We start from the raw sequence: 230,686 nt of genomic DNA, 5'->3' as shown, positions 1-230,686 counted from the left end.
GCGCATGCACCATTTTGCCCTCGAACACTTTGCTCCAGTAGCGCAGCCCCCATTCCGTCGGCAAGGCATGCGGCCAAAACCATTTATGCGCAAAAGACCACAGCGCCAGACTGGCAATCGGGCCCAATATAAAAAACAGCGCCGCCGCATATCCGGCCAACCGCAGCGACAACCGCCCTATGTTCATACTTTCGATACCCTCCTTATATAGTAAACGGCTGCGCCCATGGAAACGATATACGCAATAACGCCGATGGCATTGGCCGCACCCGAATTTTGCTGATAAATAAGCTGATAATACAGATCGATCATCAGCATCTGACGGCCGCCCCCGTCTCCCATCATGGCAGGTATGGAAAAGCTGCCCATCATCGACGTGAACGTCAGCACTGTCACGACGCCGAGCGAGCCTTTGCCCATAGGCAGCAAAATGTCCTTGATCAGCCTGATCCGGCCTGCGCCCATATTTCTGGCGGCATCCAGGTAGCTTTCATTGACCGATCTGTAGGAGCCGAGAATGAGCAGCAGCGCAAAGCCAATATTTTTCCACACCAATGCGATAATAAGGCCCGCGGTCGTAAAAGCGATCGACGGCATTTGATCCGGGTCGAACAGATGAAGCGTCATCAGCCCCGAATTGAGCGTCCCGTGGGGGGCCAAAAACACCCGCATCGCATGGCCGACCACGACAAACGGCACGAACAGCGGAATTTTGAACAAAAACTCGACAAACGGCCGCGCCTGCAGCCGAAGCAGCCCTCCGAGCAGAACGGACAGCGCCAGCAGGATGATGAGGCTTGCGGCCGACACGACCAGCGTAAACCAGATATCCCCGGCGTACAGCCGAAATACCGTTTGGTAATGCTGCCAGGTCCACCCGCCGTCTGCAGCTTGAAGGCTGGCAAGAAAAGATTTGGAAAAAGGATACACAAACAACGCGCCCACCAAGCAGACAGCGGGAGCCGCCCAAGCGGCCCCCAGCCATGCGCTTCGGCCGGACGCCTGCCGAACAGTCTGCAGTTTGCCTGCATCTGCTTGCATTCGTCTTCACCGCCTATGCGTCAGTATGTTCAGTTCGCTTCGTATGCCGTTTGCAAGTCTTTCAAATACTCAGCGAGCGGGAACGATTGGCCGCGTTTGCTGAGATCTTCCGCAGTTACATCCTTGAACAGCTTCTCCTTGCCTTTGTCGCTCACTTTCGGAAGCACGGCCGTGGCATCGATTCCGGGATACCAGCTGTTTTTTTCCACAATGACCGAAGCCTGAATTTCCGGGGAAGTGAGATAGTCCGCATACGCAGCGGCAGCCGCTTTGTTTTTGGCGTTTTTGGTGACGACGACGTACATCGGCTGGCCGGGCAGTCCCGGATCGACGACTTTCAGGCGCATATTCGGATTCAGACGCCCGTCTTCTTTCCACAGGTAAAACATATCCACCCATACGGGGCCCATGTCGATCTCGCCGCGGTTGAGCATGTCGAGCGTGCCGTTGTTTCCGTTCGTTATCGTGACCGGCAAGCTTTTGAGCTCTTTCAGAGCGGCAGGCCATTTGCTTTCCGGGTCGGCTTTGAAAGGACCTTCGCTCAGCGTCTTGTAATCGCCGGTTTTCCAGTATGTATAAGCCGTCGCGAAGGCAACCCCGCTCATGCCGTTTTTCACGCCGTTGTACCCGAAGCGCTTCGGATTGGCCTGAATCCAGTTCTTCACTTCCTCCATGCTGCTTGGAGGCTGCTTGATTTTATCGGGATTGTAGGCCAGCGCCACTTGGCTGTGAAAAAGCGGAATGACGTAGCCGTCGACATTCGTTCCGAGACTGTTCTTGCTGTCCGCGGATACTACGTAAGATTTATTGGCCGACTGAGGCACCCATTTTTCAAGCAAATCGTTGTCGATCAGTTGTTTCATAATGCTTTGATGAACGACCGCCACATCGATGTCCCATTCCGTTTTTCCGGCGTCCTTCTGGGCTTTCAGCTTTTCAAAAATCTTTTGCGAGCCCGCGTCCCCCGGGCCTGTGCCTACGACAGTCACCTCGGCGCCGCTGTGCAGCTTTTTGAATTCGGGAGCGACCGATTTTTCCTGCAGTTCCGTCATGTTCGTGTCCCCGGCTGTGGCGACGCTGATTGCCCCGATCCGGGCGCTTTTGTTCTCTTCTTTCTTCGCCGTCCCGGCCGTTTCCGCCGTCTGAGCCGAACTTGCCTGATTGTCGGCCTTTCCGCAGCCCGCCAGCAGGGAGAGCATCATGATACCGGCCATCGCAATTTGGATTCCTCTACGCATATTCCCCATCCTTGCATTCAAATTTTTTGCCAGGTATGCTGTCTAGACACCCTGTATGTCCTATTATGCAAATGAAGTATTATTCCAATATCATCCTCAGGTTAAGCTTTAGTAAATCGAAGTGCGGGGAAGCGCGGCAGGGGACCGGCGGCCAAAAACAAAAAAAGGCTATCCGCAAGGCCAGTACGGCCCCGGATAACCTTATCCAAATTAAAGCGTGATCCCTTGTGGTTCGGTTTCCTTCCACTTGTAGGTCAACAGCGACGACAGAAATACGAGCGCAAGCCCCTGTCCCCAACCTTGAATCCGTTGTTGCGCAACGCCTTTGTACCCTTCCGCATCCTTCATAACGGCCGTGCCGGCGGAAACTCCGGTTACGGTCCCGTTGGCGCTTACGCGGTTCAGCACACCGCCCGCCGCTTTCTGAATCTGCCGGTTGTACAGCGGGGAACCGACAGCTTCGTTGAAACGCACCAGACCTGCCGCCAGGCCGGCGGAACCGGACGTCTCGGTATATGCGGCAGAATCGTTCAGAACCGTATGCCACAAGCCGTCGTCCGCTTGAAGGCGGACCACCGCGCTTAGCTGGTCTCTGAGGGAATCGTATATTTTCATATAGGACGGATGCGTAACTTCCACGGAAGCCAAAGCTTGGCCCATCGTATAAGCAGCCCAACTGTTGCCTCTTGCCCAGTATACAGCCGACATATTGTTCAGCCCAATGTTGTCCCAACCGTGGTAATACAAATTCGTATCCGCATTTTGCAAAAATTGCTCATGACCGTGATATTGCAGCAGACCGTCTTCCAAATAATCGTTGCGGCCCAGCATCGTTCCGATCCGAATGAGAAAATACCCTGCCATAAACATCGTATCCACCCATGCTTGCTCCGGAAAATCATAGTTTTGCGAAACCGTATGCTGGAAAATGCCTCCGGCAAACCGGACGGCATCATGTTTCAAATGCTCGGCCATCTTCACTGCAGTCTCCAGATAGACTTCCTTCTTCGTCGCTTCATACAAACTGAGCAGAGTATGGCCGATGGATACGGCATTGACGGTCAGCGGCGGAATTCCTTCTTCCAACTGCTCGTCCACCCATTTTATCGTCATATTTAAATAGGCTTCGTTCCCGGTAGCTTCGTAAGCGCGGCTAATTCCGTAAAAAGCGACCCCCGCCGGCCAATCCCAAGTAAAATCCATATGGCCCGTTCTCTCTACGATGAGATCCATAACGTGCCGGATCTTGGATTCGTCGATTTGAAGCAATGGCATAAACATCTCCCTCTCTATTTAAGGTTGTCCCTCCTCCCGGTACTGTCCCGGGGTCATGCCTACCGCTTTACGAAAAGAGCGGATGAAATTGGCGGCGTTGTTGTACGTCAACCGTTCGGCGATTTCGGAAATTTTCATATTGCTCGACTTCAGCCACTTCTTCGCCATTTCAATCCGGTATTGAGTCAAATATTCGCCGAAGTTAACGCCGGTTTCTTGGCGAAACACCCGGCTTACATAATGAGGATGGGAATTGATCCGCGAAGAGCACCCTTCCAGCGTCAGCTCCGAGTCGAATTCTCTCTGAATCATGTCGATCACGGCTGCGGAAATGTGCTTGAATTGGGACTCGCGCCTGCTGCCGAGCTCCAGAACGAACGGAGCTACAAACGTAGTCCAAAACCACTGCTCGATTTCTTCCACCGACCGCAGCTTGAACAAGGACTGAATGAACGAGGCTTCGTCCCGGTGAATAAGCGCCGTCGGAATGGAAAATTCCTGTCCGAACCGGATCAGATCGACCAACAGACGCAGCAAAAACAACTGGTAGTCCTGATGCCGCATATGGTGCTGGTACAGGCCCCCGATAAATTCCTTCAATAACTGCGCGGACTGCTCCGGATTGCCGGTCCGCATAGCATCGAACAAAGCTTGCTCGCTTTCCTGCGGAAACGAATACAAGCTGCTTTTTTGTGGCTGTACGTCGTCGATAAAAAGGATCGACTCCTCTCCCAACCCCACTCTGTATTTCAGCGCGGTTACCGCTTCCTGAAACGCCTGCGGCGCCTCGGCCATTAAGGTAAAGGAGCGGCTGATCCCCATGCTCACCTTGATATCCAGGTACTCATAAATCGCTTTTTGAATCGTATCGGAGAGCGAAAAAATATGTTCCCGGAAGTCAGCCTTCTTCTCTTCCTGCGAGCCGATGATCGTCACTTGGCAATCCGCCGTTACAATGGGCACAAGCCTGTGCTCGAAAGGAATCAATTCGCCGACGATATTGCTGACGGCAAACATCAGCAGGTCCCGGTCCGACTCTGCATACCGGGTATTTTTCAGCGTGTCGATCTGCACGGCGAGGACGGCCATGACAGGCCAGCGGTGCTTGATGCCGTACAGCCCCAATTTGGCTTCGAATTCGGCCGGCTTGATCGTGCCGTGAAACAATTTTTGCACGAAAAATTCTTTCAACTGCACCTGCTGCCCTTTCAGCTCGTTCATGAGCAGGGATTGGCTCTCAATTAAATAATCGACCCGTTCGCCGATGAACTGCAGGTCGCCGCTCTTGTGCCCGTCGGAAGCGGAGACCGCTCCTCTCGTAAGCGCGGTGTAAATGGACTGGATGGGACTATACATTTTTTTCGACCCTAACCAGGCGAGAATCAACGTGACCAGCAGGATGCCCATGCACACCAGCAAAGTAAACCAGCCGATAATTTTGTTATGCTCGTTGATCTCCACGATCGACGCGACGGAGACGTAGTTCCAGCCGTTATAGAGCGATTTGCGGTAAGTGACGGCCACTTTTTCGCTTCCCATGGAGGCTGTGTATTGTCCGTCCGCGTCCCCGCTTGCCATGACCGGTTTCAAGTAGGCTTCATCGGCCCAACTGCTGCCCAGCAACGCGCGGTCCGGGTGTCCGATGACGTTGAAGTCCCGGTCCAGGAGAAAGGTGCTGCCCTTCTTGCCGTTATGCAGCGTAACAAGTTCCTTCAACGCTTCCGTGGACAGCTCGACGCAGACGAGCCCTTTCGGATTCATAGCGTTGAACGGATACTTTTTCACGAAATAGATCGATTGCAGCGGGCCTCCGGCCGTATTTCCGCGTAAATCGCTTGTCCAGAAAGAGCCTCCCGGCAAATAAGAGAACGCTTCCATTCTGGCTTTAAAGCCAGGAACGCTGTATTCGTTCACCCCGCTGCTGCTGACGATCCAACGTTTGCTCATGCTGTACAGGTAAACATCCTTGATGCCGAGCTCATACGTCTGAATTTGCGCGATTCCCTGGAACAGCTCATGGACCAGCTCAAAATCCTTGTTTGAAATTTCATTGTCAAAGGCGGATGTGACAGCCGGCGATTGGAGCAGCTGCGTGGCGGAAGTGTCCACGGTTTTGAGAATTTGCTCGACGCTCATCTGCGTTTGCTGCAGCAGCTGCTTGTTGCCCTCGTTGACTTTCTCCTGCACCGTCCGGGACGAGTTCCAGTAAGCGAACGTACCGAGCACGATAACCGGAATCGTACCGATCATGACGGAAAACAGCATAAGTTTCAACAAGTATGAGGGGGGTCGGGTAAGTTTCATTCAGCCTCCATTACAGGTTCCCTAAAATACTCTTCAAGTTTACATATAAATTTTCGAAATTGCCATTACGTTATTTATTCGCGGTCTTCGCGTACTCGGCGTTGATTTCCTCCATAACCTTGCCGCCTCCGCTTTGCTGCCATTTATCAAGCGCCTGCTTCCAGCCGGCCTCGTCGATCGAGCCCATGATGAATTTGACTGCCGCGTCATCGATAATTTTGGAAAGCTCTTTCCCCTTCTCGATCTCGGTATTGGAGATGAACGCAGCGGCAGGGTTAGCCAGGGCAATGGCCGCGTTGTCCTGATAAAGCTTATCGCGGAGCTTCTCCAGCTCTTTGCCGTAGCTGACGACTTCATTTTGCATCACCATAAACTGGTTGCCGTCTACGATTTCCGCTTTCGCTTTGGGATCGGAGTTCGGCTGGTAATTGCCGTTCTCCACCGTGAACTGCTTGCCCTCGATCCCGTATTTCATCAGGTTCTGCACGTCTTTCCCCGATACTTTGTCAAAATAAGCGAGAATTTGCTTGAATTCAGCTTCCGTCTTCACGCTCGTTTTCGGAATCATGTACACGCCCAGATAGCCTGCTCCTGCGCGTACCCGTTCGCCTTTCGGACCGGAAATGCGGTTAATCAAATTAATTTTCGCTTTCGGATCGATTTTTTTGATATTCTCGTCAATCGTTACGCTGTCGTGCATATTGCCGATCCAAAGTCCGGCTTGCGCCTTGTTCATCACTTGCCGGCCGTCTTTGACGATGGCGAAGTCCTGATTGATTATTTTTTCATCATACAATTTCTTGTAAAACTTCAGCGTATCCAGGTAAACGGAGGTCAAATGCGCCGGGACGAGCTTGCCGTCCTTCAGCTCCCACTCATTCGGACCGCCCAGGAAAACCATAATATCTTTAAAACCGGCGAGCGTGCTGCCCTCCATTCCCATGGCCAGCCCGATCGTATCCGCTTTGCCGTTCTTATCCGGATCGCCCGTCGTAAACGCCTTCAGCACGTTGTAAAGCTCTTCCATGTTTTTCGGAGGCTTCAAGCCCAAATTATCCAGCCAATCCTGGCGGATCATCAAGCCGTAACGCGACAGATCGCGCTCGCGGTAAACCCCGTAAATTTTGCCGTCTATGGAAATGTTCTTAAGCACGATGTCCGACATTTTGCTCAAATTCGGGTAGTTTTTCAGATACGGGCCGACTTCCCAGAACATTCCCGCGCGGGCGGCGTTCACAATGAATGAGGCTTTCGGCTCCCAACGCGACAAACGTCTTGGGCAATTCGCCGGATGCGACCGTAGCGCTTAATTTATCCGAGTAAGACGTCGAGGGTACCCAGGTCACCGTAAGGCGGGTGTCCGTTTTGTCCATAAGCTGTTTCAAGACCGCGCTGTCCGCCGGCATTTGCTCAGGGTTGTATGAGGGCAGCATCATCGTAAGATTGAGCGGCCCCTGCTTCCCGGCAGCGTTCGAGCTTCCTTGCGGACCTGCAGCATCCTTGCCGCCGCAGGCCGAAACGGCTAAAGCTAATGAAGCGAGTAATGCGGCCGACTTCAGCCCGATTTTCTTTTGCCGGATTCCGTTCATCTTTTTCATCTTGGTATAATCCTCCCTTGTATTCATGGGCATAGCAGCGTCTATCCTTTGACGGAGCCCAGCAGCACGCCCTTGGCGAAATGCTTTTGCAAAAACGGGTATACAGCCAATATCGGCAGCGTCGATATGACGATAACAGCCATTTTGACCGACTGTTCCGGGGGAGCGACATAGTCCGCATCCATCTGGGTCGTGTCCCCGATCCCGCCCGAGGCTAGTATGACGACCTGTCTTAACAGCACTTGAATCGGCCATTTGGTATTGTCATTGATGTATAAAATGGCGCTAAAGAACGTGTTCCAATGCCCAACCGCGTAAAATAAAGAAAAAGTGGCGATAGCGGGTAAGGACAGCGGCATGACGATTCGAAAAAGAATACCCAAGTCGCTGCAGCCGTCGATTTTGGCCGATTCTTCCAGGCCGTCCGGCAGCTGCTGGAAAAAATTCCGCATAATAATCAGGTTAAAAGCGCTGATGGCGCCGGGGAACAATAACGCCCAATACGAATCGAGCAAGCCCAGCTGCTTGACGACCAGGAACGTCGGAATCATCCCGCCGCTGAACAGCATCGTGAACAGAACGAGCAGCATGATCGGTTTGCGGAAATCCATGTCCCGCCGGGCGAGCGGATAGGCCGTCAGGCACGTAAAGAAAATGTTGATAAGGGTGCCGGCAACCGTAATAAATACGGTAACAAGCAAGCTTCTGGCAAGCGTCTGCGTGGAAAAAATATACTTGTACGCGTCAAGCGAAAATTCCGTCGGAAACAAGAGGAACCCCCGCATCAGCAGTTCTTTTTGCGTGGCGAACGAGCCGGCGGCGACATAAATAAAAGGGGCTGCCGTAATGAATGCGAACAGGGACAGCAGCGTCACATTCAGGCCGTCGAACAGCCGGTTCCCCCAGGTTGGTTTGTGCGGCATGGCGTTCAGACCCTCCTTTCTAGTAAATTCCTTCTTCTCCGAACTTTTTGGCCAAATAGTTGGAAACGGCTACAAGAATCAAGCCGGCAACCGATTTAAACAGACCGACAGCCGTGCTGAAGCTGTACTGCCCTTGACTCATCCCGACCGAATACACATACGTGTCGAAAACTTCGCCGATCTCGCGATTCATCGCATTCAGCATCAAAAATATTTGCTCGAAGCCGGTATCGAGAAAATTGCCCAGGCGCAAAATCAATAAGATGACGATCGTCCCGCGGATCGCCGGCAGCGTAATGTGCCACAGCTGACGGAAGCGGTTCGCTCCGTCCATACGGGCCGCCTCGTACAGCTGCGGGTCGACGCCGGCAATCGCGGCAAGGAAAATGATCGTCCCCCAGCCGGTTTCTTTCCAGATGACTTCAGCCGTAATCATCGTCCTGAACCAGTCAGGGCTGAGCAGAAAGTTAATTTTCTGTCCGCCGAACCGGACCAGCAACTCATTGACGATACCGCCTTCGGTCGTAAAAAAGATGTAGACGATCCCGACGACGACGACCCAGGACATGAAGTGCGGAATGTAAACCAAAGTTTGGAAAATCCGTTTGTGAAGCTCTTTTCTTAATTCGTTCAGCATGAGCGCAATCACAATCGGAAGCGGGAAAAAAAACACAATATTATAAAAAGCCAAAATCAGAGTGTTGCGAAAAAGCATCGTAAAGTTCGAATCGTTAAACAGCCGCTCGAAGTGCTTCAACCCGACAAACGGACTGTTCCAAAAACCGAGAAAAGGCTGATAGTCTTTGAAAGCGATAAATATTCCGTACATGGGCCAGTACTTAAAAACCAAAAAGTACAGAAGACCGGGCAAGACCATCGCATACAGCCACCGGTTCCGCGCCAGCCTTTTCCGCATCACGGACGGGCTTGCAGCCGCGGGTACAGGCGCCTCCATACTTGTTTCCATATTGCTTCCTTCCTTCCTTTCTTCTCTCAGCAGCCTGATGGGATATGAGCTCCATGACGAGTTCCTTTGCGGAGCAGCTTGCAACCAAATTTATAGTAACGGCGGCATCCGATTTCCGTCCATAGTCCCTGCTTGATCACCTTAAAAGCCCGAAAAATAAAGGAACATACGGTTTTGCGAACGGTAAAACAGTCTTTTATTGAGCTTGTTGTCACTAGTTCATTTTTGTTGTTGATCCAAAAAGAACAAGGCTACCCGGGCCGATAACGACCCGGATAACCTTGTTCGCCGCTTCTATGAGCTTCAGCGGGCGCGCTGCACCCAAAATTTGAACACATCGTTGCGAAAATAATCGTTGGAAAATAAAATCGGCAAATGATCCTCATCGTAATGAGTCTGCTTGATCAACAGCACCGGCGTGCCCGCATGCATGCGAAGCTTGGCTGCTCCCGCATCATCCTGGGGCGGCACGATCAGCTCGGCATTGGCGCTAACCAGGCGGATTCCGCATTCCGATTCGAGGAACTGCATCAGCGAGCCTTTCAGCTTGCTGCGCGCGAACGCTTCGCCTACTTTTGCATACGGCATGATGTTCACATTGTAGGAAACCGGCTCGCCGTTGGCCGTCCGGACCCGCTCGTTCACAATCACTTTCGATCCCGGAGCGATTTCCAAAAAGTCCGCCCACTCCTCCTCTGCCGCAAGAATGCGAATGCTCTCCTCGCACTCGCCTTCCTCCAAACCCGCGCTGCGAATCATTTCCGACGTCGAGCTCAGCCGGTCGAGAGCGCTCGGTATAGGCTGCACCGGACGAATGACGAAGCGCCCGATGCCGCTCTTCACCCGAAGCAGGCCCTCGCGCTCAAGCTGCTTAACCGCGGCGCGGAACGTCTCCCGGCTGACGCCGAACCGGTCGGCCATCTCCATCTCCGACGGAAGCCTGGCGCCCACAGGAAGCTCGCCCGTCCGAATTTGCCTCGCCAATTCCTCTTTGATCTTGATGTAATTGTGCTTCATTCCCGCATTCAACCGCCCTAATCGTAAAATATCGCTTCAGCGATTTCATCGTCACCCGGATTATGTAAAACGAGGATGTCTAGACTTGTCTAATTGTAGAAAGCTTTTATCAACTTATGATAAATCGAATGTTAAAAAAACGTAAACTGCTGTTTTCTCTAACAACTCCTCGATAGCTCATATATCCGATACTTTAAAATCATTTTTCTATATTTTTGTTTATTATTTATATATTTTCTGTATTTATCGTCACAAATCGGTTAGGATGATAATAAAGATAAAGTATAAGGTTTTGAGAAAAGAGGTATGACTATGGCAAAAACACCCTTTGCTGCAGAAGAGCTGCCATTAAAAAATGAACGAATTAATCCGCTGCTTTTTATCCGGGAATTGATTGAAGCAAACAAAAAAGTAGCTCAGTATCAGGTGTTGCTGCAAAACACCAAACTCCCTTCACAATTATTATTGAATCCTGTTATGTTGCATGAGGCCGTTCAATCAACCAAAATCGAAGGTACCCAGGTAACTCTTGATGAGGTTTTGGAGGTCGAGGCCCAGAGCAGGAAAAACAATAAAGACATTCAAGAAGTTTTAAACTATTATCACGCACTTCGCGAAGGAATGGACAAGTTAGCGTTCCTCCCCATTTCTACAAGGCTTTTCAAGACGATGCATATTACATTAATGTCGAATGATGTTCGCGGGAGCAATCGTTCTCCTGGAGAGTATAGAAAAATACAAAATTTTATAGGTCCTGAAGGTTGTACGATAGAGACAGCCACTTATATCCCTCCTTCGCCTCAATTAGTAGATCACTTTATGAGTAATCTTGAAAAATATATTAACGAGCCTAAAGACGACTTTGATGAATTAATTCGGGTTGCCATCATCCACGCTCAATTCGAAACTATCCATCCGTTTCTTGATGGCAACGGGAGAATTGGAAGAATTCTAATACCTTTATACTTATTTAATAAAAAAGTCATTGATTATCCTAATTTCTTTTTAAGTGAAGCATTAGAAAAGGATAAACATAAGTATTATCGATTCCTAAATGATACAAGATATAAAGGGGATTGGAACCAGTGGATCAAATTTTTTCTAGAGGCGATTATACTCCAGGCTAACAAAAATATCCATTTAATCAATGATGTTAACCAACTCTACGAGCATGATTTGAATATCGCCCAGTCGTTAATAAACAGTAGTAACGTGAAAAAATTGATTGATGCAATTTTTCAAAAACCAATATTCACCGTGCACTCTATTTCTTCAACCGCTGAGTTATCAGAAGCAACCTGCAGAAGATATTTGTCAATTCTTGAAACCCAAAGAATCATTTTTTCGGATGGCAAACAAAGATCTAAAACATATTACTATTACAATCTTCTCGATAAATTGCGTTAGTAACGATTAGGCTGAACTGATGAGCTTGAATATTCTTAGTAGTGCTTCACCGTACCATACAGCAAAAAGCCATTTCCCCAAGTGAAATATGGTTCTCGTGTAGCCTTCCATACATTGAAGAAGTGCCTATCGTGGCTTCTTTAATGATGGAAGTTAGGAGAGTAGAACCCCGATTAATCCCGCGGAAACACCAATCCTTAACGTTAACATGTCATCTCTCAAATAACAGATTCTCACGGATCAAATCATATGCAGGTTTTATCCCCAACCTATTAAAAAACTCATCTGTAAACTTAATGCTAGATTCCACTGCCCATTTTGAACATCCAAATCCAAGACACTTATCTGGAAAATAAGCATTCCCTGATTGTGAAAATATTCTGCAAGATTCGAATTTGTTTTTTAAATTTTTCTCAAACTTATGCCGCGGAGTAGAACCATCTAGCGTTTCATCAGCAATCCATTCTGGTTTATAATGTATAAGATCATTCCTTAAACTAATCAAAAAGTTAATGTCTTGATATGGCTGTTGTCCCTTATCAAACTTACTTCTATTGGCCAGTGTAAGTGCAATTTGATACTTTTCTAAAATCGGTCTCCGCTCAAAATCCAACTCCCACATACCACCCATCATAGCAACTGACCTCAAATCTAACCTTGCAAACTTTTCATTTCGTGGATGAATGCCAGCATGCATCTCTTGTATATCACAAAAAAGCTCATTTATTGATGCCTCTAAAAAAGATGTTGCCGAAAATATGCTTCCTGTTACATAAGCTTTGTTTATTGATACTAAGCTTGAGGGAAATTGAATAAAATCGTTTTGAAATTGATTCTCAACTTCATAGCTCTTCTTTGCCATATAAGATGCTGAAATAATATGCTGGACCGAGAAATATACTCTAGTTGCGCTCTTAATTGAAATATTATTTTCCATAGCATAACTCCTTACTATCTAAGTTTTATAGTCAATAAAATCATCAGAAAAACAAATTGTGTATTGGATAAAGGATGAATTCATCAGCCTTCTTTGAATGCTGAGATTCTCGTCATAGAAGAACGACAAGCTGACAAGGCGTCGATTTGCCCAGCCGATCTTAGTTTCGAAAGTTATACCAAGATGCTCAACAAAGAGCACAAACGGTATATCATTACCAAAGCATCGAAGTTGAATTAGTCCATCGAGATCGCCTCGTCCATCCTCAGGAAGTGCACCAATCGCCCCGAACAAAAAAAGGGGACCCAACCGGCGGGGTCGGGTCCAAAGAGTTTATATTAAAAAGGGGGTCTTGTTAATCATCATACCCTGCAATTGTTATCGGAGCGTAACGGCAATGTTCCAGTTTTGTTACATTTTTATTTCCGCCGTTCGATTTTGCGCGAAAACGGCGAACTTACGGGCAGGGCGCGCCAAAAAAGTTCTTATACTTTTGGTACAAAGTACAGGCCCAGCCCGCCGCGTCCGCTTTCTCTTGGGTGGCGTGCTGCTTTTGCCGCAATCCCCATGATCTGCGTTCCGATCGGCGGCCAGCCCCCCGGAGATCCCTGCATTTCGGACAACGCCCTCCGATGCCCACCGCGCAGCACTTTATTTCAAAAATATTTTATGATTGACAAGAAAGAAAAACGCCTGTTATTATTCAATGTATAATTCCAAGTAATCTAATGAGATTAATCGCAATTGGGTGGTGTCACGGTGGGTAATAAAGTATTCAAAGCCACGGTTCGTTCCGTGCTGATAGGCTATCTGATCGTTCTGCTGCTGCTGCCTATCGGATCCATTTATGTAAAAGGCTTTTCCTTCGGATGGCAGCCTTTTTGGGCGGAAGTGACGGGCCCGCTCGCATGGAAATCCGTGCTGCTGACGATTAAGCTCAGCGTCTTCTCCACGTTGATCGAAGCGGTCGTCGGCACGCTGATTGCTTACGTGCTCGTGCGCTACTCTTTTCCGGGCAAGGGCCTTTTGAACAGCATGGTCGACCTCCCCTTTTCGCTCCCGACTTCCGTAGCCGGACTGATGTTCCTGACCTTGCTCGGTCCGAAGAGCCCGCTTGGTATTTGGCTGGATCAGCTCGGAATCCATCTGCTGTACAATCAGACGGCTATCGTTATCGGTCTCGTTTTTGTCACTTTTCCGTTCGTGGTGCGCACGGTGCAGCCCTTGCTGGAACAGCTCGATCCTGCGGAGGAGCAGGCCAGCTTCACGCTCGGCGCGGGCAAATTTCACACTTTCCGCAAAATCGTTTTGCCCGCCATCGTCCCCGGCATCGTCGCCGGAAGCATGCTGGCCTTCTCGCGGGCGCTCGCCGAATTTGGCGCGATCTCGCTGATCTCCGGCAACTTGCCCGGCAAGACGATGGTCGTCTCCGTCTACATTTACGGCGAGACGCAAAATTTTAACCCGGAGGGCGCGGCCGCGCTTTCTATCGTGCTCCTGACATTGTCTTTCCTCATTTTGTGGGCGATCAACGTGCTGACGCGCGGAAAGGGGCGACTGGCATGAGAAGGCTGCTGATCGGATTTACTTTTGCCGTCATTTTTCTGCTCATCATCTTACCGTTCCTCGGCATCGGCTTCAGCGCGTTTCAAAACGGGGCCGGCGAATTTTTCGATTCCCTGTCTCGTCCGGAAGCTTTGCACGCGATGTACATCTCTTTGCTTATCGTCGTCATCGTTACTTTGCTCAATGCGATCGTCGGCATCTACTTATCGATAGAAATCGTCCGCGGCGCCTGGATCGCCCGCTGGCTGAAGCCGATTATCAATGCGGTCGTCGACCTGCCGTTTGCGGTTTCGCCGATCATCGTCGGCTTGATGGTCATTCTGCTGTTCGGTCCGAACACAGCGCTCGGCACTTTCTTCGAGGCGCACAATATGAAAATCGTGTACGCGCTGCCCGGGATGGTCATCGCTACGATGTTCATCACCTTCCCGCTGATGGTGCGCGAAGTCGTTCCGCTGCTGGAGGAAATCGGCACGCAGTCGGAGGAAGCGTCCACGACGCTCGGCGCCGGCTCCTGGCGCACGTTCCTGCAAATTACGTGGCCTTCCATCCGCTGGGGAGTCCTGTACGGACTCGTGCTGACGATTGCGCGTTCACTCGGCGAATTCGGTTCGATTCTGGTCGTCTCCGGCAACGTCATCGGCCAAACCCAGACGGCGACTACGCTCGTGTACCAAGATGCGGAAAATTTCAATCTCGTTGCCGCAAACAGCCTGGCATTCGTGCTTGGTCTCGTTTCGATTACGATTTTGCTCATACTGGAATGGATGAAAAAACGAAGGGAGAGGCAGCTCCATGCACATTGAGGTCAATAACCTGAACAAATCGTTCGGACAGTTTCACGCGATCAAAGACGTCAACTTCAGCATCGCCAAAGGGCATCTGGTCGGGCTTATCGGTCCCAGCGGAGGCGGCAAAACCTCCATCCTGCGCATGCTCTCAGGCCTGGAGAGCCCGGACACCGGCAGCATTTTTTTCGACGGCAAGCTTGCGACGGATTTGCCCGTGCAAAAGCGGGGCATCGGTTTCGTCTTTCAAAATTATGCGCTGTTCAAGCATATGACGGTGTTCGACAACGTCGCTTACGGGCTCAAAGTGTTGAAAAAGCCCCGCGATTACACCGCCGACCGCGTATCGCACTTGCTCGGCTTGATGGGGCTCGCCGGCAGCGAGCGCAAATACCCCCATCAGCTGTCTGGCGGCCAGCGGCAGCGGGTCGCGTTCGCCAGAGCACTTGCTCCGGAGCCGCAGCTGCTGCTGCTCGACGAGCCGTTCGCCGCGATCGACGCCAAAATCCGCAAGGAGCTGCGCCTGTGGCTGCGCAACCTGATCGACGAGTTCAAGGTGACGACGCTGTTTGTCACCCACGATCAGGACGAAGCGATCGAAGTCGCCGACGAGATCATCATCGTGCAGCAGGGCCGAATCGAGCAGCAGGGCACGCCTTGGGAAATTTATACGAAGCCGGCCTCCTCGTTCGTCGCTACTTTTATCGGGGAATCGAATACGGTTTCGCACTATGTGCCGCTGAACGGCTTCCCTTATCTGGACGAACTGCAGCAGGACGGCCGGTGGCCAACCGACGCGAAGGTGCTGATCCGGCCCGAAGCGATCGAGGTGCGCCCTCACGATACGACGTATTTGGCGTCGGCGGGGCAGCCCGGCACCGTGACGCATGCGCATTTCCGGGGCGACTCGTGGTACCTCGAAATCGAGACCGGTTCGCTCAAGCTTTTCGCCTACCAGTCCATTAAAGAAAGGCAGTACCGGCCCGGCGATGAAGTCAACATTTTAATCCATCACCTATCGGTGTTTACGGCAAATGAAACGAAGCTGCTGGAAAATCAGGCGAAGCAAGATCCGATGCCTGTTTTTATCTAAACAAATTGATCAAGCGAAGGGGAGTTGGATTTTATGAAAAGCAAGAAAACGTTAGGCATGATGGCGGCCGCACTATTGACGGCAAGCGTTGCCTTGGCCGGATGCGGTTCTGCGGGGAACAGTGCAAGCTCGCCGGCGGCGGCAAGCCCTGCGGCTGCGGCGGGCAGCAGCGCTCCGGCTGCAGCCGGTTCGCCTAAAACGGCGGAAGGCGGCAAAGTGACGATTTCCATCGGCGCTTACTCGATTTTGAAAGATTCGCTTGACGCCATCATCCCGCTTTTTAAAGAGCAATGGCAAAAGAAAACCGGGCAAACCGTCGAGTTCAAAGAGTCGTATCAAGCATCCGGCTCCCAGGCGACGGCAATCATTCAAGGCTTTGAAGCCGACATCGCACCGCTGTCGCTGGAAGGAGATATCCAGAAAATCGCCGAGAAAGGCTTGATCACGAACGACTGGAAAAGCAAACCGCACGGCGGGATGATCACCGCCTCCATTGCCGCCATCGGCGTGCGCGAAGGCAATCCCAAGCAGATCAAGGATTGGAGCGATTTGACGAAACCGGGCGTCGAAGTGCTGATTCCGAACCCGAGCACGTCGGGCGGCGCCAAATGGGACATCAACGCCATATACGGAGCTGGCCTCAAAATTTCCGAAGCAGCCGGCAAAAAAGATCCCGCGCAAGCGAAAGATTTGCTGACCAAAGTGTACAAAAACATTAAGGTGCTGGACAAAAGCGGCGCGGATTCGTTGACAACCTTTGACAAAGGGGTTGGCGACGCCATCGTCACTTACGAGAACGAGCTGATCGCCCGCATCAAAAGCGGCCAAAAATACGAGGAAGTCGTGCCGAAATATACGACCTCCATCGAGAATCCGGTCGCGCTCATCGACAAATATGTAGACAAACACGGCAACCGCGAAGCCGTCGAAGCGTTCCTCAACTTCCTGTGGAGCCCTGAAGCGCAAAAGATTTTCGCCGAAAAAGGCTTCCGCTCCGTCGATCCTGAGATCGCGAAGCAGTATGAGAAAAACTACAAAACGCCGGAAGGCCTGTTCGATATCAACTACTTGGGCGGCTGGAACCAGGTGAATAAGGAGCTGTACGGCAAAGGCGCGATTTGGGAGACGATTTTGGCCGAAGGCGGAGCGAAATAGCAGAGGCGGAGGGCCTTCTGCCCTCTGCCTGAATGTCCGGCTCGTGTATCATTCCACGCGTAAGGACGAAGCAGCACTGTCTCAGGCTGCCGCCAAAGCGACGTCCAAGCCATTCGCGCAGCGGCCGGACGCCGGGAGGTCGCTCAGGCACCGGGGGATCCACCAAGTGCCCCGGTGGCGTGCAAAGCCTGCAAATGTACAGGCTTTTTCGATGGAAATGGCTCGATTTTGGGAAAAGCCTGCAAATGTGCAGGCTTTTTCGCTCATGAAGGGCTCATCGCGAAGTTTTAGTAGAAAAAGCTGCACATTTGCAGGAATATTCTCAGGCAAGCGTATTACGGAACAAAAAGATGTATTTTTGCAGGTTTTCTGCGCGTTGCAAGTAGATGTGCTGGGAGTCTGTCCGATGAACCACAAAAGTAGCTCCGTCGGACAGACTCCCAGCTCCTGGCGGGCGATTTTTCAGTCTAATTTTTTACAGGTTTTCAGCAGTGCATTGACAGGAGTCAGAGCCAGGCTTCGGCGGACGAGTTTCACGGCAGTCTGACTAGTTTTGCGGAATGACGGGCCCGGCTCATCTAACGGATGTGTAGGCGCGGCCGGCCGACGGACATAACAAGAGGCTATCCTCAGTTGCGGGGTAGCCTCTTGTTTGGCGTTTCGCGACTCGGCGAGACACTCGCAGAAATCCGGGGCGGGATCAGCCGGACTCGGGCCGGACCCGGGGCGCGTACGGTTGGCGGTTATTTGTTATAAATTCTGTATAACAAAACCGCCGCTTCCGCTCTCGTGGCGCTGCCTAGCGGATGTAAAGCGCTGCCGTCCCCCTCCACGATTCCGGCTCTGACCATGGCGGCTACGTCGTTCACCGCGTAGGAAGCGACTTCCGCCCTGTCCGCGAACCGCGCAAGGTCCGCCTCGGCGCCCCCAGGACTCGATTTGCCGGCCAGCTTCATAGCTCTTGACATGAGCACCATCATATCCTGTCTGGAAATGGGCGACTGCGGATTAAAGCGATTGTTCCCCTCGCCCTCCGCAAGCCCCAGCTGCTTGGCAACGCCTACGGCTTCAAAATAATAGTCCGCGGAAGCGACATCGCTGAAATTGCTTGTAACCCGGGCGCTCAAGCCGAGCGCTTTGGTTATTAAAATCATAAAATCCGCCCGGGTGATGATAGCGCCCGGATTGTAGGCCGTCTCGGAGGTACCGGATATGACTCCTTTGGATGCCATGACTTCGATCGCTCGCCTGGCCCAGCCGAACGAACCGAGATCGTCGAACGTTTTCACCGCATAAGCGATCGCAAAGGCGCTGAAATGGGTCGTCGTGAAGCTGACTTTTCCGCTAGCCGGATCATATTTGCCGCTGGGAATCGCCTGCGCCCGGTTTTGCGCATCCAGATACCAGATGACGATATGCTCCGGATTTTTCAACTCTCCTTCCGCAGGCTGATATGGGATCGCAACCGTCACGGCGGTATCGGGATTGCTGAACGGGATGACGCTGCCGTCTACGGCAGCATGCAGCTCTATAACCGGCCTGCCGCCGATTTTGCTGCGGAGTTCGCCCGGCAACCGGCTCGTGTCGGCCCGGCCGATGCGTAAGCCGACCTCTTTGGCCGAGGACAAATCGACGCCGCTCAGCATGTCCGTGCGTATCGTCGCGGCCGCAATATCGGTGATCAGCGACAAGGTCAGGCCCTTCGATGCGGGCGAGAACAGGCCGGCGTCGACAATCAGCTCATACCGGTCGGCCCCGGCGCTTCGGGCAATTTCGACCGTAACATCATTGCCGCCGGCTTCTCTCGCTTTGTTCAAAATGTCGGCAGTCAGTCTGGCCGACGCCATGCCGGTCGCGCTATCCAGCTGCGCCTCCAAAATAATCCCGCTGCCGTTCACTTCCCCTTGCGCCGAAGGCGGGCTCGCAGCGGACGGCGGCGATGGCGAAGAAGAGGAGCCGGAGCCGGAGCCGGAACCGGAATCCGTCGCCGTCGCGACTTTGAAAGCCGCGCTCTCCACCGCGTCGGCGTCCTGCCCTCCCGCTTTCACGGTATAAGTTCCGTTTATTTTTTGCCTGAGCGTATAGCTGAACTGAAATTGTCCGTTGGCCGCAGTTGTTCCCTGGTCCAAATAATCGAGTTGATTCAGCGGATTCCGCACCTGAACGGTCACGATGCTTCCAGCGGCCGTCCCCAGCGAGCCCGAAATCGTCACTTTTCCCGAATTTTCATCCAGCGATGCTTGTACGGTGACCTGCGAAGCCGACGCGCCCGGAATGCAAATGCCAAAGCACATCAAAGCCGTCAGCAGGACGATGATCGTTCTTTTCAAACAGATTCCTCCTCCGAATTCCGAATGGGGGAATGGGAAAGGGCGGCACGTCCGCCTCCCCATCTGCCCGCTCAATTGTATCCATCGGGCGCTAAGGCATTGCGACTACATTGGAAATCAAAGTTTGGCTGAGCGCAGAATCCCATACAAAAGCTTTCAGTTTGCAGCCCATGACGATATCCGGCAATTTCAGCAGCGCCTTCAAATGAGCGGTTTTCCCGGGCAAAATCGAATGGGCGAGCAAGGAATACCTCACCATCCGGTCCTGCTGATCGAACAGCGCAATGACGAGCGTTCCGCTCTGGCTGACCGAAGAATTGTTGTACACCAGCACGTCCGCTACGGTATCGGTGGATCGGGTCAGACCCGAAAGCGCATTGCCGCCGAGATCGCTCAAAATCAAACTTTTAACCGTAAAGACGCCCGCGCCCCAGTTTTTGTTATAGGTGATCCGGTACGTTTTGGAGCCGGTGTTGCCGTAATCGTCCACGCCGGAGACGACAATTTCGTTGACGCCTTCCTGCAAAACGAGCGGAATTTCGAACGGCACCGCGGCAAGCTTCGCGCTATGGTCGAGAACCGTCGTTCCGTTTAACCGGACGGTGACGGCCGCGTTGCGATTGACGCTTCCCGTTAATACGAAAGCCGAAGAAGTGACCGCATCGGGCAGCTCCGCCGAAGGCGTAAACACGACCGCAGACTTGTTATAAGTCACGGTAATCGTCTTGGCGTTGACGGCGTCTCCGAACAACTCGCTGTTGCGGGCCGAGAAGACGATTGTGTTGACGCCTTCGGTCAGCTTAATGGCGGCCGAGAAATCGGCCCCGGCTTCGACATACACCGCATCGGTGACGGCGGCGCCATTGTTCGTTACCGAGAACTGCGCACGGTCCATGGCATGCGCCTTTATGGTGTAAGCGGGAATATCCACCGTCTCGCTCGCCGGGTTGCTGAGCGTAAAGAGCGCTGAGCGGGTGAACTTCGCATCGGCAAAAGTCGCCGCCGTTACATAATCGATGTTGCTCGTCGATTTCGGGGCATCAACGGCCATGCCTACGTACACTTTGTCGGAAAAGCTGACCGCCGCCGAGCCGACCAACAGCCAGTTCGCCTTGTCCTTGGACTCGTAACCGTAAATCGTGTTCTGGTCGCGAACGATTTTCAGCCAGAACGGCGCTTTCAGCGATGCGCCCCTGATCAGGCTTTCTTTGTAGCTTCCCCCGTTTTCGCTGCGGTTCAGGAACGAAATTTTCCGCCCGCTCGTATCTACGCCGAAATCGCTCGTCGGATCGGTGGACAGGGCCAGTGCGACCGCCTTTGATGCAGGGTCCAGACTGTCGCGGATCATGAATCCCGCTTTCGCATCCTCGTCGATTTCGGAAGCGAAGTCGACGTTCGCGACCATTTCAAAGTTGCCCTGAACCGTCTGGTATACATATTGAAAAGCGTCCGATGACGAGCCGATTTTCCCCGATCCTTTGACCGTATAAGTCGTCCCGCTCAAGCTCGCCGCACCCGGGATGCTGACCTGGCCGATATCTTGCGTCGTCCACGGCGCCACGTTATTCGGGCCGTTCACGTAAATCACGGCGGCGGAGGACAACGTCATCACGCCGTTTGCGTCCACCGCTTTGGCGTACAAGTAATGCTGGCCTTCGGAAGCATTCGCCCATGTGAACGTGTAAGGCGCCGCCGCAGCTTCCCCGATTTTTTGATCGCCGTCATAAAAGATCACTTTGGCGATAGCCGCGCCGCCGGCAGCCGCCGATGCGCTTGCCGTAACCGGGATCGCGCTGCCGGCGGTAAAAGCCTGATGCATGACAGGGCTCACGATAGCGGCGTTCGGATTGGGCGGAGGCGTTACGACCAGCGAGTTCAAGTAAAGCTCCAGATTCGTGTACCCGCTGCTGCTTGTAAAAGCGCCGTCTGCGCTATTGTTCGGGTCCAGACCATGTGTGCTCTCCCAGGCGTCGGGAATGCCGTCGCCATCGCTATCGACGGGCGCGGGGAGCGAATTCAGCTCCGGCAGGCCGCCGTCGCTTGCGATCGTGTTGACGGTTCTGCCCGTACCGTTCTTGACTTCGTTCACGAGACGGGCATCCAGGGAGTCCCGCTTCGGTAAAGAAGCGCCCCCGCTTTGCAGCACCTTCTCGTAGGCGGCCTCTGCCGAATCCGTCGTAACCGCCCCGCCGACGGGATCTTTTGCATCGGGAATGACGATCGGTTTGTATTTGCGGGTGAACGACTGATCCGGGTTGATCGCTTTCCACGCATATTTGCCGCCGGTTGCAGGCACCCAGTTATCGGCAGTCACATCGGGCGCGCCCTCCACGTAGTTGCCGTCGATGTAAAAAGTTCCGCCGCCCCCTCCATCGCCGGCCGAAGGGTTGACGATGCGGCTTTTTACGCCGTCAAACGTATTGGGGCCCGGCTTGTAATAATTATTGATCATATTGATCCCTGTCGCCTGCTCCCCGCCGTATGCGGAATTAAAGCCCCAGTTGTAAATCACGTTGCTGCGGTAATCGACCTTCGTAGGGTAATTGTCGGGATCTGTGGCCCGGTCAAAGCGCACGTTCCTGCTCGTATGGTTCATAATCAGGTTGTGCGTATAAGTGGCGTTCGTGCCTCCCCAGATGCCCCCGTACCCGTGCGGTCCTTTCGTATGAATCGAGTGGTTCAGGCTGTTGCTGATAAAGCTCCGTTGGAGCGTAAAGTTTTTGCGGTTTTTGGCGGAAAACGCTTCGTCCGTGCTCCAGCTGAGCGAGCAGTGATCCATGATGACGTTGTCGCCCGTAATGTCCACGCTGTCGCTTAACGAATTCGTTCCGTTCCTGAACCGGATATACCGGACGATAATGTCCGTTCCGGTATCGTTATTTCCGATCTTCACCATGTAGCCGCCGATCGCGATTCCATCTCCAGGAGCGGTTTGCCCGGCGATCGTGATGTGCGATTGCGTTATCGCCAGCTCGCGCTTCAGTTGAATCGTACCGGACGTGCTGAAAACGATCGTCCTATTGCCCGCGCTGACGGCATCCCGCAGCGATCCCGGAATCGGCGCTTCGTCGGCGGCATAATCGTTCAGATTGCTGACGACGTACACGGTGCCTCCCCGGCCCCCTTTCACATACATGCCCCCGCCCTCTGCGCCCGGAAAAGCGGGAACTTTGGCCGCTTCGCGAGGATCGATTGCAAACGTTAGCGTTTTGCTGGCGGCTGCGGTTCCGGAGCTGTCCACATAGCGGTATTCGATGACGTTCGCGCCCGCTTGACCGACTGCAAATTCAGCGGTATACGCCGTCCATGGACCGCCGTTGATCCGGTACTGCACCCGGCCCGCTTCCGGCAGCCCGCCGTTCACTTCCATATAGACGGTCACCGGTTTCGTGTAAGATCCCGCCTGCCCGTCCGGCAGCGCAGGGTCGACAATCGGCGCAACGGAGCCGGACTTTTGGGGAATGGCTGCCGTTTGCGCGGGGTCCCACCCGTCGAACATGCGCGGAATCGTCAGGGCGCTCGCTTGCCCGGCCGTCATCTGCATGCCCATTTGGCGTTTCGACGGACTTGCTCCGGGGCCGGTGCTGTTGTATTCCGACAAATAATACGTGCTGAGCGGCTCGCTCATCGTCGTCCAGCCCTCGGGATGAATGTGATCCCCCATCTCCGTATTGATAAAACGAACCGTAGGCTGATCCTGCCATGTGCGGCCCAAGTAATGCTTGCCTTTGGTCGTGCCGTCCTTCAGCAGGCGGGAGTTGACGAAGACGAGCCCCGGAACGTCACCGCCAGGATTTTGCGTGGACGCCGCCGTCACATACCCGCCCGAATCGGCCGCATCAGCCGAGTTGATGCTGACCGCATCGACATGATCGAACACGGCTGCGGTAGCCGGCCCGTAAATGTAATCGGTACGGCCGATAATTTCGCAGTTGCGGTAGTACTGCCGGCCTTTTTTGGTATTGTAAGCGACCCCTGCGTACAGCGTATCCTGGTACCCGACAAAACGGACATTTTCAAAGACGACTTGATCGGAAACGACCAGCGCAGCCAGAGCACGCCCCTTGGAGGCGGCGGAACTGTTTTCAATGGTCAGATTCGCCGCGCTGAATTGGTTGGCCGGGCTCGCGCTGCTCCCGACAGAGACGGTTGCCGTTTCCAGCGGCTGCAATTTGACGCCCGGATTCGCCGGATTGACGGTCGTTTCGTTGTCGTCGTATACGATTTTCGTTTGATCCATGCCTGCACCTACGAGACTGACATAAGGGACCGTGATCGAAAGCTTCTCATGATAAACGCCCGCTTTAATATAAATCACTTTACGGCTCGCATTCGCGGCGGGAATGGAGGCAATCGCTTCCTTGATATTGGCAAAATCGCCGCTGCCGTCCTGAGCCACCGTAATGACCGGAGCGGGCACCGCGATAAGCGCTTCCGCGTTCGGGCTTTCGCCGCCGGCGTTCGCAGCGGAGACGACATAGTAATACGCGTTCCCGTTAACGACCGTCGTATCGGTAAAAGACGCGGAAGCCAGCGCGCTTCCTACCGTCGTATACGGCCCCCCGCTCGCAGAGCTTCTTTTGACCGTGTAGGAGGCCGCCCCTGCCGACGCCGACCACGTCAAATCAACGCTGCCGTCGCGGGCCGTGGCCGCAAAATCGGCGGGAACCGGCGGTGCGCCGGCAATCGGCGCATACGGAACGGCTTTCGCCTGATTGGAGATCATGCTTTCGGCGGCCGAATTGACAGCGGTCACCACATAATAATACGCCGTGCCGTTCACGGCGGAAGTGTCGGTATAAGCCGTACCCGTTACGCCCGCGGCTACCGTCGTATCGTAAGGCCCGCCGTTTACCGTACTGCGCTTGAGCTTGTAGGAGACGGCTCCTGTTACCGTGTTCCACGTCAGGACTACCTGATTATTGCCGGGGGCGGCCGTCAATTGCGCAGGGCTTCCCAGCACCGAAGCCGTATCTGCAGCGGCGGCTATGACGGGAAACAGCCAGACATTTATCAATAACAACATGCAAATTGTTATTTGAATCGCTTTCTTCATTTTGCAACCTCCTTTTCCGCAATCACTGCAAAATAAATTCGTCCGACAGCGGCTTCATGCCGTTCAGGCTGTCCCAAATAAACGCTTTTACATAACAGCCGCTCACCTGGGCAGGCAGCGTGAAACCGGCGCTTAACGTTTTGGTTTCTCCCGGTTCGAAATCGGCGGCGGCGCTTGAATAATCAAGCATCGTGCGGTTCCCGTCGTAGAGCACGAACCACAGCGTAATTTGCTTGGCGGACGCCGTCGTGTTGGTGACCTGTCTTTGGGCAAAAATGTTCGCGGCAGCCGCTATCGAGTCATGGCGGTTTCCGCCGAAATCGTAAGTCGCAGCCTGCCCGGCCCAAAATTCATAGCGGACCAAATAATTGGCGGACGCCGTATTTCCAGCGATATCGACGGACGAAACTTCGATGGAATTGCTTCCTTCCGCCAGCGTCAGCGGATAAGCAAACGGTTCGTACACCGCTTTGGCTACGGAACCGACGATTGTTGCCCCGTTCAGTTTTACCGTCAAATTCGCCGCCTTGCTTAATGAGCCTTGCAGCGTATATACGGCATCCTTGACCGCGGCCGGCAGTGCGGCGATGCGGATTTCCGGCGGAACGTTATCGTAGTGGATCGTCACGGCCGCTTTATCGACGAATGCGGAATCGCTGCGCATCGCGTACATTTCAATGAGATTGGCTCCGGGCAGCAAATTCAAGTCGATTTTAAACCGGTTGTCCGCCAGCTGGCCGCTGTATACGGGAACCGGATTCTGATTTTGATACACGTTCAATATGACGCTGCTCGCATACACATTCTCGGCTACGGATCCCGTCACCGAATATAAAGGCGAGGGCACCCATTCCTGTACGGGATCGATCGTCAAGCCGGTCGGAATTCTTTGCGCCATGACAAAGTAACCGGCGTTTTTGCCCGCTTTGTAGTCATTGTAGTTGTTGTACCCGAGCGTCACTTTATCGCCGGAGGCGAAATCTTTTTTGTAGACTTTGAACGAATAGGCCGTTGCCTTGTCGCCCATTTTGATCGTATCTCCGGTAGCGGTCCAATCGGACAGCCATGAAGGCGGCGGCGTTTCCTGCTCGTCGACGGCCACGTAGACGGATGCGCGGTCCCGCACCTGGAATTGGGTGATTTGCGGCTGCACGGCGCCTTCGGCGGTAAGCGGATAAATCATCGCATCGGCCTGCGAAGTTCTCAGCCAATCCATACCTGCGTATTTGGCGGGAATGTCGGTAAACAGAATCGTTTTATCGGCAAACACCAGATCGCCCGCGTTTAAACCGGAATTGACCGACCACTGGTACGCGTTATAGTTGGCAAAAGCGGTAACGCCGCCAAACACGCTCGCATCCGGCGCATCGATCGGCGTCGTCGTATTGGGAGTCACTTCGACCTCCGCGGAATCACTTTCATAATCTTGCGGGACACCTGAAGTATACAAGCCCGCTTCATCCCGGATCGCTACAGATAAGCCGAGAATGTACGTTTTGCCGTTTGTGAGCGCTACGGATTTGTTTTGCGCCGGATCGTAGTAGGAGCTGATGTCGGAAGCGGGAACGATATTCGTTTTGTTCGCCAAATCTTTGTAATTGACCGTCGCGGATTGCATAAGCCACGCGCTCTGACCTTTTTCCCTGATCCGCATCCGGTATTTGGTCGCATAGACGTACGATTTGGACCACCAGGCAATCTTCGCGTTGCGCCCGGTGACACTGACGATTTCCGGCGGTGCGGGTTTCGGGTTAAAAGCGGTGCGGGTCACTTTAACGCCGCGAATGTAAAGATCGCCGTTTTCCTGCGGCGTGGCGATGACCAGCTTTTTAAGGTCGTACTTGGTTACGTTGTTGAGCTTTTGCCGCGCCCAGTACAGCGTCCCGTCCAAATAAATGTCGTATTTCTGGTTAATCGTATTAAAATCGACCCGCAGCGTATGCCATTGATTCAGCGTGTAAGATGCGAGGGAGCTTGAGGGCGCCGTCGTCGCATAATACACGATGCCGTCCTTCGACTTATCCGCGCCGACGCCGATCAAATTGATCGTCCCGGTGGACGGAACGAATTGCAGGATGCGGTCCTTTTGCTTGGCCGTTCCGTACTGCATGAAGGTCAGCTCCGTCGAAATCGTTCCGGTCTGCGGCTCGCTGAACGATTTGCTGATTTGAAATTCGTTGTTAAGCGCGGAAGCGAGTCCCGACACCGTAAGGTGCAGCGCGTTCGCTTCGGGCGTCACCGGATCGGCTTCAATGACCGCCGTCGCCGTGCCCGCCGTGTAAGAGGAATAATCGAAGCCGAGCTGGGAAGCCGTCTGCCCTATAACCGCTTGCGAAAAATCTTTGTTAAAAATCGTGACCGGCTCGTAGGCGCTGTTCGTCACAGAGGACGATCCGCTTGCCGCCGCAGAGGCCGATGCGCCCCATGCCCCGCCCCCGCAGACCGCCTGGAACGTCTGGAACGTCTGGAGCAAAAGCAGGAAGCATAACATACGCGAAATCAGACTACGCACAATGAATGACACCTCCATGGATTAGATCGTTTGAAAGCGGTTTGAATCCGGCAGAGCAAATGATTTGAAAACCGGCAGAGCAAACAGCTTGAAACCGCTTTCGTTTTGTTCGTTGCCGATTTGCCCGGTTCAGCGGGAAAAAGCCCCGCCGATGGCGGGTCTCCACCGGCGGGCCGGTTATCCAAGCATAGGCCTAAAGCTGTGACGAGCCGTACAAGTCTTAAACGGACCAGTTCGTTAGCGCCGGGAACCTGCGGACTATAACGCAGACTAACCGATCGTCTTGTATGAATCGGCAAGCCTCCCTTCTTCCGCAAGCCAGCGATCCGCATCCGGGAGGTCGAAATGCTGCAGCATTCCCGGCATTATAAAGCTTAGGGAATCGTGCTCATCGTAAAACGGCTCCCTGATCCAATCGGCGATGCTGCTCATGCGATTATCCGTGCCGACGCTCCGGACGCGCGGTTCCAGCAAAGCGGCGAGTTCCGCGTAGATGCCGTACCGACCGCCGCCGAACAGTCTGATGTCGTCCGGATCGACGTTTTTCATGCCGGACGCCAGTTCGACCGCTCTCCATACGTCGTAAGTCCGGACAGCGGCCATGCTGTCGCCCAGCCACATCAGCTCGTCGCTGTACCGGTCCATCATGCCGAAGCGTTTGAAGGGGCGCTCCTCAGGCGAATTCAGGTACGGCAGCAGCGAGCCGATTCCCGTCGGGTTGAGCACCATCGCGATCCGGCCGGAAGCGCAGGTCGCTTCAATCCACTCGGCATGAGCTTCCAACTGCTTCGTTCCGCCCTCCCATACGGCAATCGTAATCGGAAGCCTGCGGCCGGCAAGCTTGGCGTCGAAAAATTGCAGCGCATTGTTCAGCAGCCCGCGCTGGCTCCACCATACCGCCCGAAGCGCCCACAGCCCTCCTGTTTCTCCGCCCCCGGAAAGACGCAGATTCAGGTCGCAGGGCTGTCTGTTGAACAAGACGGTTTGGCGCAGCCAATCCAAAGCCTGCCGCTTCCGCCGGTCATCCGGCAAAGCCCGGCGCGCCTGCTCCAGCTCCGCAAGCCGCCCGGAATTTTCGGCGTGGACGTTTTTGGCATGCGCGTAATCGCCGGCGACCTGGCCGCTCTGTGTGCACAGGAGCTGCTCGGCCGGCAGCAGCCGGATGGCTTCGTCCGGGGGAACGGCCGCGCGCCCCAGCAGATGCCCGGAGAAAAAACCGACCGCCGCACGCGCAAGCGGGACCGTAAAGCGGTGGACATTTTCATCCTCGAAAATGTCCAGCTGCCCGCCTTTGCCGTGCATGTCCCAAAACCTCCGGTTGACTGCGACGGTATGGCGAGGACCCTCGATCGGCACGGAATCGTAAGTTGTCGCCAGGACGAGCACCGGACGGGGAGCCATCGCCAGCACGATGTCCTCGTGGTCGAAGCCGAGCGCCGAGAAACCCAGCCATTTTTGCTCGGCGTCCTGCGCTTTGCCGGTCAGCAAAAAATACGGCCTGTTCATAATAAAGCCTCCGGGAGCGGCAGCGGCAATGCGCTCGTCGTACATCATCAGCAGCGCGGTTTGCGTGCCTCCGCCGGAATGGCCGGTCACCCCGATCCGCGCCGGATCGACCTCCGCCCGCGCGCACAAATAATCGATCGCGCGCACGGCATCGTGCAGCATATAGCGCGCCAGGCTGTCGCCGAGCGGCATGCACTGCCGCCCGACGTTTTCATGCTCCGTTACGCTCGTCATCGGAGCCTGACCCGTGCCCGGATCGTAGTAGCCGAACCGTTCGCCCTGCCCGATCGGGTCGAGCGCCATGACGATCAGGCCGGCATGCACCAGATAGTGGCACACGGTCTGGTATTCGTCGCAATGCTTCGCCTGCTCGCGGTGCCCGCACAGCAGCAGTACCGCAGCGCCCGGCTCCGTCAGGCCGTCCGGTATGTACAGATTGGCCGTCGCATATACGCTTGGCCGCGGTTCGAAAATCACTTTCTCGACGCGGAATCCGTTACCTTCAGCCACGCCGGTGATGACCGGCCTAAGCGGGGTATCCGAAGGCGGCATGCCGCCCAGGCAGCGTGCCAGCCCTTCGCGGATTTCCCGCTGGCGCCGCTTCAGGCCATCCCTGTCCTTGATTGCTGCGCGTGCCTTATCCCCCATCGCAGCCGCCCGCATGGCGGATTCGTAAATCCACCTCGGCAGCTGGCTTTTTACATCAAAGTGGGCGATTTGCACGTTCTCAAAGTTCTCAAACACCGTTAGATATTCCCCTTTCCGACAGTTGGGCCGTGTTCGGCGCGACCAGCAGATCGGACAGGCGGACAGGCATGTTCGCGTGCGCCGACTTCCAAACCGCTTCTCCGGTCAGCACGGCAAGAGCCCCCGCTTCCGCCCCTGCCATAATCTCGTACGATCGGAGCGGATCCGGATCGAGAAACAAATCTTCCAAAATGAGGGGATCCCCTCCCCCATGCCCTCCGGCCCGCGGTACGACGCGGATCGTTTCTTTGCCGCCGAACAGCGGAAAATATTCGATCGTTTGCTCGACTTCATGGTGAGAAGCCCGGCCCGACATCACTTCCTTCGTTTCGATTCGGCCCTTCGTCCCGTTAATCGCCAGTCTGTAACCTTCATAAGGCAGCGAAAAATTGACGGAATAGCTCAACATCGCGCCCTTGTCGTATTTGATGACGGCGGCGTACGTGTCTTCAATATCGATCTCGGAGTCGAAAATGCAGCCGTCCGCCCGATACCCGGAGGCACCTCCCGGGACGGCGTCCATGCCCGTCAAATGGTCGTCGGGCGGCACGGTCTCCTTGCTGCGCGATGACCAGCGCATAAAATAGGCGCAATGCGCCTTGACCCGGCACGTGCCGCAGTACCGGCCGTCTTCCTTGGCGGGGTTGAGCTCGCCGGAGGGGCCGAAATAATGGAGCGCCCCGTAGGCAAACGCTTCCACCGGATTTTGCCCGATCCACCAATTGACCAGATCGAAGTGGTGGGTGCTCTTGTGCACGGACAGCCCTCCGGAGCTGCTTCGCTTCCGGTTCCACCTTTTGAAATAACTCGCACCGTGATAGGTATCCAGATACCAGTTCAAATCTACCGAAGTGACTCTGCCGACTTTGCCCTCTAAAATCAATTCCTTGATTCTCGTATGGATCGGCGCGTACCGGTAATTGAAAGCTACCTTCAGCTTCCCCCTGCTTGCGGCCTGCGCGTCCAGCACCCGCTTGCAGTCCTCCCCCGTAGTCACCATCGGCTTTTCCGAAATGACGTCGAGATGATGCTCCAGCCCTTTGACGATATAGTCCGCGTGCGTATAGTCCACACCCGCAACAATGATCGCGTCGGGCTTCGTTTCCCTGATCATCGCGGCGAATTGATCGGGAGCATAGGCCGGAGTCCCCGACAGCGCCGGAAACTTTTTGAAGCAGTTCGCAAAACGGCCGGGATCGGCATCGAGCAATCCGACAATCTCGCAGTGCTGATGGAACGTCTCCAGCATGGGCTTGATAAACATGCCGTTGGCTCTGGTGCTGACGCCGCAAATCGCGTATCTTTTTTTCGCCAAGTCGTTGTCCCTCCTAGGATTCTACCGTTAAGTATACAAAGAAACGGATTCGCAGCCAGTAGTTAATCCGACCGTCATTATAGGTCAATCCTGTCGACGACCGGACTGTCCGCACACCGGAAAAACCCGCCTGCGCTACGCAAACCGAACACCGGCATCGAGCGGTTGGCCTTTGACTCGCCTACGGAGTTGGCCGATCAGCAGCATCGTCCGTTCGGCTCGCCTACAGAGCCGGCCAATCAGCAGCATCGTCCGTTCGACTCGCCGCTGGAGCTAGCTCCTCTCTCTGGCAGTTCCGCAGAAAACCTGCAAAAGTGCATCTTTTGGGACCGCTGATGCCCTTGCAGGGAAATATTCCTGCAAATGTGCAGGCTTTGCCGCCTAAACCCGGGGTTCGGCCCCTTTTGGCCGGAAATTCCTGCACTTTTGCAGGCTTTCCCGTCAATTCGGCCGCTGGCGCTGTAAAAGCCTGCACTTTCGCAGGCTTTCGCGGCTAGCCGGGCCGCTCGACGAACGGCTGCATCGTTTTCAACACTGTGAAAACGGCATCGTCCGTTCGGCTCCCCGCTGGAGTTAGCTCCTCTCTCTGGCAGTTTCGCAGAAAACCTGCAAAAGTGCATCTTTTTGCTCACTTGATGCCCTTACAGGGAAATATGCCTGCAAATGTCAGGCTGTTGAGAAAGTCTAACGGGTTTCCTCTCAGATCAATTTTTATGTGGGGGCACTCATCTCGAAGAGAAAAAATTGATTTAAAACGATCTGAGAGGGTATTTGGCTCATGCTTTTGGTGCTTTTTTTGAGCAGCCGGGAAAAAAGGGGGTTTCTCAACAGCCTGAAATGTGCAGGCTTTTCTGCCTAAACCCGGGGTTCGGCCCCTTTTGGCCGGAAATTCCTGCACTTTTGCAGGCTTTCCCGTCTATTCGGCCGCTGGCGCTATAAAAGCCTGCACTTTCGCAGGCTTTCGCGGCTAGCCGGGCCGCTCGACGAACGGCTGCATCGTTTTCAGCACTGTGAAAACGGCATCGTCCGTTCGGCTCCCGGCTAGAGTAGCTCCTCTCTCTGGCAGTTCCGCAGAAAACCTGCAAAAGTGCATCTTTTGAGACCGCTGATGCCCTTGCAGCGAGATATTCCTGCAAATGTGCAGGCTTTGCCGCCTAAACCCGGGGTTCGGCCTCTTTTGGCCGGAAATTCCTGCACTTTTGCAGGCTTTCCCGTCAATTCGGCCGCTGGCGCTATAAAAGCCTGCACTTTTGCAGGCTTTCGCGGCTAGCCGGGCCGCTCGACGAACGGCTACCTGCGATTGTTGGAATTCCAGGAATCTGCCATGAGGTGGCTGCACGGTGGGAGCTCTCGGCGCGCGCGCCGTGTGGAGACTGCGTGGTGGGGATCTCTGCTGTTTTACCGTCTATGGGAGGGAGCTGAAGCTCCATATAAAAGGCACAAAAAAAAGCCCCCAATCCAATTGACATGGACGGAGACAACGATTAAAATATTTATTAATAAAACAATTTAATATTATATCACAAAACAAACAAAAAGTCAACTTTTTTTTATTTTGATTTTTTAATTTTTTTCAACAAAAAAATTTAATCCAGAGGGAGAGCGATAACCGCATGTATTTGTCTCGCATTTTCAACTCCTTGAACGTGTCTATGCAGGAACAGCATATGGCCGAATTGCTGGAATTGAATGAGAAGACCAAGGATTTTGACCTGGTTCTGACTCCGCAGGACGTTGAACTGATGTTGGCGGCGAGAAACCAGATCCTGTACGGCTGCGGGCGGGTGGAATTGAGCATCGAAGTGACGAAGGAGCTTATCGAGGTATTCTCGGCGTCTTCGTTCATCCGGCAGGAGAACTATGCGGATACCCTGAATGAGCTGCATGAGATTTTTTATTATTTGAAAAATGAAACCGAAGACAGAATCAGCGATATGAAGCTCATCCATAAGATGAAGGAAGTGTTCGAAGAGGATTGCGAGGGCTCCTTGGACTTGTTGAAAGGCAGACTCGAAGAGTATGCCGAGGAGTTCCGAAGGGTATTGCAGAAGAACGAGTCTTTACTTGAAGGAGAAGATGACCGTTGGGATCTGAACATTTGAACGGTAGGCGCGAGTTGACAGTCCAGGGCAGTATTCGCAAATCTCGGCTGCAGCGAAACCAATATACGATCTCTTTAATGAACGAAGGCTTGCGGGCAGGGCTGCTGACGAGTCAGGAAATAATGCGCATTCAGCAGGCATTGATGCAAATCCTTCAGGAGCTGATCGGGAAATACACCCTAGGTGAAAGCACTTCGGTTACCACAGAAACAGCCGAAAGCATCCTGACCTCCATCATGTATGCGGCAGACGCGTATCTGTTCAGCTTCGAGGAGCCGGAAAAGGCGATTACGCATCTCAAAACGATTGAAGTTCGCCAAATCTATGAAAGAGGCGTGGGAAAGGTCAGTCAATGTTTTGAAGAGACTAAACTGTTATATAAGGAAATCGCTGCTAATAAGCTGAAGGTTCCAATCGATGCCTATAACATGACTATCGACGAATCCCTGCCTATCTTTCTCAGGAAATACGGCATTATCTTCGATGCCCACAATACGATGGCCAGCATCGATTATCCGCTTGCTGTCGATGACACACGGCTTCAGGGCGTTTTCTATATCAAGCAGTACCTGGAACGGTTGAAGATGGAGACCGGGTTTTGCGCTATGTTCGATCAGCAGGAGCTGTCGGATTTGTTGGTCCGCTACGGCAGGGAATGCAGATTTGACTACCGAATCGAGTTGTTCAATATGTTTGAGCTCGTGCTGAACAATGCGATATTCTCGGTTGTATCAGGGGGAGGCGCCGATCATATCCGTATTTCCGAGAGTCAATACGGTCGGTTAGAACAGCAATTCATGAGCCTCACTGAACCGCAAATTCGCTCCGCCATCTCCGATGCGATGGGAAAGCTTCAGCAGCAATTGCCGATTCATTCGCAACTGAAAGCGTATATGGACGGGTGCATGGAAAACCTCGTTCAGCGAGTGGCGAATGCCGCAAAGCACAACAGCTTGCGGACTTTCATTATTACGGAAAGGGAGGCGGGAGCGAAGTCCATTGTCATTTCCTTCAACGAAGAGGACAGAATGAGCGATGTCCGATTAAGAAGGCTGCTGCATGAGATTATGGCATGCGAGAGGAAGGAGGACAAAGTCAAGCTGATCTTATCAAGCTTTCACTCGTTCCATGACTACCTCGATATGCTGGAGTCGGATTGCTTGTACGGCGATGAGTATGATGCCCTTTTCCACGCGTTTGGCGATATGGAGCTGGCTATTCTGGCAAAAATCGTTTTCTATGAAGAGCTGCGAAGCGAGTCTCTTGGTTTGCCGTCCATACTGTTATTGGAGCATGAGTATCCGATGGAGTGGCAAATGCAATTTGTCCGGTGTCTGCAGGGGATGAGCCGGGAGCGGCTGCAAGCCGTCGAAAAGTATATCAATGAGATCGACTATGAACAAATGAAATTCCATTGATCGGTAAAATACGCCCCTGCCATGAAGTCCGGCAGGGGCGTCGCTATGTTTAGGACGGCTTGATCGTGATCTTATATTTGTTCAGTATCGATCCTACCGAAAGATACAGTGTAAACGAAGATATCGTTCTCTTCGAAGGGCTCTTCTGATTGTAAGTCACGATAAAGGTTGCAGGATCGATCGAGATTTCATCCTGTTGAGCGGCTGTAGTCGTCGTATACACGATATCGGTGATGAACGCCTGGAAGCCGATCAGGTTGTTGAGTACCGTAATCTGATCCGTGTTGGCATTGCTGGTGATGTTTCCGTAACTCGTCTTGAGCTGTATTTCGGTGAGCAGCGAGTTCCATACCGGCTTGCCGTTGATGACAGTGTTGAACGCGACGGTGCCGCCCTTGGTGCCGAACTGTGAAAATGCCGCCCCGTTAAACACGTCGACAACGCTGTTTTTCACGATGGCATCGGTCGTCGCGATGCCGCCGAGCGGCGTGTCGTACACGACCTTCAAGTTCGCTGTTCCCGCTTCGAGGCCGATAATTTTACCGACGGTTTTGGAGTTGATGCCGGTGGCGACGGCCCGCGGGTTGTCGGAAATGACCGCCCGGATCGGCAGGTTTTGGATGACGTCCGTACCTGTGCTGTCTTTGCCGTTGACCGTAACCGTCTGCTGAAACGCCGATCCGTAGTAGTTGAACGCATAGGTCGCATTCAACACACTGGAAGTAATACCCAAATCATTGAGCGTTTTGCCTGTGGCCAAAAGTGGGCCGCTGCCGCTCGGCGCAGCATAATAAGTCAGGTTCGCGTCCGCTATGTTCTTGACGTCGGCCGTAGCCGAATCGGAGCTCAATATTTGTAAAATATCTCCACCACTGTCAACCTGAACGAGCGAAGCGGTCAATTTGTAGCTGCCCGTCAGCATCGTGGAAGGGATGAAGTACAGAGCGGGATTCGTCCCGTTCGTCGTCATCGTATTAATTTCCCGCAAAACCGTCGGGTTCGCATCGGTAACGAGCGCAGGATATGTCGAGCCGCTCTTATAGGAGACGCTGGCGACCGCTCCCGTGGTGCCGCTTATTTTTTCCAGCTTCAACTGCACTTTGTAGTTGGCGCGGTTCGTCGTGTATTCGGTGCCGGTTTGATCGTAAATGATGAACTGCGCCTTGGGCATCGTCGTCCCGGTGCTCGAAAACGCGGTGCCTAATCCGTTCAGCGCCAAAAGATTTTGCACGACGTTGTTCGTGTCCAGCTTGATCGTGTCCGGCCGGCGGGCAGCCAGGACGTTGACGGGATACGAAATCGTCTGATCGACGCCTTTCAGCCGGACATTGATCGCGCCGGGACCTTCGGCCGTCACCGAGCTGACGACGATGAGCCCGTCGGAATTGATGGCAGGGCTGGCGAGCGTGAGTCCTCCCGTCGGATAGAGCGAAATTTTGCCGGTTCTCTCGAGATAGACGATTTCGGTCGTCGATAAACTGTTGTTCAGCGAATCCGTGACGGATAAACTAACCGTTTGATTCGTATCGCCGACAGTCAGCGCGGTCGTTAAAGGCCCGATTTTCACGAACGTAGGCGCTTTTGGCGTTTTCACCATAACTTTCGTTGATATTTGCTTATTGGCGTAGGTCAGGTTGACCGTTACTTCCTTGTCGCTGTCCAGATCCTGGTATGCGACCAACTGCATTTCCGGGTAGCCGTCGTTGTCAAAATCGATGAAATCGTTGGGCCCATCCATTCTGAACACGTTTCCGAGCGCTCCGGTAAAGGACTTCCCGATGCCGATGTTCAAATACTGCGGATCGACGAGGCGGTTGCCGTACTGGTCAAAGGCTTTGAAAATGAGATACGCTTTGTCGCCGGCCGTGAACGAAAGCTGCCCGACGGGCATTTTCAAATTGCTTGACGGATCGCCCAGCTCGACTTTCTTGATCTGAGGCGTATCGCCGACAGTAAACGTTTTGTTCGCGGAAACGAATCCGGTCTTTTCAAACAAGTAGACAAAAACGGAAGCGTTCGGATTTTCATTGCTCAAATCGAGGCCGATGGTGTTGCTGCCCGTATATAGGGTCGCTGAAACATTTTTTTGCGCTGTCGCCTTAACACTCAAATTGCTTGCCAGCAGCGGCATCGTTTCGCCGTATTGGTTGTACGCTTTGTACTCGATGATCGTTTTCGCTCTGGGCAGCTTCTCAGTCGCGGTGACGAGCTCCAGTTTGGTCAGCCGTTCGTTCTCCGGCTTGAATGTCATCGTGCCGTTCGCAACATCTACTCCGGACAAAGCGATATGGTAGGTACCGGTCGTGAAGGCGTCGTCCATATCGAGCGTTGCGGTCGTATTGTCATCCGACCAATTGACGCCGCCTGTAAATACTTGCGGCTTGTTGTCAGAGTTCAGGAAGCCGTCTTTCGTAACGGTCAAAACCGCTTTGTCGATATCCACGTCGCGATTCAACTTCACGGACAATTTGCTTCTGCCGATCGCTTTCAGCTCGGCAATGGAAGCTTTGGCCGGCTTCGCCGTCGTTACATGAAGCTGCAGCGCCGCATAAGCGGCGAGAGCCAGCGTTTTCCGGGTAACGGCGTCCCGGCCGCCGATCCTGCCGTTTTGTCTGATCAATAGTTTTTGCTTGATCGCGAAAGCGGCATAGCTCTTGTACGCATCGTCTACCGTCTCGTCCTTGAGGGCGGCGGTGCTTTTGGCCTTGTCATCCAGGCCGAGCCCTTTGATGAGCAGCACCGCGAGCTCCTGGCGCGACACGATCCCGGCCGGATTGAAGATGCCGTCCGCGTCCGGCGCGAGACCCGCATTTCTCAAAGCTTCGATATAAGGACGCGCCGGGTCATTGTAATTGACGTCTTTGAAAAACGACGCCGTGCCCGCTCTGTCAATGCTCAAGCCGAGCACGATTGCGGCGGCTTTTGCCATTTGCGCGCGGGTAATCCTGTCATCCGCGCCGAATACGTCGGCCGATGCCGCATCGAGCGCGTTCAGCCCCAGCAAGGCGGCGATTTTTTTTCTGTCGTCCGCCTTAAAGCTTTTCAAATCGCTGAATTGATCGGCCAAATACGTTACCGAAGTTACCGATGATTCCTCGGAAGACGACGATTCTTCTTTCGTCTGCGTTGGTCGCGAAGCAGCTTCTTCCGCATTGGCGAAAGGGGCTATGCAGCAGCACAGCATCGCAAACAATACTAGCAGCGCTATTTTTTTGTTCATTCGATGCACCTCCCGATCCATAAGTGTTTACCAAAAAATAAAACGCTTCCATTTTTTTCGGAACATTTCTTTTTCTCTAGTCGATTCAGCCCGCCCTCTCTAATAATGTGCCTTTCATAGATTAACTTTATTACAAAAAAGCGAACGCATCATAGGGTGGTTTATGCATCTTTATAGGTTGTTTAATTCATCCTGGCGGGAGAATCGGCGGGCTTTTCGGCGGCGTCGAACCCGCTAATTCGCTACGGTTTGGGGGGCTTCAGCACGACTCTGCCTTCCTCCAGCGTAACCTCGACTTTATTCGTCCGCTTCGCCCCGATCGCCTCCAAATAACTTGCCGGGATTTGCAGCCTGCCGGCCTGGTCCAGCACCGCGTACTCGACCTGAGCCTCCTCCTCCCGCTCCCCGGATTGCTGCTCCGCGTCCGGCGCTCCCGGCTCATGCGGCTTGCGCCGCAAAATTTCCGAAGACGTCCGGCCGTCTCGGATGGCGACTACCCGGTCTACCTTTTTGGCCAGCATCGGGTCGTGCGTGACGATAACGACCGTAATCCCCAAGGTGCCGGACAACTGGCGGAACAAGCCGAGTATTTGATTCGCCATGTGCGTGTCGACCGAACCGGTCGGCTCGTCGGCAAGCAGCAGCTTCGGGTGATTCGCCAGCGCGATCGCGATCGCTACGCGCTGCTGCTCGCCGCCCGAAAGCTGGTTCAATTTGTTGTTTCGGCGGTGTCCGAGACCGACGGCTTCCAGCAGTTCGAGCGCCCTTTCCCGTTTGCGCCTGCCCCGCAGCAGGATCGGCAGCTCGACATTTTCGAGCGCGGTCAAATACGGAATCAAATTGCGCGCGTTGTTTTGCCATACAAAACCGACCGATTCCCGCTTGTATTTGACGAGATCTTTTTCGGCCATATGGAGCAAATCTTTGCCGTCCACGATCAGACGGCCGGCCGAAGGGCGGTCCAGCCCGCCCAGCATGTTAAGCAGCGTCGACTTGCCGCTGCCGCTGTTGCCGATAATCGCCATCAGCTCGCCCGCTTCGACGTGCAAATCAAGCCCTTGCAAGGCGACGACTTCCAAATCGGCGATTTTATAAATTTTGACCAAGTTTTCGCAATGGATCATGTTAATCCTCCCCGAGCTTGACTGCCTGATGAATCCGGATCCGCGAAACGATACGCCCCAGCACGGCAAGCCCGATCGCGATCATGACGGCAACGATCGCATACAGCCGCTCGCGGTCGCGCGGATCGAACGTCACCTGAAACGGCGGCACCTGCGTGCCCGGATCGAATGACAAGCCGAATAGCGGCACGAACAAATAACTGGCAAGATTGCCGGTCAACATCCCGATCGCAATGGCCGCACCGGAAATCATCGCCTGCTCGCCGGCAAGCATCATGATCAACTGCGGGACGGAGACGCCCATCGCGCGAAAAATGCCGTACTGCAGCGTCCTGGCGGACAGCGACAGCACCCAGTACAACAAAAACCCGAAGAAGCAGACGAGAATCGAGATCAAAAATCCAAGCGTCATGACTCCGTTAATCGCCAGCTGAAAAGGGTCCTTGATCGCTTTAATCTGTTCCTGCTTCGCGTCGGTCAACGCTTCGATTTCGTAACCGTGGCCGGCGACCGCCTGATACACGGCCGTGCTGCTCGCCTGCGGCTTCAGCTTCAGCCATACCTCGTACGGTTCCAGCGCGATGTTGTTCTGGATGTAGCTCAAATGGCCGACGACAAGCATCGGCTTCTTCACTTTCGTCACAGTCCCCTGCTTGGTCGTGACCGACTCCGTATCGTTCGCCCCGGGATTCGGATTCCAGGACGGCCAATAGTCGACGATCCCGAATACGGTGAACGAGGCCGGCTCGACGTTCGGCCAGCCTACGGCAATCGTATCACCGGGTTTCACGCCGTACGTTTCGGCAACCGATCTGGAGATCAGGACAGCGGACGGATTGCGGGCGATCAGGTTCAAATAGCTGTTGATATGGTAGTTCAGCAAACGATCGCGCATCCAGGCGGTTTCCCCGAAATCTTTCGTATCGATGCCCATCAGCTCGACGGAAGTGCTCGTCTTGCCTTTGGCGAGCAGTGCATTTTTTTTGACGAACACTTTGGCGGCATGCTCCACGCCCGGAAACTGCGTGAACGGCAAAAAGGACGGCTCGCTGTACTGCACCCTCTTGGGCCGGTCGGAGGAGGCATCGCCGGAAGAATCGCCGGCGGAATCGGCCGCACCGCCGTCGCCGTCAAGACCGAACAAGATGGCCGGCGGCGCATCGTTCTCCCAATGGATTTGCATCGTGATATCGGCGCCGGCGGCGTAACGGATTTTATCGGCCGTATTCTGATTGATCGTCCGTGTAGCGCTGGCGCTGAACAGCCCTGTGGCGATCGTAATCACGAGGAACACCATAATAAACTGGTATTGGATAATCGAACGGCTCACATGGATCAACGTCGCATATATGGCAGGGGGCCACCAACGCCGGCCCGCTCCGTACAATAACCGCACGCACCACGGATACAACCGCAGCACCAGCAAGCCGAGCCCCAAAATAAACAAGGCCGGAATGAGAAACAAAAGCGGATCAACGCGCAAATCCGCGGACTTCAGGCCGAGCGTCAGCATGTCCTTGACGCGGGCTTTATAGTTATACAGCCCATACAGGGAGATTCCGAGCAGCATGATATCGATAAAAAATTTATGCCAAAAAGAGCTTTTCTGAAACCGCGCCGACTGCTGCTTGTGTCCGACAATCGTAACCCTCGTCGCGAGGATTACGGGAATCAGCGTCATGACGAGCGAGGCGCCGATCGCGATCAAAGCGTACAGATACGCATCCCGGTTCAGACCGGCTTCAAGCCGGGCGCGCTGCACGAACTCAAGAAATCCGCTGGAAGCCCCGAGCAGCTTCGTAAGCAGAAGGCCTACGTAAGGGCCGGCGGCAAAAGCGATCGCGCCGAGCACCAGGCCTTCGGCGACATAGCTGAGAATAATTTGCCGGCGGCTCGCTCCCCGGCTGCGCAGCACGGCGATTTCGGTTTTTTGGCGTTCCGCAATCAGGTTGGCGACCATGTACAAGTAAAAGGCCAGCATCAGCATTACCGGAACGTTGAGCGACCATAGCATGAGCCGCAGCCGACTCTCTTTCACGTAGTAATTTTCCAAAGTTTGCAGCGCCGGAACGTTTTTGTTGTGCGAATCGTAATGCGCGTCCATATACGTGTCGATCGCATAGTCGTTATTCAGGAAGACATCGGCGGAAGCGAGCGTCAGCTTCGTATAATCGAGCGCGAAATACCAATAACCGGACTGGAGATGCAGACTGCCGGCTTCCGTAATCTCTTTTTCGAACAAATTGAAATCGATCAAAAAGCTGTTTTTGTAGCTGCTCGTATGATTGTACCAATAGATGTCCGTAAAATCTTTGCGTTCGAACACGCCGACGGCTTTGATCCGCACCGGCTGCTTCAAGCTCGCATCGTCGATGACAAACTCGGTGCCGAGCACCATGTCCAGCTCCGTCAGCGCTTCCGGCGGGACAAGAGCTTCGTACACGCCGTTCATCGGCTCTTTCGCCGGAAGGCGGCCGTCCACGAGCCGAATATGGTCCTCCATGCCGTCAATGGCGGAAATATCCGCCGACCGCTGGACGTACATATCGACTTTATCGGGCTCGGCCGGGGTTAAACCGTAGCGCTGCGTAGCCCTTTCGCGAACGAAATGCTGCACGGGCACGCCAAATCGACCGGCGGATTTTTGCAAAAAACGGTCCGTTTCCGCTATTTGATCCCGCTTCTGCTGTTCTTGCTCGGACAGTGCGGCCGACAGCCAATAGATGCCGGGGTATTGATTGCTGCCGAGCTGCAGCTGCTGCATCTCCTGAATCAACAGCCGCTGCAAGATGGCATTCGTATAAATGGGCATGCTGCTCGTCAGGGCGACGGACAATACCAGACCGAACAGCAGGCTGAGCTCGAGCCATTTATTGTTGATCATTTTGCGCAAGATCATGATAAATAACGCCAATCTCTTAGCCCCCTAGTTATTCAAAATAACCTGCTGCCCTTCGCTGATCCCTTTCCGGACTTCCACTTCCGTTGCCGCCACAATGCCTTTCTCGATATCGACCTCTTTGCGGCTTTCGCCATCGAGAATTTGCACGTAATCGCGACCCATGTAGCTGCGCAGCCCGGCTCTTGGAATGACCAGCACCTGATCCCTCGCCTGGGTCACGATCGTAATATCGGCCTGGCTTCCGATCGCAATATCAGGCGGCAGTCCCTGCACCTTGATATAAATGGCTTTGGCGTTTTTATCCTGAACCGTTTTGTTGCTGTTAGGCGGAGCGGTGAGCGGCGTCTGGACGACTTTCCCGGCAAAAATTTTGTCTTTGATTTTTACTTTGACATCCATGTTCACTTCGACGCCCGCCAAATCGTTCTGGCCCGCAGCGGTATAAATCAACTGCAGCGCCGCCGGGTCGGAAAGCGTTATCAATTGCTTGTAGGCGGTCACTTGATCGCCGGGCTGAATCGTGTCGATAAACGTGACGACCCCGTCGATCGTGGCCGCAAGCCTCGTGTTCCGCAGCTGATCCTGCAGCGATTTGAGCTGCAATTGGGCGCTTTCCATATCCAGCAGTTTCAGACGGACGTCGGGATCGTCGGCGCCCTTCTCCATCGTAGCTTGCTGCAGCGATATTTTGAGCTTTTCCATGGAAATTTGCTGCAGCTTGATTTTCGTATCAAGATCGGACGTTTCCGTTGTGGCGACAACATCCCCGGCCTTGACGGCGTCGCCCAGCTTCACATTCAGCTTGGTCAACCGGCCTCCGGATTCCGAATAATACAAATAATCCGTTTTGTCCGAGGCGAACGTCGCGACGCCCGTAATTTGCTGGGTAATATTCGCACGCTTCACGGTATAGAGGCTTAAAGTTTCCTTGGTCGGTTCGATCAGCGGAGGCTTCATCTCCGCCTCTTCGACGGGAAGCAGGGAGCATCCCGACAGCAGCGCCGCCATACAGCAAATTCCGAGCGCAGGCAGCCATATTTTGTTAAGTCGCTTCGGCAATTTGGCCATCCTCCAGTGCATAAACAAGATCGGCAACGCCCATAATCGCCGGATCATGCGTAGTTAGAATAATGGTCATTCCTTCGCTTTGCACCAAATTTTTAAAAACATGCATCACTTGCATCCCCATCTTGCTGTCGAGCTCTGCGGTCGGCTCATCGGCCAAAATCAAAGTCGGCCTGTGCGCGATAGCTCTGGCGATCGCCACCCGCTGCTGCTCGCCGCCGGACATTTCGAAAGGCCTGTGCTTCATTCTCGCCTGCAGCCCGACGTATTCGAGCGCGCTTTCCGCGTAGGACTTGAACAGCGACGATTTCACGCCGGCGACCCGCAAGCCGAATTCCACATTTTCGTAAGCCGTCATCAGCGGAACAAGTCCGAACGATTGGAAAATGAGCCCCATTCGGGCGCGCCGCAACTGATTGCGCTTGTTCTCGGGCCATCGGCCGATTTCGTCCCCGTCAAAATAAACCCGGCCCTCCGTCGGTCTGTCCAGCGCGCCCAATATGTTAATGAGCGTCGTTTTGCCGGAGCCCGACCGCCCTCTCAGGGCGACAAGCTTTTGGGCCGGTATCGACAGGCTCGCTCCCCGCAAAGCGTGAACCGCGCCGGAGCCGCGTCCGAACACCCTCGTGACGCTCTCCGCCCTGACAAGATGCCCGGAGCCCGGCAAGCTCTGCTGCGAAATCATATGCATCCACGCTCCTTCCGGTTCAATTTCGGCGATCCGCTTGTTTCAACAAAAGAAAGGGCTGGCCCTTCAGCAGCTCATGCTACTTGTGGGACAGCCCCGCCGGCCGGATTCGGAAACATTAACCGTTTTGCAGCGTCCAAAGAACGATCGCGTCGAAAAGTTTCCATGCATTTTCAGTCGCAGTCGTTACGCCCGAACCTGTACTATCGTAACTCACGGTAGTTCTGTCGTAGAAGAAGAACGAGATGCGCGCTTTCACTTCATACCCGCTGTCCGAATGCGAGCCTTTATTGTAATAATAAATGGCCGCTTCATCGCTTTTGCCGGGAACCGTAGCCACTTTCACCGCTTCTTTGCCGGGCTTGCCGTATTGAATCCAGGCTGTCGATTTGGCATCGGCCAAAATTTGCACATCGCCCGAGAATCCGGCTGCTGCCTTTTCTTTAGGGTCCGCGATGGTAAGCGATTTGATGTTGTATTCCCTGTAGGACTCGTTGGAAGCAAGGCTAAGGCCCGTCATGCCCTGATGCTTCAAATATACGGTCGGAATGGCGACTTCTTTCAAAAGACCGCTTTTCAAATATTTTTCGTTGACGGCGCTGCTGACGATGATCAGATCGTAACCGTCCGCTTTTTCCGTTTTGAACTTGTCGCAGGCAATATTAGTAACCCGGAAGCCCAAATCCTTCAACCGGTTGACGATCGAATTATCGGCGGGCACTTCTTTAGCCAGGTCTTTCAGCGACTGCACGGTGATGAAAAGCAGCTTTTTCCCCTGCGGAGAGATGTCTCCGCTTTTCGGCGGCTGTGTCGGCTCCGGCTTCGTCGTCGGCGTTGCGGATGTGCCGCCGCCAGATGTGCCCGGCTCCGACCCGCCGTCATCGTTGCCGTCAAAAATTTGCTTGGCTGCATAAGCGGCCAGAGCCAGCATTTTCCGCGTTGCGGACGACTTGCCTCCGAACGTGCTGCCCGTTTGGTTCGTCAGCAGCTTCTTCTCGAGCGCAAGCGCGACATAGCCTTTGGCCCAATCGTCCACGGTTTTGTCGCCCGTCGGCTCCGCCTGCTGCGCGTCTTCATCGAGACCGAGTCCGCGGATGAGGAACGCCGCAAGCTCCTGGCGCGACACCGGGCCTGACGGATTGTACATTTTGCCGCTGGAATCGGAGCCGTTCGTAAGCCCCGCTTTTTTCAGCGCCTCAATATAGGGCAGCGCATAAGAGTTGGCCGGGTCGTCGGCGCTGACGTCCGAGAACGAAGAGGTTGTGAGCGAATTGTCGACATCCAGCTGAAAAATGATGGCGGCGACTTTGGCGAACTGGGCGCGGTTCATTTTGGCGTCGAGACCGAACGTATCGTCCGTCAGTCCGCTAAATACGCCGGCCTTGATCAGCGCATCGAATTTGTCCTTGACCTCTTGCGAAAGATCTTTCAAATCCTCAAAATTGTCTACGGATTTGACTGCCGCTTTTGTGTCCGAACCGCTTTCCGCCGCAAATGTGAGCGGTATCAAAGATAAGAATAAGAGCATTATCGCCAAAAGCGAGGAAACATATCTCTTCATTCCAGGCACCTTCCTTTATGAATTTGTAAAATGATTGCGCTATCCTTACTGTAATACGAATTTGCCGGCCGATTATAGGCGCTTTATCTCACGTTTATAGGTTAATTGCTCCAAATACGGGACAGCCTTTTCGCGAACGAACGGGTACGGGTATGTGCGGCTATTTGCCGCCCGCAGCCTGTTCCACTTCCTTCTTGCCCGCTTTTATCGTCTCGATCGCTTTGGTCGTCTGCTCTTCGACCATGCGCAGCGCCGTCACGGAATCTTTGGACTCGCTGAAAATGAGCGGCTGGAACACGCCTTGCACGACCGCATCGTACCAGACCAGACCTGCGGCACGCGCCGCCGGGGGATTCGCGTTTTTGCCGTAAAAAATCGATTGCACGCGCTTGCCCTTCATTTGCGGCAAATTTTGCCCGAATGCGGCTTTGACCGCCTCGCTTTCCAATGGTCCGATCACGCCTTCTTTCGCCATCTCGATCTGATGCTCTTCGGAAAGCAGCGCAGCCATCACCTGAAAGGCAAGCTCTTTTTTCGTCGACTGCTTCGTTATGTACATCGAATACACATTCGGCTGATACTTCGTATTCGGCGCGTCGCTGAAGGAAGGAACGGAGGCGATATCGAAGTTCAAGCTCTTGTTCTGATCGTTAAATTTGACCAGATGATCGCTCACCGTGGCGACGGCCATCGCAATATTCGGTTTTGACGCAAACGTCTCGACGGTGTCGAATTGATTGGCGGGAATTTCGTAGAACCTTCTCAGGTTGTCTACGAGCTTTTTCCATCCGGGCGCGCTCATGTCGCCCTTATCCGCCGTCCGGCTCAAAGGCGAGAGCGAATACTGGTTATAGTTCATATACTGGCCGGGATTTTGCGAAAAGCCTTTGTAGGTCGTTTCGCCGTCCACCCTCGTCAGCTTTTTGGCCAACTCGTAAATCTCGTCATAAGTCATGCCGTCTTTCGGATAGTCGACGCCGAATTTATCGAAAATGTCTTTGTTGTAAAACAAAGCATAATCGTTATTGTAAAACGGCAGGCCGTATATGTTGCCGTCCGGCGTCAAATTGCTCATTTGCGCCATAAAGGCGGGATTCAATTTGCCCGTGTCAAAATTGTACTTTTTGATCAGACCGGAAATATCGTACTGAAGATCGTTGTCGATGATGTACCTGTGCACGTTCATTCGCGTGTCGTCCATGATGATGTCGGGGATCGTGCCGGCTGCGATCAAGTCCTTGTACTGTCGGCCGGGATTGTCCCATGCGACGTGTTTGACCGTAATATCGGGAAATTTCTTTTTGATAAAATCGCCGATCTGCTTTTGAAAAATGTCTTCTTTGGCATAGTAAGCCGGCCATACCGTATAAATAAACAGTTCGTTGTCCGGCGACTTGGCTGCGGGCGGATGCTGGCCGTCCGTCCCGCCGGGTTTGGCGTTCGGGACCGGTTCCGCCGTACAGCCGGCCAACAGCGCAAGCGATAAAGCCATTGCGGAAAATCGCTTCAGATTCCTCAGATGCCTGATCATCGATCAACATCCTTTCCTCGTACAAGGTTTCTTAACCGTTCTGCAGCGTCCACAAAACGATATTGTCCCAAAGCTTCCATCCGGCGTCCGTCGAATTATCCTGCATACCGTTGCTCCAATAGTAGAACGATATGCGCGCTTTCACCTCATAACCGTTATCGGCCTTCGAGCCCTTGTCGTAATAATAAAGAGCGGCCTTCTTGCTGTCCCCGGGAACGGTGGCGATCACCTTGGCTTCCTTGCCCGGCAGCCCGTAACCGATGCCGAACCTTTCGCCGGCTTCTTTAAACACATCGACGGTGCCCGATAAGCCGCCAGCAATCTTGTGCTTGCTGTCGACGATGTCGACCGCCTTCATATTTTTGACGACTGCGCCTTCCTCAAGGGACGTCAAGCCGAGGTAAAACATGCCGTGGCTTTTGACGTACAACGTCGGTATCGCCACATTTTTCATAACCCCGTCCTTCAAAAATTTCGAGTTCGTCGTCTGGCTGAAATACAGGAAATCATACCCTTTGGTTTCATCGGCGGTGAAATCCCGGTCGCCGAGTCTCGTAACCTGGAAGCCCATACCTTTCAAACGGTTTTCAATGGCCACATCTTCTGCGGGCACAGGGTCTTGATCCCTGCCGACGAACAGCAGCTTTTTCCCTTTGGGCGAAATTTCGGGCTGCGGCGCTGCGGACGTCTTCGGCGCGTCCGACGGCGCCGACGAGGCGGACGCCTGCGGCGTAGCCGACGGCGCTGTCGAGGCGCTCGCTTGCGGCGTAGCCGACGGCGCTGTCGAAGCGCTCGCCTGCGGCGTAGCCGACGGCGCTGTCGAAGCGCTCGCCTGCGGCGTAGCCGACGGCGCTGTCGAAGCGCTCGCCTGCGGCGTAGCCGACGGCGCTGTCGAAGCGCTCGCCTGCGGCGTAGCCGACGGCGCTGTCGAAGCGCTCGCCTGCGGCGTAGCCGACGGCGCTGTCGAAGCGCTCGCCTGCGGCGTAGCCGACGGCGCTGTCGAAGCGCTCGCCTGCGGCGTAGCCGACGGCGCTGTCGAAGCGCTCGCCTGCGGCGTAGCCGACGGCGCTGTCGAAGCGCTCGCCTGCGGCGTAGCCGACGGCGCTGTCGAAGCGCTCGCCTGCGGCGTAGCCGACGGCGCTGTCGAAGCGCTCGCCTGCGGCGTAGCCGACGGCGCTGTCGAAGCGCTCGCCTGCGGCGTAGCCGACGGCGCTGTCGAAGCGCTCGCCTGCGGCGTAGCCGACGGCGCTGTCGAAGCGCTCGCCTGCGGCGTAGCCGACGGCGCTGTCGAAGCGCTCGCCTGCGGCGTAGCCGACGGCGCTGTCGAAGCGCTCGCCTGCGGCGTAGCCGACGGCGCTGTCGAAGCGCTCGCCTGCGGCGTAGCCGACGGCGCTGTCGAAGCGCTCGCCTGCGGCGTAGCCGACGGCGCTGTCGAAGCGCTCGCCTGCGGCGTAGCCGACGGCGCTGTCGAAGCGCTCGCCTGCGGCGTAGCCGACGGCGCTGTCGAAGCGCTCGCCTGCGGTGTAGCCGACGACGCTGTCGAAGCGCTCGCCTGCGGCGTATTCGCCGGCGAATACGAGGCGCTTGCCTGCGGCGTATTCGCCGGCGAATACGAGGCGCTTGCCTGCGGTGCGGCGCTCGATTCCGCGCCCGTATTCGCCCCGGAGCAGGCGGCGATGGTAAATGTCATCCACGCGATGACGAGTAACGTGAGCAAACGTTTCATGAAACTGACTCCTCCTGCCATACATGTTTACTGAGCGGCTTTTTCGGTTTGAATGCCCTTGGTCGTCTGCTCCTCGATCATCCGCAGCGCGGTCATGGAATCTTTCGATTCCCCGAAAATAAGCGGAGCGAACACGTTATGCAGCGGTGCGTCGATATAGGTTAAGCCTGCGGCGCGCGCTGCCGGCGGCATGGCGTTTTTGCCGTAGAAGATCGACTGGACGTGCTTGCCCTGCATTTGCGGCAAGTTTTTGCCGAACGCTTCCTGCACTTTTTGCGTTTGCAGCGGGCCGATAATCCCTTCCTTGGCGAAATTGATTTGCATTTCTTCGGAGAGCAGGTACTGGATCACCTGGAACGCCTGATCTTTTTTGGTCGATTGCTTGGTGATGTACGCCGCATACATGTTCGGCTGCGCCTTGACGCCCGGAGCGTCGGCAAACGAAGGCATGGCGGCGATATCGAAATTCAGGTTTTTGTTCTGTTCGTACCATTGGACGATTTTTTCCGACACGTGGACGGACATCGCAATTTTCCCTTTCGGGAAATCATCGACCGAAGTAAACTGATTCGCCGGAATTTCGTAGAAGCGCCGCAAATTGTCAACTTCCTTTTTCCAGCCCGGAGTCGTCAGCTCCGCCTTATCTTCCGTCAAACTGAGCGGAGACTGCGAAAGCTGGTTATAGGTCATGTACAGCCCCGGATGCTGCTGGTAGCCCTTGTACGTGTTTTCCCCGTCAACGCGCGTCAGCTTTTTGGCCAATTCGTAAATTTCGTCATAGGTCATGCCGTCCTTCGGATACTCGACCCCGAATTTATCGAAAATATCCTTGTTGTAAAACAGCACGAAATCGCTTAACTGGAACGGCAGGCCGTAAATTTTGCCCTCGGGAGTCACATTTTTCATTTGCGCCATCGAGGCGGGCTCCAGCTTGCTGGTGTCGAAATTGTACTTTTTGATCAGGTCGGTCATATCGTACTGGAGATCGTTTTTCAAAATATACCGCTGCAAATTCATGCGCGAATTATCGATAACAATGTCGGGGATCGTCCCGGCCGCGATCAGATCCTTATACTGCCTGCCCGGGTTATCCCACTGCACGTGCTTGAACGTAAGCTCGGGAAACTTTTTCTTCAAATATTGCCCGACCTGCTTTTCCCAAATGTCCTCTTTGGCGTAAAAAGACGGGTATACCGTATAGATGAATATTTCGTTATCCGGAGATTTCTTCGCGTCGGGTGTTGGCGCTGCGGTCGGCGACGTGCAGCCTGCCATAATCGCTGCCGCCGCAGCCAGCAGCAAAGATGCTTTCAAAAGCTTTTTCATGTTTCCTTACAACCTCCCTTTTGATTGGTCCAAGCAAAATATGGCCACAGCGATGTAAACGCTTATATTTTTGTACCCTTACTTTATTATGGATGGAAGACGTTTGCATTAGGTCGGTGCTTGCTTATTATAGGTTGTTTATCGCATCTTTCCCCGGGAGCCGGCCCGGATGCTACTTCTTCTCGGTCGCCCAGCGGACGGCGGCATCGAAGAGCTTCCACCCGTTGTCGGTCTGATTGATTTCTTCGCCTTCCATTAAGTAGAAGAACACTTCCCGCGCCGTCACCGGCTCGCCTTTGACGTTCGTCGCGCCTTTGTCGTAAGCGAAAATCGTCGCTTTCTGAGCGTCGTTCGGCACGGTTGCCACGACAATCGCCTCTTTGCCGGGAGTCGCGTAGCTCATTTTGCCGTTCTCCTTGTAAACGTCCACTTGGCTGTCCAGTCCCGCTGCCAGCGGATGCTTGGCGTTCACGATCTGAATCGTCTTGGCCGCTTCCGGCCCCTGCAGCTTGCCGTTCGCGTCCACATCCGTCATCCCCGTATCGCCGGACACCTGCGGCTCGTCATAGATGACCGGCACCGCCGTTTTCACGAACATATCCTTGATTTTCCCGGAGTTGACGGATTCGCTGACAAAGATAAGCGTGCAGCCCTTCGCCTGCTCCGCCTTCACTTCCTTATCGGATACGATCGTGACGTCCATGCCGTGCGTCTGTCGCAGACGTTTGGCCACAATGGCGTCCCCGCCGCTTTCTCTTCCAATAAAAAGCACTTTTTTTCCGCTGCTCTGCGATTTGCCGGCGCTCGTCGACGAAGGCTCGTTAGACACGGAAACCGGGCGGCTGGGCGCTGCGCTGCAAGCTGCGAGCGCAAACGCCATGACGGCGATTACAGCCGTACCGAATAAACTTTTCATGAATCGGATTCCTCCCCGCATGATAATGGAATAGGTTACTTTTTGCCGTTTTGTGCAGTCCACTGAACAGCCGCATCCAACAGTTTCAAGCCGTCATCGGTCTGATTCATTTCCTCGCCTGCCGTCAAGTAGAAAAATACTTGCCGGGCAGCCACTTTCTCGCCCTTGATGTTGGCGGCGCCCTTCTCGTACGCGAAAACAACCGCCTTTTTGTCGTCGTCCGGGGCTGTCGCGATCGTCACGGCCTCTTTTCCCGGAATCGCGTAGCTGAGCTTCCCGTCATTTTTGTAGACCGTGATCCGGTCCTTCAATCCGGCGGCCAGCGGATGCTTGCTGCCGGCGATCTGCACGGTTTTCCCCGCGTCCACCTGCCCGTAGTCGAGCATTCCCGTCAAGCCGGCGATGCTGGCCGCCTGCGGCTTGGCGTAGACGACGGGTACTGCGGAGCGCCCAAGTTCGGCGTCGATTCTGGCGGAATTGACCGTCGGGCTAATAAACACGACGCCGAAGCCGTCCGCCTGATTCGCCTTAAACATGTTGTCGGACATATCGATGACCACATAGCCGAGCTTTTCAAAATGTTTCATGATGACCGGATCGTTCGTTCCTTCTCCTCTTTTGACATAGAGCATTTTTTTGGCGTTCGCTGCTGCGCCCGGAGAGCTCTGCGCCGACTGGGAACACGCCGCCGTAACGGAAACGATCCAGACGGCGGCGAAGCATACAGCCAGCAGCCTTTTCATCCGCGTTTGTTTCATGCCCGAATGCCTCCTTCCACATTTGTTTTGCGTCTATTCGACCAGGCCGGTTCTTTCCACGCCTTCCACGAACCATCGCTGCGTGAACGTATACAGCAGCAGCGGAGGGACGATCATCAGGAACGTCGTCGACATGCGGATCGCTTCGTCCGTCACCGACGGCCCGTACGCCTCCGCCTGCTGGCGCAAAGCCGAGGCTATTTTTTCTATGCCCAGCGACAACGGCGCAGTTTCAATGTCGGGAAAATACATGCTCGGCAAATAAAAGTCGTTCCAGGTCCAGATGAAGGAAAATAAAAAGACGACGAGAACGGCCGGCTTGGCCAGCGGCATCATGACCCTATAAAAAATTTTGATCACGCCGGCCCCGTCAATCCGCGCCGCTTCCTCCAGCTCCTTCGGCTGCGTAGAGAAAAATTGCCGGTAAATGATGACGAACAGCGCCCCCTTCAGCCCCAGGCCGAAAAATGCCGGCACAATGATCGGATAAATCGTATTTAACAGGCCGAGCTGTCTGGCATAAATGATGTTAGGCAAAATCGTCACCTGCATCGGCACGATAAACGTCAGCAGCAGGAAAAAAAACAGCAGCCTTTTAAAAGGGACTTTCAGGCGGGCGAACGCATAGCCGGTCACCGCGCACGAGAACGTCTGCAGGACGGATACCGATAGAGACAGTCCGAGGCTGATCGCCAGCGCTTTCGGATATTTCATCCATTCCCACGCTTCCTGAAGGTTGCCCAAATAGATGACCCGAGGGAACCAATTGACGGCCGGATCCAGCAAGTCGTCGGCATTTTTCACCATCGTCGTCGCCATGTGCAAAATCGGCTTCAAGCAAATGTAAGCCGTATCCAGCAAAATCAGGTAAATAAACAATTTGAACAGCAGTCCTTTGTCCGCTTCCCTGCCGATAACCGCATACCGGACTCGATTCAGCAGCTCCGGCAGCGAGGAAGACGGGACGTTTTTCAATTTCAGGCGACTCATGGCCTCACCCCAGCAATCGTAGGATTGTTACGCTCTTTGCGTTTTGGTAACCCGGTTAAAGATCAGAAAAATAATGACCAGAAAGAAGCTGATGATCAGGAAGTAAATCCAGATCAATGCGCTGTACTGCCCGTATTCGCTTTCCCGCACCTTCGACAAAATCGGATTGGTCGGGAACGTGAACAGGTCGACGACAGTGTAGATCAAGTTGAGGAAAATGAACGGCGTCATGGCCGGCAGCGTAATTTTCCAAAACATTTCCCACGGGCCTGCGCCGTCGATGCGCGCCGCTTCGTAGGCCGAATTCGAGATCGTCTGCCGGCCGCCCAGGAAGATCAAAATTTGCACGCCGGAATACCACAATATGAGCACGAACGAATCGAGAATCGAAATGAGCGGAGCGGACCAGGTCGCAGACAAGTTGGCCTGAATCATTCCGGCGACGTTGTATTTGGACATGAAGCCGAGGTCGCCTTCGCCCTGCGTCAAAAACTCCTTGACGACCTCGCCGGTGGACAAAATGACAGGCAGGAAAAAAATCGCCCGGAAAAAGGTGCGGCCGGCAAATTTCTGGTTCAAAATAATCGCGATCAGCAGCGCGAAAATGACGATGATCGGGATCATAAACAGCGCCTGCCGCAGAAACGGCAGCAGTTGGTTGTAGAGCAGGCTCCCGTTTTCGAACAAAATGTACCGGTAATGCGTCCAGCCGATAAATCGGGTCGTCGTGCGGGTCGCCGTTATCGTCACATCCTGAAAACTCATAAACAAAGAGTAGCCGATCGGGAACGCCATAAAGAGGACAAATCCGACGAACCAAGGGGCGATGAACAGCGATCCTTCCAAATATTCCATCAGCGACGACTTTAATTTCGCTTTGCGGTTCATTTGCCGGCCCCCCCTTGAACGACGGTAAAGTTTTGCCCGGGAACGGACAGATCCCCGCTGCGGTACGGCGTCAAATTGTAGTTGACGATAATTGTTTTCCCGCCGGCGTACGTCGTTTCCTTGACCCCCGGCTCAATCGTCCGGTGATTGACGATGAACCGGTCCTGAACGTCGCCAAGCGCCTCGTTGTACCGCTTATACTGCTCTGCGGCAAACGTCTCCCAATCCGGGTAGTAGGTGTTGTAGTAGCGCAGGCCGTATGAATTTACGTATGTTTTCGTCTCGGCTTTGGTGAAAATGAAAGCGGGCGCCGCGCCGTATTCGATGTCCCGCAAAAAGTCGTGGACATCCTCCTGGCGGTTGTTCACATATTCCGACGAATACGAAATGAGGCCGTGCGAGGCGATTTGGGCAAACGGAACGGCTTCGTCCGAAAACAAATCGTACGAATCGTCGTAAACCATCGTTTTCATAAAATTGGCGTGCGGCAGCACGTACATATTGGCCTTCTCGGTTTGCACGCCGCCCAGCGCCTCCTTGATGCCGCTCAGTATTCGTTCTTGAACGGTGCGGGCTTCGTCCCTCGGCGAACCGTACGCCGTGTTGTAATCGCTGAGCAGCCGCTGTCCGAGCATGCCGACGGCAAGACCGTCAACACCCAGCGCCTTAAATTGAGGCAAGTCGCGCGCAACCGCTTGTTCGATGAATTTGTAGCTGACCACAGGCGTCCGTTCCCTGTTCAGCAGCGGACTCATCGTCAGATTGCGGCCGGCCAGATTGACCATCGCGTCGAACTTCGGATCGAAGCCGCCGCCCCCCGTATTGTTCAGCGCGTACTGCGCTTCCAAATAGACCGGATAGCCGAGGCTGTGGGCTTTGTCGACGAACGCCTTCATGCCTTTGTCGCCGCCGATCCGGGCATCGGCCGGGAACGTGCTGCCGAAAGAGCTGTAGCCGCCCTTCTGCCACCCCTTGAACGTCAGCGACATGTTGGGAATGCCTTTGTCGTGCAGGGAGCTTACGATTTGCACAGCTTCATCGGCCGTAGTCAATTGGAGATAGCGGTCGGTCACGACACCTTTTTCCGAATCGGCGCCGATGAAATCCGCATACAGCGGAATGTTCGGATTTTTAACGGCGGCTGGCTTGACCCCTTTTTCCTTCATCAAATACCCGCGGTACGTTTGGGCCATGCCGACGTAATCCGTTTGCCCGCTGTCCAGCATGTAGTAGCGGACAACACGGTCGCTGCCGAATTCCCGGTCCCGGTTGTAGTCCACGTACCCCCACGAATCGGGCACGTTCGTATTCCGCGTCGTAAACTGCAGGAAGCTGGCCCGGTAATTCATCTGCGCCCCGACCCAGTTGTAGTTGCTCAGCACCCCTGCGGGCGCGGCCACGATGTTGGCGTACTCGTCGCCTTCGTGAATAACGGCCAGAAAGCCTTTGGAACCCGACTTCATGCCGAACACCGGCATCATGATTTTGTTCCGGTTGTTGTCGATCCCCGGGAATGCGGCGTCTTTGCCGTACACCGGCTCATCGTACATTTTGTTGACGTTGAGTTGGTTGCTTTTGAACCGCACCAGCGCCCCGGCGCCGTCAGGTATGAACATATACCCGTCCTGATCGTCCGTATATTCGGCTCCGAAGAACGGGAACGGCCTGATCCAGACGAGGCCCATTTTCGATTCCTTAATGCCGTCGCGGACAATTTTCGTCTCGACGTAGTCTTGATCGATTTTCACCTCAACCGGAATCGTAAAGCCTGTCGCCGGCAGCTCGTAAACGACGGAAAAACCTCCGGGTATCGTCCGCACGTCTTTCACCCGTCCCCTTTCGGCGGCCAGGTTCGTCTCCTTTGCCTGCAGAACGTTTTTCGAAAAATCGACGTACTGCACCATAACGGGAGACGCCAGATGCTTTTTCCAGTTTTCGGCTATTTTCTCCTGCGGCCAATATTTCGGGTCCGGATAAGAGCGGTACATATTGCCGTTTCGTTTGTCCTCCACGATAAAATGGCCTGTCTGCGCGTCCATTTTCAGCCGCAGCGTGCCGGTTTCCGCGACGTTTTTAAAATCTTCGTCCGCCGGCAGCCGGGCGGGTGCGCCCTGCGTTTCGGCCGAGGAGCTTTGCTGTGCCGCGAATGCGACGCGATTTTCCGGCGCTTTGAACTCGATTTTCGCCCGGGTCAAGAGCAGGACGATAGCGGCCGCGATCAGGACGGTGACGATGATGGCTGTTTGGTTCGGTTTGCCGATCCGGATCATCTCAACATCACCTCCTGATACATTTGAACTAGCAGTGAAACGAAATCGCTCGTCAGCCCGATCATAATGAAGATGAGCACACCGATCACCAGCATCGCGCACAGCGTAAGGACGATGTTGACGACGGTCTCCCCGACGCTGTAATTGTGCACGTTCTGGATTTTCCAGAAGATCAGCAGAGCGATCCAGACGGTCATCGCGTTCGACGCAAAATGGAACATGGACGATTCCGACATCGTCAGAACGTTCGAGACGAAGGACAGCGGAATGCCGACGAAAATGTAGGGCACGAGCGCATAGGAGCTGCCGATGAAGATGTCCTTGAACCGGCCTTCCCCCCGGTAAATCGAGCTGACCAAATAGTTGGCGACGATCCAGGCTATCCAGACGATGAAAAACTGCGTGAACGTAGAGTAAATATCGACGAAAGTCTTGGGATTGAACGTAAAGCTCGTTACAAACCGGCTGATCAGGAGAGAGCCATATACGCCAAGCAAAATGACGCCTGCGCTCAAATAGCTCCCCCTATTCTCATAGTGAATGGCGGAAAAGCCGTCAATCGGGTGTTTCAGCACATACAGAGCCAGCTTCAAATGGTTAAGAAAGCGGTTCTGCGTTCTTCGCCGGTTGCGCCACCTGGCGCGAAACTCGCTTTTTGCGGTGTACTTGTCGAGCAGGAAGTACGCAATTCCGCCGAACAGGAGAACGCTTGCGATCCAGGAAAAATTGCGCTGCAGCCACAGCATCCGGATTTGCCAAAAGGAATCGGAGTAGCCCTGCTGATCACCGGCTTCCTTGAACAATTGCTGAGCTTCGGTAAATTGCTCTTTTCTGAAGGCCGACTTGGCCAGCCCCAAATAGGCCGGCGCAAACTGGTCGTTCAGCCGCAGCACATCGCGCCACGGCTGTTCGCTGGCTTCGTAATTGCCCGCCAGCGTTTGCTGGTTCGCCTGGTCGACCTTTTGGCCGAACTCGGATAAGCGGAACACTTGCACGATGTTTTCCTGGTCGTCAAGGACGAACAGCTCGTTGCGGCTGTTCACGTCGAGCGCTGCCGGGCTTTTCAGCAGGCCGACCTGGGACGACCCGACAGCCGAGGCGCCGCCCCAAAAATACAGCAAGTTGCCCGATGCGTCATAATGGCTCATATATTTGTTTTGCTGGTCCACTACGATCATATTGCCGCTTTGGTCGACGGCCACGTCGATCAGCTGCGGCCCCGTCGCCGCCGGTACGGCCGGAACGTCCCACGGAGCCGTTTCCCCGAACGATTTGGACGAGCTGCGCAGCAAATTATCCCCTTTAATATTCAATTTTTTCAGTTGGTTCGATGCGGCGGTGCCGCCGGTGACCGTATAAATATAGCCGTTCTTGTCCGTAGCGACGCTGTTGATCGTTTCCGGCCTTTTGGCGATCTCGTTGGCATACATTTTTTTCGTATACAGCATGCGCTTTAAAGCGTCTAACGGGGACAGCGCCGTTCGGTTGGCGCCGAAGAAGCCTTGAAATTTGCCTTCCGGGTCGAGCATGACGAGCCCTTCGTAGCTGCCGTGCACGGCGATGTACAGAAAATCCCGCTCATCCACCATAACTTTGGCCGGTTCGAATACGTAAGTATCCGGAATATAACGGGATTCCGGCCGCTTGTATTCGTGCTGCAGCTTGCCGTTTTTGTCAAGCCTCAGCACTCTTTTGTTGCCCGTATCGGCGATGAAGATATCGCCTTCCTTCGTCACGAATACGCCCTCTGGCTTGCTCATCGGACTGTCCGGCAAAGTAATGTAACGCACCAGCCGCCCCGTTTCGGTCATATGCACGATGCGGTTGTTGCCCGTGTCCGCGACGTACACTTCATTGTTCGCATCGATGAAAATATCTTTCGGATTCCGCATCGGCGAGCTGATTCGCCCTGCCTTGCCGCCGGGATCGGGCGCAGACAGATCCTCCCCGATCACGCCGAGCGGAAAGTAAGCCGGCTGAAGCCAGATCAGATTGCCCCGGCTGTCCTTCGTATACGTGGAGTATTTCACTGAGGCTTGCGCGGTCGCAGGCAGCAGTGCGGTACACAGGATCGTGAAGGAAAGGAATAGCCCCCACATCTTGTTTGTCATGCTAAAACCTCCGTTTCCGTCCCTATGTGTACAGTTTGACTTGCCCAAACAAGCCGTAAGGACGCAATTTATAAGCCGGCGTATGGTCGCTGCCTTCTTTGCGGAAAGACGCCCAACTGGTCGTCGCGGTGTCGCCGGCAGCCTGATGGAACGGGCCGAGCATATTGCGCGGACTGCCCATGACTTCGATATCGAGCCGGTTCTCCCCCTGCCGGCAGTGCTTCGTCAGGTCAAGGCGGTTGGCCGCCCGCCAGGGCACATGCCCCGCCGTTTCGCCGTTCACGCGCACTTCAACCGTTACCGCGGAGTAATCGCCCAGCTCCAGCTCGACCCGGCCCGCCGCTTCGCCCCCGGCATGGAAATCAAAATGATAAATCATGCTGCCGCAGTAATGGGTGTATCCCTGCTCGCACCAGTCCCCGAATTGCAGCGTATCCGGTTCGGCCGAGATCGCCCTTGCGGCATCGACCGCGAAATCGCCGATCAGGTAAATGTCCTCCACCTCCATCCGGTTGTCGTACCGGCAGGACAAAATCAGCTCATTCGCGCCTTCCTTCAGTCCGGCAAGCGCCACTTTGTCGAACGACCGGTCGAGAAACCAGCCCTCAGGCCGATTCGGAAGCGGCGTACCGTTCAGCTTCAAATCGTAATGTTCGGCGGATTCCACGACCAGATAGACGGTTTCCGCCGGCAGCACCGACACCTGAAACGAAAATTTAAACCGGGCCGGCGTGCCGTTCTCCGGGTGGGCGTCGTAAATCCATTTGTACCTTTGCTCCAGCCCGTTGGCGTAAACCTGCCTCATGCCCAAGCCTTCGCGGATCGCCCTTTGGGCTTGCCACACTTCCATTTCGTCCGACCACCCGCCGTTCGCTACGGCATAGGAGCAGGTGTCCAAAGTCAGCACGTTGGGCATCGAGCGCGTGAACCGGCAAACCGGTCCGAGCTCCGCCACCGCTCTGGGACCGGTTTCCGCCCTGCCGGAGTTCGCTTCCGCGGGACTCGTCTGCGAAGGCTTGTTTGTGCGCCATATGTACAGCCTGGAATCCGCCGGGCCGAACTCGGCGGCGAAATGGGCGTACCCGCCGCGCACGCTCGTCTCGACGGCGGCCGTTTCGCCTGTCAGCGCCCGCCATTCTTCCATGCTTCCGGCGCCGTCGACAGCCATCGCGATGTTGGCGCGGCGTTCGTTCCCGCGGTCGCTGTTCACGACAAACAGCGCGCGGCATTCGCCCATGTCCCTCAGCATGTACAGCAGATCGGGCGTTTCCTCCGACTGCGCGTTCGTCATGCTGACCCGGCGGGGCAGGATGCGCTCCAGAGCCGCCGCCGCTTCCCCGGTGTCCCCAACAGCGGTCATGTTCGGATGATCGTAGAGCGCGGACAGCCGGTCCGACGCTCTGCCTTCGATCATCGTCGGGCGCGGGCCGACCGCCACCGCTTTTCCGCCCGCTTCGAGAAAGGCGGACAACAGCCGGAACGTGCTGTCCAGCATCGTCCGGATTTCCGGGATGACGACGACGCGGTACTCCGCCATGTTCACGGCCAATGCGCCGCCGCGAATTGCTCCCGTCTCGGCCATAATCGTCTCGTCGCCGAGATCGAAATCGTAATGCGCCCTGAGCAGCCTGCCGAGAAACGCGTTGAATTCATGGCCAAAATGATTCGTGGCCGAGACGTCCCGGTCCTTGCCGCGGGCGGGAAAGCCGTACGGCCCCGTACCGACCATGCACCAGGCGGTGGAAGCCGGATGCAGCACCAGCACGTCGCGGATCGGGCGGCCTTCCGTCAGCACCGCCGACAGCCTGGCGAAATAATCTTCCACGATGGAATTGTATTTCCACCAGCTCGTGTTGTAATTGAATACGGGAGGGTAATCCCGCTTCCTGCACCCTTTGATCGAATAGAGGGCCAGATGCTGGGACCGCAGGTTGACGCCCAGTACGAACTGAAAATCCCCGATCCATTTTTGCCCCTCGAATGTGAATCCCCAGCCCGTGCAGCCGTACGTTTCGGTGAGCACGAACTTTCTGCCGTACTGGTTCGCTACGCTGGTGCACTGCTTGACCGTGATGTATTCGTTCGTCTGTTCGTTCAGCATATCGATGCCGGGGACGTGCTGGAACCGGTAATTCGGCATGACGGCCCCGCACACCCGGGTCGCGGTGCCCATATTATTTTCCCACAGGTAATGTCCCGTAAAAGCAAGACCGTTGTTCCCGCACCACTCGCCGATCTGCCCGGAGAACGATTCGCTGAACCGCTCGGTAACTGTCCGCCAATAATCGTGGCGCGCCTCGGCGGAATGCTCCCCGTTGAAAAATATGTAGGGAACGATGTCCAGCAGATCGTAACTGCGCTTTTCCCGGAAAAATGCCGGAAACGACCAGCTCCAGGGAATCCAGCCGCGGCCCGCCGTGAACTTGCAGTGGCTGTCATGCACGCTCGGCTCGTCGGTAAACACGCCGCGGACGGTTTTGCCGAAATGGTCCCCCACTTCGCGCTTGTAGGCTTCATAGGTGATGTCGATGAACGCCTGCACCGTATCCGGATTCAAATGGTCCGGCGGCGCCTCGTTGTTGAACCAGGCGCTCCGCTCGGAAATTTCCACGCGAAAGACGAGCAGCGCTTCTTCCTCCTCCCATACCCAGGCGTCATCGACGGACACCCTCTCGCAGCGGATCAAGTCCCTCTCGTCGACAACCGCTTTGAACAGGGCGACGACACGGTCCGCATCGTCCAAAACGTACGGGCCTGACGGCCTTGCGACTTCCATCGTAAGACCTTTGGCGCGGAACGCGTCCCCGCCCCTCGCCTGCACAAGTCCCCCCGCAAAACCGGACGGCCAGCGGTCCTCGTCGTACAGCCAGGCTTGCATGCCGAGCTCTCCGGCGGCTTCCACCGTGCTCCGAACGAGGTCCATCCATTCGCTGCCCATATATACCGTTTCCAAACCGTCCCTGGAATGAATGAAAAATCCGCCCATGCCCTGTTCCTTCATTTCCCTGATCTGGCGAATCAGTTCTTCCTTTTTCAGACAATCGTTCCAGGCCCAAAACGGCAGCGACCGGTATTCGGCCGGCGGGCGGCTGAACGTTTCGCGCAATCGCTCAATGGCTTCCACTGGCATCCGCCTCCTTCGGCGCTTGGAAAATCATCACGCTTTTCGGGAGAAGCTCGATCTCGCCGCTCAGCACCAAGCCGCTCAACAGCTCTTTCCGCCCGGCGTTTCCGGCATGGAACGTTTGCGCCTGTTCGCTGTGGTTCAGGACAAAAGTGAACTGCATCCCGTCTTTTTCGCGCTGCGTCACTTCCACGCCCGGCGGCGCCTCGCACAGCGGAGCAATTCCGAGGCTGTCGCACAAAGCTTTCATCCACCGCTGCAAAAATTCGCGGTCCGGGTCCGTGGCCGCATACCACGCTTCCCCTTGGCCGAAGCGGTTGCGCGTTAGCGCCGGAGCGCCCCGGTAATAATCGCCGCCGAACTCGGCGAACGGTTCCGCGCCCTCCGGATGAACGACTTCGCATATGCATCCGCATGCGAAGGTGCCTTGCAGCCGGCCAAGCTCCCGCTTCATGACCAGCGTGTTCGTCTGCTCCGGGAACAGCGCGTCGACTTCCTCGACCCAAATGCCCAACAGGCTGCGCAGCTCGCCGGGATAGCCTCCCGCAGTCACCAGATCGTTCTCGTTGACGACTCCGCTGTAGAACGTAGTGACGAACGTTCCGCCGCTCCCGACATATTGCTCCAGCTTGCGGGCGAAGCCCGGTTTTACCATGTACAGCAGCGGCGCCGCCACCAGATCGTACTGCTGCAAATCCGTATCGGTATGGATCAAATCGACCTGTACCCGGTTGTCGTAAAACGCATCGTAATATTTTTGTATTTGCGCCGCATATTTCAGATGCGCGGACGGCCCGCCGCCCAGTTCGACGGCCCACCAGTTGTCCCAGTCGAACAAAATGCCGACTCTGCTCTTCACGCGCGCATCGAGCAGCAGATTGCCCAGCCGCTGCAATTCCCCGCCGAGTCCGGCGCATTCCCTGAAGACGCGCGTATGCTCGTGGCCGGCGTGATCGATCACCGCCCCGTGAAATTTCTCGTAAGCGCCAAGCGAGCGGCGCAGCTGGAAAAACATCACGGATTCGGCCCCGCGCGCTATCGCCTGATAGCTCCGCAGCCGCATGACGCCGGGCCGCTTGCCCGGGTTGACCGTCTTCCAATTGAGCACGCTCGGCGTCTGCTCCATCAGCATGAACGGGGCGCCATCCTTTAAGCCGCGCATCAGATCGTAGCGGAGCGCCATATAGCTTGCAGGCGTATCGTTTTCGGGATATATATCAAGCGCGGCGATATCCAAATATTTGGCCCATTTGAAATAGTCGAGCGGCTTGTAAGTCCCGTTGCCTTGAAAATTGGTCGTGACGACCGCATCCGGCATCACCTCTTTGATCGCGTTGTATTCGATCAGATAGCAGTCCAGCCAGCTGTCCGAGTTAAAGCGGTAATAATCGAGCGTTATGCCCTGAAACGCCGTTTGGTCGGAATTGCTTCCCGACAAGCCTTCGCTTAATGCGTTGGGGAGGACGATATCGTTCCAATCGTAAAAAGTGTGCCCCCAAAATCGCGTATACCAGGCTTCGTTGAGCCGCTCCAGCGTCCCGTAACGCTCCTTCAGCCATACCCGAAACGCCTTCTCGCAATTGTCGCAATAGCAGCGGACGCCGATTTCGTTGTTCACATGCCACAGCAGCAGCGCCGGATGGTTCGCGTACCGCTGCGCCAGCTTGCCGGCCATCGCCCGCGCATAATGGCGGAAGGTCGGGCTGTGCGGGCAGGAGTTGTGCCTTCTGCCGAATTTTCGTTTTTTCCCGTCATAGGTTACGGTCAACAGATCCGGGTATTTGCGCGCCATCCAGGCCGGATGCGCCGCCGTTCCCGTGCCCATGCACGCATGGATGCCGCTCTCGTGCAGCTTGTTCATCACTTCGTCCAGCCAGTCGAAGCGGTACGTCTCCTCGTCCGGCTGGTTCCACGCCCACGAAAACACATTGACGGTCGCGATGTCGATGCCCGCCAGCCGAAACAGCCGCATGTCTTCGTCCCACACGTCCTTGGGAAACTGCTCGGGGTTGTAATCGCCGCCGAACAAAATTTTCGGAAACTTCCTGCCGATCATCGCTTTGCCCCCCGTTTCCTTCGCTTCCTTAAGAGAAAAGCCTGCGCACTACCGGAAACGCTTACAGATTCCGCCGCAGCCACCGTATCATTCATCACAGGATCATCCCTCCTTCCCGATTCGCATGCCGGAATTGCAGCGCATTTTGCAGAACGAGCGCAATGACCCAGGACGGGTTCCATCTGTTGCTGTGTCCCCGATGATTCCAGGCGGTTTGAAAAAGGCCTTCCCCCTGCTCCCCGACGACCGTAAATCCCCACTCGCCCGGTTTCGTGCAAATGCCCTGCCCCATGGCGTCAAGCATCGTCCGTCCCAACTGCTCATACTGCAGATTCCCGGTCAGCCGCCCGAAGCGCGACAGTTCGAAGGTCGGAAAAAATACGTCCAAATGATGGTTTTGCACGCTGACGCCCGGCCAGCCGACGGCGGAAAAGCCCGCGTTCCTGAACGCCGTCCCCCGGTCGAACGCCGGATTCCACATGTAGACGTACGTGAGCAGCCAATCCGCGGAAATTTCGGCCCATTCCCGATAGCGCCGGCTGCCCGTCGCCAGAAACAGTTCGTAAGCGGCAAGGAAGAAGTACATGCCCGCTTCCTTATCCTCACACTTCGCGTCGAGCGTGGAACGGGCAAAAGGCCGTTCGAACGTCTCGGCGTGAAGTTCGTAATACCGCAGCAGCACCCTTTCGGCTTGCTGCAGGTAAGGCTCTTCCCCGGTGAGCCGGCAGGTTTTCGCCAAGGCGATCACGCAAGGAAGGCCTGCTGCGGTAACCGCCGGTTCCGCCGCCCTGCCGTCCATCAGCCATGCGGACGGGTAAATGCCCGACTCCAGCGCGCCTCCGAGGAAAAATTCGGCCGCTTCGCGCAAAGCGTCCAGCCAGGACACAGGCACGTCCCGGCCCTCCTCCCGGAACAGCAGCGCGATTTCCGCTAGATCGGCCATCGTTTCACCGAAAGCCCGGCTGGAAACGGCCGGCCGCTTGTTCCAGCTGAAGTCGTCCCAGCCTCCGTCCGACAGCCGGTAAACGCTGTGCCGCACGCCGGGAACGGCGGTCCGGCTAGCGCGCAAATAAAAGTCGACAGCCTGCCCGCAGCGGCCGATCCGCTCTTCCAGCCCTTCGTCGAAGCCCAGCCTGGCGTCGCACCAGGCCAGCTTCAGGCATTGCCCGGTCCAGCCGTACATATAGTGCAGCGGACGTTTGGATATATTGCCGAAGTCGTTCGAATCCGTGAACTTCACATAACCTGCGGCCCCGTTCGCATCCGTCCGCCACCGATCGTCCAGCGCGTTCGTCTTCAGCCTGATCAACTCTTCCAGCCCATGCGGCTTCGCCCCAGCGGGAGCAAAAATGTCCCGGCCTTTGCGGACGATTTCCCGGAAGGCGAGACCGGATCGGGGAACAGTTCCCCAATCCAGCACGTATTCCTTGGTCAGCGCGAACCCAGGCGGAAAGTCCAAATAACCGTCCGGGCAAGGCTCCGTTTTGTTTTTGCCGATGTAGCGCGCGTCCTTCTCGCCGTTAAACATCAGTACGCCGCTCGCAGCCGCCACGGCGGACCGGCTTTCCTCCCTGATCGCTCCGAGCGAGCCGTAGCGGACGCTTCCTTCGGACGTTTCCACATAAGCGGGAATGGAAAACAGCGAGAAATAGCGGGCTTCCGCAACCCTATCCTCAGGCTCCGCCTGCGCCGTCAGCGCCATTTGCGCCTCTTGCGCCGTTTGTTCCGCCCGCTCCGTCCATTCCACATTCACGCAGGGGATCGGCAAGCGGTGTTCCTCGCAAATGAAACCCTTGCCCGCCCCCTCTCCAAGCCTGGGAACGACGCGTTCCGGATCGGAGGAAGGGTTGTTGTTATAGATCATATGGGGGATCGTAAACATCTCCTTGTCCCGCCTGGGCCATGCAAACACAATACTTGCGGCGGCATCGTTCACGGTGTGCTCCGTGCGGTTTTCCCAGCACACGTTCATGCGCAAAAGATCGCGCTCGTCAAATACCAGGCTGAGCGTTACATGCAGCGGCCCCAGCGCTCCGGCGATGCGGATCGTGCCGGATTCCGCACCGACCCGCACATCCTGAAGCCGGGCGCCGTCCCAATGCCACGGTATGCCCGAAGAGCAGCCAAGCATATCCTGCAAATAGGCTGCGAAAAAAGGAGTACGCCCGCCTTCGTTTCGCAAAATAAGCTGCGCGCCTTCGTCCGTTACCGTTACTTCCGCTCGTCTTTGCTCATTTCGGCTAACAATGGCGTACATGCGCTCTCTCCTTTCCCGCTTAGCAATGATATCAACAGACCGTCCAGCGTCGGATTGAACCCGACTCTTCCGGATAGCGGCAAGCATACGAAAAACATCTGCCCTTGCCCCACCCGCTTCATCCCGACCAGCGGCAGCTTGCGCTTCCCGCCGGCGTCAGGCTCGCCTTGCGTCTGGTAGGCGAACACAATCGGTTCGATCCCGTCTCCTTGCAAACAGCTGTTGGCGATCGCATCGATTTTGTCATGCGTGGCATTGTACAAATATGCAAAATCGCCCTCTTGCACCCACGGCAAGCGGGAATCCCCGGCGTGGACGGACAATGCGTACACTTCCCGAAATTTCGCCGTGCGAACCTGCGTATCGTCGAGCTCCCATACGCCGCCGTCGGCATGCTTCAGGATGCACAGCGCAGTGCCTCCGCTGCGCACTTCATCGAGAATGGCGGCCCGATGGCGGGCGAAAGCTTCCGGAGACGACACGACTAGCGGTCCGCCAGACCGTCCCGCACCGTCATACGCACCGTCGTAAGGCTGTCCGGCCATATCCAGAAGCGAGCACAGCCGCTCGGACTCGGCATCGAGAAAGGCGGCCGGCTGCGGCGGCCCGCTGCGTTGTGTCCGCGCGAACGCCTCGAAAGCAAACCGTTCCGCGTTCAGCGCGTTCCCCTCCGCATCCAGCAAACACGCATCTATATACAAGCGCTTCCTGCCCTGCACCTGCGGCACGGTAAAACGGATGGTGCCCGCATATGGCGATGCTGCCTGAGGAAGACGGCTCGTTATTTCATAATGCCCATAGTCTTTGTCATCATCCCGCAGCGTGGCGATGATCCGGCACTGCCCGAATTCTTTGGCCGTATCGTTCAGGAGCCACGCTTCGATTTCCATCGCTTCCCCTTCGTACACTTTCCACCGGTCGCACCGCAGATTGACGCGCACCGGCTCCAGGCAGCTTTTGTACGTAAAATACGCCGGCTTCGGAATCCGGTCGACACCGACGAGAGCTTTCATCCATCCGGCAGGCCATGCGTCGATCAGCAGATGGATGGCCGTCGACACGACCCTGTCCGTCCTTCTGCGCCATGCGTCCGTCATCAGCTGCGTCGCCAGGCATTGATGGCGCTGGCTGGCTTCGACCCACTCGCGGATCGTGCGCCGTTCGGCGAACCAGTCCCCGTGAAGATTGTACGTCTGGGCGCCGTTGATTTTGTCCGGCATCCATTCGTCCTGCCCGGAGGCAGGCAGCCATTCCTGCGGATAGCGGCTCATCATCAGCTCCACGTGATCGAGCCCTTCGGTGCCGTACTCCCCGCATCCCGCTTTCCACCCCTCTCTGACGGGAGGAAGAAACCCTTTGTACATGCTCCCGAGGGAGATGACATTGTTTGTATACCACATGTTATAGCAATGAAAATCGGGCAACCCTTCACGGGTAGGCGGATTGTAGTCCCCCTCCGCGTTCTTGACTACACGATCCGGATTTTCAACGAAAATCGCCTGTCTGGAGGCGACGAAAAAAGCTTCCAGCTCGTTTCTGTGCAAATGGCGATGGCCTTTCCTTCTTTTTTCCGTCCGGGACGGTTCGTTAATTAGAGATACCATGATCGAAGACGGATGGCTGCGGATCAGCCGCTCCATCTCCGCCGCCTGCCTGACCCCTTCGACAAACTGGTTGCGGCGGATAAAGCCGAATGTCGGAAGATCGCATTGATGCATCATGCCGAGCATATCGAAATAATCGTACACTTCCTCTTGCACCGGTCGCTGGGTGATACGGTAAAAATTCATATTCGCAAGCTTCGCGATCAAAATATCGTCGATCAATTGCTCGAAATCGCGGTTCATGACGCACTGCTGCAAATGTCCCATTTCATTGGCGCCTCTTAATAGGATAGGACGGTTGTTCAAATACAAAGACCCTTTCAGCTCGGCTTCTTCGTCCATATGAAATTTTCTCATGCCGAACGTCCGGTCCCGGCTGTCCGCGCACGCCGCACCGTTCATAATTTCGATTCGGGCGACGTACAGCAAAGGCGACTCCGGCTCCCACAGCCGGAAGGCCGGGAAGTCCACCTTATAACGGAAATAATTGACGCCCGGCCCGGCGTAAGCCGCTTGAAATGAAATGGGGCCGACTCCCTGGCCGACGAAATTTTTCGGCATAATTTCCAGCTGCAAATCCACCTGCTCCATGAGCCGGTTCGTCGTGTTGACCGCATCGATCCACACTTCCACAGACCCGCCGTCGATGTTCGGCCGTACGAACACATCCTGGATGAACAACTGCGGCCGCACTTCCAAATACACCTCATTGTAAATGCCAGCGCCTGGCGGACAATGATTCCAGCCGCTGTAAGGGTCGTTCCAGCCCGGTCCTGTCGCCGCATACAGCTTGTCGCCGTCCAGCTTCGTGCCCCCGACGCCCATCATCGGATAATCGTTCTGCACTTCCACGACCAAAACGTTATGCTCCTGCAAAAAGTCCGTGACGTCGAATTCGAACGGGGCGAAAAAGCCTTCATGGCTGCCGATGCACTTGCGGTTCAAATAGACCGTCGTTTTATAATCCACCCCCTTGAATACGAGGTATGCCCGTTTGTCTTCGGGAGGGGACGGATGCGAAAATTCGCAGCGGTAAAATCCCGTCCATTTGCCGTTTACGCCGGTCGGCCCGCGGAAATCGGGAATCGTCACCGTTTCCCATACTCCCTCTCCTTCCAAAACGCGGGTAAAGTCGGCATCTTCCGGCGTTTGAAAGCGAAATTGGAATTGGCTGCAAACCTGCCGATCCCGGGCCGAAGATGGCGCCGACGCCAAATTTCTCATATACGGGCGGTATTTGTCGCGCAGCCCTTTCATTTCCTCGCGGAAAAGAGCCATTTGTTCTTCAAAAGCAAGCCCGGCGGCGATCTTCGCCCTTTCCGTCCCCGGGACGAAATATGTTTTCTCGTAAGCTGCAGGTACGATTTCCCGCAGTTCGTCTTTATTTCCGGGATGTTCGCGAAACGCGATTTCCGCGAACTGATCCAGACTTTTCGTTGGCTCCAAGCAGATCCCCACCCTCTTCGTCAAACCGTCGCAATTTCAAAATCAAGCGTATACCCTTCTTCGTCTCCGGGATATATGCGTACTTCCGAATTTCCAAAACGCTGCGTCCAGCAGCGCTCTTCCCCCAAAAACGGCTCGACGGCCTCTCTCACCGCCGCTGCTAAAAAATCGTCCGTGACGATCCACCGGCCGAAGCCTATCGCCCCGCTGCTTCTCAGCTTCGCAGCGCCGTCCGCCGGCAGCAGCCATTCGGCGATCACCACGACTGCGCCGTCCTCGACTTGTCGGATGACCGCCGACAATGTCCGCTGCGAAAGCGAGGAGCCGCCGACGATGATCAATTTCGGCCGGCCGAGCTTTTCCGCGTTCACCTGATCGTCGAACGCCAGCACGCTGCGCACCGGGTAAAACAGCGGATGCACCCGTTTTTCGCCGGCTCCGGCAAACCCGCGTTCGAGCGGAAACCGGTCAAAGGGCACTTCCCGCTTCAGCCGATGCCGCGGAAAGTCGTAGCCGGGAATATGCATGCAGCTGCCGTGGGCGGGTATCGCTCCCCGGCTGAGCAGATGCCAGATGTGAAATACGCTTCGGGAAGCGCTCTCAGCACTATCATTTTCAGGCGTGCGGTTGCCGAACAACCGCCTGTTTTGCCCGTAATTGCTGTCGTCGGCGTGAATAACGGCGATATCCGCTTCCGCCTGCGCATGATGCCAAGCGAGCGGGTTTGCGGGAATAAAGCCGCGGACGAACCGGCTCCATACGTCGCCGAACTCCGTCGCCTGGAACCCGTCTGGCGTATGCCTCAGCAGGACGTCGATATTTTCGGTGAAAAGATGGGTCGGTCCCATCAAATAGCCCATTTTCAGGGCCGATTCGAACTCCTGCGGGGAATGGCCGGGAAAACCGGGAAGCCGGGTAAACCATGTCCCCGTATCCGGCCCCCACAAATCGGCGCAGATCCAGAGCGATCTATCGTACTGTTTGGCCGCACCGAGCGCGGTGGACAGCTGCAAGGATTGGAACGATTCCTTCATGATTTTGGGGCAGATGTCCATGCCCGCTCTGGCAAAAGTGTGAAACATGACCGGAAATACGTGTTCCGATATTAAAGGCATGGAGGCGGCCGGAGAACCGGCGCGTTCTACAACGCTTCGGACATGGGCGATGCGCGAGGCGGCCGCCTGCTCCACCCGGCTGCGCGATTGCGGCAAATCCAGGCCGTCCGTGCCGCCCCAATGCGGGAACCATCCGTCTTTGCGGTACTGTCCGGCATTGATTTGCAAATGCTCCGGCTCGTCGTACAGCAGGCCGATGCACCGCCCGGAGGCGGCCGCTTCGGCGATCGCCTCGTCCGGCAGGTCGTAGCGGTTGGTGCCTTCCGCCCAAGGCCCGTTAATGTTGCCGTATTCGTTGCCGAGGCAAATGTCCATGCCGGCTGCGGACATATGCGCAAGCAGCTCCGCGTTCCCTGGTGCGGCCTGAGCGGACGGATCGGACGGAGCAGCCGGAGCGGCACGTGCCGGGATGACATGGTGCACGTAAAAGTCCGCTCCCAACTCGCGCAAAACGTTCACAAACGCTTCCGGCTCCGGCTTCGCATCCTGCGAAGGACAAATGCTCCCCGTCCCCGTGCGCATGATCCGCTCCGAGGCGTCCCCCGCCCACGGGTCCTGCCAGGCTGCGACGGGGCCCTGTATGCCAAGCTTCGGTTTATGCGCCACTTTCGTTGTTCACTTCCTCGCTTGCCTTGACGCCGTCAAAAGCGCTGCGAATAATGGACAGGCAATCCGCAATCTCTTCCGGCCCGGCGTGCTCGAGAATCAGCGGAACGTCCGGCAGACGGCCGGCAAGCAGCGCCGCATACACGTTCCAGTCCGCCTGCCCCGCTCCTACGCGTGGGGTAGTGAAGCCCGCTTCCCCGTAATGCGCGTCTTTGGCGTGGGCAATCGGGCAAAAGCGGCCGATGCAATCGAACATATGCGCCATCGCCTCCGGCTGCCGGTTCAAATCGTCCTGCGTCAAATAGTTGAACGGGTCCATGACGAGCGCCAGCCCTTCGCTCCCGAGCCGCTCCACCATGCGGGCAGCCTGCTCCGCGGAGGCCAGGACATTGTGCACGAAGCCTTCGAGCAGCAGGACGGCGCCGCTTTTGACCGCCCGGTTCCGCAGACGCTCAACCGTTTGAACCAGCTGCTCCCATGCTTCCGGCGTCCGGTTCCCGGAGAAATCGCGCCAGGCGTTGGTCGGATGAAGACTTCCCGTCTCCGTCGCGATATACCCGGTTCCGTATGCGGAACATAGGTCGATCATCTTTTCGAGCTGTTCCAGCTTTGCTTCCCTTTTCTGCAAATTGGGGTTCATCATATTCGTATAGCCCGACAAACCGATGACGGAGATGCCCCTGCTTTCGAAAATAGAGCGGATTTTGCCGGCCCGGACGGGCGACAGCGGCTCATCGTCCATCACCCGCACCGCTTGCTTCGGATCGAACTGCACGTAAACCATGCCGTGCCTGACCGCGTCTTCAGCCATCGCTTCCGCGCTCCAGCCCATATATACATAACTCATAAACCCGAGTTTGTTCATCATAAACCTCTTCCTTTCAGCACATCCGCTCTTTCCACCGTGCAGCCTTCCCGGCTCGAAACGACCATCGCCGCCGTCATGGCCACCGTCTGCAAGTTATCCTCCGCCGTGACCGGCGGCAGCTGTCCCTCCTCCAAAGCGGTCATAAAAGCGAGCATCGATCCGGCAAAAGCGTCCGGAAACCAGGAGCCTTTCAGCTTGATTTCGTGCACGACGTTTTTGTGCTTGTTCAGCGCCATATACAGCGCATCCTGCGTACACCAGAGGCTGCCCTCCGTGCCGTCGATCCACCAGGTGTTGCTGTGGGAACGGCTTGCTTTTACGATATTGTTAAAATGCAGCGAAGCCATCAGCGGGTTCCGCCCGCCTTTCGGGCCGAACTCCACGTTCGCCGCATAAATCAGCGGATCCACCGCGTTTTGCCGGTTCAACTGCGCTGTCGTGCAGTGCACCCTGGACCATTCTTCCGGGTAAGGATTGAAATAACGGCACAGGTCCACATAATGAACGCCGTGGTCGACGATGTTGAAATTGCTCATGTTCGTCCACCACCAGCCGGCCTGATCCTGGAACGAACGCATATAGTGATGAATGCTGTATACTTCGCCGATGAGATCCTGCTCCAGCGCCTTTTTCAGCGCCCTGTGCGCCGGAGCCCAGCGGGCCTGCTGGTTCACGCCGAGCACGATGCCCAGCCGGGCGGCTTCCCGGCCGAGCAGCGCGGCATGCGCCAGATCGAGCGCGAGCGGCTTTTGGCATAAAACCGGGCGCGGAGACTCGCCGATCAGTTTGAGCACGTCCAGCCGCGGTTCGGGGTGAATCGCCAAGTCGATCACGCCCACTTCCTCCCGCGCCAGCAGCTCACCGACATCCGTAGTCCAAAAAGGAATGTCAAATTTCGCGGCGGTAGCCCGCGCCGCCTCCTCGTTCACATCGCAGCACGCGGCAATCGTCAGGCCGTACTTGCGATAGGCTGGCAAATGCGCCGAATTGGCGATGCTGCCGCAGCCGATCAAGCCGATTCCGTATTTGTTCACATCCGCAATGCGCTTCTTGCCGGGCAAATAATCTTCCGGTCTGATAAACTCCATAGTCCCACCTCTTTATCCCTAACATTACACTAGTACAAAAAAACATTTATAGGCTGTTCATGCTTTTTTGTAGGGAGGATTCAACCACGATGAATCCTCCCTGTTTTGCCGCTTGCCGCAGCGTGGGCACCGGTCTCTTCCACGCCCGCGCCCGGGCCGCTCCCGCTTTGTCGAGGGGCGCGCCGGCGGCCGGACGCCGCACTCTTTCGGCGGAACGGCGCGTCCGCCTTGTCCAGGCCCGCGCTGCGGCCGGATGCCTAGTTCTCGACCCGATCCAAGCACAGAGAACCCCCGTTGGCCTTTTATAGCCGATGGGGGTACAATCCGTACAAGTATGTTGAAAAACCCCTGCGTCTGAGACGATAGCCACAATGTGCCTGTCAGCACGAAGAAAACCTGCAAAAATACATGAATTTGCGTCCTCGATTGCTGGCAGCGAAAAATTCCTGCAATTGTACAGGCTTTTCACTGAACAAATGGGCTCAGATTCACTTTCAGCGAAAATTCCTGCACTTTTGCAGGCATTTCGCCAAAATAAACCAATTTTGCAAGAAAAACCTGCACTTTTGCAGGTTTTCTCCTCATCAAGCTGCTTCCTGCCTAGTTGCGCAGTTCCACGATCTACGCCGGGAGATGCAGTTTGAACTTTCTGAATGTGGTAAAATACTGGTAAATATGAAATGACGGGAGAAATTTATGCACCGTAAAAAATATTGGATTCTTCTGCCTCCCTTTTTGATCACTGCACTAGTTCTCGCAATTTATTTACCTCAAAAGTTAAAACCGTTTACACTACTCATTTTGTTCGTATTTTGGGCAGTATACTATACTTGGATATATATCGAGAAAAATAATACAACAAAGAAAAATCAATAATTCCTCATTTCTTTCTTATTAAGGCAGGAGAACGTTAGGTAAACTTCTTTGGGCATTTATAGAGCAGCTGATCAAAATTCCATAGTTAGCGTATCCGGAAGCATCGGACAAGCTGCTGCCGCGGTCGCCGCCAATTCGCTTAGTACCGCGTGTTTCCAAACCTAATTAGCCCTCATCTTGATAACAAGATGGGGCTGTTTGACGTTTACAGCGGAAGAGCGGATAGTGGCTGGGTGCTGCACTCTTTTGGCGGTAGAAGCAACGAGTGACATCGTTACGCTAACGGGCAGGATAGTTATGGAGGTCTCGGTGGTTCTGTGTGCTACCTGTATTGGTGGGAGTATAGATTTCGTTACACCGGTAGCAGCAGTTTTATTATTCTTAGAATTTGCAATTCAAGTAAAGAAAGGACAGGACAGGGGCGCCCGCCCTGTCCTGTCCTTTCTTAATAGATAAGGATAAACGCGTGATGAGTTTACAGTTCGATCAAGGTTTACAGATCGACTCTCAAGGTGCCCAGCATCTTGGCGAATTTCGGATCGTGGTAGGATAAGAAAAGACTTTCCCGCGTATCGAGGGCGGAAATTTGTTCGATATCGTCCGCGCTCAACTCAAAATCGAAAATGTCGAAGTTTTCGACGATCCGCTCTTTTCTCACCGATTTTGGAATTACAACGACTTCACGCTGAACAAGCCAGCGCAACACGACCTGGGCGACGGACTTATTGTGTTTTTCTGCGATCGAGGCCAGCACTTCGTTGCCGAACATGTCGTTAAGTCCTTCAGCGAACGGCGCCCACGACTGGTGTTGAACTCCCTGCTCTTTCATAAAAGCGGCGCTCTCAGTCTGCTGGTAGAACGGGTGCGTTTCGATCTGGTTGACGGCGGGCACGATTTCGTTATGCACGATGAGGTCCATCAGACGGTCGGGCAGGAAGTTGCTGACACCGATTGCCTTGATCTTGCCTTCGCGGTACAGGTCTTCCATCGCACGCCAAGCGCCGTAGTAATCGCCGAACGGCTGGTGAATAAGGTATAGATCGAGATAGTCGAGCTGCAGCTTCTTCGAGGATTTGGCGAACGCCAGCTTGGCACTTTCGTAGCCGGCATCCTGAACCCAGAGCTTGGTCGTGATGAACAGCTCCTCACGCGGTACGCCGCTGCGCTTGATCGCGCGTCCGACCGCTTCCTCATTCAGATAACCGGCGGCTGTGTCGATCAGACGGTAACCGGCCATCAGCGCTTCATATACCGCGTTCTCGCATTCTTCAGCATCGGGAATCTGGTAGACACCGAAGCCGATGATCGGCATTTTCACTCCGTTGTTCAATGTTACGGTTTGCATTGTAACTCCTCCCAGTGTTCAAATGTATAACAGCAAACGGCGCATATCCCGGGAATCGGGCACTGCAGCGGGGATTCCGCTTACGGCTGATTTGCATTACAATAAGCTTAGAACCTTCGTGTTACACGAAGTCAAGCCGTCTTCAAAAATTTATTTTCCAAGGAGGATTTACATGCATACGGTCAAAGAAGCCGCCCAGATAACGGGACTCACCGAGCACGCCGTGCGCTTTTACACGGATAAAGGCCTGGTGCCAAGCGTACAGCGCAATCAAAACAACATTCGGATGTTCGACGAAGAATCGATCAACTGGCTGCATGGCGTCAAATGCCTCAAGCAATCCGGGATGCCGATTGAAGTCATTAAAATGTACGTCGATCTCTGTCTCGAAGGGGATTCGACCATTCCGCAACGCTGCACACTCATGATGGAGCATAAAGAAGCCGCGCTCGTTAAGCTCGAAGAAGCCAAACGGCACGTTGCCCATTTGGAACAAAAAACCGCCCTATATCAGGCCATTCTGGAGCACCGCTCTCCAGACACGACCAATCCCGGCAACTGGGACAAAATTCAGCATTTGCATTCTGACGTATTTTACTCGCCCTCTGTTCGGAAGGCGTGAGAGATATTCGTGAGCACATCAACCGCTCTGAAGAAAATTTTCGGTTTAAAACTCCTGATTGGCTTGGCAATGAACAAGATTCAGGTGAACCTTATCATAAGTAACGTTGAAAACTTTTTGCTAACTCTCTCACAGACCTTAAAATGTTACACCAAGGAGAAAGGAGGTGAGGCACCTCCTCCGATCTCTACTCAGGTTGGTGTCGTGTGACGCTTTCCGCTGAACGGTGCTAGAGGGCGCTTCCTGCATCCGGGCACTGTGCGCGGCAGTGGAGCCAAGCGCTTGTTCCACGGCACGGGAACGAAACGAGATACTGTACCTTTGCTTGGGTCCGACATTTATGAATCGGTATCTAACAGATAATAAAACATTTTGTCAATGTAAAAACACCTTCAAAATGATATCCTCTCATTATTCTACAGATCGTTCCCTGCTTGCGAATTTCTTTCGCGAATGGCTTCTTCAGTTCGTGGGACAAGAAAATCTACAAATATTGCCGCGTTTGCCTGCACTTCCTCGATGAAAGGACGGAAACTCTTATTGTATTCTTGGAACGCAAGTTCAAAATTACTATGGCATTTTTGGAAAGCATCAGCCAAGGCGGCCGCCCCATCTATTGCGAGTGATCCACCCATGCCAGCAGCCGGAGAGGCGCAGTATCCTGCATCACCGACTAGCGCTACCCTGCCTTTTGTCCACGACGGCATTTTCATTTGGCACAGCTTGTCAAAGTAAAAAGTTTTCGAGTTCTTCACTTCTTCCAGCAATTCCGGCGTTCGCCAGCCTACTCCGGAAAACTGATTCAAAGTTATATTCCGCTGCTGTTCTTCGTTTCGGTAGTCGTAAGGGATTTCCTTCTCCGAAGAAAAGAAGAGGACGATATCGGTTTTATTGTTGTAGGCGTTCAGCATGACCGCCTTTCCCGGCTCGTTGTACATCTGTGTCGTATTCTCCCGGATCAACAACTTATCCACGATCGTGATAGAAAAATAAGTTTTAAGGAAATGCGAAAATTCCGCTTCCTCGCCGAAGCCATATTTTCTGACAGCCGAATGAATACCATCGCAACCGAATACCAGGTCAAACGAGCGCTTTTGCCCCCCTTTGAAAGCTACGTCGACGCCGTTACTTTCTTCCTTCAACGACGTTATGCTATCTCCGAAAATAAACTCGACATCATCTTTGACAGCCTCGAACATGATATTCAGCAATACATTTCGCTCGATTTCATATTCATCTTCTGCGAGCCACTCACGGAATGCCAATCTTTCAGTGACATCATCGGAATTTTTGAATTCCATCACTTCCATGTCTATTTTGTTCGACTGGATTTGGTCGAGCAGCCCCATACGTTTCACGATGTCGACGGTATTTCCGCGGATATTTACAGGCGTGCCGCCTTTTTTGAGACCTTCGGCGATCTCAACAACGGTCACGTTACAGCCCAACTTCTTCATCCAGTAGGCCGTTGAGAGGCCGGCGAAACTCGCCCCGCTAACTAGGATATTTTTTTTCATTTTCGATCCTCCCGTGATGGTTGTATTCGTGTTCACTAGATTTCGTAAATTTATTTATGATCCACCATATTTTTAATGACATTGTATAGAATAAAATAGCTTTATATACTGAATATTAACAGCTCATGCGGGGCCAGACACCATTTTCAACCTATTATATGATCCGTCAAGCACTGAATAAGTAGAGAGTTCTTGCTCTAATCGCTCATGAAACCTTAGTAGGAAACGTGCAATCGATGTACCGGATGCCAAAAAGATCCGTTTGATCGTGAACAGTGATGCTAAAAACGAAGCGGACGACCAATATGCTATCGTTCATTCGCTGTTAACGCCTCAGTTCGTCATCAAAGGCCTAATTGGTGCCCACTTCGGCCAGGAGAGAAGTAAAACCTCAATGTTGGACAGCTTGAAGGAAATAGAACTTCTATTGAAACTCATGGGTTTGTCGGGAGAATATCCTGTTCTTTGTGGGGCGGAACGTGCCATGCAAGACGAAAGGACTCCGGTCTCATCAGAGGGTGCTGAGTTAATTGTACGAGAAGCTATGTCCGATGATCAAAGGCCTTTGTTCGTGATTTTCCTAGGAACCATCACAGATTTAGCAGCGGCTTATCTAATGAATCCGGCGATTGCCGATCGCTTGACAGCGGTATGGATTGGAGGAGGAGCTTGGCCAAATGGTGGAGAGGAATTTAATTTAGGGAACGATATTCACGCAGCGAACGTCGTACTCAGTTCTCCGATCCCGTTGTGGCAAATTCCTAGAAATGTATACGCAAAGATGAGAGTCAGTATCGCGGAATTAAAGTCTAGAGTGGAGCGATGCGGCGCCATTGGTCAATATTTATATCGCCAATTGCTGGAGACAAATCAAAAATGGGCAAACAATCCGGGTTGGCCAAGGGGGGAAGTATGGACGTTGGGTGATTCCCCAGCAGTGGGATTGCTGCTGCACGATCAGCCTTATGATTATGATTTGAAGCCTGCACCTCGCATATCTCCGGATATGACCTATGTCCATCATCAAACGGAGAGACGAATTCGGATATATCGAGATATCGACGTTAGGTTTATTTTGGAAGATATGTATGCCAAACTGGAGTTGTTCAGTGCGGAACAGTAATTTACTGTCAAGGTTTGTAGATCATTGGCGGAAAAAATTTTGAAGTCATAACTACTGGTGATTGAACTACCGGGAGATGTTAGCGCAATAAAACAGCCGCAGTCTAAGACTTTATTTTTCAAGTCATAGACTGCGGCTGTCTTAACTTTAGGGTGAGTTTAATACTTAGTAGGATCAACAATTTCAATCTAAAATTATATTTTCTACGAACACTTGGCGGATGAGCGGATAGTGGCTGGGTGTTGCATTCTTTTGGCGGTAGAAGCGGCGGTAGTGACATGGTAATTTCTCTTGGCGGATGAGCGGACTGTGGCTGGGTGTTGCATTCTTTTGGCGGGTAGAAGGGGGTAAAGGGGCAGGGTGAAGCTACTTAGGGGCGTTTAACGGTGGAATGACCATCCAGGTGTTTGTTTTCGCTGCAAAAGTCGGCACGGACCCTTGCTGTTCGGCCGGCAGCTCAAAAAACCTGCAATTGTGCAGGCTTTGGCCATGGAAATGGGCTGTTTTTGGGAAATGCCTGCAATTTTGCAGGAATTTTCGATCAAAACGGGCCTAAGCCCTGCATATGAGCGAAAAACCTGCACTTTTGCAGGAATAGACCGGGGCAGGTGCAGGAAAGGAGCAAAAAGATGCGCTTTTGCAGGCTTTTTACGTCCGCGCTACCGTAGCGGGCTGTCCGGCGTCGCCGGAGGCACGCCCGCCCCAGCGGGCAAAGCCCGGCGGGACGCCAGCGCGCTGCAGCAGCCGCAGGCGCCGACCGCCCCTGCAGGGCACGCCTGCCCCAGCGGGCAAAGCCCGGCGTCCGCCAGCACGCTACCGCAGCCGCAGGCCGACCGCCCTGCCGGCGACACGCCTAGGCGCTCCGGTCCCGGCCCCCGGCCTACATATTCGTCGCCATGTTTGCCGCTTCCAGCTGTGTTTGCCGGCTGGCCGTCAGCACGTAGGTTTTGCCTGCGACGGCTTCGAACGTGACCGTGCAGTCTCCCGCAATGGCGGTTTCGACCGGCATCCCGTCCGATTCAACCGCGAGCGGCGCCTGCGGCCGTCTGCAAACGACTGTGCAGGGCCGGCTTTTCGCCGCGCGGATGACGCAGCGGGTCAGCCGGCCTTCCGCCCACTCGATGTCGACGCCGCAGCCGCCACGGGCGCGCAGCCCGCTGATTCGGCCCTGCTGCCAGTCCCCCGGCAGAGCCGGGAGCAGCGTGATTTCCCCGCGGTGCGACTGCAGAAGCATCTCCGCGATGCCTGCCGTACCGCCGAAATTGCCGTCGATTTGGAACGGCGGATGGTTGTCGAACATGTTCGGCAATGTCGAGTTGGACAGAAGCGCCCGCAGATGCTCGTAAGACTTGTTCCCCTCCTCCAGCCGCGCGAAAAAGTTGACGATCCAGGCCCGGCTCCAGCCCGTGTGGCCGCTTCCGGCTTCCAGCCTGCGCTCCAACGTGCGCCTGGCCGCCTGCGCCCATTCCGGGGTATGGCGCACATGGATGATCTCGCCGGGATGCAGCGCGAACAAGTGAGAAATATGCCGGTGGCCCGGATGCACCTCGTCCCAGTCCTTCACCCACTCCTGCAACTGCCCGTATTTGCCGATTTGCGGCGGAGGCAGCTTGCGCAACACGCGTTCCCATTCGCCCCGGACCGCTTCATCCGTTTGCAGCAGGCCGGAAGCCTCGATGCAGGCGCTGAACAACGTGTACACAATCTGCGTGTCCATGGAAGGGCCTATGGTCAGGCAGCCTACGCTTCCGTCGGCGCCGATGAATTTATTTTCGGGCGAGGTGGAAGGTCCCGTGATGAGACGCCCCTGTTCGTCCTCGAACAAGTAGTCCAGGAAAAACTCCGCCGCCTCCTTCATAGCGGGATACGCCCGTTCGCGCAGGAAGCTTTCGTCCATGCCGTACCGGTAATGCTCCCAAAGATGCAGGGTAAGCCACGCGGCCCCCATCGGCCATATCGAGCCAGGCATGAAATTGCCTTCGATTTGGGTCGCCCCCCACATATCGGTATTGTGGTGCGCGACGAACCCCCGGCAGCCGTACACTTTTTGCGCCGTTTTCCTGCCGTTCACGCGCATGCGGTCGATCAGATCGAACAGCGGCTCATGGCATTCCGGCAAATTGCACATTTCCGCGTGCCAGTAGTTCATTTCCGTATTGATATTGATCGTGTATTTGGACTCCCACGGCGGAGTAAAGCTCTCGTTCCAAATGCCCTGCAAGTTCGCGGGATTGGAGCCGGGCCGGGAGGAAGCCATAAGCAAATAGCGGCCGTATTGAAAATAAAGGGCGATGAGCCCCGGGTCCCGGCCGCCTTCCCGGAACCGTGCAAGCCGGGCATCGGTCGGCAGCGCTCCGGCTTCGCCGGCCGTCTCCTCGGCCCCGCCGAGCTCCAACTGCACGCGCCGCAGCTTGGCGGCATGATCCGCTACGTGGTCCTGCTTCACCCGTTCGTAACCTTTGCCCGCAGCTTGCTCCAACTGCCGGACGCATTCCGCTTTCGGATCGGCATGCCGGAATGAGGTCGCCGCCGCGATATAAATCGTTACGGCCTCGGCTTCAACGGTCAGAAAATCGCCGATCGCATTCACCGACCCGCCGTCCGGAACGGCTTTTACCGCAGCGCAGTAGGCGACTCCGTCCCTGCCGTTCACTCCGCTCATCACGAGCGTATCGCTCGCGATCTTTTGCGTGCCTTCGTCAAACGGCCTGCGGCTCAAATGCATGCGCAAGTTCAACTTGCCCGGCCGGTCGCACGTAATCCGCACGGCCATCACCTGATCGACCGCGCTGCTGAGCAGTTCCCGCACATGCCGGACGTCGTTCAGACAATAGCTGACATGGGCGAGCCCCTGCTCGATATCCAAATCTCTGTAATAATTGGAAATCATCTTTTTTTCGCCATCGTGGTAAATTTGAAAATCCCCGAGCGGCTGGTACGGATGCAGCGATTTGGGAATCGACATCATCCCTGCCTGCGCCAGCTCTTCCGCTTCGATCTGCTTGCCTTTCATCAGCAGCCGGCGCACTTCAGGAAAATAGCGCAAACCCTCCGGATTGTCCCCTTCGACAGGCCCGCCGTACCAGACCGAATCTTCGTTCAATTGCAGCCTTTCGTGATTGACTTTGCCGAAAATCATGGCGCCGAGCCGCCCGTTGCCGATCGGCAGCGCTTCGGTCCACGCTTTGGCCGGCTTTTCATACCACAGCTTCATGCTGCGGGGGGATTTCCACCAATGTTCCATTAACATCGCTCCTTTTCATCATGCTAATTTGGGAAATGAATCGGACACTTTTTGAATGCGCAGAGCGTAATAGAGCTGTGCCGGCAAATCGATCCGGAAACGTCCGGCAAACGAGCTGCCAAGCGGCGTGACAGTCATGTTCCACGTATCGATCAGATCCCCCCTGTACGTCCCTTCGGGAAGCGAAAATTCGCGGCAGGCAAACCGGTGCGGGCCAAAATATTGCAAATAATATTCGCCCTTCACGACCAGTGTGGCGGCATCGTAACTATCGGTGCTGTATGCCGCATGCTCCGGCGCTTCCGCAAGAATGGCCTGCAAAAATGCGATTCGCTCAGCGCTCTTTCCACGAAGTTCGCCGCCGTGCGAGCACCAAAGCTGCGGGCCGAAGTAAGACTCCCCGTGGGTCACATAGCCCCCTCGGCAGGTCCCTTCCCAAATGAGGCAGACGAGCTCTTCGGGAGTCAAGCTGCCCCAGCGGGCGTCCAGATCGCCTTCATACCCGCAATCGTCGATGACCGCCGGCTTGCCGAATTGCTTGGTGCATTCCGAAACGGCAAACGCATCGGCCTGCCGAATGCTCGCATGCGTAACCCATGGCGCGCCAAAATCGTACTGCGTCCCGCCGGTATGGATAGTGCGCAAATGCCTGCCGCTGTCGCACTCCTGCACGATCCGGAACAAGCGCCGCCAATCACCCTCATGCTTGTGCTCCATCGAATCGCCGCCGTTCGCGAGCGACCACCAAACGTTGCGGAATGCGGCAAGCCTGGCAACGACATAGCGCACATAACGGTCATCGGCTTCCGCGGGCATCCGGTCGAATCCCCACCGCCCGCCGTCATGCGGATGAAACAGAATAAGCTCCGCCTGGATGCCCAAATCCGCCAAAACCTGTACCCGATTTTCCAAATGGGCGAAATAGTCGGGGCGCGGCCTCGCATCATCGAATCCCGTTTCCGGCGAACCTTCAAAAGGATAGCTGTCCGACCCCGGAGAATTGAACGGATCGCATTTCGGAAAAACACACATCCGGACTTTGTTGAAAGGCGAGCGTGCGAGCGTCCGCAGCGTCCGCTTTTGCACCTCATCGTCCTGCAGATGCCATACATGGCAGGTCGTGCCGACCGGCGCAAACCGCGTGCCGTCCGCATACTGAAAATGCGCGTCATCCTTGACTCTGACGGGGCCGCGGTTGCCGGGCGAAGGAGGGGTGCACATAAATTGCCCTGCAATGCCGTCAAAACCGGCATAATCGCTTAACGTCCGAAACGTCCAGAGCCCTTCTTCTTCCGGCATAAACCGGATGCGGTATTTGCCTCCGCCGTCATAAAAGCCTTCGGCTTCCGCATAGCACCCGCCGCCGGAGAACTCGGCGCAAAGCCGTACATCCGCGAACGGATTCCCATGCGTAAGACCGTCCAGCGTCAGCTCGAACATCCCCCAGCGCTCCACATCCCTCGTAAAATTCAGAGCGGCCGCCTCCTTTCGGGTTTCATTTTGTTCATACCTTGACAATGCGCAGCGCCATATACGGTTTTCCCGGAAGCTCGATTCTGCTCCCCCCGCAGAAAACGCCCTCCAGAGGCGTGATGCTCATGTTCCATGCATCGATCAGCTCGATGCGGTAGGACGCGTCCTCCTGAAGATCGACGTATGCGTATGCAGGCTGACGGCGGCCGAAATAAAGCAGCTTGTACGTCCCTTCCCGCGCGGCTTCGATCCAGTCCGCAGGACCTTCCTCCATCACGCTCCGCAGGAATGCGATTCTCGCCACGCTTTCCCCGTACAGCTTGCCCCCGGAGGATATCCACGCTCTCGTCTCCCGGCCGATAAACGACTCGCCATGCCCGACAAAACCGCCCTGCGTCAGCCCCTCCCAAAACCGGTGGGTCAGCTCCTCCCCGGAAATGTTGCCCCAGCGCCTGGAATGGTCGCCCTCGTAGGAAATCTCGTCGATGACGACCGGTTTGGCGACCGCTTCCCGCCAGCTTGCCGTCAGCCCCGCATCCCAATGCTGGATGCTTTGATGCGTAATCCACGGCTTGGAAAAATCGTACAAATTGGACGATTTGTACATTTTCGTGCCGTTGTGGATCGACCGCAGATGCTGATACGGATCGTACCGCTGCGTCAATTGCAGGAGCCGGTCCCAGTCTGCAACCGTTTTGTCCGCATTGAAATCGTACTCGTTGCACAGCGACCACCACACGTTGCGAAAAGAGGCTAGCCTCGCGATCACATAGCGCAAGTAAAAAGCATCCGTCTCCGCGTCCATGTTGTCGACGCCCCAATATCCTTTGTCGTAGGGGTGAAACAAGACCAGATCGGCTTCGATGCCGAGCTCCAACAAATCGCCGATGCGCCGCTCCAAATGGGCAAAAAATGCGGGATTGAAGCGGCTTTTGTCCACATCCTCCGGACTTGAGCCGGCGAAAGCGAGCCGCAGCGGAGGCTGCATATCCCTGGTCGGCAGCAGGCACATTCGCACTTTGTTGAACGGGGAGCTTTGCAGCGACTGCAGCGTAAGATCCTCCATCAGCTCGCTCCCGTGATGCGTCCAATGATAGCAGGTCGTTCCGAACGGCCGGTAGGGCGTTCCGTCCTCGTACGCGAACAAGTGCCGGTCCTTGACCCACACCGGACCATGGTTGCCCGCGGGCGGCGGCACGCAGACGAATTCGCCGGCATATCCGTCAAGCTCGCTGCGGTTGCTGCGCGTCACATACCTCCACACGCCCGGCCGGTCCGGCATGAAGCGGACGCGGTACGTGCCGTCTCCGTCATAGAAGCCGTCGGGCTCGACGACGAGATTCCTGTATTGAAAGCGGGCGGACAACCGAACTTCCTGAAACGGGTTGCCTTCGGAAGAGCCGCGCAAGGACAGCTCAAACCGCCCCCACTGCTCTACTTCCGGCAAGTTTTGCCGAACATCCATCGGCACAATCCCCCCTGGTCGTTATTTGATTCCCGAATGCGCCATCGTGGCGATCACCTTGCTCTGGAACACGAGGAACATGATCAGGTTCGGCAAAAACAGCAGGAGCGCGGCCGCAGCCGCGGCGCCCTGCCTGGCCACGCTGTTCGCCATCCCGCTGGTCAGCGTCTCCACGTAGAACGGGAACGTTTTCATCGTTTCATTTTGCATATAGAACGTGGATGTGTCGGCATTTTTCCAGGCGGAGTCGAACGCGATGATCCCTATCGTCGCCACCGCAGGCATCAGCAGCGGCATGACAATCCGCAAAAACAGCGTATGCTCCTTGGCTCCGTCCATGCGCGCGGAATCCAGCAATTCGTCCGGAAGCTGGTCGATGAACTGCTTCATCAGAAAGACGCCGGTCGGCACCGCGACGAGCGGCAGAACGTGCCCCCAATACGTGTCGAAAATGTGCAGCTTGCTGACGATCAAATATTTCGGAATTTCCACGGTTTCCGGCACGAAGACGAGTGTCAGCAAAATCGTCCCGAACACCAGCTTGTGGCCGGGGAATTTGTGCTTGGAAATCGGATAGGCGCACATGGCGCTCGTAAATGTGATCAGAAAGACGGCCAGTGCCGTCACGATCAGGCTGTTGAACAAATAGCGGCTGACCGGAACCGCCGTGCTTTTGGTCGTCGCCAGCAGCTCGACGAAATTTTGCAAGGAAGGCTCCCGGGCAAAAATCGTAGGCGGATAGATGAAAAGCTCCTGATACGGCTTCAGCGCGTGATTGAAGATGTAGACGATCGGCAGCAGCATGAAGATGCTCAGCAATACGAGCAAAATCGCGGCAAACGTCTCGAACGGGCTCAACCGGCGAAATCCCATGCGCCTGCGCCACAGATCGATTTTTCTTAGCGCAAGTTTCATGCTTCGTCCTCCTTCGTGCCGAACAGCTTCCAGCTCAGCTTTTGGGCAAAATAGACGATCGTCAGCAAACATACCGTCAGCGCCGTCGCATATCCGAGCTCAAACCGCTTTAAGCCGTAGTCGTCGATGTGCGTCGTAATCATGTGACCGGCGTATTCCGGCGTCGGATTCATCCCGGACAGCGCCGTTCCGATCGAGGACATCTGGATCGCCCCGACGATCGCCATGACGGCGCCGAACAGCATTTGCGGCTTGGTCGACGGAATCGTGATGTACCACACTTCCTCCAGCCTGCTGCGGATGCCGTCCAGCCGCCCCGCTTCGTACAGCTCGGGGTTCACGTTCAGGATGCCCGCCAGCATGCCGAGAAAGCCGATCCCCATGCTTTTCCACAGCGAGACGACGACCATGGAAGCCATCAGATGCTCTTTGCTCGTCACCCATGCGACCGGTTCGCCGATCAGGCTGAGTTTGAGCAAAAAGCTGTTCAAATAGCCGATTCTGTCGCTGGAAAGCAGCGGCGTCCAAATAATGCTCATGGCGACCAGGCTGGCCAGGGACGGGGTGTACATCGCCAGCGTAAACCATTTGCGGTAGACGGCGGGCAAAATCGAAATCAGCCAGGCCAGCAAAAAGGCGCACGCATATCCCCCGGGCCCGATGATCAGCGCAAACGAAAGCGTGTTCGGCAGCGCGTATTTGATCAAAATCAAATCCTGCGACAGCATGTAGCGGAAATTGTCCCAGCCGACGAAATGCGGCGGTTCGATCGCATTGTAATACGTGAAGCTAAGCGCTAATGCGGCGAGCACCGGAATTAAAATAAAGATGGCAAAACAGATGACGAAAGGCGCGATGAACAAATAGGAGATGCGGTACGCCCAGATCGTCTTTAAAGCCGCGAACAGCCTGTTTTTCCGGATTTTCACGGGAGCAAGCGGCCTCTGAATCGCTTGCGCATCACTTTTCAACATATTTATCCACCCCTTCCCACGGCTGTGTAATCGTCGGCAAATTCAGCGACCGCACCATGTTCCCGTTCTGATCGATAAAGCGGAACTCCTGCATTTTCCTCTGAACTTCCCGGTCCACTTCCTTGATCGCCGTTTCCAGCGAAGTGCGGTAATTTTCCCCGCCGATGACGGTTCGCGTCCAGGCGTTTTTGATTTCCCGCTCCATGTAATAGCTGCCCGGCACTTTGGCAATGTCCCGGAACCAGCGCCATTGCTGCAAAATGGCTTGCAGATCGTCGGCTTTCCACGGCAGCCTCACGAACGCGTCGACGTTGGACGTATACCAGCGGAACGTTACGCCATTGAGCGTTTCCAGATCCGTTCCGTACTTTTCCTGCACTTCCTCGGACATCCACCATTTGAGGAATTCCCAGCTTTCCTGCGGCTTCTTCGTCTGCTTGAAGATCGCCGAGGCGAGCATATCTCCGCCGTTGCCGCCCGTCCAGCGGACGACCGTTCCGTCATCCTGGCGGACGCCGGGAATCGGCGCCACTCCCCACAAGCCGTTCAGCTCGGGAGCCGCGACGGTCAATTGCAGGTACGCGTTCAAATCGGCAATGCCGATCGGATACGAGCCGTCCCGGAAATGCGCGTAAAAGCTTTCCGATTTTTGATCGATGCCGTATTTGTTTTGCAAATCGGTCCACTGCTTGAACGCATCGAACCCTTTTTCCGCGCCCAGTCCCGTCCTCGTTCCGTCCTTCGTGTAATATTCCGCCCCGTGCATCTGCAAAAATATGCTGTGCTCGACAGGCGTGAAGTTCATGCCGTTTTGCTGAAGAATCGGAAGCATCCGGTATACGTCGTCCCAGGTATCGGGTACCTTTAGGCCGAGCCGCTGCAAAATATCTTTCCGGTAAAACATGACGGAGAACGTCTGCGTCTCCGGAACGGCATAGTAGCCGCCGTCATAATAGTAAGCCAGCCACGCGCCCGGGGTGAATCTCCGGTACACCTCGTCGAAATCCGGGAATTGCTTGAGATCGTAGATGCCGCCCCGGATCGCATAGTCGAACGGCGTATCGTGCGGCAGCCCCAGGCCGACGTCGGGAGCGATCCCGGCGGCGTTCATCAACAGCAGCAGCTTATCGTCTTTTAGCAGATTGACCTTCACTTTAATGCCGGTTTGCGGCGTAAACATATCGTCCGCCATGCCCTGCAGCAAGTTGACGTAGTCCCGCCCGCGGTTCATCCACACGTTCAGCACTTTGTCGTCCGCGGCGTTCGATTTGGGTTCCGTTTGAAAAGAGTTGAAAAAGTTGATGAAGGAGCCTTCCACTTTTTCCATAAAAGTCGCTTCCAGCTTCGGGAACGGCTTGCTGGCCGGAACGACCGCAATGCGGTCGAGCTGGAGCGGCTGAAAGCCGAGCTGGCCGATGAGATCGGACAGCTTGCTTTGCATTTTGTTGAAGCGCCCGGCATCGTAAGGAATCTCATCGGGATTTTTCAGCAGCGTTTCGATATCTTTGCCGACGGTGACCAGCCCTTGGGAAACCGAATCCGGTCGCCCGTTGATCGCGATCAGCCGGTCCCGGGTCGCCGCAAGCTGATCTTGCAGCTCCCGGAGCTGCTCGATAAAGCCGGGCAAATCTTTTTTCAAATCCCAGGTCCGGTTTTTATCGTCGACCCCGCCGGTCAGCGTGCGCAAATCGCCGGACAGTTTCGTCAACGTATCCGTGGCGCGATTCATATCGCCGACAATCGGGATGACGGGGGCTTGCGTAACGCGCATCGAAATCGTGTTGGCCCCTTTTTGCAAATAAAACTCGTAGGCATTGCCCTGATCGTCGGCCAGCGGCGTCCCTTTCCAGTTCGACGCATAGGAGAAACGGTACGCTTTCAGCTCGGCGAACGGCACTTTGCCGTTGATCAAAATCGAGCGGAACGACGAGCGGTTGGACACGAACGACTGCTGCTGGCGCAGAGCGATGGTATAGTAGCCGGTTTCCGGCACATCGAAGTTCCAGCTGATTTCCTGATTGCCCGACGCCCAGTGGTTGCCGTCAATCGTATTGTAAGTCATTTTGCCCCGCACATAAGGGCTGTTCGCAATATCGTTGTCAAAAGCGAGCGCGATGGAAGAATCGTTCTTCCATGCGACCTGCTCCGCTTCGATGATGATCGGATCGGCCTGTACGGGAGCCGCCTCCTTGGGCAATCCGCTCCTGACGGTCCGGTAATCGGCCGCAAGCTCCGGCGCTTTGAACGCAATCGACTCCAGCGCGAACGGATCGCTGCCGGACAGGCGGATCGTATGCTTGCCGGGCGTCAGCTTCCAAAGCAGTGCGTCCGAATAAGCGCCGGACAAATCGCGCAGCTCCCACGTCAGCCAGCCGGAAATGTCCTCGGCCACCGGCCGGATTTCGTCCCCGTTGTCATCCTTGCGGACCGGCATTTTGTCCTTCCAGTGCCTGTACAGCTGGATCGACTTGGATTCCACGAACGGTGCGGCGCCGTCGACCGTTAAGTTCAGCGAAATCGGCTTGCGGTTTTTCGTGTCGACGAACGGATGGTACGACATGTCGATGGCGTACAAACCGCCCTGTGCGACGCTCAGCTCGTATTCGATCCATTCGTCGCCTTTGGCGTTCCAGACCAATACGCCGTTCTTCCCGCCGTACGACCCGACGGAAACGTGGGCATTGTCCGAGCGGCCGCTCAGCTTCGCTCCCTGAACGGTCAGCCCGCCGCCACGGGCGGGAGCCGCCCCCTCCTTCTGCCACTGCTCCAGCACTTCGGAGTAATAGGGCTCCAGCTTTTGAGATTTATGGTCGGACGAATCCGATCCGGCAGCCCGCGTGTTCGCTGCCGCTGCGCCGCCGTTAACCGCCAGGCCGGGAAACGCCGGACCCAGCACCAGCACAAGTGCAAGCAGGATCGTCATCCATACCCTTGCTTGATAAAACACCTTCAACTCCATCCCCCCGCCATACTGCTTAGTATGATAAGTTTTCCGTGGAATCTTTATCGAAAAACAGCGCTTTCTGCATATCGAGTGTCAAAACAAGCTTTTCGTTTTCCGTAAACGCATGATCGGCCTGGGCTCTGACTATGAGCAAATTCGGCATGCCGATGTCCAAATACACATACATATCCGCCCCCATCAATTCGTTCAGCTTCTGAATGCCGGCGATTTGCGCATGGGGATTGGCTTCGCGCAAGGCCGGGTCCAAATGGATATGCTCGCAGCGAATGCCAAGCAAAACGGTTCGATCGACTTTTTTCTTTTTTTTCAACATGCCCGATTGATGCGCCGGGATTTTCAGGTAATACCGGTTCGTGTGGAATTCCAGCGAGCCGTCCGCACCTTCGATAATTTTTCCTTCGATAAAATTGATCGGCGGCGTCCCGATAAATCCGGCCACGAACGTATTCCGCGGATTGTTGTAGATCGTCTTGGGCGAATCCACCTGCTGGATGATCCCGTCCTTCATGACGACAATGCGGTGCCCCATCGTCATCGCTTCGACCTGGTCGTGCGTCACGTACACCATCGTGACGCCGAGTTTTTTTTGCAGCGCGATGATCTCCGTCCGCATTTGGACTCTCAGCTTGGCGTCCAGGTTGGACAGCGGCTCATCCATCAAAAAAACGGACGGATTTCGCACGATCGCCCGGCCCAGCGCCACGCGCTGCCGCTGCCCGCCGGAGAGCTGCCTTGGCTTGCGGTCGAGAAAAGGCTCGATTTCCAAAATTCGCGACGTCTTTTTGACCGCCTGGTCGATTTCATGTTTCGCCATTTTCCGCAGGCGCAAGCCGAATGCGATGTTTTCGTATACGCTCATGTTCGGATACAAAGCGTAGTTCTGAAACACCATGGCGATATCCCGGTCTTTCGGCGGCAAATGGTTAACCAGCTTATCTCCGATATACAGCTCGCCCGAAGTAATGTCCTCAAGGCCGGCGATCATCCGCAGCGTCGTCGATTTGCCGCAGCCGGAAGGACCTACCATGACGATAAACTCTCCGTCCTGAATATCCAGATCGAAATCTTTCACGGCGTAAGCTCGTTCTTTGCCGAAACGTTTTTCCACATGTTTTAGAAGTATTCGCCCCATTGCAGCACCTCCCATAGTGTTCCTTTCAAGCCCGAATGACAGCGATTTCATGACTTATTCATTCATTATACATTCCGTATTTGCACGCATTATAGGTGATGATTGCCGAGTTATAGGGGGAATCCTGCTTTCAATTGCCGGGCCAGCCAGTCGAACGACTTGCGTCCGGACACTTCGTGTTTCCCGGGAAATAAATCGGCCTCGAACCGGTCCCCGCGCCCTTCTTCCGCATAAATGTCCGCCAGCCTGGCGGCGGCCTCCTTGACCGAATCGGCCGGAAACAGCGGATCTTCCACACCCGACTCGACAAAAAGCGCCCTCGGCGCCATCAATCCGATCAATTCCGGCAGATCGGCAAAAGGCATAATCGACGGCAAATAATTGTCGATGCAATGATTCATCGCCAGCAGGCTGCCCCTGAACGTGCTCGTAAAAGCGCAGACTACGGCGGCCTTGATGCGCTCGTCCAGAGCGGCGGAGAACGAGGCGATCAGACCGCCGCCCGAGAACCCGACCGTGCCGATCCGGGCGGGGTCGACCTCCTCCCGCGACGCCAAATAATCGAGCGAGCGCATCGCTTCGCAGATGCGCAAGCCGGCCAGCGTGCGGCCGTACATCAGCAGCCGCGAGGCGAGGGAAAAGCAGGAGCTGCTTTTCCGCGGGTCCTTGCCCATATCGGCCGACAGCCTCCGGTCGCCGAAGCCGATTATTTCCGGGGCAATCACGACCATGCCCCGCTGCGCCAGCTTCACGGCATAATGCCCGTGAATGCCCGGTTCGCCGCGATCGGCGGCCCCGTCCGGCCGCAGGCCGACGATCTCCCGGCTGCCGTATCCGTGCCCGTGCCAGGCGAGCACCGCCGGCGCTTTGCCCTCCAGCCGCTTGGGCAGCAGGACGTAGGCCGGCATTTGGAGATGGAGATCGGTCGTGTAGACGACGCGTTCCAGGATGCAATCCTCCATCTCCTGCCGTTCGATGACCACCGGGGCTGGTGCCACCGGGGCCGGAGCCGCAGGCATTTCGCCGAGCGCCGCCAGCAGCTTCGCCCGCACGCCGGCTTTTCGCTCGCTCCATGTTCCATGCGCCGCCTCCTTGCCGGCGCTTTCGTAGAGGCGCTCCAAATAGAGATCCGGGCACCATGTAGACATAGACGGACTCCCTCCTCGATCCTTATTTTCCGATACCGCAAAAAGAGCTGCTCCATCGCGATGGTCAGCCCCGTACCCCAATAATCTGTCCCTGAGATAAACCTCCATCGAGGTCTTTTGAGGATGCCGGCATAGCATGAAAAACCCATGAATGACCAATATCACTAGCCATTCGCAGATAACCTGCAAAAAAGAGACTTTCAAAAAACTTGTTGAGCACGTAAAATCTGCGAAAGTCAGGCAGTGGAACTCGCGCAGAGCCGGATGGCCTGAACGCCTTGCTGTCTGGCTACGCGGAGAAAGAAAGCCTGCAAAGTGCAGGTTTTCTTTCGTTCATACGCTGAAGACGATACATTCCTGCATTTGTCAGGCTGTTGAGAAACCCGCTTTTTTCCCGGCTGCTCAAAAAAAGCACCAAAAGCATGAGCCAAATACCCCTCTCAGATCGTTTTATATCAATTTTTTCTCTTCGAGATGAGTGCCCCCACATAAAAATTGATCTGAGAGGAAACCCGTTAGACTTTCTCAACAGCCTGATTTGTGCAGGCTTTTTGCCATTATCGAAAATCCTTGCCACAGCCTGCCTACCTGCACGAAGAAAACCTGCAAAAATACATGAATTTGTGTCCTTTATCATTGGCCATGAACAATTCCTGCAAAAGTGCAGGCTTTTCACCGAACACATGGACACAGACTCACTTTCAGCAAAAATTCCTGCACTTTTGCAGGTTTTTCGCCAAAACAAGCCAATTTCGCAGGAAATACCTGCACTTTTGCAGGTTTTCTCCCTACCAAGCCACCGCATGACCACCCGCCGTACAGCACTGCAACCCGCGCCGGGAGAGGCGCTTATTAGGAAAGAGCCATTGCACAACACCAGCACTACAATCTTTGGATGTCAAAAGGACATGTCTTTCAAAAAACGTCCTGATGGCGTTAGAAAAGTGCGCGATACCTCTTTCATTACGCCGGGCCGCGGTGTTCATTGAATCTACGCTTGCCAAAACCCGAGAACATATAAATTCTTATATGTCAAGGATAAACGACACCGTCGTCCTTCTGGGACGAGCGCGTTTATCAAAGTAGATGCGAAGCAAAAGTATAAAACATATACTTTCTTATCTACTGAAAAAAGCAGCAGCCCCACCCGCCCGTCGGACCCCTAGCAGGAAATGTCCGTTTCGTCGAGCTCCTGGAAGTTTTGCCTGTACTGCCTCGGCGTCACCCCGGTTTTTTTGCGGAAAAGGGCGTGAAAAAACTTCATATCCTGATACCCGACCTGATTGGCGATCTGATAAATCGGTATATCAGTGGATTTTAGCAGCTCGCAGCATTTTTGAATGCGCACGTTTTGCAAATATTGCGTGAACGACAATCCGGTCGATTTTTTAAACAATCGTTGAAAATGGCTGGCGCTTAAAAAAAAGTAATCGGCCACATCCTGCACCGTCAAATTGTGCGTGTAGCGGGATTTGATGAAATGAACGACTTCATCGAACATTTTAAACGAAACCGTTTCCATTTCATTGATCATCTCAAAACGCTGCATCAGCACCATCATCTGGATCAGCATGGCGGTGAGAACAGTCTCGAACCCGGTGCTTTTTTTCAAATATTCCCTGTACATGTTCTGCATAATCGTCGAGAAAGTGTCGTGCTTATCCTGAAAATGCAGCCACCGTTCCTGGCATTTTTCGTAATCGTGTATGGTATGGTAGGTCATGGAATCTCTCTGCAGCAAATGCTTCCACGAATCCAGCAGCTCAAGGCGGAAAATGCAATTGTAAATGACGAGCATTTTGTCCTGCTTCGGCGAAGACGGTCTGAATACATGCGATGTGCCGATCGGAATGACGAACAAATCCCCTTGCTTCACGGGTATGACCTGATCTTCCACGTAGTGATACCCGCAGCCTTCTCCCACAAAACTGATTTCAACGAAATCATGGCTGTGCTGCAGCGTTGTAAACGATTCCAATTCACGGTTCAAAAAGATGTTCATGCCTTTCTCGAAAAACAGATCGCCGCTTAAATGCTGGATTCTCCCATTCATAACCATCACCCTCTAATACAGGTATTTGTTATCCGCTGAACCATCGATCGCGGAACGCGGGAACCCGCCATACGCGCATCCCCCGCTCCGGCTGAACAACATGCTACTGTCCTTCCTTGATCCACTGCTCCGTCAAACAAACATATTTGATGCCTTGGCGCAAATACGAAAATGCGAGATGAATTTTGCCGTCGCGCGTCACGATAATGGAAGGGTACGAATAACCGATTTCGGTTTCTTTATATTCAAGATCCGCCATCTGCACGTTTCTGAAATACGGCCAAGTCTCGCCCCGGTCCTCCGAAATCGAAATGGTAAGCGGCGTGCGCAGCGGTTTTTTGCGGAATTCCCCTTTTCTTTGCACCCACCTGAACTGATCGCGCTCCAGCGTGGAATTGTTGTAGATCAAAGCCAGATGGCCGTTATGCAGCTTGACGAGCTGCGTCGAAGAATTGTTGTTCGGCAGGGTGCTCTTGGCCGGAACCGACCATGTCTTTCCGCTGCCTTCGGAAACGCTCGTGTACATCCGGTCCGCCTGCCGGCTGCGGAACATCGCAAACAGCGTGCCGTCGTCGAATTGCACGGCGGTCATCTGCACGCGGTGCAGGCTGCCCGGCACTTCGTGCTCCTGCCACGTCGCCCCCTCGTCAGAGCTGATCAGGACGACGCTGTAATGCCCTTCAAGCCGGCAGTAGTAGGCTGGAAGCAGCCAATCGCCGTTGTGCAGGACCAGGGGCGGATGCCGCAAAAAGATGCCGGGCCCGGCGGGTATGACCCCGGTTTCGCTCCATGTAAATCCGCGGTCTGCGGAAGTCCTGTACACGATTCTGGACGTTCTCTGGTTGTGCGGTTCGTTCGACGTATGGAACAGCCAGAGCTTGCCGTCAGGAGCCTGGAACAGGACCGGATTTTGCTCGGACCGTTCGCGGTCTGCGGACAGCTTGACCGGAGCCGTCCACTGCCTGGAACCGGCCGGCAGCCTCGACATGACGATATCCGTATCGGGATTCCCCTCTCCGCTGCCGGAGAACCAGACGCACAGCAGGTCGCCGCTATCCACCTCCAGCAAATTGGACGCATGGTTGTCGCTCGGCTGCGGGGTAGGAAGGTATGCTTCCTCCAGCGCCGGGTCTGTTCCCGATTGCGCGACAATTCCGTTATAACGACTCATGACACACAGCCCCACCCTTCTTCTTTCTGTTTGCACACGTTTGCAATCTATGACAGCTCCTTCCAGAGCAGCTCTTTCCGGCATAACGTTTCGCTCGCAAACACGAGCTTGCCGTTTACGTACAGGCGATAGCCTTCTTCAAGATACATAAGATCCGGAGAATCCGGGGGGCCCGCCGGCGCATCCGGTTTCCGGTATGTAATCCGCAGCTCCATGCCCGCCGCTTTCACGGAGTCCAGGCAAAAATAATCCAGGCCCGTATCCAGCGGATCAAGCACGATGCGATCCTCTTCGACGGTTAAGCCCGCCACATGCGAAATCAGCAAATCGATATAGAACGAGTGGTTGTATTCCTGTTCGTCGCTCAGCGGTTCGCCCGTGGCGCTGTTGTAATGCTCGACAAGACCGGGCTGGCCGAGATCTCTTTTCATAAAATGAAGGAACGAATATTCGCGCAAATAATAGCCGAATGCTTTGTCAAATTGATGATTCCGCCGTTTGCTCTCCTTGGCGAGCGCGTCGAGCGCAATCGAGTTCGTGTAAGGCCAGGTCGGGCCGTCCCATACGCAGCCGTTGCGCCCCTTGACAAAATGGCCCATCCAGCCCCCTTCCGGCGAATAGGCCGGGCAGTCGGCTGCAACCGACGGAAACGGACACTTCGTGCGGAATTCGCTATCGCCCAACAAATGCTCCGCCATGCCGTTATAGCGGTCGCCGATGATTTGCGCCCAACCGGGGTAAAAGCCGACAATATTTTTGACGAGCGCCTTCTCGTCGGTCTCATAGTGGAGATCGTAAAAAAACTGCGTCTCCTCATCCCACATCTTTTCAAGAATGTCCTGCTTGATGTCCTCGGCCATCCGGGCAAAAGCTTCCGCTTCCGGATCCCCGGCAAGCTCGCACATGCAGGCTACCGCCAGCGTGTTTAAATAATGGTAGACGGTGCGATCCACCCTCTTCAGATGGGTGTAGGTTGCCTTATCCTTCGGGTTTCTAGGGAATTGATGGAAATACCAGTAGCTCGGCTGATACTCTTTGCCTGTCCGCGTATGCTTGTATTCGATCATCAAATGATCGTTCCCGCTCCCATGAATGCGATTACATTCGGCGATTTGCGTTTTGAACGCAGGCAGCAATTCGACGATCGCATCGCGGTTGCGGTGCACCAGATACAACTGGTAAGCGGCCCAGCAGGAAAAGTTGGCGAAGGCGTGCATCACGGTATCTACCGTCAGGCAGCAGAACAGCCCTCCCTCTCCCGGCGAGGCGGCCATATTGCGCAGCGGCCCTTCGCCGTATGCCGGATCATGGTGCCACCTGGCGTCCATCAGATGAAGCGGCACGGACAAATTGATAAGCTTGCTGAACTCCCAGCCCCCTTTGCCGAAGGGCGTCTTGCTTTTTTTGTGCGATCTTCCTTCATAAAACAACGGATACGTCAAATGCCCGTACTGCGGATCGGCCAAATTGTGCCGGAGCAGGAACCAGCGGTACGTCCACGTTTTGTCGAGCACCGGGTCGCTGCTTCTGAACGAAGGCGTTTTTTCGAACCATTGCCCGTATTCCGCTCGCTGCTTGTCGATCACCCCGTCCCCATCGGGTCCATACTCCGCATAGGCCGACGCCCGGGCTTCCAGCATGTCCATGCCGTCCTTGCCCGCTATGCCGAGCGCCGCAGCGATGACGAATGCTTTCGACTCCCCCGGCTTCAAGCGCACTTCCGTTAGCATTGCGGGATCGCTGACGGCAATGGCTCCAGCGATATCGAAACTGTAGTGCTCGATGCGAAAAAGCCCCTGCAAAGTATTTCCGCTGCGCCCGGCGAACGCGCCGCCGTATGTTTTCAGGCGCAGCACAAGCTCTTCACGGCTCCGGTTGGTCCACGTCTGGCAGGAAACGGCGCAGTCGTTCCAGGCGATAAATTTGCGCTCGACCAGCGCAAGCCGGTTGTCCGCATATTCCATGAGCAGGTGGCTCGGATACCATTCGGTCCGGCACGGCTCGAAGCTTTCCGTCAAATTGTTGTCTATTTGAAACAGCATCGGGATATTAACCTTGTGTATAAAATCGAATCTCCCGGCAAATCCGGGAACGGGATCCAAATAATCCGCCCACAGCCTCGCTCCGGTAGGGCCGAGCAGCAGTGCGCCCGGTCGCGTTCGAAGCGTTTTTTTGCCCGCTTGCAATTGTTCGTCCAATTGGTTGCCAGTCAGCAATGAATCCGCCCCTTTCCAACTACTTGGTGTGAAGTTAAATGATCCCATATCATTATATAACACTGCGATGCGCGAATAGTGGCTTTTTTTCCCTAATATATAGGGCAATCCTGCTCAATCTCCGAGCGAAATTTTTTGGAAGGCGATGCGCTCCCTTTTCCACGTATACGTCACGTACAAATCGCGGCCGCTTGCGATGACGGCCGGGTAGGAATACTGCTTTTCCCCTTCGTCCAGCAGCAGCTCGTCGTCCCAGGTCAAGCCGTTATCCCGCGACAGGCGAATCACGAGCGGCGTTCTGGGGCCTTTCAGCTTGCCTTTTTCCGGGCGCGTCGGATTGTATGCAAGTGCCAGCGTGCCGTCATCCAGCTTCGCCAGGTCGATCCCGCTGTTATTGTTGGGCAGCGAAGTCGGGTAAGCTTGGCACCATGTTCTTCCGCCATCCGCCGAATCGCTGCGGAATATCGCCCCTTCGGTGCTGCGGGCGAGCATGTGCACGATGCCCGGCGCGGATTCCCATATAGCGGGCTGAATGATGCCCCGGCCCCGCTTCTCCCCCCGGGCCTCGCTGCTGTCCGCGCCCGCGGACTCGCCCTCGCCGGTGCCGGTGCCGATGCCGCAAAATCCGCTGCGGTCCAAAGGGATCGGCGCACTTCGGGTCCACGTCTCGCCGCCGTCGGCGGAAAGGTCGACGAACGCCTCCCACGCGGGTTCGAGCGACGCCGGAGCGGCAATCGTGCCGTCGTGAAGCGCGACCGGTTTATTTTTGACCGGGCCCCGGCCTCCTTGATCCCCTTCGACCAAAGGAACCGGCGTGGTCCACGTCCTGCCGCCGTCCGCCGAACGCATGACCCGCGTTTCCCAATTCTCGATAGCGGCTCCGGCTTTGTAAAAAAGAAACAGCAAGCCGTCGGCTCTTCGAAAAAGGACGGGATTCCAGTGGGCCAGACCGTCTTGATCGGCCGTTTTCACGGGAGGCGTCCAGCCGCCCTCCTTCCCTCTGCGCGCCGTCCAGATCGCCACGTCTCCGGCTTGCTCCTTCGTTCCGCCGAACCAGGCGGCGATCACTTCCCCGCCGGGGAGCAGCTCCAGCGTCGAGGCGTGGCAGCTCGGGAACGGCCGGTCCTCCCCGAAAATAAATTCTTTGATTTGAGCGGTATACGTCACGCTTCATCGCCTCCCGGCACGATTTCGTAAATTTGCCCGGCCTCTGTGCCGAACGCGACGACGCCCGGTCCGCAGCTCTCCGTTCGGATACGGCGTCCGTCCTGCACGACCCGTACCTGCACCCGCTCCGCCGTCCGCAGCCGGCACTGCTTGCCGGCCATCGATCGGATGCGGGCGCGCACAAGCCGGCCCCCTGCCCATTCGATGGCGATTTCGAACGCTCCGCGCGCTCTGAGCCCCTTCACGCTGCCGCTCCTCCACGCCGGCGGCAAGGCCGGAAGCAGGCGGATTTCACCGCCGTGGCTTTGCAGCAGCATTTCGGCCATGCCGGCCACGCCGCCCAGATTGCCGTCAATCTGAAAAATGTCCAGCTTCACCTTCGGGTGCCTGTGGGCATTCATCAGATTCGGATGCAGCCCGGCGAGCAGTTCGTTCAAAAAACGGCCGGCTTCCTGCGGATTTTCCAATCGCGCCCATAGATTGACCATCCAAGCGCAGCTCCAGCCCGTATGCGCCCCGCCGTGCTCAAGACGCCGCTCAAGCGTTTTCGTGCAGGCGGCGGCAAGCTCCGGCTCGCCATGCAGCGTGATGAGGCCCAGCGGATGCAGCGCCGCCAAATGCGCCATGTGGCGATGCCCGGGCTCGAACTCTGCAAAGTCTTCGTCCCACTCCATAAGCTGGCCGTATTTCCCAATGCGAAAAGGAGGCAGCCGCAGCAGCGCCTGCTCCAATTGCCCTACAAAGGCGGCATCAGTATCCAGTTTGCGGCCGGCTTCCAGACAATGGGCGAACAAATCCCGGATCAGCGCGATATCCAGGGTCGCTCCCTTGGTCACGCTGCTTTTTTGCCCATCCGGTGTTATGAAAAAATTTTCCGGCGACGTGGAAGGGCAAGTGACCAGACTGCCGTCCTGCGCTTCGACGAGCCAGTCCAGGGCAAACAGCGCCGCTTCCTTCATCGCGGGGTAAGCTTGCCTGAGAAAGCCTTCGTCCTGGCTGAACGCGTAATGCTCCCACAAATGCTGGCACAGCCACGCCCCGGCCAAGGGCCAAAAGGCCCAGCTCGGCGATCCGCCCACAGGCGTCGCAGTCCGCCAAAGATCGATGTTGTGGTGAGCCGTCCAACCCCGGCAGCGGTAATGAACGCTTGCCGCCTTTCGGCCGGTGACCCGCAGGTCCTCGATCAGCTCGAACAGCGGCTGATGGCATTCCGCCGCATTGGCCGTTTCCGCCGGCCAATAGTTCATTTCTACATTGATATTGGTCGTCCAACTGCCGCACCAGGGCGGGCGGACGCTGTCGCTCCAAATGCCCTGCAAGTTCGCCGGCTGCGTGCCCAGACGAGAGCTGGACAAGAGCAGGTAGCGGCCGTACTGGAAAAACAGGGCGGCAAGGCCTGGATCGTCTCCGCCCTCCCGGACCGCACGAATGCGCGTATCCGTCGGCATTCCCGCCTTATCGCCGCCGCCCAGATCGAGCGATACTCTGCCTAAAAGCGCGCGGTAATCGCGCATATGCCGCTCCTTCAGGCGGTCGTACCCGAGCGCTGCGGCCCGGGCCAGCCGCGCGTCGCACAGCCCGCCCGGATTTGTGCCCGCTGCGGCCGGGTCCCGGTCGAAGCCGCTGTAGCCGGTCGCTGCGGCCAGCAGCAAAGTGACCGTGCCCGTCCCGCTGACGCGAATCCGCCCGCCGCTCGCTTCCACCCTGCCCTGGTCGGCAAGCGCGAGCAGGTGAAGCTCGAAGCCTATGCCTCTCCCTTCGGCATACTGCACCGGATCGGACGTTTTGACCGTATTGGGTTCAACATGTACAGGGCAGCGCCCGGACAGCGTCACCCGGTTCCATGACGTTTTGCGAACCTGGAACTGCAGCGGGCTGTGCAGCACGGCGGTAAACCCGGTTTTGCGCCCGCTTTGCAAACGTATCGCCATCACCTGATCGACGGCCGATACGAACAGTTCACGGACATATTCGGCTTCATGCATGCGGTACTGTACGCGCACGATGCCTTCCGTGAGGCCCAGCTCCCTGCGATAGTCCGTATACACATAGTCCGAGGGAGCGGTTTCTTGATCGAAAATAAGCTCCAAATCCCCGAGCGGCATGTACGATTCGATCTCGGGCCCTCCCATATGGCGCTCGATAACCGCCTCCGCTTCCGCGTATTTCCCCGCAAAAATCAGCCCGCGCACACGATCCAGATGACCCGCCGCATCAGGATTGACCGTTTCCCGGGGTTCCCCCGACCAAAGCGTATCCTCGTTCAATTGAATGCGTTCCCGGTCCACGCCGCCGTACGCCATACCGCCGAACCGGCCGTTGCCGACAGGCAGCGCTTCGAACCACGACCCGGCCGGCTGTGCATACCACAGCGCCATTTTGTTCATCGACATACGATTCCCTCCACTTTTACTCGTACAGCCAGTCCAAGGTATCGATGCCGTCGTTTTTATGCTCGACATCGCGCGGCCGGAGCGCCTGTTCGGCGGGGATAACGCCCGCAATCAAGTAAGCTCCCCTGCCAAAATCGAGCGTATGCCGCCCGGCTTCATACCTGAAGGCGTGAATATTTACCGAAGGGTACGCGTACAGGCGCAGACCTTTGCGCAGTACCGGAGCATACCCGCCCCGGTCGTCCGCATGCGTGTTCTCCTCCAGACTCGGAACTTGCAGCCACTGCTCATCCTTGGAATTGAAATAGCCGATCAGCACGTTCGCAGGCTGATGCAGTTCAAGCTCGATCGCCGTGCCGCCCCGGCCCGCTTCCATTTGGCTGAACCGTATCCCTGTCAGCCCTTGCAATTCCTCCGCGCAGCCGACAATGTGAATATCGCCGTCCGTGAACACCTGCGCCTCCTTCTCCACGCGGTACGTCTCCGCGTTCCCGGAATGCAGCGTGAACGGGGCTTCGCGGTAGGCGGCGATCGGCTCCTCCCGGTGCTTGAGCGCTTCGGGCAAAATGCCGGACTTCAATTCGTCCAAATGAAACCGGAAACGGTTCAGCTCCGTTTCGTAGACAGGCAGGCAATCCGTCCAGTGCCGGAATTCGAGCCCGCCCCGGACAGGCACTTTCCGCTGTGGCGTCTGCATGCTGTTGGCGTACAAATACGTTTGCTCCGTGAGCGCCGTCAGCTCGCGGTAGCTGTCCAGGCTGCGCTCCAAATGAACGGCGGCCTCTTCCAGCAAGTCCAGCCGGTCGAAATACGCCCCTTTTACCGTATGCTTATACGTTAAAATGAGGATCGCCGCCCGGACCTTATGCGCGTACGCCTGCACCATATGGCGGATCGCCTGCACGTCGCCCGTCAGGCGCTCGAACTCGCCGTGGCTCTGGGCGACGTGAGCCTGCGCCCGCTCGATCGCCGCCGCCGCATCGCAGGCGTGCCGCTCCGCGTCGGCGATCGCATCCGCCGGCGTCTCGCCGGTATGCGTCCCGCCGCTCAGCTCGCGGACGACATATTCCTCCAGCCGCTCGCCCTGCGGCGACTGGGATTCCCACAAATCCGGCCACGGCATGTGCCGCTCCGGATTCGTCAGTTGGCTCATCGTCATGCCGAGGCTCATCGTTTGACGGTTGCCTTCGGTAATGCCGAATCTGCGCAGCAATTTGGGCGCGCATTCCCCTGCGGCTTCGTAGGCGTCCAAAACCGCCTCGCCCGCCTCCCTGCTCCAGAACCGCGCAGCCAGCGCTTCCGCCCAGTAATGCCGCTCGGCTTCCGGATCGCGGTCCGGGTTCCAGGCATAGCGAAACCAGGCCGCAAACCAGATCCAGTCGCGGTCCAACTGCCTGAGTCTTGGCTCGGCCCTGTCCGGCGCGTACGGCCAATCCCAAAAAAACAAAGGATACAAATGAAGCCCGTTCGCCTTCAAGCGATAGCGGGCCGCCTGCATGCATTTTTGAATAAACGACGGCGCGCCGTAGCGGAAAGGCTCCAAATTGGCCAAAATATGCACATTCACAATATGAATCGTCTGCAGCGAGCCGAGCCGGTTGTGGATAGCCTGCCATTTGCCTCGCGGCGTGTACGTGGTCAGCGATTCGCCGTTATATTTGGCTTCCGTGTACAGATTCGGATACAGCGGCAGCGCGGCTTCAATCACTTTTTGCGGCTCGATGGCGTGGGAGCGCAAAATAATCGGCGGCTTCTCCTTCGCCCCGGAATGCCGCAGCCCTTCCAGCAATCCGGCCAAAATCGTTTCGGTAAACCACTCGACACCGTAAATTTGCCCCTGCAGCGCCTCACCGAGACAAATCATCATCCCCACATTCGGAAACGAGCGGACAAAAGCGGCAATCGACTTGCGGTAGTAATCGCTTGTAATCGGCAGCGGCTTCGGCTGGTGCAGCTTCAAGCCGTGCTTTTCGGCGAACGGCAGCGGGATGTGGATGTTGTAAAATTTCAGCACGACCCATATGCCCCGGCGGTCCGCTTCTTCCGCGAGCCAGCGGAACGTCTCCGCGTTCAGCGCGAATTCCTCTTCCGATACCTCCAGCGCTTCCGGGTAATCCTCCAGCTTTACCAGGGATGAGAACGGATGGCCGGACCACAAATAAACGACATTGCACCGCTGCCCGACCATCATATCGAGAAAATCGCGCCACAACTCCCGGTCGTAAAACCACGGAAACCGAGCCGGGGTCAGCGGATACTCATACGTCTGGCGCGGCGGCTCGACGGTCGTTTTTTGCAGGCCGATCGCCGGCCCGCGCAGTTTAAAGCGCGGCGCATCGCCGTAAGCGATATCGCCCGGCAGCTTGCCGAGGGCGCGGATGCGCATCGCGAGCTCCAGACAGCCATACAGCGCGCCGGAGTCGCTTCCTCCGGAAACCGCCAGCAGCCCCCCCGGGCAGGAGGCCAAATAAAATCCTTCTCCCTCCGGGGCTTCCGTATGGTACAGCAAAACTTCGCTCCGCTCCAATTGCTGCAGCAATTCGGACTCCAGCCGGTTCCCGATGTAAATTTTCGTTCCCTGTGTGCCTTGTGTACCCTGTGTTCCCTGCGCTCCCTGTACCGACCGGTAATTATCCGGCGTCCACTGTCCTTCTTCCGTCCGCACCACGAAGCCGCAATCCTGCAGCGCCTGTTTCAGCTGCAAAATGCCGTATTCCACCCGCGGCGCGGGATTGCGGTCGCAGCCCAACGTTACGGCTTTCATCTCGGGCCGCCCCCTTCCTTTAAAAACAGCTCGATAACCGGCACCGTCACATCCGGCTTTTTGACAGGCAGCGACAGCACCAGCGTACCTTCGTCTCTGCCCTCTTTATACGCCCCGTTCTCGATGCCGCTTGCCACGAAGCCTTCCTTGAACCGGATTTCCGATGCGTCATTAAGCAGCTGCGCATACTCCACCCGGCCTGCCATGCCGTACAGGTGAATGCTTTTAAAAGGCCAGCTGTATACGTGAACGTACAGCCGGTTCCTTGCCGGATTGTAGGTCAACCGGCAGTCCTGCGGACACCCGATATCGTCCGGCGCTTGCGTGCAGCCGTAGATGGAACGGCTGTGGCGCTTCATCCATTCGCCGATCCCTTTCAGGCGGTCTATCGTGCGCTCGTCAAACTCGCCGCGCCCGGTCGGGCCGACGTTCAGCAGCAGGTTGCCGCCCTTGCTCACGATATCGATCAGCATTTTGACCAGCATATCGACGCTTTTCCACGATTCCTCATCGCGGTAATACCCCCACGAACCGCTGAACGTATGCGGCGTCTCCCAGACGACGCGCTTGCCGTCGATATTCACCCAACGGGTCGGCAAATATTGCTCCGGAGTCGTAATATCGCCGCCGACCTGCAGCCGGTCGTTCAGCAAAATGTCCGGCTGCAGCGAACGGACAAGCCTGATCAGCTCCTCGCTGCCCCAATCGTCCTTCCCTTTGCCGGGCAGCCCTTTTTCCGCCGGGAACGAAAAGTCATAAAACAGCAGATCCACCTTGCCGTATTCCGTCAGCAGCTCTTTCGTTTGTCCGTACAAATATTCCCGGTACATGGAAAAGTCCTTCGCCCCGCTTTCTTCGGAGCCGGCAGCCTCCGGATCGAACCGCAGCGGATGCTTCGTGTCGACGGTATAATGCGGATGATGCCAGTCGAGCAGCGAATAATAAAAACCCATTTTCAAGCCCCGGCTGCGGAACGCCTCGGCCATCGGCCTGATCAAATCGCGACCGGCCGGCGCGTTCGGCGCCTTGTAGTCGGTCAGCTTACTGTCCCACAGGCAAAATCCTTCATGGTGCTTGGCCGTCGCCACCGCATACTTCATGCCTGCGCCGGCGGCGAGCTGCGCCCACAATTCCGGATCGAACAGGTCGGGATCGAATTTGTTCATATATTTGCTCCGGTACTTTTCCCCGCTCGATTGCTCTCTGGATTGCAGCCATTCGTGCCTCGCCGCCAGCGAATACAGCCCCCAATGGATGAACATGCCGAAGCGGTCGTGCGTAAACCATCCGCTGTCTCCGGCCGTCGGTTCAACTTCAAACATCAATCTCTCTCCCCCTTCGTTAATCAAAAACTTGCAAAACGGACCGGCCCCCGTCCACGACGAGATTCGCCCCGGCAATAAATGCGGCCTCATCGGAAGCGAGAAACAGCGCCGCATTCGCGACATCCGCCGGTTTCCCGAATCGCCCCAGCGGGTGAGCCGCCAGCATCGCGCTGCGCTTTTGCTCCCGGTTCGGATAAGTTCTCATGTAGTTCTCGGCCATCGGCGTTTCGATATACCCCGGACTGACCGTATTCGCACGAATGCCCTGCCCGCCGAAATCGACGCATATCCCCTGGGCCATCGCCAGCATGCCCGCTTTGGAAGCGTGATACGGAAAATGATTTTTCTGCGTGCGGAACACATGGGTCGAGCCGATATTGACGATGCTGCCTCCCCCGTGCTTCAGCATGATCGGGATCGCGTGCTTGCAGCAGTACCATGCGCTTTTCAAATTCAAATTCATCACATGATCCCACTCCGCCTCGCCGGAAGTCACGACGTTCGCGCTGCCGCTGACTCCCGCGTTATTTACGAGAATATGCAGAGCGCCAAAACGCCCTTCGGCCGCCTCCATCAAATCCATCACACTGGACTCGACGCGTATGTCGGCGTGGGCGAACATGCACCTCCCGCCCGCCTGGACGATCTCTTGGGCGACCCGTTCCCCATCTTCGGCGATATCATTGATAACCACACTCGCTCCCTCTTCGGCGAACCTTCTGGCGACAGCCTCTCCGATCCCCGAAGCCCCGCCGGTAACGACGGCCACCTTGCGCTCCAACCGCATGCTTTTCTCCCCTTTGACGATCCGCTAACGACCCGTGCCCAGCTTCTGCGCGCTGCTTGCGACCGGCGGCATCGAGTTCTTGATCAGTTTACAAGAAAGTCCGAAGCCGATTATAGGGCGAATTCATCAAAAATATAGGGCGGCGCACTTCACCTTCCAATTATTACATCCTTCGCCTTTAGTGCGGGGGTATGCAAAAAAGGCCTACTCCTAACTCATGATTCAAGTTGGAATAAGCCTTTGAAAGTTCAAATATTTGTTTTTTGGGTTGTTCTGTGCATCCGGTTGTAGGAGTTGCAAAAAGTACAGCAGTCAGTGAGAAATGTTAGATTCTAATAAAGTCTTCATCTCGTGGCTTGATAAGCCAATTTTCAGCTCTCCATTTATTGTAATACTTGAATTTATAAAATGTGCTTCACCAAAGCCAATGATATTTTGGAATTTCGTATTCGCAAAGTGACAATTGGTAAATTTTACATTCTTAAAAGTTGAATTATTAAATGTTGATGATAGAAACTCTGTGTTTTCAAATTCTACTTCTGAAAATGTTGAGTCATCCATATAAGTTAGCTCAAGTTTGGAATGGGAAACTTTCACGTCGTAAAATTGAGATTCATAATAAGTAGTTCTAAATGAATCTAAGTTATTGAGAACTGTTGAATTAAAACTCGAATAATCAGCCTTACCTTTCCTAAATACATTTTCCGAAAATTTGCAGCTATTAAAGGTGCTGCCGCATAGCGATGCTCCGCTTAAATATACTTTTGAAAAGTCGCAATTATTAAATACTACTTCTAAAAAACTGCTATTGTTCAAATCATATCCCGTAAATACTATTCCATCAAAAGAAGTATCATGATAAATAAGTTCGCACACTTCTTTGGATAGCCCCATTGAAAATTCAGTATATTTCTTTAACTTTGTAAATAGATCCATTTACTACCACCTCCTAAGGCCATACAACTATTTTATCCATTAAACCTTGATTTGAAATTTCTCGCAAAAGCTCTGCTTTGTTCTCCATACTTAAATTTGAGACATCAAGTATTACATTTTCACCTTCACTTAGAGAGTTATTAACTGACCTCATGGCGCTTGAAAGTTTATAACCTCCCTTTTTGGGCGGATAATTTGAATTAAATGACTTAACATCCCACGCTTGCCCTTTGGCATCTATAAATTCCGCCTTTCCAGATGGATCTCTAGTTATAGGCCCGTCTAGTTTTCTTGCCTGCTCTAGTTCTAACCCGACCCTTGCCTCATGGTTTCCTTTATCAATATCAATCTGCCTTGTGGAACCTGCATGAGCCGGATCGTGTGCCAATTCGTCTAACTTTGCTTGAGTTCTTCCTCCAGTATAATTCCCATCCTTATCATAGAGGTTAGGTTTATTACCTTTCCCCGTCCCCCCGGAAGAATCGCTCTTAAAGCTCTGCACCAATTCGCTGCTATCTTTGCCTAGATTTTTCGCACCCTGAAAAGCCATGGAGCTGGCATGGCCGATGACAACCGCACCGGCAATATTTAAGGCCACGCCCGGTACGACGCCAACTAAAGTGCCGTCCAGAGCGGTTCCGATGACCTCACCCACTCCGCCTATCGTTGCTTCCCCAGCAGCTCCTACCATAGAAGCGATATCTCCGACGATCTTCCCCGCCAAATAGGCTTTCGGATGCTCGGTGATGGCTTCGTTCTCTATTATTCCCATTGTCGCATTGCTTAAAGCCGCATTGCCTGCACCCTGAAGAAATGAGCCCGCCACTGTAGATTGGAAAAACTCCTCAATTTCTCCTTCTACATAATCCATCAGCTTGGCTTTCGTATTCACCATTGTCGCGTAGGCTTCAAGTGCTGTCAATCCCAGTTCCTTCAAATTCGCTTGACTTATATCTGCATAAACATGATCAAATAATGCCAACATCACCTTCGCGGTATTGTTAATCGGAGATAGAAAGTCCAGCCCTTTGCTGACGGTATTCTTGACAAAAGAAAGAACACCGCCTACAGTGATTGCCTTGCCTTTTCCATCCGCCTCATCGAATTGGTTCGCTTTTTTTGTAGCGAAGTCCTGGATTTGCTGCAATTCGTAGCGCAGGTCCTGCAGCATCCGGTCAATCGATTGGTAGCCGCTGTCCACATCGGACCGCTGGCGGCTGGACATTGCGAGTCCGTTCATCGCGCTGCGAAGCTGGCTTTGGATGTGCTCCAGCGTCCCGATCGTCGTATGAAGCTCGCTCGCCGTGGCCCGTAGCGTCGACGTGTCTACACGTATTTGCACCTAGGTTCCCCTTTCGTTAGTGGACCGCAGCTCTTTTAATGCGTTACCCTTGCGCCAAAATCGTCATAACTGGATAAATCCCCGTGATAGAACGCCACGTCGCCGTCCATTAGCGTGAACGTGTTACCGTATTTATCCATCATCGTATTGCTGAATCCTTCCATCTGCCATTGGTTGTCCAGCGGCACGTTCTCCCCGGGCAGCCGGTAATAGCGCAAAAAGGGATTCGCATAATCGGCGTTCTTGATGCTCTCCAGGTTGAAATTCACGATGATGTACCCATCCTTCAAAAAGATCGGCGAATGATCGTCCAGCCCGCCATGCGTTCTCCCGTACTCCGCGATGTTCGTGCCCACTGCTACCACATAAGGCGCCGCCGGCAAGCTGTACTCGCCATACCAGTGCTGGATCGAAGCCAACGCCCGCTGCGGATCTACCGAACCGGGCACGCCGGTTTTCGGTCCGATCATCGTCCGCGTCAGCCATGGCGATGTGAACCATGCGTACGCATTGCCGACCCAGGACTTGCGCTTAGCCCGTACAAAAAGTCGCTGACCCCATAGTTGCCCGCCACATACGCAGCCGTATCAGTGAGCTCTTCGCCCGGTACATTACGCATCGTGTCGTTCAGCAGCACATGCCGCTGCTGCTTGTCGTCCGCGGAGCCAATTTTTACAAAATACCTCACCGGTTTCTCTGAGTAGGCGTGGTAGTATAAATCCACCGGAATGCGCCCCGTTCCATCCTTGTTCACAAAATAAAAGGTCGGCGTGATCCGAATTCCATCCCGGCGCCCGAACATGTTCCCCTTCGTCTTCAAATCGAATTTAAAATGATACCCGGTCTTGATCGACACGGTATGGTCATAGCCCGGAAACGGGTGGCTTCCCGGGTGAATCGGCAGCACGTACGGATAGCTGTTGCCCCGCGGGCTTCCGTCGATATCGTTCGTGCCGGTCCAGTACGAAACGCCTGTCGGCGAGATGCCGTCGCTCGTGCGGAACACGTACTGCCAATCATAGTCGCCGATATCCGTGATATGAAAATCGTACAGCCTCCCGATCACCTCCACCGGGATCGTGTTCGTGGCCACATGGTTCGGCCAATCGAAATTGGCGCTCGTTTGTGTCGTAAAGCCCGTAGGCGCATTGATGGCAATCGACCGGAAATGAACCGTATAGAAGCCTTCGTCGATCCACGTCGGCATGATGAACGTCATGTCCGGCTGATTCACCGGAATGTCGACCCAGGTGCCGGCCGTGATGTACGCCGACTTGTCCGCATTCCAGACGTCGAACTCGAAGCGGACTTGCTTGTTGGCGGTGTACTTGGCGTAATCGCCGTAACCGCCCGTGACCCCGTACCCGCCAAAACCGGGGTACGCGTCATGCTGGCCGGTCGTCGGCACGAACACCGTAAACGGCCGATCCAAAATGACCGCCGCCCGCCCTGCGGTGGGCACGACTTTTTCGTTGTGCGCCTGATCGTCGGTCACAGACGGTACATGACCACCGGTGTATGCACCGTCACCGGGTTGATGCCGTCGATCGGATACGTTTTATCCGATCCGCCTTTGATATTCCCCGGGATCAGCGGGTAATAGATCGTGCCGGTCGTCGGCTGGTCCGCCCGGTTGACGAGCGAATTGCTGACGACGTAGCCATTGCCGTACAGCACATCGCGGCCGATTTGCATCGGCTGCGGGATCGTTCCCGGCGTCTGTCCCTGATCGGGGTGCCGGGCATTTTCCATAATCGTAACGCCGTTAAATACGACCAGGTCGTTGTTCACCTGGTTGCGGCCCACGGCGTTCTCCGCCGCCGATTGAAACTCCGGCGGCGTACCTCCGGGTGGCGGGCCACCGCCTGTCCCCAGATTGACCCCGCTGCAAGTAGCGGGGAGAACATGAGCCTTTACATCATCGTTATTATCCGATTGCAGCGTTGGCGCCGTATAACCATGAGGGTCCAACTGAACCGTATCATCGGGATAGCCGCCGAGCGCATAATTCGTGATCGTGGACTTCTCTAATCCGTAGACTTCTAAATTGTCGATCTGCCAGTAACTATATGGCCGTTTGACGATCATAGTTTGGTTTACGGTTTCCTTCATAGGGGCCGGTGGCACCCCTTCCCCGCCGCCCTCCGTCCAGACGTATGTTTTGGTAACTTCAACCGCATACGATACTTCGCCGGTCATATTCGCGAATTGATTTTGAAATAAATACTCCAGCCCCAATACGTTCGCATAGAGGCTTTCTGAAGTCGGGATGCCTTTTAGCACATCGAATCTCTCCGCATCCCGCATATCCGCGCGCAGCACGCCGCTGGCCGCAGGGTTCATGACGGCGTCCTGATTAATCGTTCCTTTGGCCGGGGGGCCGATTTGCCGGGTGCACCTGGGTGGAGACCCGCAGCTGCTGGATACCGTCACCGATGCGGTACCCGTTTGATTGATGCCTGCCGCTGGATCGACATAGCGCGCTGTGATCGTAGCGCTGCCGGCCGAGCTTGCCGTGACCAATCCGCTTGAGTTCACGGAAGCTGCTGCCGGATTCGAGCTTGACCATGTCGTGTTCGGGCTGCTGGAAACATTTTGAGTCGTCCCGTCCGGTTTTGTTAAAGTCGCCGTCAATTGTTTGGTTGCGTTCATACCGGGACTTAAGCAGCCTGCAGGAACGTTTACCGTTAGACCGGCTGCCGCCGGTCGGTATTCGGCAACAATGGTGGTACCGCCGATATTCATCGTTATATTTCGGTTTGTTAAGTGAGCATCCCCTATCACTTGCGGAAACTTGATGTCGCTCGGATCCATCGTGGGGTAAATATATGATTTTGAAATCGGGACCGTTTGTCCATTGTGATCATAAACAGGAGGAAGGTTGTAAGTCACACTTTCCAAATAACGGTACACATTTTCGGTCTTCACTATATCAATGAGCGTTCTCGTGGTTCCGTCTGCTGAAACCAGATATCTTTCTACGGTTAAAGGTTCATAAGGCGTATACGATGCAGGTATATCATAATAATCATCAAGATCATCCGGGTGGGCCCATGGTTCCGCACGTTTAATTTCTTGAAGTGTATAAAAAGGTCCACGCCTTGTGCTCCCGTCGGACGCATTGAACGATTCCATGATTGCGCTGAAATAGATGGGTTGCCCCGGCTGCAGGACAGAGTCAAAGCTGTCAAAAAAATCCCGATCGACCGTAGCTCCGTCAAATTTAAAGGTAGTTCTTACCGGTTCGCCAGGGATTGGCGTATTCGGAAATTGAGTTATATTCGCCGCATTGTTATAAACTACAGTACCGGTTAGATCCATCGGCTTGCAATTGCCACTTGAACATGCCGGAGCACTATGAATCATCCACCCGACAATTCGGTACCGAATACCGGTTGTGGCAGCAGTTGAAGTAATGTCAATTGTTACATCATGTGAACTTTCCTCCAAATAAATTGACACTGGGTAGGCATACGTCCACAAAGATGGCAAAAGCACTAGTAACAGTGCCGTAAGAAATACAATTGATGTATTTTTTTGTAGTTCTTTTCATAGGTTATTTGCCTTCTACTCTGCATGATAGGTTTTATAAGCAAAGAATGCAGCATCAGATGTTATTTTCTTTTCTGCAAGTTGCGAAGCAAAATTTTCTGACGCAATGGCCACATCTGTATAACCAATATACCACACGTCTTTTTCAATATTTTTCGGCCCCCATATATCGACAAACAAATTTTTGTTTTCATCAAAACTGGTTACTCTAAACCGAAACATACTTCGTACCCAATGCTTATTATCGCCGAAAAAAACGATAGAAGGTTCTGGTGTCACAGTGCCTTCAATTCGAATGTGATTTTGCTTCACCCACTCGACATACTTTTGGGCATCACCACTGACGTGCTTCGGAATATTAACGGTTTGTACGAAAGCATCCACCCAGTTTTGGTCTATTGTCTCGTAATCCACATTCAGTATCTGATTGCCAAACTGTGATACGAGTTTAACCCATCGATCGACTGTATCCCTAGAGTAATATCTGGAATCATGGATGATTTCCTTTGCAGTAAAACGGGTCAAATCCGTCTGAAACGGATGTTTATGTTCGTACATTTCATTGGGAATATCCTGTAGGATGTAAGGGAAATCACCGCTATTCGACGGCAGATTTGTTGTGCGAATCGCGCGTCCCCAAGGATCTTTGGGGGCATTCGTGGATTGCTCCGCACTGGCAACGGCTTTTTCATCGACGGCCAGCGAATGACCTCCCTTAACAGTCAAAATGCGTTCAATTGTCGTTACCGCCTGAGCCCGTGTCGTCGGTTGGTCTTCCCCGAGCGTACCCCTATCATCTAGATCGGTAATCAGACCGGCTTTGGTCGCTAGATACATCCACTTCGTGTCATCAATGTTCTTGTCGGCGGTTGCGGCCCTAACAGCCGTTCTGGCCATTTCTTGACGCGTCATCGGCGTGTTCCAATCCCCGCTCGTAAAATCGCTCCGCTTATAAATCCCCGCGTTGGTCGCCGCGTTAACGTAAGGCAAGTACCAGTCATTACCTTCGGTTACCCCTGAGATTGGAATATGAAGCGCGGTATCGACCAGTTTGATAAACTCGGCGCGCGTCACTTTTGCATTCGGTTTGAAGGAGTGGTCCTGGTATCCGTCGACATATCCTTTTTGTACCGCGCCGGCGATGGTCGTCTCCGCCCAATGCCCTTTTGTGTCGCTGAAGCTGCCTGTAGAAGCCGTACCGGTGGCATTTGTTGTTTTCGTGCCTGGCGTAGCGGCGGTTGAATCAGCTTTGACATCCGGAATTGAACTTCCCAGTAGTGCAACAACTGCCAGTGATGTAATCAAATGGGCTCTCATTTTTATGCCTCCATAGTAAAAAAATTACTTTTCCCAAAATAAAAAACCAACTGCCTTTGGCGGCCCGGCTGCCGTTTCCCCGAGGGAAGTCTAGCGACTTGTACCCCGTAGAAGTAGGCCCGTGGCTTTGCGTCCCTGTCTTTCGAACAGGTTTGCCTTTTCAATTCCACTTGGTTCTTAGGTATTTAAAACTATAAAAATAGTACATTAGATTTAATATGAGTTCCATATTAACCCATAAACTAACATATTTCCACAAAAAAAATTATACCTTGCGCTCAACGCGTTTGTTTTACACCCCCCGCTAATTAGCTTTACAGCTTTTAGGTGATCGCTACCTTCAAAAAAAGATTCATCGACACGCCCAAAATAAAAAGCCACCCCCATCGTCGTAAGATGGTACGCAGCTTTTCGGTCTGGCGTGCTAGAACCGGCGGCACATCTGCCTAGCAACACAAAGAAAACCTGCAAAAGTGCAGGTTTTTGCTCGTTGATAGGCTGGCAATGAAACAATTCCTGCAAATGTGCAGGCTTTTCATCGAACACGTGGACCTCAGGCTCGTTTAAGCGAAAATTCCTGTATAATCGCAGGCTTTTCGCCAAAACGAGCCACTTTCATGGAAAAATCCTGCACTTTTGCAGGTTTTCGGGCTGCCTGTGCCTATGCCGATGCTGTGCCTACGCCTATGCCGTGCCAATGCCAACACCCAGCCGCTTCATGAATGACCGCGCCCCAAATCAGCTCCCCCCTGGCTGCCCCAGCAAACGCCACCCAAACCGCGCAGCTTCCAGCGCGCGGCGTTGCACCGCATGACGGCAGCCGGCCGACCATTCCACAATCTCCCGGAATCACTTGTTTCCGGGAAAAGGCACCATAACGGCCTTCAGCCATGTCACGGCCATCAGCATGTCCCCGAGCGGGTTCATATGTACGCCGTCGGTAGTCGAATCTTTGCCTGTTTCACTCGCGATAAAATCGATAAACGCTTGATGCGTGGGCACCAGGATCGCGTCGAACTGTCCGGCGAGCCGGTTGACGATGTCCACGTAAGGGCGCAGCAGCACGTTTCCCGTCGCATCCGGGTACTCCTTGATCACCGTAGGCTGCATGAGGATCGGGCGGCAGCCGGGTATTTGCTTCGTTTGTTCCAGCAAGTGACGGTATACCGCTTCGAATTTGTCGGGGTACACCTGCTCCTCATCCGGTGAGTCCAATTGCCGCCACACGTCGTTGATGCCGATCGAAACCGATACCCACTGCGGCCGGTGATCGAGCACATCGAGCGTCCAGCGTTTTTCCAGGTCGGTCACGCGGTTGCCGGAAACGCCTTCATTTATGATTTTCAGCGAAAGATTCGGGTACGCCGCCGTCAAGTAATCGTGAATCAGGCGAACATAGCCCGACCCGAGCTTCAGGGGATCTTTTTTTCTTCCTTTGTCAGTGATGCTGTCGCCGATAAACACGATCTTGTCCTTGGCTTTAAACGGCACGGTAACGCCTCCTCATGTTGCCGCCGGCAAACGGGCGGCTTTTTACCCCCTCATCCTACGCCGGGTTGTCTGCCAAGTCAATGCGGCCGGCGGCCGAAGGTAGCATCGACCTATATATCGGATACAATCCCCCCCACAGCATGAAAGCGGTTAATTGTAAGCTGAAAATGGCAATATCCGCGATAAAAGCCAGCGAAAATAAAGGAGCGTGCCGCATTGCAAATCCAGCCCTATATGACGCCTTACAAATTGGGCGCGCCGGTTCTTGCCGGCTCCGGTAAACCCGGCCATTTCGATGAACGAGCCGTGGATTGTCCCTTCGTTTTTCAGCATAACGATATGTTTTACATGATGTATGTCGGATTCGACGGCATCGGCTACCAGACGGCTTTGGCCGTCAGCAAAAACCTGCTCGACTGGGAGCATCTGAGCGTCATTTTACAGCGCAACGAGCATGGGGCCTGGGATTCCGTCAATATAGCCGGGACGTGGATTTTGAAAGAGAATCGCATCGATGCCCCTCCCGTTCTGAAAAAATGGAACGACAAATACTGGCTCGTCTACCACGCCTATCCCGAAACCGGGTACGAAGAGGGCTCGGCGAAAATCGGAATTGCCTGGACGGAGGACGAGCGGCTGCTGGAGTGGCACAAATGCCCGGATCCGATTTTGACCCCCGAGGAAGGCGCAGATTGGGAAAAAGGCGGGCTCTATAAAGAATGTCTGATTGAGCATGAGGGCACATTTTATTTGTTCTATAACGCCAAAAACAAAAATAAAGGCAGATGGATCGAACAGACGGGAGTCGCCTTCTCCCGGGACTTGCAGCAATGGCAAAGATACGAGCGCAATCCTGTACTGCCCGTGACTCCGGACGAATGGGACTGCGGCTTCGCCAGCGATCCGTGCGTGCTGCACGACCCCGACCGCGGCCTGTGGGTCATGTATTACTTCGGCTACAATTACAAGCAGGCGCAGGAAGGCATTGCTCTTTCCGGCGATTTGCTGCATTGGGACAAATACCCCGAACCGATTATCCGGGTCGGAGAAGAGGGCAGCATTGACTCCATTTTTGCCCATAAGCCGTCCGTCATCACGCACCAAGGCGTGCTTTATCATTTTTACTGCTCCTGCCGGCCGTACCGGGAGAGCGATCCGACCAAAAACTACGGCAAAGAGTTCAGGACAATCAGCGTCGCCGCTTCACAGCCGATTTTCGGCACATCATCGTGATTGTAAAGGAGACCGGAACCGATGCAAGTGGATGAAATGTATGTGGAAAGCAAGCGCTGCCCGCTCGGAGTCGGCGTCGGCCGCCCGGCTTTCGGCTGGAGCTTCCCGCCGGCGGCCGAACGCCTGCAAATGCAAAGCGCTTACCGGATCATCGTAACGGACAGCGCAGGCGGCAGCGTATGGGACAGCGGCAAACGCTTAAGCAGAAACAACGTGCACATCGTCTACGACGGCGCTCCCCTCCAATCCCGAAACCGCTACTATTGGAGGATTCAGGTTTGGGACAGCGGCGGCCGAATGACCGAAAGCCCCGTATCCTGGTGGGAAATGGGGCTGCTCGGCCAGGGCGATTGGTCGGCCCGATGGATCGGCGGGCGCAGCAGCGCGCCGCAGGCAAACGCGCAGGCTCCGCTCCCATTGTTCAGGCGCGAATTCCGCGTACACAAGCCGGTGGCGAGGGCCAGAGCCTATATATGCGGTTTGGGGCAGTACGAACTGCGGCTGAACGGGCATAAAGTCGGTGACAGCGTGCTGGAGCCGGGATGGACCGACTATAACAAAACGTGCCTTTATTCCGTGTACGATGTGACCGGCGCACTGAACGAGGGCGCCAATGCGATTGGCGTCATGCTGGGGAACGGATTTTTCAACGTGACAGGCGGCCGCTACACGAAGTTCAAGCGTTCATTCGGCATGCCCACATGCATCGTCCAATTGGAAATTACGTATACCGACGGCACGAGCTCGACGATTGCCAGCGATGGAAGCTGGCGCACCGCGCCGGGGCCGGTCGTCTTTTCCTGCATGTATGGGGGCGAAGATTTCGACGCGCGGCTCCTGCAAGCGGGCTGGGATCGCCCCGGCTTCGCCTCCGGCGAAGCGTGGGAGCCTGCCGAAGAAACGGCCCCCCCTGCGGGCAAGCTGAAGCCGCAAGCGACGTTCCCCTTGAAGGAAATGGAAACGTTCCTGCCCGCGAGCATCTCGCAGCCGGGTCCCGGAGTGTACGTCGCAGACTTCGGGCAAAATTTTGCAGGCTGGGTGGAAATAGCCGTCCGCGGCCCGAAGGGGGCGAAAGTCGTCTTGTCGCCTGCCGAGCTGCTGAAGGACAACGGCACCGCCAACCAAAAATGGACCGGCTCCCCGTACCGGTTCACCTACATCCTGAACGGAGACGGCGAGGAGGAAGTATGGTCGCCCCGCTTCAGCTACTACGGCTTCCGCTATGTGCAAATCGAAGGCGCGGTTCCCGCCGATCGTGCCGGCAATGACGCGGACGGTGCCTTGCTTGTCCGACTCGAAGGCCGGATGATTTACCCGGCTGCGAACGTTCGCGGCCGCTTCGCCAGCTCGGATGCGATGCTGAACCGGACGCACGACATCATTAACCGGGCTGTGCTCAGCAACATGAAAAGCATTTTTACGGATTGCCCGCATCGGGAAAAGCTCGGCTGGCTGGAGCAAGTCCATCTGATGGGCCCTTCCGTCGCCTTCAACTACGATGTCGAGCCTTTGTTCGTAAAAACGATGGAAGACATCCGCGACGCGCAACTGCCGGACGGCATGGTGCCGACGACGGCGCCGGAATATGTCGTCTTCTCCGACAAGTGGCGCTGCTTCCGCGATTCCGTATCCTGGGGCGCCGCCTACGTGCTTACAGGCTGGAACCTGCTGCGCATGTACGGCAACAGCCGGGTTTTGGAGGAGCACTACGACGGGATGAAAGCCTACGTCGATTATGTGGCCGCCTGCTCCGACCGGTTGATCGTGACGGGCGGCCTTGGCGATTGGTACGATGCGGGAGACGATCCTCCCGGTTTTGTCCAAAACACGCCGGTTGCGCATACCGAAACGGCGATGTTTTACCATATGACGGATGTGTTCGCGCAAATCGCACAGGCCGTCGGCAACCATCAGGACGCGGCCGAATATGAACGGCTCCGCGAACAGATCAAATCGGCGTTCAATGCCGCTTTTTTCGACCGCAATACGCGGCAGTATGCGACCGGCAGCCAGACGTCCAACGCGATGCCGCTCGTTTTGGGACTGGCCGACGCCTTCGACAAGGAATTCGTCCTTTCCCGCCTTATAGAAGATATCCGGCAGCGCGGGTGGCATACGACCGCAGGCGACATCGGGCACCGTTACGTGCTCCTCACGCTGGCGCAAAACGGCCGTTCGGATATCATTTACGAAATGACCCGCCAAACCGGCCATCCCAGCTACGGCTACCAAATCGTACACGGCGCGACGGCGCTGACGGAAGCGTGGGACGGTCCGACCGTCGGCAAATCGCAAAACCATTTCATGCTCGGGCATTTGGAGGAATGGCTGTACAGCGGCTTGGCCGGCATTGACTACCGCTACGATCCCGGCCTGGAAAGCTACAGGCTGTGGATTCGGCCTTTTTTGCCTGACGGCCTTGAAGAAGCCGCCGCCGAACACCGCCTGCCCGCCGGACGCATTCGCGTCGCATGGAAGCGCAGCGGACGGAACCGGCTGACGCTGGACGCGGACATCCCCGCCAACTGCACCGCAGACATTCACGTTCCTTCATTGCGTATGGAAACGCTGATGGAAAGCGGAGTTCCGGTTACAGCCGCCGAAGCTGTCGAAATCGTCCGGCATGAACACGGTTATGCCGTAGTGCGCACGGGATCGGGCCAGTATCGTTTTGAAAGTGTGGTGCCCTTATGAAGATAGACCGTAAAGCGCTCGTCTGGCGCCATAATCCGCATATTTCCGGATTTGACAAATTATCCTCCCTGTCGGTCGGCAACGGGAACTACGCGTTTACCGTCGATGCCACCGGATTGCAGACGTTTCCCGGGCTTTACGCGGACGGGGGCGTGCCGTTGGGCCATTTGGCCAACTGGGCCTGGCACACCTCCCCCAATCCCGAAGGCTATGCTGTGGAAAAGTTTCCGCTCACCTATTTCCCTACCTTCGGCGGGAGAAGCGTCGGCTTTCCGTATATGCCGCCCGGTCAGACGAGCGATGCCTACAAATGGCTGAAATTCAATCCGCACAAGCTTCATTTGGGGAGGATCGGGTTCCGGCTGACGCTGCCGGACGGAAATGAGACGTCCCATGAAGATTTGGAAGAGATCCGGCAAGTTCTCGATCTGTGGTCGGGCGTCATCCGCAGCAGCTTCGCCATGGCGGGAAGCGGAACCGAAGTTACGACGGTCTGCCACCCCCGCCAGGATACGATCGCCGTTCGCGTCAAATCCGGCCTGATCCGCCAGGGGCGCCTGCAGATTGCCTTCCATTTTCCTTACGGCACATGGAAATTCGCCGCCGCCGATTGGGGCAAGCCGGACCGGCATGAAACGCACATCGAGCGGCAAGGTGAACGCTCCGTCCAAATTCGCCGCCGGCTCGATCAGGACGGTTATGTCATGCACGCGGCCTGGACGAACGGGACGTTGGCGCGCGATGAAGGCGACAAGCATTTGCTGCTTTTGACCCCGTCCCCGGATCAAGATGAATTGGAGCTGAGATTCCGCTGCACGCCGGAACCGGCCGGTGAAGAGCTGCCGTCGTTCGAAGCGGTGCGCTCGGCAAGCGAGCGCCACTGGGCCGGCTTCTGGCATTCAGGCGGCGCCATCGAGCTGGCCGGCAGCAAGGATAAACGGGCGCACGAATTGGAGCGCAGAATCGTGCTCTCGCAATATGTGACGGCCATCCAATCGTCCGGCGCGCTGCCTCCGGCGGAGTCCGGCCTTACCCATAACAGCTGGGGCGGCAAATTTCATCTGGAAATGCACTGGTGGCATTCCGTCCACTTCGCGCTCTGGAACCGGACCGAACTTATGGAGAACAGCCTGGAATGGTACTTCGGCATATTGGACAAAGCCCGTGCGCTGGCCGCTTCGCAAGGCTACGAAGGCGCGCGCTGGCCGAAATGCGCGGCCCCGGACGGCGTCAACGCGCCCTGCTACATCGAGCCGTTTCTGATCTGGCAGCAGCCGCATCCGATCTATTACGCCGAGCTGCTGTACAGCATCAAGGGCGGGCGCGAACTGCTGGAAAAATACGCCGAGCTCGTCTTCGAAAGCGCGGCGTTCATGGCCTCCTTCGCCGAATGGGATGCCGGGCGCCGGCGGTATGTGCTCGGCCCGCCCGTCGCCCCTGCGCAAGAAATATACGACCATGCGGTGACGATGAATCCCGCCTTCGAACTGTCTTACTGGGCGTTCGGATTATTGACGGCGAATGCGTGGAAAGAACGTCTAGGGCTGCCGCGAACGGAGAAGTGGGATCACATCCTGGAGCATTTGAGCGAGCTGCCTGCGGCAGACGGGCTGTACGCAGCCGCAGAGACAGCTCCCGATACGTTCAGCGGCGGCGGCGGAACGAAAGACCACCCGACGATGCTAGCGCCGCTAGGTGTCCTGCCCGGCGTTAAAGTCGATCCCGAAACGATGCGCCGTACCCTTCGCGAAGTGATGAACGCATGGGATTGGGATGCGACCTGGGGTTGGGACTATCCGATGGCGGCCATGACCGCAGCCAGACTTGGCGAGGGCCAATTGGCGGTGGACACCCTTTTGATGAATAAAATCACCAACACCTTTTTGCCGAACGGCCACAATTATCAAAGAAAGCCGTTAACCGTCTACCTCCCCGGAAACGGAGGACTGTTGACCGCAGCGGCGATGATGGCTGCCGGCTGGCAGGGCGGGCCGGACGCCCACGCCCCGGGATTTCCCCAGGACGGCACGTGGTGCGTGAACTACGAGGGGCTGGCCAAAATGTTGTAAAATGCAGCCAAAAAAGACGTACCGAAAGTCCTGTCATGGACTTGGACGGTACGTCTTTTTGCCGCTATGTAGATAATCATTCCGCCGTGGCAAACGTCGTTGAAGTATTTTTACTAAAATGGCCACCCAGGTTCTCCACAAGAAGTCAAAGGTCTTTCTTTAGATAATAATGCGTGTGACCCCCAGCGTTTTGTATAACTCCATATACTTCAAAACCTTGCTTTTTGTAAAAATCTAAAGCTTGGAAGCTTAAAGTGTCAAGTTTTATGAAATCGCACTTTTTCTCTTTAGCTATTTTTTCAGCTTCAGACAAAAGTCTTTTCCCGTAACCTAATTTACGCACCTTCTCATCAACAAATAAGTAGTGTACTTCCAACCAGTTCCAACAAATTTCACCTACGATTCCGCCATAAATCTGACCATCTGCGTTCTTCAAAAATAGATTTGCTTCTTGATACCTGCCTTTTAAATCATCAGGGAAATGCTGCAGATTAAACTCAATCATTTTATCTCTAATAAACGTCTTTTCAGCACTATTTAAACTACTGGAAATTTGCAGCTCCATTTTTTCACTCCGTTCTAACGTACATTCTTCAGACTGAGTCCCCTTCAATTTATACTACCGTAGTACCGCCTCGCATCTGTCCCCTACATCCTCTCCATTGAAACCGCAAACAACCCATAATATACCATCAACAAGCAAGCGCTGTCCATCTATTTGTCTTACTTTAGTTCGCGGCTCATAGACTCGGGACTACAGGATTATGATTTATTTTCGAATTCCCCACTTTGTCACTATTTACAAAAAAACAAAATCAAAAACAAAAGACCATTATCAGGCGAATTTGGCCCTTTTTTAGTCAAAATTCATACGTTACACCCATTTTAATTAAAGGGATTACCTTCTCCCATTATTCGACAATTTTGAGGAGATGGGCTAAAATGATTTCATATTTGTGAATTTCGGCCGATAATTAACATAGAAGGGATGTGGTTGCATTGTGAAACCATTTGACAAATAGGGCCCATATTTCATCCGAGTGGAGGGACAGACCAGATGAGAAAAAAAATCAGCATGTCTTTTTTTACGAAAAATCTTTTGTTATCATCGTTTAATATTTTCTTAATCGGCGCTTTACTCATCGTTTCCAGTTATTTTATTCAGAAAAATATTTTAATGAATCAGCTTCACAGCCAGATCAAGACTGTCACGGAAGCATGGTTCAAACAGCTGGATGCCGGCAAAGTTCAAAAAGCGATGCAGGAGAAAAGCTACCAGGGAGCTGTACAAACCGAGCTTCGCGGCCTGATGGATTCCATCAGCAAGTACAACCCGACCATCGCGCAAGCCTACATATTCGGTACCGAGCTGCAGGACGGCAATAAAACGTCGCTCGGCGTCGTTCCGACGCATTTGATTCAACCGCTTGAAGAGTCCAAGCTGACGATCGGCGATATGTACGAGCAGCCTAAAGTGATTGCGGACACGGTTCGCAACATGCTGAACGCGAAGAAGGAAACTTTTTCCGACGTATATAACGACGAGCTCGGGACGTGGACGACGATCGCTTATCCGATTAAGGACGCGAACGGCAATATTTTCGCCTATTTCGCCGTGGATACCGACGCCAAAGCGATTCCCGAAGGGCTGAGCAAGCTCATTACATACGGCATTACCATACTTATCGCTTCCCTGATTGTCATCATCGCCCTGCAATACTTTATCGTAAGGAGGACGCTGTCCCCCATTCGCGAACTGATTCGCGGTATCGAACAGATCAGTTCCGGCAACCTGGACGTAGAGCTCCGCACAGGCAAGGACGATCTCGGCATCATCAACGAGAAATTCAACCAAATGGCCAGTACCATGAACAACACGATCCTCAAAGTGCAGGAATTGTCCGTACAAGTTGCGGAATCGGCCAGAAGCCTGTATGCGACGACGGAGCAAAACAACCATCATGCGGAAACGATCAATTCCCATATCAAAATGATTACAGGCAACATCAAGCACCAAGAGCAGTCCAGTATCGAAAGCTCGCGGGCCATTACCGAAATCAGCACCGTTATCCAGACGATTGCCCAAAGCTCTTCGAGCTTGGCCGACGAAGCCAGCGCGGTCGAAAACAAGTCTGTGCAGGGCGACACCGTAGTGAAAAATATGGCCGATCAGATGGGCCAAATTACGAAGTTCGTCAGCGACACATCCGTCACCGTCAACTTGCTGGACCGCCGTTCTCAGGAGATCGGCAGCATTCTCGACGTGCTCAGCGGAATTGCCAATCAGACGAACCTGCTCGCCCTGAACGCGGCCATCGAGGCTTCGAGGGTCGGCGAACACGGGCGAGGCTTCGCCGTAGTCGCCGGAGAAGTCCGCAAGCTGGCTGAACAATCCCATCAATCCGCCGATCAAATCTCATCCCTGATCAAAGAGGTGCAAAACGAAATTCATCAAGCCTCGCAGGCGATGGGACACGGTACGGAAGTGGTGGAAAAAGGCATGATCATGGCCGACGAAACCGGCCGGTTGTTTACCGACATTTTGACTGCGACCAAAAATGTTTCGGCGCAAGTACAGGAGGTGTCAAGCGCAGCCCAGCAAATATCGGCCGGAACGGAGGAAATATCCGCCAACGCCGACGAACTCAGCGTATCCGTCAGCAAAACGGCTTCCAATGCAAGTGAAATCAGCCATTCCATTGACGAGCAAAAACATCATCTAGAATCGATCGTGAACTCTTCAAACGTTCTTTCTTCTACAGCCGACGAGCTCAGTGAACTCATTAAACAATTTCGCGTCAAGAAAAAGTAAGGTGAGGGAGATTCCATATGACCATAGAGAGAAAACCATCGGATGCAACGGCAGAAAACGAATTGTACATTCTTCCTGTCCCGCTTGATTACGAACGCCAATCCAGAACTTACCGGCAAGCTTCGGTCAAGGCCGAATTGCCGATGGATCTCGCCCTCAAAGCTTGCGAGCAGTACCCAGACGAGCAGGATCGTCTGGGGCTGTTGCTCAGCCTGTATGCGGCATGGATATACCGCTTCTCCGGCGAGAACGAGATTGCCGTCGGCGCAGCCGGCAGCCGGCTTGCCCCGCTTCCCGTCGTTGTAACTTTGGAGCGGAGCACATCGTTCCTCGACCTGTGGCACGATGTGCGCGCCCAGTTGGACGGGAAGCCGGGACCCTCAGCGAAGCAGCCGGAAACGTTTCTGACGTTAAACCGGAAGCCGGATGAGCAGGATCGTGCCTTACTGAATTGGTCATTCACGGAATATGCGATGCACATCGAACTATCTATGGAATATGACGCCTCTCTGTTCAAGAAATCGACGATTCATCGATACATGCAAGGTTATTTTAAACTCATGCAGGCCGTATTGAAAGACAGCTCCGTAAATGTGGGCTCGATCCCTATTTTAACCGGGCATGAATTGGCGCTCTATGAGCAATTGAACGATACGGCTTTCGAATATCCGGCTCAAAGCACCGTGCACGGCATGATCGAACAAGCCGCCTCGCAGTTCGGCAGCCGTCCTGCAATCTCTTCCGCAGAGCGGTCGTATACGTACGAGGCAATGAATGCGCAGGCGAACCGGATCGCGCACATGCTGATCCGCAGCGGACTTGGCAAAGGCGACTTCGTCACGCTGTTCATGGAGCGGAGCCTGGATACGATCATCAGCCTGCTCGGCGTCATGAAAGCCGGAGGCGCCTACGTGCCCGTCGATCCGGACTATCCGGAGGAGCGGATCCGCTACATCATCGGAGATACGAAAGCTGCGTATGTGCTGACCAAAGGAGCTCACGAGCAGCGCTTGCGCGAGCTGGCTTCCGACTTGGGCGACGTGAAGCACATACTGCGGGTGGACGACGAATGGCCGGACTTGCCGGCGAATAATCCGGATGCCGGCGTACAGCCAAGCGATTTGGCCTATGTCATCTATACGTCCGGCTCTACCGGACAGCCCAAAGGGACTCTGCTTGCCCATGAAGGAGCCGTTAATCTTGGCGCTTTTATCCGGGACAAGTTCGCGATCACGGAAAATGACGTGCTGACCCAGTTCGCAACGTTCAGCTTCGACGCTTCCGTATGGGAAACGATCAGCGCGCTTTATGCGGGAGCCCACCTGGTTTTGCTGAACGCGGAGGAACGCGTATCCGTGGAAGCTTTCGCCGACGCCGTAGCCAGAACGCAGACGACGCTTATCCCTGCCATCCCGACTGTTTTCTTCAATCAGCTGGCAGTCCGCCTGTCCGGAGACGGCTTCCGCAAGCTGTCCAGCTTAAGAGCTGTGATGACGGCGGGCGAAGCGCTGTACGGCGAGCAGGTTCGGTCTTTTCAAACGAAGTCGAACGGCCGCATTAGCGTTTACAATTTGTACGGGCCTACGGAATGTACGATCGGTACGACCTATCACCCTATTATCGGGCCGATTTCATCGCAAATTACCCATATTCCGATCGGAACACCCAACGGTAATTATCGGGTTTATATCGTCAATAACGAGCTGCAGTTGTGCCCGCTCAACGTGCCCGGCGAACTGCTCATCGCCAGCGTGGGACTGGCCAAAGGCTACCTGAATCAGCCGGCCAAAACGGCCGAAGCCTTCATTCCGAGCCCGTTCGTCCCCGGCGAAATGGTGTACAGATCCGGCGATATCGTGAAGCTGCTCGAAGACGGGACGATCGAATACGTGACGCGCAGAGACGCGCAGGTCAAAATTCGCGGTCACCGCATCGAGCTCGGCGCGGTTGAAGATTACTTGACGAAGTATCCGAACGTGCAGGATACCGCCGTCATACCGGTCAAGGAAGCGAACGGCCAGCAAGCTCTGGCTTGCTACTATACAACCATGGACGGCGCCCCGCTATCCGCCGCCGTGCTCAGAACGTTCCTGCACAGCAAGCTGCCGGCTTACTACGTGCCGAAATGGCTCATTCAGCTGGAGACAATGCCGCTTTCGCCGACCGGCAAAGTGGAACGCAAAAAGCTCGCGGCCTACCCGATCGAACAAGAGCCCGAGGAGACGCTCGTGGACGAGGACAAGCAGCCGCATACCGCTTATCATCAGCTGATTGCGGCTGCCTGGGAACATCAGCTGGGCAGAAAGCATTTCAGCATCGAGGACGATTTTTTCCAAATCGGCGGCGACTCGCTTGCGGTCATCCAGGTGCTCGTTCATCTCAAGCCGCACTGCCAGGCGCTGACGATTCAGGATCTGTTCCGGCATAAAACGATGGACGAGCTGGCCCGGCGAATGGAAGAGCTGGACGAGGCTGCCGACGAGCCGCGCAGCATTCGCAAGCCTTCCTGGACAGGCGGTGTCACCATGCTGCATGAACTGCCGAGCATCAAATATCGCGCCGCGGTGAATGTTGCGCCTGCCGATGGACATGAGCGGACGAACCGCATTTTGTTGACCGGAGCCACCGGCTATCTGGGTTCGCATCTTTTGTACGAGCTGCTGAAAATAAGCTCGCAGAGCATCATCGCTATCATTCGGCCGGCGGCCGGTAAGACAGCAACCGCCCGCTTGCAAGAAGTGATGCAGCATTATTTCGGAGACAGCCTGCTGGAGCTCATGAACGAGCGGGTTCAGGTGCTGGAAGGCGACCTGTCGGCTCCAAGGCTCGGGCTGCCCACCGAAACCTGGCGCGAGCTGCAGCTGAACGTCGGGACGATTCTCCACGCCGCTGCCGACGTGCGGCATTTTGGCAGTCCGGAGCAGTTCGAGCAAACGAACGTACAGGGCACGCGGCATCTGCTCGAATTAGCGGAAGCGAGGCCGGGCATCAGGTTCCACTACATTTCCACCATCGCCATTCCCGAAGACTTGGCGCTTAGCCAGCAGTGGGATTCCGTCGAGGAGCTTGATGACTTTTCGCCCGATCTGCACGTCGACAGTGTGTACACCAGCAGCAAGCTGGAAGCCGAAAAGCTCGTGCTGGCCGCAGCCAAACGGGGCGTGGCCGCCAGCATCTACCGCCCGGCGAACTTGACCTCCCATTCGGTCACGGGCAAGTTCCAGAGCAATATCGACAGCAATGCGTTCTATCGGATGCTGAAAGCCATGCTCCTCTTGGGCAAAGCGCCTGCGGCCGATTGGTACGTCGATCTGACGCCCATCGATTATGCCAGCAGCGCCATCGCGGAGCTTGTCATGCAGCCCGACGCCATCGGGCACGTCTTTCACATATGCAACCCTCAGCCGCTCACTTACTCCCGATTGATCGAGTACGTGAACGAATGCGGCTATCAGGTGGAGACGATGGAATTCGGCGCCTATACGAGCTGGCTTTTGGATGACGGCCAAGCCGTCAGTCAGGAAGCGCGGGCACTGGCCATGGCCCAACTGGAAGGAGACGGCGCCAAAGATTCCGATTGCCAGTACGGATGCGAGCGCACCTTGGCTTACCTCCAGGCTTCGGGACTTCGATGCGCAGCGCCGGACCTTTCCTTCATCCATAAACTAATCGCCTATGCCGTATATGTCGGGTACTTCCCTCCGCCTTCGCTGCAGCCGCAACAGCCGAAATCGGCCACAGCGCTGCAGGCCAATTGAAGCAAGCCATGCTTTGCAAGCCTCATAAGGGGGTCGATACATTCGTATCGGCCTCTTTTTGCCGGGAAATACTGAAGCAATATGCCTCAATTCCGTGGAAAAATGGTACACTAGAGCTGTATATGAAGAAAGGCGGAGAAGCGATGGTATACGCGTTCATAATCGAGCCCCAAACCTATAATGCCTTCGAAGACGAGGCTGCGCAAATCGAAAAATGCAAAGAATGGGGGCTGCTGTCCGAAAAAGCTTCCAAAACCAAAGCGTTCTTCTACAAAAGGAACGGCATGACGCTGCCCTGCCGGCTCATCGGTTTCGTCGATAAAATAACGGCCGTCATCGAGCTGGACAACATGCAAAAACATTGCATTCACCCTTCCTTCCTGAAGGAAATGCAAGCAGCTAACTACGGGCAAAAACCTGCCGCCACCGTCGAAGAAGCCGCTGAGCCGGAGAGCGCGCCCCTTGAGTCCGCAGCCGAGCCTGCCGGTCCCGCGGCGGAAACCGTGGCGGGGCCCGAGACCGCTGCTCTCGCGGCGACAATCCCAGCGGAGCCCGAGACCGTAGCTCCCCCGGCGGAACCTCCCGCGGCACAAGAGCCCGCCCCGGACGCTCCGGCCAAAGCCAAGGGCAAAAAAGAAAAAGCCCCCAAGCTCGAGCTGCCCGAGGAAAAAGTCAAAATGACCGCGACCGTGAAGGAATTCACGACGGTGCCGAACCACTTCTCCGATAACGACGATGAAGTCATCATCTACGAGAACGTAGCAATGACCGACCCGGAAACGCCGATCGGCGAAGCCTGGTCCAGCTACAGCGCCACTCTCAAGAAGTTGGAGCTGGAAGTGGGAGACACCCTCACATTCGAGGGCAAAATCGTCGCCAAAAAGCTGACCAAGCACCCCGTGCCTTACAAAATCAACAACCCGGCTAAGATACAGAAGCAGGAATAGCGGATCAAAAAGCTAACCCAAACTAGCCAAGCTGGCAGTCAAAACCATGAATGAAAAAGTCTTGGCCTGTGAATTTCTGTATATTCCACAATGGAACTACAGTTTCACAGGCCAAGACTTTTTGAGAGAATCCCAAGACAGAATGGGCTCATTCATATCGTAGGGATTCATTCGGATCGCACTTTGCCGCCTTATTCGCCGGCAGCATCCCAAATACAATACCAATGGACATCGAGAATAGTACCCCGCCAATAATCACAGGTATGGATACAAGTGGCGGCCAATGGGTAAACACGGACACCAGGTAGGCCCCACCTGTGCCGATCAATATGCCTATACTTCCCCCTAATGTCGTTAGCATCATGGATTCAATTAAAAATTGAACTAAAATACTCCCCCGAGTGGCTCCTAATGCTTTACGTATACCAATTTCTCTCGTTCTTTCCGTGACCGAAACAAGCATAATGTTCATCACCCCTATCCCCCCTACAACCAATGAAATTCCAGCTATACCGCCGATAATGGCAGTCATCGTATTCGTGATCGTGGAGAGGGACTCCTGGATTTGCTCCATATTGAAAATATAGTATTCTCCGTTTGTTTGCTTGCTTCGATATTTTAAATTAAGCAGGTCAACGGCCATCTGCCCAGCTTCCTGAAGCTTACTGGAATCTTTGGCTTGAATAGTCAGCGAATGAATGTTATTCTCTCCGAACAGAGTAGGCCAAACGGCAATAGGCACAAGAGTTTTTTTCATATCAAAATTTAGTAAACTTTTCTTTTTTTCTTTATAAATACCCACCACTTTGAAAGATATTCCTTCCAATTCGATGATTTCTCCTACTACACTTCTTCCTTTACTTAATTTTTCAAGCGAACTTTCACTTAGCAATGCTACCTTGCGCCCTTGTTCGATCTCACTTTTTGTCAAAAAACGTCCTGATACAAGCTCAAGAGGGTATACGTCATAATATCCTTCTGTCATTCCTATCAGTTGAGTATTCATTGTCTTATCTAAATAATGTAACACAGAAGAAGAGGAGTTCATCGTTATGATTTTTGAGATTTCAGGAAGCTTTTGCAGATCAAAGACGTCGCTCTCGTCAAATCTGGCCGTAGATTTTTCGTCACTCAGCTCTATTTCTCCTTCTGTCTCCAGCTTTCGATAAAGTATGTCCAGCGAGTTATTGCCATTACCGACGAAATTTTTTTTCAAAATAGCTTCGCCGCCTTGCCCGATAGCGACAATGGTAATAATAGAAGACACCGCAATAACAATCCCTAGCATCGTAAGCATCGATCTTAATTTATGCGCATACAAAGACGTAATAGCCATCTTCACGCATTCCCATAAGTCCATCGCTAAATCCTCCGATCTTCTACTACTTTTCCGTCTCGAAGAAGGATGGTTCTTTGCGCATACTGAGCTATTTCAGGTTCATGAGTAACAAGAATAATCGTCTTGCCTTCCCGGTTAAACTCGGAAAAAATACTCATGACTTGTTCGCCTGTCTTTGTATCCAGAGAACCTGTAGGTTCATCTGCAAGAATCACATCGGGGTTATTGATAATGGCTCTGGCAATACTGACTCGCTGTTTTTGCCCGCCTGACAGTTGATTGGGATAATGATGCTTGCGCTCACCAAGCCCCACTCTTTCTAAAGCTCTATGCGCTTTTTCAATCCGTGATCTTTTCTTCTCCCTGGCATAGATTAATGGAAGTTCCGTATTGGATAATGCAGTTAATTTGGGGAGCAGATGAAATTGTTGAAAAACAAAGCCTATGTGCTTGTTACGATATTTTGCCAACTCCTTATCGCTAGATGTCGATACATCCTGTCCATTCAACAGGTATGTACCGGAGGTTATCGTATCCAGCAATCCGATGATGCTCATAAGCGTTGACTTTCCTGAGCCCGAAGGTCCCATTATAGCTACAAATTCCCCTTGTTCGACCAACAAGCTAAGATTATGTAGAACTGGCACTTCAAGCGAATCGGATTTATAGGCTTTGCATATGTTATTTAGATGCAGCATCAACCTTCACTTCCATTCCCTCTTTCCAATCTGCTGCTGGATGTATGACAACGTTATCTTCCTCATCAACGCCTGTAAGCACTTCTTTAATCTGATCATTCATCAATCCGATCGTTATTTCTTTCTTGTACAGCGTGTTGCCTTCAACCACAAACACAAAATCTTTGTTATCTTGCACAAAGGTTGCATCATGCGGCAAGGTAAGTGCATTATCTTTTGCTTTTATTTCTATTTCCACAGATACGTGATAGCCTGCTTGCAGCTCAGCATGTTTCTCCATGAGGCTTACTACGAAAGGATATGAAGTTACAGATTCCTTCTTTTCTACTGTCGAACTTGTGCTGCTTTGAACAGGGCTTAACTTTATCGTATCTACCTTTCCCTTCCATATCTCACTTGAAAATACTTTGGCTTTTACCTTTACCGGTTGGCCGGTTTTTACAAACACAGAATCAAATTCGGTGATTGTGCCCTTAACTTTATAAGGTTCATTAGATACTATATGGATCATAGGTTCTTGTGCTCCCGCATTGCGGGTAACCTTCTCTACAACTCCTGCTATAGTGCTTTTGACGACCAATTTATCTTTCTTCTTTAAAAGATTTTCCATTTCCATATCGTTTTCCTTAATGGACAGCATGGCATACTTCACCTGCCGTTCCAAGTCTTTCTTATCTTTCTCCGCCTGGCGAATTGACTCCTCAACAAGTGTAATATCTTTTAAATTATGTTTAAAATCGGCCTCCAGATTATCCAGCTTTTCACTCTGCTGTTCAAGTCCAAGGGTTAGCCGCGTCTTGGCAATTTCCAACAAAGTTATCTTATTCCCGATCTCTTCTTCATCGTATCGAAACAGTTCAGTATCCTTCGTAATTTCCTGTCCCTCATATACAAATATATCTTTAACCGATCCCATGGTTTCATCTTTATATATGGTCTCTTCCTCACTAGGTGTTATAACACCTGAAGCAATCAAGGTATCCGACATTTGTTGTTTATTCACCTTAACGACCTGCACTTTTGTCACGCTGGTGAGAGAAGATTTTGACTTGGATATAATCACATTCACCACAACGAAACATAAAATCACTATACCGAGTATCATCAAAAGACGCTTATTTTTCATTTGACCGCCCTCAACTATTTTTCTTCCCTTTTATAGTTGTAAGTTTCGTACCGTCCACATAACCTTCCGGCCTTTCTAAAGAAATATACTCGTCCACATATTCCAATATCAGCTTGTTGTGGGTGGCGATGATGCAGCACTTTGCATCGTTGCTTGTCCATTGTTTCAATTCTTTTAAAATATGATTCAACGTAGTTTCATCAATGTTTTCAAGCCCTTCATCAAAAATAATAATATCCTTGTCCAACATCATGTAAATGATAAAAATAACTTTTTGCTTCGTACCTTTAGACAAAGTTTTAATCATTTGATTCAAAACGGTGTCTTTGTCCATGTTCACAAGACTGACTATTTCATTAAACTTGACTTCGTCAAACTTCCTGGAATAGAGCAGTAAAAAGTACTGTGTGACTTCTATAGGCGTCAGATACTCCAACCCGATAAAATCATCGGAGACGAATACAATGGTGTTGTTATAGCCGGGTATTAGCGGTTTATTGTTATATTTTAATATTGCTGTTGATTTTAAATTACCGTTTATAATATTGACCAATGTGGATTTTCCGGTGCCGTTCGCACCTACTACCCCCAACATATGTCCGCCGCTGATATGTACTTCCTGATTTAAAAAAATCACATTCTTGCCGAATGCAAACTTATCAATATTTAATTGCAGGATCACGCATTAATTCCTCCCAAGCGAAAAATCAATACTAAAATCGATGCAATCAAAGCTATTATTGATAAAACGATGACCAAGTAATTAGGATGAGCGCCTTTCTTAATCCCGTTATACGATTTAATTAAGGTATGAATGCTGTACAACGCCAAAAAGGCGAATAAGATCAATTGAAAATACATAGTTTAAATTCTCCTCTCAATATTTCGCTTCTCTATTCTAATGTGATTAACGGTTTTTATTGCCGAAATAACGGCCCCTAACAATACCGCCAAAAACACGAAATCAATAACATGGTCTATATTAAAAAGGGTATCCTTTATCGTTTTCGGAATCACTTCATTGGTGCTCACATTGATATAAATACTGATTGTAACAAACAGCGACATGACTAAAAAACCTTCAATTAAACCGGTGTATCTTCGAAAATCCACAGGTTGCTTCGTTACATCAGCTTTATTTTTTTCAACAAATATATTGGGAGACAAACAAATCATAGTTATAAAAAAGTGCGATGTTCCCAGCAGCAAAATATTATGAAAGCTGCAATCGATCTTCAGCAAGGCGAGTAAGTAAATGACTCCCCATCCTGCATTGAAAATATTGAATACTATTAAAATAACTAGCTTTTGGAAGTAATTATAGAGAATGCCCATGTTATAAAATTCCAATTTGGTGGTTGAAAAATAAAAACATTCGTCATAGGACAAAACTTTTAATTTGATGTAAATATAATAAATAGAGAAATAAACCAGAAGAAGAACAATGTTATGTATTTCAGAAGCCAGTAGTATCTGATTTGTGCTATGTAAAATATAGTTGGCAAAGAAAAATATAAGAAGGTAGAACGGGAATATAAAGGCGACAATTTCTTGCTTGCTTCTAAACAGCATTCTAATGAGCCTTTTCAAATTTATACTTAAAAAGCTTGATTTCTTCTCTTTGAAGTTATATTCTTTATATTTTAACACTCTGTATCTGTAAAAATAAAGCATACCAACCATAATCATGAATAATATAACATAATATAGAACAACTTCAAAACTATGAATAGAATAGATCGCAAGAACCAAATAAATAGCAGAATAAGCATATACGAAGACGCTGGAGTAGCGTTGTACATTTATAAAAGATATTCCGAGTAAAAATAGTAAAATGACATATATTTTAATATCTAGCGAGAACATTAAATTCAAACAAATTAAAACGATCCCATAAAATTGAAAAACAGCTTCTTTAACAAATAATTTATGAAAAAACATTCTAAAACTACGCACATTCAATTCCTTCATCTTTAAAATATATACAATAAATAAAATAGCAATTAAAATGTATTTGAACATTGCCGAATAAAAAAAAGCAGATATGGGCATGACACACAACGCAAAAATCTCAACAACGGAAAACAATTTGCTGAGCAAAGCGCAAATATTAGAATGAAGGTAACTAAATTCAGTACTAATGTAGGACATTTTCTTTTCAAATGAATTTCGGTAATACTTTTTTAAAAAAAGAGCTAGGTACATATATGCAGCGTTCATTTTGCCTCCAACCCTGGTCCATGATTTCATTAAGACTCCAAATTAATTCCCAACTTTTAAATCATACATGCATAATTCGTTCTTTTTGTGATATACTGCTAATAAAGCGGTGTCGGCAGTTGGCTCTATGGAAAAAGGAATAGGAATAAGGAATGTATTAGTATTGTGAGGATCTAATACATTCCTTACTCCTTGTTGTTACCTTAGATTACCAAGCGATAATGGTTTTTCTTCCTGCCCATTTGATCAGGAGAGAAAGAGCGCCTTCCAGTGCAGCTGCCGCTCCGCCAGCAAGTCCAGCAATAAGCGTCAGTGCTGCGACAATGCTCCAGCCGTTCAAGATAGCGTCAATAACATTAGCTGCTACATCAGCCGCAATCCCTGTTGCTACTAATTCAAACATATTTTTCACCTCCTTTCGTGCCCCCAAATAAGCCTAAATGGCCAAGATTAATAAAATTCCTGTAACAATTTGAACCCCCTTGTCCTTTTTCATTTTTTCAAAATTATTAAAAAACAAAACATACAGAGTATACAAAAGAATAACAACAATGTTTATCCACAATTTACTGGATAAGACTCCAAAGACTAACATAAGCTGCGCCGTAATTAACAAAATAAATTTGAAGGTTAATGGAACAAAGTAAGATTCGTTAAGAAAAGTTCTCTCCTTCGAACCTTTATAAATGAACTTAAACACCAATTGAAGCAAAATCCTTATCAGGACCAAGATTACAGCCAAGACACCCAATGTCATTACGGTCCCAACCACAATCGCCCCTATCAGTTGATCGTCCGATAAATTTGCCGTTTTATTAATTACAGCCAGAATCTCTCCCTTTTTTATTGTAAAATTCAATACGATTACTATCAGTATGTATACAGTCAATGTTAAGAAAAATAATAGCTTTTGATTCTTCATAGCGTCCCCCTGCATGATTAAAGGATCCCAGCATTCGCTGAGCTATCTTTAACGTTTTAAAAGTAACCTATTCTGATTGTCTCAGTAACTGCAGCCAAAACCATAAAAACCAAAGCAACCATAAGGTTCATAGGAATTCGCTCGCGGACACCTATATTTTTTTTCCTCTTTAAAGAAGCCATTTCTAATATTTTCCCCGATATTTTAAATGCTATCGATAAAACCAATAATATCTGAATAGTCTCAAATATGAGATGTGGATAAGTTGCGAAAGCTGTTAAAATGCCATTTTTCTTAGCAATAACCGCGAAACTATCTCCGAATATAAAGTAAGTCAACATAACGGGAACAGAAGAACCTACATAAAAAAATATGGATAACAATAAAACTAGCAACGAAATTAAAAAGTTATGCGAAAGTATTTGAAAAAAAATACTGGCAAAGTTATTGCCGGAAAAGTCCATCCGTGTTATGTTCGAACCTTCATCAAATGCTAACCCATAAATGAAACCAACTGTTGTACTAGCAGCTATAATAATGAAAGTAATTTTATGCTCGATGGAAATAAACTCTTTAATTTTCAACCTCCCGCCTCCCTTAGCCATCACTCAGCTGCTTATAACCTAATAATACGCCAGCCAAACATCCTAGTAAATACCATAAATAGGGTATCATTTCATAAACTTTCTTATGAATCCCCCCTTATCGTAGCACTTAGTTTTGCTATAAATCTTTTTTAGAGTATGCCGCACAGTTGCTTCTGAAATACCTAAACATAAAGAAATATGTATTGCGCTTTCATTATGCAGCCAACCAAATCCAATTTCCTTCTCCCGATTTGTCAGACCATACTGGTCAAAATGTTCATAAATTTTTGCTTTCTTCATGCCAGGATCAGCTAACTGAATACTAAATTCAATATCTGTCACTATCCGCTCCAGCAAAGGAACTATTAATTTTACATCATCTGTAATAGAAACCGAAATCTCCAAATAGCCGCGATTTTGGTCTTTGTGCTTAATCGGAGAACAAATACAATTCCATTTTTCAAAAATTTTTAAGCTATGCTCAAAACCTTTGACGGCCACTAATGAATCCATTTGCATGGCCATTGATATGCCATTTATTCCAGCATGTTCAAGACAAAAAGAAGTTCCAATGCCAACATTTACGGATTCCAAGTAGCTTATGATTGTATCGGGTCCCATAATATCAAGTACCGCACCGTCCTGGTTCGTAAGAATGATTAAATAAAGGCCCGACATTGTTTTTTTTAGCGGACTCACCTCTTCTTGCATGATTGAAACAAGTAATTGTTCTTTTTTTACAAGTTCTTGCCTCTGAAGTTTTCCTATTCGAACTGGAAGTTTGGCAGTGTCTGTCTTTATTCCCGTTCTATTAAACAACTCATTCCACAGATATATTTTCTTTATTTCCACATCGGAAAGATTAATCCATGGTTGTTGTGATACGGCAATTCCAGAAAGGTCAATCATTTGAATCCCCCTTATTAAATTTTACCCCTTATGTGAGCGGGGAGAAGCTGTTAATCAAGTACCTCCTTTGTAGTAAGTTTTATCTTACAATTATAATAAATAATAGTTAGGTTAGGGCAATAACAGATGACGCCTGTTTAAACAATTATCAGGAAAATTTTGTATTATACATACATACTATTACTATTCCGGATAATTAAATATAGTAATATATTACTATTTTCCCCTTTTTAAAAGCGAAAAAATGTTATTTTATGTAGAATTTTATTGATTAAATACTAATAGCCAAGACATTTGGCCCATATAGAAAAGAAGTGCATGCCTTCGCTTGTGAAATAAAATGAACTTGACGATAGACTAATGGTGAAACGTTTGCATTAATTCAGGCAAGGCAGTCTCGAAATTAACGATTAATGTTATTTACATTTTTTTCCCGTTATGCTACGTTCAATTGGGGTATTTATCCTTTAAAGCAATTCATTTGAAGCGACATCAGTAACAGGCGGAATTAGCAGTAAAACCACACGGGTTCCTCAAGCGTAAGTACAACCGCAAATCATTTCAATCCGCAATCCCTCTCGGCATCCGGAGTCCATGAGGTTAGTTACAACGGAGGGTATTGGAAGGATTCAACCAACATTAAATAACCGTCCTAATGTTTACTATTAAATAAATAAAAAGAATTCGCCTTTCTGGAGTTCATATCGTCCAAAAGGCGAATTCCTTTTCCTCGGGAGTTAAACGAAATGAAAAAGAAAACATTTTACTTTGCACTAATTGCCGCCATCATCCCCATCTGCTTATCGGGGTGCAATAACAAGGCGAATGATTCTGACGAATACAACAGCGAGACGGACTACCAATATGTTTTTCACGAACAGAATCATAGGGTTCAAACGACGGCCAGCAAAAACGGCTATTACTTTTTAAATGCCAATTATATGTATTATGCCGATAAAAATACGATGAAGCCCGTGCTGCTGGACAATCGTCCAAACGCGGATTGCGACGATACCAAGATCGACGAGAAGCCCAACTGCCGCGCTTATTTCAACATACCGTCAGATAAAGGATTTCTTGAGTATCAGAACGGAAAGCTGTATACCCTCCGGCTCAAACCCGGCTTTGAAAAAGAAAGCTCCCAGAAAACGGAGCTTATTGAAGTATCTCTGGACGGGGCGAAAAGGAAAGAAATAATGACCTTCGATTTCCCGCCGCATGCCATTGCCATTCACAGGGGCGTCGTATATTACTCAACTTCGAGCTACACCAAGCAATCGGAATTAAATTATCAGATTATGAAGTACGATCTCAACGGTGGCATTTTCTCGAAACCGCAAGCCATATATACGGGCAGTCTTGAAGCCGGCCATATATTAGATATCATCCCTTACCGCAGTAATGTTTACTTCTTCGAGTCAGGCAAAAACATGTACCGTACCATGCGGTATGACCTTAAGACCAGCAACGTCTCGCCCATGTTTGAAAATGCCGACAACGGAAACGCCATAATCTCCGGAATTGCCGGCGATAAGCTATATTTCTCGTATTTTTACGGTGATGAGAACGACAGCCGATCTACAGTTCAGTACTCGTCGGATCTGGAAGGCAAACAAATAGAGGTTGTACCAATAAAAAGGAATTTTCTCACTCATTTATACGCAAGCGGTTCCTTTCTCTATGCACGACCTGTATGGTTTTATCTAAACCGCGAAGAAAATAAACATATTGCTGACGAAATGACCGTATACGATCAAAAATATCAAGTTATCGATAAATTCAATCTTTCGTATCTGCCCTTAGCCCATAGCTTGAATCCCGGGGATGAGCGCTATATGTTTGCCCGGTTTAGGAAGGATGACGCTGATCATTTGCAAATATTGGATAAAAATGACATCGGAAGCGGAAACGCCGCATTCAAACCGTTTATCGAAACCAAAAATCATTAAATTAATTGAGCGCCTATCTGCGGAGGAACATCATGAAGCTGATCGGATACGAATTGTTGAAAATTTGCAAGAGGAAATGGTTTGTCGCCCTTCTTCCACTCTTTTTGGTGGCCAACGCAGCCATTTATTATAAACAGGAGACGACAAATCACGGTTATACGATTGCCAATATCGGCGCTTACCGTGATTGGGAGCAAGCCTACAAGGTGCTGCCGATCCCTATTGCCAGTAAGAAGATCGCACAGCAAAAAGAAGAGTTAAGCACGTTCTCTACCTTGTTCTATGCCGCGCGGGATCCCGAGGACCCCATATTGAAGCAGTTTTCGGAGGATATTAAAAAGAATCGGCCCGAATGGGTACAATCATTCATAAACAGCGAATATGCGAACGACCCCGAGCGGTTGGGCCTGGATTTCTATCTAAGCGATCTGATTTATAAGCAATTCCAGGCAGTCCAGGAACATCGTGACTACATCGGGGGCATGCAGCAGCGGGCTAATGACATGCTCTCCGTATCCATATTTCAAGAACAGAATTCATTTTCATACCGTAATATTATGAAGACGGTTGCCGATTTTCAGCATCTAGAGCAAATTCCGCTTGAAATCGGTCTGGAAACCGGCATCGTATCGAGCACCCGATTTCAGGTCACGGACATTTTGCTGACGATATTGATGTTTATGATTTGCATGCTTCTGTTTTTGTACGAAAAAGAAACTGGGCTTGCGCTCCTTATCCGCACCAACAAAAATGGCAGAGCCCGCATCGCGGGGGCCAAGGTGCTCGCATTAACGGCAGTGAGCGCCGTTTTGGCTTTTGTCTTCTACGGAACCATTATAGCCGCGGCCTACCTTTTATACGGATTCGGCGATTTAACGAGGCTTGTTCAATCCATGGCTTCATTCAAGCATAGCAACTTGACATTGAACGTCGGCCAATATTTGGCGCTATTTTGGGCCGGCAAAATCGTCATGTCCGTGATTGCGGCCTTGATTTTTTCTGTTTTTTTCGTTGCCTTTCATCACGCAAGCAAAATCTATATGTACCTGTTGGCCTTTCTCGGAGTCAGCTATTTCGCCTATGTGCTTATCGATCCTTTGTCCTCGCTCAACCTGGCGAAGTATGTGAATCTTTTTTCATTTTACGATGTGTATGGGCTAATGGCTGAATATAACAATATCAACTTCTTTGGCTTCCCCGTCAACCAGATCTGGGTAACCGGAGGCGCCATAGCCGTCCTGCTGCTCCTCTTTCCCGTCGCTATCATTCAAATCTATTCGCGAAAAACCGTCGGGGGTTCCCCCGCATTGTGGGCCGTCATATGGGATAAACGAAGGGCTTTACTTCCCTTGTTCCGCTCCAGGGGTCATGTGAACCTGCTGCGGCACGAGCTGTTTAAGACTTTTGTCACGGGCCGCTCCATACTTGTGATCCTTATCGCTCTCTTTTTCGGGTACAACGCTATCGATTCGCAAGCAATCCGCTTCAATGAAGAGGATGCCATCTATAATACTTACCTGCGTTCTCTGTCCGGTGAACTTACCGCGGAAAAAAAGAATGATATCGAAACGGAAAAACTCAAGTTCGACGAGCTTGCAAACGCTCAAAAGGAAGTATTCGAGGCTTATTCGGCAGGCCGGATTTCACTACGCGAGTACACGGAAAAGCTTGCTGACCTAAAACTATTTGCGCTCAAGCGCAAAGCTTTCGATAAAGTATACCGCCAATATGAACATTTACTGAAACTGCAGCAGGAAAAAGGAATCGACGGGCACTTTGTCAATCAACTTTCATCGGACTATCTGTTCAACAATCATTTCCGCGATATTACCAATAGTATCGTTTACTCTATCCTTTTGACCCTATGTCTTAGCACGATATTTACGATCGAATATAAGACCGGCATTATGGCTATTTTAAGAGCTTCATCAAAAGGCCGGCTTTACTTATTTGCAGTGAAGAATATCGTAGCTGCTTTTTGCGCATTATTGCTCATGGTTATTATTTATTTACCGCAATACGCAAATTTTCTCATAAGCTACAATCCAATCCGTTGGGATGCACCGATCCAGAGCATTGCGCTTTACGGAGAGCTTAATTTGCCGGTTGACGTTCGGACGTTTGTGATTGTTGTAAGCTTGCTCCAGTTGCTTGGCGCTTTAGCCATTACACAATGCGCTCTGTATTTGACCCTTCTCGTGAAAAAGCAATCCTGGTCGCTATTCATACTGTCCGCCGCGCTCGTGATACCGTTATTGATCGAATATGCAGGTCTTGACTTTATCCAATTGTTTTCGTTCAACAACTCCAGTCTGTTATTTACTGAGCTCGCAAACGGCGGCCGCCTGCAGCCTACCATCTATTATTTTTGCGCATTATGGGCGCTTGCCGCTTGGTGTTTGAGAATGTCATGGCACAAGCACAACGCGACCCCATCGAAAAAAGGGAGTTGATCAAGTGCAGCTTACAATAAATCATGTCAGCAAACACTACAAACAGGGGAAAAAAGCCGCCTTGGACAACATCAATTTGGAGCTTACTCCCGGGGTATACGGCATTCTGGGGCCAAACGGCTCCGGCAAATCGACGCTCATGAATATCATCACGGATAACCTGCTGCCGGATACCGGCGAGGTCAGCTTCAACCAAACCCCTATCCGCCGGTTAGGTAAAGCTTATCGGGAAATATTGGGCTACATGCCGCAGCAGCAAGGCTTGTACGATGACTTTACCGGGCATCGGTTTCTGTGGTACATGGCCGCTCTAAAAGACATGAAAAAAGAAGCAGCAAGGACGCAAATCGATGATTTGCTCCAAATCGTAAACCTGCAGCAAGACGCGCACAAAAAACTAGGCTCCTATTCCGGCGGCATGAAACAGCGAATCATGATCGCCCAAGCGCTGCTAAACGATCCCAAAATCGTTCTGTTGGACGAGCCGACCGCCGGTCTTGACCCAAAAGAACGAATCCGAATACGAAATTTTATCTCGGCAATCTCATCGAATAAAATCATTCTGATCGCTACGCATGTCGTCTCCGACATCGAATCTATCGCCAAGCAGATCATATTTCTGAGGCATGGGAACATTGTACTGCAGAATGACCCGTATTCGCTGCTGGAATGGATGAAGGACAAAGTGTACACGGTATATGTATCGGAGAAAAATCAACTGGAAAGCATTGAACAGCAGTACAAAGTGAGCAATATTACCAACGAAAAAGAAGGCATCTGCGTCCGTATCGTAGGCGATCATCCGCCGGAGAATCTAGCCGCGACACCCGTCAAGCCGAACCTGGAAGACGTCTACTTGTATCTCTTCGAGCAAGAGAATGCCAGCGGTTCGACGGTGTCGTTATAGCGTTAACGTGTGGCTTGCCGCCGCTTTTATGCGCTATGGCAGGGGCTCATTCTGCTCTAAGTGCTTGTAGTTTTGTGGGTCATATTTGCCTTGAGGCGGGAACTGATACCAGCTATTTGACGAGGAAGAATACGAATACAAATAGGTATTATTCGGTTCATCTTTGAAAGTAACATATACAGGGTACTTAGGAAGAGTACTTAGTTCACACTTGATGCTTAATATCTCATCATCTTTATACCCTTTTGAATATACTAAATAATCATGCATCTTCTTTTCCAACTGATAAAAATCAACTCTAATCTTTATAAAAATACCCAGAATTAACAGTAAAAACAGTATAAGAATTGATAGCAAAACTTTTCTTTTGAGCAACCCCATCACTAATAACACCTTCTTTATATAAATAAGTCCACTTGTAATCCCCGGCAACAGGACACAATCGACACATTGCATTTACCCCATAAACCCTTACCCCACAAAGAGTCCTCCCACCGCACAAAAAAAGGAACCCAGCCAACGGGACGTGGGTTCGGGGATTTTAGTGTTTTTTTTAGGGTTTACGCGATAAGGAAAATCAAAGCGTAAAGCCTTGCGTGGCAAGGGTTTGAGCATTTTTCTGAAAATGCATGGATTTCATTTTCGATGCGCCGCGGAAAGCCGAATCGCTCAAATCATTTCAAACTCTTGATGAAAACAGATAGCAACGAACATTGCATTCCGAGCTTTTAAGGAAAAATCATATTCAAGTCACTATAATTATGGTAACAATCGTTACACTTGACTATGTATTACTCTGGTTGCTTACCGCTCACTCGAAAATGATTTCTGCCCCAAAACAATGGACAGATTCGTCTATTTTTGCATTAAAGACTAAACAGCCCAGAACGACATTCACAGTTATAATTTGACTCTTTCAGATATTCCATGAATAAATGGTGCCCATTCCTCCTCAAACATTCCAATCACACTGACTCCAGAATCGTATATTGGTATCGGCGTAAATCCTAATTGTTTTCCTCCTATGGCATCTATACAACTTCTTAATATCATCTGTCTTTCCAAGGTCGCTACGTTTGCACCGTAGAATTCTATTAGAGGTATCCAGTCATAGAATGCCCTGCATCGATCGAATGTAAATATATCCGTAAACATTTTTCTTACTTTTGCAGTATAACTATACCGCCTGTGATTGAACATTTGAGGATGATACGGTAAACCCAACTGATTTAAAGCTATTTCTGTTAAAATATCTGGAAAGATAATGTCACAGAACAATCTTTTTTTTTCGATTTCATCCATAATTCTATATGTTTCTTTTACGGACTTTAATAATGTTGGTGAATATATATCAATATTTCCTGTGCTGAATCCCGAACGTAAAAGAGCTGCTATTCTCACAGCTTCTGATCTATTACATTTTCCTCCAGCTTCTTTAGTCCTATATACAGTATCCCAGTACTTAGATAACTTATAATCCGAGTTGTTTATTCTTTCTATAAAACCAACTTGAGGGTAATCTTCGTATACCATATACTCATCTCTATACTCTTGACTGATAAACTTATTATAAGCCGTTTCGTCATTATTAAATAATTTTTCAAACAGCACTCTTTCATTTGATATTCTATAATCCGGAGATATAACATTTGCATAAAAAATTGGATATAATGAGCAGAATGAAGAGTAGGCGCCTTCAAAGTTATCTTTTATTTTGGCAACTAAAGCTGACTTATTCCCAGTACCATAATACGGCCCAACACCGTCGCCGAACCACTTTATTAATTCTCCATCCTCATCTAAAACACCATGCACATTGCCTTCAAGATATTTTTGATCTACAAAGAAGTTAGCTAAAAAGTCAATTCCTTCGTCTGTTTTATCTGGAACTGATGAATTAGTTATCAAAATACCTAATTCAGAGAGAACCTGATTATCAAAAATATTGTGTATTGTTAAAAATGGTTTTTTCTCCTTTGAAAACAAGGGGGCAGTAAAATCTAAATATATAATGTCGAAAGCCATAGGATATATTTTAAAAAATGCTTCTATACTGCCGTGAAAAACCTTTAATGTCGGATAGTTATTGCGTATGCTGTCAATTGCTGTATTAAAATATCCTTTATCAGCTTCTATTGCCCAAATATTTTCTATGCGTAAACCTAATCGTAGTAATATTTGCAAATCATTCTCTGGCTCTGGTCCACATAAATAGACGACCCTTAGATCGCCAGCCTTTTTAAATCCATAGGTGTTATTTGCGAAATCGCACCATGAATTTAGTATAGAAACATCTGGTTGATACGATGAAAAATAATCCTTTGTATACTTACATTTATAAAAAATATAATTCCATAAGTTTCTGATGTACTCTTCTTTAAGAACTCTATTGTTACTTCTATTGCTAGTCAAAGAATATACAGCATGCTCCCATATCATTTCCCGAGATCGTTCTTTTATATCTTGTTTATAAGTGTCCACAGATATCACCTTATCAGTATTAAAGTTACGCTGATTCCCATTCATATTGTTTGTCGCTTCCCATGTGTCTTGATGAAATAGTTATAAGGGTTTCACGTTTCAAATTCATTGTGTTTGGTTGCCGTTTATCAGAAATTCCGGATTTTCTTCCAACTGAGACCTCAAGTCATAAATCAACTGTAATACTATGGTTCTAAGTAGAAATAGTTTAAATACTCAGCCTGTACTTCGTATCCTTCCAAATCAAATTCAGCACATGTACCCAATAACTCGTAATCTACTTCTGTCTCAAATGATTGGATCTTGTTAATTAATTCGTCCAGATGTAACCTTCCATCCTGGGAGAAGAGTTTAATTAGCTGGAGCATCATATACACTGTTATTAAATGCTTATTTTCCAAATGCAGCTGAACCCTCTTATCCAGCATCAAATAATAAATTTTTACATGATCCGATAATTCATTAATCCGTTCGTCATTGTCAAAGATATAGTCGATATTATTTTTATTAAGAAGAAACTGTTCATGCACTGGCAATTGATTTCTGTATACTTTATTAAATATGCGTTGTGTATTTAAGTGATCTTCTGTTGGGTTAAAGACATTCTCTTGCCACTTGCACTCGATTATCAAAAGAATGTTTTTATCTATATCATAAATTGCTAAATCAATTTCACTACCTTTAATACCTTGCTGATGTGCAACCTTTTGATAATCCTTTTCCATTTTAACTACAATATTAGAGTATTTACTTGCCTTATCCGCTACCCAGCTAACAATTGTATGTGCTATTGTATTTGTCCTATTAGTTATTTCTATGTTTTTGTAATAATGCCCATTGGGGATATTAAAGTGCCAATCATTTAAAATAAAGGAACTAGGGATAAAATATATCTCTTCCTGATGAAATATTAAAGGAAACTCTTGAAAAGTACCTTCCCCACTAATTGGAAAAGAAAAATACAAAAAATATTTCCTTAGCTGCTCTACTGGAATTCTTATTGCTCTATAAGCCATTTCAATTAACTGATCTTTGTTATATGAAAAAACCAATGTATCTGTTACGTTATTATATCCAGGTACACCAGCTAATTTACAAAAAATTTTGAATTGGCTTAAAGAATAAAAGAACCCTACAAGTTTACGGAAATTAGACATCTGTTCTATCGAATCGCTAATTATGTTACCTCCGAGTTTTTCAAAGTCTCTATCAACTCTTGAAATGCAAAGGTCAATATAATCTCTATCTCCACATCTTTCTATTTTTTGTAGCTGCTTATGATTCCGAGTAGCTAAATAATTAATAACACGAGCAGATGCCTCAGACTCTTTACGCATACCCTCTTCATCATGAATTCCTCTATAGTGAATGGAAGCATCGAGCATCGAGTTCATTATGGATGGTCTTACCACTGGAACCTTACTGCCAGTTATCTCGACCTTGTACTGTCCGTAAGAATTCATGTCTTTAATTTTTAGCTTATACTCGTAATCATCCCAAACATCTTTAATTTGGGTATACAACTTTTAAAGTTATTGTATTCATCTTTATCGAACAAATACGTCGGGTTGCAACTTCCCTGCTTTAACATCTCTCTTACAAACCAGCTAATCGCATATCTCTCTTCTTCAATCCAACTGATATTCCCCTCACGTTGTAGCTCTATACAACGTTCCTCTAACCTTAGGAGCGGATAGATAAGTAAGTATCCTAGATTGTTTTTATATTTTGTAAAATATGAATTAACGAACGTATTGATTCGCTCATTAAGCGCTACTATTAGTTTTTGGCGAAATTCATATTCTTCTTGACGTGGGTTGGTTGTCGACATTAATTGCGTCCTCCCCTAACAAATATTTAATTCATGTTTAAGTAAGTATACGTTCATTGATCCAATCAGTTAACTTTACAAATGGAATTACAGGGTACAGCAGCTCATCCTCCAATGACGCAATAGAAAACGAGTCAGTAACAAATACACCTATGGGAGTATGCTTTTCAATCAAATCAATATCTTGAACCCCAAGAAATGAAAGAACAGAATCCCAATTTTCAACAATTGTTGTAATCTTGTTATGAAGTTTAGTTTGGAAAGAATCCCTCTTGATTTTTTTCAAACTCCCAAGCTCGTTACCCACCGCTTTTGCCGTTATTTTCAAAGGGAAATCCTTACATTCAATAACAAACAATCTCCCATTACACAAAAATAAAACATCGATTTCACCAGGTAGTTGAACGAACCCTTTTTCATGGATATTGGGTATATCCTTTTCATTAATACCATTTTTAATCAGTGCCTTATAGTAAGAGATTTTTAAACTTGATGCAACTTCGCTTTCAAACTTCTTGTTTACACCTTTCTGAATAATATTGTCTATTTCCGTTTTAAACTCCCCTTTAGGTAATATTCCTTGCCGAATATCTACGGAAAGCCCTAGAACAGAAAAAGCCAGAGTATTTATAGGAGTAATCAATAAACCATCACTTATAGGAATCAAGCACTTTCTTAAGGGACGTGATTCTCTTAAGGATGTTGATGTAGAAAATTGGAAATCATTTCTGCTCGTTATAGAATCTATGAAGGTCTTTGCCTCAAGCTCAGAACAACTTACAAAATGTCTTACCAATTCCATGAACTGACCTGCATCCCCCAAGAGATATTGATTAAGAGGATCAAAGTTACTCGAAATCGAGCCTATAAACTTATCCATCTCATCTACACTTAAACCCATATGTTTTTTTGAAATTACATTAATTCGTTCCCTAGTCTCTTCATTTAACTGCTTTCTTGCCCGTCCCGACATCATCTCTACGTACTCATTTTTGAACTTCTCATATTTCTGATCAAACGCTGCTGTCCGCACGACTTCCAAATTCCCATCCTCGTCTATTTGAATTTCCTGTTGACTTAGTATAGAATCATTAGCCGTATCTCGACAATCAAGAATATGGTAAACAGCACGAATCGTTGCTAACAATTTTCCAAAGTGAATTGGGTTTAGCATAACCTTACTATCACCTTTATTTTGTTTAGCATAGTGAGTAATAATCTCAATTCCATATTGAAACGCTAATTTATCAAAAGTAAGAACGCTTTCCCAAGTTTTAAAGACATCACTAAAACGATTGGGGATAAACCTTCTATACATATCTAGGGTCTGAATCAGAGTTTTAATAAATTCATCCTTTACTTCATTAATATCAAAATCTTTTTCTTGAGCCTCTTGAACCCAACCGATAGCTGAAGCAGTTAAATGCAAATTATATTCCAAGGAGGTCATCAGTCCTATAAGATAACCTTTCGGGTTCGGACTAACAATTTCATGGATTCGATCTAATAAAAACCCCATTAAGTAATTACAAATCGTAGAAATATCTTTACGTCCCTGATAAGATGTATTTGCTAGATTTAAGCTAGAAGTTAGTTCCGAAATAATTTCATCTTCGGAATTGATTCTCAAATTAACTTTATTCGGATTTATGAGGGTAATTTCCCCTTCATTAAACACAGGTGCAATAGAGTGGAGTTTTGCTTTTAAATCAAAATGATATAAATCCTCCGCTACCCCAGAGAAAGAGAAAATAAGCGACCTTATCTCTTTACATTCCTTGCAAGTATGAGAACTTGCCACTGCGAGTAAGTTAGAAACCTTAATTTCAGATATTGAGCAATCTTTACAAACCATTTGTTACACCTACCCTCTTTATAAAAAAACTCTAGATAAAAATAGTCGACCAATCAGATGGTTATCTCAAAAACCCTGAAAATTACTTTATTTCTATTTGTATCCTCTTAGGACAAAATACGCTCATACCCCTAATTCGTCACTTTTTTCCAGTATCCTTCAAAATAATACATTAAAGCTGCAATAAGGGTCATTCCCGCCGCACAAAAAAAAGGAACCCAGCCAACGGGGCCAGGTTCAAAAGTTTATATATTAAAAAGGGGGTCTTGTTTATTATATTACCTCATCTACATTATGAAACCATAACAAAAATATTTCATTTGTGTAACAAAATTGGAAACGCATTCATAAATTGGTCCTGTAAAATTAACGGTTGCGCCTTGGCGTGAAGTGGCATATACTGAAATTACTTAATTAGAATTATTCTAAATAAGAGAGTAATTCTCATTCTCATTAAGGCCAACAAGGAGGGCTCACATATGGTTATCGAATATGATTACCACCATCTCCACCACGTCAAAGAACAAAGCAAATCCAGAAAAACGTTATGGGTGACGCTGATCCTGACTGCCTTTTTTACAGCTGTCGAAATTGTCGGGGGACTCCTTTCCAACTCTCTGGCGCTGCTCTCGGATTCCGCGCATATGATCTCCGATGTCATCGCTCTGGGGCTTAGCATGTTCGCTATCCATCTGGCGACCCGGCAGCCGAATGCCCGGTTTACGTTCGGTTTTTTGCGATTTGAGATTATCGCTTCTTTCCTCAACGGTCTGGCGCTGTGTGTCATTTCGCTCGGCATTTTCATTGAAGGGATTGGGCGCATCGTCCATCCGCAGCCGATTAAGCTGGGGCTTATGCTCGGCATCGCCTCCATCGGTCTGATCGTGAATCTTGTGCTTACGCTTGTGCTGCACAATAGTGTGAAAGAAGAAGAGAACCTGAATGTGAAAAGCGCGCTCTGGCACTTCATCGGCGATCTGCTGAGCTCTGTCGGAGTTATCGTCTCCTCGGTCATTATTTATTTTACCGATCTGCTCTGGGTTGATCCGCTGATCAGTATCGTCATTGGGGGCATTATTTTTGTCGGCGGCAGCAAAATTATTAAAGAGTCTTACCTGATTCTGATGGAATCCGTTCCGGAGCAGTTCGATCTCGATGAAATCCGCGGCAATATCCGTCGGGTCGAAGGTGTGGAAGATGTGCATGAGATGCATTTATGGTCGGTTTCTACGAACCACTACTCGCTGACTGCGCACATTTTTACCGATCCTGACGTTCAGCCTTACTGCATCATTTTGGCGATTAATGAAATGCTGAAGGCCAAATACGGCATCGAGCATTCGACCATTCAGATCGAGAATGCCAATATTAACCCGCACGGGGAGTACGGCAGGGAGTTTTTGAAGCACAAGGAAGAGGCTCTTTTAAAAGGCGAACGCGCGTAAAAATAAAGGCCGTTTCAGTTCCGTCAGTTCGCGGGCGAAACGGTCTTTTTTTCATGTGGCTGTAGATTGGCGGGCCATCAGCTTGAGCGGTATGGACAGTTCATGCCCCGTTTCCGGCAAGTGGGCGTCCAGCAGCTTCATGGTTTCGGCGTTCATTTCTTCCCCGATCTGTTTCATGAGAAAAGAGGCCACAAGGTGCGTTTGCAGCTCGACGGGCATATGAAAGCTGGTAATCGAGGGATAGCTGACCTCGGCAAAAAATTCGTCGTCCATGCCGAGGAGCTGCACCTCTTCCGGCACACGGATGCTCCGCGCATGGCACACGGACAAAATTTCCAAAGCCAGCGCATCGTTGAAGGTGTAGATGCCGAGCGGCCTCCTTCCGCCGCTGAGCCGCAGCGCTTCGTCCAGGATGCCTTCGACGCCGAGCTCCCCCGCATCCAAAAGCGCATGCACGCAGTCCTCCCCGCAGTCCCGAATACCTGCGGTAAAGCCTTGTATGCGCTGGACGTTGGCGCCCAAGCCGTTGCGTCTTCCCGCATAGACGATAGCGCGGCAACCGCTGCCGTACAAATGCCGCGCCGCTTCCGCGGAAGCTCCGGCGAAATCCAGATTGATCGCCATCTTCACGATATCGCTCGGCCAGCCCCAGCCGTTGAAGACGACGAGCGGCGTGCCTTCGCCGACGATTTGGCTCGTTGATTCCGTGCTCATCGCCAAGCCGTGGCATACGAGCCCGTCCACCCTGCGCTGCAGCAGCAGCTCGAGGTGTCTTTTTTCGATTTGCGGATTCATGCCTGCGGCGGAAAACACGGATAAATGGTAGCCGAAGCCGAACACCTTCTGCTCGAGCATTTCGGCAAAGCGGCCGTAATAGCCGCCAAAATGGGGAATGATCAGCCCCAGCTCATACGATCTGCGGCGGCTCAAATTTGCGGCCAGCGCATTCCGGCGATAACCGAGCTGCCGGACGGCCTCTTCCACTTTGCGTATGGTATCCTGGGCCATCGGCACATTTTTGCGGTTCAGCACGTTGGAGACCGTCGCTATGGAAACGCCCGCTTCCCGGGCCACGTCGACGATCGTAGGCTGTCTGTGTTTGCTCATCGGATTCCTCTCTCATTCATGTTGCAGCTTTTGAACTCATTGTATCGGGAAGCCCAACCCTCGTCAATCGAGGCGCGTTCCGATATAATGAAGCCACTACATATAAAGGAGATACGTTCATGTGGTTTCTTGCAGCCGTAGCCAGCGCCGTTCTGTTTGGCCTGACCGGCTTTTTTATGAAAGCGAGCCAAATGCGCCAAGGCTCCGCAACTTATCTGCTGCTCGGACTGTACATCACAGGCACGATAGGCTTTTTCGCAGGCAGCTTGTGGGAAGGCTCCTTGCACCTCGGAGATTGGCGGCTGTGGGCGGCCGGAATCGTCATCGGCATAGGCTCGGGCTGGGGCAATGTCGTCTTTATGAAAGCGCTCGATCATGGTCCGGCGAGTTTGACCGCTCCGCTGATGAACCTGAACATTGTACTCGTCATTCTCATGTCCCTCTGGATCTACGGGGAAAGCATCAGCGCCATCGAAATTGGCGGAGTCGCGCTGCTGTTCGCTTCGGCCGTGCTCGTTTCAATCCGATTGAAAGAACCGCTTACGATCAAAGAGCGCATATGGTTCGGGCTCGTCGCCCTGGGCGGGCTGTTGTTCTTTTTTCGCAACGGAGGGTTGAAGGTCACCGCTGAGCTGGGGCTGGCGGGTACGCCGATCCTTTTCATCAGCTATCTGCTCTCGGCCGCATGGTTCGCCTTCGCCGCCGTCCGGGAACGGCAAAATCCCGCACAGTACGCCCATGTCGCAGCAAAAGCAAACGATACGTCACGCCGTACGGGACTCATATGGGGACTGATTGCGGGCTGCTTCTCCTACGGAGGCCTGCAGTTGTACGCCGCTGCGCTGGAAACCGGCCCAGGCTCGATTGCCGCGCCGATTTTTTCCACGTACGGGCTCGTCGTTGTCGTCGGCTCCGTACTCGTCTACAAAGAGAAGCTCACGAAGCTGCAAAGCCTCGCGCTTGCGCTGCTTTTTGCGGGCCTCATTCTGGTCAAAATGTAGCCGTCATTTCCATCATTCTTCATGCCGCCGCTCGCCGATGAGCGCAATAATTTCCTTTTTCAGCTTGATAAAAGGTTCCGAATCCTTCGCGTCGCCGGCGCTGCGCAAACCGGGAGGCACTGCGATTTCCTTGCGGATCGTGCCGGGATGCGCCTGCATCACGTACACCCGCTGCGACAGGAAAATCGCCTCCTCGATGTCGTGGGTGATAAAGACGACGGTCGTCTTCTCTTTCTCCCAGATGCGGAGCAGCAGCTCCTGCATCGTGCTTTTCGTCTGCGGATCGAGGGCGCCGAACGGCTCATCCATCAGCAGCACTTCCGGGTTGTTCGCCAGCGCCCGGGCGATGGCGACGCGCTGCTTCATGCCGCCGGACAGCTCCTTCGGCAGTGACCGGGCGAAGCGCTTAAGCCCGACAAGCTCCATGAAATGGTCGGCGATCGCGCGCTTTTCAAAAATCGGCACGCCTTTCAGCGTCAGGCCGAATTCGATGTTTTCCCGGACCGTCAGCCACGGAAACAGCGTATACGTCTGGAACACCATGCCCCGGTCGGCGCCGGGGCCGTCGATTTCGTGCCCGGAGATGCTCAGCGAGCCGCTCGTCATCTCCTCCAAGCCCGCTATGATGCGCAGCAGAGACGATTTGCCGCAGCCGGAAGGGCCGACGAAGCTGACGAACTCGTGGGCTTCGACATGAAATGAAACCCGGTCCAGCGCGAGGAACTGCGATTTTTTGGTGCTGTACGTTTTGCTGACATCGACAGCTGTAATTTTATTTTCCCGAGCCGGCTCGGGCTTAATGGAATGCACGGCATGCAGCATATGTTAGCGGCCCCCTTCCTGCCATGGGAAAAATCTGCGGTGGCAATAGGCAAATGTTCTGTCCGTCAATAAGCCAAGGAGCCCGATCGCAATGATGCCTACGAAAATAATGTCCGTATTCAGGAACCGCTGAGCTTTCATAATGGAAAACCCGAGGCCGCTGCTCGCCGCAACGAGCTCCGCCACGACGAGATAGGTCCACGCCCAGCCGATAATGAGCCGCATCGTATTCATCAGATCCGGCAGCAGTGCCGGAATGAGCACTTTCTCGATGACCTGCCGACGGTTCGCCCCAAGCGTATACGACGTTTGCAGCAGATCGTTCGATACCGCACGGGTGTTGTCGGCGACCATCAGCATGAGCTGGAAAAAGCAGCCGATAAAAATGACGAGAATTTTCGCCGCTTCGCCAATCCCCGCCCACACCATGATGAGCGGAATGAACGCCGTGGCCGGCATGTAGCGGATAAACTCGGCCGCCGGCACGAACAGCGATTCGGCGAACCGGAAGGTGCCGGCGAGAATGCCGAGCGGAATGCCGATGATGCACGCCAGCAGGAAGCCCATGCCGACGCGGTAGATGCTGATGCCCACATGATGCCAAAACGTGGCCGTCTGCACTTGCGCAGCGAACTGGCTCAGCACCTGGCCGGGAGTCGGCAGGAAGGTGCGGTTCACGAGTTCCCCGTAGCTGAGCACGCTCCAAAGCACGAGAAACGCTGCAGCGACCAGCACGATGCCCGACATGTACGCTTTGCGGCTGATGTCCCCGCGTATGGCAAACAGGGAGGATCTGCGTTTCTTTTTTACCGTTGTGTTCATACGAATGCTCCGCCTTCCCCTGTTATTTCTTGCGTTCTTTCGCCACTTCCTCGACAAAGTGCCCATCCAGGAACGATTCCGGCTTCGGAACGGCGGACAGCATATCCAGCCCTTTCAGAAACTCCGCCGTTTTTTGCGCCGTGAAGTGCAGCGATGTCAACGAGTCGGCTTTTTGAAAAGCTTTCACATTATCGTCAAGCTGGAAAATTTTCACACTGTTCACTCCGGCCTTGTACTCCTCCAGCGGCGTTTCCGCGGCTTTGGCCATAATTTGCAGCGACTCCTCGGGATTCGCCTTCCAGTAATCCAAAGCGTCGAACCAGGCGTTAATTATTTTTTTCACATCGTCCGGTCTGTTTTTCGTAATTTCTTCTTTAAAAACGAGCAGATCGGGAATGAGCCCGGGCGTATCCGCCGACGAGAAAAGCAGCTTCCCCTTGCCCTCCTGAAGCGCTTTGCTCAAGAACGGCTCCCACAGCACGGCCGCATCGAGATTACCGGAAATAAAGGCTGGACCCGCGTCATTGACCGTCATGTTCGTGTAGGCAACGTCTTTTTCGGCCAGCCCGGCTTTTTCCAGCGCCGTCAGCATCAATAGATGGTCAACCGTGCCTAGCTCTGTGGCAACCTTTTTCCCTTTCAAATCCTGCAAAGACGTAATTCCGGGCTTCACGACGACCCCGTCGCCGCCGTTGGAATTGTCGTTAACGAGAACGGCTTTCACGCCGATTCCTTTGCTGGCGGGCGCGAGCGTGTCGCTGAGCGTTTGGCTGTTCGCATCCACCTTGCCCGAAGCCAGAGCCGACAAGGAATCACTGTATACCGGAAACCAGACGAGCTCTGCGTTAACGCCGTTTTTCTCGAAAAAGCCTTTCTCTTTGACCAAATACCATACGAACCAGCCCGGCCAGGGGCTTAGCGCGATTTTTATCGGTTCTTTCCCCCCGGCTTGCGCCACGTTCGCTTCCTTGCCGCCTGAACAGGCGCTTGCTACCAAGATCATACATACAAGAACCAGCATCAAACATACCCGACTTTTTTTCATTCCGTTCTCCCTCTCTCCTAGTAAAAAAATAAAGCCCGGAACGATATCAAGTTCTGATATCCTCCCGGGCTTTTGTCCCTCCGTGTGCACAGTGATTGAGTGATCGCCACCGTGTGTCTTCTCTTGGACCAGACCGGCAGAACGACGCTGCTCGCGGAACCCTAGAAAACATAATGCTATGCGGTTGTCGAATGGATTTGTTTCTATCATACTGAGAACTTTCGTTCATGTCAATATACATAACATAAATTTATTTTACTATTGAATTTTGCTTGATAATGTAATAATATATTACACATAAAGACCTATTTGGAGGTGGATTTGATGTATTCCGTTCACTTTCACATTAGTATGTTAGATAATACTCCTGCAACATCCCCTGTAACTGCTCCCCCGTCCCCGCATCCCTTTACAGCAGCAAGCAAGCAGTATGAAAAACTATACGCAGTTTCATCTTCTCCCCCGCAGTTTACCGGCTCTGCCGCCGAATCCAAAAAGGTATGACACAAAAAACATGCACTCTGCCTTCCCCCGGGAAGACGGCTGCATGTTTCTTTTTTATATGACCTATTGACGTTTACATTAGTGCCTGCGATTGTGCAGGAATTCCCGACTAAAACCGGCCAGATCCCACGGATGGGCTGAAGAACCTGCACATTCGCAGGAATTTTGCGTTGCGGGCGCATCCACCGAGCAAAAAACTGTACTTTTGCAGGTTTTCTGCACGCGTGCCGCAGGGACGCTACCAAGTAGATGCTAGTTTTCTCACGCATGCGGCGGAGGCGGTACCAAGCAGATGCAGGATATGCCGCATCATGCGGACGAGCAGCTGCAAGTTTATTTCCTTTTTGTGTCATACAAAATAGAATTACGGTCCCTTCCGTGCTATTATTCATTTGTACCACAAATACAAGGACGAATAAAAAATGTTCAAACACCCCGTAGTGCAAAAAATTTCCAAAATTGCGCTTGTAGCGGCTTTTGCAATCGTAGCTGCAAACATCGGTGCGCCTGAAACGCATGCAGCGGCATACGAACCGAAAACGCTCGGAGAAGCGATTGAAATGGCTTACTGGTATTACTTCCTGCGATAATCTCATCTCCCGCTAACCCCGGCATCATCGCTTCTTCATTCGCCAACGCGCAAACCCCCATAGAGGTGTCGCACGTAAAACCATTCAAGCAAAAAAACACCTCATCATTGAGGTGTTTTTTATATCTCCTACTCGTTAAGACCAGCCCGCAGCTCCTTGTCCGGATTTTCCGTGTAGTACCAGTAAATATACAGTTCCGCATCCGTCCCTTTATAATTCTCGTACATATCTACCGCTTTATTGTTACCGTCCCCGGCAAAATTGACGGTTACCTGCTTGCCGACGAGACCTTTCTCGCCTACACTCCGCATATACGTCTGATTGACGCCGCCAAAAGCCGGATCCGCGCATTCGCTCTCCACGTAGAGATTCCCGTCCCGCTTGTAATAGGTCCACTTGACGTCATAACCGCCAACCTTGGTTGTCATCGTCTGCCTCTCTTCGCTGATCCCTTCTAGCCGGATTGGATCCTTAGCATCCTTGTGCTTGATATTTTCGTACTTGGCGATAAAAGTAATCGGCGTTTGCGCCGTCACCTGAACACCGGGAGGAACCTCGAACCGGTAAACCGTTTCTTCCGGATTGTTCTGCCCCTCTTCATACCAAATACCGCCCGGCAGGACATTCCCGTTAACTTCCAAAGCATAGTTCAGGAACGGGAAGCCCGCATATTTTTCATGGCTGGCCTTGATTCTGATCTGCGTCGGCGTTATAATCATCTCCTTCAGCACGATTCGCGAGCCGGCATGCTCCAACGGAACATTCATGCTGCGCTTCACGGTCCCGCTAATCATCTGCTCTTTATTCAAGCGCAACTCGTACATCCAGTCCTTGTCGATCCGCTGCTCCTCCTTCGTATACAGGAGCTTGTAGTTCACATTGCTCTTTTGCAAATCGCCAACGGGGAAAAACTGCCGGCTCGTATACTCGCCATTGTCGCCGGGAGTGCCGTATACTCCGCCTCCCGCTTCCTTGATTATCGCATCCCCATTGTAAGCGGCAATATGCGGAAACATCCATCCCCTTACCTCGGGCCGATCGAACTTGACCGACGAAACCAGCATCAATTTATCTCCCTGGACAAAAGGCTCCAGCGTCAACTGTTCAATGCCGTCCTGCCGAATGTCAAAAGTTTGCTTCTTGTCGGCAAAAGGATTAAATGCAAGCTCGTGCTCCGCCCGGGAAAAAGATTGCAAGTTTTTCGCCGTAAACCGCACATCCGCTTCCACACCGTCAGGCGTCCATTCAGTTTCGAAATAGCCGTTCCACATCTTGCTTTCTTTGTCCCAAAACAAGCTTTGCCGCCCTTCAATAACTCGTCCTTGAGCGTCCTGCAGCTCCATCTTGGCAAATTGCAAGCTTTCCCCAAAGGCTGCGGACGGCGAGCTCAGGCTGTAAAGCAGCACCGTCCGGTTATCGTCCACAATCGCGGTATGTACGGTCAGCGTCACGCCTTCGTGCGTCACCGATTTCTCGATGCTTTGCCCCAGACCCTTTTGCAAAGCGGATTGGATGCCGCTCCTATGATCGAAAATGCTGTCCCATTTGCTCCCGATGGCCGCAACGACCGGCGTAGCCACAAGAACTGCCGCGAGAACGGAGAGGACAGCCACTTTCCGGTGCCGCTTCCGCTTGGGCGCAGCCATATCTACAGGCAGCAGAGCGGCGTCCGCCTCCGGCAAACTTCGTTCCAGCCGGCTCCACATCGCATCGAAATCCGGGTATTTCAGCCCTGCATCATCATCGTCTAAAAACCGAGAAAACTTTTGCTGCACCTTGTCCACGCGCCTCACCGCCTTTTCCATAGTTGGCCTCATCGGCTTCCACTATATGTTTCATCAGCTTCAACCCTTTATTGAGCCGGGATTTCACCGTTCCCATCGGAATGCCCAAAATTTCCGCAATTTCATTCAAACTGCATTCGTTCAAAAACCGGAGCGATACGACCGCCCTCATCTTCCCCGGCAGCCTGTGAAGCAGGCGCACGCATTCCATAGCGGATTCCCGTTCTTCGGCAATCGTCTCCGCGGCTTTCTCCGCACCCGTGGCGGAATGGAGCCGGAGCTTATTCTCCTTTGTTTTGGAGCGGCTGATTTTTTTCAAATGATTCAAACAGTGATTCACCGCCACCCGCATCAACCAAGTCTTCAAATGCTCGACCCGCCTCCAGTCGTGACGGAACACGGTCATGAATACGTCCTGGCACACGTCTTCCGCATCAGCGGGATGATGAAGCATGAAGAAGCATGTCTTATAGACGTCTTTTTTATAAATTTCGAATAGTTCCCTCTCAGTCATAGTCCCCCTCCTTCCTGCTTTTACCTTATAAACAATCCCGCCGCCAAAAAGGTTCATTACGGGTGCAAAAAAAAGCCCGATCCCCGTTATCGTTACGGGAATCGGGCTTTTTGGGGTCAGCTTACACGCCCAGCCATTTTTTGAATAAGTGCTTCGTCGTATCGGCGTTCATCGCTGCGATGGAAGTCGTCAGCGGAATGCCTTTCGGACAGGAGCGCACGCAGTTTTGCGAGTTTCCGCAGCCTTCGATGCCGCCGTCGGTCATCAGCGCTTCCAGACGCTCTTCTTTGTTCATCTCTCCCGTAGGGTGAGCATTGAACAAACGAACCTGGGAAATCGCCGCAGGGCCGATGAAATCGGTTTTTTCGTTCACGTTCGGACAAGATTCCAGGCAGACGCCGCAAGTCATGCATTTGGAAAGCTCGTACGCCCATTGACGCTTCGATTCCGCCATGCGGGGACCAGGACCCAGATCGTAAGTACCGTCGATCGGCACCCACGCTTTAACCTTTTTCAAAGCGTTGAACATACGCCCACGGTCGATAACCAGGTCGCGCATAACCGGGAACGTGCTCATCGGAGCTACGCGGACCGGCTGCTCCAGCTTGTCGATCAGCGCCGAGCACGCTTGACGCGGCTTGCCGTTGATAACCATCGAGCAGGCTCCGCACACTTCTTCGAGGCAGTTGGATTCCCAGCACACGGGCGTAGTTTTGTCGCCTTTGGCGTTTTTCGGATTGCGCTGTACTTCCATCAGCGCGCTGATCACGTTCATATTCGGGCGATACGGGATTTCAAACTCTTCCGTGTAGGGCTTGGATTCAGGGCTTTCCTGACGTGTAACGATAAACTTCACGGTTTTTTGCGCCGTTTGTGTATCCGCCATGATTAGTTTCCTCCCTTCTTCTTGTCCGTCGAATAGTCGCGTTTACGCGGCGCAATCAGGGATACGTCGATATCTTCGTAGCTGATTTTCGGTCCGTCCGGAGTCCAGTCGGCGATCGTCGTTTTCATGAAATGCTCGTCGTCGCGATCCGGGAATTCCGGCTTGTAATGCGCGCCGCGGCTCTCGTTGCGCAGCAGCGCTCCGACCGTCATCGCCTCGGCCAGCTCGAACATGTTCCACAGCTGGCGCGTGAACGCGACGCCTTGGTTGTTCCATCTCGCTGTGTCCGTGATGTTGATGTTGTTGTATCGTTCTTTCATATCTTTAATCCGGTTGATCGTATCCTGCAGGCGGTCGTTGTGGCGGACTACCGTCATGTTCGCATTCATCATGTCGCCCAGTTCTTTGTGCAGCACATATGCGTTCTCGGTGCCGCTGTTCATTTTGAGCAGGCTCTCGTAACGGTCCGTATGACGTTTTTTCTCGCGGTCGTACACCGTCGAGGAGATATCTTCCGAGCTCTTGCTCAAGCCGCGGATATACTCGACCGCTTTCGGACCGGAAACCATGCCGTCGAAAATCGCGGAAACGAGCGAGTTGGCGCCCAAACGGTTCGCACCGTGATGCTGGTATTCGCACTCGCCGGCCGCGAACAGCCCCGGAATATTCGTCATCATGTTGTAGTCGACCCACATGCCGCCCATCGAATAGTGAACCGCCGGGAAAATTTTCATCGGAATTTTGCGCGGGTCGTCGCCCATGAATTTCTCGTAAATCTCCATAATACCGCCGAGCTTGACATCCAGCTCTTTCGGATCTTTATGCGAGAGGTCGAGGTAAACCATGTTTTCGCCGTTAATGCCCAGCTTCTGGTCTACGCAGACGGAGAAAATTTCCCGCGTCGCAATATCGCGCGGAACGAGGTTGCCGTAAGCCGGATATTTCTCTTCCAGGAAATACCAAGGTTTGCCGTCTTTGTACGTCCAGATCCGGCCGCCTTCGCCGCGCGCCGATTCGGACATCAAGCGCAGCTTGTCGTCTCCCGGAATCGCGGTCGGGTGAATCTGGATCATTTCGCCGTTCGCGTATTTAACGCCTTGCTGATAAACCGCGCTCGCCGCCGTACCTGTATTGATGACCGAGTTGGTCGTTTTGCCGAAAATAATGCCGGGACCGCCTGTCGCCAAAATAACGGCTTCGGCAGGGAATGTTTCCACTTCCATGCTGCGCAGATTTTGCGCCGCAATACCGCGGCAAATGTTCTCTTCGTCGAGTACGGCGCCCAGGAATTCCCAGTTCTCGAACTTGGTGACGAGACCCGCGGTCTCCCAGCGGCGTACTTGCTCGTCGAGCGCGTACAGCAGCTGCTGCCCGGTCGTCGCTCCGGCGAATGCCGTGCGGTGATACTTCGTGCCGCCGAAACGGCGGAAATCGAGAAGACCTTCCGGCGTACGGTTGAACATAACGCCCATCCGGTCCATCAGGTGAATAATGCCGGGGGCCGCATCGCACAGCGCCTTAACCGGCGGCTGATTGGCCAGGAAGTCCCCGCCGTAAACCGTATCGTCAAAGTGCTCCCAAGTGGAGTCGCCTTCACCTTTTGTATTTACCGCACCGTTAATGCCGCCTTGCGCGCAAACGGAATGCGAACGTTTCACAGGAACCAAGGAGAACAACTGAACGTGAACTCCGGCTTCTGCCGCTTTAATGGTCGCCATGAGTCCCGCAAGGCCTCCGCCGACGACAATAACTTTCGAATTAGCCATTGATGTTCACCCTCCCTTAATGCCCTGCCCGTGTCTCTGCAGGCAAATGCTGAAATTGAGTATCCGTAAATGCGGTCAAAGACATAATAAACATGATTGACATAACGACGAACACACCCAGCCATACATAGGTAGAAATACGCTGAGCGCGCGGGCCGACCGTAATTCCCCAACTGACCAGGAAAGACCACATGCCGTTGCTGAAATGGAACGTAGCCGACAGGATTCCGATCAGATAGATCGTGAACATAACCGGATTCGTCGCAATTTGATACATCGTCGTGCCTAACGCCTCATGATCCACATTTCCGATCGCCACTTGAAGGCGTGTCTCGAAAAAATGCCATGCGACGAACAAGAACGTAAGAATTCCCGTTATACGCTGCAGGAAAAACATTTGATTGCGGAAGTATCCGTAATTGCTTACGTTATGGCGGGCTTGATAAGCTACGTAGAGGCCATAAACGGCATGGTAAAGAAGCGGCAGCCAGATGCCGAAGATTTCCAGAAACAGCCTCAGAGGCAGCCCGTTCAGCCAGTTGATTTGATCGATGAAAGCGGCATGGCCCTTAACCGCCTCGTAGTTCGTGAGCAGATGCTCGATGAGAAAGAAACCCACTGGAATTACGCCAAGCAAAGAGTGGATCTTTCGAAAGTAATACGAATTACCCGTCATTGAACCAATTCCTCCCCTAAAATAGTACATCCGACATTTTCAGACAAGCCACATACCATTGTACTCTTGTGGTATACAAGCGTCAACCCAGATTCATCCACGCCTATTTTTCCATCATACAGAGCGTTTATGCAGGATCGCCCAAAAATTGTGAACAAGAAGTGACATATACATGGTACCTCTTTCTCGCTTATAATGGAAGTGCCGATTCTTTATATACCCTTATAACTTATTTGCATATCGATCATAACGGAAAGGGGCGCTTTTTGTGGAGCTTTTGGACGTTTTTGCAGTTGTTGTCGAGCAGGCGAGCTTGAATAAAGCTTCGCAAATTTTGAACTTGTCACAACCCGCGCTCTCCCGCAAAATCATGAAGCTGGAGGAGGAGCTTGGCGTCGAGCTCTTTATCCGCAAAGGCAAGCGGCTTGAGCTGACGAAAGTCGGCCGGTTCTGCTACGACCACGCCCTTGAACTGCGCCATCTGGAGCGCAAGTTCATGCAGGAGATTCAAACGTACAAAGCGGCCGGAAACCATGTGTCGATCACGATAGGCGCCAGTCTGACAACGCTGCAGGCCACGCTTCCCGACCTGATCACAACCTTTTTGGAAGACCAGCCGATGACCGAGATCAAGCTGCTGACCGGCAAGACGCACGAAGTCGTCACGATGGTCAAAGAGAAAAAAGTCGATATCGGCATGATCGCTTCGCAGATCAACGCCTCGGGCTTGCGCTGCGAGCCGCTGTTTGACGACCATCTGTGTCTCGTGCTGCCGCTCGGGCACAGCTACATCGACCGCCCCGCGCTTGCGGTCAGCGATTTGAACGAACTGCCGATGATTCTGTTCTCCAAGGGAACCTGGTACCGGGTTCTGATGGACGAGCTGTTCCACCGGTTCTCCGTCTTTCCCAATGTGCAGATGGAAATCGACTCGTTCGAAGCGATTCTCCGCCTGGTGTCCACCTGCAAAACGGCGACGCTGCTGCCCCGCTCCTATTTGCGGGAAGATCTCATTCTGAACAATGAGCTGATTTTGCGCAATTTGCCGGAACTTGAGCAGACGAAGCGGACGACGTCGCTAATTTACTCGGTCGAAGCCTCGGACAATCCCGTGGCGATGAATTTTGCCCACCGGGCGATCCGCTACTTCGCGGACAACGAATGAGCCTCCGACCGCCGCTGCTGTCCGCGTGTACGCGAGGCAGTTCGGCGATTTGGAGGCTTTTTTCATAAAACGAATTTGTATCCAACACCCCATACGGTTCGAATCCGCTTCGGCTGCTTGGGGTTATCCTCGATTTTTTTGCGCAGGTTTGCAATATGTACGTCAATAGCGCGGTCGGTTACATACGAATCGAATCCCCGCACCGTGTTGATCAAATCTTCCCGGCTGAACACGCGCCCCGGGTGTTTGACAAAGCAAGTCATGATCTCGAATTCAGAATAGGTCGTATTGACCAGCCCTCCGCGCACCCACATCGACCGCGTCTCCGGATCGAGGTGCACGATCTGTATGCCTTCGTCGGACTTCATCTTATAGGCGGGAAGCTCCAGCAGCGCCGGTCCTGCCGGCAAGCTTTCCTGATACACCCTGGCCCTGCGAATCAGCGCCTGTATTCTTGCACTCATCTCGTGCAAACTGAACGGCTTGCTCAAAAAATCGTCCGCCCCCGCCATTAAAGCGCTTACACGTTCAATTACTTTGTTTTTCATCGATACGATCAAAATAGGTACCATCGATGTTTTTCGGACTTGCTTGCACAATTCCAAACCGTCCATATCGGGCAGCATCAAATCGAGCAAAATGACGTCGGGCTCAAAATAACCCACGGCATCGAGACCTTCTTCGCCGCTCCCCTTTCTCATGACCTGAAAACCTTCCTCACCCAAATAAATCGAAACCATGTCGCCAACCATCACATCATCTTCAATAACCAGTACCTTGTCCATGTCCGCCCACCTTTTGTTTCAAAATGCTTATTGTTAGAAAAGTGTGAGGAAATTTGTTAGGTCAGCCTACACTTGCAGTTAGATTTCGCAAAAACCTGTCGAAAAATAGCAGCTGCATTTTTAATATACTATAGAAAACCAGGAACCAACAAGCAAAATGTTAGTTTATTGTTAGAACACAAAAAACCGCCCCCTGTGCACATCGTGCATTCGGAGACGGCATACTCAATGTTCGGCTTCCGCAGCGCCGTTCGTTACCTCAAGGCCCAGCTTGCGCGCCGCGAAGGCAGTCGTGCTTGCCTGGACCAGAATCGTGATCAGCACGGCCATGAACGTTACACTGGCGATCAGCTCGCTGTGCCGAATTCCCATTCCGGCGATCATGCCGGACAGCGCGGCCGGAATCACTCCCGTTTCCCGCACCCAGAACATGAACAAAATCTCGTTCCTCGTCCACTTCGCCCGGCGGTCCGGCAGCGCGCATGCCAGCACGGCAAGCGGCCTTGCAATAAAAACAAACGCAAAAATAACCCCCAGGCTCGTCCATAAATGTTCGGCAATCAACGCGAAGTTCACTTGGCTGCCCAGCAAAATAAAGATGAGCATGCGCATCATTAACGTTATATTTTCCGAAAAATGTCCCATTTCCTGCAGCTTGTCCTGCATGTCCAGTTTGAACGTCTCCGCGTTCCCCCAAATAAGCCCGGCCGTAAACGTAGCCATAAATCCGCTGACGCCGAGCGCTTCGCCCGCCAAGTAGGCTCCGAGAGCCGCAACGATCATCGCAATCGTCGCATATTGGCGCAGCAGCCCAAGCTTCAGATGCGCGGTCAAGTATGCAAGCGCCAAGCCGATCGCTGCGCCAACGAGAAGCCCTCCCGCCGCCGCTTTGACGAACGCCCAAATTCCCGAGCCAACCGAAACTTCCCGGGTGCCCAGGATGACCGCAATGAGTGAAAAGGTCAAAATCGATCCCGTCGCATCGTTAAAGGCCGATTCGCTTTCCACAGTTTCCCTGACTTTCGGGCGGATCTTCACCTGCTTGAACACGGGGATGAGCGTAGCCGGGTCCGTCGAACTGATGACCGCCCCGAGCAGCATCGCGTATATCCAGGGCAGGCCAAGCAGCAGGTGCGCCGCCACGGCCACTACCCCGCACGTAATCATAACGCCGGGGACGCTGAGCAGGCTGACGGTGATCCACACTTTGCGAAGGCCGGAGAGGCGGATGTTGCGCCCGCCGTCGAACAAAATGAGAGCGGAACCGATCGCAAGAATGAACTGGTTCGTAAATGAAGTGCTGGATTCCCGTACCCAGCCCAGGCCTTGCCCGACAATGATGCCCCCTACGAGAAAAAGCGCGACATCCGGCAGCTTCAACAGGTGTGCAGCTTTGCCCAGCAGCATGCCCAGACTGAAAATAATAATGAGCAGCAAAATGACATGCTCAATCATGACGGCAGACGCATTTTCCATTATCCGATAACTTCGCTCTCAAATTCTTCGATTTGTTCATTCGTCCCGATGATCACCATAACATCCTTTTCATTGACAACGTCTGTCGCAAGCGGCGCGATGATCACACCGCTTTGCTTGTTGATGGCAACGACGCTGCATCCGTATTTGGCCCGGGGGTCCAGATCCTTGATCGTTTTGCCGCACAGGCGCTTGGGCACCGACAGCTCGACGATCGTGTAATCTTTGGACAACTCGATGTAATCCAGAAGGTTAGGCGATACGAGCTGGTGCGCCACGCGGATGCCCATATCCCGCTCCGGATAAATGACGCGGTCCACGCCGATTTTATTCAGCACTTTGCCGTGCAGCTCCGACAGCGCCTTGGCGACGACCATTTTGACGCCCAAATCTTTCAGCACAATAGCGGTTAAAATGCTGGCCTGAATATCGTCGCCGATCGCGACGACCGCACAGTCAAAGTTGCGCACGCCGAGCGACTTCAGCACTTCCTCGTCCGTGGCATCCGCCACGACCGCATGCGTCAGCTCGGAGCTCATCTCGTCGACCGCTTCTTCGTCCTTGTCGATGCCGAGCACCTCATAGCCCAGCTTGATCAGCTCCTTCGACAAGCTGGATCCGAATCGGCCCAGACCGATTACCGCGTATTGATTTTTTTTCATCTCCAGTATCCCCTAACCAATCGTAATTTTACCCTCAGGGTATCTATATAATTCTTTTTCCTGTTTCGGCTGCAGCGCGTAGGCGAGCGTTATAGGGCCGAGCCGGCCGGCGAACATCGTCAGGCTGAGCATAATTTTGCCGAAAACGGTCAGCGACGGCGTAAGCCCCATAGTCAAGCCGACAGTACCGAAGGCGGACGTCACTTCGAACAATATTTTCAAAAACTGCACGGACTCCGTCGTCGATAACAGCATGGACACGAATATGACGAGAAAGAGCGCGATCATCGTGAGCGTAATCGCTTTGAGAATGCGGTCCTTCGCCAGACGGAAACGGAAAATGACGATATCTTCCTTGCCTCGGATCATCGTGATGATGGCGGCAATGAGAATGGTGAACGTCGTCGTTTTGATCCCGCCCCCCGTCGAGCCGGGAGAAGCCCCGATAAACATGAGAATCACCATGAAAAATTGCGACGCCTGACGCATGGCGCCGATGTCCATCGTATTCGCGCCGGCCGTCCGGGGCGTGACGGATTGGAAAAACGAAGCCAACATTTTTCCGCCGAAATTCAGCGGTCCTAACGTCTTGGTGTTCGTGTACTCGAATATAAATATCACTAGCGCGCCGAAAACGATCAGAAATCCCGTCATGGCAAGCACGACTTTGGAATGCAGGGAAAGTTTCTTCGTTTTGTGATATTCCATCAAATCGGACAAGACGATGAAGCCGAGACCTCCGAGCACGATCAGCGCCATCGCGACGACGTTCACCGTGAAATCGTTGACGTATCCGGTCAGCGAGACGAAAGGAGCATCGGCGGTGCCGAACAGGTCGAATCCGGCATTGTTGAACATCGAAATCGCATGCCAGATGCCGAAGTACAGCGCCTTCGAAAATTCCATGTCGAACGACCAACGGATCGTGAACAAAATCGCCGCTATCGCTTCGATGCTTAATGAATAAATAAGTACTTTGCGGATCAGCCGCACAATCCCTTCCATGCTGCCCTGGTTGAACGCCTCCTGCAGCAGCAATCTTTCCTTCAGCGTAATTTTTTTGCGCAGCACGAAGGCGAACAGCGTGGCCATCGTCATGAAGCCGAGACCGCCGATCTGGATCAGGCTGACGATGACGACTTGTCCGAACACGGTAAATGCCGACCCGGTATCGACCACGACGAGGCCGGTTACGCAGGTCGCCGATGTGGCCGTAAACAGCGCATCGATAAAAGGCAGCGACCGGCCGCTCGTCGAGGCAAAAGGAAGCGTCAGCAGCCCCGCTCCGATCAAAATAATGGCGGCGAATCCAAGGACCAGAATTTGCGGAGGCGTAAGCTGCCAAATGCTTATTTTTTTCATAAATCCCCCTGTTGTCATCAATTGAACACGCAAAAAAAGACACTGGAAATCCAATGCCTTATTCGGAAATGGTTCCTGACGTAAAGCCTACGAGGTTAGCTGACGGATTCGGGTGCGCGCAGTCACCCTATTTGTCCGGTTTTTTGACGCCGGAGACAAAATTCACCCCAAATTACATGGTTCCCCCGTTTTCAACAAGAAATTCGGCTTTTTATTCAATTGATATGAATTATATATCTGATTTATTGTTCCGCACAAAGTTGTTTTCAGCGGATTTGCGGGGGTTTTCGCAGCATTCCATCGTGTCTGGCAAGCAGGAGAGGGCGTTACGATTCGAAATCGCGAATTTGCCCCGGTTTACGTTTTATTTTGCATGAATTGGTTTTCCTTAACATCTGTGATACTTTTAATTTAGCGTATTTGCGAACCAACATTATCCAAGGAGATATTTTATCCCATGATGCGAATGAAATTGAACCGAACTTTGCTGATCCTCGCGTGCATCGGCGTGGCCTTGTATATGGGGGTCAATATGCTTGCGGGATATCAAACGGAAGAAGCGGCCCCGGTGGAAAGTCCGGCCGTTACGAAGCAGCAGGCGGCCGACGTGGCCGGGCAGTTTTTGCAAAGCCGCTACGGCATCGGCCAGCCGAGTACTTTCGTCGTATACCAGTCCGAAAAGTCGAGAAGCGGATACTTGCAGAAAGAACACCTTTTGCACGAGTATGAGCTGAAATACGGGGACCGCTTCCCGCTCGATTTCTATCAGGTCAGCGCCGTCGATCCCGGCAGCAAGCGCAAATTCGAAGTTGACGTCAACTACAAAAGCTTGCAAATCGTCGGCTGGCGCGAGACGCTCACCGGTACCGCCGCAGCGATCGGCAGGCAAAAAGCGGACCAGCTGGCCAAGGAGGAGATGAGCCGGCAGGGCTTTAATCCCGACGATTTCAGTCTCGCCCTGGAGCCGAAGAAAGAGGCCGGCGCGAGCGCGTACGTTTACGAAAAGAAAGCGGAAGCCATCGGCGGTTCCAAGCTGCGCTTGCGGATCGATTTTGACGATAACGCTTTGGTCGGCTATGCCGTGCAATTCAGCATCCCAGAGGACCATCAGGCATGGCTTGACTCGCAGGATCAATCCGCCTCGTTCATGACCTGGATCAGCATGGGCTTTACGTTCCTGATGTCCGTTGCGGCCATCGTATATGCCATCAGGCACCGCAAGCAGATGGATTTTCGCAAGGGCCTGCTGCTCACTGTTATTTTTACGACGATTTACATCGCCAACAACATCAATATGTATCCGGCTTTCAAAACGATGTCCGGCGATATCGCAGACAACGGAACCGCCACATTGGCCGGCTCGCTGTTCATGAACGTCGTTACGCTGCTGCTCGGTCTATCGGTCTACATCTCGCTTGCTTCCGGCAGCCGGTGGTGGGAGTCGAACGGGTGGAAGCCTTGGCCGGCTTGGCGGGAATCGCGCTTCGGATCGGAAGTGTTTCACGGAATGGGCCGGGGCTACTTGCTCGCCCTGTTCATCCTTGGGGTCCAGCAAGTTCTGTTCTATGCGGGCGAGGTCCGCTTCGACGTATGGGCCGTGAACGATCCGGGGGATTCCGTATTGAATATGCTGGAGCCCAAATTGTTTCCGCTGATGGCATGGGCCGCCGCAATATCGGAAGAAGCCGCTTACCGGCTGCTCGGTATCCTGCTGTTCAAAAAGCTGTTCCGCTCGAACTTCATCGCCGTTCTGCTGCCGAGCATCATTTGGGCCGCGAGCCATACGCAATACCCGATCTATCCGGTGTATACCCGCCTGATCGAGGTAACCGTCATCGGCATCATTCTCGGCTATGTGTTCCTAAAATACGGCTTCATCACTGCCATATTCGCCCATGCCTGCATGGACAGCATCCTGATGGGCCTGTCGCTGTTCTCGCTGGACCAGGCGGGCGATGTTGCCGCAGGTATCTTCTACATCCTGCTGCCGGCCCTCGCCGCGCTGCTGCTGGCATGGTGGCACCGGCGGCGCCTCGCGCCAAGCCCGGGGTAGAGCCAGCGCATGGCTGGCGGTGCGCGGGGGTAGCCCCCGTGCGGCGCTGAGCCTGCGGACGCTTGCTGGGCTGCGCGCGGCGCGCCTCCGAACGCCCACTAGAGTCTGCGCTCGTTAGGCAGCCCGTGGCGCTGATAAACTCCGAACGCTCGCTGGGCACTCGCGGCGCTGAGAGCCTTCGAAAGCCCACTAGGGTCTGCGCTCGTTGGGCAACCCGTGGCGCTGATAACCTCAGAACGCTCGCTGGGCACTCGCGGTGCTGAGAGCCTTCGAAAGCCCACTAGAGCCTGAGCTCGTTAGGCAGCCCGTGGCGCTGATAACCTCCGAACGCTCGCTGGGCACTCGCGGCGCTGAGAGCCTTCGAAAGCCCACTAGAGCCTGAGCTCGTTAGGCAGCCCGTGGCGCTGATAACCTCCGAACGCTCGCTGGGCACTCGCGGCGCTGAGAGCCTTCGAACGCCCACTAGGGTCTGCGCTCGTTGGGCAGTTCGCAGCGCTGATATCCTGCAATAATCAAATCGGAGATAAAGTGACAGGCTAGCGAAACCAGGGGACGCAGCCGCTCTGCCCTAAGTCACGCCTCTCCTACACGGGATGGGGCGCATGGCAGCTTGACAGACAAAAACCTGCAAAAGTGCAGGTTTTTTCCTTAAATATGGTTCATTTTCGCGAAAAGCCTGCAATTGTGCAGGAATTTTCGATGAAATTAGGTCTGAGCCCATGTTCGCGGCGAAAAGCCTGCACATTTGCAGGAATTTTTCTTGGACAGCGGATCAACCGTGCAAAAACTGTACTTTTGCAGGTTTTTTCGCGCAACTAGGCAAATGGTGCGACCGACTCTGGCGTGTGGGCTTCTCAGGAGCCAGCAAATCTGCAGGTTGTTCCGCTCAAACCCTGGGCTCAGGCCATACTAGACAGGAATTCCTGCACAATCGCAGGCTTTTTCGCCAAATAGGCCAATTCCATTGAAAAAACCTCCAACTTTACACGAAAATAGAACGCAGGAAACTTGGTACCGGCGTCTACAACTTTATAGGAGTTTGTGCAGGTTTTCGGCAGGCTCCGGAACAACACTTTTCCGCCGTCATGCAGCGCAGCCCCCGATAGGAGCTGCGCGAGGTGCACACCTTTCACGTAAACCGACAAAAAAGCGGGGCCCCCTTACTCCTGGGGAACCGCCGCCTCATTTTCGCCTTGCAAAGCTTTCATAATTTCGTTTGCCAGCTTTTCACCGATACCCAGAGGCTTGAAGTCTTCGACTTTGGCCTCTTTTATTTTGCGTACCGAGCCAAAATGCTTGAGCAGCGCCTTCCGCCGCTTCTCGCCGATGCCCGGTATCGCGTCAAGCTGGGAGACGACCATCGACTTCGCCCTCGTCTCGCGGTGAAACGTGATCGCGAAGCGGTGCACTTCGTCCTGGATGCGCTGCAGCAAATAAAACTCCTGGCTGTCCCGCTGCAGAGGAATTACTTCCGCCGGGTCGCCCATCATCAGCTGCGCGGTTTTGTGCTTGGCGTCTTTCACCAGGCCGCAAATCGGGATGTACAGCCCCAATTCGTTCTCCAGCACATCGACCGCAGCGGAGATTTGCCCTTTGCCTCCGTCCACGACGATCAAATCGGGCATCGTCAAATTTTCCTTGAGCACCCGCTCGTAGCGGCGGCGGATCACCTCGCGCATCGTTTCGTAATCGTCCGGCCCCTGGACGGTTTTTACCTTGTATTTGCGGTACTCTTTGCGATCCGGCTTGCCGTTGATGAACACGACCATGGCCGAGACCGGATTCGTCCCTTGAATGTTCGAGTTATCGAACGCCTCGATGCGGTGAATCGCCCCCGTTCCCAGCCATTCGCCCAGATTTTGCACCGCTTTGACGGAACGGCTTTCATCGCGCTCAAGCAGCCTGAACTTCTCTTCCAGCGCCATGCGGGCGTTATCCTTCGCCATATCGACCATCTGCTTTTTCAACCCGCGCTGCGGAAAATGAACCTTCACCTTCAGCCACGACTCCAGCGCTTCCCGCACGTCCTTCTCCTCGGCTTCAGCCTGGGCAGCGCCACCACCAGCTTCCGCAACTCCTTCTGCCTGTATAGCGTTCCCGGCTTCTGCTACAGCTTCAGCCTGCGCGGTACCCCCAACTTCCCCAGCTCCTTCGGCCTGTATAGTGCCCGCAGACTCCGCTACGGCTTCAGCCTGTGCAGTGCCATCAGTTTCCGAAACTCCTTCCGCCTGCATAACACTCCTTGCCTCCGCTACGACTTCGGCCCGTACAGTACCACTTGCTTCCGTTACAGCTTCGGCCTGTGCGGCACCCCTAACTTCCCCAGCTCCCTCGACCTGGATAGTGTTTGCAGCTTCAGCAGCTCCTTCCACTCGTATAGCGCTCCCGGTTTCCGCTACGCCTCCGGCCTGCGAGGCAGCCGCTGCCCCAGGCTGCGCCGACGTCGCCGCTTCCGGCACGCCGGGCAGGAAAATCTCCTTCGGCAGCGCCGGATTGTCGCTGTACACCTGTGTCACATAGGTGATGAAGTCGCCGTACTCGTCACCGTAGTAAGGGAACAGCGAGACGTGGCGCTCGATCATTTTGCCTTGGCGCATGTACTGGATATGTACGGCCATCCAGCCTTTGTCCACGGCATAGCCGAAAATGTCGCGGTCGACCGCATCGTTCGTCGTGATCTTCTGCTTCTCCATGACCGCGTCGATGTTCAAAATATGATCGCGCAGCTCCTTCGCGCGCTCAAAGTTCAATTCCTCCGCTGCGGCGTGCATTTTGGCCGTCAGCTCTTCCTTGATCTCCACGTGTCCTCCGTTGAGGAAACGGGTGATCTCCTGCACCATCCGCTCGTTCGTCTCCGCGGATACTTCATATTCGCAAGGCGCCAGACACTGCCCGATATGATAGTATAGGCATACTTTATCGGGCAGGGTCCTGCACTTGCGCAGCGGATACAGCCGGTCCAGCAGCTTCTTCGTCTGCTGGGCGGCAAAAGCGTTCGGATAAGGGCCGAAGTATTTGCCCTTATCTTTAATCACCCGCCGCGTGACCTCCAGACGCGGCTGCTGTTCGTGCGTGATTTTGATATACGGGAACGTCTTGTCGTCCTTCAAAAGCACGTTGTAGCGCGGATGGTGCTGCTTGATCAGGTTGCATTCGAGAATCAACGCTTCCATATTGCTGGACGTGACAATATATTCAAAATCGCGAATCTCGCTGACCAGCCGCTGCGTCTTGGCGCCGTGGCTGCCCGTAAAATAGGAGCGCACGCGATTTTTCAGAACTTTGGCTTTGCCTACGTAAATGATCGTTCCTTCGCGGTTTTTCATCAAATAACAGCCGGGTTTGTCCGGCAGCAGTGCCAGCTTGTTGCGGATCGCTTCCTGGCTTTGTTCCCGGGCTTCCCGGTCCTCGTATTCCATTGCAGACAGTTCCCCCTTCTTACGATCTCCCCAAAATGCCCATCGCCCAGCGGCAGCAGGTACTTCCCTGCCCGTCGCCCCGGCGGCGGCGGAACTCCCTACCCGCCGCTCATTCGGCCGGACCGGGCCGTGCTCATGCAAAAAAGCTCTTTCTCAGCATAGCAGAAAAAGAGCTTTTTCTCACGAATTTTGTGCGGTGGAGCCTATTATTGATGACGGCTTACTACGTTTTTCAGCGCGTCTTTGGATTGGAAGCCCACGACTTTGTCGACCGGCTGGCCGTCTTTGAATACGATCAGCGTCGGAATGCTCATCACGCCGAAGCGCGCAGCGGATTCCGGATTGTCGTCGACGTTTACTTTGGCGATTTTCAAAGATTCAACCTCTTTATCGAGTTCTTCCAGGACAGGCGCGATCATTTTGCAAGGCCCGCACCAAGGTGCCCAAAAGTCTACAAGGACAGTTCCTTCGCTTTCAACTTCAGCTTTAAAGCTTTGGTCGGATACATTCACAATTGCCATGTTAAATCCTCCTTCATGAAAATGAATTTATAGCATCAAGTAGGTTTCTACTGAGCGTCAACATGTAAAGTATACCACAGTGCCCGGCCATTTCAACCGAACCCGCTATAGCGCAAATCGACATCCGGCATGACCGGTCAAGTCGTCGCCGCCTTTTCACGTTCCTGCTTCTGCCGCTCCAAGTATGCGATCCGATCCTTCAGATTTGCCTGCAGCAGCATCAGCATTTCCATCTGCCCTTCAATTTCTCTGAGCTTATCCGTATAAAGCGGCAGCAGATCGTCGCAATGCGACTCCGGGTGCTTCATAACGCAGTTCAGAAAACTTTCGATTTGCTCGGTGGAAAAGCCCAGGCTCAAATAAAACTGAATGGTCTTGACGCGCTCTACAGCCATTTGATTGAACACCCGGTACCCGTTCTCTTCGCGTTCCGTAGCGATCAAACCCTTTTGCTCGTAGTAACGCAAGGAGCGTATGCTGGCACCGGTAAGCTTGGAAAGCTCGCTGATCCGCATGGCGTTCACCACATTTCTTTTCCTTCTTGATCAAGTAAGGTTAAACTTATTGTAAACCATAACACTAATGTTATAGTCAAGCATTTTTTTCTTATTTTCAAAAAAAACGGACACTTTCCACTTTTATCATGACGAAATGCTTTACAACTTTCTAAAAGTTTGGGTATACTAGGCTTACAATCATGCTAATGATGGACGGCAGGGGGTACGAATATGAGCGATCCTAAACATCCTGAGCTTCACGTCTACGAAGAACCGCGCAACGACTTTATGGACGTTGGCATGGGCTTCGGCGTTTTTTTTGGAGTTCTGCTTTTGGTGGCGGTTATTGCAACGATCATCCAAGTTGCGCGAGTCTAAGAATCTGTCCGACGAACTCAGTAGAAGGTATAGGCAGTTTCGGACAGACTTCTAGATTAGTACGATCGGAACAACAGAACCGTTTCCCGGCCTCTGGCGAAGCGGTTCTGTTTTCTTATTCGCAGGAAGCGCCTTATCTGCCGTTCTGCATGCAAAGGAGCTAAGAGAACAGATGATTCGAGTTAATCAAGCGCGGCAGCAAATGCTGGACTTTATCGGTTTAACAGAGGAAGATCTAACCCTGCTCAAAAGCAACGAGAACGCTTTCAAACAAGTCGTGGATGAACTGGTCGATCAATTATATGAAGATATTATCAAATGGCCGGAGTTGAAAGCGCTTATCGAAAAGCACAGCACCATCGAGCGCCTGAAGGAAACCCAGCGCTGGTACTTTATGTCCATGGCGGCCGGCACGATCGACGATTCGTTTATCGAAAAGCGGCTGCACATCGGGAGAGTGCATTCGCGCATCGGGCTGACTACCGCCTGGTATTTGGGCACTTATCTCAAATATACGAACCTGGCTTCCCGGCACTTTGCCGCCGTTCTGCCGGACAATTGGACCCATGTCATCAACTCGCTGAGCAAAATGTTCAACCTCGATTCCCAATTGGTGCTCGAAGCCTATGAACAGGACGAAAAAGCGAAGGTGCAAAATCTCGCCGACGAGCAAAAACTGATGCTGACGACGATCAGCAGAGCCGTGCAGGATCTCGCCTCCATGATGGTCCAGTTGAACGGCAGCAGCCAATCCGTCGCTGATACCGCGATCCAGACGGCCGAATCGCAGGAGCTGTCCAATCAGCGCATCGACGAGCTGCATTTCGAGATCAAAGATATCGAGAAAATGGGCTCGGTCATGAAAGAAATCTCCGATCAGACGCACCTGCTCGGCCTGAATGCGGCCATCGAAGCCGCGCGGTCCGGCGAGCACGGACGGGGCTTTGAAGTCGTCGCCAACGAAGTGCGCAAGCTGGCTTCCCACTCCAGGGAATCGCTCAATTTGATCCAGAGCAAGCTGAAGCAAATCTCCGATAAGCTGGAGATGGTCAAGCAGGGCTCCGAAGAAACGACGCTGTACGCCCGGACGCAAGCGGCCAGCGCCGAAGAGCTGACCTCATTTGTGCAAATGATCGAAAATGTCACCGAAGAGCTGGAACAGCTGAAAAAGGGCTAATCTCTTACATAACGAAAAAGGCTGGAACCGCCGACATCCAATGCGTCGTCGGCGTTCCGGCCTTTTTATTGTCCGCGCTAAGCGTAGCCCCGCTTGTTCGCGCCGTTGACGGCGACGACATCGACGAAAGGCCGGATCCGGTCCATGATCCGCTGCCCTTTGTACTCCTCGTCACCGTCCTTGTTGGTGAAGCTGAAATGCTTCTCCAGCCCGGACAGCTCGTAATTCGAGGTGAAGAAAGTCGGCTTGCGGTTCATCCGGTAATTGAGGATCGCGCCGATAACATGGTCTCTGAGCCACGGATTCAGGTTCTCCGCCCCGATATCGTCAAATACGAGCAGATCCGTCTCCTTGAGCAGATCGATCGTCTCCTTGAGCTTGTAGGGCTCCTGGAACATGCCCTTCAAATCTTCCGCGAAGTCCGGCATGTAGACGATAGCGCCGGTCATCCCCACTTTAGCCAATTGGTACAGCATGTAGCACATCAGAAACGTCTTTCCCGTGCCGAACGGGCCGGACAAGAACAGTCCTTTCTTTTGCAAGCCGTCTTCTATAGTCCGTTCCACATAGTTGTTGATTTGAATGACCGCTTTCGCGCGATCCAGATCTGTCCGAAGGATATCCTCAAACGAATAGCTCTGGCTGAGAATGCCGGGATCGACATGAAACGTCCGGATTCGGCTTCCGATCGCATCCTGCAGCTGCTTGGCGGTGAATTTTTTGCAAGCGACCTTCTCCTCATGAATAAAAGGGGTTCCATTTGCCAATTCCGCCGTCAGCATCGTATAATGGCCGGTCATATCGTTGGGGCAGCGATCCAGACCAGGGCAGTTCGAGCAAACTTTGTACTCCGTCACATACTGGTAAAGCTTATTCATATTGAGTTTAATCGCATGATCATCGAGAAACGGATATTTTTGGCGGAACTTGCCGATCAGAGCATCCTGCATAGCGGCTTGAATTTTTGCTTCCGCATTCCTTCTCCATTCCGAATCGGGCAGCGATTTAAGTATTTTAGACAGGGATTCCATTCAGGCAACACCCCCCTTTAGCGTATTCGTGCTAACTTTTGCGGTTGAAGCGCTCGTCCAGCTTCTGCGCCTTTCTGAGCGCAGCTTCCAGCTCCTCTTCCGTAAGTCTGGAAGACGCGGCGGAATCGGCATCCTGCACCGCAATCGGAATGCGCGGCTTCTGCTGCTTGCCCTGCCGGCCTCTTGTCGCAGAGCCGCCGCCCGCCTTGGCCGCCTCCACCTTTGAAGCCGCTTTTTGCTTGAAGCGGATTTTTTCCCGCACATACTCGACCGCCTGCTCGTACGTCGCGATTTGCTTGCCCAGCATGTCCGACGCGACCGCTTCGATCGACGATCTGGCCCAGGAGCGCCGGTCGATGTGCAGGAAGTGGATGAGCACGTTGATGACTTCCTCTTTCAGCTTGTAGTTCAAGTCAATTTTCTCAAAAATGTTCAACACGCCGTCCGGAATCGAACCTTGCGTAAAAAACATGCGCAGAACAGCCATATAAGGCTCGTTCCGCAAAATATAGTTGTACTGGTGATCGGTGCACTCGCCGCGAAGCATCTGCGGCACCTCCAGGTAGTACTGCATCTCGACCGGTCTGTCTTCGGCCCTTTCCTCGGCCTGCTCTTCGCCGGATCTTCCCTCCGCAGGCCGGGCAAGCGCGCGCTCCCGCTCCTCGCCGCGCTTCTTGCTTTGCCGGTAGAACAAATTCGCGTTGTACTGCAGCCTGTCAATCTCCAGTTCGCCTTCTTCGGTGAACATGCCGTCTTCATCCAGCAGCCGGCACGTCTCCTGCAGCGACAGATTATACTTTTTCGCTACGATGTTAATAGCGGCCATCTGATCAGGCTTATGCTTCAGCGCTTCGACAAATACCCGGTTGCTGGCGCCGCGTGGAAAGCGCATGATGATGTCGGCGTACTGGAAGCCCTTGGTCGTCACGTCGATTCCCGCCTCGCCGCCGTGCTTCGACGCCGAAGCTTCGTACAGCGCCTGCTCCAGCTCGTAGTCGATCACCTGCGTGTTCAGGCGGAACAGGTCGTAGAACGGTACGGACAAGTTCTCGCCCCTGGCGTCCAGGCATTCCTCCGGCTCCGGGGCAAGCAGCTCTTCCCGAAGGGAAAGCAGCATATATTTGCCCACTTTATCGCGCAGCAGCAGCGTTAAATGCTGATTGCGAAAAAACTCGTTCGGCCCCAAAGGAGCAAACAGGGTGTATTCAAACACATAGTCCTCGTCCCCCGGCAAAAACTTGCGTGTCGTTTGCAGCAGCCCGATCGCCTCGAGCTTCGACGACTGCTCGATCAAATATTTGCGGCCGCGCTCGCCCTGCTCAAGCTCCAACAGCAGAAACAGCTTCCGCTGCTGCTCCAGCGGCGAATAGCCGGCCCGATCCGCGCCGATCTGCTGATAAAGCGCGTGGTACAGGCTTACGGCGTACCCGCCTATCATCGGCTGGTACATCATCGTAAGCATTTTATAATCCAGGCTGCTCAAAGAAAAATCACGGTTGACGTAAAACCGGTGATTTTCCGTAAAATGCAGCATATTCGTCATTTGCATTGCGCAATCGCTCCATCCTGCCTTCGGCCGAATCTATCTGTCAGCCTTTCAGCCATACTCTATCAGTCTACCACAAAAAACGACACGCTTGGAGTGGATGAGCCGAAGGATTTTTACCCAAAAAAATAAAGCCCCCTCCCCGGAGGCCGGCTTCATTCGCGCGGGCCGTCAGCTTAACGGCAGCCCGCTTTCGTTGTCATCATGCCCGTACATGGCCGGGTTGAGCTTTTTGGCGATTTCCAGGTCCAGCTTCCCGCGCTCCGTCTCGCGGTCCTCCAGGCTCTCAATCCACAGCCGGATCAAATCGTTCATTCGCGGAGCGTTTTTGAGCGGAATTTGATGCTTCGCGCCCTTAATAAAATAAAGCGAGCTGTTCCGCAGCTTGTCTTGCAGCATATACGAATACTTGTTGAAGCGAATATCGTTTTGCCCGAAGATGAGAAGCATCGGATGCGAAATGGACGCCAGCCGGTGCGTGCAGTTATAGGTTAAGGACAGCTCAAAATATTGCTTGATCTGGCTCGGATTGCCGCGAAGTGAAGTTTGAAACAATGTCCGGAAAGTTTCATCCTTATCGGCGTTGCCCGCTGTAATGACTCTGGACAGCAGCTTGTGGAGAACTCCGCGGTCAGCCATCTGGACAGCCGTCCAAATCGAGCTTTTGTTAAAAGCATCGCTGATCTCGGACATGCCGCTGACGACGATGCCGCCCAAAAATCGCTTCGGATACGCAAGCAGCGCTTCCAGTACGATAGAACCGCCGGTGGAATAGCCGCATATATAAGCCTTGTCGATGCCTAAAAAGTCAAGCAGGTGCCGGATATCCTGGGCGATGAGCGAATAGGTGAGCAACCTTTCCGACGGCCTGCTCTCCCCATGCCCCCGAATATCGAAAGTAATCACCCGAAACCGGTCCGAAAGCTGCTCTTTCTGATAATTGAACGTTTCAAGCGTCAGCAGCGGAGGGTGGATGAAGACGACAGGCATCCCGTTCCCGGTCGTTTCAAAATGCAGGACGGTTCCGTTAATATGAGCGAAAGGCAAAGTTCTCTCCTCCGAATGGTCAAGTTCGACTACTTCACCATAGAGTGCCCATTTTAAAACATTTTAAATCCTCGGATGCGCAGCGCCTTGATGGCCGAACCGCTCAATACCGCCCCGACAAGGCCGCCGACAGCCGGCACGGAATCCACGACCGTAAACCCCGTATTGTCGGACAAAAACGAAGCTGTACCCATCGTACCGTAAACGATGACCCCGATGATCAGGGCTATGTAAGCGTAAAGCGGAAACCATGTTGTTTTCATCAGCATATTCAAAATAAAGCCAAGTCCGAAAAACAGCACGAGCATCAGGACTGCGGCTACGATCATTTGCAGCAACGAAATCTACCCCCTTTTTCCTTTATATTTTAATCTACGGACAAGCGCAGGTAAAGTGCATGCGGATACAATTTTTCCATCGTCACCCTTTGTTCATTTGCCCTTTCTCCAAGGATTGGATACAATGTAGGGGACAAAAAGCCGTGATCGAGGAGGTTCATTACTCATGAGTGAAGCTGTACAAACGCTTGAAGGCTGGTATGCGCTGCATGATTTCCGTCTGATCGACTGGAACGCATGGAAAGCCGCTTCTTCGGAAGAGCGCAAGTTCGCTGCGGACGAGCTGAATTCGTTTCTGTCCAAATGGCAGCAGGTAGAAAATGACAAATTAGGCAGCACTGCCGTATATAGCATCGTCGGGCAAAAAGCCGATTTCGTCTTTATGCAGCTGCGTGAAACGTTGGAAGAACTGAACGAACTGGAAAATGAGTTTAACAAATCGGCTTTTGCCGCGTTCACGATTCCCGTTTATTCCTACGTATCGATTGTGGAATTAAGCAGCTACCTGGCCAAACCGGGCGTCGATCCGCTGGAAGATCCGGAGCTGGCCGCCAGATTGAAGCCGACACTGCCCAAAGCGAAGCATATTTGCTTCTATCCGATGAACAAGCGCCGCGACGGCGGCGACAACTGGTACATGCTCAGCGCCGACGAGCGCAGAACGATGATGCGCTCCCACGGCATGATCGGCCGCACATACGCCGGTAAAGTGAAGCAAATCATCACAGGCTCCGTAGGCCTCGACGATTGGGAATGGGGCGTTACGCTGTTCGCCGACGATGCGCTGCAATTCAAGAAGCTTGTCTATGAAATGCGCTTTGACGAAGTCAGCGCCCGCTACGGCGAATTTGGCGAATTCTACGTCGGCAACCTGCTTACACCCGACAAATTTGCCGAACTCATTCGTCTGTAAACCGGAGCTCCGCTCCCGAACGCGCCAAAAAAGGAAGCAAGCTTTTTACAAGCGAAGCTTCCTTTTTCTTATTTTGACGCCTAGTTCTCATCCTCTTCATCGTCCCGAAGGGCGGCTGCGAGCTCGGCTTCCATCTGCGCTTTGCGGGCCAAATATGCCTCAGTGTCGCGGTCGCGCTGACGGCTCTTTTCCTTCAGCCGCTCGATCGCCGGAAGAATGAGGATATCGATTTCCTTTTGAATCGTGGCTACAAGGTCGTAGCGCTTCTCCGACTCCAAATGACGGCCTACATCCATCAAAGCGTTGTAACGGTCCAATTCATCCCGGGTTAAAAGACCTCTTACTTGGACACTGCAGTGCCGCACGGCTATCCCCCCAGATTTGCCAAACTTGTTATTTTAGAATCGGCCCTTGCGAATAACGAGCGGGATGCCGCCGATAATATACAGGTAACGGATATCGACTATCTTTTTCATAATCGCCGCCATGTTGCCTTTGAGCTTGCGGGAACCGACGATTCCGATGGCTTGTCCTCTGCCCAGGGAGGCTACGGTGCCTTTGTTCGAGAATTTGAAAGTTTTCATTTGCGAGCCGCGGATCGAAGCGATCAGGTTGTGCGCAACAGCTTCGCCCTGCTGCATCGCGATTTGCGCCGTAGGCGGGAACGGTCTGCCTTCGTCATTCATGACGATCGAGCAGTCCCCGACGACATAAATGTTCTCAAACTGCGGAGAACGCAAGTACTCGTCCACTTTGATTCTGCCGCGCATCGTCTCGAATCCGGCTTCGTCGAGCATATGGTTGCCGCGGATACCGCCGGTCCATACGACAGTGGCGGACTTGATGAACTCGTCGCCGGCAATAAGAACGCCCTCAGGCGTACATTCTTTGATTGCCGTGCCGATTTTGAACACGACGCCCTTGTTTTCCAGAACTTTCATGCCGTATTCGACCAGCTCGGGGTCAAAGCCCGGCAGCGCGGTCGGCGCGGCTTCAATATTGTATATTTTCACAAGCGCCGGATCTACGTCGAACTCTTTGCAAAGTTCCGGTACGCGGTCGGCCAGCTCGCCGATGAACTCGATGCCCGTAAAACCCGCGCCGCCGACTACGAAAGTCAAATAATCTTTGCGGTCAGGCTCGCGCTTGTATTTGGCAAACTGATATTCGATATGTTCGCGGATAAACCGGACGCTGTTGATGCTGCGGATGTTCATCGCATAATCTTTTAACCCCGGAATGCCGAAAGTTTCAGGTTCGCCGCCGAGACCAACTACCAAGTAATCGTAAGAGAGGGTTCCGTCTTCAAGGATGACTTTCTTTTCATGCGGACGAATTTGGGTCACTGTAGATTTCACGAAATCCACTTTAAATTCATCGATGAGCTTCAAAATGTTCACGCGTGCATTTTCAGGATTGTCAGTCCCTGCAGCGGGCATATGAAGGTGGGTAGTAATATAATGATAATCATGCTTATTGACTAATGTCACGTCAGCTTCGTTATAGTTCAATTCCTTTTGCAAACGAATAGCCGTCAAAATACCGCCATAACCTGCTCCTAAAATAACGATTCTTGGTATGCGACTCATGTTTCTCTCACTTCCATGTCCGATTTTGTTAAAGGTTTTCTCTATATTGTGAAATATTACACAAATGGCTTCAAATGTAGTATACAACCTATAGTTTGCACTTCTTCACAGCTAAATATGATGAAACAGCCATGAGATTGATCACAACATGCATAAACCCATTCTCAGGTAATGATATAATAGTTCGCGGTCAAATATCAAGCCTTATTTTACCCGAAAATAGGGCATATAGGCGAATAATGCTTGTCTTGACAATGTAAGTAGAATTTATCATATACATAAGCGTTTTACATAAAGAAATCACAATTTTCTGGTTCCTTCTATAGTGGAGATGTCTATAATAAACTAACATTGTGCAGAAACCGCATCTAAAGGAATGTAATCGGAGGGTGGAACACATGACTGAGAGAGAAACGAAGCAAGATTTGGTCGACATTATTGTCATAGGCGGAGGGCCTGCCGGCATGTTCGCTTCATTTTATGCGGGGATGCGCCAGGCATCCGTAAAAGTGATCGAAAGCATGCCGCAGCTCGGCGGGCAGCTTGCCGCTCTTTACCCGGAAAAATACATCTACGATGTCGCCGGGTTCCCAAAAGTAACCGCCCAAGAGCTGGTGACCAATCTCCAGGCGCAAATGAAGCATTTCCCGATCGATGTCCGGCTCGAAGAGAAAGTGCATCAAGTGAGCAAAAAGGAAGAGCGTCTTTTCGAAGTTTGTACCGATAAAGGCGTGCATTACAGCCGCGCTATCATTCTTACCGGCGGCGTCGGCGCATTCGAGCCTCGTCGTCTCGAGCTTCCCGAAGCTCCTCAATACGAAAAGAAAAACCTGCATTACTTCGTCAACGACTTGAACAAATTCGCCGGCCAAAAAGTGTTGATCAGCGGCGGCGGCGATTCGGCCGTTGACTGGGCGCTGATGCTTGAGCCGATCGCCGAAAAAGTAACGCTGATCCACCGCAGAGACAATTTCCGTGCGCATGAGCACAGCGTCGAAAACTTGATGAAATCCAAAGTAAACATCGTTACGCCTGCGGAAATCACCAAACTTCACGGCAGCGGCGCCATCGAACAGGTTACTTTGAAAAATATCAAATCCGGTGAAGAAACCGTCGTCGACGCGAACGCCGTTATCGTTAACTTCGGATTCGTATCCTCGCTGGGTCCGATCGCCGAGTGGGGACTTAACATCGACGGCGGCTCAATCGTCGTTGATTCCAGAATGGAAACGAGCATACCCGGCATTTTCGCAGCGGGAGACATCACTACTTATCCGGGCAAGCTGAAATTGATCGCTGTCGGCTTCGGCGAAGCGCCTACGGCTATCAACAACGCCAAAGTATACATCGATCCGACGGCCAAACTGTCACCGGGCCACAGCAGCAGCCTGAGATTTTAATCGTTAATATTTATAAAACGGGGTATTCTATGCCTAATCACCTGATTAGGAGGAATACCCCGTTGTCATATGTATGCCCGATTTGCAACGGTATGCAGGCGCTGAGCGCCGAGTGCCCCGAATGCCGCAGCCAGGTTCAGGATTACGGAAGATGGCTCGATTATTTGGGTCCTTATTCTCCGTACCGCGAAATCGACGATCTGTCGATGACGAACGGTTTTAGCGGTACAGGCGAAGAGGGATGCGTTCATCTGGTCAACTGCCCCGAATGCGGCCGCAGCTTTACTGTGGAAATCCATGCATAGAACGCAGCCCGAAAAAAAAAGAAGCTCAGTTCAGCGGAGCCTCATCCTTCAAATATATATCCAGCTTCAAGTTGCGCCTCTTGATTTCCGCAAAGAGCAAGTCTACGAAATCCGCTTCCAATTTTAAATCCAGTGCCTTGTAGTAAGAGTCGATCAACGTTTCATCACTAATTAATCTCACCGCAATCACCTTTATTCCTAGAATTTGTAATTATATTATCATGGGCTTAACATTAGAACAAGCGTTCCGTTATCCACAGAAGATTGTGAATAACCTGTGGGTAACATGTTGATAGGTGTCACAAACTGTCTGCTGGCAAAGGGGATAATGTGAATAAAGTTATTCACAGCCGGTGGATTCGCTCATCCGATAAAAAAAAATGATCAGTTCTACAGGAACCAATCAACATAGAATTAACAAAACCGTAATCTTGTTCACAAATTTGAAAAATTAATTTAATCGTCATTTAATATTAACCGCATACAATAAGTCCATAAGGTAATTTTCCAGGAAAGGAGTGAATGAGCAATGATCGTGTACGATATCGTACTGAATGGGGAAATCAAGGAAACTATCAAGCCTCGCAAAAGCCGTCTGAAAGAAATTTACGCATACATGCTGGAGCAAAGCAAACTGATGAGAGCCAAATACGGCGAAAACGTAAAAATTAAAGGCCGCATGGTGTATTAGGGAAATGCAGTTCCCCTGGCACTACGGCCTTTCTTTTTTCGCATCATGGGGCTTTTTACTTGGACGCGCTCCATTTCCGCTTGATCAGCACGCCGATTCCAAACAAGCCGAGCAGCACAACGGCGATGATGGCAAAATAGCCCCAAGTCCCCCCATAACCCGCCAAGTTCACACGATGAGTTGGCGCTGAACTTTGTCCCAGCTTTTGCAGATCGGCGGAAGCCAAAGAAAGCTCCGTCGTCCTGGTGCACAATCCGGTGGCGAGACGGCGCTCCTCATTCTCGTAGGCGTACACCAAATACGACTGGCCCTTGACAAACTCGGCCCCGCAGGAGCTTGAACTCATCGCCGTATAAACGGCCATCTGCGAATCCTCCGCCCCTTTCCAATTGCCGGCAACTTCGAAGACGACCCGAACCGGATCCGCCGAGCTGCGCATCAATCTGAACGGGCTTCCTTCTTCCACTCGCAGCACTTTTCCCGAAAATACGGCGTTCGCCTTTGCCAATGCCACCGCCGGTTCCGGAGGCTGCGCACAGGAGCAGGCATGAGCCTGACGAACATCCAGCCATGGCAGCAGCAGACCAAGCACAAGCATGGCATACACAATTTTTCGCATGGTAAAAGCCTCCAATCTGACGTTTACTTTTAAACGCAGATGAAGGCGATTTTGTTGCTCCAGGCAAAAACCCCTCATACAAAGTTATTTCAGAACTTCTGTTTCCTCCAAAATAAAAGCTTTCAACTTTTGATCCGCAATATCATGGCTAAGGCGCATAATAGCCTCGACCTCTAATTCCGCTCCTTTGTCATCAAAATCATGATAATCGCCCAGCTGCTGCTTCGAGCGGCAGACGATTTCATACAACATGCCCAAACAAGATCACCTTCCATCTAAAAATGAATTCGTTAATTATATGTGTGAAATCATAAGATTGACTATACTTATTTGCTCAACAAACGGTTGTCCATGGCGATTTCTTCAGCAAATTGATGATCGACGGCCAGCAAACCGCTGGAATGCGGCGCGGAAGGAAGCGGAAGATTCGCGTCGGCTTCGACCAGCCCTTTGCACGAAAATTCGACTCGGCAAGCCGAACAACCGAGCTGCTCGGCCTTATGTCCGGCGAACTGCCGGATCGCGTCCAGCAGCTTCTCGAACTGATCTTCCGACTCCAGCTCAAGCAAATAGAGATCGACGCGAAGCTCCAAGCGTCCCGCTCCAGACGATACTTGCCCTACGGCGCCCCAAGGCTCCAGATAGCCTTGCTCCAGTTGAAATCCGTACAGAGTATCCGATATTGCTATTGCATTCCACATCGCTGCTCACTCCGCTTTCGGTTCGATCATAAGTTCAGGACGGACGATCCGGTCGAACTGCTCTTCGCTCAAAACATGGTTCTTGAGAACGGCTTCTTTTAGCGTAATGCCTTCTTTGTGGGCCAGCTTGGCGACGGCGGCCGCGTTATCATAGCCGATATGCGGATTTAATGCCGTAACGAGCATTAAGGAGCGCTCCAGATGGCCGCTGATGACCGCAAGGTTCGGTTCGATGCCAACCGCGCAATGCTCGTTGAAAGAACGGATGCTGTCAGCCAACAGCCGGGCTGACTGCAGGAAATTGTAGATGATGACCGGCTTGAAAACGTTCAGCTCAAAATTGCCCTGGCTCGCTGCAAAGCCGATAGCCGCATCGTTGCCCATGACCTGGCACACCACCATCGTCAGCGCTTCGCTCTGCGTCGGGTTCACTTTGCCAGGCATGATCGAGCTTCCCGGCTCATTGGCCGGGATGGTCAGCTCGCCGATCCCGCTGCGCGGCCCGCTGGCGAGCCATCTCACATCGTTGGCGATCTTCATCAGATCGGCCGCCAACGCCTTGAAAGCGCCATGAACGTGCACGAGCTCGTCATGGCTCGTTAAGGCATGGAATTTGTTCGCGGCGCTAACAAATGTTTTGCCTGTCAGCCGGCCGATCTCCTGGGCGACCAGCTCGCCGAACCGGGGATGGGCGTTAATCCCCGTGCCGACGGCCGTCCCGCCGATAGCCAGCTCGCGCAAAAACTCCAGGCTTTGGCGAAGCATCGCCTCCGATTTTTCCAGCATGCGGACCCAGCCGCTGATCTCCTGTCCGAGCGTGATCGGCGTCGCATCCTGCAGGTGGGTGCGGCCGATTTTGATGACGGCCGCATAGCTTTCGCTCTTGGCGCGAAGCGTTGTCTGAAGGGCTCCGATCGCGGGCAGCAGCTCATCCTCCACGGCCAGCAGCGCAGCGATATGCATCGCGGCCGGGAACGTGTCATTCGAGCTTTGCGAGCGGTTGACGTCGTCGTTCGGATGAATACGCCCGTCAAGCCCCTGCTGCTCCAGCAGCTGATTGCCGCGGTTCGCAATAACTTCGTTGACGTTCATATTCGTCTGCGTGCCGCTGCCCGTCTGCCAAACGACAAGCGGAAAATGCTCGTTCAGCGTGCCGGAAATAATCTCGTCCGCCGCCGCTTGAATCGCCGTCGCTTTATCGGCGTTCAGCTTGCCGAGCTGTGCGTTCACCGCTGCGGCGCTCCGCTTCAAAATGCCGAACGCCCGGATGAGCGGCAGCGGCATTTTTTCCGTGCCGATTTGAAAATTGACGAAACTTCTTTGCGTTTGAGCGGCCCATAATTTATCCGCCGGAACCTGAACTTCCCCTAATGTATCTTTTTCAATACGATAATCCATCGTTAACCTCCTGATATAGACTTCTGTGTTATGTATGACATCGATGTTGGTTTTATGATAAATGATAATGATTATCATTGTCAAATTGAAGATGGCGATGACCGCTCGCCTACAGTAATGCGCGCCAGTAAACCAGAGCCATCCTGACGGAAATACGTCGCCTACGATGATGACGGAACCATCCAAACGCTGATCTTGGTATATGGGCGGGGATTGTGTATGAAAATTCGTGCACAATCTAGCCTTGGAAAGCCGGAATCGAAAATCTGTACGAAAAATCGCATAGAATTCCTCATTTCTGTCGATTCCGACAAATTGTATATGAAAAAACACACAGATTCATAGACAAGCATACGATCAAACTGTAACGAACCGTACAAGTCTTAAACGTGATCCCGGAAGCTTTTTCCGCGCAAAAAGACGCTCAGGACCGCGGCCCGGAGCGTCTGCAATTTATGATTTTTACAGAAAATAGACCATGTGATGCTCATCGAAATATTGGCCGTTTATTTTTAGGGCGCGTTCTTCAACAGCATATGTTTTAAATCCTATTTTCTCGTAAAGCAATTTTGCCTTCTGATTGCCTACGACTGATAAATGCACTTGTTCTAACCCTGAAACCTGCCTGGCATAGTGCAGGACAAACTCCATGATTTGCGTGCCGATTCCATTTCCTTGCGCGTCGGATTTGACATACATACCCCAAATATAACCTTTATGCTTAGATTTGTTTTGATGATATTGAAAAAATCCGGCAACGCCTATTAATTCGCCATTTTCAAAAGCTCCCGAAATAAAATTGTTGTCCGAATGAGTTCGATTCCAGCGCTCCCTCAAGTTCTCGGCGGTAACATGCTGCTCTTCCTCCAGGGAAGAACCGAAAGATTCGGGATAATCCCCAAGCGCCTGCAAACGAATGTCCCGAAAAGCTTCGGCATCCCGAATAGTCAATTTACGTATTTCTACCATTAAAAGTTCTCCCAACTAAAAATCCTCCCAACACTTGGGGCTTGCATCCTGCCGCACCTGCAAAATTCAACTATATCCATCTTATAAAAATGGTATTTTTTACAGGAACTTTGTTTTTCTTCGCCCAATCCGTCATCATTTCAAAATACCGGCTTAATGCCTACTATTTTCGCATTGATTAAAATGGCCTTTATGCTTTCGGCATATATTTCCGAGTTATCGATTGCCAGCGCTCCGTCATTCAAACATAACGTAACCGGGCACAGCTTTCGCCATACATACCCTCACTAGTCCCATGCCACGCTTCCGCCCCCTCACCCGCCAGCACTTCCCGATCGAGCATCACGCAGAAATCCTGCACTAACGCATTACTGATCAGCACCGCACGCATAAACCTGCAAAAGTACATCTTTTTACGTCCTCGATGGGCTCGATGCAAAATATTCCTGCAAATGTGCAGGCTTTTCCGCCCAAACTCTTGCTCAGACCCGTTTTCGGCAAAAATTCCTGCACAATCGCAGGCTTTTCTCCCAATCGAGCCACTACGGCCGAAAATTCCTGCACTTTTGCAGTTTTTCTGCGCTCGCACTCCGCCAGCCGCCAGACGATGTCCTGGCCAGCGAGTTTTTCAGCGATCGCCTTAACAGCGTTAAGCTTTTGGCGTTATTCGGCCGATTTCAGGGCGAACACTACTCATCACGCATGTATAGTGCAAATTTCACGTTACGCTTAACCTTGATAAGCCAACCATTTGCAAGCGCGTTTCCTACTTTCCGCCAATTGCCAACTTTGAAATAAACTAACCGCGGATGCAAAACAAAAACCTCCTGATGGAATATTCACGTAGAATATTTCGTCAGGAGGCCGTAATCGCTAGGTGCCTCGGTTATCGCCTCAGTGTCAGAAGGACAACCCTTAATCCTCGCAAGGCTGCGCTAACGCCGCGTCCTCTTCCTTCGTGCGGAACGACTGTCCGCAGCCGCAGGATGCCACCGCATTCGGATTGTTGATGGTGAAGCCGCCGCCCATGCCGGAGTCTTGGTAGTCGATTTCGACGCCGTACAAGTACTTCGCGCTGTCTTCGTCTACGACGACCTTCAGGCCATGAATCGTCATTACTTTATCGTCATCCTTCTGATCGTCGTCGAACCCCATCCCGTAAGAGTAGCCGCTGCAGCCTCCGGCTTTGACGCCGACGCGCAGGAACAGGTTCGGTGATTCTTCAGAAGCCAAAAGATCTTTAATTTTATCACACGCTGATTCGCTGATCGTGATCATTAGGAAATCCCTCCTATTCGTATTGCTTACTAACAAGTATACTCCTAATGAGAAGAATGCTCAAGGGCTCGGGCGTCCTTCGTTCCTTCATTTGTTGTTTCGGCTTAGCGCGTAATACTGGAGCAGCAATTGATCCAGGTTTCTGCTGCACTGCAGAACTTCGGGATGCATAAGGCCGTGCCGACTGCCAAGCCGCACCATCTGGTCTCTAAGCTGTTCGATTTGTATATGAAGCCGCTCCTGCGGTTCGGTTAGGAAAGTCGTTAGCACGATTTTATCACCTTAATCTAACATTCTCACAATAATTTAGTATACAGGAATCTTCACTTATTGGGAATATCTTCATGGCAGGTTGTGGAAAGGCTAATAGTTTGGGGTCTGCCGCCAGATTATCGCCCTGTACATATTGCCCCTCTCTGCCCATAGGTTTATAATAATAAAGGTTTATATTGAGATGGGGAGGGAAAAATCATGAGTGTCGTGATCACGAACCCTGAAAAACGGATGGCCGAAATCGCCGATAAAGTGGAGCACGGAGAACGCTTATCGCTGGAAGACGGCTTGTTCCTTTATCAGTCGGACGATCTTCCGACCATTGGTCAATTAGCAAATAAAGTGAACCTGCGCTTGAACGGAAAAAAGGTTTACTTTGTCGAGAATATGAGCCTCTACTTCACCAACGTTTGCGAGGAGCACTGCGCATTTTGCCATTTCCGCCGCGATGAGGGTGAGGAAGGGGCTTATACGCTTACGCCCGGACAAATGCTGGAGTATGTTGCGGAGCATTATCATCCGGAGCTGCGGGAGTTTCACATTAGCCAGGGGCATAATCCCCACGTACCGTTCGAATACTATGTGGATTGCATCCGCCAGCTGAAGCAGGCTTATCCCGATGTTACCATTAAGGCGCATACCGCGGCGGAAATTGAATTTTTCTCGCGGATCAGCGGGCTCAGCTACCGCGACGTGCTGAAGACGCTGATGGATGCGGGGCTGTCGACGCTGCCTGGAGGCGGCGCGGAAATTTTAACTGAGCGCTACCGGTCCAAGATGAGGGTGGAAAAAGCCTCTTCGGAAGAATGGCTTGAAGTGCACCGTACAGCGCACCAGCTTGGCATGAAAACTCATGCGACCATGCTGTACGGCTCGATTGAAACGTTGGAGGAGCGCGTTCATCATATGACGCTGCTGCGCGAGCTGCAGGACGAGACGGGCGGATTCCTCGTATTTATTCCGAATTCGATTCAGCCGGCCAGCAAAAATGCCGGAATTAAGCGCCGCGTGCCGGCTTTTGACGAGCTGAAGACGATCGCTATCAGCCGCTTGATGCTCGATAATTTCCCGCACATCAAGGCTTATTTCATTAATATCGGCACCAAGCTGACCCAATTGTCGTTCGCTTTCGGCGCATCCGATGCGCACGGTACGATCGTGAAGGAACGGATCTCGCACGCGGCCGGGGCCACGTCGCCCGAGGGCTTGACCAAGGACGATCTTGTCTGGCTGATCAAAGGCGCCGGCCGCATTCCGGTGGAACGCGATACCTTTTATAATGAAATTAAGGTTTATTAGTCATAATATTATACGTAGATCTAGAGACTAGAAGGGATATTGGCACAGATGAAAAAGTTTGTCATTCTCGGTGGGGGTTATGGCGGGTTGACCATAGCCTTACAATTGCTGGAAAAGAAGCTGCCCGATGATACGGTTGTCGTGTTGGTGGATCGCAGTCCATTTCAAGGTTTAAAAACGGAATATTATGCGCTTGCTTCAGGCACCGTTGCAGAGACGCACGTACGTGTTGCCTATCCGGTGGATCCTCGCCTGATTCTTACTTACGGAGAGGTAACGGAAGTGGATTTGGATCAGAAGCAGGTACTGTTTGCCGACAAAGAACCGTTAACGTATGATTGGCTTGTTGTCGGCTTGGGCTGCGTAGACAGTTATCACGGTATCGCCGGCGCCCAGGAGAATTCTTGCAGCATTCAGACTTTCTGCCAGACACGGGCTACTTATCAAAAGGTGAACGATGTCGCGCCATACGGTCAAATCTCGATTATCGGCGGCGGATTAAGCGGTGTCGAAATGGCATCCGAGCTTCGCGAGAGCAGACCGGACCTGAACATCCGTCTGATCGACCGCGGAGCTAGTCTGTTGTCTTCCTTCCCTAACAATCTGCAGCAGTATGTAAGAGACTGGATGGTAGAGCATGACATTGAGCTCAGACCGAATGTGTCGCTTGTCCGGCTGGACGGCGGAGATCTGTACAATCAGGACGAAATCATCAAAACCGATGTGACGGTCTGGACCGCAGGCATCCAGCCAAGCCCGATCGTTCAAGCTATGAACGTTCCCAAAGACAAGCAGGGCCGTGTGATCCTCAACGGGTACCATCAGATCCCGGATTATCCGGACGTGTACGTCGTCGGCGACTGCGCCTCGCTCCCGTTCGCTCCGAGCGCTCAGGCGGCCGAAGCGCAGGGCAGGCAAATTGCCGAGGTTATGCTGGCGATTTGGAACGGCGATACCCCTCGGCTCGGCAAAATCAAGCTCAAAGGGGTTCTCGGTTCGCTCGGCAAAAAAGCAGGATTCGGCATCATGGGCAAGCGCACCCTCATGACCGGCAAAATTGCCCGGGCGATTAAAAGCGGTGTGCTCTGGAAATCCAAGCACCACTTCGGCTGACGCTTATTCGCCGAGAAGATCGTACATCGCTTCGAGCTCGCCGATTTTTTGTATAATAACGTCAAGAAGGCGTTCCGCGCTTTCCGCGGCGACGATTTCGCCATTCACCAACGCGTAAGGTTCCATATAGCACTGCCCGCAATTGCCAAGACAGCCGTATTCGACGACATCGTATTCCGGATTTTGCTCAAGTGCTTTCATAACTTTATCTGTGCCGTGGTGCATGTTGCTGGCGCAAAATTCAATAATCGGTCTCATTGGACAAATCCACCTAACTTTTGATTTTCCATGCTTCTTGAAAACCATTTTCATTTGTACTTTATTGTACTATAATAATAAAAGAAAGGAGATGATTCAATATGACTGAAAATACAAAAGAAACAATGTATGATGAAGTCCTTGAAGTTTTAGATAAGCTTCGTCCTTTTCTCCAACGCGACGGCGGTGACGTTGAGCTGGTCGACGTGGAAGACGGAATCGTTAAGCTGAAGCTGATGGGTGCCTGCGGCAGCTGCCCGAGCTCCACGATCACGCTCAAAGCCGGTATCGAAAGAGCGCTGGTTGAAGAAGTCGAAGGCGTTCAAGAAGTCGTACAAGTATTCTAAGCTTTAAAATTAAGAGAGCTTACCTCTGCGGTAAGCTCTTTTTGCTGCGGCTAGGAGTCTGGCGGGCGGAGCTGCTTTTGTGCATGCCGGTGTGAATAATGACCCTTATATTTCCGTTCACGCTGCATAATTACTGTCATTTTGCATGTATATATACCTTCTACGTGGTGCATCGGACAGACTCCTAGGAGTCCAGCTTGCGCTGCTTTAAAACGGGGAGCGGCTGGATCGGGTCCAGCCCGCCGGAAATGTCCATGATGTTGCCGGTAATAAAGTCCGAGTCCGGCGAGCACAGGAAGGAAATGGCCCGGGCGACATCTTCGCCCGTTCCCGGACGTCCGACCGGCGTTTCGCCGTCCGCTTCCAGGCGGGCCTGCTGCATCGTCCGCTCTTTGTTATGGCCGCGAATATCGCCCGGACATATCATATTTACCGTGATGCCGCTTTCGGCCTCCTCTTCCGCCAGCGTCTTCGTGAAGGAAACGAGTCCTACCTTGGCGGCCGCATAGACGGCCCGGTGCGTCCAGCCTCTGGCCTCCGCGGCTTTGCCGAAGCCGAAATGAATGATCCGCCCCCATCGGCGCGCTCTCATCATCGGCAGAACGAGATGATCGAGCTCCATGACCCCCAGCAGGTTGCCGCGCGTCAAATATTCGATCTCGTCCATGCTATAGTCGGCAAAAAAGCGCCTTTCTCTGTAAAAGGGCCCGGCATTGTTCACAAGAATATCGATCGGCCCCAGTCCGGAGGCCGCCGTTTCCACAATTCGCACGATATCCTCGCGCTTGGCGACGTCCCCTTGAACGGCAATGCTCCGAACGCCGAGCTGCGTCAGTTCCTGAACGAGCCGGGATGCTTCCGCTTCACTGGTTACGTAGTTGACGGCAACGTCACAGCCTTGCGCCGCAAGCGCAAGCGCGGTCATTTTCCCGAGCCCTTTGGCACTGCCTGTAATCAGAGCTGTTCGCCCTCTCAGTTCCATGGTTATCTTACCCCTTTGCGATCTTTGCCGTTATATACGAAAAAGCCACGATCAACGTGCGGCACACCATGTCAAACCCTTGCTGGAGATCGTCCACGTTCGATTTCACATTTTCCACGTGAATGCGGTCGCCCGGAACAGGCTCCTTTTGCATCAAATCATCCAGCATTTCCGCATTAATGTAGTGAATCTCCATGTTGCGCTGATTCCGCAGGCGATCCAGAGGGCTTTTATATTCCATTTTCAAATTGTAGAGTTGGAGCTCAAGCGAGCTGTGGATATGGTTCTCATGCATGCGCCGCAGGACGGTAAAATAGGAAAACCGGCTTTTGACAGCTTCGGTCTTCATCTCGAACAAATCGTTCATAAACGTTCCCAGCTTGTCCAATATGGAAAACACGCGAATGAATGCATTTTTGTAGAAGTAAACGAAACGGCGGTAATCTTCAAGCTCCTGCGGGTTCATTTCTTCCAAATAGGCTTTATGAATGTTCGCCGCATAGCGTTCACAGCAGTACTTGCTTTGCTCAAGCTCATCCAGCGCGTCCAGGAACCCTTTGCTCCAGATTGACAACCGGTGATGCTTTTTGCTTGAAACAGCATGTCCATCGCGGCCTCCGGCTTGCAGGGAGCGGATATAGCTCCTCACCGCATCGCCTGCTTCGAGCAACAGCCCGCTATCCGAACGTTTGGGCTCGCCAAATAACATTCTAAGCATACCCCTCACCCCATTGTTCAGATTCCATGTTGTTTTAAAGTTTCGCGCTTTGGGGCGCGGAAGAAACTTTGCCGGCGCGGCCGCGGTCGCGCTGCACCAAATACATCGCAGCAAGCACGCCTGCACCGCCGATGTACTGATTCAGGGAGATGGATTCGTTCAGTAAAAATATTCCCCCCACCGCCGCCGTCACGGGAAGCAAGTATCCGTAAGCCGATGACTTGAACGGTCCCAGACGGCCCAGACTCCAGTTATGGATGGAAAAACCTAACGCCGTAGCCAGCAACGAAGTGTAGATCAGACTGATCCATCCGGTCTGCGATATGCCGGCCAAGTAGGCGCCATCGACATTCCACAGCACGAAAGGCAGCAGCGACACGGCGCCGGCCGTCATTTCCAGCGAAATCAGCAGCGGCAGCGGATAGCGCTGCACCAGCCGGTTCATGCCGATCAAATAAACGGCTCCCATCCCGCTCCGCATCAGGAGCAAAATGTCGCCGCGCAGCGTATTCGCGCCCAGATGAAAGCCTTCCGCGCCGCCGGATACGATAATGATCACGCTGCAAAGGGCAAGCGGTATGCCGACCGCGATCCGCCATGTCAGCTTCACCTGCCTGGTTACCAGAGCGATGATCACAGTAATAACCGGCATAAAGCCCCGGCCCAGCACAGCGCCGTTGGCGGAATTGGAAAACTGCAGCGCATACTGCAGCATCGCTTCCATTCCGACGGCGTTCAGAACGCCCAGACCGCATATCAGCAGCAAGTCGCGGCCGGCGATATGCGCTTTGAGCTTCCGCGATCGATAATAGAAATAAGTATATACCCACAAAATCGGAATCATACTCGCAAAACGGAGCCCGTTGAACACGAGAGGGTCCCATTCCTGTCCCCCGATTTTCATCGAAGACAGGTTAATTCCCCAGAGAATGTAAACAAGGACGAACCCCAAATGTGGGAGAAGCTTGCTCGAATCACCGGAATTCATGCAAAATATTCCTTCCAGCGGTTGTCTACCAATTCCACGATATCTTCCCGAGGCACAAGCTCATCCGGGTAACCGGGCTTCATGCGGGCATCGATGACGATTGGCGCCTGAGCCGATATTTCGATCAGTTGATTTTCCCGGCGTAAAATTTCGAGGTAGGCTCGTAAATTTGTAGGTACCATCTATGTTCCCACCTTTTCGACTTTTAGCAAAATTTATTCGCCTTAGCATGGAAATAGCCTTCTTACGAAGGCTTCCATGGCACGGCTTAGTTTTTCTCTTTGCGGTAATAAAGCGTCAAAACGCATAAATAACTGAGGAAACCGAACAAACAGGCTACGATAACTGCATGGACCATGCCGGTCAATAAGTAAGCAAGCTCGTTGCCCATCGACCAGGTAACTACGGCGCCGCTTAGTATTTGCAGCAGGACGAAAATCAGCGCCCATTTGCTGCCCAGAAACATCGTATCCGATTCGCCATACTGTCTTTTCGCCCGAAGGTACAGAACCAAAATGCATATGAACAGCAGCAGCGCGGCTACGCGGTGGGCAAAGACGATGGCGGTCGCTCCGCTGAGCTCGGGAATGACCTGACCGTTGCACAGCGGCCAGCCGGTACAGCCTCCGGACGATGTCGTATGGCGCACGAAAGCTCCCAAATATACGACGACATAAGTATACACGGTCGTTACCCAGACAAGCGCTGTAAACCCGCTTTTGACGATTCCCTTGCCTTGATACTGCCCGTAAGGCGTAAATACAAGAGCGAGCAGCAGCGAGAAAGCGAAGGCCAGGAGCGAGAGCCCGAAATGGAGCGCAAGCACGACGGAAGACTGCGGCCAAACGACAGCCATAGCTCCCATAGCCGCCTGGATCAGCGTCATCACGACTGTGCCGGTAATGAACCATTTGGCGTCGCTGCGCTTCACATAGCGAAATACGAGGTAAAACGTAACGATCAGCACCAGCGTAACGATGCCGACAACGAGCCTGTGGCTGTATTCGATAAACGAAGAGATCGTGTGCGCCGGCACAAATTGCCCGTGGCATAACGGCCATTCGTCTCCGCAGCCTCTGCCTGCGTCGGCTTTAGTAACAAGCGCGCCCATGGCCAGAATCAGAAACATGCCGATTGCCGAGAGATTCGCAAATCTTTGAATTATTTTTTGCTGCATCATGGCACCTACTTTGAATGTCATTGTTCCAAAAGATGTGTCGAATCGTACTATCCGTTTTCAATTATAGCCTTAATTGACGGGCAAATCCATTCGCAAATGTTACAAAGCCTTGAAACCGTCAGGCCGCGAAAAATAAAGAAAGACGGCCCCGGGAACCGCCCGCCGACAATCATGCATCGATAGCGGACGTTCCTTCCGGGAGCCGTCTTTCCATATGATCCGGGCAGCAGGCGCCTTATTTGGCCAGCGCACCCGATACTTCTACGGCGCGGTCCAGGAACTGCTCGATCTCTTCCCGGGTTTTGCGCAGCTTGCTGACAAAGCGAACCAATTCCTGCCCTTCGCGGAAAGCGATAAAGCTCGGAATGCCGAGAATGTTCAATTGCTCGCACAAATCCGGCACCTCATCGCGATCCAGCTCGATAAAAGCAATGCGGTCCGCATATGCTTGCTCGATGTCCGGCATAAAAGGTTCGATATAATGGCAATCTTTGCACCAGGTAGTTTTGAAAACGGCTACGGTTAAGGAAGGCTGCGCGATCAGCTCCTGAAACTGTTGTTCGTTCGAAATTTTACGCATGATATCCACCTCATTGCATTGGAATTTACTTAGGTATATCACGACCGAACGGCAGTGTCAAGGGATTGAAGCCGGGAATGAAGCCCCAGAAAGGACAAGCGGCTTCTTCTTTTTAAAAATTTACAAATGATCCTATTTTTATGCGTCATTTTGTCCATACTATATACAGCGCAAAATCGCCTGTACGAATCAGAGCCACCTGGTTCGGGAAGAACGTTTTGTGCTGCAGCTTTTGGCGCGAGGAGGTGAGCGATTATGGCCAAAGACGTTTTGTGCGAAGTAGATTCCTGCCGCTACTGGGCTAACCAGAACAAATGCACCGCATCGTCCATTTACATTGTGAACCACGCTGCAAAAAACGCAGACACTTCCGGAGAAACCGACTGCAAAACTTTTGAAACTAAATAAGATGGAATCCGTCAGAAGGAACCTCGTGGTTCCTTCTTTCTTTTTACTGCGTCGGTAAAATCCGCATTCTATGTCTACCTCATAGTGTAATCAATAATGATAATTATTATCACAATTGCTTAAATTATTTTTTTGGTGTATTTACATTAAAAGTAAAAAGTGATATCATAAGAATATCAAATTAATATAACCATTATCGCGTAAGGAGTTGGAACTCATGAAAGAAGCAAAAGCTTGGTCTGTAAACGGTTTTCTTGGTTTCGTTTTGTCGTTGATTGCTGTTGGTATCGGCATCGTGCTGCTCGTCCTGGGATCGGTCGCTCCCGGCATCATTATTTCCATCCTCGGCTTCCTGTTCAGCACGACGATCACGATCGTTCAGCCGAATGAGGCGTCCGTCATTACTTTTTTCGGCAAATATTCCGGCACGATCCGCAAAAGCGGGCTTTGGCTCATCGTTCCTTTCTCGACAAGAAAGAAAATTTCGCTGCGGGTCCGCAACTTTAACAGTGTGAAGCTGAAAGTCAACGATGTCGAAGGAAATCCGATCGAGATTGCGGCCGTCGTCGTGTTTAAAGTTGTCGACACGTACAAAGCTTTGTTCGAAGTCGACAGTTACGACAAGTTCGTGGAAATTCAAAGCGAAGCCGCTTTGCGCCACGTCGCCAGCAAATATCCGTACGACCGCTATGAAGGCGAGGGCTACTCGCTGCGCGGCAATGCCGACGAAGTCGCAGCCGAACTGAGCCTGGAGCTGCAGGAACGACTCTCCGTCGCAGGCGTCGAAGTGCTGGAAGCCCGTCTTACCCATCTGGCCTACTCGACGGAAATCGCCAGCGCCATGCTTCAGCGCCAGCAGGCTTCCGCCATTCTCTCCGCACGGCAAAAAATCGTGGAAGGCGCAGTAGGCATGGTTCAAATGGCGATCAGCCAGTTGGAAGCCGAAGGATTGCATCTCGACGAAGAGAAAAAAGCGGCGATGATCAACAATTTGCTCGTGGCGATCGTATCCGACCGCTCGGCGAGCCCGGTCATCAATACCGGTACGCTGTACTAACGGTACAGAGCTATGGCTCCAAAAAAGAATTTCCCGCTCCGGCTCGATCCAAAATTGTACGAAGCATTGGAGCGATGGGCTACAGATGAATTCCGCAGCGTGAACGGCCATATCGAATACGTGCTGCGCGACGCGCTCCATCGCGCGGGCCGCCTGCCGAAGCCGGGAGCTGTTCCCGATACGGCGGCTCCAGCTTCGCGCCCATCCGACGACACCGAGTAGCGTACCTGCGCTGTCCGGAAACAACACGAATAAACCTCCAAAACCACTGCATGCGGCCAGCCGCCGTCATGCAGCGCCCCACCGCTCGCCGTGAGAGCCGTGTGCGTTACGCTTGCGAGAACCGCGGGTCGCGAGAACCGTGTGCGTTACGCTTGCGAGAACCGCGGGTCGCGAGAACCGTGCGGGTTGCGTTAGCGTGATTGCGAGCGGTGCGCTTAAAAGTGGGGATGGAGGTTTATTTTGCGTTTAGAGAGACTGGTAAATTCGAAATAAATCTATTCTTTTTTCGCAAACGTTGCGGTCCTTGTGCTTCCATCCCAGTCAACTTTAACACCCAGTATTTCTGCAAGTTGTCTGACAGGCAAGAATGTCAGATCGTTTTTAATCATTGGATACTGCACAGGTTGCGCCCCTGAAGTGGGAGGACAAAGCGGCTTGGCGGAAAAAACCTGCAAAAGTGCAGGTTTTTTCCGTAAAAATGGTTCATTTTGACGAAAAGCCTGCGATTGTGCAGGAATTTTCGATTACAGATGGTCTGAGCCCCATGTTCGCGGCGAAAAGCCTGCACAATTGCAGGAATTTTACCGTGGCCCGCGTATCAATTGAGCAAAAACTGTACTTTTGCAGGTTTTTTGAGTACAACCAGGCAGATGGTGCAATTGGGCTATGGCGCGGGGGCTTCTGGGTAGGCAGATGGTGCCATCGGCTCTGACGTAGGGGTTCTGGGTAGGCAGATGATGCCATCGGCTCTGACGTGGGGGTTCTGGGCAGGCAGATGGTGCCATCGGCTCTGACGTGGGGGTTCTGGGTAGGCAGATGATGCCATCGGCTCTGACGTGGGGGTTCTGGGCAGGCAGATGGTGCCATCGGCTCTGGCGCGGGGGCTTCTGGGCAGGCAGATGGTGCCATCGGCTCTGACGTGGGGCTTCTGGGTAGGCAGATGATGCCATCGGCTCTGGCATTGGGGGGGGGTACTGGGCAGGGATTTCTCCCGCAGCCGTGCTGATGTACTCTCTCCTAGTGAGTGAGTTTCTCGGCAGTACGACTTTAACAGGTTTTCTCCCCTTAACCAAGTTGCTGTGCTGCCTCCCAGCGTCCGGGTTATGCTCTTGCAGGTTTTCCTGAGCGCTGCCGGCAGTTTATTTAATTACCGCTAACGTGGTTTACCCGTATTCGGGAGCGCGCTGCACGGATGCCACTTTTTCGCCACTCCGCAAACGAAACAGTGTGCCGCGCAGAACTTGCGGTCGCGGGGTGCCGCCAAATGCTCCCCTGACCCCCGCGTATAAGCGGGATTTTCGCCGGCTCCGCCGGAAATTTATTTCCGCTTTCAACATAGCCTTTAAAGAATGAGCGCACAATAATTTGTGGCCTCATCTATGCAGCTCAGGCTCAAGGAACGGAGGGATGACTGTGGCGAATTCCGCCGATAAGCGAAGCGGAGGCATGGGCGGGTTTGTAGCAAAAGCGGTGCGGCTCCCCAGGCTGCTGCTGCAAATGTTCAAAAACAAAGCATCCACACTGATGTACTCGATGAAAGCCGCGGAAACGGCGGCCGGGCGGATGCCCCTTTCTCCCGAGACGATCCGGCGCCTGGAGCACAGCTTGAAGCTCCGGCTTCGGCTGCAGCAGGACGGCGCCGCTCTCCCTCCTCTTGCTTCGCAAGAAAAGCTTTTGGTCAGCAGCCTGAAAGAGCTTGTTCAGCGAAAAAACCGCAACAATGTAACGCGCACGCAAGCGTACTGGGCGGTTTATCAGGAGCACCCCGAGCTGCATTGGGCGCTGCTCGCCCATATGGTATCGCGCAACGGCGGGTGGTGCATGACGGATTTGCGAGGCGAGCTGCTCCCGCGTTTGCTGTCACAAGCCCACATCGAACACACCTTCGCTTTCCTCGAACGGGCGAACGCGCTTATTTTCCGCGATGCGTACCCACAGCTGCTGCTGTATGCCGAGAGCAAAAAGCGGGGGCACAGCTTGTTTCATTTACTGCCTCATTTCGGCGTATCCGCGTTTATGGAGGCTGTCTGGAACGATTACTGGAGGCACAAGGAGCCCATCCCCCTGACGATCGCCCTGATCATAAACGAGCAAAATTACATCGAACAGCGAATCGTCCGGAATCGTCACTACAAGCAGACTGTGCTGGACACGCCCGCTTTTAAAACGCAAGCCTGGCTGCAGTTGAATCAGGTGTTCTTCCCTTACCTGGCCCCGCTTGGCGCCAAATCGCCTGTGCATCTTCACCCCCGCCTGGCCGGTCTGACTCTGGAAAATTTCGGCAACTTAAACGAACGCATCGAATTCGGAAAAAGCTTGTATGCGATCCTGTACGGCATCCCCGTCGTCCATCAAGGCGTGCTGAAATTTGCCGCGGAGACTCCTCATACCGCCTCCCGGTCGGACTATTGGCCCCAGCTTTTCACAAGCGTCAAAAAAGCCCCTCCTGCCGGAAAATACGAGGAGAGGCTGAGCGGCCTTCATTTGAAAAAGGGGGCCGATCCCTTTTATAGTCCGGCGCTGCCCCGGGCATGGCCCGACCGGCTGCTTGCGCCCGTCGAACCGGGGGACTGGTTCGACGATTACCGCAAGCCGGTCATGCACATGCGGCCGATTCCCGTGCCCTTCGAGTTCGAGATGACAGCCGAAGCCTGCTTCGGCTTGAACAAAATCGAACTCGCCGTCGCAGCGGAGCAAGCGCTGCCGGAGCTGTAAAGCTTAGGCGCGGCCGAGCAGGCGTCCGGCTTTGCCGATGAGCTTTTGCAGCGGCGCGGGAAAGCTTTTGACGTCGTCTTTCGTCACGACGCGGGTCGCCAGCAGCATGAGCGGGTACAACGCTATCGTCACCGCGCACACAATGACGGAATTGACGGCGGCATTCATGCGGTACCAGGCGAACAACTGGACATAGTGATGGGTCAGCCATTCTATGCCAAGACCGCAGACCGCGATTACGGCGATTGTCAGCGCAAGGCCGGCGGTTCGTCTGCCGAGCACGGTGAAGGCCACTTCCTTGCGAATGGCGCGAATGTTGAGCCAGCTCATGGCGATAAAACAAAGCCCGGTGGACGCCGTAATTCCGTATATCCCCCATAACGGCGCCAGCAGCAAGCTCCCCGCCAGCTTCACCGCTACGCCGATTACGACATGAACGATAAGCGGCTTCATCCGGCCCATCCCCATGAGGACGGCTCCCGAGGTTTGCATGATGACCTGAAACATCGCGCTTAACGTCAACAGCGAAATCATATGCGGGCCATGGGCGATCCCGTAGGCCGAATCTTCATAGCCGAACAGCATCAGATCCAGCGGTCTGGCGGCAATGCTGATCATCAGTACGGCAGGCAGCCCTGACAAAATAGCCAGCTGAAGCACGCGCGACGTCTGGCTGCTGACCTGCGTCAAGTCTTTCCGGGAGTAAGCCGCCGAAATAATCGGCACAACCGACTGGCTGAGCGCGACGGCCAAAATGATCGGAATACCCGCCAGCGATTGGGCCCGTCCGCCCATAATGCCGACAAGTCCGAGCGCTTCCTGCGCGCCGATCTTGCCTTCCAGCAGCGGAATAATCATCGAGGTATCGATGTTGTATACGAGCGGAACCGTCATCGAGAACAAAACGATCGGAATCGACAGCCGCAGCAGATTCCGGTAAATTTCCCGGTACCGCGGCAGCTCAGGCACAGGCCCCCCAGCCTCTACAGCAGCCGCTGCGGTTTGGCGGGGCGCCGCTTCTGCGGCTGCTGCATCCCGGCGCCTCAGCTTCAGCGCAAAATACAGCATAACCGCAAGCGCTGCGGCACCGCCGACAACGCCGCCGAAGGAGGCTCCGGCTACAGCCCAGCCCAGGCCGGCTTGCAGCAGGAAATAGGCCAGAGCAATCGAGGTCACGAGCCGGAATACCTGCTCGACGACCTGGGAAATGCCGTTCGGCATCATATTTTGCCGGCCCTGAAAATAGCCCCGCATGATGGCGATCAGCGGGAACATGAGCAGCGCGGGCGCGATAGCCCGCGTCGCCAAAGTCGCGTTCTCGCCGCCGCGGGAGATCGTTTCCGCGTAAATCGGCGCGAATGCGTAAAGCAGAGCCGTCATGACAACCCCCGCAACCAGCGCGAACCAGATGGCGGCTTTATAAATGCGCGCGGCCTCGGCCTGCCTGCCGAGCGCGTTTTTTTCCGATATCATTTTGCTTAATGCGCTTGGAATTCCCGCGGTCGCAATGACAAGCAAGGTCGAATACAGGCTGAATGCGATGGAATAGCTTCCATTGCCCGCATCTCCCAGCAAATGGACCAGCGGAATACGCTGAAAAACGCCGAGAAACCGCGCTACAAGCGCGGCCACGGTGAGAATGAGCGTCCCTTTTACGAGCGAGTCTTTTGTTTCCTTCGTCAACGTCCGTTCCTTCTCTCCCAATCGTTTAGTTGTGAAAAATCCAGATGAGGAAAACAACGATCATAGCCAGCTGCAGCACGATCTTGACCACGCTGCTGGCGAAAAAGCCGACCACCGAGCCGACTCCGGCGCCGAGCGCTTTTTGCCACCCGGTCCCGATGATCATTTCCCCGATGACGGCGCCGATAAACGGGCCGAGGATGATGCCGAATGCCGGAATGACAAAAGGGCCGACAATCAGGCCGACGGTGCTTCCGATTATCGAGGCCCTTGAGCCTCCGAATTTTTTGACGCCCATCGCGCTGACCGCATAATCCGCCACCATGATGACCGCAACGATCAACGTTTGAATGAGCCAGAACGAAACGCCGAACGGTTCAAAACCGATCATCAAACCGTAGACGAAAAAAGCGCCGTAGATCGCCAGCACGCCGGGCAGCACCGGATAGACCGCACCGGCCATGCCCACGGCAAACAGCAGTATAACCAATATCCAGCCTGTCACAACCATGCTTGACGATCTCCTATTTCAGGATATATTCATGAATTATTTTGGCAACCCCGTGCTCTTCGTTCGTTGCTGTGGTTATATCGGCAATCCGCTTGACGCCTTCCTGCGCATTGCCCATCGCTACCCCCAAGCCGCTGGCGGTGAGCATGGCAATGTCGTTCTCGCTGTCGCCCATCGCGATCACTTCCGACATCCCAATGCCGAGCAAGCCGCATACCGCTTCAACCCCGCTCGCCTTGTTCACACCAAGCGGATTCAGCTCGATGTTGCACGGATGGGAATTCGTAACCTCAAGCTGCCCCCAGCTCTCCACTATCCGGCGAACCTGCCGCAATGCCGCCTCGTCTTCGGTGTAATAACCGAATTTCAGCCATTGATGGCTTGCAAGGTCTTCCGCCCAGTTGTCACGGTTATAGATACCGTCGACGGCGTACGCCCACCACCAGGTATCGTGCTGTACCGCAATTTCGTGCAGACTGCGCACGAGATCTACGGAGAGCAGCTTCCTGCTGTGCAGTTTGCCCGGCGCTTCCCATACCTCGCTGCCGTTGACCGTAACCATCGGCGTCTTGAGACCGAGTTCCGTCACATAAGGCATCGCGCTCTGCACGCCGCGGCCGGTCGAGAAAATGACCGTCACGCCCGCTTCAAGAGCTGCGGCGATCGCTTTTTTGTTCTCCGCGCTTATCTCTTTGTCTTCCGTAAGCAGCGTTCCGTCCATGTCGAGCGCCAGCAATTTGTAGTTTCCCATATGCGCCTCCCGTTTAATAAGCTGCTGCCGTCTTTTTCGGCAATTCTTCCAAATAGGTCACGTGCCACAAGGCGAAAATATAAATCGTCCATATGCGGCGCGCATAGTCGCCCTGGCCGCTGCGGTGCTTTTGCAGCATGCGCTCTACGGTGTCGATATTGATGTAATCTTCGATGCCGCTGGCTTTGATTTGTTCGAGCAGCATGTCCCCCATCGGGCCGTTCATCCAATCGCGCAGCGGCACAGGGAAGCCCAGCTTCGGACGATTCAGAATGAAATCCGGAATGATGCCTTCCATCGCTTTGCGGAAAATGTATTTGGTCGTTCCGTTCGCAATTCGGTATTTCGCCGGAATGCGGCGCGCCACCTCGAACAGCTCCTTGTCCAAGAACGGAACGCGCAGCTCCAGGGAATGGGCCATCGTCATTTTGTCGGCTTTCATCAAAATGTCGCCGGGCATCCACAAGTTCATATCGATATACTGCATCCGGCTGACCGGATCGAGATGCTTCGTTTTGCCGTAGTAGTCGGCGGCGATTTGCAGCGGATTTTTGTACGCCCGCAGCATCTCGCTGTCCAGGCGGAGCACTTCGGCTTTCATGTCCTCGGTAAAAATTTTCGCGTTGCCGATAAAACGCTCTTCCAGCGGCGTCGTGCCGCGCAGCAAATAGTTGCGGCCGGACATGCCGCTTGGCAGCATGCGGGCGAAGCGGTGCAGCATCCGCTTCACCGACAGCGGCAGCCGCTCGATCGGGCTCAGCGACAGAGGCTCGCGGTAGATGCGGTAGCCGCCGAACAATTCGTCCGCGCCTTCGCCGGACAGCACGACCGTCACATGCTCTCTGGCCAGCTGTGCGACGTGGTACAGCGCGATGGCCGAAGGATCCGCGACAGGCTCGTCCTGATGCCAGATCGCCTTCGGCAGCGTGCTGAAGAAATCGTCGCGCGTAATGATTTTATCGTAATGCTCCGTTCCGAGGGCGGCAGCGGTTTGCGCCGCGATCGGCGTTTCGTTGTTCGGCCCTTCGAAGCCTACCGAGAACGTGCGGATCGGCTCGATGTTCCGCATATGGGTAGCGATCGCGGTGGAATCGATGCCGCTGGACAAAAAGCACCCGCGTTCCACATCGCTGACCATATGATGAGCGACCGAGTCCTTGAGCGTCTCGCGAATTTGCTCGACATATTCGTCGAACGGGCGGTCTTCCGGTTCGAACATCGGGTCCCAATATTTATGTATCGACATTTCACCGTCGAAGCCGACTTTGACATAATGCCCCGGAGGCAGCTTCTGAATGCCGTGAAACATCGTGTTAGGCTCAGGAACATATTGAAAAGTCAAATAATTCAGCAGGCTGTCCGTGTGAATCAGCCGGTTCATGCCTTCCGCAGCCAGCAAGCTCTTTATTTCCGAACCGAATAAAAACTGGCGGTCGTTGTAATGATAGTAAAACGGCTTAATGCCGAAATGATCGCGCGCGCCGAACAGCTGCTTCTTCTTTTTGTCCCAGATCGCAAATCCGAACATGCCGCGCATATGCTTGACGCATTCCTCGCCATATTCTTCGTAAAGATGAACGATAACCTCGGTATCGCTGTGCGTGCGGAACTGATGTCCGCGCCCGATCAGCATGCCGCGCAGCTCTTTATAATTGTAAATTTCCCCGTTAAAAATAATCCAGACCGATTCGTCCTCGTTCGTCAGAGGCTGATGCCCCTCCTGGATATCGATAATCGACAGTCTGCGAAAGCCGAGTCCTATCCGATTATCCGTCCAAAATCCGGAGTCATTCGGCCCGCGGTGCACGATGACATCCGTCATTTGCTCCAGCATGGGAACGGACGGTTCTCTATCTTCAAAATAAACTACGCCGGTAATACCGCACATGGTGAAACTCACTCCTCCACACTTGCATTCAAAAATCAGTCGGACTATCGATACATTAGTATACCATAACTGCCGTCCATACTGGAAATGAAGATGGAGGAACCCGGCTCGATCCCGGCAATTCGGATCTTATAAAAATATGAACGTAATGATCAGCCGTTTGAGAGATGAAGACCAGCGGACTTTTTTCACCGCGACTCACCGCCTTTTCCATTGTGCATAAATGTTTGCTCAAGGCAACTTTTTGGTAAAAGCTTCCTCGTGCTTTTATCATATGTCCGGGCAGGCGGAATGTGCCAAGAACTTTGGCGGAAAAGCCGGCCTTGTCGGCAAAATAGCGTAACACCGCGCGTGCAGCTCCCAGCCCGCGCGGTGTTGCGTTGTACGCCGGCGGTCGGGGCGATACTTGCCGATTCTGAAACTCGCAAAAGTCAGGGAGGCGCTGCCGCTTCTCCCCAACGCGCCCCTCCCATACAGGTTGTGGCGCTGCTCGGCGAGGGGGTAAGGAGCGGCTGGACAGGGAGAAAACCTGCAAAAGTGCAGTTTTTTTCCTTGAAATTGCTTCATTTCAATGAAAAGCCTGCAATTGTGCAGGAATTTTCGACCAAAATGAACCCGAGCCCTTTCGTGCGGCAAAAAACCTGCACAATTGCAGGAATTTGTCGCTGCAGGCGAATGAACGAGCAAAAAGATGCACTTTTGCAGGCTTTTTGCGCGGGGCAAGGCAATTTACGCTATCGGCTCAGGCGTGTGGATTTCTTGTCACTTTGACTATTGCAGGCTTTTTGCGCGCGGCGCGGCAATTTACTCTATCGGCTCGGGCGTGTGGATTTCTTGTCACTTTGTCTATTTCAGGCTTTCTGCTCGCGGCACGGCAATTTACTCTATCGGCTCAGGCGGATGGATTTCTTGTCACTTTGACTATTTCAGGCTTTTTGCGCGCGGCGCGGCAATTTACTCTATCGGCTCGGGCGTGTGGATTTCTTGTCACTTTGTCTATTTCAGGCTTTCTGCTCGCGGCGCGGCAATTTACTCTATCGGCTCGGGCGTATGGATTTCTTATCACTTTGACTATTTCAGGCTTTCTGCGCACGGCAAGACAATTTACGCTATCCGCTCAGGCGTATGGATTTCTTGTCACTTTGACTATTTCAGGCTTTCTGCACACGGCATGGCAGTTTACGCTATCGGCTCGGGCGGATGGATTTCTTGATGGCCCCGCGGTCGAATTTTTCGATAGTCTAGAACATGCATCTTCTGCCTTTTGCTGCTCCGGCCAGCCGTCCTCCAACGTGGCCCCCTAAATACAAGAAAAGAAGCGCGCCGAAGCACGCTTCTTGATTCATTGCCATCCTTACCACGGTCTCTTGCCGCCGCCGAGCTTCGTCAAAATCCCGTCATTTGCCGCATCGTATGCGGAGAATATTTTCGCCGCGATCGGGGAGGCGCCGTAGCGTCCGAAACCGCCCTCGGGCACGACGACAGCTACGGCCAGCTTCGGATTCTCGACAGGTGCGAAGGCGATGAACACCGCATTTTCGACAGTGCCTCCGGATACGACTTGAGTGGACGTCCCCGTCTTGCGCGCCACGTTGAAAGGCAGGTCATCGATGCCTTCGGCACCGCTCTTCATACCATGGACGATTGTATTCCAATCGCTGCTGGAGAACATCGTCGACGAATCGTCCAGCACTTCCGGCTCGATTTTTTTCACCAGCTGCCCTTCATAGCTTCTGATCTCATCCACAAAAAGCGGCTTCATCCGCTTTCCGCGGTTAGCCAGTGTCGCTGCGTATTGCGCAAGCTGCAGCGTAGTCGTCTTCTCGTTCTGTCCCCAGGAAGCATAGACCATGGCCGATTGGTAGCTGTCTTTTTTGGCATTTTTGGCAAAGTCGTTCGATCCGGGAATTTCTCCGGGAAGTCCGCTTCCCGTTTTAACGCCGATGCCGAATTTCGCCAAATACTCCGCCCATTTATCGGTCACCGCCTGAGTTTCTCCGCCGTATTTTTTGTAGAACGGAATACCGATCATTGCCGACATGTAAGTGTTGGACGAATGTTCAATAGCGGAAGATGCAGTCAGTGGCCCGTATGCCGCCTTATCGGAGTTGGTAATCGTACTTGCGCTGCCTGTTTTGCCGAAACTGAAGGAACCGGTGTCGTAATAAGTGTCGCCTGCATTAAACAGCTTCTCTTTCAAACCGATTAGCACGGATAGAGGCTTGATCGTAGAGCCCATAAACACGATGGACGACGGATGCTTCGCATTTTCCTTTTCGGTCGGATATTTGGTCTTTGCGGTCGTAATCGAGCCGTTGGATATATAGGTGCCGATTTCGTCGTAGTCGTTCTGAGAAATCCCGCCGGTCCACACGTTCGCGTTATAGTCGGGATAGTTGGCCATTGTGACTACGCGTCCCGTATCGACTTCCATCGCTACCGCAAAGCCCGACGCGGCGTTCGTCCCCCACTTCAAATAAGGATTGCCCGCATTGGAAGGACTCTGCAAAGATTTGATATGATCCTCAAGCTCTTTTTCCGTTGTCTTCTGTACATCCTTGTTGATCGTCAAATACAGGTTGTTCCCTTTGACCGGTGCGGTTACGGTCGCTCTTCCGATAATTCGCATGACTGCGTCAACCGGATAAACTTTGCTGCCGTTCGTCCCCCGCAGCTCATCCTGATACATCCGCTCGATCCCGTCAAACCCTACGTTCTCGGCATCCAAGTATTCGGACTTTTCCGGGTTGTCCTTATACATATCTCTCGCCGTCTGCGTGGAGTACGACTTTAAGTACCCGATCAACTGCGTGGCGATCGTCGTTTTCCCGTCGTCATCCATTTCATACGTGCGGATGCTTTCCTCGTTCACTTCCAGCCATTTGTACTCGTCCCGGTGCTCCAGCAAATACGCGATTTCCGCCTGGGACAAGTCGGCTTTGATTCTGCGCGGGACCTGAAAATAACTCGGCGGCTTCGTATCCTTTTTGTTGATGTCGTAGCCCAAATCCATAGAAAGGATGATGTCCGCAGCCGTCAGCTTTTTGGCGTCCGGCTTGCCGTATTTGTCGAAAACGTCCTTCAGCTTGTTGGCGAGCGAAATCAAGTCATCCTTGTTCTGCTGCCCCGGCTCGATGCGGAAAAACAGCGACTGGATCGGAATCGTATAGGCCAGCGGCGATTTGTTGGAATCGTAAATATTGCCGCGGATCGGGGCAATTTTCGTTTTCGTGTTCGTGTTCGTATTTTCGGCCGCTTTCAGCTCCTTGTACTGCACGAACTGCAAAATCGCCAGCCGCACGATCAGGATGGAAAACAGCACAAATGTCAAAAAGAAAAAGATGTTGATGCGTAAGGAAAAGTGCCGCTTCTTGGTGATCTCGCTTTTTTTCGGGTCATCCATCGCTGCCGATGACTTCATTGCTTTTCAATCCTTTCTCACACACTGACATGTTCTTCGAACAGTTGAAGCAAAGAGCGGATGCCTTCTCCCGTGTGGTAGTCGTAGCGAAGTATTTTTACGGCATCGATACCCGCCTGGCCCGGCGCCCAAATATCGTTGGTCTCATGATCTCCGATATAGAGAACGTCCCGGGGATCGATATTCGCCAGCTTCAGGGCCAAATGAAAAATCGCCGGGTCCGGCTTCTCCAGACCGACCTCCGTGGATACGATCACGGGCTCGAAAAAATGCAAAATGCCCTTGCTTGCCAAAATCGCTTTAAGCGTAGGAGCAAAATTGCTGACGATCCCAAGCCGGAAACCCATATCCCGCAAACGTTCCAGACACGGAATGACGTCGTCGAACAGCTCATAGTACTCCGGCGCCGTATAAATATCGTAGAGTTCGTGGCAGCAAGCATGTATTTCGTCAGCCGTCCAGGTTGCATGCGCGTCCAGCTTGTGAAGCACGTATTTATACAGGTCCACCCAAAATGCGCGGTCGGATTCCGGGGTGCAGGCTTCAAAAGAATCCGTCTTCTTCCCGTAATAAAATAGACGAAAAGCTTCCGCGAATAGTTCACCGATGTGCGCTTCATCCCTGTCCAGGGAACGATCCGCCAAATACTGCTTCAAGATGGCTTGAGCTGCGGGAATCATCAGCAGGGTGTCGCCTGCATCGAAATATATCATTTTATACTGCCGAATGGGTTGTCGCATTGGATCTCCTTCATGATGCTGCTCATAATCATATTAACAATTCCGCTATTAAGTGTACCACAATTGCTTAGGAGGAAAAAAGAAGCCGCGCCCTTTGAGTGGAAAGGCTGGCTTCCGGCGAATCCGCTATATTTTTGCTATGCCTCTTTAATGTGCGTTTGATCGAAATTCGGCGGGTTGAACCAGTTGCCTCCGCTTGCAACCCAAGTCGAATCGAGCGGCACCCAGCGCTCCGATTCCTTCAAGTAAACTTCGTTCCAGGCATGAGGCCCGTAGCTGCCCCTGCCGTCGTAGCCGAGACCGGTCACGACCTTCACATCGAGCCCGACGGACCGCGCCATCAGCGCATACAACCTGGAATAATCGATGCATACGCCCTTGCGGGTGCTAAACGTATCTTCCGGCGTCTGCTCCTTCCAGATGCGCTGATCCTCATACAGCCTCACCTTGTCCCAATCGTACTGCACCCGAGTTCCGACCCATTTGTACAGGAGCCGCGCCTTCTCCTCGTCCGATTTGCCGGGGGCCGTCACTTCCTTGGCCGCTTCGGCTATGTTGTCCGGTATATTGGCGTCCAGCACCTCGTATCTGCGCTGCAAAATGTTCGAGAACTCATTTTCGACCGCCCTGGTAAATACAGGAACCTTGTCGGCAATAAAGTCGCCCGTGAAAGGCGAGATGACTTCTTGTGCGCCCTTTTGATACATCTGCGACGATTGAATGTACGACGTGAGCGGCGAATGCGGGAACAAGGTTGCAAAAATAAACAGCGCCGCGATCAGCATCAGCGCCCTGGCGAATCCCGCAACGGCGCCTATAGCCCCGCCGGCCAAAGAACTGAGCAGCGATCTCCGACCCGCGCCGTAAGGATGACGTCCGGCCAGCCAATAGCGGGCAACCGGCTCGAACAAAAGATACAAAATGTGCTTCACGATCATATAGCCGAGCAAAAACAGCACGCCGAACCGGAGCAGCGGAAAATCGCGGATGCTCGTTACCGCCGTATAGTAAATCTGCTGCCACATCGTGATCTCCCCGGCGGGCAGCCGCAAATTTTGCGACTTGAGCCAGGTTTGAATAAGCGGGGAAACGAGCTGCACGCTCTTCCACGCCAAAAACATGCTGATGATAACCGTGAGCCCTTCGACGACCATGTAGACGAGATGCTTGGCCGAACCGGAGCCGCCGCGGAAAAAGCCCTGTATGACAGCGGCCGCAAACGTTAAAACAATGGCGATCGATATGAGATTAATTGTTGTCCATTTTGCGAGCATCATATCCGCCATAAGATTTCCCTCCTATTTTAAGCTAAGGCTTGGCATTTTTTTGCGCCTGCTCCACAAATGCGTTGATCGCCGCATTCGCGTTCATCGTAAACGTTGTTCCCATAAAGGTAACTTTCACTTCTTCCGAGCCCGCTTTTCCCTCGACCTTCAAGCTTTTGGTCGTGATCAAAAAGGAGCCGTCCGGATTCGCCTTGAACTGCGCGTCCTTGGCTTCGGAGGCCAATGCGCTTACGGCTTTGTCTTTCACCTCGTCGCCCACCTGGCTGACAACGCTTGCTCCTATGCTTTGCAGCTTATCCTTATAATTGGCTCCATATACGACCAGAGCCCCGACAATGACGATAACAAGTATCCATTTCATGATCGTTTTAACGATTCCAATAACGATAAAAAGAACAATGATCGCCGCAATGAGCAAATACCAGCGGTCCTGCGCGAAAGAAATCCATTGATCCAAGCGAAAATCCCTCCATTATTAAAAAAAGTACCTTTCCTAATCATACTACAGCGCATCGTTATTGTTCATCTCTTTTTTTCCTTAATTCCGCTAGCTTTTTCTGGATTTCGCCGCTCTTGTCGGTGTAATTTCTTGAGGAGCGGATGGACCGCCTCAACCGAAACAGGAGATACACGGCCGCGGCCGCCAGCAGCAGGATTACCATAGAGTCCATGCGGAAGCTCCTTTCTTTGGAAATGTGTCATTTATGCAGAAAGGTCATATCCTGCGGACAAGTCGCGTACATCTTAGAGACAAGACTCCTGAGTCAACATATCAAAAATGGGCGGTGAGATTTTTGAGAACGGCGATTTGGTTATATTTGTTTATGTTTGTTGCGTTTTTCGATCTGCACGCGCAGTATCCGATCTTGTCCCCTTTCGCTTTGTCCCTGGGCGCGGCGCCTTCTTTTATCGGCTTGATTATGGGCGTATACTCGATCACGCATCTGCCCGGAAATTTAATTGCCGGCTACGGTGTGGACAAATACGGCAGCAAGCTTTTCATCATCTTTAGCCTGATTGTAGCAGGGATCATCCTCTTATTTCAATCTATGGTCACAGACCCGTGGCATTTGCTGTACATTCGCTCCATCAGCGGATTTGTGCTTGCGTTTCTGTCGCCGGCGTGCCTCTCCCTGCTGGCCCGGATTGCCAAAGACCGCATTCACCAGAGCAAGCTGATGACAGGCAACGGCCTCGTCCATACGCTGGCTTCGGTCGTGTCCCCGGCAGCCGGAGCGCTGCTGGTCGCCAAAATCGGGTTTACGACCGCTTTTTCCGTGCTCGGCTGGGTACTGATCGTCACCGGGATTCTCGCTATTTTCGGCGTTAAGGAGCAAAAAGCTTCGGTCACGGCAGAGCTGTCCGATACCGCTCAGCCGCTGCTCGTCGATCACCATGGCCATTCGCTCCCGGAGCGGCCCGGCGACGTGACTCCGCACATGCCGATTCCCTGGCTTTTCTTTTTGATTCCGATGGCGATTTCTTGTTCGCAAGGCATTTTATTTTTCGAGCTGCCGCTTATGCAGGCATCCAGAGGCTCCATTTTAACCTCCGGCGTATTTTTCTCCCTGGTCAGCCTGGGGGCGCTGTGCACGCTGAGCATGTGGTTTTTGAACCAGGTTTCGCCTTCAATCCGTACTGTAGCGGGGAGCTTGTCGCTTGCTATCATATTTTTCGGCTTGGCCGTCAAATGGCCTGTACCGCTTTCAGTGTCGCTGTTTCTCATCGGGATGGCCAAAGGCGTCATCTTCCCGTCGCTCGCGGCGCTGCTCGCCGGCATCACAAGCAGCAGCCGGTACGGGCGCGTCTTCTCGCTGCTGTCGATTTCACACTCCATCGGCGCCTTCTTCGGACCGACGCTGGCTGGACAGCTCCGCGATCAAATCTCATCGTATTTCATCGCCTTTTTCATACTGATGCTGGCCCTTTCGCTGCTGCCCCTCCGCACCTTCAAGCTTCATGTAATACCCCATAATTAATCGGAAAACGGAGCCCGCAAAATCGCGAGACTCCGTTTTTATGCTGCGGATGCATGTTTCCTGCCATCTACTCACTGCAATCGCAAATAATCAAAATCGACAAAACCGCCGGTTGATTTAGTAGCATAATTGAACAAAGCAAAACGGTATCCCATAAAGTGAGGCAGTGTATAAGACATCTGAAGCGTGCTGCCTATAGCCGTCCAATTTGTGCCGTCAAGACTGTAGTAAAAATAGGCTTTATCTGTCTGATTTTTAAAATCACAGAAAAGTTTAAGGTATACTCTGTTCTGGGTGACGGGGACGCTCGCCACTTCAGTCATTGTTCCCGAGCCGGCATTCGCCATCACAATGGATTTGGAAGTCCCGGACATCTTTACGCCGACAAATCCGTATTTAGCCTGAAACGCTGCAAGACCGGCATAATCGCCGTCCTTCATGCCGCTTGTTTCCAATGCAACGGTTCCTGTAGATTGCGGTCCGAATGTCCTTTGGGTAAGCGTGTTTCTGGCATCAAGAATGCTCGTGCTCACTTTTCCGGTCGTAATTCTCATGAATCCGGGACGCTGTGTAAGGGACCACTTCGTATTGTCAGGATTGTGGTTCCACTGCCACACCTTGCCAAGAGTCGTATTTGAAAATTCATCGGACGCATAAACCTTCTTGGCCGGATAACCTTCGACGGGAACATTCATGGTAAGGGGAACTTTACCGTTGACACCGAATACCGGCCAATTATTGGACCATGTAACCGGAACAAGATACGGCATACGTCCGATTGCCCCGCTGTCTTTAAACAGCATACCATACCAGGAGCCGGAAGCCGTATCGACAATGCCTCCCTGTGCAATGCCCGAATCCTTCAATACAACTTGACCTGTATACGGTCCGGTCAAGCTGCTTGCGCGGTAGCATAATTCAGTGCGGCCGCTTCCCGACGGCCAAACGATCAGGAATACATAGTACATTCCGTTGATCTTTTGGATGTGCGCGCCTTCGGCCTTCACTATGAAGCTGGAACCGGCAATATTACTTGAATTGGGGATAATTACTTGATTAAGCCCCCCTGATTTGATCGCTTTGGCGTCTGCCGTAAGCTCGATAATGCTGATGTTATCGCTGCCATAAACCAGGAATACGCGTCCGTTATCAAACAGCAGCGATGCGTCATGGTAATAGCTGCCAAGCACTGACGATGTCCATGGGCCGGTTTCTATATTGTTCGTTTGATAAATGTAGGTTTTGCCGGTAGAATTCGAGCCAAAAGAAACATAATAAGTGCCGTTATTATATCTAAGGCTGCTTGCCCACGAGCCTCTTCCGTATTCGTTCTGCCCGTTGTTCAGATTTTGTGCGTCATTGTTGGCATACGTATCGTAAACATAATTTACGATTTCCCAATTTACGAGGTCGTTGGATTTCATGATCGGGACTCCAGGGTTCATATGCATGGTCGTGCTGGTCATATAATACGTATTGCCTACCCTGATCACATCGTTGTCCGGTGCATCGGCATATATAAACGGATTTGTAAAAGTAGTGGCTGCAAATGCGGTATAATTGGGCATCATACTCATGAATAATGTGAAAACCAATAAGAACACGCCTATTCTCTTATACATCATACAATCGCCTCCTTATAGGAAAATTGGACTGTAGACAGGTTTTTTGGCAGCTGCTTCAAAAAAGATGAATGACGTTCGGAAAATGAACGTTAATTTCCCGAACGTCAAAAACGTTACTCCTTTATTCGTGCTGTAAATTCACGCTGCTCATGATTAGCGCGAAAACTGCCAGTAATCAAAATTAAACAAATAATCGGTTCCTGCTCCCGTAAACACGAAGAACACTTTGTGGACACCCGTTGCACCGCTGACATTGGTTGTTACTTCCTTCCAATTTTGCCACCCGCCTGTAGAAGGTACGGGAAGTGTTCCAACAAGAGTACCGGTTGGACTGTCAAGACGTATTTCAATATTGCCTCCTGTAGTCGCCGATGCTACATTTGCTTTAAACGTCTTCGCTCCGCTGCCAAAGTCAGCATTTCCTACAGCTACCCAGTCCCCGTTATTTATATATGCTACATTTTGATTATTTACCGGTCCGCCTGCCGCTTGACTATCCTCAGTTTGGATACCTGCATTCCATCCGATCGTTTCAGCCTCAGTCCTGTTGTACGGATCCAGATTGGCGATCTGGGCTATGCCTGCCATATTTGCCTGAACTTCTTGTATCGTTCCATTCGAATTATACACAAGCTTATTGATATGCGGGGATCGGTATCCTTTTCCGCTTCCCAATTGAGCCGTGGCGACAGTTTGGGTATGGTACACGACATACCACTGGTTATTAAAGTTAAATACGGCATGGTGGTTGTTTCCGCCGCCCCCGAAAAATGCGCCCGGATTTTTCAGGAAATGCCCTGTATACGTAAAGGGCCCCATAGGACTGCTGCTCATCATGTAGCCGATCTCGCCTGCCGGATAAGCGGCCGGGTGCGTACCGGAGAAATTGATACAATAAGAGTAGTAATATTTGCCGTTGTACTTATGAATGCCGGAGTCTTCAAACATGTAAGGAGCATCAATGGTTACTGCGCTTCCAACAATACTCGTCATATCGGCGCCCAATTTCAAAACTCTGGCTGTTTTGGGATTGGCAACCGATGCCGGATCCGAGGTATTGGGTATTCCCCCGCCGACATACAAATACCCTTGACCATCATCATCCACAAATACGGCCGGGTCAAAAAGCCATGTAACTCCGGCGACTCCGGGCGTATTGCCTGTAACAAGAGCTTTTCCGAGCGGATCTGTCCATGGTCCTAGCGGAGAATCCGCAGTCAGCACGCCAATACCCGATGCGCCATTTGCAAAATAAAGGAAAAATTTCTCCTTGCCGTTTATCGTTTTGTGTGTGGCAGCCGGAGCCCATGAAAGTGACGCCCATTTGGCAATACCTTTGCCGTTATTGCCGCTATTGGCTCCCGCTACCGGAATGGAACCATGATCTGTCCAGTTCACCATATCAGCGGAAGATATGACATTAACTTTATACAATGCGCTAAAATCATTTTCTTTAACAGTCCCGTTGCTATTATTTACATACGCATCGCTTGACATATAAATGTAAACCCTTCCATTATAGACCATCGCAAACGGGTCTGCCCCCAATTTATGGTCCATAAGCGGATTTGAATTCCCTGGAAGTTTTGCAGTCGCACTGTTGGCGGCATATGCAGACGTCAATGGCACAGCACTGAGCGTTAATGAACAAGCCAATACAATCGCACTTAATTTTTTTAACATAATACATTTTCCTCCTTTTAAAATATCGCTTGCCGCTTGCGCGGGGTATACAGCACTGCAGAATTCGGCGCCATAGCAATCGGTTGTCAGACGGTGTCGGCGCAGTTGTTCCCATCGTTCATGCAACGACAGAATGTTTGGAAAGAGCTCGTCGGTTGACTTCGAAAGCGTTTGCATAATACTTTTCGGGTTAACTTCAATATTTCATAGCAAGCGAATCTGAAAAGTCCGTTAAAACTTTAGAACGTTCAACAAATTTTATCTCTCCTTTCTAAGTTTTTTAACGGATCGTTCATTGCAAGAACATTGCATGCGCACTCCTTTCACTATATTTGGCAATAATCTGGTGAAGCAACTCCATTATAAAGCGCTTTCTTTTTTGAAAAAATAGAATTTATTTGGAATAAATTGTGTTATTTTATGAATTTTGTGCTAAAGAATCAGAAAGTTGGTGATGTTCATTGACAAATCAATGATATTGCTTGATTTTACCTTAGAATGTCCGCAAAGAGTCGATTGATAAAGAGACCTTCTATGCACCTCAAAGAATCCTGCTTTCGAAAAGTTATTTTACGAAAAAAAGTGCTGCGACGTCTTTAGCGGATCGGTCTGTCAACGCTTGTCATTTCCCGGGAAATCCGCACATGATTTGCCTGAAAATCGCATAAAGGGCTTGGATCGCTCGCCAAAACTGGTTATAATACAAAAAAAGCAGCGAGGGGGCCCCTATGTCGATAGCTATAATTGTCGAAGGCAAAAATGACAAAAGCCGATTGAAACGAATCGTCAGCGAGGAAATTGCAATTTTCTGCACATACGGCACACCCAACTCGGCGACGCTGGAAGATTTGAAGAAAAAAGCAGGCGATCGCCAGGTTTACATATTTACCGATAACGATTCTTCCGGAAAGCGGATCCGCGCTCTGCTGTGCGACGCCTTTCCCGACGCCGAGCAAATCTATACGCGCAAAGGATATGCCGGAGTGGAAGGAACGCCCGAAGAATATCTGATCCAGCAACTAGAAAAAGCAGGGCTGGAAGAGTATATTATATACCCTGATCCAAGCCCTGCTTTGGAGTAAAACCGAGGTTAATCGGACGGACTCCCGCTTCCCTCTTGCGTATTATTTGCCTTTGGACAACGTAATGACGTCCTTCACTATGTAATTCGCATCCAGCTTCGGATCGCCCGCATCGTAATAATTGCGGAGCACCCCTTTCGGATCGACCAACAGAATAGCGTTGGAATGCGAGAAATCCCCATTCTTCTCTTTGATCACCATAATGCCGAAATCTTCGGCAAGCTTCTTCGTCTCCGCCTCGTCACCGCGCAAAAACGTCCATCCTCCCGGCACAGGCTTCGATTCGAACCTGCTGCCGAACTCCTTCAACACAGCCGGGGTATCCCTGGTCGGATCAATCGTAATCGAAAGAATTTCCGCCTTGCTGCCGAGAAGCCCTTTTTCCTTTAACGATGCTTGTACGTTGGAAAGGATAAATGAAGTCGGCATGCATACGTCAGGGCAAAAAGAGTAGAAGAAATACACGAGTCTGACTTTCCCGTTCAAATCCTTGGATGAAACCGTCTTACCGTCCAAATCCGTCAATTGAAAATCCGGGGCCGGCTTCATCGCCCTAAGCCGCTCATCGCTTCCGTCCTGCTGAAACCACAGCTTATATGCAAAAGACGCAATCATTGCCACCAAAATGATGCCGATGGCCATTTTAAACCAGTTTTTCGCTAAAAACACATTCATTCCGCTTCTTTTCCCCCATCCCATGTTCAAAAGCAAAATAAAATCCCATGTCGCCATGGGAAGTCGTAAATCCGCTCTGCCTTACTTCATTGTACTGAACACCATCAAAATGGACAACAGCGTTAAATAGTTAAGCGAGTAAATAAACATGCCTTTTGCCCATTTGATTTCGGATTCGCCGTGCATGCCAAACCCTCTTACCGCCATAAACACCCAAATCAAGCCAAGCGCTGTCGAGACGATCAGGAACGTGTAGCCGAGATAGCCGAAAGCCGTCAGCATAACCGTAACCGGGACTAAAAGAACAACGTAGCGAAGCATGCTGACTTTCGTAACGTAGAAGCCTTTCACTACGGGAAGCAAAGGAAATCCCGCCGCGCGGTATTCTTCCGACCTGCGAATGCCAAGCGCCCAGAAATGAGGCGGCTGCCAGAGGAACAGAAACAAATACAGCAAAATTGCTCCAAGATCGAACTTTCCGGTGACTGCGCAGTAACCGATGATAGGAGGCACCGCGCCGGAAAATGCGCCCACGAACGTGCTCCATACGGAAGTTCTTTTAAACCAGGCCGTATATACCCATACGTACAGGAACAAACCGATCAATCCAAGCAGCGCCGCCAATGGCGAGTTCGCCAGCAAGTACAGTGTGCCCAGTCCGAGAACTCCGAGAATGATCCCGTATGCCAGCACGACGTTCGGCGCCATTCTTCCGCTTGGCAGGGCGCGATTGCGGGTCCGCTCCATCTTGGAGTCCATATCCCGATCCAAATAGTTGTTCAACACGGTGCCTGAAGCCATGACGAGCGCCGATCCGAGCAGCGTGTAAAGCAGCAGCAGCCAGTTCACATCCCATTTGGATGCGACCCAAAAGCCTGCGAACGCAGTCATTGAATTAGAATAAATCAACCCTGGCTTCGTCAACCGATAAAAATCTTTAATAGAAACAGGCTCTGCCGAGGTTTGAACGGCGCCGGCTTCGTGCGCTTCCGGATGTTCGGCCGTTTTGACCGCCGCGTTCGGAACCGACTCGTAGCTTACTTGCTTTTCCACGTAATTGCCCTCCTGTATATGAACTGCCGAGCAAATCAATAACCCTGATTTTCAACAATCTAATCATACCAACCTGAATCCCGTTTGACAATGAAACGAGCGCAGTTGTCATCATTTTGTCGATTCTCTTTCCCAGTATGCGTGTAAAAAGTCACAGCCATTCTATTTTCGTTAACAATGTCCGATTTCCCGCAAAAAACGCGCTGCAGCACCTATTTCAACCGGTGGAGTGTACCCGTTTCACTGCTTTCCACGCATACCGGGGAATAAATTCCCTCATCCCGCCCGGGAGCTTTTGTACCTGGCCGGTTAAAGGCGACGCTCGGCGCTCCACGTTGGGAATGGCTCGGGAGTGGGCAATTCCTGCAAAAACCCCCATGCCGCTGGGCGGTACACATGAAGGCGAATTTAGTGTATAGCTACCGGCATCGAGCTGGCCGTCAAAGACGGCGCTCCACGCTCGGAAGTGGCTCGGGAGATGGCAATTCCTGCAAAAGTGCAGGCTTTTTCGATGGAAACGGATCGTTTGGAGGAAAAGCCTGCGTTTGTGCAGGAATTTACGCTCATGACGGGCATGAGCTCGCTTTTTAGCGTAAAAACCTGCAGTTTTGCAGGAATTGTTCGGGGTGAGAGCTGGTGGGGAGTGAAAAGATGTACTTTTGCAGGCTTTCCCGTTCAAACAGGGGGGGCGAGGATTCAGCAGTTCCCGGAGAAGCGCCGCGGCATCGAACTGGCCGTCAAAGACGGCGCTCCACGTCGGGAATTGGCTCGGGAGAAGGCGATACCTGCAAAAATGCAGGCTTATTCGATGGAATCGGCTCGTTTGGAGGAAAAGCCTGCGTTTGTACAGGAATTTACGCTCAAGTCGGGCATGAGCCCGCTTTTTGCGTACAGGCTGATTCTATTTATTAATAGTTAATGGCATTAACGATAACAAACTGGCGCGAATCGCGTTCCATGCCGTACCGAGCGTGTGCTGAAGTTCCCAGGCGTGGTTTCCCAGCGCCGACACGACGATCCCGTACTTGTAGGCGAGGCTTGCTCCGAACCGGACCGAAGGCGTCGCTGCAAGATTCAGCTGCTCGATCACCGCGTCCAGATGCTTTTGCCCGATCCGGTCGGAAAAGATGAGGAGGCTGCCCAGATGGGTTTCCGTCCCCCAGCATCCGGGCGAGGACAAATCCATCGCGGACGGCACGATCCTTTGGTTTTGGCAGTAAACAAGCTCCCCGCCGTACCGGACTTTCATCCGGCTTTCGCAGCTGGCGTACTGGAACAGTTCGCCCCGCCGAGCGCGTCCCGGACATAAAATATCCGACATGACGAGAACCGAGCCGGAGGCGGCGTCCACCTCCGTATCGGCGGTAAACCGCGCGTCCGTGTAAAGCATCACGGGCTCGGGGATATATTCCAGCACTGCGCCCGCTTCCAAACGAATCCTTTGGCGCTGCGTGCTGCCGGCGCCTTCAATTGAAGGATGAACCTTCGTAAACGACTGGTTCGTCAAAAAAACGCGGGCGCCGGGTCCCAGGCGCCACTCCAGCTCATATTGATCCCCGGCCATAAGGCCTGGGGAGCAATCCATTACATAGACGCCGAGCTGATCCTCCGGATCGGCGCCAACGTTGAGCGTTTCGTTCTCGTAACGAAACGTTTTGGCGATTTTGAACGGGGAGGTGTGGTATTTGCCCGCGAGCTGCGTCCTGCCGCCGCGCAGCGCAAATTCCGCACGAATCTCCCCGGTCATGCTAGGCATGGGTATACTCCCGCTCCACCCATGCCACAATATCGTCCAACCCTGTGCCGCCCATCAGGTTGGAAAAAATATAAGGACGCTCGCCGCGCATCTTTTTCGTATCCTCTTCCATCACATCGAGGCTGGCGCCGACGTAGGGGGCCAGATCGATTTTGTTAATGACGAGCATATCGGAGCGGATGATGCCCGGGCCGCCTTTGCGCGGAATTTTTTCCCCTTGCGCCACGTCGATAATATAGATGAAGCGATCTACCAGCTCCGGGCTGAAAGCCGCGGCCAAATTGTCGCCGCCGCTCTCGATGAAGATGATATCCAGCTTCGCGAAGCGCTTCTCCAGCTCTTCGATCGCTTCGAAATTCATCGAAGCGTCCTCGCGGATCGCCGTATGCGGGCAGCCGCCGGTCTCTACGCCGATGATCCGCTCTTCCGGCAAAGCCTCCGAACGGATCAAAATTTGCGCATCTTCCTTCGTATAAATATCGTTCGTAATGACCGCGATGCTGTAATGGCGATTCAGCTTGCGGGCGAGGCGTTCGACGAGCGCCGTCTTGCCGGAGCCGACCGGGCCCCCGATACCGATCCGCATCGGACGCGAGCGGTCCACCTCGGGTTTTTCCCAATGATGGTGATGATGTCCTTGACCTTGGCACATATGAATTCCTCCCAAAATGAATATTGGCTTTTATTTTCAAGATTTCAAGACATAAACAATCGGGAATACAGCGTTTCATGCTGCATCATGGCGAGATCGGCGGCCGGCGAGGCCGTGTAAGCCTCCGTCGGGTCCAGCCCGGATGCCTGCTCCCATGCACTGCGCGTTAACGGCAGGAGCTTGGCGAGCAGCATTTGCCCCTGCGTCTGGCCTATCGACATGAGCCGCAGCGCGCTGTTGATGCACGTGACGATGCAGCAATAGAGGTACCCTTCCGCCGCTTGCGCCAGCGGAACGTGCAAATGATAGCACGCCCAGCCGTGCACGAGCGCATGGGTGCCGAAGCAGCGCTCCGCCTTCACGGCTTCGTGAAGCGGCTCCCACGCCAGCTCCGGATACATCGACTTGGCGAGCTGCAGCAGCCGGCGGCCCATTTTTTGCGCGCCCGCTCTGGCTTCGCTGGAAGCCCGCTGGACGTGCATCATGCGGTCGACTTCCCACAGCCGATCCCATTCCTGCGCCGGAATGTGCATATAGGCCGCTTTGATCGTCAGCGCATCCGATGTCGACCAATTGCAAGCAAGCATGGAGCGAATGTAGGCTTCCAGCTGCTCCATCGTCGTCAGCCGGCCCTGCTGCACCAGCGTTTCCAAGCCGAAAGAATGGGAGAAGCCGCCGATCGGCAGCGCCGAATCGAGCAGCTGCTGATAGGCCAGCCAGTGAAAAGGGGGAGCGGTAGTCATCGGTATCACCTGCCTTGCATCCTTTTAGAACAAAAAGTAGCGCTGCGCCATCGGCAGCTCCGCCGCCGGTTCGCAGGAGACCGGCTCTCCGTCCACTTTGACTTCATACGTTTCCGGATTTACCTCGATCAACGGCGCCAGATCGTTATGAATCATGTCTTTCTTGGAGATGCTGCGGCAGCCTTTTACGGGCTCGACGCGTTTTTGCAAGCCAAGGGAAGCTGCGATTCCACGGTCATATGCCGCCTGGGACACAAACGTGATGGAGCTTTGCGTCAGCGATTTGCCGAAAGCGGCGAACATCGGTCTGCCGAACACAGGCTGCGGCGTCGGAATCGAAGCGTTCGGGTCCCCCATCTGCGCGTAGGCGATGCTGCCGCCTTTCAGGACAAGATCCGGCTTGACGCCGAAAAACATCGGGCTCCAGACGACAAGGTCCGCGAATTTCCCGGCCTCCACCGAGCCCACAAGATGCGAAATGCCGTGGGTGATCGCCGGATTGATCGTATATTTGGCGATATACCGTTTAATGCGGAAGTTATCGCTGTCTTCCGTATCCTGCGGCAGCGGACCGCGCTGCTTTTTCATCTTGTCGGCGGTTTGCCAGGTGCGGATAATGACTTCCCCGACACGCCCCATCGCCTGCGAATCCGAGCTGATCATGCTGAATACGCCCATATCGTGCAAAATATCTTCCGCGGCTATCGTCTCCGGACGAATCCGCGAATCCGCGAAAGCGACATCCTCGGGAATGCGGCTGTCGAGATGGTGGCATACCATGAGCATATCGAGATGTTCCTCAATCGTATTGATCGTAAAAGGCCGCGTAGGATTGGTCGAAGAGGGCAAAACATTGAGCTCGGCGGCTGCGCGAATAATGTCCGGCGCGTGTCCTCCGCCCGCTCCTTCGGTATGGTACGTATGAATCGTCCGGCCCTTGATCGCGGCCAGCGTATCTTCCAAAAATCCCGCTTCATTTAATGTATCGGTATGAATGGCGACCTGGACGTCGTACCTGTCCGCGGCTTCCAGGCAGGCGTCGATCGCCGCCGGCGTCGTGCCCCAGTCCTCGTGGAGCTTGAGACCGATGGCTCCCGCTTCGATCTGCTCGGTCAGCGGCGCGAGAAACGCCGCATTCCCTTTGCCGGTGAAGCCCAAGTTCATCGGAAACGCTTCGGCCGCTTCCAGCATCCGGCGCAGATGCCAAGCCCCCGGCGTACAGGTCGTCGCATTCGTCCCCGTCGCCGGCCCCGTTCCGCCGCCGATCATCGTCGTCACCCCGGAAGAGAGCGCCGTCTCGATCTGCTGCGGGCATATGAAATGAATATGCGAATCGATGCCGCCGGCCGTTACGATTTTGCCTTCGCCGGCGATCACCTCCGTACTCGCGCCGACGATTAACTGAGGATGAACCCCGTCCATAATGTCCGGGTTGCCGGCTTTTCCGATCGCGACGATATGGCCGTCCTTAATGCCGATATCGCCTTTGACAATTCCCCAATGGTCGATAATGACCGCATTCGTAATCAGCGTATCCAGAACGCCCTGATCGCGGGTCGCGCCGCTCGACTGCCCCATGCCGTCGCGTATCACTTTGCCTCCGCCGAATTTGCATTCGTCTCCATATACCGTGAAATCGCGCTCGATCTCGGCCCACAGCCCCGTATCCGCCAAACGGACGGCGTCGCCCTGCGTAGGCCCGAACATCAGCGCGTAGCTTTTGCGGTCAATTTGACTCACCGGGCTTCCCCTCCCATGCTTTCCATCGTTCCCGAACGTCCTCCGGCATGCTGCCATGCTCGGCGCGTCCGCGGCTCAAGCCGTTGAGCCCGTAAGAAAGTCTGGCTCCGCCCAGCTCGACAAGCCGGACCGGCTTCCGCTCGCCGGGCTCGAAGCGGACCGCGGTTCCCGCCGGAATATCCAGTCTCATTCCGTATGCCGCTTCGCGGGAAAATTCCAGCGCACGGTTCACTTCAAAAAAATGAAAATGCGAGCCCACCTGCACAGGACGGTCTCCCGCGTTGGCCACGTTCAACTCGACTGTCTTCCTGCCTACGTTCAATGCAATAAAGCCCTTCCCGGTCCGAAATTCTCCTGGAACCATAGTTCTGCTCCTCTCGATACTTTTTGCCCCCGCGTCGGAAAATTTGCGCTTCATTAAAAGTGCCGGGGAGTCCGTCCGACGGAGTCACTTTTGCACATGCCCACAAACTCCCGGGTCTTACTCGGCAATAGGCTGATGCACCGTAACAAGCTTGGTGCCGTCCGGAAAAGTCGCTTCCACCTGCACTTCGTGTATCATTTGCGGAACGCCTTCCATCACTTGGCCTGACATCAAAATTTTCGTTCCGTACTCCATTAATTGAGCCACCGTCATGCCGTCCCTGGCGCCTTCCATAATCTCCGATGTCAAAAGAGCGATGCTCTCGGGATAATTCAGCTTGACGCCTCTGGCCAACCGGCGGCGGGCCAAATCGGCAGCCACCGTAATCAGCAGCTTTTCTTTCTCTCTCTCCGTCAGATGCACGTCCTCACCTCTTTACGAAAACCGAATAATGGCAACTTGATACCCTCATTATATTCGTCAAAACCGGCAAAGTAAATATTCATACGTCAGATTTATTCACATAAAATAAGGTATATGCTTAGGTCATATTTCGTATTTATAGTAAATTATCCAATAAAAAGAAATTAAATTGTTCATTTTCACAATAATTCACTTTTTATGTTATATATATTGACATATAATTCGATTCCGGCTTATCATTGTCGGTGTAATCCAATTATTACTATAAAGGGAGTGGAAATTGTATGACAGAGAAGCGCAATTTCGGCAAGCTCACAGTCGCTTTAAGCATGGCTTTTATGATGGCCGCCGCAGGCTGTGCGGCAACCGAAACCACCACTTCATCGACGACTGCACCCGAAGCCGCCAAAGACGACACAATCCCCGTAGGGATTTTGCATTCTTTGACCGGGACTATGTCCATCAGCGAGGTGTCCGTACGGGACGCGGAACTGATGGCGATCGAAGAAATCAATGCCGCAGGGGGACTTTTGGGAAAAAAAATCAAGCCTGTCATCGAAGACGGCGCGTCGGATTGGCCGACTTTTGCAGAGAAGACAAAGAAATTGCTGCAAAAAGACAGCGTCGTGACGATTTTCGGCTGCTGGACTTCGGCAAGCCGCAAAGCGGTGCTCCCCGTCGTCGAGCAAAACAAAGGCCTGCTCTGGTACCCCGTGCAGTATGAAGGCCTCGAATCGTCGCCGAACATTTTCTACACGGGCGCCACGACGAACCAGCAAATCATTCCCGCAGTCACCTGGCTCTTGCAAAATAAAGGCAAAAAATTTTACCTCCTCGGCTCCGACTACGTATTCCCCAGAACCGCCAACAAAATTATTAAGGAGCAGTTGAAAGCCGAGGGCGGCACGCTTGTCGCCGAAGAATACACGCCTCTCGGACATACGGATTACAACACGATCATCAGCAAAATAAAAAAAGATAAGCCTGACGTCATTTTCAACACCTTGAACGGGGATAGCAACGTCGCGTTCTTCAAGCAGTTGAAAGACGCCGGCATTACGTCCAAAGATATAACAACGATGTCCGTAAGCATCGCCGAAGAAGAAGTTCGCGGCATCGGCGCAGCCGTTCTGGAAGGTCATTACACCGCCTGGAACTACTATCAGACTACCGATACGCCGGAAAACAAAAAGTTTGTCGAAGCATACAAAGCCAAATACGGCAAAGACCGGGTAACGGACGATCCGATCGAGGCGGGCTACACCGCCGTGTACCTCTGGGCCGCAGCGGTCAAAAAGGCCGGGTCCTTCGATGTCGAGAAAGTGAAAGCGGCGGCCAAAGGCATTGAATGGAACTCGCCGGAAGGCAAAGTGACCGTCGACGGAGAGAACCAGCACATTTCCAAGACCGCGCGGATCGGTCAAATTCAGGCGGACGGCCTGATTAAAGAAATATGGAATTCAGGCCAGCCGCTCAGGCCAGACCCGTACCTCAAAACGTATCCTTGGGGCGCAGAAGTGACCAAGAAATGAGTCGAAGCCAGGGCTGCCCAACGGCAGTCCTGTATGTCATCAAAAATGAGGTGATGTCATGAGTCTGCTGCTGCTGCAATTGTTTAACGGCCTTAGTCTCAGCTCGATTCTGCTGCTGATCGCGGTCGGTCTTGCGATTACGTTCGGATTGATGAACGTGATGAATATGGCGCACGGCGAATTTATTATGATCGGCGCCTATATGGCGTACCTCGTCCAGCAATGTTTTCAGCGCTGGCTTCCCGCTTCCGCGTTCGGCTGGTACTTCGTCGTATCGCTGGTCGCCGCCTTTATTATCGCCTTCGCCATCGGCTGGCTGCTCGAAGCGCTTCTCATCCGCTTCCTGTACGGAAGGCCGCTGGACAGTCTGCTCGCCACCTGGGGCGTCAGCCTCGTGCTGCAGCAGCTCGCCCGCACGCTGTTCGGAGCGCCGAACGTGGCCGTCAAAGCTCCGGGCTGGCTGGAAGGAGGCCTGCATGTTACGGCCGATCTCATCCTTCCGTACAAAAGGCTGTTTATCATCGCTTTGGTCGCCTTTTGCATACTTGCCATCTACTTGTATTTGTACCGCTCCGCCGGAGGCAGACGGATGAGAGCCGTCATGCAAAACCGCGAGATGGCGGCCTGCCTAGGCATCTCCACCCGCAGGGTCGACGCCCAATCGTTCGCGTTCGGCTCGGCCATGGCGGGAATCGCCGGGTGCGCCTTGTCGCTGCTCGGACCGATCGGCCCGACGATCGGTACCTACTACATCGTCGACGCCTTCATGGTCGTCGTGCTCGGCGGCATCGGCAAGCTGGTCGGCACCGTCTCCAGCGCTCTGGGCATCGGCGTGCTGGGCACGGCACTGGAGTACACGACCAGCGCGACTTTGGGCAAGGTGCTCGTGTTTACGCTCATCATTGCTTTCCTGCAATGGAAGCCGATGGGGCTAGTAACGATCCGCTCCAGATCTCTAGATTGAAGAAAGGAAGTGGCAACCGCCCATGACGGCTTCCGGAACCGCCAAAGTGAAATTTATCGCGTATGCCGCGTGTTTGTTTTTGATCGCTCTCGCGCCGCTTTTTCTTTCCGAATTCCGCCTGTCGCTGCTCGGCAAATTTCTCGCCTATGCGATAATCGCGATGGGCATCGATCTCATCTGGGGGTATACGGGCATTCTCAGCCTCGGACACGGCGTATACTTCGGGCTCGGCGCCTACTGCATGGCGATGCACCTCAAGCTGGCGTCGAGCCCCGGGCAGCTGCCTGACTTCATGTCATGGAGCGGCGTCGACGAGCTTCCCTGGTTCTGGGTTCCTTTTCATAACCCCGGCTTCGCTTTCCTGATGGCGCTGCTCGTGCCGATGGCCGTCGCCTTCATTCTCGGCTACTTTACGTTCCGCAACCGGATTAAAGGCGCTTTTTTCTCCATTTTGTCGCAAGCGCTGGTCATTATCGCCGTGACCCTGTTCGTCGGTCAGCAGGGCTATACCGGAGGAACGAACGGACTCACGAATTTCGAATCTTTCCTCGGTCTGAATTTGCGTTCGCCTTCCACCAAGCTGCTGTTGTTTTACATCACCCTGGCCGTACTGCTGCTTGTGCTCGTACTGTGCAGCTTCCTCGTATCCAGCCGCCTCGGCAGCATACTCACCGCCATCCGCGACGGGGAAAACCGGGTCCGCTTCATCGGCTACAATCCGGTCGTGTATAAAGTGTTCATTTACTGCTTGTCCGCGGGTCTTGCCGGTCTTGCCGGCGTGCTCTTCGTTTTGCAGGAGGGCATCATCTCCCCGGCGCAGATGGGCATTGTCCCGTCCATTGAAATGGTGCTGTGGGTCGCCATCGGCGGGCGCTCCACCATCGGCGGAGCCGTGCTCGGCGCGATCGTGACCAACTCGGCGAAAACAACGTTCAGCGAAGCCTACCCGGAATGGTGGCCGATTATGCTGGGCGCCATGTTCATCATCGCCGTCCTGTTCCTGCCGAAAGGAATCGTAGGCACCATCGCCCACTACATGTCGAATTGGAAAAAAAGCTTGCTTCCAAAACCCGTATCTTCGCAAGAAGCCGGCTGAAAATATGCAAATTTGAAAAGGAGGAGTTTCCAATGCCTGGACAGCTAGCCGCGCAATCCCCGATTCCCGACAGGGAAATTTTGCGCGTGGAACAGCTTGAAGTGAGTTTTGACGGATTCAAGGCGCTTCGCAATCTGAATTTCTCCCTGCAGGCCGGAGAGCTGCGCTTTTTGATCGGCCCGAACGGAGCCGGCAAAACAACGCTGCTGGATGTCATCTGCGGGAAAGTAAAGCCATCCCGCGGCCAAATCGTATTCAAAGGCGCGACCGATCTTTCCAAATACCAGGAGCATCAGATCGCCCGGCTCGGCATCGGCCGCAAATTTCAGGCTCCGTCGGTATTCACGACATTGACCGTTTTCGAAAATCTCGCGCTTTCGATGAAGCAGCAGCGCGGCCTGCTCAGCGCGCTGTGGGCCAAAACGACGAGCGAGCAGCGCGACCGCCTGCTGCACAGGCTGGGCATGATCGGCCTGCAAAACAAGGCCAAGGAAAAAGCCGGCTCGCTGTCGCACGGCGAAAAGCAATGGCTGGAGATCGGCATGCTGCTCATGCAGGAGCCGGACCTGCTGCTGCTCGATGAGCCAGCGGCCGGGATGACGGACAGCGAGACGGAGAAAACAGGCGAGCTGCTGCACGAAATCAGCAGCAGCCAGACGATTATCGTCGTCGAGCACGACATGGAGTTCGTCCGCCGGTTTGCCAAAACCGTCACCGTACTCCATGAAGGAACGCTGCTTCGCGAAGGCACGATGCAGGAAATTCAGGCTGACGACAAGGTGGCGGAAGTGTATCTCGGAAGGAGAGTCGAGCGCGATGCTTAGCCTGGAAAACATCGAAGCCGGATACGGGGACAGCATGGTCATCCGCCGCGTCCATATGGCCGTCCGGCCCGGGCAGATCGTCTGCCTCATGGGACGCAACGGGGTTGGCAAGTCCACGCTGATGAAAAGCATCATGGGGCTCGTCCGTCCCCGTTCAGGCGCGATCCGCTACGGGAATCGGGACATAACGGCCGATCCGCCCGACCGCCGGGCGAAAACCGGGATCGGCTACGTGCCGCAGGGACGGGACATTTTCCCCCAGCTGACGGTCGCGGAAAATTTGCTGCTCGGTCTCGAAGCCGCGGCGGACGGCCGCAAGAAGCTGCCCGAGTCGCTCTTCGAGACGTTTCCCGCGCTGCGCGGCATGCTTAGCCGCAAAGGGGGCGACCTTAGCGGCGGACAGCAGCAGCAGCTCGCTATCGCCAGAGCGCTGGCGTCGTCGCCGAAGCTGCTGCTGCTCGATGAGCCGATGGAGGGCATCCAGCCGTCGATTGTGATGGAGATCGAGGCGATCATCGCGTCCATCAAAAAAAACCGGAAAATCGCCGTGCTGCTCGTTGAGCAAAGCCTTGAATTTGCGACGAGCATCGCCGATCACTATTATGTGCTTGACCGGGGAACGATCGTCGCGGAAGGAAGCGCCGAGGACTTAAGCGAAGACCAGGTAAGGAAACATTTGACCGTATGAACGGCAAATCGCCGATCCTCCCAACAGAAGAAGCCGGATGATCTGACCTCTTACCCAGGTTCAGATGCATACCGGCTTCTTTTTTTGCAGCAAGCTCACCGCTTGTTTGCGGCTGGACGGCATAAAATGGATGCAGTATAGTTAAATGGACAGCTTTTCAGGGTCGAATTTGCGCCGGCATATCGATCACCGAACCTTTTGATCGGAAAGGAGGGATACGTTTATGTCAAAAATTTTAATTGTTGAAGACGATCTGAGTATCGGGGAAATGATCACCATGTATTTGGGGGAAGAGGGCCATGAGGTCCGGCGCGCGGAAAACGGCCGGCAAGCCGAGCAGCTTTTCCGCAGCTTCGCCCCGGATATGATCGTGCTCGATATTATGCTTCCGGATGTCGACGGCATCCAATTATGCGCTTTTTTTCGAAAGTTTTCCACGCTGCCGATTTTGATGCTATCCGCCAAGAGCGAAATCACGGACCGTATCCGCGGCCTGCAAACCGGCGCCGACGATTATTTATGCAAACCGTTCAGCATGCGGGAACTGTCCGCACGAATACTGGCCCTGTTGAGACGTTCGCAGTCGCTCCAGTCCCCCGCTGCGCCTTCCGCCATTGCGACAGGACAAGCTCTTCGCCTGGATTTGGAGAAGCGCTGTCTGTTCGTTAACGATCGCGTTGTCGAGACGACATTCTCGGAATTTGAAATCATGACTTTATTTTGGCAAAATCAGGGCCGGGTATACAGCAGGGAAGAGCTGCTTAACCGCGTGCGCGGATTCGATTCCTACGTTACCGAACGCGCCATCGACGTGCACATCGCCAATCTCCGCAAAAAGATCGAGCCCGACCCGAAAGAACCGAGATACATTAAAACCGTGTGGGGAGTCGGCTACAAATTTTTGTTCGACACCCTGCATTGACCGATACTGACGAAACTTCAGCTCCGCGAGGGGCTTTTTTTATTTTCCGAAACAGTCACCAAATAGGCATTCGCACATATGATAATTATGAAAATTGGCTCAGCGGCTTTTGCCGGGGAAAAGCCAATGCATCCGATGCCAGTGCTTCTGGCGAAAACTAGGAGGAATCACGAACATGTTAAATAACTCTTTCAAGGCAGGAATGCAGGCTCCTTACGGCTACAGCCATCCGGCTTATCCGACGCCCGCAGCCGCTCCGACCGCCGCCTCTATGCCCGGTCCCTCGACGTATGTCGGAGGAGCCGCGCAGCCCGGAGGCAACGTTCCCGGCGCGCTGCCTTTGGAACAATCCTTCATCGAAAATATTCTTCGCCTGAATCTCGGCAAAATGGCGACTCTGTACATGACTTATGAAAACAACTCCGAATGGAACGCCAAAATTTTCAGAGGCCGGCTCGAAGCGGCGGGCCGCGACCACATTATTATCAGCGACCCCTCTACAGGCATGCGGTACTTGCTGCTCATGGTCAATCTGGATTACATCACCTTTGAAGAAGAGCTGCAGTACTACTATCCGTACACCGGCGCCACCAGAGCGATCGGAAGATAAATCCCTCATACATGAAAGCCGTGCGTTCCTCCTGCGACCGCGGCTTTTTTATTTCTCCGCCGGCGTGAAATGCCACATGTGCAGCTTGCGGAGTCCGCCCTCCAGCCATCGCTCCCAATCCGCTTCCCCCGCTCCAGGCTCCGCCTTATCCGTGCGCTGCCGTTTGAGCTCCCGATACTCCCCGTACTCCACGCCGTTCCAAATTTCCACGAACAGCCCCGGCTGATCCGTGCCCTCCAGAAGCTCCAGCCGCCCTTCCCGTTTGCCCCACTCGCGCATATAGTTAAGATAAGATTCGCGTTCTTCCGCCTTTATAGCATATTCTACAAAAACTTTGCACATTTTTGGTTCTCCTTCTGATTTATTTTTTGCTCCAAAATGGTAAACTAAAATAGAGCGACGCTTATGAACGAACCAAGCATTCGCTCACGATGACAACTTTCCTATGGAAAGTTCTTAGGAGGTACCTACCTTTGGACACAGGCACACATCTTGTTATCGGCTTAGGGCTTGCCGGTCTGGCTCAAATTGATCCGGTTGTAGCGGCAAGCGATGCGGCGACAACCGCTGTATTCATCGGCACTGTCGTCGGCTCGCAAATCCCGGATGTGGACGGGCTGCTGCGTTTCAGGGGAAACGCTTCATACATCCGCAATCACCGTGGCCGATCTCACTCCCTGCCCGCCTTGCTGCTCTGGACACTGCTCATTACCGGCGTTTTGGCTCTCTGTTTCCCGGCGCTCCCTTTGCTGCACGTCTGTATGTGGGTCGGCATAGCCGTCTGTTTCCATGTGTTTACAGACTTGTTTAATACTTACGGAACGCAAGCGCTGAGGCCTTTTTCGGAAAAATGGGTATCTTGGAATATTATACACATATTTGACCCTATCATCTTCTCCAGCCATTTGGTAGCGATTTTTATGTGGACATTCCACTTGGCCAGCCCGACGCTTATATTTCCGGTTTTGTACGGAGTTATTGCCATCTATTACATCTGGCGGTCTCTGGATCATTACATTTTGGAAAAAGGGCTTTTCCGCAAAGATCCGACATATCAGCCAGGCGAAAAATATACGTTGATCGCAACGTTCAACCTGTACGTATGGAATGTGGTAAAACGGAGAAACGACGGCAGCTACCAGCTCGGCGAGCTGCGCAATTTCAAATTGAAATGGGTCGACGTCGTCAAGCCTGAATCGCATCCCGCCATCGAAGCTTCCAAAAGCCACGAGAACATCAAGGCGCTGCTGTACTTTTCTACCTACGCCTGCGCGGAAATCAAGGAACACCGCTGGGGCTACGAGGTCAGATGGGCCGACGTCAGATACCGTCACCGCAAGCAGTATCCTTTCGTCGCCGTCCTGCTGATGGATCACAACTACCAAACGCTCGACTCCTACGTCGGCTGGGTGAACGACACACGCCTCGAGAAAAAGCTGCGCGTCGATTTGTATTGAAAAAAGGCTGCCTTTGGCAGCTTTTTTGTATACGAAACCTCCTAGTTCGACTGGGGGTTTAGGAAGATTCGAGCCGATCTAGCAACCGCTGCTACTTGTGAAGTGTCGTCGGCAATTGCGCCTCGCTCCCGTTCGCTCCGAGCGCTCAGGCCGCCGAAGCGCGGGGCAGGCAAATTGCCGAGTTGGAAATCTGTTCGAAATTTGCGGTGAAAACGGGCAGGTAAAAGACCCCTTTTCAGGGACCTTTCACCTGCCCGTGTTAACGTGGCAACCACGCGGTTGGCAAGCCTTTAGTGCTCCTTAGAGATGCTTGCTTGTAACAGGCCCTTATAAATGGTCTGATGGGAACCATCGGCTAAACCGGTAGTTATGACTTGTGCCGCTCCAAACATTCCTTTACAGGAATATTCCTTCCTTGTATGATATACATAAATTGTGAAACCTTACATACGGATCATCATCAACCCGGAAAGGAGAA

The 230,686-nt window shown here is 52.8% G+C and carries 189 protein-coding genes and 3 riboswitches (1 of these 192 only partly in view); of the genes, 49 read left to right on the top strand and 140 right to left on the bottom strand.

The features are described 5' to 3' along the window. The 10 genes from AC0LWT_RS05660 to AC0LWT_RS05615 all read right to left on the bottom strand — a co-directional run. On the bottom strand, positions 1–187 hold the 5' portion of the coding sequence (locus AC0LWT_RS05660) for an ABC transporter permease (protein ID WP_474680236.1). The gene continues 614 nt to the left of window position 1, outside the view; the window shows 187 of its 801 coding nt (coding positions 1–187); the start codon lies at positions 185–187; its stop codon lies off the left edge, out of view. Beyond that, positions 184–1,041, bottom strand: coding sequence for an ABC transporter permease (locus AC0LWT_RS05655; protein ID WP_474680235.1), 858 nt, complete (start codon positions 1,039–1,041; stop codon positions 184–186). Before AC0LWT_RS05655 ends, AC0LWT_RS05660 begins: the two co-directional genes overlap by 4 nt. Before the next feature lie 29 nt (positions 1,042–1,070). Beyond that, positions 1,071–2,279, bottom strand: coding sequence for an extracellular solute-binding protein (locus AC0LWT_RS05650; protein ID WP_474680234.1), 1,209 nt, complete (start codon positions 2,277–2,279; stop codon positions 1,071–1,073). Positions 2,280–2,489: 210 nt separating this feature from the next. Further along, a complete protein-coding gene (locus AC0LWT_RS05645) occupies positions 2,490–3,554 on the bottom strand; it encodes a glycoside hydrolase family 88/105 protein (protein WP_474680233.1) in 1,065 nt (354 codons plus the stop codon). A gap of 18 nt (positions 3,555–3,572) precedes the next feature. Further along, entirely contained in the window at positions 3,573–5,858 is a 2,286-nt protein-coding gene (locus AC0LWT_RS05640; RefSeq protein WP_474680232.1) for a helix-turn-helix domain-containing protein, read from the bottom strand. Between the two features lie 70 nt (positions 5,859–5,928). Beyond that, on the bottom strand, positions 5,929–7,095 hold the full coding sequence (locus tag AC0LWT_RS05635) for a type 2 periplasmic-binding domain-containing protein (protein ID WP_474680231.1): 1,167 nt from the start codon (positions 7,093–7,095) through the stop codon (positions 5,929–5,931). Then, complete coding sequence (locus AC0LWT_RS05630; RefSeq protein WP_474680230.1) at positions 7,004–7,456, bottom strand: hypothetical protein; 453 nt, start codon at positions 7,454–7,456, stop codon at positions 7,004–7,006. The genes AC0LWT_RS05635 and AC0LWT_RS05630 overlap by 92 nt, the downstream gene beginning before the upstream one ends. Positions 7,457–7,497: 41 nt before the next feature. After that, the gene (locus tag AC0LWT_RS05625; RefSeq protein ID WP_474680229.1) at positions 7,498–8,379 is read right to left on the bottom strand and encodes a carbohydrate ABC transporter permease; all 882 of its coding nucleotides are present in this window, start codon (positions 8,377–8,379) and stop codon (positions 7,498–7,500) included. Positions 8,380–8,398: 19 nt separating this feature from the next. Continuing rightward, a complete protein-coding gene (locus AC0LWT_RS05620; RefSeq protein ID WP_474680265.1) occupies positions 8,399–9,334 on the bottom strand; it encodes an ABC transporter permease in 936 nt (311 codons plus the stop codon). 315 nt (positions 9,335–9,649) lie between these two features. Beyond that, positions 9,650–10,363, bottom strand: a complete 714-nt coding sequence (locus AC0LWT_RS05615; RefSeq protein WP_474680228.1) for a GntR family transcriptional regulator — start codon at positions 10,361–10,363, stop codon at positions 9,650–9,652. Positions 10,364–10,675: 312 nt separating this feature from the next. Here AC0LWT_RS05615 and AC0LWT_RS05610 point away from each other — a divergent pair, with 312 nt between their 5' ends. Continuing rightward, positions 10,676–11,770 (top strand): Fic family protein, encoded by a 1,095-nt coding sequence (locus tag AC0LWT_RS05610; protein ID WP_474680227.1) that lies wholly within the window; start codon positions 10,676–10,678, stop codon positions 11,768–11,770. 211 nt (positions 11,771–11,981) lie between these two features. Here the strand turns inward: AC0LWT_RS05610 and AC0LWT_RS05605 are convergent, their stop codons facing one another. Continuing rightward, positions 11,982–12,707 (bottom strand): hypothetical protein, encoded by a 726-nt coding sequence (locus AC0LWT_RS05605; protein WP_474680226.1) that lies wholly within the window; start codon positions 12,705–12,707, stop codon positions 11,982–11,984. A 759-nt stretch (positions 12,708–13,466) separates the two neighbouring features. On the opposite strand from AC0LWT_RS05605, the gene cysT reads away from it, so the two are divergent. The 4 genes from cysT to AC0LWT_RS05585 are packed head-to-tail and all read left to right on the top strand — an operon-like array spanning position 13,467 to position 17,309. Further along, on the top strand, positions 13,467–14,273 hold the full coding sequence (gene cysT / locus AC0LWT_RS05600) for a sulfate ABC transporter permease subunit CysT (protein ID WP_474680225.1): 807 nt from the start codon (positions 13,467–13,469) through the stop codon (positions 14,271–14,273). Continuing rightward, on the top strand, positions 14,270–15,079 hold the full coding sequence (locus AC0LWT_RS05595; RefSeq protein ID WP_474680224.1) for a sulfate ABC transporter permease subunit: 810 nt from the start codon (positions 14,270–14,272) through the stop codon (positions 15,077–15,079). Before cysT ends, AC0LWT_RS05595 begins: the two co-directional genes overlap by 4 nt. After that, a complete protein-coding gene (locus AC0LWT_RS05590; protein WP_474680223.1) occupies positions 15,069–16,154 on the top strand; it encodes a sulfate/molybdate ABC transporter ATP-binding protein in 1,086 nt (361 codons plus the stop codon). The genes AC0LWT_RS05595 and AC0LWT_RS05590 overlap by 11 nt, the downstream gene beginning before the upstream one ends. 33 nt (positions 16,155–16,187) lie before the next feature. Then, positions 16,188–17,309, top strand: coding sequence for a sulfate ABC transporter substrate-binding protein (locus AC0LWT_RS05585; RefSeq protein ID WP_474680222.1), 1,122 nt, complete (start codon positions 16,188–16,190; stop codon positions 17,307–17,309). Between the two features lie 743 nt (positions 17,310–18,052). Here the strand turns inward: AC0LWT_RS05585 and AC0LWT_RS05580 are convergent. The 5 genes from AC0LWT_RS05580 to AC0LWT_RS05560 form a co-directional block, all read right to left on the bottom strand. Beyond that, on the bottom strand, positions 18,053–19,639 hold the full coding sequence (locus tag AC0LWT_RS05580) for an S-layer homology domain-containing protein (protein WP_474680221.1): 1,587 nt from the start codon (positions 19,637–19,639) through the stop codon (positions 18,053–18,055). 91 nt (positions 19,640–19,730) lie between these two features. Next, positions 19,731–24,695, bottom strand: coding sequence for a pectinesterase family protein (locus AC0LWT_RS05575; protein WP_474680220.1), 4,965 nt, complete (start codon positions 24,693–24,695; stop codon positions 19,731–19,733). A 22-nt stretch (positions 24,696–24,717) separates the two neighbouring features. Next, positions 24,718–27,207, bottom strand: coding sequence for a hypothetical protein (locus tag AC0LWT_RS05570; protein WP_474680219.1), 2,490 nt, complete (start codon positions 27,205–27,207; stop codon positions 24,718–24,720). Between the two features lie 270 nt (positions 27,208–27,477). Further along, on the bottom strand, positions 27,478–29,457 hold the full coding sequence (locus AC0LWT_RS05565; protein WP_474680218.1) for an alpha/beta hydrolase family protein: 1,980 nt from the start codon (positions 29,455–29,457) through the stop codon (positions 27,478–27,480). Further along, on the bottom strand, positions 29,450–30,775 hold the full coding sequence (locus AC0LWT_RS05560; RefSeq protein ID WP_474680217.1) for a Gfo/Idh/MocA family protein: 1,326 nt from the start codon (positions 30,773–30,775) through the stop codon (positions 29,450–29,452). Before AC0LWT_RS05560 ends, AC0LWT_RS05565 begins: the two co-directional genes overlap by 8 nt. A 1,613-nt stretch (positions 30,776–32,388) precedes the next feature. Here AC0LWT_RS05560 and AC0LWT_RS05555 point away from each other — a divergent pair. Both AC0LWT_RS05555 and AC0LWT_RS05550 read left to right on the top strand, forming a co-directional pair. Then, complete coding sequence (locus AC0LWT_RS05555) at positions 32,389–32,877, top strand: DUF6323 family protein (RefSeq protein WP_474680216.1); 489 nt, start codon at positions 32,389–32,391, stop codon at positions 32,875–32,877. Further along, complete coding sequence (locus tag AC0LWT_RS05550) at positions 32,859–34,295, top strand: DUF6179 domain-containing protein (RefSeq protein ID WP_474680215.1); 1,437 nt, start codon at positions 32,859–32,861, stop codon at positions 34,293–34,295. Before AC0LWT_RS05555 ends, AC0LWT_RS05550 begins: the two co-directional genes overlap by 19 nt. A 49-nt stretch (positions 34,296–34,344) precedes the next feature. On the opposite strand, the gene AC0LWT_RS05545 is transcribed toward AC0LWT_RS05550, so the two are convergent. The 24 genes from AC0LWT_RS05545 to AC0LWT_RS05430 all read right to left on the bottom strand — a co-directional run bounded on the left by AC0LWT_RS05545 (position 34,345) and on the right by AC0LWT_RS05430 (position 73,756). Then, on the bottom strand, positions 34,345–37,515 hold the full coding sequence (locus AC0LWT_RS05545; protein WP_474680214.1) for an autotransporter outer membrane beta-barrel domain-containing protein: 3,171 nt from the start codon (positions 37,513–37,515) through the stop codon (positions 34,345–34,347). Positions 37,516–37,757: 242 nt separating this feature from the next. After that, positions 37,758–38,639, bottom strand: coding sequence for an ATP-binding cassette domain-containing protein (locus AC0LWT_RS05540; protein WP_474680213.1), 882 nt, complete (start codon positions 38,637–38,639; stop codon positions 37,758–37,760). A gap of 1 nt (position 38,640) precedes the next feature. Next, complete coding sequence (locus AC0LWT_RS05535) at positions 38,641–41,553, bottom strand: ABC transporter permease (RefSeq protein ID WP_474680212.1); 2,913 nt, start codon at positions 41,551–41,553, stop codon at positions 38,641–38,643. Positions 41,554–41,565: 12 nt separating this feature from the next. After that, positions 41,566–42,609, bottom strand: a complete 1,044-nt coding sequence (locus AC0LWT_RS05530; protein ID WP_474680211.1) for an efflux RND transporter periplasmic adaptor subunit — start codon at positions 42,607–42,609, stop codon at positions 41,566–41,568. Next, positions 42,584–43,291, bottom strand: a complete 708-nt coding sequence (locus AC0LWT_RS05525) for an ABC transporter ATP-binding protein (protein WP_474680210.1) — start codon at positions 43,289–43,291, stop codon at positions 42,584–42,586. The genes AC0LWT_RS05530 and AC0LWT_RS05525 overlap by 26 nt, the downstream gene beginning before the upstream one ends. Before the next feature lie 121 nt (positions 43,292–43,412). Then, positions 43,413–44,855 carry an S-layer homology domain-containing protein gene (locus AC0LWT_RS05520; RefSeq protein ID WP_474680209.1) on the bottom strand — a complete coding sequence of 481 codons (1,443 nt, stop codon included), beginning with the start codon at positions 44,853–44,855 and terminating at the stop codon, positions 43,413–43,415. 160 nt (positions 44,856–45,015) lie between these two features. After that, positions 45,016–46,386 (bottom strand): ABC transporter substrate-binding protein, encoded by a 1,371-nt coding sequence (locus tag AC0LWT_RS05515; RefSeq protein ID WP_474680208.1) that lies wholly within the window; start codon positions 46,384–46,386, stop codon positions 45,016–45,018. Between the two features lie 31 nt (positions 46,387–46,417). Next, on the bottom strand, positions 46,418–46,999 hold the full coding sequence (locus AC0LWT_RS05510; RefSeq protein ID WP_474680207.1) for a hypothetical protein: 582 nt from the start codon (positions 46,997–46,999) through the stop codon (positions 46,418–46,420). Then, the gene (locus AC0LWT_RS05505; protein WP_474680206.1) at positions 46,974–48,080 is read right to left on the bottom strand and encodes a hypothetical protein; all 1,107 of its coding nucleotides are present in this window, start codon (positions 48,078–48,080) and stop codon (positions 46,974–46,976) included. The genes AC0LWT_RS05510 and AC0LWT_RS05505 overlap by 26 nt, the downstream gene beginning before the upstream one ends. 59 nt (positions 48,081–48,139) lie before the next feature. Continuing rightward, entirely contained in the window at positions 48,140–49,438 is a 1,299-nt protein-coding gene (locus tag AC0LWT_RS05500) for an ABC transporter substrate-binding protein (protein WP_474680205.1), read from the bottom strand. A gap of 172 nt (positions 49,439–49,610) precedes the next feature. After that, positions 49,611–50,354, bottom strand: coding sequence for a hypothetical protein (locus AC0LWT_RS05495; protein WP_474680204.1), 744 nt, complete (start codon positions 50,352–50,354; stop codon positions 49,611–49,613). Positions 50,355–50,389: 35 nt separating this feature from the next. Further along, entirely contained in the window at positions 50,390–51,112 is a 723-nt protein-coding gene (locus AC0LWT_RS05490) for a hypothetical protein (protein ID WP_474680203.1), read from the bottom strand. A 33-nt stretch (positions 51,113–51,145) separates the two neighbouring features. Beyond that, complete coding sequence (locus AC0LWT_RS05485; RefSeq protein WP_474680202.1) at positions 51,146–52,102, bottom strand: carbohydrate ABC transporter permease; 957 nt, start codon at positions 52,100–52,102, stop codon at positions 51,146–51,148. A gap of 27 nt (positions 52,103–52,129) precedes the next feature. Continuing rightward, a complete protein-coding gene (locus tag AC0LWT_RS05480) occupies positions 52,130–52,990 on the bottom strand; it encodes a carbohydrate ABC transporter permease (RefSeq protein ID WP_474680201.1) in 861 nt (286 codons plus the stop codon). After that, entirely contained in the window at positions 52,987–55,260 is a 2,274-nt protein-coding gene (locus AC0LWT_RS05475) for a DUF5696 domain-containing protein (protein WP_474680200.1), read from the bottom strand. Before AC0LWT_RS05475 ends, AC0LWT_RS05480 begins: the two co-directional genes overlap by 4 nt. Next, on the bottom strand, positions 55,257–57,371 hold the full coding sequence (locus AC0LWT_RS05470) for a YIP1 family protein (RefSeq protein WP_474680199.1): 2,115 nt from the start codon (positions 57,369–57,371) through the stop codon (positions 55,257–55,259). The genes AC0LWT_RS05475 and AC0LWT_RS05470 overlap by 4 nt, the downstream gene beginning before the upstream one ends. Before the next feature lie 22 nt (positions 57,372–57,393). Next, complete coding sequence (locus tag AC0LWT_RS05465; RefSeq protein ID WP_474680198.1) at positions 57,394–60,495, bottom strand: glycosyl hydrolase; 3,102 nt, start codon at positions 60,493–60,495, stop codon at positions 57,394–57,396. After that, the gene (locus tag AC0LWT_RS05460; RefSeq protein WP_474680197.1) at positions 60,482–62,551 is read right to left on the bottom strand and encodes a beta-galactosidase; all 2,070 of its coding nucleotides are present in this window, start codon (positions 62,549–62,551) and stop codon (positions 60,482–60,484) included. Before AC0LWT_RS05460 ends, AC0LWT_RS05465 begins: the two co-directional genes overlap by 14 nt. 94 nt (positions 62,552–62,645) lie before the next feature. After that, on the bottom strand, positions 62,646–64,808 hold the full coding sequence (locus AC0LWT_RS05455; protein ID WP_474680196.1) for a hypothetical protein: 2,163 nt from the start codon (positions 64,806–64,808) through the stop codon (positions 62,646–62,648). Further along, positions 64,763–67,858 carry a glycoside hydrolase family 2 protein gene (locus tag AC0LWT_RS05450; RefSeq protein WP_474680195.1) on the bottom strand — a complete coding sequence of 1,032 codons (3,096 nt, stop codon included), beginning with the start codon at positions 67,856–67,858 and terminating at the stop codon, positions 64,763–64,765. The genes AC0LWT_RS05455 and AC0LWT_RS05450 overlap by 46 nt, the downstream gene beginning before the upstream one ends. Positions 67,859–67,878: 20 nt before the next feature. Then, positions 67,879–69,579, bottom strand: coding sequence for a hypothetical protein (locus AC0LWT_RS05445; RefSeq protein WP_474680194.1), 1,701 nt, complete (start codon positions 69,577–69,579; stop codon positions 67,879–67,881). Then, positions 69,569–70,447 (bottom strand): sugar phosphate isomerase/epimerase family protein, encoded by an 879-nt coding sequence (locus AC0LWT_RS05440; protein WP_474680193.1) that lies wholly within the window; start codon positions 70,445–70,447, stop codon positions 69,569–69,571. The genes AC0LWT_RS05445 and AC0LWT_RS05440 overlap by 11 nt, the downstream gene beginning before the upstream one ends. Further along, entirely contained in the window at positions 70,444–71,535 is a 1,092-nt protein-coding gene (locus tag AC0LWT_RS05435; protein WP_474680192.1) for a Gfo/Idh/MocA family protein, read from the bottom strand. Before AC0LWT_RS05435 ends, AC0LWT_RS05440 begins: the two co-directional genes overlap by 4 nt. Before the next feature lie 1,369 nt (positions 71,536–72,904). Then, on the bottom strand, positions 72,905–73,756 hold the full coding sequence (locus tag AC0LWT_RS05430; RefSeq protein ID WP_474680191.1) for an aldo/keto reductase: 852 nt from the start codon (positions 73,754–73,756) through the stop codon (positions 72,905–72,907). A 172-nt stretch (positions 73,757–73,928) separates the two neighbouring features. On the opposite strand from AC0LWT_RS05430, the gene AC0LWT_RS05425 reads away from it, so the two are divergent. Then, the gene (locus AC0LWT_RS05425) at positions 73,929–74,378 is read left to right on the top strand and encodes a MerR family transcriptional regulator (protein WP_474680190.1); all 450 of its coding nucleotides are present in this window, start codon (positions 73,929–73,931) and stop codon (positions 74,376–74,378) included. A gap of 416 nt (positions 74,379–74,794) precedes the next feature. Here AC0LWT_RS05425 and AC0LWT_RS05420 read toward each other — a convergent pair whose 3' ends face one another. Next, positions 74,795–75,895 carry an FAD-dependent monooxygenase gene (locus AC0LWT_RS05420; protein WP_474680189.1) on the bottom strand — a complete coding sequence of 367 codons (1,101 nt, stop codon included), beginning with the start codon at positions 75,893–75,895 and terminating at the stop codon, positions 74,795–74,797. A 268-nt stretch (positions 75,896–76,163) separates the two neighbouring features. Between AC0LWT_RS05420 and AC0LWT_RS05415 the strand changes: the two genes are divergently transcribed. Continuing rightward, positions 76,164–77,018, top strand: a complete 855-nt coding sequence (locus tag AC0LWT_RS05415; protein WP_474680188.1) for a nucleoside hydrolase — start codon at positions 76,164–76,166, stop codon at positions 77,016–77,018. Between the two features lie 880 nt (positions 77,019–77,898). Here AC0LWT_RS05415 and AC0LWT_RS05410 read toward each other — a convergent pair. From AC0LWT_RS05410 to AC0LWT_RS05375, 8 genes are all read right to left on the bottom strand, one after another. Beyond that, positions 77,899–80,262, bottom strand: coding sequence for a glycoside hydrolase family 95 protein (locus AC0LWT_RS05410; protein WP_474680187.1), 2,364 nt, complete (start codon positions 80,260–80,262; stop codon positions 77,899–77,901). 18 nt (positions 80,263–80,280) lie between these two features. Further along, positions 80,281–81,717, bottom strand: a complete 1,437-nt coding sequence (locus AC0LWT_RS05405) for a DUF5605 domain-containing protein (RefSeq protein ID WP_474680264.1) — start codon at positions 81,715–81,717, stop codon at positions 80,281–80,283. Positions 81,718–81,766: 49 nt separating this feature from the next. Then, on the bottom strand, positions 81,767–83,200 hold the full coding sequence (locus AC0LWT_RS05400) for a DUF5060 domain-containing protein (RefSeq protein ID WP_474680186.1): 1,434 nt from the start codon (positions 83,198–83,200) through the stop codon (positions 81,767–81,769). 21 nt (positions 83,201–83,221) lie between these two features. After that, positions 83,222–84,115, bottom strand: a complete 894-nt coding sequence (locus AC0LWT_RS05395; protein WP_474680185.1) for a carbohydrate ABC transporter permease — start codon at positions 84,113–84,115, stop codon at positions 83,222–83,224. Continuing rightward, a complete protein-coding gene (locus AC0LWT_RS05390) occupies positions 84,112–85,089 on the bottom strand; it encodes a carbohydrate ABC transporter permease (protein WP_474680184.1) in 978 nt (325 codons plus the stop codon). The genes AC0LWT_RS05395 and AC0LWT_RS05390 overlap by 4 nt, the downstream gene beginning before the upstream one ends. Continuing rightward, entirely contained in the window at positions 85,076–88,048 is a 2,973-nt protein-coding gene (locus AC0LWT_RS05385) for an extracellular solute-binding protein (RefSeq protein ID WP_474680183.1), read from the bottom strand. Before AC0LWT_RS05385 ends, AC0LWT_RS05390 begins: the two co-directional genes overlap by 14 nt. Positions 88,049–88,064: 16 nt before the next feature. Continuing rightward, complete coding sequence (locus AC0LWT_RS05380) at positions 88,065–89,186, bottom strand: ABC transporter ATP-binding protein (RefSeq protein ID WP_474680182.1); 1,122 nt, start codon at positions 89,184–89,186, stop codon at positions 88,065–88,067. Positions 89,187–89,296: 110 nt separating this feature from the next. Then, positions 89,297–90,334, bottom strand: coding sequence for a dienelactone hydrolase family protein (locus tag AC0LWT_RS05375; RefSeq protein WP_474680181.1), 1,038 nt, complete (start codon positions 90,332–90,334; stop codon positions 89,297–89,299). Positions 90,335–90,756: 422 nt separating this feature from the next. Between AC0LWT_RS05375 and AC0LWT_RS05370 the strand changes: the two genes are divergently transcribed. Continuing rightward, the gene (locus AC0LWT_RS05370) at positions 90,757–91,323 is read left to right on the top strand and encodes a hypothetical protein (RefSeq protein WP_474680180.1); all 567 of its coding nucleotides are present in this window, start codon (positions 90,757–90,759) and stop codon (positions 91,321–91,323) included. A 173-nt stretch (positions 91,324–91,496) separates the two neighbouring features. Here the strand turns inward: AC0LWT_RS05370 and AC0LWT_RS05365 are convergent, their stop codons facing one another. From AC0LWT_RS05365 to AC0LWT_RS05295, 15 genes are all read right to left on the bottom strand, one after another. Continuing rightward, positions 91,497–92,387 carry a helix-turn-helix domain-containing protein gene (locus AC0LWT_RS05365; RefSeq protein ID WP_474680179.1) on the bottom strand — a complete coding sequence of 297 codons (891 nt, stop codon included), beginning with the start codon at positions 92,385–92,387 and terminating at the stop codon, positions 91,497–91,499. Positions 92,388–92,490: 103 nt separating this feature from the next. Then, the gene (locus AC0LWT_RS05360; protein ID WP_474680178.1) at positions 92,491–93,558 is read right to left on the bottom strand and encodes a sialidase family protein; all 1,068 of its coding nucleotides are present in this window, start codon (positions 93,556–93,558) and stop codon (positions 92,491–92,493) included. A gap of 47 nt (positions 93,559–93,605) precedes the next feature. Beyond that, a complete protein-coding gene (locus AC0LWT_RS05355; protein ID WP_474680177.1) occupies positions 93,606–95,774 on the bottom strand; it encodes an MGH1-like glycoside hydrolase domain-containing protein in 2,169 nt (722 codons plus the stop codon). Positions 95,775–95,888: 114 nt separating this feature from the next. Further along, the gene (locus tag AC0LWT_RS05350; RefSeq protein ID WP_474680176.1) at positions 95,889–96,941 is read right to left on the bottom strand and encodes a sialidase family protein; all 1,053 of its coding nucleotides are present in this window, start codon (positions 96,939–96,941) and stop codon (positions 95,889–95,891) included. Next, the gene (locus AC0LWT_RS05345) at positions 96,938–99,334 is read right to left on the bottom strand and encodes a glycoside hydrolase family 95 protein (RefSeq protein WP_474680175.1); all 2,397 of its coding nucleotides are present in this window, start codon (positions 99,332–99,334) and stop codon (positions 96,938–96,940) included. Before AC0LWT_RS05345 ends, AC0LWT_RS05350 begins: the two co-directional genes overlap by 4 nt. A gap of 16 nt (positions 99,335–99,350) precedes the next feature. Then, positions 99,351–102,098, bottom strand: coding sequence for a hypothetical protein (locus AC0LWT_RS05340; RefSeq protein WP_474680174.1), 2,748 nt, complete (start codon positions 102,096–102,098; stop codon positions 99,351–99,353). Then, positions 102,095–103,420 carry an alpha-L-fucosidase gene (locus AC0LWT_RS05335; RefSeq protein WP_474680173.1) on the bottom strand — a complete coding sequence of 442 codons (1,326 nt, stop codon included), beginning with the start codon at positions 103,418–103,420 and terminating at the stop codon, positions 102,095–102,097. The genes AC0LWT_RS05340 and AC0LWT_RS05335 overlap by 4 nt, the downstream gene beginning before the upstream one ends. A 19-nt stretch (positions 103,421–103,439) precedes the next feature. Continuing rightward, positions 103,440–104,210, bottom strand: coding sequence for an SDR family NAD(P)-dependent oxidoreductase (locus AC0LWT_RS05330; protein WP_474680172.1), 771 nt, complete (start codon positions 104,208–104,210; stop codon positions 103,440–103,442). Positions 104,211–104,522: 312 nt separating this feature from the next. Then, positions 104,523–105,146: a pentapeptide repeat-containing protein gene (locus AC0LWT_RS05325; RefSeq protein ID WP_474680171.1), complete on the bottom strand. Its 624-nt coding sequence runs from the start codon at positions 105,144–105,146 to the stop codon at positions 104,523–104,525. A 13-nt stretch (positions 105,147–105,159) separates the two neighbouring features. Further along, positions 105,160–106,488, bottom strand: a complete 1,329-nt coding sequence (locus AC0LWT_RS05320) for a hypothetical protein (protein WP_474680170.1) — start codon at positions 106,486–106,488, stop codon at positions 105,160–105,162. A gap of 35 nt (positions 106,489–106,523) precedes the next feature. Beyond that, positions 106,524–106,958, bottom strand: coding sequence for a hypothetical protein (locus AC0LWT_RS05315; RefSeq protein WP_474680169.1), 435 nt, complete (start codon positions 106,956–106,958; stop codon positions 106,524–106,526). 8 nt (positions 106,959–106,966) lie between these two features. Next, positions 106,967–107,983, bottom strand: coding sequence for a hypothetical protein (locus tag AC0LWT_RS05310; protein WP_474680168.1), 1,017 nt, complete (start codon positions 107,981–107,983; stop codon positions 106,967–106,969). Further along, positions 107,980–109,809 carry a DUF5704 domain-containing protein gene (locus tag AC0LWT_RS05305; RefSeq protein WP_474680167.1) on the bottom strand — a complete coding sequence of 610 codons (1,830 nt, stop codon included), beginning with the start codon at positions 109,807–109,809 and terminating at the stop codon, positions 107,980–107,982. Before AC0LWT_RS05305 ends, AC0LWT_RS05310 begins: the two co-directional genes overlap by 4 nt. A 246-nt stretch (positions 109,810–110,055) precedes the next feature. Next, complete coding sequence (locus AC0LWT_RS05300; protein ID WP_474680166.1) at positions 110,056–111,357, bottom strand: S-layer homology domain-containing protein; 1,302 nt, start codon at positions 111,355–111,357, stop codon at positions 110,056–110,058. Between the two features lie 55 nt (positions 111,358–111,412). Further along, a riboswitch (cyclic di-GMP riboswitch) is annotated at positions 111,413–111,524 on the bottom strand. Between the two features lie 682 nt (positions 111,525–112,206). Next, positions 112,207–112,848, bottom strand: a complete 642-nt coding sequence (locus AC0LWT_RS05295) for an SGNH/GDSL hydrolase family protein (RefSeq protein WP_474680165.1) — start codon at positions 112,846–112,848, stop codon at positions 112,207–112,209. Positions 112,849–113,064: 216 nt separating this feature from the next. On the opposite strand from AC0LWT_RS05295, the gene AC0LWT_RS05290 reads away from it, so the two are divergent. The 3 genes from AC0LWT_RS05290 to AC0LWT_RS05280 are packed head-to-tail and all read left to right on the top strand — an operon-like array spanning position 113,065 to position 118,844. After that, positions 113,065–114,081 (top strand): glycoside hydrolase family protein, encoded by a 1,017-nt coding sequence (locus AC0LWT_RS05290; RefSeq protein WP_474680164.1) that lies wholly within the window; start codon positions 113,065–113,067, stop codon positions 114,079–114,081. A 21-nt stretch (positions 114,082–114,102) separates the two neighbouring features. After that, positions 114,103–116,775 carry a family 78 glycoside hydrolase catalytic domain gene (locus AC0LWT_RS05285; RefSeq protein WP_474680163.1) on the top strand — a complete coding sequence of 891 codons (2,673 nt, stop codon included), beginning with the start codon at positions 114,103–114,105 and terminating at the stop codon, positions 116,773–116,775. Beyond that, entirely contained in the window at positions 116,772–118,844 is a 2,073-nt protein-coding gene (locus AC0LWT_RS05280; protein ID WP_474680162.1) for a glycoside hydrolase family 65, read from the top strand. Before AC0LWT_RS05285 ends, AC0LWT_RS05280 begins: the two co-directional genes overlap by 4 nt. A 145-nt stretch (positions 118,845–118,989) precedes the next feature. Here AC0LWT_RS05280 and AC0LWT_RS05275 read toward each other — a convergent pair whose 3' ends face one another. Next, a complete protein-coding gene (locus AC0LWT_RS05275; RefSeq protein WP_474680161.1) occupies positions 118,990–119,409 on the bottom strand; it encodes a GNAT family N-acetyltransferase in 420 nt (139 codons plus the stop codon). Positions 119,410–119,901: 492 nt separating this feature from the next. On the opposite strand from AC0LWT_RS05275, the gene AC0LWT_RS05270 reads away from it, so the two are divergent. From AC0LWT_RS05270 to AC0LWT_RS05260, 3 genes are all read left to right on the top strand, one after another. Beyond that, complete coding sequence (locus tag AC0LWT_RS05270; protein WP_474680160.1) at positions 119,902–121,656, top strand: methyl-accepting chemotaxis protein; 1,755 nt, start codon at positions 119,902–119,904, stop codon at positions 121,654–121,656. A 17-nt stretch (positions 121,657–121,673) separates the two neighbouring features. After that, on the top strand, positions 121,674–125,414 hold the full coding sequence (locus AC0LWT_RS05265) for a non-ribosomal peptide synthetase family protein (RefSeq protein ID WP_474680159.1): 3,741 nt from the start codon (positions 121,674–121,676) through the stop codon (positions 125,412–125,414). Between the two features lie 143 nt (positions 125,415–125,557). Continuing rightward, positions 125,558–126,361 (top strand): hypothetical protein, encoded by an 804-nt coding sequence (locus AC0LWT_RS05260; RefSeq protein WP_474680263.1) that lies wholly within the window; start codon positions 125,558–125,560, stop codon positions 126,359–126,361. A gap of 148 nt (positions 126,362–126,509) precedes the next feature. Here AC0LWT_RS05260 and AC0LWT_RS05255 read toward each other — a convergent pair whose 3' ends face one another. From AC0LWT_RS05255 to AC0LWT_RS05210, 10 genes are all read right to left on the bottom strand, one after another. Continuing rightward, positions 126,510–127,721, bottom strand: a complete 1,212-nt coding sequence (locus tag AC0LWT_RS05255) for an ABC transporter permease (protein WP_474680158.1) — start codon at positions 127,719–127,721, stop codon at positions 126,510–126,512. A 2-nt stretch (positions 127,722–127,723) separates the two neighbouring features. After that, positions 127,724–128,398 carry an ABC transporter ATP-binding protein gene (locus AC0LWT_RS05250; RefSeq protein WP_474680157.1) on the bottom strand — a complete coding sequence of 225 codons (675 nt, stop codon included), beginning with the start codon at positions 128,396–128,398 and terminating at the stop codon, positions 127,724–127,726. Beyond that, a complete protein-coding gene (locus AC0LWT_RS05245; RefSeq protein WP_474680156.1) occupies positions 128,382–129,524 on the bottom strand; it encodes an efflux RND transporter periplasmic adaptor subunit in 1,143 nt (380 codons plus the stop codon). Before AC0LWT_RS05245 ends, AC0LWT_RS05250 begins: the two co-directional genes overlap by 17 nt. Positions 129,525–129,534: 10 nt before the next feature. Further along, entirely contained in the window at positions 129,535–130,206 is a 672-nt protein-coding gene (locus tag AC0LWT_RS05240; RefSeq protein ID WP_474680155.1) for an ATP-binding cassette domain-containing protein, read from the bottom strand. Then, entirely contained in the window at positions 130,203–130,385 is a 183-nt protein-coding gene (locus tag AC0LWT_RS05235) for a hypothetical protein (RefSeq protein WP_474680154.1), read from the bottom strand. Before AC0LWT_RS05235 ends, AC0LWT_RS05240 begins: the two co-directional genes overlap by 4 nt. Before the next feature lie 3 nt (positions 130,386–130,388). Continuing rightward, complete coding sequence (locus AC0LWT_RS05230; protein WP_474680153.1) at positions 130,389–131,774, bottom strand: hypothetical protein; 1,386 nt, start codon at positions 131,772–131,774, stop codon at positions 130,389–130,391. A gap of 178 nt (positions 131,775–131,952) precedes the next feature. Next, on the bottom strand, positions 131,953–132,147 hold the full coding sequence (locus AC0LWT_RS05225) for a hypothetical protein (RefSeq protein WP_474680152.1): 195 nt from the start codon (positions 132,145–132,147) through the stop codon (positions 131,953–131,955). Positions 132,148–132,180: 33 nt separating this feature from the next. Next, complete coding sequence (locus AC0LWT_RS05220; protein WP_474680151.1) at positions 132,181–132,666, bottom strand: hypothetical protein; 486 nt, start codon at positions 132,664–132,666, stop codon at positions 132,181–132,183. Between the two features lie 56 nt (positions 132,667–132,722). Continuing rightward, positions 132,723–133,250 carry a stage II sporulation protein M gene (locus AC0LWT_RS05215; protein ID WP_474680150.1) on the bottom strand — a complete coding sequence of 176 codons (528 nt, stop codon included), beginning with the start codon at positions 133,248–133,250 and terminating at the stop codon, positions 132,723–132,725. An 87-nt stretch (positions 133,251–133,337) separates the two neighbouring features. Continuing rightward, positions 133,338–134,162, bottom strand: a complete 825-nt coding sequence (locus AC0LWT_RS05210) for a helix-turn-helix transcriptional regulator (protein ID WP_474680149.1) — start codon at positions 134,160–134,162, stop codon at positions 133,338–133,340. 746 nt (positions 134,163–134,908) lie between these two features. On the opposite strand from AC0LWT_RS05210, the gene AC0LWT_RS05205 reads away from it, so the two are divergent. The 3 genes from AC0LWT_RS05205 to AC0LWT_RS05195 are packed head-to-tail and all read left to right on the top strand — an operon-like array spanning position 134,909 to position 139,471. Then, positions 134,909–136,111 carry a hypothetical protein gene (locus tag AC0LWT_RS05205; RefSeq protein WP_474680148.1) on the top strand — a complete coding sequence of 401 codons (1,203 nt, stop codon included), beginning with the start codon at positions 134,909–134,911 and terminating at the stop codon, positions 136,109–136,111. A 32-nt stretch (positions 136,112–136,143) separates the two neighbouring features. After that, on the top strand, positions 136,144–138,564 hold the full coding sequence (locus AC0LWT_RS05200; protein WP_474680147.1) for a hypothetical protein: 2,421 nt from the start codon (positions 136,144–136,146) through the stop codon (positions 138,562–138,564). 4 nt (positions 138,565–138,568) lie between these two features. After that, positions 138,569–139,471, top strand: coding sequence for an ATP-binding cassette domain-containing protein (locus AC0LWT_RS05195; protein ID WP_474680146.1), 903 nt, complete (start codon positions 138,569–138,571; stop codon positions 139,469–139,471). Between the two features lie 33 nt (positions 139,472–139,504). Here the strand turns inward: AC0LWT_RS05195 and AC0LWT_RS05190 are convergent, their stop codons facing one another. The 5 genes from AC0LWT_RS05190 to AC0LWT_RS05170 form a co-directional block, all read right to left on the bottom strand. Next, entirely contained in the window at positions 139,505–139,852 is a 348-nt protein-coding gene (locus tag AC0LWT_RS05190; protein WP_474680262.1) for a DUF3139 domain-containing protein, read from the bottom strand. Positions 139,853–140,371: 519 nt separating this feature from the next. After that, positions 140,372–141,952 (bottom strand): hypothetical protein, encoded by a 1,581-nt coding sequence (locus AC0LWT_RS05185; RefSeq protein WP_474680145.1) that lies wholly within the window; start codon positions 141,950–141,952, stop codon positions 140,372–140,374. A gap of 185 nt (positions 141,953–142,137) precedes the next feature. Further along, a complete protein-coding gene (locus AC0LWT_RS05180; RefSeq protein WP_474680144.1) occupies positions 142,138–143,346 on the bottom strand; it encodes a hypothetical protein in 1,209 nt (402 codons plus the stop codon). Positions 143,347–143,426: 80 nt separating this feature from the next. Beyond that, positions 143,427–143,783 (bottom strand): hypothetical protein, encoded by a 357-nt coding sequence (locus AC0LWT_RS05175; RefSeq protein ID WP_474680143.1) that lies wholly within the window; start codon positions 143,781–143,783, stop codon positions 143,427–143,429. A gap of 37 nt (positions 143,784–143,820) precedes the next feature. Continuing rightward, a complete protein-coding gene (locus AC0LWT_RS05170) occupies positions 143,821–145,638 on the bottom strand; it encodes a hypothetical protein (protein ID WP_474680142.1) in 1,818 nt (605 codons plus the stop codon). A gap of 479 nt (positions 145,639–146,117) precedes the next feature. Here AC0LWT_RS05170 and AC0LWT_RS05165 point away from each other — a divergent pair, with 479 nt between their 5' ends. Then, the gene (locus AC0LWT_RS05165) at positions 146,118–147,083 is read left to right on the top strand and encodes a cation diffusion facilitator family transporter (protein WP_474680141.1); all 966 of its coding nucleotides are present in this window, start codon (positions 146,118–146,120) and stop codon (positions 147,081–147,083) included. 51 nt (positions 147,084–147,134) lie between these two features. On the opposite strand, the gene AC0LWT_RS05160 is transcribed toward AC0LWT_RS05165, so the two are convergent. Continuing rightward, positions 147,135–148,190, bottom strand: a complete 1,056-nt coding sequence (locus AC0LWT_RS05160; RefSeq protein ID WP_474680140.1) for a LacI family DNA-binding transcriptional regulator — start codon at positions 148,188–148,190, stop codon at positions 147,135–147,137. Positions 148,191–148,309: 119 nt separating this feature from the next. On the opposite strand from AC0LWT_RS05160, the gene AC0LWT_RS05155 reads away from it, so the two are divergent. After that, positions 148,310–149,191, top strand: coding sequence for an EamA family transporter (locus tag AC0LWT_RS05155; protein ID WP_474680139.1), 882 nt, complete (start codon positions 148,310–148,312; stop codon positions 149,189–149,191). Positions 149,192–149,203: 12 nt separating this feature from the next. Here AC0LWT_RS05155 and AC0LWT_RS05150 read toward each other — a convergent pair whose 3' ends face one another. From AC0LWT_RS05150 to AC0LWT_RS05140, 3 genes are read right to left on the bottom strand one after another with little or no spacing between them, the layout of a single operon-like run. Then, positions 149,204–150,013, bottom strand: a complete 810-nt coding sequence (locus AC0LWT_RS05150; RefSeq protein WP_474680138.1) for an ABC transporter ATP-binding protein — start codon at positions 150,011–150,013, stop codon at positions 149,204–149,206. A gap of 3 nt (positions 150,014–150,016) precedes the next feature. Next, on the bottom strand, positions 150,017–150,835 hold the full coding sequence (locus AC0LWT_RS05145) for an ABC transporter permease (protein ID WP_474680137.1): 819 nt from the start codon (positions 150,833–150,835) through the stop codon (positions 150,017–150,019). 22 nt (positions 150,836–150,857) lie between these two features. Next, on the bottom strand, positions 150,858–151,880 hold the full coding sequence (locus AC0LWT_RS05140) for an ABC transporter substrate-binding protein (protein WP_474680136.1): 1,023 nt from the start codon (positions 151,878–151,880) through the stop codon (positions 150,858–150,860). 59 nt (positions 151,881–151,939) lie between these two features. Next, positions 151,940–152,056, bottom strand: a riboswitch (guanidine-I (ykkC/yxkD leader). A gap of 750 nt (positions 152,057–152,806) precedes the next feature. On the opposite strand from AC0LWT_RS05140, the gene AC0LWT_RS05135 reads away from it, so the two are divergent. Next, positions 152,807–152,974 (top strand): hypothetical protein, encoded by a 168-nt coding sequence (locus tag AC0LWT_RS05135; RefSeq protein ID WP_474680135.1) that lies wholly within the window; start codon positions 152,807–152,809, stop codon positions 152,972–152,974. 128 nt (positions 152,975–153,102) lie between these two features. On the opposite strand, the gene AC0LWT_RS05130 is transcribed toward AC0LWT_RS05135, so the two are convergent. The 5 genes from AC0LWT_RS05130 to AC0LWT_RS05110 form a co-directional block, all read right to left on the bottom strand. After that, a complete protein-coding gene (locus tag AC0LWT_RS05130) occupies positions 153,103–154,779 on the bottom strand; it encodes a DUF4179 domain-containing protein (protein ID WP_474680134.1) in 1,677 nt (558 codons plus the stop codon). Further along, positions 154,715–155,272: an RNA polymerase sigma factor gene (locus AC0LWT_RS05125; protein WP_474680133.1), complete on the bottom strand. Its 558-nt coding sequence runs from the start codon at positions 155,270–155,272 to the stop codon at positions 154,715–154,717. Before AC0LWT_RS05125 ends, AC0LWT_RS05130 begins: the two co-directional genes overlap by 65 nt. A 121-nt stretch (positions 155,273–155,393) precedes the next feature. Further along, positions 155,394–156,158 (bottom strand): succinate dehydrogenase iron-sulfur subunit, encoded by a 765-nt coding sequence (gene sdhB / locus AC0LWT_RS05120; RefSeq protein WP_474680132.1) that lies wholly within the window; start codon positions 156,156–156,158, stop codon positions 155,394–155,396. Positions 156,159–156,160: 2 nt separating this feature from the next. Further along, the gene (gene sdhA, locus AC0LWT_RS05115; RefSeq protein ID WP_474680131.1) at positions 156,161–157,924 is read right to left on the bottom strand and encodes a succinate dehydrogenase flavoprotein subunit; all 1,764 of its coding nucleotides are present in this window, start codon (positions 157,922–157,924) and stop codon (positions 156,161–156,163) included. A 16-nt stretch (positions 157,925–157,940) separates the two neighbouring features. Then, entirely contained in the window at positions 157,941–158,600 is a 660-nt protein-coding gene (locus AC0LWT_RS05110) for a succinate dehydrogenase cytochrome b558 subunit (protein WP_474680130.1), read from the bottom strand. Positions 158,601–158,868: 268 nt separating this feature from the next. Here AC0LWT_RS05110 and AC0LWT_RS05105 point away from each other — a divergent pair, with 268 nt between their 5' ends. Next, entirely contained in the window at positions 158,869–159,765 is an 897-nt protein-coding gene (locus tag AC0LWT_RS05105) for a LysR family transcriptional regulator (protein ID WP_474680129.1), read from the top strand. Positions 159,766–159,827: 62 nt separating this feature from the next. On the opposite strand, the gene AC0LWT_RS05100 is transcribed toward AC0LWT_RS05105, so the two are convergent. The 4 genes from AC0LWT_RS05100 to AC0LWT_RS05085 form a co-directional block, all read right to left on the bottom strand. Beyond that, positions 159,828–160,550 (bottom strand): response regulator transcription factor, encoded by a 723-nt coding sequence (locus AC0LWT_RS05100; protein WP_474680128.1) that lies wholly within the window; start codon positions 160,548–160,550, stop codon positions 159,828–159,830. Positions 160,551–160,775: 225 nt separating this feature from the next. Next, on the bottom strand, positions 160,776–162,026 hold the full coding sequence (locus AC0LWT_RS05095) for a cation:proton antiporter (protein ID WP_474680127.1): 1,251 nt from the start codon (positions 162,024–162,026) through the stop codon (positions 160,776–160,778). After that, positions 162,026–162,688 carry a potassium channel family protein gene (locus tag AC0LWT_RS05090; RefSeq protein WP_474680126.1) on the bottom strand — a complete coding sequence of 221 codons (663 nt, stop codon included), beginning with the start codon at positions 162,686–162,688 and terminating at the stop codon, positions 162,026–162,028. The genes AC0LWT_RS05095 and AC0LWT_RS05090 overlap by 1 nt, the downstream gene beginning before the upstream one ends. A 12-nt stretch (positions 162,689–162,700) precedes the next feature. Continuing rightward, complete coding sequence (locus tag AC0LWT_RS05085; RefSeq protein ID WP_474680125.1) at positions 162,701–164,050, bottom strand: TrkH family potassium uptake protein; 1,350 nt, start codon at positions 164,048–164,050, stop codon at positions 162,701–162,703. A gap of 69 nt (positions 164,051–164,119) precedes the next feature. Beyond that, positions 164,120–164,269: riboswitch (cyclic di-AMP (ydaO/yuaA leader) on the bottom strand. A 238-nt stretch (positions 164,270–164,507) separates the two neighbouring features. Here AC0LWT_RS05085 and AC0LWT_RS05080 point away from each other — a divergent pair. Beyond that, a complete protein-coding gene (locus AC0LWT_RS05080; protein ID WP_474680124.1) occupies positions 164,508–166,103 on the top strand; it encodes a CPBP family intramembrane glutamic endopeptidase in 1,596 nt (531 codons plus the stop codon). 1,160 nt (positions 166,104–167,263) lie between these two features. Here AC0LWT_RS05080 and uvrC read toward each other — a convergent pair. From uvrC to AC0LWT_RS05065, 3 genes are all read right to left on the bottom strand, one after another. Further along, positions 167,264–169,522: an excinuclease ABC subunit UvrC gene (uvrC, locus tag AC0LWT_RS05075; RefSeq protein ID WP_474680123.1), complete on the bottom strand. Its 2,259-nt coding sequence runs from the start codon at positions 169,520–169,522 to the stop codon at positions 167,264–167,266. Between the two features lie 206 nt (positions 169,523–169,728). After that, entirely contained in the window at positions 169,729–170,043 is a 315-nt protein-coding gene (gene trxA, locus AC0LWT_RS05070) for a thioredoxin (protein WP_474680122.1), read from the bottom strand. 137 nt (positions 170,044–170,180) lie between these two features. Further along, the gene (locus tag AC0LWT_RS05065) at positions 170,181–170,570 is read right to left on the bottom strand and encodes a MerR family transcriptional regulator (RefSeq protein ID WP_474680121.1); all 390 of its coding nucleotides are present in this window, start codon (positions 170,568–170,570) and stop codon (positions 170,181–170,183) included. A gap of 201 nt (positions 170,571–170,771) precedes the next feature. Between AC0LWT_RS05065 and AC0LWT_RS05060 the strand changes: the two genes are divergently transcribed. Beyond that, the gene (locus AC0LWT_RS05060) at positions 170,772–170,918 is read left to right on the top strand and encodes a YqzM family protein (protein WP_474680120.1); all 147 of its coding nucleotides are present in this window, start codon (positions 170,772–170,774) and stop codon (positions 170,916–170,918) included. 172 nt (positions 170,919–171,090) lie between these two features. After that, positions 171,091–172,095, top strand: coding sequence for a protoglobin domain-containing protein (locus tag AC0LWT_RS05055; RefSeq protein WP_474680119.1), 1,005 nt, complete (start codon positions 171,091–171,093; stop codon positions 172,093–172,095). 77 nt (positions 172,096–172,172) lie between these two features. On the opposite strand, the gene dnaI is transcribed toward AC0LWT_RS05055, so the two are convergent. The 4 genes from dnaI to AC0LWT_RS05035 all read right to left on the bottom strand — a co-directional run bounded on the left by dnaI (position 172,173) and on the right by AC0LWT_RS05035 (position 176,057). Next, complete coding sequence (dnaI, locus tag AC0LWT_RS05050; RefSeq protein WP_474680118.1) at positions 172,173–173,126, bottom strand: primosomal protein DnaI; 954 nt, start codon at positions 173,124–173,126, stop codon at positions 172,173–172,175. Between the two features lie 31 nt (positions 173,127–173,157). Then, the gene (locus tag AC0LWT_RS05045) at positions 173,158–174,675 is read right to left on the bottom strand and encodes a replication initiation and membrane attachment family protein (RefSeq protein ID WP_474680117.1); all 1,518 of its coding nucleotides are present in this window, start codon (positions 174,673–174,675) and stop codon (positions 173,158–173,160) included. 168 nt (positions 174,676–174,843) lie between these two features. Beyond that, positions 174,844–175,719: an alpha/beta fold hydrolase gene (locus tag AC0LWT_RS05040; RefSeq protein WP_474680116.1), complete on the bottom strand. Its 876-nt coding sequence runs from the start codon at positions 175,717–175,719 to the stop codon at positions 174,844–174,846. Between the two features lie 53 nt (positions 175,720–175,772). Then, complete coding sequence (locus tag AC0LWT_RS05035; RefSeq protein ID WP_474680115.1) at positions 175,773–176,057, bottom strand: YuiB family protein; 285 nt, start codon at positions 176,055–176,057, stop codon at positions 175,773–175,775. A 166-nt stretch (positions 176,058–176,223) separates the two neighbouring features. Between AC0LWT_RS05035 and hemQ the strand changes: the two genes are divergently transcribed. After that, complete coding sequence (hemQ, locus tag AC0LWT_RS05030) at positions 176,224–176,970, top strand: hydrogen peroxide-dependent heme synthase (RefSeq protein ID WP_474680114.1); 747 nt, start codon at positions 176,224–176,226, stop codon at positions 176,968–176,970. Between the two features lie 80 nt (positions 176,971–177,050). Here the strand turns inward: hemQ and AC0LWT_RS05025 are convergent, their stop codons facing one another. Together AC0LWT_RS05025 and AC0LWT_RS05020 are read right to left on the bottom strand one after the other, a co-directional pair. Further along, positions 177,051–177,335: a hypothetical protein gene (locus tag AC0LWT_RS05025; RefSeq protein WP_474680113.1), complete on the bottom strand. Its 285-nt coding sequence runs from the start codon at positions 177,333–177,335 to the stop codon at positions 177,051–177,053. 33 nt (positions 177,336–177,368) lie between these two features. Then, the gene (locus AC0LWT_RS05020; protein WP_474680112.1) at positions 177,369–178,559 is read right to left on the bottom strand and encodes an NAD(P)/FAD-dependent oxidoreductase; all 1,191 of its coding nucleotides are present in this window, start codon (positions 178,557–178,559) and stop codon (positions 177,369–177,371) included. A gap of 398 nt (positions 178,560–178,957) precedes the next feature. Between AC0LWT_RS05020 and AC0LWT_RS05015 the strand changes: the two genes are divergently transcribed. Together AC0LWT_RS05015 and AC0LWT_RS05010 are read left to right on the top strand one after the other, a co-directional pair. Then, positions 178,958–179,959 carry an NAD(P)/FAD-dependent oxidoreductase gene (locus AC0LWT_RS05015; protein WP_474680111.1) on the top strand — a complete coding sequence of 334 codons (1,002 nt, stop codon included), beginning with the start codon at positions 178,958–178,960 and terminating at the stop codon, positions 179,957–179,959. A gap of 62 nt (positions 179,960–180,021) precedes the next feature. After that, entirely contained in the window at positions 180,022–180,264 is a 243-nt protein-coding gene (locus tag AC0LWT_RS05010) for a hypothetical protein (RefSeq protein ID WP_474680110.1), read from the top strand. A gap of 25 nt (positions 180,265–180,289) precedes the next feature. Here the strand turns inward: AC0LWT_RS05010 and sda are convergent, their stop codons facing one another. Then, positions 180,290–180,445, bottom strand: a complete 156-nt coding sequence (gene sda, locus AC0LWT_RS05005) for a sporulation histidine kinase inhibitor Sda (protein ID WP_474680109.1) — start codon at positions 180,443–180,445, stop codon at positions 180,290–180,292. Positions 180,446–180,793: 348 nt separating this feature from the next. Here sda and AC0LWT_RS05000 point away from each other — a divergent pair, with 348 nt between their 5' ends. Further along, positions 180,794–180,955, top strand: a complete 162-nt coding sequence (locus AC0LWT_RS05000; RefSeq protein WP_474680108.1) for a mechanosensitive ion channel protein MscL — start codon at positions 180,794–180,796, stop codon at positions 180,953–180,955. A gap of 55 nt (positions 180,956–181,010) precedes the next feature. On the opposite strand, the gene AC0LWT_RS04995 is transcribed toward AC0LWT_RS05000, so the two are convergent. The 8 genes from AC0LWT_RS04995 to AC0LWT_RS04960 form a co-directional block, all read right to left on the bottom strand. Further along, the gene (locus tag AC0LWT_RS04995; RefSeq protein ID WP_474680107.1) at positions 181,011–181,574 is read right to left on the bottom strand and encodes a hypothetical protein; all 564 of its coding nucleotides are present in this window, start codon (positions 181,572–181,574) and stop codon (positions 181,011–181,013) included. Between the two features lie 84 nt (positions 181,575–181,658). Beyond that, entirely contained in the window at positions 181,659–181,832 is a 174-nt protein-coding gene (locus tag AC0LWT_RS04990) for a hypothetical protein (protein WP_474680106.1), read from the bottom strand. 68 nt (positions 181,833–181,900) lie between these two features. Continuing rightward, complete coding sequence (locus AC0LWT_RS04985) at positions 181,901–182,275, bottom strand: hypothetical protein (protein ID WP_474680105.1); 375 nt, start codon at positions 182,273–182,275, stop codon at positions 181,901–181,903. Between the two features lie 6 nt (positions 182,276–182,281). Continuing rightward, the gene (gene fumC / locus AC0LWT_RS04980; RefSeq protein ID WP_474680104.1) at positions 182,282–183,673 is read right to left on the bottom strand and encodes a class II fumarate hydratase; all 1,392 of its coding nucleotides are present in this window, start codon (positions 183,671–183,673) and stop codon (positions 182,282–182,284) included. A 462-nt stretch (positions 183,674–184,135) separates the two neighbouring features. Next, positions 184,136–184,657: a GNAT family N-acetyltransferase gene (locus AC0LWT_RS04975; RefSeq protein WP_474680103.1), complete on the bottom strand. Its 522-nt coding sequence runs from the start codon at positions 184,655–184,657 to the stop codon at positions 184,136–184,138. A gap of 226 nt (positions 184,658–184,883) precedes the next feature. Further along, positions 184,884–185,231 carry a hypothetical protein gene (locus AC0LWT_RS04970; protein ID WP_474680102.1) on the bottom strand — a complete coding sequence of 116 codons (348 nt, stop codon included), beginning with the start codon at positions 185,229–185,231 and terminating at the stop codon, positions 184,884–184,886. 326 nt (positions 185,232–185,557) lie between these two features. Continuing rightward, a complete protein-coding gene (locus tag AC0LWT_RS04965; protein ID WP_474680101.1) occupies positions 185,558–185,920 on the bottom strand; it encodes a HesB/IscA family protein in 363 nt (120 codons plus the stop codon). 87 nt (positions 185,921–186,007) lie between these two features. Further along, positions 186,008–186,190, bottom strand: coding sequence for an aspartyl-phosphate phosphatase Spo0E family protein (locus AC0LWT_RS04960; RefSeq protein WP_474680100.1), 183 nt, complete (start codon positions 186,188–186,190; stop codon positions 186,008–186,010). Positions 186,191–186,391: 201 nt separating this feature from the next. Here AC0LWT_RS04960 and mqnE point away from each other — a divergent pair, with 201 nt between their 5' ends. Next, the gene (gene mqnE / locus AC0LWT_RS04955; RefSeq protein WP_474680099.1) at positions 186,392–187,492 is read left to right on the top strand and encodes an aminofutalosine synthase MqnE; all 1,101 of its coding nucleotides are present in this window, start codon (positions 186,392–186,394) and stop codon (positions 187,490–187,492) included. A 48-nt stretch (positions 187,493–187,540) separates the two neighbouring features. After that, complete coding sequence (locus AC0LWT_RS04950; RefSeq protein WP_474680098.1) at positions 187,541–188,605, top strand: NAD(P)/FAD-dependent oxidoreductase; 1,065 nt, start codon at positions 187,541–187,543, stop codon at positions 188,603–188,605. A gap of 3 nt (positions 188,606–188,608) precedes the next feature. Here the strand turns inward: AC0LWT_RS04950 and AC0LWT_RS04945 are convergent, their stop codons facing one another. Further along, positions 188,609–188,863 (bottom strand): YuzB family protein, encoded by a 255-nt coding sequence (locus tag AC0LWT_RS04945; RefSeq protein ID WP_474680097.1) that lies wholly within the window; start codon positions 188,861–188,863, stop codon positions 188,609–188,611. A 101-nt stretch (positions 188,864–188,964) separates the two neighbouring features. Between AC0LWT_RS04945 and AC0LWT_RS04940 the strand changes: the two genes are divergently transcribed. Further along, positions 188,965–189,210, top strand: coding sequence for a NifU family protein (locus tag AC0LWT_RS04940; protein ID WP_134751012.1), 246 nt, complete (start codon positions 188,965–188,967; stop codon positions 189,208–189,210). A 184-nt stretch (positions 189,211–189,394) separates the two neighbouring features. On the opposite strand, the gene AC0LWT_RS04935 is transcribed toward AC0LWT_RS04940, so the two are convergent. The 6 genes from AC0LWT_RS04935 to AC0LWT_RS04910 form a co-directional block, all read right to left on the bottom strand. Continuing rightward, positions 189,395–190,192, bottom strand: coding sequence for an SDR family oxidoreductase (locus AC0LWT_RS04935; RefSeq protein ID WP_474680096.1), 798 nt, complete (start codon positions 190,190–190,192; stop codon positions 189,395–189,397). 7 nt (positions 190,193–190,199) lie between these two features. Further along, the gene (locus tag AC0LWT_RS04930; protein WP_474680095.1) at positions 190,200–190,910 is read right to left on the bottom strand and encodes a Cthe_2314 family HEPN domain-containing protein; all 711 of its coding nucleotides are present in this window, start codon (positions 190,908–190,910) and stop codon (positions 190,200–190,202) included. A 34-nt stretch (positions 190,911–190,944) separates the two neighbouring features. Then, complete coding sequence (locus AC0LWT_RS04925) at positions 190,945–191,898, bottom strand: DMT family transporter (RefSeq protein ID WP_474680094.1); 954 nt, start codon at positions 191,896–191,898, stop codon at positions 190,945–190,947. Next, complete coding sequence (locus AC0LWT_RS04920; protein WP_474680266.1) at positions 191,895–192,080, bottom strand: hypothetical protein; 186 nt, start codon at positions 192,078–192,080, stop codon at positions 191,895–191,897. Before AC0LWT_RS04920 ends, AC0LWT_RS04925 begins: the two co-directional genes overlap by 4 nt. Before the next feature lie 86 nt (positions 192,081–192,166). After that, positions 192,167–193,078 carry a COX15/CtaA family protein gene (locus tag AC0LWT_RS04915; RefSeq protein ID WP_474680093.1) on the bottom strand — a complete coding sequence of 304 codons (912 nt, stop codon included), beginning with the start codon at positions 193,076–193,078 and terminating at the stop codon, positions 192,167–192,169. Positions 193,079–193,313: 235 nt separating this feature from the next. Beyond that, positions 193,314–193,658, bottom strand: a complete 345-nt coding sequence (locus AC0LWT_RS04910; protein WP_474680092.1) for a thioredoxin family protein — start codon at positions 193,656–193,658, stop codon at positions 193,314–193,316. 255 nt (positions 193,659–193,913) lie between these two features. Between AC0LWT_RS04910 and AC0LWT_RS04905 the strand changes: the two genes are divergently transcribed. The 3 genes from AC0LWT_RS04905 to AC0LWT_RS04895 all read left to right on the top strand — a co-directional run bounded on the left by AC0LWT_RS04905 (position 193,914) and on the right by AC0LWT_RS04895 (position 195,345). Next, positions 193,914–194,066, top strand: coding sequence for a DUF1540 domain-containing protein (locus AC0LWT_RS04905; RefSeq protein ID WP_474680091.1), 153 nt, complete (start codon positions 193,914–193,916; stop codon positions 194,064–194,066). Positions 194,067–194,283: 217 nt separating this feature from the next. Then, positions 194,284–195,123, top strand: a complete 840-nt coding sequence (locus AC0LWT_RS04900; RefSeq protein WP_474680090.1) for an SPFH domain-containing protein — start codon at positions 194,284–194,286, stop codon at positions 195,121–195,123. Positions 195,124–195,135: 12 nt separating this feature from the next. Further along, positions 195,136–195,345 carry a type II toxin-antitoxin system antitoxin gene (locus AC0LWT_RS04895; RefSeq protein WP_474680089.1) on the top strand — a complete coding sequence of 70 codons (210 nt, stop codon included), beginning with the start codon at positions 195,136–195,138 and terminating at the stop codon, positions 195,343–195,345. 275 nt (positions 195,346–195,620) lie between these two features. Here the strand turns inward: AC0LWT_RS04895 and AC0LWT_RS04890 are convergent, their stop codons facing one another. Then, on the bottom strand, positions 195,621–195,734 hold the full coding sequence (locus tag AC0LWT_RS04890) for a stalk domain-containing protein (protein WP_474680261.1): 114 nt from the start codon (positions 195,732–195,734) through the stop codon (positions 195,621–195,623). A gap of 1,024 nt (positions 195,735–196,758) precedes the next feature. On the opposite strand from AC0LWT_RS04890, the gene AC0LWT_RS04885 reads away from it, so the two are divergent. Further along, positions 196,759–198,060: a DUF2515 family protein gene (locus AC0LWT_RS04885; RefSeq protein WP_474680088.1), complete on the top strand. Its 1,302-nt coding sequence runs from the start codon at positions 196,759–196,761 to the stop codon at positions 198,058–198,060. Between the two features lie 3 nt (positions 198,061–198,063). Here the strand turns inward: AC0LWT_RS04885 and AC0LWT_RS04880 are convergent, their stop codons facing one another. The 5 genes from AC0LWT_RS04880 to AC0LWT_RS04860 are packed head-to-tail and all read right to left on the bottom strand — an operon-like array spanning position 198,064 to position 203,239. Beyond that, entirely contained in the window at positions 198,064–199,743 is a 1,680-nt protein-coding gene (locus AC0LWT_RS04880; protein ID WP_474680087.1) for a putative polysaccharide biosynthesis protein, read from the bottom strand. 25 nt (positions 199,744–199,768) lie between these two features. Continuing rightward, positions 199,769–200,254: a DUF456 domain-containing protein gene (locus AC0LWT_RS04875; protein WP_474680086.1), complete on the bottom strand. Its 486-nt coding sequence runs from the start codon at positions 200,252–200,254 to the stop codon at positions 199,769–199,771. Positions 200,255–200,267: 13 nt separating this feature from the next. Further along, positions 200,268–201,005, bottom strand: a complete 738-nt coding sequence (locus tag AC0LWT_RS04870; RefSeq protein ID WP_474680085.1) for a Cof-type HAD-IIB family hydrolase — start codon at positions 201,003–201,005, stop codon at positions 200,268–200,270. A 13-nt stretch (positions 201,006–201,018) separates the two neighbouring features. Then, positions 201,019–202,893 carry an asparagine synthase (glutamine-hydrolyzing) gene (asnB, locus tag AC0LWT_RS04865; protein ID WP_474680084.1) on the bottom strand — a complete coding sequence of 625 codons (1,875 nt, stop codon included), beginning with the start codon at positions 202,891–202,893 and terminating at the stop codon, positions 201,019–201,021. Between the two features lie 55 nt (positions 202,894–202,948). Further along, a complete protein-coding gene (locus AC0LWT_RS04860) occupies positions 202,949–203,239 on the bottom strand; it encodes a hypothetical protein (protein WP_474680083.1) in 291 nt (96 codons plus the stop codon). A 345-nt stretch (positions 203,240–203,584) separates the two neighbouring features. Between AC0LWT_RS04860 and AC0LWT_RS04855 the strand changes: the two genes are divergently transcribed. Next, positions 203,585–204,106, top strand: a complete 522-nt coding sequence (locus tag AC0LWT_RS04855; protein ID WP_474680082.1) for a hypothetical protein — start codon at positions 203,585–203,587, stop codon at positions 204,104–204,106. A gap of 141 nt (positions 204,107–204,247) precedes the next feature. Here AC0LWT_RS04855 and AC0LWT_RS04850 read toward each other — a convergent pair whose 3' ends face one another. The 5 genes from AC0LWT_RS04850 to AC0LWT_RS04830 all read right to left on the bottom strand — a co-directional run bounded on the left by AC0LWT_RS04850 (position 204,248) and on the right by AC0LWT_RS04830 (position 209,011). Beyond that, positions 204,248–206,314 (bottom strand): peptidoglycan D,D-transpeptidase FtsI family protein, encoded by a 2,067-nt coding sequence (locus AC0LWT_RS04850; RefSeq protein WP_474680081.1) that lies wholly within the window; start codon positions 206,312–206,314, stop codon positions 204,248–204,250. Between the two features lie 17 nt (positions 206,315–206,331). Further along, on the bottom strand, positions 206,332–207,054 hold the full coding sequence (locus tag AC0LWT_RS04845) for an HAD-IA family hydrolase (protein WP_474680080.1): 723 nt from the start codon (positions 207,052–207,054) through the stop codon (positions 206,332–206,334). Between the two features lie 137 nt (positions 207,055–207,191). Beyond that, on the bottom strand, positions 207,192–208,340 hold the full coding sequence (locus tag AC0LWT_RS04840; RefSeq protein WP_474680079.1) for a transglutaminase domain-containing protein: 1,149 nt from the start codon (positions 208,338–208,340) through the stop codon (positions 207,192–207,194). Positions 208,341–208,362: 22 nt separating this feature from the next. Continuing rightward, positions 208,363–208,797 carry a hypothetical protein gene (locus tag AC0LWT_RS04835; protein WP_474680078.1) on the bottom strand — a complete coding sequence of 145 codons (435 nt, stop codon included), beginning with the start codon at positions 208,795–208,797 and terminating at the stop codon, positions 208,363–208,365. A 58-nt stretch (positions 208,798–208,855) separates the two neighbouring features. Continuing rightward, complete coding sequence (locus tag AC0LWT_RS04830; protein WP_474680077.1) at positions 208,856–209,011, bottom strand: hypothetical protein; 156 nt, start codon at positions 209,009–209,011, stop codon at positions 208,856–208,858. Positions 209,012–209,134: 123 nt separating this feature from the next. On the opposite strand from AC0LWT_RS04830, the gene AC0LWT_RS04825 reads away from it, so the two are divergent. Further along, a complete protein-coding gene (locus AC0LWT_RS04825) occupies positions 209,135–210,319 on the top strand; it encodes an MFS transporter (protein WP_474680076.1) in 1,185 nt (394 codons plus the stop codon). Positions 210,320–210,390: 71 nt separating this feature from the next. Here the strand turns inward: AC0LWT_RS04825 and AC0LWT_RS04820 are convergent, their stop codons facing one another. Next, positions 210,391–211,941, bottom strand: a complete 1,551-nt coding sequence (locus tag AC0LWT_RS04820; protein WP_474680260.1) for a glycoside hydrolase family 43 protein — start codon at positions 211,939–211,941, stop codon at positions 210,391–210,393. Between the two features lie 156 nt (positions 211,942–212,097). Further along, a complete protein-coding gene (locus AC0LWT_RS04815; RefSeq protein ID WP_474680075.1) occupies positions 212,098–213,627 on the bottom strand; it encodes a glycoside hydrolase family 43 protein in 1,530 nt (509 codons plus the stop codon). A gap of 728 nt (positions 213,628–214,355) precedes the next feature. Between AC0LWT_RS04815 and AC0LWT_RS04810 the strand changes: the two genes are divergently transcribed. After that, positions 214,356–214,709 (top strand): ribonuclease M5, encoded by a 354-nt coding sequence (locus AC0LWT_RS04810; RefSeq protein ID WP_474680074.1) that lies wholly within the window; start codon positions 214,356–214,358, stop codon positions 214,707–214,709. 42 nt (positions 214,710–214,751) lie between these two features. Here AC0LWT_RS04810 and AC0LWT_RS04805 read toward each other — a convergent pair whose 3' ends face one another. Together AC0LWT_RS04805 and cyoE are read right to left on the bottom strand one after the other, a co-directional pair. Next, positions 214,752–215,384 carry an SCO family protein gene (locus AC0LWT_RS04805; protein WP_474680073.1) on the bottom strand — a complete coding sequence of 211 codons (633 nt, stop codon included), beginning with the start codon at positions 215,382–215,384 and terminating at the stop codon, positions 214,752–214,754. A gap of 81 nt (positions 215,385–215,465) precedes the next feature. Further along, complete coding sequence (gene cyoE, locus AC0LWT_RS04800; protein WP_474680072.1) at positions 215,466–216,437, bottom strand: heme o synthase; 972 nt, start codon at positions 216,435–216,437, stop codon at positions 215,466–215,468. Between the two features lie 478 nt (positions 216,438–216,915). On the opposite strand from cyoE, the gene AC0LWT_RS04795 reads away from it, so the two are divergent. Further along, positions 216,916–217,356 carry a hypothetical protein gene (locus AC0LWT_RS04795; RefSeq protein ID WP_474680071.1) on the top strand — a complete coding sequence of 147 codons (441 nt, stop codon included), beginning with the start codon at positions 216,916–216,918 and terminating at the stop codon, positions 217,354–217,356. Here the strand turns inward: AC0LWT_RS04795 and AC0LWT_RS04790 are convergent. The 6 genes from AC0LWT_RS04790 to AC0LWT_RS04765 form a co-directional block, all read right to left on the bottom strand. Next, positions 217,339–218,193, bottom strand: a complete 855-nt coding sequence (locus AC0LWT_RS04790) for an urease accessory protein UreD (protein ID WP_474680070.1) — start codon at positions 218,191–218,193, stop codon at positions 217,339–217,341. The genes AC0LWT_RS04795 and AC0LWT_RS04790 overlap by 18 nt on opposite strands. After that, positions 218,186–218,845 carry an urease accessory protein UreG gene (gene ureG / locus AC0LWT_RS04785; protein ID WP_474680069.1) on the bottom strand — a complete coding sequence of 220 codons (660 nt, stop codon included), beginning with the start codon at positions 218,843–218,845 and terminating at the stop codon, positions 218,186–218,188. The genes AC0LWT_RS04790 and ureG overlap by 8 nt, the downstream gene beginning before the upstream one ends. A gap of 44 nt (positions 218,846–218,889) precedes the next feature. Then, on the bottom strand, positions 218,890–219,588 hold the full coding sequence (locus AC0LWT_RS04780; protein ID WP_474680259.1) for an urease accessory protein UreF: 699 nt from the start codon (positions 219,586–219,588) through the stop codon (positions 218,890–218,892). A gap of 24 nt (positions 219,589–219,612) precedes the next feature. Next, complete coding sequence (gene ureC, locus AC0LWT_RS04775) at positions 219,613–221,328, bottom strand: urease subunit alpha (protein ID WP_474680068.1); 1,716 nt, start codon at positions 221,326–221,328, stop codon at positions 219,613–219,615. Further along, entirely contained in the window at positions 221,315–221,692 is a 378-nt protein-coding gene (ureB, locus tag AC0LWT_RS04770; protein ID WP_474680067.1) for an urease subunit beta, read from the bottom strand. The genes ureC and ureB overlap by 14 nt, the downstream gene beginning before the upstream one ends. Before the next feature lie 117 nt (positions 221,693–221,809). After that, complete coding sequence (locus AC0LWT_RS04765; RefSeq protein WP_474680066.1) at positions 221,810–222,115, bottom strand: urease subunit gamma; 306 nt, start codon at positions 222,113–222,115, stop codon at positions 221,810–221,812. Between the two features lie 284 nt (positions 222,116–222,399). Between AC0LWT_RS04765 and urtA the strand changes: the two genes are divergently transcribed. The 7 genes from urtA to gerQ all read left to right on the top strand — a co-directional run bounded on the left by urtA (position 222,400) and on the right by gerQ (position 228,751). After that, positions 222,400–223,647 (top strand): urea ABC transporter substrate-binding protein, encoded by a 1,248-nt coding sequence (gene urtA, locus AC0LWT_RS04760; RefSeq protein WP_474680065.1) that lies wholly within the window; start codon positions 222,400–222,402, stop codon positions 223,645–223,647. Between the two features lie 58 nt (positions 223,648–223,705). Further along, positions 223,706–224,611 (top strand): urea ABC transporter permease subunit UrtB, encoded by a 906-nt coding sequence (gene urtB, locus AC0LWT_RS04755; protein WP_474680064.1) that lies wholly within the window; start codon positions 223,706–223,708, stop codon positions 224,609–224,611. Between the two features lie 22 nt (positions 224,612–224,633). Further along, on the top strand, positions 224,634–225,707 hold the full coding sequence (gene urtC / locus AC0LWT_RS04750; protein ID WP_474680063.1) for an urea ABC transporter permease subunit UrtC: 1,074 nt from the start codon (positions 224,634–224,636) through the stop codon (positions 225,705–225,707). A gap of 32 nt (positions 225,708–225,739) precedes the next feature. Then, positions 225,740–226,531, top strand: coding sequence for an urea ABC transporter ATP-binding protein UrtD (gene urtD / locus AC0LWT_RS04745; RefSeq protein ID WP_474680062.1), 792 nt, complete (start codon positions 225,740–225,742; stop codon positions 226,529–226,531). Next, a complete protein-coding gene (gene urtE, locus AC0LWT_RS04740) occupies positions 226,524–227,219 on the top strand; it encodes an urea ABC transporter ATP-binding subunit UrtE (protein WP_474680061.1) in 696 nt (231 codons plus the stop codon). Before urtD ends, urtE begins: the two co-directional genes overlap by 8 nt. A 223-nt stretch (positions 227,220–227,442) precedes the next feature. After that, on the top strand, positions 227,443–228,141 hold the full coding sequence (locus tag AC0LWT_RS04735; protein ID WP_474680060.1) for a response regulator transcription factor: 699 nt from the start codon (positions 227,443–227,445) through the stop codon (positions 228,139–228,141). 175 nt (positions 228,142–228,316) lie between these two features. Beyond that, positions 228,317–228,751, top strand: coding sequence for a spore coat protein GerQ (gerQ, locus tag AC0LWT_RS04730; protein WP_474680059.1), 435 nt, complete (start codon positions 228,317–228,319; stop codon positions 228,749–228,751). Between the two features lie 48 nt (positions 228,752–228,799). Here gerQ and AC0LWT_RS04725 read toward each other — a convergent pair whose 3' ends face one another. Continuing rightward, positions 228,800–229,093, bottom strand: coding sequence for a hypothetical protein (locus AC0LWT_RS04725; RefSeq protein ID WP_474680058.1), 294 nt, complete (start codon positions 229,091–229,093; stop codon positions 228,800–228,802). 131 nt (positions 229,094–229,224) lie between these two features. On the opposite strand from AC0LWT_RS04725, the gene AC0LWT_RS04720 reads away from it, so the two are divergent. After that, positions 229,225–230,208 (top strand): metal-dependent hydrolase, encoded by a 984-nt coding sequence (locus AC0LWT_RS04720; RefSeq protein ID WP_474680057.1) that lies wholly within the window; start codon positions 229,225–229,227, stop codon positions 230,206–230,208. The last annotated feature ends 478 nt before the right edge of the window (positions 230,209–230,686 follow it).

Source organism: Paenibacillus sp. sgz302164, assembly GCF_056120505.1.
Note: the sequence above shows the minus strand (reverse complement) of the source record. Positions and strands in the feature narration are given on the sequence as shown.

What these genes read in the sequence shown, in the direction of transcription:
- AC0LWT_RS05335 (WP_474680173.1), bottom strand. Translation starts at nt 103,420, where the DNA reads ATGTTTGAAGTTGAACCGACGGCCGGAGACAGCGGATGGTTTACGCAC.
- AC0LWT_RS04850 (WP_474680081.1), bottom strand. Translation starts at nt 206,314, where the DNA reads ATGAAGTCATCGGCAGCGATGGATGACCCGAAAAAAAGCGAGATCACC.
- AC0LWT_RS05095 (WP_474680127.1), bottom strand. Translation starts at nt 162,026, where the DNA reads ATGGAAAATGCGTCTGCCGTCATGATTGAGCATGTCATTTTGCTGCTC.
- AC0LWT_RS05090 (WP_474680126.1), bottom strand. Translation starts at nt 162,688, where the DNA reads ATGAAAAAAAATCAATACGCGGTAATCGGTCTGGGCCGATTCGGATCC.
- AC0LWT_RS04845 (WP_474680080.1), bottom strand. Translation starts at nt 207,054, where the DNA reads ATGCGACAACCCATTCGGCAGTATAAAATGATATATTTCGATGCAGGC.
- AC0LWT_RS04900 (WP_474680090.1), top strand. Translation starts at nt 194,284, where the DNA reads ATGAAAGAAGCAAAAGCTTGGTCTGTAAACGGTTTTCTTGGTTTCGTT.
- AC0LWT_RS05645 (WP_474680233.1), bottom strand. Translation starts at nt 3,554, where the DNA reads ATGCCATTGCTTCAAATCGACGAATCCAAGATCCGGCACGTTATGGAT.
- AC0LWT_RS05425 (WP_474680190.1), top strand. Translation starts at nt 73,929, where the DNA reads ATGCATACGGTCAAAGAAGCCGCCCAGATAACGGGACTCACCGAGCAC.
- mqnE (WP_474680099.1), top strand. Translation starts at nt 186,392, where the DNA reads ATGAGTGTCGTGATCACGAACCCTGAAAAACGGATGGCCGAAATCGCC.
- AC0LWT_RS05470 (WP_474680199.1), bottom strand. Translation starts at nt 57,371, where the DNA reads ATGACAAACAAGATGTGGGGGCTATTCCTTTCCTTCACGATCCTGTGT.
- AC0LWT_RS05205 (WP_474680148.1), top strand. Translation starts at nt 134,909, where the DNA reads ATGAAAAAGAAAACATTTTACTTTGCACTAATTGCCGCCATCATCCCC.
- AC0LWT_RS05145 (WP_474680137.1), bottom strand. Translation starts at nt 150,835, where the DNA reads ATGAACACAACGGTAAAAAAGAAACGCAGATCCTCCCTGTTTGCCATA.
- AC0LWT_RS05230 (WP_474680153.1), bottom strand. Translation starts at nt 131,774, where the DNA reads ATGAAATCATGGACCAGGGTTGGAGGCAAAATGAACGCTGCATATATG.
- AC0LWT_RS04935 (WP_474680096.1), bottom strand. Translation starts at nt 190,192, where the DNA reads ATGGAACTGAGAGGGCGAACAGCTCTGATTACAGGCAGTGCCAAAGGG.
- AC0LWT_RS05520 (WP_474680209.1), bottom strand. Translation starts at nt 44,855, where the DNA reads ATGAAGAGATATGTTTCCTCGCTTTTGGCGATAATGCTCTTATTCTTA.
- sdhB (WP_474680132.1), bottom strand. Translation starts at nt 156,158, where the DNA reads ATGGCGGATACACAAACGGCGCAAAAAACCGTGAAGTTTATCGTTACA.
- AC0LWT_RS04985 (WP_474680105.1), bottom strand. Translation starts at nt 182,275, where the DNA reads ATGTGGAATGCAATAGCAATATCGGATACTCTGTACGGATTTCAACTG.
- AC0LWT_RS05630 (WP_474680230.1), bottom strand. Translation starts at nt 7,456, where the DNA reads ATGAAAAAGATGAACGGAATCCGGCAAAAGAAAATCGGGCTGAAGTCG.
- AC0LWT_RS05365 (WP_474680179.1), bottom strand. Translation starts at nt 92,387, where the DNA reads ATGAATGGGAGAATCCAGCATTTAAGCGGCGATCTGTTTTTCGAGAAA.
- AC0LWT_RS05305 (WP_474680167.1), bottom strand. Translation starts at nt 109,809, where the DNA reads ATGGATCTAACCGGTACTGTAGTTTATAACAATGCGGCGAATATAACT.
- AC0LWT_RS05175 (WP_474680143.1), bottom strand. Translation starts at nt 143,783, where the DNA reads ATGTCGACAACCAACCCACGTCAAGAAGAATATGAATTTCGCCAAAAA.
- AC0LWT_RS04855 (WP_474680082.1), top strand. Translation starts at nt 203,585, where the DNA reads ATGCACTTTTGCAGGCTTTTTGCGCGGGGCAAGGCAATTTACGCTATC.
- AC0LWT_RS05400 (WP_474680186.1), bottom strand. Translation starts at nt 83,200, where the DNA reads ATGGATGTTCGGCAAAACTTGCCGGAAGTAGAGCAGTGGGGGCGGTTT.
- urtA (WP_474680065.1), top strand. Translation starts at nt 222,400, where the DNA reads ATGACAGAGAAGCGCAATTTCGGCAAGCTCACAGTCGCTTTAAGCATG.
- fumC (WP_474680104.1), bottom strand. Translation starts at nt 183,673, where the DNA reads ATGGATTATCGTATTGAAAAAGATACATTAGGGGAAGTTCAGGTTCCG.
- AC0LWT_RS05265 (WP_474680159.1), top strand. Translation starts at nt 121,674, where the DNA reads ATGACCATAGAGAGAAAACCATCGGATGCAACGGCAGAAAACGAATTG.
- AC0LWT_RS05020 (WP_474680112.1), bottom strand. Translation starts at nt 178,559, where the DNA reads ATGAGTCGCATACCAAGAATCGTTATTTTAGGAGCAGGTTATGGCGGT.
- AC0LWT_RS05210 (WP_474680149.1), bottom strand. Translation starts at nt 134,162, where the DNA reads ATGATTGACCTTTCTGGAATTGCCGTATCACAACAACCATGGATTAAT.
- AC0LWT_RS05370 (WP_474680180.1), top strand. Translation starts at nt 90,757, where the DNA reads ATGAGCCAAATACCCCTCTCAGATCGTTTTATATCAATTTTTTCTCTT.
- AC0LWT_RS04925 (WP_474680094.1), bottom strand. Translation starts at nt 191,898, where the DNA reads ATGAATTCCGGTGATTCGAGCAAGCTTCTCCCACATTTGGGGTTCGTC.
- AC0LWT_RS05530 (WP_474680211.1), bottom strand. Translation starts at nt 42,609, where the DNA reads ATGGCCAAATTGCCGAAGCGACTTAACAAAATATGGCTGCCTGCGCTC.
- AC0LWT_RS05385 (WP_474680183.1), bottom strand. Translation starts at nt 88,048, where the DNA reads ATGGAGTTGAAGGTGTTTTATCAAGCAAGGGTATGGATGACGATCCTG.
- AC0LWT_RS05345 (WP_474680175.1), bottom strand. Translation starts at nt 99,334, where the DNA reads ATGTCGATGAACAAAATGGCGCTGTGGTATGCACAGCCGGCCGGGTCG.
- AC0LWT_RS04965 (WP_474680101.1), bottom strand. Translation starts at nt 185,920, where the DNA reads ATGATCACGATCAGCGAATCAGCGTGTGATAAAATTAAAGATCTTTTG.
- AC0LWT_RS05615 (WP_474680228.1), bottom strand. Translation starts at nt 10,363, where the DNA reads ATGAAGCACAATTACATCAAGATCAAAGAGGAATTGGCGAGGCAAATT.
- trxA (WP_474680122.1), bottom strand. Translation starts at nt 170,043, where the DNA reads ATGGCAATTGTGAATGTATCCGACCAAAGCTTTAAAGCTGAAGTTGAA.
- AC0LWT_RS05515 (WP_474680208.1), bottom strand. Translation starts at nt 46,386, where the DNA reads ATGATCAGGCATCTGAGGAATCTGAAGCGATTTTCCGCAATGGCTTTA.
- AC0LWT_RS05285 (WP_474680163.1), top strand. Translation starts at nt 114,103, where the DNA reads ATGCAAGTGGATGAAATGTATGTGGAAAGCAAGCGCTGCCCGCTCGGA.
- AC0LWT_RS05300 (WP_474680166.1), bottom strand. Translation starts at nt 111,357, where the DNA reads ATGAGAGCCCATTTGATTACATCACTGGCAGTTGTTGCACTACTGGGA.
- AC0LWT_RS05575 (WP_474680220.1), bottom strand. Translation starts at nt 24,695, where the DNA reads ATGAAGAAAGCGATTCAAATAACAATTTGCATGTTGTTATTGATAAAT.
- AC0LWT_RS05170 (WP_474680142.1), bottom strand. Translation starts at nt 145,638, where the DNA reads ATGGTTTGTAAAGATTGCTCAATATCTGAAATTAAGGTTTCTAACTTA.
- AC0LWT_RS04795 (WP_474680071.1), top strand. Translation starts at nt 216,916, where the DNA reads ATGGCAATTCCTGCAAAAGTGCAGGCTTTTTCGATGGAAACGGATCGT.
- AC0LWT_RS04790 (WP_474680070.1), bottom strand. Translation starts at nt 218,193, where the DNA reads ATGCCTAGCATGACCGGGGAGATTCGTGCGGAATTTGCGCTGCGCGGC.
- AC0LWT_RS05610 (WP_474680227.1), top strand. Translation starts at nt 10,676, where the DNA reads ATGGCAAAAACACCCTTTGCTGCAGAAGAGCTGCCATTAAAAAATGAA.
- AC0LWT_RS04910 (WP_474680092.1), bottom strand. Translation starts at nt 193,658, where the DNA reads ATGCGTAAAATTTCGAACGAACAACAGTTTCAGGAGCTGATCGCGCAG.
- AC0LWT_RS05315 (WP_474680169.1), bottom strand. Translation starts at nt 106,958, where the DNA reads ATGATCGGACCGAAAACCGGCGTGCCCGGTTCGGTAGATCCGCAGCGG.
- AC0LWT_RS04870 (WP_474680085.1), bottom strand. Translation starts at nt 201,005, where the DNA reads ATGGGAAACTACAAATTGCTGGCGCTCGACATGGACGGAACGCTGCTT.
- ureG (WP_474680069.1), bottom strand. Translation starts at nt 218,845, where the DNA reads ATGTGCCAAGGTCAAGGACATCATCACCATCATTGGGAAAAACCCGAG.
- AC0LWT_RS05430 (WP_474680191.1), bottom strand. Translation starts at nt 73,756, where the DNA reads ATGCAAACCGTAACATTGAACAACGGAGTGAAAATGCCGATCATCGGC.
- AC0LWT_RS05055 (WP_474680119.1), top strand. Translation starts at nt 171,091, where the DNA reads ATGATTCGAGTTAATCAAGCGCGGCAGCAAATGCTGGACTTTATCGGT.
- AC0LWT_RS05150 (WP_474680138.1), bottom strand. Translation starts at nt 150,013, where the DNA reads ATGCTGCATGCCGTGCATTCCATTAAGCCCGAGCCGGCTCGGGAAAAT.
- AC0LWT_RS04920 (WP_474680266.1), bottom strand. Translation starts at nt 192,080, where the DNA reads ATGGTACCTACAAATTTACGAGCCTACCTCGAAATTTTACGCCGGGAA.
- AC0LWT_RS05375 (WP_474680181.1), bottom strand. Translation starts at nt 90,334, where the DNA reads ATGTCTACATGGTGCCCGGATCTCTATTTGGAGCGCCTCTACGAAAGC.
- AC0LWT_RS05085 (WP_474680125.1), bottom strand. Translation starts at nt 164,050, where the DNA reads ATGAAAAAAATAAGCATTTGGCAGCTTACGCCTCCGCAAATTCTGGTC.
- AC0LWT_RS05225 (WP_474680152.1), bottom strand. Translation starts at nt 132,147, where the DNA reads ATGTTTGAATTAGTAGCAACAGGGATTGCGGCTGATGTAGCAGCTAAT.
- AC0LWT_RS04735 (WP_474680060.1), top strand. Translation starts at nt 227,443, where the DNA reads ATGTCAAAAATTTTAATTGTTGAAGACGATCTGAGTATCGGGGAAATG.
- AC0LWT_RS05110 (WP_474680130.1), bottom strand. Translation starts at nt 158,600, where the DNA reads ATGACGGGTAATTCGTATTACTTTCGAAAGATCCACTCTTTGCTTGGC.
- urtB (WP_474680064.1), top strand. Translation starts at nt 223,706, where the DNA reads ATGAGTCTGCTGCTGCTGCAATTGTTTAACGGCCTTAGTCTCAGCTCG.
- asnB (WP_474680084.1), bottom strand. Translation starts at nt 202,893, where the DNA reads ATGTGCGGTATTACCGGCGTAGTTTATTTTGAAGATAGAGAACCGTCC.
- AC0LWT_RS04840 (WP_474680079.1), bottom strand. Translation starts at nt 208,340, where the DNA reads ATGGCGGATATGATGCTCGCAAAATGGACAACAATTAATCTCATATCG.
- AC0LWT_RS05080 (WP_474680124.1), top strand. Translation starts at nt 164,508, where the DNA reads ATGATGCGAATGAAATTGAACCGAACTTTGCTGATCCTCGCGTGCATC.
- AC0LWT_RS05270 (WP_474680160.1), top strand. Translation starts at nt 119,902, where the DNA reads ATGAGAAAAAAAATCAGCATGTCTTTTTTTACGAAAAATCTTTTGTTA.
- AC0LWT_RS05525 (WP_474680210.1), bottom strand. Translation starts at nt 43,291, where the DNA reads ATGATTTCGCAGCAGAGCTTGCCGGGCTCCGGGCATCTTGTCAGGGCG.
- AC0LWT_RS05475 (WP_474680200.1), bottom strand. Translation starts at nt 55,260, where the DNA reads ATGATCCGGATCGGCAAACCGAACCAAACAGCCATCATCGTCACCGTC.
- AC0LWT_RS05255 (WP_474680158.1), bottom strand. Translation starts at nt 127,721, where the DNA reads ATGGACTTATGGGAATGCGTGAAGATGGCTATTACGTCTTTGTATGCG.
- AC0LWT_RS05165 (WP_474680141.1), top strand. Translation starts at nt 146,118, where the DNA reads ATGGTTATCGAATATGATTACCACCATCTCCACCACGTCAAAGAACAA.
- AC0LWT_RS04930 (WP_474680095.1), bottom strand. Translation starts at nt 190,910, where the DNA reads ATGCTTAGAATGTTATTTGGCGAGCCCAAACGTTCGGATAGCGGGCTG.
- AC0LWT_RS05440 (WP_474680193.1), bottom strand. Translation starts at nt 70,447, where the DNA reads ATGATGAACAAACTCGGGTTTATGAGTTATGTATATATGGGCTGGAGC.
- AC0LWT_RS04780 (WP_474680259.1), bottom strand. Translation starts at nt 219,588, where the DNA reads ATGACTACCGCTCCCCCTTTTCACTGGCTGGCCTATCAGCAGCTGCTC.
- AC0LWT_RS05160 (WP_474680140.1), bottom strand. Translation starts at nt 148,190, where the DNA reads ATGAGCAAACACAGACAGCCTACGATCGTCGACGTGGCCCGGGAAGCG.
- AC0LWT_RS04830 (WP_474680077.1), bottom strand. Translation starts at nt 209,011, where the DNA reads ATGGACTCTATGGTAATCCTGCTGCTGGCGGCCGCGGCCGTGTATCTC.
- AC0LWT_RS04905 (WP_474680091.1), top strand. Translation starts at nt 193,914, where the DNA reads ATGGCCAAAGACGTTTTGTGCGAAGTAGATTCCTGCCGCTACTGGGCT.
- AC0LWT_RS05045 (WP_474680117.1), bottom strand. Translation starts at nt 174,675, where the DNA reads ATGCAAATGACGAATATGCTGCATTTTACGGAAAATCACCGGTTTTAC.
- AC0LWT_RS05155 (WP_474680139.1), top strand. Translation starts at nt 148,310, where the DNA reads ATGTGGTTTCTTGCAGCCGTAGCCAGCGCCGTTCTGTTTGGCCTGACC.
- dnaI (WP_474680118.1), bottom strand. Translation starts at nt 173,126, where the DNA reads ATGGAATCCCTGTCTAAAATACTTAAATCGCTGCCCGATTCGGAATGG.
- AC0LWT_RS05620 (WP_474680265.1), bottom strand. Translation starts at nt 9,334, where the DNA reads ATGGAGGCGCCTGTACCCGCGGCTGCAAGCCCGTCCGTGATGCGGAAA.
- AC0LWT_RS05540 (WP_474680213.1), bottom strand. Translation starts at nt 38,639, where the DNA reads ATGATCCATTGCGAAAACTTGGTCAAAATTTATAAAATCGCCGATTTG.
- AC0LWT_RS05140 (WP_474680136.1), bottom strand. Translation starts at nt 151,880, where the DNA reads ATGAAAAAAAGTCGGGTATGTTTGATGCTGGTTCTTGTATGTATGATC.
- AC0LWT_RS05420 (WP_474680189.1), bottom strand. Translation starts at nt 75,895, where the DNA reads ATGAAAAAAAATATCCTAGTTAGCGGGGCGAGTTTCGCCGGCCTCTCA.
- uvrC (WP_474680123.1), bottom strand. Translation starts at nt 169,522, where the DNA reads ATGGAATACGAGGACCGGGAAGCCCGGGAACAAAGCCAGGAAGCGATC.
- AC0LWT_RS05595 (WP_474680224.1), top strand. Translation starts at nt 14,270, where the DNA reads ATGAGAAGGCTGCTGATCGGATTTACTTTTGCCGTCATTTTTCTGCTC.
- AC0LWT_RS05590 (WP_474680223.1), top strand. Translation starts at nt 15,069, where the DNA reads ATGCACATTGAGGTCAATAACCTGAACAAATCGTTCGGACAGTTTCAC.
- AC0LWT_RS05235 (WP_474680154.1), bottom strand. Translation starts at nt 130,385, where the DNA reads ATGTATTTTCAATTGATCTTATTCGCCTTTTTGGCGTTGTACAGCATT.
- AC0LWT_RS05220 (WP_474680151.1), bottom strand. Translation starts at nt 132,666, where the DNA reads ATGAAGAATCAAAAGCTATTATTTTTCTTAACATTGACTGTATACATA.
- AC0LWT_RS05275 (WP_474680161.1), bottom strand. Translation starts at nt 119,409, where the DNA reads ATGGAGCTGCAAATTTCCAGTAGTTTAAATAGTGCTGAAAAGACGTTT.
- AC0LWT_RS04875 (WP_474680086.1), bottom strand. Translation starts at nt 200,254, where the DNA reads ATGGTTGTGACAGGCTGGATATTGGTTATACTGCTGTTTGCCGTGGGC.
- AC0LWT_RS04890 (WP_474680261.1), bottom strand. Translation starts at nt 195,734, where the DNA reads ATGATTAAAAACGATCTGACATTCTTGCCTGTCAGACAACTTGCAGAA.
- AC0LWT_RS05435 (WP_474680192.1), bottom strand. Translation starts at nt 71,535, where the DNA reads ATGGAGTTTATCAGACCGGAAGATTATTTGCCCGGCAAGAAGCGCATT.
- AC0LWT_RS05455 (WP_474680196.1), bottom strand. Translation starts at nt 64,808, where the DNA reads ATGTACGCCATTGTTAGCCGAAATGAGCAAAGACGAGCGGAAGTAACG.
- AC0LWT_RS04915 (WP_474680093.1), bottom strand. Translation starts at nt 193,078, where the DNA reads ATGATGCAGCAAAAAATAATTCAAAGATTTGCGAATCTCTCGGCAATC.
- AC0LWT_RS05060 (WP_474680120.1), top strand. Translation starts at nt 170,772, where the DNA reads ATGAGCGATCCTAAACATCCTGAGCTTCACGTCTACGAAGAACCGCGC.
- sdhA (WP_474680131.1), bottom strand. Translation starts at nt 157,924, where the DNA reads ATGGCTAATTCGAAAGTTATTGTCGTCGGCGGAGGCCTTGCGGGACTC.
- urtD (WP_474680062.1), top strand. Translation starts at nt 225,740, where the DNA reads ATGCCTGGACAGCTAGCCGCGCAATCCCCGATTCCCGACAGGGAAATT.
- urtE (WP_474680061.1), top strand. Translation starts at nt 226,524, where the DNA reads ATGCTTAGCCTGGAAAACATCGAAGCCGGATACGGGGACAGCATGGTC.
- AC0LWT_RS05325 (WP_474680171.1), bottom strand. Translation starts at nt 105,146, where the DNA reads ATGGATCTATTTACAAAGTTAAAGAAATATACTGAATTTTCAATGGGG.
- AC0LWT_RS04940 (WP_134751012.1), top strand. Translation starts at nt 188,965, where the DNA reads ATGACTGAAAATACAAAAGAAACAATGTATGATGAAGTCCTTGAAGTT.
- hemQ (WP_474680114.1), top strand. Translation starts at nt 176,224, where the DNA reads ATGAGTGAAGCTGTACAAACGCTTGAAGGCTGGTATGCGCTGCATGAT.
- AC0LWT_RS05360 (WP_474680178.1), bottom strand. Translation starts at nt 93,558, where the DNA reads ATGAGTCGTTATAACGGAATTGTCGCGCAATCGGGAACAGACCCGGCG.
- AC0LWT_RS05100 (WP_474680128.1), bottom strand. Translation starts at nt 160,550, where the DNA reads ATGGACAAGGTACTGGTTATTGAAGATGATGTGATGGTTGGCGACATG.
- AC0LWT_RS05625 (WP_474680229.1), bottom strand. Translation starts at nt 8,379, where the DNA reads ATGCCGCACAAACCAACCTGGGGGAACCGGCTGTTCGACGGCCTGAAT.
- AC0LWT_RS05640 (WP_474680232.1), bottom strand. Translation starts at nt 5,858, where the DNA reads ATGAAACTTACCCGACCCCCCTCATACTTGTTGAAACTTATGCTGTTT.
- AC0LWT_RS04725 (WP_474680058.1), bottom strand. Translation starts at nt 229,093, where the DNA reads ATGTGCAAAGTTTTTGTAGAATATGCTATAAAGGCGGAAGAACGCGAA.
- AC0LWT_RS05380 (WP_474680182.1), bottom strand. Translation starts at nt 89,186, where the DNA reads ATGGGGCGAATACTTCTAAAACATGTGGAAAAACGTTTCGGCAAAGAA.
- AC0LWT_RS05480 (WP_474680201.1), bottom strand. Translation starts at nt 52,990, where the DNA reads ATGAACCGCAAAGCGAAATTAAAGTCGTCGCTGATGGAATATTTGGAA.
- AC0LWT_RS05395 (WP_474680185.1), bottom strand. Translation starts at nt 84,115, where the DNA reads ATGAAACTTGCGCTAAGAAAAATCGATCTGTGGCGCAGGCGCATGGGA.
- AC0LWT_RS05190 (WP_474680262.1), bottom strand. Translation starts at nt 139,852, where the DNA reads ATGGGGTTGCTCAAAAGAAAAGTTTTGCTATCAATTCTTATACTGTTT.
- AC0LWT_RS05015 (WP_474680111.1), top strand. Translation starts at nt 178,958, where the DNA reads ATGACTGAGAGAGAAACGAAGCAAGATTTGGTCGACATTATTGTCATA.
- AC0LWT_RS04995 (WP_474680107.1), bottom strand. Translation starts at nt 181,574, where the DNA reads ATGCGAAAAATTGTGTATGCCATGCTTGTGCTTGGTCTGCTGCTGCCA.
- AC0LWT_RS05340 (WP_474680174.1), bottom strand. Translation starts at nt 102,098, where the DNA reads ATGAAAGCCGTAACGTTGGGCTGCGACCGCAATCCCGCGCCGCGGGTG.
- AC0LWT_RS05390 (WP_474680184.1), bottom strand. Translation starts at nt 85,089, where the DNA reads ATGTTGAAAAGTGATGCGCAAGCGATTCAGAGGCCGCTTGCTCCCGTG.
- AC0LWT_RS05490 (WP_474680203.1), bottom strand. Translation starts at nt 51,112, where the DNA reads ATGAAACAAACGCGGATGAAAAGGCTGCTGGCTGTATGCTTCGCCGCC.
- AC0LWT_RS05200 (WP_474680147.1), top strand. Translation starts at nt 136,144, where the DNA reads ATGAAGCTGATCGGATACGAATTGTTGAAAATTTGCAAGAGGAAATGG.
- AC0LWT_RS04950 (WP_474680098.1), top strand. Translation starts at nt 187,541, where the DNA reads ATGAAAAAGTTTGTCATTCTCGGTGGGGGTTATGGCGGGTTGACCATA.
- AC0LWT_RS05585 (WP_474680222.1), top strand. Translation starts at nt 16,188, where the DNA reads ATGAAAAGCAAGAAAACGTTAGGCATGATGGCGGCCGCACTATTGACG.
- AC0LWT_RS05280 (WP_474680162.1), top strand. Translation starts at nt 116,772, where the DNA reads ATGAAGATAGACCGTAAAGCGCTCGTCTGGCGCCATAATCCGCATATT.
- AC0LWT_RS05545 (WP_474680214.1), bottom strand. Translation starts at nt 37,515, where the DNA reads ATGAACAAAAAAATAGCGCTGCTAGTATTGTTTGCGATGCTGTGCTGC.
- AC0LWT_RS04820 (WP_474680260.1), bottom strand. Translation starts at nt 211,941, where the DNA reads ATGTATAAGAGAATAGGCGTGTTCTTATTGGTTTTCACATTATTCATG.
- AC0LWT_RS05000 (WP_474680108.1), top strand. Translation starts at nt 180,794, where the DNA reads ATGATCGTGTACGATATCGTACTGAATGGGGAAATCAAGGAAACTATC.
- AC0LWT_RS05180 (WP_474680144.1), bottom strand. Translation starts at nt 143,346, where the DNA reads ATGAACTCGATGCTCGATGCTTCCATTCACTATAGAGGAATTCATGAT.
- AC0LWT_RS04805 (WP_474680073.1), bottom strand. Translation starts at nt 215,384, where the DNA reads ATGAATGTGTTTTTAGCGAAAAACTGGTTTAAAATGGCCATCGGCATC.
- AC0LWT_RS04815 (WP_474680075.1), bottom strand. Translation starts at nt 213,627, where the DNA reads ATGTTAAAAAAATTAAGTGCGATTGTATTGGCTTGTTCATTAACGCTC.
- AC0LWT_RS05130 (WP_474680134.1), bottom strand. Translation starts at nt 154,779, where the DNA reads ATGGAAAAGGCGGTGAGGCGCGTGGACAAGGTGCAGCAAAAGTTTTCT.
- ureB (WP_474680067.1), bottom strand. Translation starts at nt 221,692, where the DNA reads ATGGTTCCAGGAGAATTTCGGACCGGGAAGGGCTTTATTGCATTGAAC.
- AC0LWT_RS05260 (WP_474680263.1), top strand. Translation starts at nt 125,558, where the DNA reads ATGGTATACGCGTTCATAATCGAGCCCCAAACCTATAATGCCTTCGAA.
- AC0LWT_RS05555 (WP_474680216.1), top strand. Translation starts at nt 32,389, where the DNA reads ATGTATTTGTCTCGCATTTTCAACTCCTTGAACGTGTCTATGCAGGAA.
- AC0LWT_RS04895 (WP_474680089.1), top strand. Translation starts at nt 195,136, where the DNA reads ATGGCTCCAAAAAAGAATTTCCCGCTCCGGCTCGATCCAAAATTGTAC.
- AC0LWT_RS05410 (WP_474680187.1), bottom strand. Translation starts at nt 80,262, where the DNA reads ATGGAACATTGGTGGAAATCCCCCCGCAGCATGAAGCTGTGGTATGAA.
- AC0LWT_RS04810 (WP_474680074.1), top strand. Translation starts at nt 214,356, where the DNA reads ATGTCGATAGCTATAATTGTCGAAGGCAAAAATGACAAAAGCCGATTG.
- AC0LWT_RS05330 (WP_474680172.1), bottom strand. Translation starts at nt 104,210, where the DNA reads ATGCGGTTGGAGCGCAAGGTGGCCGTCGTTACCGGCGGGGCTTCGGGG.
- AC0LWT_RS05135 (WP_474680135.1), top strand. Translation starts at nt 152,807, where the DNA reads ATGTTCAAACACCCCGTAGTGCAAAAAATTTCCAAAATTGCGCTTGTA.
- AC0LWT_RS05245 (WP_474680156.1), bottom strand. Translation starts at nt 129,524, where the DNA reads ATGAAAAATAAGCGTCTTTTGATGATACTCGGTATAGTGATTTTATGT.
- AC0LWT_RS04945 (WP_474680097.1), bottom strand. Translation starts at nt 188,863, where the DNA reads ATGAGACCGATTATTGAATTTTGCGCCAGCAACATGCACCACGGCACA.
- AC0LWT_RS05500 (WP_474680205.1), bottom strand. Translation starts at nt 49,438, where the DNA reads ATGAAAAAGCTTTTGAAAGCATCTTTGCTGCTGGCTGCGGCGGCAGCG.
- AC0LWT_RS05125 (WP_474680133.1), bottom strand. Translation starts at nt 155,272, where the DNA reads ATGACTGAGAGGGAACTATTCGAAATTTATAAAAAAGACGTCTATAAG.
- urtC (WP_474680063.1), top strand. Translation starts at nt 224,634, where the DNA reads ATGACGGCTTCCGGAACCGCCAAAGTGAAATTTATCGCGTATGCCGCG.
- AC0LWT_RS05485 (WP_474680202.1), bottom strand. Translation starts at nt 52,102, where the DNA reads ATGAGTCGCCTGAAATTGAAAAACGTCCCGTCTTCCTCGCTGCCGGAG.
- AC0LWT_RS05495 (WP_474680204.1), bottom strand. Translation starts at nt 50,354, where the DNA reads ATGAAAAGTTTATTCGGTACGGCTGTAATCGCCGTCATGGCGTTTGCG.
- AC0LWT_RS05250 (WP_474680157.1), bottom strand. Translation starts at nt 128,398, where the DNA reads ATGCTGCATCTAAATAACATATGCAAAGCCTATAAATCCGATTCGCTT.
- AC0LWT_RS05655 (WP_474680235.1), bottom strand. Translation starts at nt 1,041, where the DNA reads ATGCAAGCAGATGCAGGCAAACTGCAGACTGTTCGGCAGGCGTCCGGC.
- gerQ (WP_474680059.1), top strand. Translation starts at nt 228,317, where the DNA reads ATGTTAAATAACTCTTTCAAGGCAGGAATGCAGGCTCCTTACGGCTAC.
- AC0LWT_RS05605 (WP_474680226.1), bottom strand. Translation starts at nt 12,707, where the DNA reads ATGGAAAATAATATTTCAATTAAGAGCGCAACTAGAGTATATTTCTCG.
- AC0LWT_RS05460 (WP_474680197.1), bottom strand. Translation starts at nt 62,551, where the DNA reads ATGATCGGCAGGAAGTTTCCGAAAATTTTGTTCGGCGGCGATTACAAC.
- AC0LWT_RS05650 (WP_474680234.1), bottom strand. Translation starts at nt 2,279, where the DNA reads ATGCGTAGAGGAATCCAAATTGCGATGGCCGGTATCATGATGCTCTCC.